We start from the raw sequence: 226,889 nt of genomic DNA on the forward strand, positions 1-226,889 counted from the left end.
CCGCCGAGGCGCAGGCCGAGGCGTTCATGAAGAAGTACCCCGAGGTCAAGGTCAACGTCGTCAACGCGGGCACCAACACCGAGGAGTACACCAAGCTCCAGAACGCCATCAAGGCGGGCTCGGGCGCTCCCGACGTCGTGCAGATCGAGTACTACGCCTTCCCGCAGTTCGCGCTCACCGAGGGCCTGCTCGACCTCGCGCCCTATGGCTTCGGCGACCTCGAGAGCGACTACACCGCCTCGACGTGGAACTCCGTCGACTTCGACGGCAAGATCTACGGCCTGCCGCAGGACTCGGGCCCCATGGCGCTGTTCTACAACAAGACGGTCTTCGACCAGTACGGTCTGACGGTGCCGACGACGTGGGACGAGTACATCGCCACCGCACGTCAGCTCACCGCCGCCGACCCGACGAAGAAGATCACGAACGACACCGGCGACGCCGGCTTCGCCACGAGCATGATCTGGCAGGCGGGCGGCCAGCCCTTCTCCGCAGACGGCACCGACGTGACGATCAACGTCGCCGACGAGGGCTCGAAGAAGTGGGCCGACACCTGGAACACGCTCGTGGAGGACGACCTGATCGCCAGCACCCCGAGCTGGAGCGACGAGTGGTTCAAGGGCCTCGGCGACGGCTCGATCGCGACCCTCGTCATCGGCGCCTGGATGCCCGGCAACCTCGAGTCGTCGGTGGCCGACGCTGCGGGCGACTGGCGCGTCGCGCCCATGCCGACCTACGACGGCACCCCGGTGTCGGCGGAGAACGGCGGCGGCGGCCAGGCGGTCACCAAGCAGAGCGAGAACCCGGCCCTCGCGGCCGCGTTCCTGAAGTGGCTGAACAACGACGAGGAGAGCCTGACGATCTTCGCCGAGAGCGGCGGCTTCCCCTCGACGAACGCACAGCTCGAGTCGGACGAGTTCTTGAACAAGGCGCCCGACTACTTCGGTGGCCAGAAGATCAACGAGGTGCTCGTGCAGGCGGCCAAGGACGTGCGTCCGGGATGGCAGTACCTGCCCTTCCAGGTGTACGCCAACAGCATCTTCAGCGACACCGTCGGACAGTCCTACGCCTCCAAGTCCGACCTGAACGAGGGTCTGGCCACCTGGCAGGACCAGCTCGTGCAGTACGGCAACGACCAGGGCTTCACCGTCAACAAGTGACGCCCGACGAGGGGCGGGTCGCATCGAGCTTCGGTCCGGCCCGCCCCTCGCCATGTCCCCCAGGAGAAGAGCAATGACCTCCCCCACCCGCATCTCGCTCGACACGGCGACCCCCGGCCCCGTCGTGCCCCGACGCCTGTTCGGCACCTTCGTCGAGCACATGGGCCGCTGCGTGTACGACGGCATCTTCGAGCCGGGTCACGCCACCGCCGACGACGCCGGTTTCCGCGCCGACGTGCTCGAGCTCGTGCGCGAGCTGGGCGCGACGGTCGTGCGCTACCCCGGGGGCAACTTCGTCTCGGGCTACCGGTGGGAGGACGGCGTCGGGCCGCGCGACCAGCGCCCTGTGCGCCTGGATGCCGCATGGCACAGCACCGAGACCAATCAGGTCGGTCTGCACGAGTTCGCCGCGTGGGCCGAGCAGGCCGGACTCGAGCTCATGGAGGCCGTGAACCTCGGCACGCGGGGCGTCGCCGAGGCGGCCGACCTGCTCGAGTACGCCAACCACCCCGGCGGCACCGCACTGTCGGAGCGCCGCCGCGAGAACGAGCGCGCCGAGCCCTTCGGCATCCGCCTCTGGTGCCTGGGCAACGAGATGGACGGCCCCTGGCAGATCGGCCACAAGACCGCCGACGAGTACGGCCGCCTCGCCGCCGAGAGCGCCCGCCTCATGCGGTTCATCGACCCCGACATCGAGCTCGTCGCCGCCGGCAGCTCCAACCACGAGATGCCCACGTTCGGCGAGTGGGAGCGCACCGTGCTCCGCCACACCGCGGGACTCGTCGATCACATCTCCGTGCACGCCTACTACGAGGAGACGCCGGGCGACCCCGCGAGCTTCCTCGCCTCCGGCGCCGCCCTCGACGCCTACATCGGCGAGGTCGCCGACATCATCGACGAGGTGCGCGCCGAGCGCGGCATCACGACCCCCATCGGCATCAGCGTCGACGAGTGGAACGTGTGGAACCAGACCCGCTGGAACGAGGTCGACAAGCCCGCCGTGTTCACCGGCGACTGGCCGGTCGCCCCGCGCCTCATCGAGGACGACTACACCGTCACGGATGCCGTCGTCGTCGGGTCCCTGCTCATCACGATGCTCCGGCGCGCCGACCGCGTGTCGATGGCGAACCTCGCCCAGCTCGTCAACGTCATCGCGCCGATCCGCACCGAACCGGGTGGCGTGGCCTGGCGGCAGACCACCTTCTTCCCGTTCCAGCTCACCGCGGCCGCGGCATCCGGGAACGTCGTCGTCCCGAGCATCGAGACCGGCGTCATCGCGACCGCGCGCTACGGCGACGTGGGCGCCGTCGACGCCGTCGCGACTCTCGAGGGCGACGAGCTGACGGTCTTCGTCGTTCACCGCGGGCTCGAGGCCGAGACGCCGGTCACGATCGACCTCGACCGACCAGCCGCGAGCGCCGAGGCACTCGTGCTGACCGTCCCCGCGGGCGGCGACCGGCACACCGTCAACAGCGCATCGTCGCAGCCGGTCGCACCGGCCTCCCTCGCCGTCGACATCCGCGACGGCGCCGTGACCCTGACCCTTCCCCCGCTCTCCTGGGCGCGCGTGAGCGTGCGCCTGAACCCCGGAACGAATCGAGTGACCCCGTGACGACCTTCAGCATCGGCGAGACCGACTTCCTCCTCGACGGGCGCCCCCACCGGGTCATCGCCGGAGCGCTGCACTACTTCCGCATCCACCCGGACCAGTGGGCCGACCGCATCCGCAAGGCGCGACTCATGGGGCTCAACACGATCGAGACCTACGTCGCCTGGAACGCCCACGAACCGGTGCGCGGCGAATGGGATGCCACGGGCTGGAACGACCTCGGGCGCTTCCTCGACCTCATCGCGGCCGAGGGCATGCACGCGATCGTCCGCCCCGGCCCGTACATCTGCGCCGAGTGGCACAACGGCGGCCTGCCGGTGTGGCTCACCAGCACCCCCGGTATCGGGCTGCGCCGGTCCGAGCCGCAGTACGTCGAAGCGGTCAGCGCGTATCTGCGACGCGTCTACGAGATCGTGGCACCACGTCAGATCGACCGGGGCGGCAACGTCGTGCTGGTTCAGATCGAGAACGAGTACGGCGCCTACGGCTCGGACCACGACTACCTCCGGACGCTCACCGAGCTGACCCGCGCCTGCGACATCACGGTGCCCCTGACCACCGTCGACCAGCCCGAGCCCCACATGCTCGCGGCGGGCACCCTCCCCGACCTGCACACGACCGGGTCGTTCGGATCGCGCGCGACCGAGCGGCTCGCGACCCTGCGCGAGCACCAGCCGACCGGGCCCCTCATGTGCTCGGAGTTCTGGGACGGCTGGTTCGACTGGTGGGGCGGCGTGCACCACACCACGGATGCCGCAGCCTCGGCATCCGAGCTCGACGCGCTGCTCGCGGCCGGCGCCTCGGTGAACATCTACATGCTCCACGGCGGCACCAACTTCGGCACCACGAACGGCGCCAATGACAAGGGCCGCTACGCCCCCATCGTCACCTCGTACGACTATGACGCGCCCCTCGACGAATCGGGCCACCCGACCGAGAAGTACCACGCGTTCCGCGAGGTCATCGCGCGATACGCTCCCGTCCCCGACGAGGTTCCCCCCGCTCGGCCGGCGGCACCGGTGCGCTCCGTCGCGCTGCGGGCGACGGGCGACTGGCTGCCCGCGGCGAGTGCCGGCGCGGGCGCGGCGGTCGCTCCCCCGACGTTCGAGGAGCTCGGACAGCTCGGGCCCCTCGTCCGCTACGACGTCACGCTGCCCGACGAGGCGTTCGGAGATACCGACAGCGCCGTGCTCGCCTTCGCTGAGGTCCGCGACCTCGCCTGGGTCGCGGTCGACGGGGCACCCGTCGGCCGCCTGCAGCGTGCGTTGCACGAGCGCTCGCTGCCGATCCCCCGCGGGTCGCAGCTCACGGTGCTCGTCGAGGACCAGGGGCGCGTGAACTACGACGCGCGTCTGGGCGAGAACAAGGGCCTCGTCGGCCCTGTGACCCTCGGCGGCCACGAGTTGACCGGCTGGTCGGCGCAGCCCGTCGACCTCGCGGCCGTCGCCGCCGGCATCCCCGCTGCTTCTGAGCAGACGACGGCGGGCCGCGCCGGTCTCGCGGGCACGTTCGACCTCGACGAGCCCGCCGACCTCTTCCTCGACACGGATGCCTGGAGCAAGGGGTTCGCGTTCGTGAACGGCTTCTTCCTGGGCCGGTACTGGCGCAACGGACCGCAGCGCACGCTGTACGTTCCCGCGCCCGCGACCCGCGCCGGCGCGAACGAGATCGTCGTCGTCGAGCTCGAGCACGTCGTCGAGCCCGTCGCCGCGTTCATCGCCGCGCCTGATCTCGGCCACCGCGAGGAGTGAGCGTGAAGGAGCCCCGCCGCGATCGGGCAGGATGGATGTCATGAGCTGGATGGTCACCGGTGGTGCTGGATACATCGGCGCGCATGTCGTGCGCGCCCTCGCCGCGGCGGGTCTCGACCCCGTCGTCCTCGACGACCTGTCGAGCGGGCACGCCGGGTTCGTCCCCGAGGGTGTTCCGTTCGTCCGCGGCTCGATCCTCGACCGTCCGCTCGTCGAGGGCGCCCTGCGCGAGCACGGCGTCGAGGGCGTCATCCACGTCGCCGGCTACAAGTACGCCGGCGTCTCGGTGACCCGTCCGCTGCACACCTACGCGCAGAACGTCGAGGGCACGCGAATCGTCCTCGAGGCGATGGAGACCGCGGGCGTCGACAAGATCGTCTTCTCCTCCAGCGCCGCCGTCTACGGCACCCCGGACGTGCCGCTCGTCACCGAGGACCTGCCCAAGCGGCCCGCCTCGCCCTACGGCGAGTCGAAGCTCATCGGCGAATGGCTCCTGCGCGACCAGGCGGTCGCGACGGCGGGCTCCGCCGCGCCGCTTCGCCACACGTCGCTGCGCTACTTCAACGTCGTGGGGTCGGGCGACCCGTCCGTCTACGACACGAGCCCGCACAACCTCTTCCCCATCGTCTTCGAGAAGCTGATCGCGGGCGAGACCCCGCAGATCAACGGCGACGACTACGACACCGAAGACGGCACGAACGTGCGCGACTACGTGCACGTCGCCGACATCGCCGCGGCCCACGTCGTCGCCGCCCAGCGCCTCGCGGCGGGCGAGAGCGTCGAGCCGGCCTACAACCTCGGCTCGCAGAACGGCCTGTCGGTGCGCGAGATCATGGATGCGATGGCCCGCGTGACCGGCATCGACTTCACCCCGAGAATCGGCCCCCGCCGCCCCGGCGACCCCGACCGCATCGTCGCCACCGGCGAGCTCGCCGCCCGCGATCTGGAATGGGCCAACCGCTACTCGGTCGACGAGATGGTTCGCACCGGCTGGGAAGCCCGCCGCGCGGCATCCGCCTGACCGCCTCGCCCGCCGCCCCGCGCGCCGCGCGCGAATAAGGCGCAGTTGCGGGGATGGAGCGCGGGTCGAACCGCGCCCGACGCCCCGAACTGCGCCTTACCTGCGCACCTTACCTGCGCGCAGCCCCGCGCGCTGAGCTCGCCCGGACTACCAGCTCGGTGGGCACCGTCTGCGACGGCGCCGCGGCACCCGTCTCGATGACCTTCACGAGCGCCGCGACGGCATACGCGCCGAGGGCGTCGAAGTCCTGGCGGACGGTCGTCAGCGGCGGGCGGTACTCCGCGGCATCCACGACGTCGTCGAATCCGACGACCGCGACGTCGTCCGGCACCGCGCGGCCGGCGTCGCTGAAGGCACGGAGCAGACCGAGCGCCATCTGGTCGTTCGCGGCGAACACCGCGGTGGCATCGGCGAGCGCCGATCCGGCCGCGTGACCGCCGCGTGAGGTCCAGTCGCCGCGGACGACCTCGGGTACCGCGGCATCCGCGTCGAGCAGCGCTTCGCGCCAGCCGCGCTCGCGTTCTCGAGCCGCGAACGAGGCCGCGGGCCCCGCGAGGTGGTGCACCGTCGTGTGCCCCAGCTCGAGCAGGTGCTGCGTCGCCTGCCGGGCACCTCCCGCGTGGTCGGTCTGCACGATGGCGAAGCGGTCGTCGGGGGGTGAGTCGACCACGACGAGGCGGAGGTCGGCGGGCGGGGCGGTGTCGCGAGCGAGCCGCGTCGCCTCGTTGAGCACGATCGCTCCGTCGACGCCCTGGTCGCGCAACTGGGCGAACGCCTCCGCGATGTCGCGCGCACCGGCGACCGTCACCACGGCCAGAGCGTAGTCGCGCTCACCCGCCGCATCGGCGATCGCCTGCAGCATGCGGGAGTTGCCGACCGAGGCGAGGGTCGAGACCACCAGGCCGATCGTGCGGGTCTGGCCGGTGCGCAGCGCCCGGGCGGCACGATGCATGCGGTAGCCGAGCGTCGCCATGGATGCCTCGACCCGGGCCCGCGTCGCGGGATCGACGCGCGGGCTGCCATTGGCCACACGCGAGACGGTCTGCGCCGAGACGCCCGCGTGCGCCGCCACCTGGGCCATCGACACCCGCATACCGGTCCTCTCGTCGGAGTGTGTTGACGATATCACGCCCGGAATGTAGCGTGTTATCGTGAACATCAGTGCTCCTCCCGCCGTGCCGCTCGGCGCGGGCGTCGTCAAACGCTCCACACGACTCGATGACGGCCGCGAGCTCATCTACTACGACGACCCCGACACGACGCTCGGCCCCGAGCGCGCGGTCGATGCCCGCACCCTCGACCCGCGTCCCGCGACCGCGACGATGCGGCAAGACGTCCTGACGGGCGACTGGATCTCGATCGCCGCATCGCGCCAGAACCGCGCCTTCCTCCCTCCGGCCGAGCTCGACCCGCTCGCCCCGCAGACGCCGACCAACCCCTCCGAGATCCCGTCGCGCTACGACGTCGCCGTCTTCGAGAACAAGTCGCCGTCGTTCGGTCCCGGCCTCGCCGAGGCGTTCGGCGGCGCACCCGCGGCATCCGACCCGCCCCGCGGCATCGATGACCTCGCGCACCTGGGGCTCGGCCGCACGCGCACGAGCGTCGGACGCACCGAGGTCGTGTGCTTCTCGCCCGCGCACGCCGGATCGTTCGGCACCCAGACGGTCACCCGCGCCCGTACCGTCATCGAAGCGTGGGCCGATCGCACGGCCGCGCTGTCCGCGCTCCCCGGCATCGAGCAGGTGTTCCCGTTCGAGAACCGCGGCGAGGCGATCGGCGTGACGCTGCCGCACCCCCACGGGCAGATCTACGCGTACCCGTACATCACGCCGCGCACGACGCGCCTGCTCGACTCGATCGACCGCACGGCACCCGATCTGTTCCAGCGCATCCTCGAGTTCGAGCAGGCCGGCCCGCGGGTGGTGCTCCGCGGCGAGCACTGGACGGCGTTCGTCCCGTTCGCCGCGCGCTGGCCGATCGAAGTGCACCTGATGCCCCACCGCCACGTCGCCGACTTCGCCGAGACGAACGACGCCGAGCGCGACGAGCTCGCCCCGCTCTACCTGCGCCTGCTGCGCGGCATCGACGCGCTCTACGACACCCCGACGCCGTACATCGCCGCGTGGCACCAGGCGCCGGTCCGCCACGCGCGCGACACCGCGCGCCTGCACCTGCAGCTGACCAGCCCGCGCCGCGCGGCCGACAAGCTGAAGTTCCTCGCCGGTTCCGAGGCGGCCATGGGCGCCTGGATCGGTGACATCCCGCCCGAGACGGCGGCCGCGCGCATCCGCGAGGCCGTAGAAGGAGTGACCCTGTGACCGAGACCGATCCGCGCACCGACGCGCGCGACATGCTGAGCTCGCTCGGAGCGACCGCGACGAGCGAATGGTCGGCGCCCGGCCGCGTCAACCTCATCGGCGAGCACACCGACTACAACGACGGCTTCGTGTTCCCCTTCGCGACGCCCCACCGCACGCACGTCGCACTCGCTCCTCGCGACGACGGGCGACTTCGGGTCATTTCGACCTTCGACGCGGTGCCGGTCGAAGTCGCGATCGCCGACCTCGACGCGATCTTCCCGACTGTCGACGGCGAGCATGCCGTTCCCGAATGGTCGGCGTACCCGCTCGGCGTCGCGTGGGCGCTCGTCCAGGCCTCCGGGGCCGATCCGGCGGAGCTCGCGGGAGCCGACCTCGCCTTCGCGTCCGACGTCCCCATCGGAGCAGGCCTATCGTCCTCCGCCGCGATCGAGGGAGCCACCGCCTCGGCGCTGAACGATCTGTGGAGCCTCGGGCTCGACCGCATCGCGCTCGCCCAGGTCGGCCGGCGTGCCGAGAACGAGGCCGTGGGAGCACCCACCGGCATCATGGACCAGATGGCGTCGATGCTCGGCGAGCCGGATGCCGCCACCTTCCTCGACTGCCGTTCGCTCGCGACCGACGAGGTCGAGCTCGGCTTCGCCGCCGCGGGGCTGACGCTGCTGGTCATGGACACCCACGTCAAGCACACGCACTCCTCCAGCGGCTACGGCGAGCGGCGGGCGTCGTGCGAGAAGGGCGCACGCCTCATGGGCGTGCCCATGCTGCGCGATCTGTCGGTCGCCGACCTCGACCGCGCCGCCGACGTCCTCGACGACGTCACGTTCCGCCGGGTGCGCCACATCGTCACCGAGAACCAGCGCGTGCTCGACACGGTGCGGACGCTGCGCGAGCAGGGGCCGCGAGCGATCGGCCCGCTGCTGGACGCCTCGCACATCTCGATGCGCGACGATTTCGAGATCTCGGTACCCGAGCTCGATCTCGCCGTCGAGACGGCTCGCGGCGCGGGCGCCATCGGAGCGCGTATGACCGGCGGTGGTTTCGGCGGCGCGGCGATCGCCCTCGTCGAGACCAGTGCTGTCGACGCCGTGGCCGCCGCCGTCGTAGGAGCCTTCGCCGGCGCGGGGTATACGGCCCCGACGATCTTCCCGGTCAGCCCGTCGGCAGGCGCGCGACGCGACGGCTGACGTCGCCACGACATCACGAGAGGGGGATGCCGCCACGGCATCCCCCTCTCGCAGTCGCGGGGCTTACTTGAAGGCGTCCTTGACGTCTTCGCCCGTCTTCTTCGCCTCGGCCTTGACCTGGTCGGCCTTGCCCTCGGCTTCGAGCTTGTCGTTGTCGGTCGCCTTGCCGATGGCTTCCTTCGCCTTGCCTGCGATGTCCTGGGCGGCGTTCTTGATCTTGTCGTCGAGACCCATGATGGGACTCCTTTCTCTCGGTGATGGCGCCCCGCGGGCGGGGCTGTGGACGTGTGCGGTCAGGACAGGCGGCGCTGGTCGTGAGCCAGCCTCGCGCGCAGCCCCGTGTGGATGGAGATGTAGGCCGTGAGCTGCTGCCCCGTCAGGGTGCCGAGGTTGCCGATGAGACGTTCGACGGTCTCGGCCACGTGCAGCGGCGAGGTGTTCTGCCGCGGCGTCACGCTGACGTGCAGCACCGGCTGATGCTTGATGTCGTTGGCGGTGACCCGGGCGCTGAGGATCTCGTCGTGCTCGGCGAGAGCGTTCTTCAGCGCGTCGGATGCGAACCCCTCGGTGACGGTGATGCGGCCGAGATCGCTCTCCGCCCCGGTCGCCCGAAGCGAGGTACGACGGCGGCCGTGGATGCTGCGCACGATCAGGACGATCAGCAGCACGACCAGCAGCGCGAGGGCCGCGAGCGCACCGAGGGCGAGCCAGGTGAGGCTCGTCCCCGCGATGACGGTCGCATCCCAGGCCTGCTTCGCCCAGTCCTGGGCACCGGATCCGACCGAGGTCCAGGTGTCTGCGGCTGCCGGCCACACTGCTCCAGCGATGATTCCGCCGCCGACGACGACGAGCACCAGTCCCAGGATCAGGAGGATCGTGCGGTTGACCGCTCGATTGGTGTTGTTCATGCGTTCTCCTCCTGTTCGCGGGGCCGCTCGACCCGGACCGAAGTGCGCAGCTTCGACGCGAGCCGATACGAGTCGAGCTCGGCGTCGACGGTGCTGCGGATCTGAGCCTCATCGACGGGCACTCCCACGGCGGGGGTGAGGGTGACGTCGGCCGAGCGATGTCCCACACCGACCCGCACCTGATCGCGGGGCAGTCCGCTCTCGGCGCTGACACGCTGCGCGATCGCCGAGGCGATCACCCCGTTGTCGGCGACGACGGCACTCTCGCCGACGACGAGCTGATGCTTCGACAGCCGGCCCGGCGCGATCGCGAGCACCACGAGGATCACCCCGAGCACCGCGATGACGGCGCCGATGGCGATGCTGACGCCGACGGGAACCTCCGTCGGCAGACCGACGACCCACCCGAAGGCGGCGGCGGGGCCCAGCAGCAGAGCCGGCTGACCGGCGAGGTTCAGCACGATCTCCGTGCCGACATACACCAGCGCGAGGATGACGAGGACGACGGCGACGATCATCGCGACGGTGCGCGGCGAGTGCGTCTCGCGCCGCACGACGCGGCGCAGCACGGGACTGCTCATCGGACTCTCCTCTTGATCGGGGTGGCGGCGCCGTTCACGGTGATGTCGACGCGGGTGACGGGCTTGCCCAGCACGCGGCTGAGCTCCTGCTGCATCCGCTGCTGCATCTCACGGGCGGCGTCCACGACAGCGCCGGCGGCTCGCACCGCTTCGGTGTCGTCGAGTGACGGGACGGGCAACGGCGCGGTGATGCGGACGGCCACCCCACCCCGGTGATCGGATGCCGCGACCGACACGCGGTCGACGTCGACTCCGATGACCTGGGATGCGATCTGTTCCGAGACCTTCCGCACCACGCGCTCGCGCACATCGACCCGTCCGGCGACACCGGACGTCCCGCCGGTGGCGGCAGTGACGCCGCCACCGGGACGGATGGCCTCTGCGACGGTCATGACGAGGTGCGCCGACCTGTCAGTACGTCGGCCAGCCCGCGGACGTCGAGCTTGCCGGACGCGATGCGGCCCACTGCCGCGCCGATCGCCATGAAGAGGGCGACGAGGAGGAACCCCCAGAAGCCGAACAACAGGGCGGCGGCGGCGAGGATGGCGCCGATCAGCGCACCCGAGACGGTGGCGCTCATGCGACGCGCGACTCGGACTCGTTGTCGTCGTCGTCAGCGCCCGCGATGTGGACGTCGTTGACCTCGACGTTGACCTCGACGACCTCGAGGCCCACGAGTCGGCTGATGGCGCCGGCGACGGCAGCACGGACGTTGTCGGCAACCTCCTGGATCGGCGCCGGATACTCGACGACGATCGTGAGGTCGGCGGCGGCCTGCGTCTCGCCGACCTCGACCTTGACTCCCTGCGAGAGGTCGGTGGCGTTCATCGCGTCACGGATCGCGCCGAACGCGCGGGCTCCGCCGCCACCCAGGGCGTAGACGCCGGCGACCTCGCGAGCTGCGATGCCGGCGACTTTGGCCACCACGCCGTCCGAGATCGTCGTCTTGCCTGCCGCCTCGGTCTCTGCGGGGACACGCGACGACGAGAACGTGCGGTCGACACGCGACCCCTGGGGCACGGCTGCCGGCGACTTCGGGGTCTCGACAGCGGGGGCGGTGTTCTTCTGGTCCTCAGCCATGGCGTTTCCTTATCTGTCTGGGTTGTCCGACGCAAGCTCTCGGCTCGTCATTCGGTGAGCGTTACGTTCGCTCTACAGATAAGAGGGCGGCTCATCCGGATTCGTCACAAAAAAGTTCGAGAAGTTTTCTGGGGGAACGATGCGAGCCGATGAGAGCGGGCCGGTGACCGATCTTCAAGCCGCGCCCGACGGCATCCTGGCAGCCCGGGCGGCCTCGGGAGACGCCGAGGCCTTCGACGCGCTCCTCCGTCGACACACTCGGATCGTTCGCGCCTACGTCTACCGGATCGTCGGCACGCTCTCCGAGACCGACGACGTCGTCCAGGACGCATTCCTCACGGCGTGGCGTCAGCTGTCGACGCTGCGCGACCCGGGCGCTGTGAAGGCGTGGCTCATGAAGATCGCGAGCCGTGAGGCGTACGCGCATCTCAGAAGACGCCCCGCCCATGACACACTGGACGGATTCGACAGAGCCGCGGAGGCGGGTCTCCTCCCCGAGGCCGCTGCCATCCGCAACGCACAGTTGCAAGCGCTCTCCCTTGCACTCGATGCGCTGCCGGAAGCCCAACGCCGCTGCTGGTTGCTCCGAGAAGTCGGATCGCTCAGCTATACCGAGATCGCAGAAGAGATGAACCTCCCTCTCAGCACCGTTCGAGGAAACCTGTCACGCGCTCGCGCCAGCATCACCATCCAGATGGCGGGGTGGCGCTGATGGATGCCGACGGCATGGCTCTGGACTGCGGCAAGACGATCGACGAGATCAGCGAGTATCTCGACAGCGGTCGATCGCCGTACGACCCCGAGATCGAGACCTGTCCCGACTGTCTGAACGCCCTCGACGCGCTCGAGCGCGCGGGGCGGTTGTCACGCGACCTCATCGCCGCGGATGCGGCTCAACTGCCCGAACCGTCCGAGAGCTGGTTCGACGGGGTGATGACGGCGGTGCGTGCCGAGCTGCGGGCCGGGCGCTCCATCCCGCTGTCGCACCCCGATCCTCGCGTCTCGATGAGCGTGACCGAAGGCGCGGTTCAGGCGCTCATCCGAGCCAGCGGCGACGCCATCGACGGCGTCTTCATCGGCCACTCGAGAATCGTCGGCGACGTCGAGGTCCCCGAAGCCCCCATCGCCGTCGACATCACCGCCTCGGTGGCGTGGGGCGAGTCGCTGCCCGCCGCGGCGGGAGCCGTTCGCCAGGCGGTGTCGGAGGCGCTGGCGCAGCACACCGAGCTGAACATCACCGCCGTCGACGTGACCGTCGAAGATCTCCACCGTTCCTTCCCGTCCAAGGACACCGCATGATCGAGCCCGCCTCCCTCGTCGACCCGTCGGCGCCGCGCCCCATCGCCGAGATCCCCGGGGTCAGCGCCGTGCACGACCCGCGCCCGCCGCTGACCCGCGCCCTCGGGGCAGCCGCGTCGGCGCTGCGTCTGGACGCGGCGGCACCGACCGACGGCGTCATCGTCTCGACCGGAGCCGAGGGCACGACCGCCGCGGCCGCCGTCACCGTCGCCATCGCCGCGCGCACCCCCGAGGTCGCGCGCGCTATCGCGGACGAGCTGTGCGCGCAGCATCCGACGGTCGACCGCGTCACGGTGCAGGTCCGCCGCATCGCCTGACCGGCATCCGCCTCACCGGGCACCTCGGACTCCGCTAGCTTCGGACTGTGTCTGCGACCGTCTCCGTCTCTCTCCGCCCCGCGGATCCCGAAGATCTCCCCGCCGTCCGGGAGCTCGACAGGCTGTGCTTCCCGCCCGGCCGCGACGATGTCGAACCGGCTCACCCCGACGAGCTCGAGAACGCGCTGGCGGGTGGCCAGATCACGCTCGCCGTCATCGGGGAGTCGGTGGTGGGGATGCTGCAGACCGAACGACTCGGCCCCGAGCACGTCTACCTCGCCGCGCTGGCGGTGCACCCCGACCGGCAGCGCGCGGGCATCGGCGCCCGCCTCGTCCGACACTTCTCCGACACCGTGAAGGGGATGTCGCCGCGCCCCTCGGCCACGACGGTGACCAGCCCCATGAACGTCGCGATGATCGACTTGCTCACCCGCAGCGGCTTCGTCGGGTCGCGCGGCATCCACGCCTACTTCGGCCCCCGCAAGGACCGCCTGTACTTCCAGCTGAAGAGCCGGCAGCTGGTCGCCGATCCCGACGACCGGGTGCTCGTCCCCGTCGCCGCGACCGAGCATCTGTTCGACCTGCTGAGCGCCGACGCCAACGCCGTCACCAGCGTGATCAAGAGCGTGCAGGGGACGTTCTTCGAGGTCTCGACCTTCGAGGTCGAGGACCGTCCCGGCCTGCGGGCCGACGAGACGTCCGTCAGCACCGGCGAGGCGGGGGCAGTCCTGGCGGCGCTCACCTTCCTGCTCGGCTTCTCTCTGACGATCCCCGACTTCTCCGAGGCACTGCGGATCTTCCTGCTGGTCGCCACGATCCTGACCCTCGGAGCGACACAGATCTACGCGAACGCGTCGGGCTCGCTGTCACGTCTTCAGGACGATCAGTTCGGGCTCCACATGAAGTGGGGCAACCTGCTGCTCGAGTTCGGCGGGGTCTATCCCCTCGTCCTCGTGCTCCCGGCAGTGTTCGCCGATGCGTCCGATAACGTCGCGCTCTCGCTCGCGACCGCGATCGTCGTCGCGGTCCTCGTCCTCGCGTACGAGGTGTCGCCGTTCTCGATCAGCGGCCGGTACCGACGCAACCTCGTGTTCTATGCGCTCGCGGTGATCACGGCGGCTGCTCCGATCGCCGCAGCCCCGCTGCAGGCTCTCACCGGGCGCGACACGACATGGGTCGTCCTGACGGCCGCGATCCTCATCGTGCGCCTCGCCTACTTGATCCCCGCCGGACGCCAGGAGCTCGGCGCCCGAACCCGACCCCGGCTGATGCGCCGGACGCGGGTGTCGCGATGAGCGTCGCTGCCGACGTCGCGAACGGCGAACCGCTCGTGCGAGACACCGCCGCGGGCCGCGTGCGCGGCGTCCGCCGGCCGGACGGCACCCTCGCCTTCCTCGGCATCCCTTACGCGCAGCCGCCGACCGGCGCACGCCGGTTCGGCGCCCCCGTCACGCTCGACCCCTGGGACGGCGTCCGCGACGCGACCGCGTACGGGCCGACCCCGCAGCGCGGCGACTACGGCGACACCCTCATTCCCGAGCCGTCGATCCCGGGCGACGACACCCTGTCGGTCAACGTCTTCGCACCGGAATCCTCCGGGGAGGGGGCCGACCCCCGCCCGGTACTCGTCTACATCCACGGCGGCGGTTTCGTCCAGGGGTCGCCGGCGAGCCCGTGGTACGACGGCGGATCGTTCGCGCGGGCGGGAATCGTCGTGGTCACGGTCTCGTACCGACTGGGCTTCGACGGATTCGGACTGCTCCCCGGAGCCCCGACCAACCGCGCCGTGCGCGACTGGATCGCCGCCCTGGAGTGGGTGCAGGCGAACGTGTCCGCTTTCGGCGGGGACCCGGGTGACGTGACGATCGCCGGGCAGTCGGCCGGCGGCGGAGCAGTGCTCACCCTGCTCGGGATGCCGGCTGCCCAGCACCTGTTCCATCGCGTGCTGGCCATCTCGGCGGCCCTGACGAATGTGCCACCCGCCCGGGCCGCGACCGCCACCGGCCGGCTCGCCGCGCACCTCGGCACCGCGCCGACACGCGAGGCGTTCGCCGGCGTCGACGAGCTGGTCGTGCTCCGAGGCCAACAGGAGCTCGAGTCGGAGCGGCAGGGCAGCATCGTGGCCTCGGTGCGCTCGCGCCTCGCCGACGGGCTCACCTGGGGTCCGGTCGTCGACGGAGACCTCGTGCCCCGCCCGACCCTCGACGCCCTCGCCGCCGGAGTCGGCGCCGCCAAGCCGCTCGTGCTCGGCACGACCGACGACGAGTTCACGATGGTCACCGACGGCCTCGCCACGAGCCCGCTACGGCTCGTCCCGCCCGCGCTGGCGCTGGGCGCGCTCGGGGTCGGCCACGCGATGCGCTGGCGCTACATCCGGGACAACCGCGCGCAGCGACGACTCGGCACCGCGGCATTCCTCGGCCGCTACGCCACCGACCGCGTGTTCCGCGACACCGTGCCCCTCGTCGCCCGGGCACGAGGCGCCGCGTCGACCTGGGCCTACCGTTTCAGCTGGCCCTCGCCGACCAAGCGGTGGGCGCTGCACTGCCTCGATGTCCCGTTCTGGTGGGACGCCCTCGGCGCCGACGGTGTCGCGAAGCTCGCGGGCGAGCATCCGCCGCAGGAGCTGGCCGACGCGATGCACGGCGCCGCCGTGTCGTTCGTGCGCACCGGAGACCCGGGATGGCCGCGATGGATGCCGGACGAGCGGGCGACGCGCATCTTCGGCGCTCCACCGTCGGTGCCGACGGTCGTGGCCGACGGCTACGCCTCGGTGCGGGCCCTCGTCAGCTGACGCATGCGGGGTCGCTCCGGCGACTCAGGGGACGCGCTTGAGCCAGGCGTCGGTCGCGAACTTCGACTCGACGAGCGCCTCGGCCTCGGCGTACTCCTCGTCAGAGATCGTGCCCGGCACGGCCCCGTAGCGCTTCGAGAACACCTCGATGAACCGCTCGATGATCGCGTCGCGCGGCAGGCCCGTCTGGCTGCGCAGCGGGTCGACACGCTTGGCGGCCGAGACGGTGCCCTTGTCGCTGAGCTTCTCGCGGCCGATGCGCAGCACCTCGGTGAGCACCTGACCGTCCATGTCGTACGACAGCGTGGCGTGGTGGAGCACCCCGCCGTTGGCCAGACGCTTCTGCGCCGCGCCGCCGATCTTGCCCGACGGCGAGGCGATGTCGTTGAGCGGCTGATAGGTCGCCTCGATGCCGAGCGAGCGGAGCGCCTCGAGCACCCAGTCGTCGAGGAACGCGTACGAGTCGGCGAAGGTCAGCCCCGCCACGAGGGATGCCGGCACGTACAGCGAGTACGTCACGATCGAGTTGGCCGCCATCATCATCGCGCCACCGCCCGAGATGCGGCGCACGACGTCGAAGCCGTGCTTCGCAGCGCCCTCGGGGTCGACCTCGTTGCGATACGACTGGAACGACCCGATCACGACGGCCGACTCGTTCCACTCCCAGATGCGCAGCGTGGGGTTGCGTCGGCCGTCGCCGACACGGGTGGTGAGCACCTCGTCGAGCGCGAGGTTCATGCTGGGCGAGACCGCTCGGTCGTGGACGACCTCCCAGTCGAACTCGCGCCAACCCGGAGCCGTGATCATCGCGCGACGCACGGCCGTGCCGACCGACTCCGGGGTGAAGCCGAGAAGCTGGGCGCCGTCGGGCAACGCCGAGCGGACGGCGGCCGCGATCGTGGCGACATCCGATTCCTCGGGAAGCCCCGTCACCGCCGCGTCGATGTCGGCGAGCGCGTCGTCGGGCTCGAGGAAGAAGTCGCCGGCCAGGTGGAAGTCGGCGATGCGCCCCTCGCGCACCTCGAGGTCGACGACGACCAGCTTTCCCCCGGGGACCTTGTATTCGCCGTGCATGCGTCCAGCCTAGGACCGGGGCGGAGGATCGGTCGCGCGACGGATGCCGTTACACCTCGCGACGGACGACGACGAGGCCCGCGATCGCGAGAGTGGATGACATGAACCCCACCATCGAATCCGCCCCCGTCCTCGAAGCTCGCGGGCTCGTGAAGCGCTACGGGGCGCTCACGGCGCTCGACCGCGTCGACCTCACCGTGCGCGCGGGCGAAGCCGTCGCGATCATGGGCGCATCGGGGTCGGGCAAGACGACCCTCCTGCACTGCCTCGCCGCCATCATCGCGCCCGACTCCGGCTCGGTGCGACTCACCGCTCCCGGCACCGCGGCGCGTGAGCTCGTCGGGATGCCCGACGCCGACCGCTCGGCCGTGCGCCGCAGCAGCCTCGGGTTCGTCTTCCAGGACCACCTGCTGCTGCCCGAGCTCACCGCCGTCGAGAACGCCGCGCTGCCCCTGCTCCTGGTGGGCACCGCTCGTGCGGCCGCTGAGGCCCACGCCGCCGCATGGCTCGGCGCGCTCGGCCTCGCGGGCATGGAGAACCGCCGCATCGGCGAGCTGTCAGGCGGGCAGGCGCAGCGCGTCGCCATCGCCCGCGCGCAGGTGACCGGGGCCCCCGTGGTGTTCGCGGACGAGCCGACCGGCGCCCTCGACTCCACCACCTCGTCGGAGGTTCTCGACGCACTGCTGCACGCAACGACGGGTCAGGGACGCAGCCTCGTCGTGGTCACCCACGACGCCGAGGTCGCGCGCCGCTGCGACCGCATCCTCCGGATGCGGGACGGCCGCATCGTCGACTCGTCCGTCGCCGAGCAGTCCGTCGCGGCGGCACGTTCGGCCGGAACCGCCGAGGTGACCCGATGAGCGCGGCGGGCCTCGCGACGGTGTCGGTGCCGCGGCCGCCGGCTCCCCTGCCCCCAGCCTCCGCGGCGCCGGGCGGCGTGCGCCGCGTCGCCACCCTGACCGTCCTGCTCTCCCGTCCGGCGCGACAGGGGTCGGCGGCGATCGTCCTGCCGCTGACGGCCTTCGGCGTGACCACGCTGCTCATGCTGATCGTCGCCGGGGGCACGCGGATGTTCCTCACCGACCCGCGCGCGGGCGAGACGGCCTTCCTCTACGGAGTGCTGAGCGTGCTCGCGCTCATCCTCCTCGCCGTGCCGACCGCCACTCTCGGAGCCGCGGCCGCGCGCCTGTCGAGCCGTCGCCGCAACGACCGGCTCTCGACCCTGCGCCTCCTCGGCGCCACCAACACCGAGGTCGGCGCGATGGCCGTCGGGGAGGCATCCGTCGTCGCTCTCGCGGGAGCCGTGGTCGGCGCCGCCGCCTACGGCGCCGCACTGCCGCTGGTCGGGCTGCTCCCCTTCTTCGGCGGCCCCGTGGGCGCCGCCGCCGTGTGGGCGGGCTGGCCGATCGTCCTGGCCGTCATCGTCGGGGTCGCGCTCATCGCTACCGCGAGCGCGGCGGCGAGCCTGCGCCGCGTGCGGCTGACGCCTCTCGGTGTGCGCCGCCGCACGGATGCTCCGCCGCGACGTACCCGCACGCTCGTGCTCTCCGCGATCGCGATCGTCGTCGTGGGCCTGGTCGTCGCCCAGTTCGGCAGCGTGGCCCCGCTCCTGGCGCCCGCCGCGTCGATCGCGCTCCTGCTGGCGCTCTTCGCCGGTGCCCTCGCTCTGGTCAACCTCATCGGAACACCGATCGTCGCGGCCCGCGGCCGATCGATGGCGCGCCGAGCGCGGACGGCAGCACAGCTCATCGCCGGACGAGAACTCGCCGCCCACGCCCCCACCGCGTGGCGCCGGGTCTCGAGCATCGCGATGATCTCGTTCATCGCCGTCGTCGGCGGCAGCGGCATCGCGATCACCGAGCTCGCCGGCGACGAGACCGGCACGACGCTGTTCGCCGACATCCGCACGGGGGTCCTCGTCACTCTGGGCGCGGGCTTCATCCTGCTGGCCGCCTCGGTCGGCGTCAGTCAGGCGGCGTCGGTGCTCGACGACCGCGAGCTGATCGTGGGCCTCGACCGCCTCGGCATGGAACCCACGGAGCTCGCCCGGGCACGCCGCATCACGGTCATGCTGCCCCTGCGGTGGGCCGCCGCGGGCGGCGCGGTCGTCGGCGCGGCGCTGGCCCTGCCGATCGTGGGAATCAGCCTCATCGTCGCGCCCTTGACCATGGCCGTCATCGCCGCGACGTTCGCGGCGGGGTTCGGCGCGGTCGCACTCGCGCTCGTCGCCTCTCGTCCGCTCGTCACGGCGATCCTGCGCGGTTCCGCCGGGTGACCGTCGGGCCCGTCGTCACCCTGCTTCCCGCGGCTCAGTGCCGCGGGAAGCGGGCGTCGAGCCAGGCGAGCAGATCCGCCTGCACGTCGGCCCGCACCGCCTCGTTGAAGATCTCGTGACGAGCTCCCGGGTACACCAGCGTCGTCACGTCCGTCAGCCCCGAGCGGGTGCGATAAGCGTCGGCGAGACGGTGCACGCTTCGCGGGCCGCCCACCGTGTCGTCGCGGCCGACCATCAGCAGCACCGGGACGTCGACCCCGAGGTCGCGGCGGGGGCGGCCGATGAGCTTGAGCGTCTCGAGCGGCCCGAACAGGCGCGGCAACGGCGTCGTCGTGGTGAGCGGATCGTCGAGGAAGTCCCGCTGGACCGCGGCATCCGTGCTCAGCCACTCCACGCCGGTCGCACCCGGAGCCTTCCACGGCGCGTTGAGGTCGCCTGAGTTCAACGAACCCGGCCACCGCAGCGCCGACCCCGACAGGACGAGTCCCGCGTAGGCGTCGGGGCGATCGTCGAACAGCATCTGGGCGAGGAACGATCCCCACGAGTGGCCGAGGAGCACGATGGGCGCCCCGGGATGGTCGCGCTCGATGATGCAGGTCAGCTCGGCGCACGAATCGCGCGCGGCGTGCAGCCCACCGCGACCCAGGCGGCCCAGCTTGCGCGGGTCGCCGTGCTGGCGGATGCCGGTGCGTCCGTGCCCGCGGTGGTCGTCGGCGTAGACGGTGAAGCCGGCGGCCGCGAGCACCCCCGCGAGCTCGGCATACCGGCCCGCGTGCTCGCCGACGCCGTGCAGCAGCTGCACGACCGCCCGCTGCTCGCCCTGCGCGGGATGGATGTCGTAGACGATCGCGACCCCGTGCGCGTCGGTGAACTCGGGCATGCGGCGAGTCTACGTTTTCGGTCATCGCCTTCCGGACACCCCTGACCGTTAGCAAAACTAATGAGCTAAGCTAAACATCACAGATGAGCACCTCTTCCCCCGCCTCCGCCCCGCCGCCCGCCATCGATCTCGCGCACGACGCGACCGACCTCCGCATGGCGACGTTCCGCCTCGCGCGCCGGCTCCGCGCCCAGCGCGCCGTGGACTCGATGAGCGACGGGCAGTTCGCCGTGCTCGCGAACCTCCACGTGCACGGACCGCACACGCTCGGCGAGCTCGCCGACCGCGAGCGCGTGTCGGCACCGTCGATGAACCGCACCGTCAACCACCTCGAAGAACTCGGGTACCTGACCCGGACACCCGACGACGGCGACCGCCGCAAGGTCAACATCGCCCTCACCGACGAGGGCCGCACCGTGGTCATCGAGACGACCCGCCGCCGCGACTCCTGGCTCGAGCACGCACTGGAGGAGCTCGAGCCGGCCGACCGCGAGACCCTCGCCGCCGCGGCCGTCATCATGCGGGCGGTGGCCGACCGATGAGCTCCGCGATGTTCCGCTCGTTCTCGGTGTTCAACTACCGGGTCTGGTTCTTCGGCGCGCTCGTGTCCAACGTCGGCGCCTGGATGCAGGCGACTGCACTCAGCTGGGTCGTGCTCACCGGGCTGACCGATAACGACGCCGGCGCGATGGGCGTCACGATGGCGCTGCAGTTCGCCCCACCGCTGCTGCTCGTCGGCGTCACGGGATGGGTCGCCGACCGCTTCGACAGGCGCCGCCTGCTCGTGGTCACTCAGAGCTCGCTCATGCTCGTCGGGCTCGTCATCGGCACACTGCTGCTCACGGGCGTCATGACCCTCCCGCTCATGTACGTCTTCGCGTTCACGCTCGGGATGATCTCGGCTTTCGACAACCCGGCGCGCCAGGCCTTCGTGTCCGACATCGTCGCCCGCGAGATCGCGGCCAACGCGGTGGCGCTCAACGCGGCATCCTTCAACGGCGCCCGCATGATCGGTCCCGCCGCGGCGGGCATCGTGATCGTCGCCGTCGGAACCGGCTGGGTCTTCTTCATCAACGCGGCGACCTTCCTCGCGATGATCGTCGCCCTGTTCCTCATCCGCCCCGGCGAGCTCATCCCACGTGCGACCGCCGCGGGCGCGGCGCGCCTCGCCGACGGCTTCCGCTACGTCAAGGGCCGCCCCGACCTCATCGTCACCTTCGCGATGGTGTTCCTTCTCGGCGCGTTCGGCATGAACTTCCCGATCTTCGCCTCGACGATGGCGATCGAGTTCGGGCGCGACGCCGACGGCTACGGGCTCCTCAGCTCGATCCTCGCGATCGGGTCGCTCGCGGGGGCACTGATGGCGGCGCGACGCGAGCGGGCACGCATCCGCGTCGTGATCTTCGGCGCCGGCCTCTTCGCGGTCGCCGCGGCGGTGTCGGCCTTCATGCCGAACTACTGGCTGTACGCGGTGACCCTGATGTTCACCGGCTTCGCGGTCGTGACCACCCTGACGACGGCGAACGGGTACGTGCAGACCACGACCGACCCCGCCCTGCGCGGCCGCGTGCTCGCGCTGTACATGGCGATCCTCATGGGCGGCACGCCCATCGGTGCGCCCATCGTCGGGTGGGTGGCCGATCAGTTCGGGCCGAGGGCGGCCATCGGCCTCGGCGCCGTCGCCGCTCTCGTCGCCTTCGGCGTCGGCGTGACGTGGATGCTCGTCTCCGGACGCGTGCACCGCTCAAGCTCGCGCCGATTCGCGCTCTCACTCGATGAGACGCGACCGATCTCGGTCGTGGCACCCGAGGAGTTCAGCGACGAGGTCGCCGGCACCACGCCGATCGCCCTGCCCGACCCGGCCGCCGACCGGCCCCGCCGCTGACCTGCAGATGTAGCGGAGCATCGCGTCCGAGCGGGCCGTTTCAGCACATCCGGGCGAGGTACGGCACCGTGTAGGTGGCGTGGTAGCCGACCCCGTCGAGCCACTGGTACGCCGTCACGGTCGCCGACCCCGGCACGAGCGAGTCGCGGCCCGAGTCGAACAGGCGGTAGGCGGCACCGTCGGCGGGGACCTTCTGCTGTGCGTGGTCGCTGCCGACCGCCGCGAGCCGCACGTCGATCGGCGACCCCGCCTGGTTGGCCGCGTGCACCGCAACGTGCACCGCGCCGTTCACGCACTGCGACCGGGCACTGACGCGGAGAGGCACGGGCTGCCCCTCGCGCACGACCGCGGCCGCCGACGGCTGCGACGCCACCGCCGAGCCGTAGCGCCCCGCGGGGGTGACCGTCGCCGACCACTCCCCCGCCGGCACCTGCGCGAAGCGCGCCACGCGGGCATCGGCACCGACCTGCTGCTCGATCACCTCACCCGCCGCCGAGCGGAGGATGACGCTGAAGCCGGTGGCCGGGTCCCCGGCATCCGTCGTCTTCCAGGTGACGTTCACCCGGGCCGAGTCGACACCGATGCCCGGCGCCGCGACCGGCGCAGGAGCCGGCCGCAGCGGCACGCCGCCGAAGTCCATGCCCGAAGCCAGGTGGAAACCGGTGTAGCTCGGCTGGTTGTATGTCGTCTGCTGCCGCGCGACCTCGGCGCGATACTGCGGATCGTGCATCAGCGTGTACAGCTTGTGCTGGGTGACCTCGGTCGAGACGTACACCCGCAGCGCCGACGAGTCGGCCGTGCGCACGACGAGCTCCTCGCGCCAGTCGCCCAACACGTCGGCCACGAGCCCGGGGTTGCCCTTCGTGCCGTTGTTGGCGAGGGTTCCGGATGCCGTCAGCACCGTGCCCCGGGTCCAGTCATCGATCGTCGGGGTCGCGTCGCCGCTCCCGTTCACGATCTGCGTCGTGAGATCACCGGCCCACCGGATCGAGGCGTTGGTGCCGGGCGTCGCCGCCGAGAGCACCTCGCCCTGCGCCGTCAGCAGGCCCGAGGCATCCGTTCCGCCGGGCATGCTCGACCAGACCTCCATGCCGGGGACGTCGGGGCGGACGTCGCCGATCATGCCGCGCCCGGTGTCGCGACCCGAGTAGGCGCCGAAGATGACCTCGCCGGTGGCGGCATCCCGCAGCGCCGTTCCGTACGGCGCATACGCCCCGCCCTCGTGAACGGTGAAGATCTCCAGGCCCGGCCGGGTGGGGTCGATGTCGGCGACGTGCATCGCGTCACCGTGACCGAGTCGCGCGACCTCGCCCGGCGTCGCCGAGCCCTCGGGCATCTCGGCGAAGGAGCTGTAGAGCAGGCTCCCGTCGTCGTCGAGGGTCGCCGAGCCATAGACGATCTCGTGGCGGCCGTCGCCGTCGACATCCGCCGCCGAGAGGCTGTGGAAGCCCTGGGTCGTGATCGAGCCGTATACGGGATCGGCGCCGTCGACTCCGTGCGGGCCGTCGTTGAACGGGTTGCTCATCGGCGCGTGGCCGCTGTCGACGAACCAGCGCTTGACGAGATTCTCGCCGTCCCAGTCGTAGGTCGCGATCGTCGTGCGCGTGTAGTAGCCGCGGGCGAACACCGCCGACGGACGCTCGCCGTCGAGGTAGGCGACGCCGGCGAGGAACCGGTCGACCCGGTTGCCGGGCTCGATGCGCGCCATCGCATAGTCACCCCAGAGCAGGCCGTCGTCGCCGCGATCCGGCTCGTACCGGACGGTCTGCAGCTCGGCTCCGCTCTCGCCGTCGAACACGGTGAGGTACTCGGGTCCGTCGAGGATGAACCCCTCGAAGTCCCGCAGGGCGTTGCGGGCGCTGCGGCTCGGGGCGTACACGTCGATGAAGTGGTCGACGAGAGCACGGGCGTCGGCATCCGACAGCGGGTAGTCGTAGCGCGGCTCGATGCCGAAGGCCTCTTCGAGCGTGGCGGGCCACTGTCCCGAGACGACCTCGTCGCGCGTCGACCACCCGCGGAACATCTCCGCGAGGTGGTCGGCGTAGTCGGCCGCGCTCATCCGGTAGTCGTCGGTGTGCGCGTACCCGGCCGCGATGTCTTCGCGCGGCAGCGTGACGTACTGCTCCGAGGCGATCGAGCCGTCGTCGGCGTAAGTGATCGATTTCGTCCCGGGCGCGGTCTTGAGCATCGTCTCCGAGCGACCGTCGCCGTCGAAGTCGTACACGAGGAACTGCGTGTAGTGCGCGCCGGCGCGGATGTTCGGACCGAGGTCGAGCCGATTCAGCAGGCGCCCCTCCAGGCTGTAGGTGTCGATGTAGACCCCGCCGGTGTACCCGACCTGCGAGACGTCCTTGGAGTTCGAGGGATCCCACTTCACGATGAACTCGTAGCGCCCGTCGCCGTCGACATCGCCGACCGAGACGTCGTTCGCCGAGTAGGTGTACTCCTCGCCGGCCGGCGTCACGCCGCCCGCGGGCGGCTGCAGCGCGACGTCGAGGAAGCCCCCGTCCATCGCGATCGCGGCATCGCTCGCGGCCGCCTCGACGCCCGCCGCCACCGGCGCCACACGGTAGACGGATGTCGCCGTACCGGCCTCGTCGCGGTAGTTCGTGCTGTCGGTGACGGTGGCGATCGGCTCGTCGTCACGGTAGACGACGAAGTCGGTGCCGGTGAGGCCGGTCTCGCCTGCACCGCTGGCCTCGCCCGCGAGGAGGCGCCAGCTGAGGAAGACGCCGTCGTCTGTCGCCACGGCGACGAGGCCGCGGTCGAGGGCCTCGAGTCGGGGCACGGGTGCGGACGGCGACGCCTCTGCTCCCGCGGCGGGCAGCGTCGCGACGCCCCCGACGGTGAGGGTCGCCGTGGCGAGCGTCCCCGCGGCGAGGCCCGCGAGCAGCGTGGAGCGGAGTCTGTTCTTCATTGAATCGATCCCATCGGAATGCGCTTTCCTGCGTTCCGACGAGCCTAAGCGCCCGCTCCCCTCTCGCCGATGAGTTCTCTCTCATCCCCCGCATCCCGGCTCTCCGCGCCCGAGGGTGCGCATCCGCACGGTCTGGACCCGCCGGCACCGTGCATTCGCGCACCCTCGCGGCTCATAACGGGGAGGGGGCCACCTCGAACTCGAGGGTCGCGGGGACATGGCCGGGGGCGGATGCCGTGACGGCGACCGTCCCGGTTCCGGTGGGCTTGACGACCGCGAGCAGGCGACCGTCGAAGGTCGTGAAGACCGGACCCGCGTACGACTCCTCGCTGTCGGTCCGCCCGGAGCCGATGCCCGCCAGCACCCCGGCGCCGGTCACCTCGACCGTCACCGGGACATCGCGGTCGCACACCACGGTGCCCGCGTCGTCCTCGAGCGTCAGCGCGACGAACGCGAGCCCGTCACGGCCCACGACCTCGTCCTCCGCGCGCGCGACCAGCGAGACCGGCCCCGCGGTGCGCAGCGCGTGTCGCCCGACCTCCGCACCTCCGCGGCGCGCGACGGCGACGAGGCGCCCCGGTCGATAGCGGGTCTCGAATCGCGCGAGGAACGCCTTCTCGCGGCCCACCGGCTCGACGCCGACGCTCTCGTCGTCGAGGAGCAGCTCGACCTCGTCGGCATCGGCGTACACATCGACGGTGACGGGTGCGCCGGAGGCGGCATCCCACGACCACGACGCCACCGTGTCGGTCCACGACCACGGCGTCGTCGCGGTCGGGCGGCCGTGGTGCTGCGGACGGTGCACGGCGATGTACGGGTCGCGGCGCAGCCCGTAGACGATCTCGCGGTAGTACGAGATCGGTCGGCGGAAGCCGGTGATGTCGATGTCGCCGCACCCGGCGAGCCGGTAGGGGTAGGGGCCGGCCGTGCCCGTGGGCGCGTAGCCGGGCTCGTCGGTGTAGTCGACGCGTCCGATACCGGCTTCGCCGAGGTAGTCCCATCCGGTCCAGGTGAAGTCGCCGATGACGTGCGGCAGCTCGCGGACGAGGCCCCACATCACATCGATCCGCTCGGGGAACGTCTCCGACCCGACGATGACGCGGTTCGGATGTTCGAGGGCGTCCTGCCGGTAGCGCGAGTCGGCGTAGTTGAACCCGACCACGTCGAGCACCGCCGCAGACTCCTCGATCGACGCGCTCACGAGCGGCGAGGCGTTCATGAGCCCCATCTGCTCGCCCATGTCGGCCATCATCGTGTTCGCGTCGGGGACCTGGTCACGCGCCTCGGCCATGCGGTCGAGGTTCGCGATGATGCCGTTGATCCCGTTCGTGACGAAACGACTCGGGTCGAGCTCGCGCACCCGCTCGGCGAGCCGCCGGCTCCAGGTCGCGCCGAGCGGCGTGGCGAGCTCGAGGATCTCGTTGCCGATCGAGTACATGACGACGCTCGGGTGGTTGCGATCCTTCGCGACGAGTGCGGCGATGTCGTCGTGCCAGCGCTCGGCGAACGTGATCGTCGCGTCGAAGGGGGCTTTCGATCGGGTCCAGGCGTCGGTGAGCTCGTCCATGACGAGCATGCCGTGCCGGTCGCACGCCGCGAGCATCGCGCGGCTCATCGGGTTGTGGGCGCTGCGCAGGGCGGTGAATCCCGCTTGCTTGAGCAGGCGGACGCGCCGGTCCTCGGCCGCGGGCTCGGTCGCCGCCCCGAGCATCCCGTTGTCGTGGTGCACGCACGCCCCGCGCAGGTCGATCGAGCGGCCGTTCAGGCGCAGCCCGTGCCGCGGGTCGAGCTGCAACGAGCGGATGCCGAAGTCGGCGACGTCGTCGTCGAGGTGCGCACCGTCTGCGGAGGTCAGCCTGCTGTGGAGGCGGTAGAGCTCGGGGGTCTCGACATCCCAGCGCCGGGGCGCGTCGACCACCAGTCGCGCCCGCGCCACCGCGCGCTCGCCCGGCAGCACCGTGACGGGCGACTCCCCGCGCGCGACGTCCGCTCCGTCGGGTGCGGTGATGTGCCAGCTCACGCGCGTGAGCGCAGTGTGCCGGGTCGTGTTCGCGACCTCCGTCGCGACGGCGACGACCGCGCGCTCGTCGTCGATATCGGGGGTCTCCACGCGCACCCCGTCGAGCGGGATGTGCACGGGGTCGGCCACGACGAGATGGACCGGACGGTAGATCCCGGCGCCCGAGTACCACCGCGAATCGCGATGCGCGCGCGCCTCGACGCTGATGCGGTTGACGGCGCCGAAGCGGAGGAAGGGATCGAGCACGACCGAGAAGCCGGCGTAGCCGCCTGCCTCGTGGGCGACGAAGGCGCCGTCGACGAAGACCACCGCATCGCGATAGACGCCCTCGAACTCGAGCATGACCGTGCGCGAGCGCCAGTCGTCGGGCACGTCGAGCGAGCGTGCATACTCGAACACGCCGCCCGGGGTGTATCCGGTGTGCACGCCCTGCAGTTCGTCGGGTGAGCGCGGCAGATCGCGCAGCGCATCGTGCGGCAGGGTCACCGCGACGGGAGCGCGGCCCTCCGCGGCCGACTCGAACGGGCCGAGCTTGGGGCCGACGGTCCACCCGTCGTGCAGCGGCATCCGGATCATGCGGGCGGCTCCTCGTCGCGTTCGACCGACCAGTCGATGTCGACGAAACTCGCGAACAAGGCGCGCAGCTCGCCCGCCATGTCCAACGCGTCGCGGTCGAGCAGCCATTGCACCTGCAACCCGTCCATGAGGGCGACGACCGTGATCGCCGCCCGGCGAGGGGTCATTCCGTGCCGCAGGCGCCCTTGGTCGCGCAGGCTCCGGAACGACCGCTCGATGTTGCCGCGGGTGTACTCGTAGCGCCGGACGAAGTAGGCATGGGCGGGATGGTCGGATGCCGTCGCCTCGGCCGACAGGGTCGTGTAGAGCTCCACGACGCCGGGCGTCGAGGCATTGTGAGCCGCGAGGAAGACCAGTCCGCGCAGCACCTCGGCCCCATCCTCCGACTCGATCGGCACCAGCGCCCGCGCGCGGGCGTCGCGCTCTTCGAGCACCGCTTCCAGCAGCGCGCTCTTGTTGCGGAAATGGTGCAGCAGCCCGGCCTCGCTCATGCCGACGCGCATCGCGATGTCGCGGAGCGATCCGGCCCGGTACCCCGATTGCGAGAACACCTCGAGAGCGGCATCCAGGATCGCCTGGCGGGTGGCTTCGGTCTTCGCGTACGAGCCGCGCCGTCGACGGCGCTCAGGCGTCGTCGTGTCGGTCGTCGTCATCATCGTCCATCTGTCCGTGGTCGCCCTCGTCGGCGAACGGACGCCAGTCTGCCCGCTCGAATAACGAAAACCTAGCGATCGGTAGAAATTCGTTTCAAAAATCTAGTCACCGCTCGGATTTGGTGCTAGCGTCCACGGCCAGGGCGATCCACCGGGGTATCGCCTCTCCCGAGAAAAGGACCAAAGATGTTCCGATGGAAGGCCACAGCAGCCCTCACGGTCGTCGCCGCACTCGCTCTGGCGGGGTGCGCGGGGACGGACGAAGGATCCGGCGGCGGTGACAGCGGTCGCGCCGATCGACTCACCCTCACGGCGATCGCCGCTCCCACCAGCTACGACATCGGCCAGGGCGCGGAATGGGGCAACCGCAGCCCGTTCTTCCAGGCCGTCTTCGACACGCTCCTGTCGAAGGACTCCTCCGGTGAGACCCAGCCCTGGCTCGCCACCGAATGGTCGTACAACGACGACAACACGGTGCTGACCCTGACGCTCCGCGAAGGCGTGAAGTTCACCGACGGCACCGACCTCGACGCCGCGGCCGTGGTCTCGAGCCTCGAGCACTTCCGCGACGGCACCGCCCCGCAGGCCGCCACCCTCGCCGGCAAGGAGTTCGCCGCCGTCGACGCGACCACGGTCACGATCACGCAGGAGGCACCCGACCCGTCGCTGATCAACCTCCTCTCGATCGCCCCGGGCCTGATCCAGGCGCCGTCGACCTTCGACGACCCCGACTCGGCGACCGACCCGATCGGCTCGGGCGCGTACATCCTCGACACCGCCTCGTCGGTCACCGGCACCACGTACAACTACACCGCCAACCCCGACTACTGGAACGCCGACGCGGTCAAGTACGACAACCTCACGATCAACGTCCTCGAAGACGTCACCGCCACCGTCAACGCCGTGCGCGCGGGCGAGGCGAACGGCGCGAAGATCGCCGACAACAACACGATCTCCGAGGTGGAGGGCGCCGGCTGGACGATCGAGTCGAACGAACTCGACTTCCAGGGCCTGCTGCTGCTCGACCGTGCCGGCACGATGGCCCCGGAGCTGGCCGACGTGAAGGTGCGCCAGGCGATCAACATGGCCTTCGATCGCGAGGCGCTGCTGGCGTCGCTGCAGAGCGGCTACGGCACCGTCACCGAGCAGGTGTTCCCCGAGACCTCCGTCGCGTACGACGCCGCTCTCGACACCACGTACCCGTACGACCCTGATGCCGCCAAGGACCTCCTCGCCGAGGCGGGCTACCCCGACGGCTTCACGCTCAACATGATGTCGACCCCGGCCTTCCAGACCACCTTCGACCTCGTCGCCCAGCAGCTGTCCGACATCGGGATCACGGTGAACTACACCGACCCGGGCACCGGCAACTTCATCACCGACATGCTGGCGCCGAAGTACCCCGCCACCTGGATGGCCCTCGAGCAGAACCCCGACTGGCAGCTGATCAACTTCATGGTCGGCCCCGACGCGACATTCAACCCCTTCACGTACCAGGACCCGACGGTCGACGGCTACATCCAGACCGTGCAGTTCGGAACGCCCGAGGAGTCGGACCAGGCCCTCAAGGACCTCAACAAGTACCTGGTCGACCAGGCGTGGTTCGCGCCGTTCTTCCGGGTGCAGGGCACGTTCGCCACCGACGCGAACACGAACCTCGAGTTCTGGCCCACCAACGCCTACCCGTCGATCTTCGACTTCTCGCCGAAGAACTGACCGCACCCCCTCGGACCGGGCGGGTCGTCTCCGCCCGGTCCGAGGGCTCCACCTTCGGGAAGGCATCATGCTCACATTCATCCTGCGCCGCCTGATCTCGGGCGTCGTGCTGATCGCGGTGATCTCGTTCCTCGCGTTCGTCCTCCTCTACGCCGGCGGCGGCGACATCGCCCGCCGCATCCTCGGTGAGAACGCGACCGCCGAGACCGTCGCGAAGAAGACCGAGGAACTCGGTCTGAACCGCCCCCTCCTCGTCCAGTACGGCGACTGGGTCGTCTCCGCTCTCTCGGGCAACCTCGGCCGCAGCTGGTTCACGGGCGAGCTGGTCTCCGTGAGCGTCAGCGGACGCCTCGCGGTCACGCTGTCGCTCGTCCTGGGCGCGACCATCGTCTCCGCCATCCTCGCCGTCGTCCTGGGCGTCCTCGCCGCGCGTCGCGGCGGCATCGTCGACGGGGCCGTGCAGTTGCTCTCGCTCGTCGGCTTCGCCGTGCCGGGCTTCCTCATCGCCCTGCTGCTCGTGCTCGTCTTCGCGATCAACCTCGGGTGGTTCAAGGCGACCGGCTACGTGCCCATCACGACGTCGCCGACCGGCTGGCTCGCCTCGGTGACCCTGCCCGTGGTCGCCCTCTCGTTGGGCGCGATCGCGACGGTCGCCGCCCAGGTGCGCGGCTCGGTCATCGACGCCATGTCGCGCGACTACGTCCGCACGCTCCGCTCGCGCGGCCTCGGCATGCGCTCGGTCATCTACAAGCACGTCCTCCGCAACGCCGGCGGACCCGCGCTCGCCGTCCTGGCCGTGCAGTTCGTGGGCCTCCTCGGCGGCGCGGTCGTGGTCGAGCAGATCTTCGCCATCCCCGGCATGGGGCAGCTGAGCGTCCGCTCCACCACCCTCGGCGACGTCCCCGTCGTCATGGGTCTCGTGATCGCCTTCGCGATCATCGTCGTCATCGTGAACCTCCTGATCGACCTCGCCCAGGCCGCTCTGAACCCGAAGGTGAGACTGTCATGACCGCCGTCGACGTCCCTCCCGCCGTCCCGATCGCCCCCGTGCGGGTGAATCTGTTCCGCCGCCTGTTGAAGAAGCCTCTCGGGGTCGTCTCGGCGCTGTTCCTGCTGCTGGTCGGCGTCATCGCGATCATCGGCCCCGCGATCGCACCGCAGGACCCCAATTTCGCCGACATCCGCAGCATCCTGGCCCCGCCCGGCGCCGCACACCTGCTCGGCACCGACGGCAGTGGCCGTGACGTGCTGTCGCGACTGCTCGCCGCGACGCAGACGAGCGTCGCCGCCGCCCTCATCGCGGTCGTCGTGGCCGTCGTGCTGGGCGTCGTCAGCGGCCTCATCGCCGGTTACTACCAAGGCTGGTTCAACACCGTCGCCACCTGGGTGACGGAGCTGAACATGGCGCTGCCCGGCATCGTCGTCCTGCTCGCGGCGCGCGCCGTGCTCGGCCCGTCGGTGTGGATCTCGATGCTGATCTTCGGCATCCTGCTCGCCCCCGCGTTCTTCCGGCTCGTCTACGCGGCGGTCACGGCGGTACGCGGCGAGCTGTACGTCGACGCCGCCCGCGTCTCTGGTCTCGGGGACGGCCGCATCATCGGCCGCCACGTCCTCGCGGTCGTCCGGGCGCCCATCATCATCCAGGGCGCGATCATCTCGGGCATCGCCCTGGCGATCCAGTCGGGCCTGGAGTTCCTCGGTCTCGGCGACGTCAACGTGCCGACGTGGGGGTCGATGCTGACCGACGGCTTCAAGAACATCTACAAGACGCCCGTCCTGATGATCTGGCCCTCGCTCGCGATCGCCCTGACGTGCATCGCGCTGACCCTGCTCGCCAACGTCATGCGCGACGAGCTCGAGCGCACCGTCACCGTCCGCCGCAAGCGTCGTCGTGCTGTCACCACCGCGACCGGCTCGGTCGCAGCCGTCACCACCTCGGTGTCGACCGGGGGCGGCGAGCCCATCGAAGACCTCGACGAGCTGCCGGTCGTCGAGGGCACCGGCGTCATCGTCCACCCGGAGGACGCGCGCAGCAAGGCGACCGAGCGCGTGCTCGAGATCCGCGACCTGCATGTCGGCTACGACCAGCCCGACGGCTCGCACATCGAGGTGGTGCACGGCGTCTCGCTCGACATCCGCAAGGGCGAGGTGCACGGGCTCATCGGCGAGTCGGGCTCGGGCAAGACGCAGACCGCCTTCGGCGTGCTGGGTCTCCTCCCCCGCGGCGGCCGGGTGACCGACGGGTCGATCCGCTACGAGGGCATCGAGCTCGCCGACGCCTCCGACCGGGTCTATGCGGGGGTTCGCGGCAAGCGCATCGGCTACATCCCGCAGGAGCCGATGAGCAACCTCGACCCCGCCTTCACGATCGGCAGCCAGCTCGTCGAGCCCCTGCGCGCGACGCTCGGCCTGTCGAAGAAGGATGCGACCGAGCGCTCGCTCGACCTGCTCGCCCGCGTCGGCATCCCCCAGCCCAAGCGCACGTTCGACGCCTACCCCTTCGAGGTGTCGGGCGGAATGGCGCAGCGCGTGCTGATCGCCGGGGCGGTCTCGACCGATCCCGACCTGATCATCGCCGACGAGCCGACGACCGCTCTCGACGTCACGGTACAGGCCGAGGTGCTCGATCTGCTCCGCGACCTGCAGGCGGAGCGTCACATGGCGATGCTGCTCGTCACGCACAACTTCGGCGTCGTCGCCGATCTGTGCGACCGCGTCACGGTCATGCAGAACGGGCGCTTCGTCGAGCAGGGCCCGGTGCGCTCGATCTTCCGCGACGCACGTCATCCGTACACCCGAGCGCTGCTCGACGCGATCCTCGACGAGGGTCCCGCCCGCCCGGCGCTGGTCACGAAGGGAGCGAGCGCATGACCGCTCCGCTGCTCGAGGTCTCCGACCTCGTCGTCGAGTACCCCGGCAAGGGGTTCCGAGCCGAACCGTTCCGCGCCCTCAAGGGGGTCTCGCTCGACATCCTCCCGGGCGAGACCGTCGGGCTCGTGGGCGAGTCGGGTTCGGGAAAGACCACCCTCGGTCGCGCCGCGCTGGGGCTCGCCCCCGTCACCGAAGGCTCGATCGTCTTCGACGGACGCGACATCTCGCACCTCTCCCGGCGTGAGCGGCGCCCCCTCAGCGCCGACATCCAGGTGGTCTTCCAAGACCCGTACTCGTCGCTGAACCCCTCGATGACGATCGAGCAGATCCTCACCGAGCCGCTCACGGCCGCCGGCGTCGGCACGCGCGAGGCCCGCGACCGGGTCCGCGAGCTGCTCGACCAGGTGGGCCTCCCCGGTGATGCGCGCAGCCGCCTGCCGCGGGAGTTCTCGGGCGGTCAGCGTCAGCGCGTCGCGATCGCCCGTGCGCTCGCACTGCGCCCCCGCCTGATCGTCTGCGACGAGCCGGTCTCGGCGCTCGACCTGTCGACGCAGGCCCGCGTTCTCGACCTCTTCATCGAGATCCAGGAGCGCACCGGGGTGGCCTACCTCTTCGTGACGCACGACCTCGCGGTCGTCCGACACGTGAGCCACCGCGTCGCGGTGATGTACCGCGGCGAGATCGTCGAATCGGGCGACGCCGACCGGGTCACCGCACGGCCGGAGCACCCGTACACGCAGCGCCTGTTCATGGCCGCGCCCGTTCCCGACCCCGATCGGCAGGAGGAGCGTCGCGCCGCCCGACGCACGTTCCTCGCGTCGGAGGCCGCGCGCGGCGCAGCCTGAACGGATGCCGGGGCTCCCGTTCCGGCGCCCCGGCATCCCCCTCCCACCACCCCCCTCTCGCTTGGAGTCCCCGTGACCGCGTCCACCGACCACCTCCGTCCCCTGCTCGACCGCCTCACCCTCGAGGACAAGGCCGCCCTCGTGCAGGGCGCCGACTTCTGGACGACGGTGCCGCTGCCCGGGATCGGGCTGCGGGCGATGACCCTCTCGGACGGACCCGCGGGTGTGCGGGGCCCCCGTTGGGACGAGCGCGACCCGTCGCTGAACCTGCCCTCCGGCTCCGCGCTCGCGGCGTCGTGGGACGCCGACCTCGCCTACCGGTACGGCGCGGCCTCGGCGTCGGAGGCCCGCCGGAAGGACGTCGACGTCGTGCTCGGCCCGACCATCAACCTCCACCGCTCCCCGCTCGGCGGACGTCACTTCGAGTGCCTGTCGGAGGACCCCGAGCTCACCGGCGAGCTCGGCGCCGCGTACGTGCGCGGCCTGCAGGACAACGGGGTCGCCGCGACGCCGAAGCACTACGTCGCCAACGACTCCGAGACCGACCGCTTCACCGTCGACGTGCAGGTCGACGCCCGCGCGCTGCGCGAGCTCTACCTCGCCCCCTTCGAGCGCACGGTCGCGGATGCGGGCGCCTGGGCCCTCATGAGCTCCTACAACTCCGTCGACGGCGTCACGATGACCGAGAACGACCTGCTCGAGAACCCGCTGAACTCCGAGTGGGGCTTCGACGGCGTCGTCATCAGCGACTGGACCGCCGTGCGCTCGCTCGGTGCCGTCCCCGCGGCGCAGGACCTCGCGATGCCGGGCCCCGCGCCGGCGTACGCCGACCTCGTCGCCGCGGTGCGCGAGGGGCGGGTCGACGAGGCCGACCTCGACCGCAAGGTGCTGCGCATCCTGCTGCTCGCCGAGCGGGTCGGCGCCCTGGGCGACAGCGCCCCGCGCGAGACGGCCGCCGTCGACGGCGTCGCGTTCGCACGGGAGGCCGCCGTCGCCGGGACCGTGCTGCTCCGCAACGACGGGACGCTGCCGCTCGATGCGGACGTCCTCCGTCGGGTCGCCGTCATCGGCCAGAACGCCCGGGATGCGCGGACGCAGGGCGGCGGCTCGGCGACGGTGGTGCCCGAGCGCGTCAGCTCGCCGCTCGATGCGCTCCGCGAGACCCTCCCGGGCGCCGAGGTGCGCTTCGAGATCGGCGCCGTCGTGCAGGAGGGCGTCGCAGAGCTGCCGCTGTCGCAGCTGACGAACCCGGTGACGGGTGAGCCGGGCATGCGCGTGAGCTTCCTCGACGCCGCCGGCACCGAGATCTTCGCCGAAGACCGCCGCTCGACCGCCCTCGTGTGGTTCGGCGGCGGCGCCCCGATCGCGGAGAGCTCGACGATCGTCTACGAGGCGCGCCTCACCCCGGCCGAGTCCGGCGAGATCGAGCTCGGTTTCGCCGGGGCGAACCCCGGCCGTCTCTTCGTCGACGGCGAGCTGCGCCTCGACGACGCGCCCGTGCTGACCGGCACCGACCTCGGCGCGGCGTTCCTGAACCCGCCCTCGCTCACGGCGCCGGTCACGGTGACGGCGGGCACCCCCGTCGACATCCGGGTGGAGTTCGCCCGGGCGGGCAACGGTGCGATCGCCGGCGCCTTCTCGGCCACGGTCGGCGTCGCGCCCGAACGCACCGACCCCGACGAGCTGATCGCCCGCGCGGTCGACGCCGCGGCCGCGGCCGAGGTCGCGATCGTCGTCGTCGGCACGAACTCCAAGGTCGAGTCCGAGGGCTACGACCGCGTCGACCTCGACCTTCCCGGCCGCCAGGACGACCTCGTGCGAGCGGTCGCGGCCACGGGCACCCCGACGATCGTCATCGTCAACGCGGGGTCGCCGGTCGCGCTGCCGTGGGCCGGTGAGGTCGCCGCCGTGCTGCAGGGATACTTCGGCGGCCAAGAGTTCGGCCACGCCCTCGCCGACATCGTCACCGGCGCAGCCGAGCCCGGCGGGCGCCTCCCCACGACGTGGCCCGCCGCCCTGTCGGACGTCCCCGTCGTCGAGGTGACCCCGACCGACGGCGTGCTGCGGTACGACGAGGGCATCCACATCGGATACCGGGCCTGGCTGCGCGACGACGTCGAGCCCGCCTTCGTGTTCGGGCACGGGCTCGGCTATACGACCTGGCGATGGGATGCCGCCGAGCGACGCGACGACGCGCTCGCGGTGACCCTCACCAACACCGGCGATCGCGCGGGCAAGCAGGTCGTGCAGGTCTACGCCGAGCGGGCGGGCTCCGCCGTCGACCGGCCGGTGCGGTGGCTGGTCGGCTTCGCCGTCGCGCGTGCCGAGGCCGGCCAGACCGTGACGGTCGAGATCGCGGTCGACCCGCGCCGCCTCGCGTACTGGGACGGCGCCTGGGTCGTAGAGCCCGGCACCTATACCCTGCACACGGGAGCGTCCGTGGCCGAGCTCCCGCTCACCGCCGAGTGGGAGGTTCCCGCATGACCACCGAATCGATCACCGAGCTGACCGGCAGCCTCCGCGGGCACGCCGACGATCGCCTGACCGACGTCGTGACCGACCTCGAGGGGCTGCTCGCCGCGGACCCCGACCTGTCGTTCCAGGTCGCGGCGATACACCGAGGCCGCACGGTGCTCGACGCCTGGGGCGGCCCGCACCTCGACGGCGACTCCGTCATGGTGCCGTACTCGGTGACCAAGAACACGATCGGGCTCTCGATCGGCCTGCTCGTCGAACGCGGCGAGATCGACCTCGACGAGCGCGTCGCGCACTACTGGCCCGAGTTCGCGGCGAAGGGCAAGGCGGCGGTCACCGTCCGCCAGCTGCTGTCGCATCAGGCCGGGCTCCCGCAGACCGACGATCCGCTCACGTGGGACGAGCTGCTCGACCACCACGCCGCCGCCGCGCGGCTGGCGGAATCGACACCGTTCTGGCACCCCGGCAGCGCATTCGGGTACCACGCGATCACGATCGGCAGCCTCGGCGACGAGCTGGTCTACCGCGTGACCGGCCGAACTCTCCACGAGTTCTACGAGACCGAGATCCGGGCGCCGCACGCGATCGAGTTCCACCTCGGGCTCCCCACTGAGCTCGAGCACCGCCGGGTGGACGTGCTGCCGATGATCCGACCGGTGTCCGACACCGCCGAGCGGTCGTCGTCGACGCTCGGCCCGAAGGTGTTCGCCCCCGCGGCGGGCGGCATCGACCTCGCCAACTCGCCGCGCAGCTGGCGCTACGGGCATCCCGCCGGCAGCGGCACCGGCTCGGCCCGCGGTCTGGCCCGCCTGTTCGCCGCCATGGTCACGGGGGTCGACGGCGCCGCGCCGGCGCTCGGCCCCGAGACCGTGGCCGCGATCGGGCAGCAGCAGATCCGCGGCTACGACGAAGTGCTCCATCAGCACGACCGCGCACACGCCATCGTCTTCCAGAAGCCGTCGCAGCAGCTCGCCTTCGGCGGTCCTCGCGCGTTCGGGCACGACGGGGCCGCAGGCGCGCTCGCCTGCGTCGACCCCGACACCGGGCTCGCCTTCGCCTGGACGATCGCCCGCGGTCCCTGGCCGGGCGGCGCCGATCCGCGTGCGGTGGCTCTGGCGGCCCGGCTCGGCCGCATCCTGGGCGACGCATGAGCGCCGCCGTCGCGACGCTGCGCGCCGAACTGCGCGACGACACGGCGTTCGTCGCAACGCCCACCCCGCGACTGAGCTGGACGGTCGGAACGGACGAGCCCGATTGGATGCAGCGCCGGGCCGAGATCGACGACGGCTCGGGCCCGGTCGCCCTCGAGTACGACGAGAGCGCGCTCGTGCCGTGGCCGTTCACCCCGCTCGCCCCGGGCGAGACGCGACGCGTGCGCATCCGGGTCGAAGGCATGTCGGGCACGGCGACGCCCTGGAGCGATGACCTCGTCGTCACCGCGGGCTTCCTCGGCGACGACGAATGGGTCGCCGAGCCGATCGGGCTCGCCGACCCGGAGCGCCCGGCGCAGCCCGCCGTCGTCCGTACGAGGTTCCGGCCGGCCCGCCCGGTCTCGCGCGCGATCCTCTTCTGGACGGCGCTCGGATCGGCTGAGCCCGAGATCAACGGCAGCGCCGTCTCGGACGAGGTGCTCGCGCCGGGATGGACCGCCTACCGCGATCGCCTGGTGCACGAGACCGTCGATGTCACGGCCCTGATCCGCGACGGTGACAACGAGCTCTCCGCGACGCTCGCGGGCGCCTGGTACACCGAGAAGTACGGGTTCTTCGCGTTCGCCGACCGCCTCTACGGCGACCAGCCGTCGTTCCTCGCACAGCTGCGGGTGACCTACGACGACGGCACGAGCGAGACCCTCGCCGCGACCAGTGCAGGATGGGAGGCGGCGGGCGACGGCCCGGTCGTCGGCTCCGGCATCTACGCCGGCGAGCACCAGGACCTCGCACGCGCCGCGACGGAGTTCTCGCCGGCGAGGGTCGGCGCCGCGGCCCGCCCCGATTACGAGAACGTCCCGACGCCCGAGGCTCGCATCGCACCGCCGGTGCGCCGCACCCAGACGCTCCCGGTGGCCGAGGTGCTCACCGCACCTTCGGGCGGCCGCATCCTCGACTTCGGCCAGAATCTCGTCGGCCGGCTCCGCCTGCGCGTGCGCGGCCGGGCCGGGCAGCGCGTCGTCGTCCGCCACGCCGAAGTACTCGAGCACGGCGAGCTCGCCCTGCGGCCGCTGCGCAACGCCGCCGCGACCGCGACGTTCGACCTCACCGGCGACGACGATGTGCTCGAGTCGCGCTTCACCTTCTACGGATTCCGCTACGCAGAGGTCACCGGCGCCGACGTCGACCCGGCCGACATCGAGGCCGTCGTCCTGCACACCGACATGACGCGCACCGGGTGGTTCTCCTCGTCGGACCCGCTGATCGACCGACTGCACGAGAACGTCGTGTGGGGGATGCGCGGCAACTTCCTCTCGATACCGACCGACTGTCCGCAGCGCGACGAGCGCCTGGGCTGGACCGGCGATCTGCAGGTCTTCGCGCCGACGGCATCCTTCCTCTACGACTGCGCCGGATTCCTGACGTCGTGGCTGCGCGACCTCGCCCACGAGCAGCGCCGCAGCGGCGGCTCGGTCCCCGTCGTCGTCCCCGCCGCTCTCACGACCTTCGGGGCGTTCGGGGTGAGCCCGGCGGCCTGGGGCGATGCCGCGACGGTGGTGCCCACCGTGATGCACGAGCGCTTCGGCGACCGCGACGTCGTCGCCGCGCAGTACCCGAGCATGCGCTCGTGGGTCGACGCGGTGGCAGCGGATGCGGGCGAGAGCGGGCTGTGGGCCGGACGCATGCAGCTGGGCGACTGGCTCGACCCTTCCGCTCCCCCCGACAAGCCGGGCCAGGCGAAGGTCGACTCCGACATCGTCGCGAGCGCCTACTTCGCCCGGTCGCTGCGGCTGGTCGCCGACGCGGCCCGCCTGCTCGGGTTCGACGCGGATGCCGCGCATTACGGGGCGCTCGCGGAGCGCAGCCGCGCGGCCTTCGTCGCGGAGTACGTCACCCCGGCCGGCCGGATGGTCAGCGACGCCCCGACCGCATACGCGCTCGCACTCGAGTTCGACCTCGTCGTCGACCATGAGGCGCGGGCGGCACTTGCGACCCGACTGGCCGACCTCGTCCGCGAAGGCGGCTACCGCATCGGCACCGGATTCGTGGGCACACCGCTGGTCGCCGACGCCCTCACCGAGGGTGGGCGGTTGGATGCCGCCGAGCGCCTGCTGACGCAGACGCAGTGCCCGTCATGGCTGTACCCGGTCACGCAGGGCGCGACGACCGTCTGGGAACGCTGGGACTCGCTGCTGCCCGACGGCAGTGTCAACCCGGGCGAGATGACCTCGTTCAACCACTACGCGCTCGGCGCCGTCGCCGACTGGCTGCACCGGACCGTCGCAGGCCTGGCCCCGGCGGCCCCCGGTTACCGGCGGCTGCGGATCGCGCCGCGCCCGCTGCGTTCGCTCGACCACGCCGCGGCGCGACACCTCACGCCGTACGGCGAGGCGAGCGTGGCGTGGCGCCGCGCGGGCGGAGAGATCGTGGTCACCGCGACCGTGCCGCCGAGCACCCGCGCCGACGTCGACCTGCCGGGGCTGCGCGCCGAAGTCGGATCGGGGACGCACGAGTGGCGATTCACGGCCGAGAGCCCGACGGCGCTCCCCCCGCTCGACGGGCTGAGCGCCTCGCTCGCCGACGTCATCGACGACCCACGGGCGTACGACGCTCTGCTCGGCACGCTGGACCAGCACGCCCCCGACCGGGTGCCGGCCGTGCGCGACGAGACCCGCTGGGGTTCGGGCCGCACGGTGAGCTCGGTGCTCATGTTCAGCCCGCCCGACCTCCTCACGGCGGTCGACTCCGCGATCCGCGACGCCACCGCGTCCTGACCCGCCCGTCACCGCACACCCTTCACCGCATACCCTTCACCGCCCAGGAGGCATGAATGTTCGACCGCGCCACGACCTTCGGCGAAGCCCTCGACGACCCCGCCGCCCGCGCCATCCTCGAGCGGTACATGCCCGGTGTCGCGGCCTCGCCGATGGCGACGCAGTTCCGGGGTGGACGTCTCGGCCAGCTCGTCGCGATCGTGCCGGCGCTCGAGAACCTCGACGAGCGCGAACGCTTCTTCGCCGCCCTCGCCGAAGTCGGGACCGGGGCGGCCCGCCCGCCGTACGCGCCCGCGATCGACCCCGACCCGTCATACGAGGGCGCCGAGGTCGCGCGGGGGTCGGCGACGGTCGAGGTGCCCGCGAGCGCGGCGCTGTGGGATCCGATCGAGATCCGGCTCACCGGACCCGCCCACGGCAATCCGTTCGTCGACGTCGAGGTCGACGCGGTCTTCGAGCGGGGCGGTGCCGAGGTGCGGGTCGGCGGCTTCTACGACGGCGACGGCGTCTACATCATCCGCGCCCTCGCCGACACGCTCGGAGCCTGGAGCTTCCGCACCCGCTCGACCGCACGTTCACTCGACGGCGTCACCGGCGGGCTCGAGGTCGTCGCGGCACGCGCGGGCTCGCACGGCCCGGTGCGCGTCGACGGCTTCCACTTCCGGCACGCCGACGGCACCCGGCACCGTCCGCTCGGCACGACCGCGTACGCCTGGACGCACCAGCCCGACGCCCTGCAGGAACAGACCCTCGCGACGCTCGCCGCCACGTCGTTCGCGAAGCTGCGCATGTGCGTCTTCCCGAAGTCGTACCTGTACAACAGCGACGAGCCCGCGGATTTCCCCTTCGCGGGGAGCCTGGCCGAGGGGTTCGACCTCGAGCGTTTCGACCCCGCGCACTTCCGCCGCCTCGAGAAGCGGATCACTCAGCTCGCCGAACTCGGCATCGAGGCCGACATCATCCTGTTCCACGCCTACGACAGGTGGGGCTTCGCCGACCTCGGACCCGCCGTCGACGAGCGGTACCTGCGCTATGTCGTGCGGCGCCTGTCGGGCTACGCGAACGTGTGGTGGTCGATGGCGAACGAGTACGACCTGCTGTGGTCGAAGGACCTCGACGACTGGGAGCGGCTCGCCGCGGTCGTCGGCGAGGAGGACGCATTCGGCCACCTCAACTCGATCCACAACTGCCGTCCCGTCTACGACTACGACAAGCCCTGGATCACGCATGTGAGCATCCAGCGCGTCGACGTGTACCGCACAGCCGAGAACACCGACCAGTGGCGCGAGCAGTGGGGCAAGCCCGTCGTCATCGACGAGTGCGCCTACGAGGGCGACATCGACCAGGGCTGGGGCAACATCACGGGCGAGGAGATGACGCGGCGCTTCTGGGAAGGAGCGGTGCGCGGCGGCTACGTCGGCCACGGCGAGACCTACTACCCGCCGGCGCACGGCCGCGACGACGAGGTCCTCTGGTGGTCCAAGGGCGGTGAGCTGCACGGCTCGTCCCCCGACCGGATCGCGTTCCTCGAACGACTCCAGGCCGAGTCGCCGACCGGCGTCTGGGATCCCCTGCCGAGCGACTGGGACGTTCCGTGGGGCGGCGTCGCCGGGGCCGTGAAGATCGGCTACTTCGGCTTCAACCGCCCGCGGTTCCGCAACGTCATCCTCGACGAGGGCGCATGGCGGGTCGAGGTCGTCGACACGTGGAACATGACCGTCGAGCCGGTGCCCGGCGAGCATCGCGGCCAGCTGCGCGTCGAGCTTCCCGGCCGGCCCTACATGGGCATCCGCCTCACCCGCGTCGCCGACTGACCCGCGACCCGCGTGGGCCAACCCGCGAGGTCCCAGTTCAGCCGGGTATGGCGTCCGGATAACCGGCCGAAGTGGGACCTCGCGCCCCAGGGATCAGGGGGCGATGCGGCGGGCGGCCGTCGCCATATGCGCGGCCATCGCCGATGCGGCGGCGTCCTCGTCGCCCGCCGCCACGGCACGGGCGATCACCTCGTGCTCGGCGAGCGCACGACGGGCCTGCTCGTCGTCGTGCACCGCGCGGTCGGCGTAGACCTGCAGCAGTGACCGGACGACGTGCAGCAGATCGATGAGCATCGCGTTGCCCGCGATGCGTGCGAGCTCGTGGTGGAATGCCAGATCGGCACGGGCGAACGCGCCGAGGTCGCCCAGCGTCGACCGCATCCGTTCGACGTGCGCTTCGAGATCGCCAGAACCGGCGGCGGCCGCCGCCAGACGGGCGACGTAGATCTCCAGTCCCGACCGGAGCTCGATCAGCTCGTGCGTGTTCCGCTCGCCGATGAGCAATCCCCACCGCAGCGTCTGCGGCAGCAGCTCGCTCGCCGCGCCGCGCAGGTACGTTCCCGAGCCGGGGCGCACGTCGACGATCCCGAGGATCTCGAGGGCGGCGAGCGCCTCGCGCACGGCGGACCGCCCGACCTCGAGGGTCGCGGCCAGCTGCCGCTCCGGCGGCAGCCGCGTGCCCGGGGCGACATCGCCCGAGGTGAACAGGTCGAGCAGGCGTCGCGCGACCTCCGAGACGGGTGTGCGCGCCGGGAGCGCTGCGAGGGATGCCGCGAGGTCGGGCGATCCGTCGGAGCGATAGGCGGGCATGACGACAAACCTACCCGGCAGGAACGAGGTTGCAATTGGTCAACCGGTTTGCCAAACTAGCCGGGCGATGAGGCAACTCGTCGCGCAACCGACGATGGGAAGTCAGCGTGGACACCTCTTCCGAAACGGAATCACCCGTAGCCCGTTCCGCGATCCGCAAGGTCGCTATCCGCCTCGTGCCGTTCGTGGCGTTGATGTTCTTCATCAACTACCTCGACCGCACCGCGATCGGCTTCGCAGCACCGAACGGCATGAATGACGACCTCGCCCTGAGCGCCGCCCAGTTCGGGTTCGCGTCGGGCGTCTTCTTCATCGGCTACATCCTGCTCGAGGTGCCCTCCAACCTCGCGCTGCACCGGTTCGGCGCCCGCAAGTGGCTCGCGCGCATCATGGTGAGCTGGGGCATCGTCGCGGTGCTCTTCACGTGGGTGCAGAACTTCGAGCAGCTCGTCGTCCTGCGCTTCCTGCTCGGCGTGGCCGAGGCCGGCTTCTTCCCCGGAGCGATCCTGTTCCTCAGCCTGTGGGTGCCCTCGCGCTACCGCGGCCGCATCCTCATGCTCTTCTACCTGGCCCAGCCCCTCACCACCGTCATCGGCGCCCCGCTGGCCGGCGCCCTCATCCAGCAGCACGGCGTCTTCTTCGGGCTCGAGGGCTGGCGGTTCATGTTCCTCGGCGTCGCGATCCCCGCCGTCATCGTCGGTGTCGTCGCCTGGTTCTACCTCAAGGACTCCCCCGCGGATGCCGCGTGGCTCACGGCCGACGAGAAGACCTGGCTCACGGGTGCCCTCGCCGCCGAGCGTTCGGCCACCGAAGCGCGCGAGAAGCACGTCTCGGCACGGTTCGCGTTCCGCAGCGGACGAGTGTGGGCCCTGTCGTTCATCTACTTCGGCTTCATCTACGGCCTCTACGCCCTCGCGTTCTTCCTGCCCACGATCATCGAGGGCTTCCAGGAGCAGACGGGCCAGACCTTCGACGTCTTCCAGAAGGGCCTGATCACCGCGATCCCGTACCTGCCCGCCGCGATCGTCATGGTGCTGTGGTCTCGCGACGCGCACCGCCGCGGCATGAAGACCTGGCACATCGCGGTGCCCGCCGTCGCCGGCGCCGTGTCGATCCCGCTCGCGCTCTTCGCGGGGTCGCCCGCCGCGACGATCGCCGTGATCACGGTCACCGCGTGCGCGATCTTCGCCGCTCTGCCGAACTTCTGGACCCTGCCCACCCGTTTCCTCACGGGAGCCGCGGCCGCGGCCGGCGTCGCGCTGATCAACACCGTCGGCAACCTCGCCGGGTTCAGCGCGCCCTACATCACCGGCGCCGTCCGCGACTGGACCGGCGGGTACGAGATGCCGATGGTCATCGTCGGGGTCGTGATGCTCGTGTCCGCCGTGCTGATGGTGCTGCTCGCCCGCGGCAACCGGATGGCGCCCGCCGCCGTCCCGCACACAGGTGAGACGACGGCCGTGACGCAGAACGGACCCTCGGCACGATGACCCGCCTGTGGAACGCACCGGCCGACTTCGCCGACGAGATGATCGAGGGCTTCGTCGCGGCCAACGCGCGCTACGTCCGCCGCGTCCCGGGCGGCGTGGTCCGTGCCACCCCGGCACCCGAGGGCCGGGTGGCCGTCGTCGTCGGCGGCGGGTCGGGGCACTACCCGGCCTTCGGCGGGCTCGTGGGCGCGGGCCTGGCCGACGGCGCCGCGATGGGCAACCTCTTCGCCTCGCCGTCGGCCCAGCAGATCCACGCCGTCGCTCGCGCGGCCCACGCGGGCGGCGGGGTCCTCTTCTCGTACGGCAACTACGCCGGCGACGTGCTCAACTTCGACGCCGCGCAGGAACGCCTGCGCGGCGAGGGCATCGCCTGCGAGACGGTCGCCGTCACCGACGACATCGCCAGCGCGGCGGCCGACGAGCAGCACCGGCGACGCGGGATCGCGGGCGACCTCACCGTGTTCCGTTCCGCGGCGGGTGCGGCATCCGCCGGGCACGACCTCGCGGGCGTCGCGCGCGTGGCGCGTCTCGCCAACGACCGCACCCGTTCGTTCGGTGTCGCGTTCTCGGGATGCACGCTGCCGGGTGCTCCCGCGCCGTTGTTCAGCGTCCCGGATGGTCGCATGGCGATCGGCCTCGGCATCCACGGCGAGCCGGGCATCGACGAGAGCGATGTGCCGACGGCCGACGGGCTGGCCGAGCTGCTGGTCACGACGCTGCTCGCCGAACGGCCGGACGGCGCAGACGCACGCGTCGTGCCCATCCTCAACGGCCTCGGTTCGCTCAAGTACGAGGAGATGTTCGTCGTCTATCGGCGCATCGCCCAGCTGCTCGCCGACGCCGGCCTCGAGGTGATCGACCCGCACGTGGGCGAGTACTGCACGAGCTTCGACATGGCCGGTACCTCGCTCACGCTGTTCTGGCTCGACGACGAGCTCGCCGAGCTGTGGGAGACCCCCGTCGACGCCCCCGCCTACCGCCGCGGAGCCGTCGCCCCCGAGGCCTCCGCCCGGTCCGGCGAGTCCGGCGCGACGGCCGACGCGGACGCAGCCGACGCGGCCACCGCAATCGTCCCCGGTGACACCGACTCGCGATCGGTCGCCCGCGTGGTGGTCGAGGTCGTCGACGCGGTCGCCCGCACCGTCGACGCGCACGTCGATGAGCTGGGACGCATGGACGCGATCGCCGGCGACGGCGACCACGGCATCGGGATGCAGCGCGGCTCGCACGCCGCCCGCGCCGCCGCCCACGAGGCCGGAGCCGCTGGCGCGGGAGCGGCGACGACGCTCGCCCGCGCCGCCGACGCCTGGTCCGACCGTGCCGGCGGCACCTCCGGCGCGCTGTGGGGCGTCATCCTCACCTCGGTCGCGAGCGCGCTCGGCGACGCGGGCCGACCGGATGCCGCAGGAGTCGCGGCCGGGGTCGCCGCCGCCACCCGCGGCGTGATGTCGTACGGCAAGGCCGAGCTCGGCGACAAGACGATGGTCGACGCCCTCGTGCCCTTCAGCGCCGAGCTGTCGGCCGGCGTCGCCACCGGGGCCAGCCTCGCCGAGGCCTGGCGCACGGCGGCATCCGTCGCCACCTCGTCCGCCGCCGCGACCGCCGCGCTGCTGCCCCGCATGGGCCGGGCGCGCACCCACGGCCGGCACAGCGTCGGCACCCCCGACCCCGGCGCGCACTCGCTCGCCCTCATCGCGACCGCCATCGGCGACGTGCTCACCCACCACGAGAGGACCCCGTCATGACCGAACCGCTCCGCATCGTCATCGGCTGCGACGACGCCGGCTTCGACTACAAAGAGGTGCTCAAACGCGACCTCGAGGCCAGCGACGACGTCGCGTCGGTCGTCGACGTCGGTGTGAGCGCCGACGGGCACACCCCCTACCCGACCGTCGCGATCGAGGCCGCCGAGCGGGTCGCACGCGGCGAGGCCGACCGCGCCCTGCTGATCTGCGGCACCGGCCTCGGCGTCGCGATCGCGGCGAACAAGGTCGCCGGCATCCGCGCCGTCACGGCCCACGACTCGTTCTCGGTCGAGCGCGGCGTGCTCTCCAACAACGCGCAGGTGCTGACGATGGGACAGCGTGTCGTGGGCATCGAGCTCGCGCGCCGCCTCGTCCGCGAGTGGCTGACCTATCGCTTCGACACCGCCTCCGCCTCGGCCGAGAAGGTCGCCGTCATCGACCGGTACGAGAGCACCGGCTCCTGCTGATGCCGCCCGTCGCAGCTTCCGGCGAGACGCCGACGCCACGCGTGACCGTCGGGGTGAGCCTCAAGGCGTACTTCGGCCGGCGCGCCGCGCGCGTGTGGTTCGGCGAGGTCGCCGCCGCGGTGGGCGCCCACGAGGCCGTCCGCAGCGGCGTCGTCGACGTCTTCGTCATCCCCACGTACCTGCAGTTCGACGACGCCCGCGACTTCCTCGCGCCCGTCGGCATCCAGGTCGGCGTCCAGGACGTCTCGGCTCATGAGCCGGGGGCCTTCACGGGCGAGATCACGGCGGCCGAGGTCGCCGAGTCGGGCGGGACGTTCGCCGAGGTCGGCCACGCCGAGCGCCGGCGCCTCTTCGGCGAGACCGACGAGATCACGGCGGCCAAAGCCGCGGCGGCCCTGCGCCACGCCATCACCCCGGTGCTGTGCATCGGAGAGTCGGAGCGGATGGATGCCGGGGCCGCGGCGCGCGCGAGCGTCGCGCAGCTCCACGCCGACCTCGCGGGCGCTCCCGCGGGCCGCGTCGTGGTGGCGTACGAGCCGGTCTGGGCGATCGGGACTCCCGAGCCCGCGCCGACCGAGCACATCGTCGCCGTGAGCCGCGCCCTGCGCGCAGCCCTCGACGCCGATCCCGCGCGCGCCGGATCGAGCGTCATCTACGGCGGCTCCGCCGGCCCCGGTCTGCTCGCTCGGCTCGAGGGCGCGGTCGACGGACTCTTCCTCGGGCGCTTCGCGCACGACGCGGCCGCCTTCTGCCGCGTGATCGACGAGGCTGCAGCCCTCGCGACCTCGCGCAGCCCCCGAGACGGAGCGACCCCGTGATCGGCCTCGGCACCTACGCCTTCCTGTGGGAGCACTCCGACCGTGCACCCCAGCCGCTTTCGCTCGTCGGCGCGTTCGAGCGCACGCGCGAGCTCGGCGTCGACCTCTTCCAGATCTGCGACTACGCCCCGCTCGAACGCATGGACGACGTCGAGCTGGGCGACGCCGCCGCCGCGGCCCGCGACCTCGGACTGACGATCGAGGTCGGCACGAAGGGCGTCGCGCCCGAGCACCTGGCCCGATTCCTCGAGCTCGCGGCCGTCTTCGACGCGCGGCTCGTGCGCAGCATGATCTACGCTCCCGATTCGCGCCCGACGCTCGCGCAGGCCGAGATGTGGCTGCGCGGCATCCTGCCCGCCTACGAGTCCGCGGGCGTCGCACTCGCGCTCGAGACCTACGAGCAGGTGTCGACCGCCGATCTGACGCGCCTGATCGCGGCCATCGACAGCCCTGCCCTCGGCGTGTGCCTCGACCCGGCCAACGTCGTCGCGCGCCTGGAGCTGCCGCGCGAGACCGTCGAGCTCGCCGCGCCGTACGTGACGAACATCCACGTGAAGGACTTCGCCTTCGACCGGCAGCCCGGATGGGTGGGCTTCACGTTCACCGGAACCCGCATGGGCGAGGGGCTGCACGACTACCCCCATCTGCTCGAGACCGTCCGGCCGCGCGATCGCGGGGTCAACGAGCCCAAGGTCAACGAGATCGTCGAGCACTGGCTGCCCTGGCAGGGCGATGCCCAGACCACTGTCCGAACCGAGCGGGAATGGACCCGCGCCACCCTGGAATACCTGAGGAGAACCTGATGAGCCACACGATCGCCGTCGTCGGAGCAGGCGGGAAGATGGGCATGCGCGTGTCCAACAACCTCGTGAAGACCGACCACACCGTCTTCTACGTCGAGAACTCGCCGGCCGGCCGCGAGCGCACGGTCGCCGCCGGGCGCGAGCTGACGGATGCCGCCGCGGCGGTCGCCGACGCCGACATCGTCGTGCTCGCCGTGCCCGATCTCGCGCTCGGCCCGGTGACCGCCGATCTCGTCCCGCAGCTGAAGGCCGGCGCCATCGTGCTGACCCTCGACCCGGCCGCCGCCTACGCGGGGCTGCTCACCACGCGTGACGAGATCATCCAGGCCGTCGCGCACCCGTGCCACCCGTCGGTGTTCCTCGAACGCACGACGAGGGAGGAATGGGCCGACACGTTCGGCGGCATCGCCGCCCCGCAGGATGCGATTGCGGCCATCGAGTCGGACGACCCCGAGAAGAAGCGCATCGTCGAAGAGACCGTCCGCGCGATCTACGCGCCCGTCATCGATGTGCACTGGGTCACGATCAAGCAGCTCGCTCAGCTCGAGCCCACTCTCGTCGAGACCGTCGCCTGCATGATCGGCTCGCTCCTGAACGAGGCGCTCGACGAGGCGATCCACACGATGGGCGTGCCCGAGGCAGCCGCCCGCAGCATCCTGTACGGCCACACCCAGGTCGCCCTCGCGAACGGCCTGCGCGGCGACAACCCGTTCAGCGATGCATGCCTGATCGCGATGGACTACGGTCGCGAGAGCATCATCAAGGACGACTGGAAGAAGATCTTCCGCGACGACGAGCTCGACAAGAACCTCGCGCGGATGCTGCACCTGGACCACATCGAGCGCTGAGGACGACGACGATGACGAGACTGCAGGGCAAGACGGCGCTCGTGACGGGCGCTGCGATGGGCATCGGACACGCCGTCGCCGAGCGGTTCGTCGCCGAGGGCGCGCGCGTCGTGCTCGCCGATCGCAACGGGCCGGCCGTGGCCGACGCCGCATCGGCCCTGGGCCCGCTCGCACGCGCGGTCACGATGGACATCGGCGACGAGACCGCCGTCGCGGCGGCGTTCGCCGAGCTCGAGGCGGCCGGCTGGACGCCCGACGTCGTCGTCGCGAACGCGGGCGTGCAGCTGTTCGGGCAGGACGCACCCGCCGCCGACCTCGATCTCGACGTCTGGCGGCGGACGATCGACATCAACCTCACCGGGACGTTCCTGACGGTGAAGTACGCCGTCCGCGCGCTGCTGTCGCGCGGCGGCGGGTCGATCATCCTGACCGGAAGCCCCACCGCGGTCAACGGCGAGGGATGGGCCTTCACCGCCTACAGCGCGTCGAAGGCCGGCGTACACGGACTCGGTCGCACGGTCGCCGCGGCATATGCCGACCGCGGCATCCGGGTGAACACCGTGCAGCCGGCGTACACCGAAACGCCGCTGGTGTCGGCGATCAGCGACGACCCCGAGTCGCGGGCGGCCATCGTCTCGCGCATCCCGGTCGGCCGCGCCGGCACCCCCGCCGACGTCACCGGCATCATGGTCTACCTCGCGAGCGACGAGGGCTCGTTCGCCACGGGGGCGACGTTCTCGGTCGACGGCGGCATGACGACCCTCTGAGGATGCCGACGATGTGGGGGCGCGCCGAGGCGGACCGACGACAGATCGGAGCGTGGGAGTTCGAGTTGCGCGGCGATGAGCTCGCCGACATCCGGCGAAGCGGACGGCGCGTGCTGCGCAGCATCCGGGCCGTCGTCCGCGACCGCGACTGGAACACGGCCGACCTCGTCGTCGACCGTGTCACCGCCACCGAGACGAGCCTGATGCTGCACGTCCGCACCGCCGACGAGCGGATGCCGCTGAGCGGTGTGGTGCGCGCCGAGGTGCGCGGCGAGAGCCTGCGGGTGCTGTGCGACCTCGAGGCGGCGTCGCCCCTCGAGACGAACCGCACGGGCCTCGTCGCCCTCATCCCGCCCGGCGCGGCCGGGGCCGGGCTGTCGGTGGCCCACAGCACGGGCCGGGTGTCGGACACGGCGCTGCCGGTCGCCATCAGCCCCCACCAGCCGGTGTTCGACATCGCGGGACTGCGGTGGCGCGACGACGGCGTCGAGATCGGGCTGGCGTTCGACGGCGATGTGTTCGAGATGGAGGATCAGCGCAACTGGACCGATGCCTCGTTCAAGGTCTACAGCCGGCCGCTCGCGCTGCCGTTCCCGTACGAGGTCGGGGCCGGTGAGCGGGTGCGGCAGGCGATCACCGTCACCGCGGACCTCATGGCGAACACTGCCGTGGTGGCGACGTCGGATGCCGCGTTGATGGCGGATGCCGCAGCCGGAGGCCACGGGACCGAGGACGCGCTGATCGAGCTGCGTCGTGCCGGGGCCTTTCCTGAGATCGGGCTGAGCGCGTCGACCGCGCCGGGCCCCGCGCCCGCGCCTGCGCACGTCGGGCGTGGCGATGCGGCGAGCACCCTCGTCGAGCTCGACCTCGCGTGGCCGGGATGGCCGGCGGCGCTCGAGCGCGCGGCATCCGAGGGTCCGCCCCTCGACGTCCGCCTCGTGCTGCCCGCCGAGGCGGGGGTCTCGGATGATGCGGATGCCGCGATCGCCGCATCCCTCTCCGACGCGGTGACCGCGCTCGCACGTCATCGTGTGGCCCGGGTGGCGGCGTTCCAGCCCTCCGGGCCGGCCCGTCACATCTCCGACGAGGCCACGGTCGCGCTGCTCCGAGGCGCGCTGGATCAGTCGGGCCTGGCCGTACCCATCGTCGGCGGCGCACGCTCGCACTTCACCGAGCTCAACCGCGAGCACCACCGCCTGCCGCGGCATCTCGCGGGGCTGACGTTCAGCGTCACCCCGCTCTTCCACAGCCGCGACACCGAGCAGCTCGTCGAGTCGCTCGCGATGCAGCGACTCGTGGCGACGCAGGCGGTCGAGATCGGCGGCGGGGTGCCGGTGCACGTCGGGCCGGTCTCGCTGCGCCCGCATTTCAACGACGTCGCCACGACGGCGCCACCGCGCCCTGCGGCATCCGATCTGTCGGCCGGCTACGGCACGCACCTGACCGACGCGGACGACCCGCGGCAGCGCTCGCCCGAGCTCGCGGCCTGGACGATCGCGAGCGCCGCGGCCCTCGCGGTGCGCGGCGTCGCGAGCCTGACGTTCTTCGAGTCGTGGGGTCCGCGCGGCATCCTCGCCGCGGACGGCACGGCGCTGCCCGTCGCCGAGGCGATCGCAGCCCTCACCGCGCTCGCGGGCGGCGAGCTCCTGTCGGGGTCGAGTCCCGACGGCCTCGTCTGGGCCGTCGGCGCCGAGCGCCACGGTCAGGTCACGGTGCTGGCGGCCAACCTCGACACCCGTCCCCGCACGATCACGGTGACCACCCCCGCCGCTCTCCCCGCCACCCCCGCTGCTCTCTCCCCCGCCGCTCTCCCCGCCACCCCCGCTGCTCTCTCCCTCGCCCCCGTCATGCTCTCCCCCGTCATGCTCTCCCCCGGCACCTGGTCCCGGTCCCGCCTCTGACGCGCCTCGCCCGCCGAGGACGCGCATCCGCACGGTCAGACCACCCCAGCACCGTGCAGATGTGCGCCCTCGCCGCCCGGTAAGAGCGGAACCGGGTGGGGGTGAGCGCGAAGTCCCCGTTCGGCCGGGAATGCGGCGCACAGAACCGGCCGAACTGGGACCTCGCGGGGGCAGCAGGATGCGGGGGCAGCAGGATGCGGGAGGGGCAGCAGCGGGGCGGGGGCTGGGGTCAGGCGGTGGAGTCGCGGACGACGAGCTCGGGGCGGAAGCGCACGCGGCGCTCGTGCTCGCCGGCGGGGTCGTCGAGGCCGCGCAGCAGGAGGTCGACGGCGCGGTATCCGATCTCGTGCGCGGGCTGGCGTATCGAGCTGAGCGGCACGACGGTGGCCGACGCGAAGTCGATGTCGTCGTAGCCGATGAGCGCGACCTCGTCGGGCACCCGCAACTGGCCGAGCACCGAGAACGCCTGCAGCACCCCCACGGCGAGCAGGTCGTTGGCCGCGAACACGGCGTCGACGCGGTCGTCTCCGCGACGGTCTCGCAGCAGCTCTCCGGCGGCGCGCCCGTGCAGGACCGACAGGGCGGGCACCGCGATCTCTTCCAGCCGTGCACCGGCGACCTCGGCCACCGCTCGGCGCGCACCCTCGAGACGGTCGGCGACCTGCCGGATCGACACCGGCCCGCGGACGAACGCGATACGCCGACGCCCGCGTGCCAGAAGGTGCGCCACGGCGAGGTAGCCGCCCTCGACGTCGTCGACCGACACCGAGGCGAACACGTCGTCGGGCACCTCGCGGTCGACGAGGACGACCGGGACGCCGGCCGCCTGCAGCCCGCGCAACCGCTCGAGATCGTCGCTCGCAGGAGTCACGAGCACGCCGTTGACGCGCTGCTCGCGGAAGAGGTCGAGATACGCCGATTCACGCTCGGGCTTCTCGTCGCTCGTGCTCAGCAGCACCGCCATGCCGCTCTCGGCAGCGCGCTGCTCGGCGCCCCGGGCCACCTCGGCGAAGAACGGGTTGCCGATATCGAGCACCACGAGGCCGATCGAGCGGCTTCGCCCGGCCCGCAGCTGCCGCGCCGCGTCGTTGCGGACGAACCCGAGGTCGGCGATGGCCTGCTGCACGCGCGCGACCATATCGGGCGACACGCGCGTCGGATTGTTGAGGACGTTCGAGACGGTCCCCACCGACACGGATGCCGCGACCGCGACATCCCGCACGCTCACTGCCATGCACACCACCGTAGCGCGAGCGCGACAGCAACGGCAGGATATGGGTAAGCGCTTGCCGTTTGTGCCCGCGCTCGCAAACCGCTAAGCTCGTGAAACGATTCACACCAGCTCACCAAGGAGCCTCGATGACGAGTGCATCTGCCCACCGGGTCTGCTTCTCGTTGCAGATCCGTCCGGACCTGCTCGATGAGTACATCTCCCGGCACACCCCCGTCTGGCCCGAGATGCTCGCGGAGATCGCCGCATCCGGCCGCCGCAACTACTCGCTGTTCCTCGGCGAGGGCGGCCGCCTGATCGGCTACTACGAAGTCGACGACGACGCCGCAGCCCAGGCGTACCTCGCCGCGTCGCCGATCGCGGCGCGCTGGGAAGCCGAGATGGCCCGCTTCTTCGTCGGCCTCGACGGGCGCCCCGACCAGGCGGCCACCCCGCTGACCGAGATCTTCAATCTGCACGACCAACTCGCGGCGACCGGCACCGGCGCCGCCTCACCGACATCCACCCCCACCGACGAAAGCGACGACGCATCGTGAGCACCCTCTCCCCCGACCACCTCGCCCTGCTCGAGCGCCAGGGCATCGAGCTGCCCAGCTGGGCGTTCGGCAACTCCGGCACCCGGTTCCGGGTGTTCCCCACGGCCGGCACCCCGCGCGATCCGTTCGAGAAGATCGCGGATGCCGCCGAGGTCAACCGCGTCACCGGCCTCGCCCCCGCCGTCGCGCTGCACATCCCGTGGGACAAGGTCGACGACTTCGGCGCTCTCCGTCGGCACGCCGAAGACCTCGGCGTCGCCCTCGGCACGATCAACTCGAACACGTTCCAGGACGAGGACTACAAGTTCGGGGCGCTGACCCACGAGGATGACGCGATCCGCCGCAAGGCCATCGACCACCACCTCGAGTGCATCGACGTCATGGATGCCACGGGCTCGCGCGACCTGAAGATCTGGCTGGCCGAGGGGTCGAACTACCCCGGGCAGAACGACATGCGCGCGCGCCAGGACCGCCTGGCCGACTCGCTGCAGCAGATCTACGACCGCCTGTCGGGCGAGCAGCGCCTGGTGCTGGAGTACAAGTTCTTCGAGCCGTCCTTCTACCACACCGATGTGCCCGACTGGGGGACGAGCTACGTGCAGGTCGCGGCGCTCGGCGAGCGCGCGATGGTGTGCCTCGACACCGGGCACCACGCCCCGGGCACGAACATCGAGTTCATCGTCATGCAGCTGCTGCGGCTCGGGAAGCTCGGCTCGTTCGACTTCAACTCGCGCTTCTACGCCGACGACGACCTCATCGTGGGCGCGGCCGACCCGTTCCAGCTGTTCCGGATCCTCGTCGAGGTGCTGCGCGGCGGCGGCTTCGACAACCCCGACGTGGTCTTCATGCTCGACCAGTGCCACAACATCGAGGCGAAGATCCCCGGGCAGATCCGTTCGGTGCTCAACGTCCAGGAGATGACGGCTCGCGCGCTGCTCATCGACGCCGACGCCCTGGCCGCCGCCCGCACCGCGAACGACGTCCTCGGGGCGCAGGCGGTCTTCATGGACGCGTTCTACACCGACGTCCGGCCGGCCCTGGCCGAGTGGCGCGAGTCGCGGGGGCTGCCCGCCGACCCGATGGCCGCGTATGCGGCATCCGGGTACCAGCAGAAGATCGAAGCCGACCGCGTGGGAGGCACCCAGGCGGGATGGGGCGCATGAGCACCACCCGCACCCGCCGCCCGCTGAGCGCCTGGAAGGCGACCATCGCCGTCGCCATGTCGAACTACATCGAGGCCGGCGCCATCATCGCGCTCGCCACGAGCCTCACGCTGTGGCAGGAGGCGTTCGGCTTCGACGACGGCGTCGTCGGGATCGTCGCCGCCCTCTCGGCCAACGCCTTCGGTGCCGCGATCGGTGCCGCGATCGGCGGTCCCCTGTGCGACCGGCTCGGCCGCAAGTTCATCTACACCTACGACCTGATCGTGTTCATGCTCGGGGCCCTGGCCGTGACGTTCGCCCCGAACCTCGCGATCCTCCTCGTCGGCGTCATCCTCATGGGCATCGCCGTCGGCGCGGGCGTTCCGGCGTCGTGGACCTACATCGCCGAGGAGGCTCCGAACGAGCACCGTGCCGCGCACGTGGGCACGGCCCAGCTCGCCTGGTCCATCGGCCCGGCGGTCGGGTTCCTGCTCGCCGTGATCGTCGGCCCGCTCGGCCTGCTCGGCTCGCGCCTGATCTTCTTCCACCTGTTCGTCATCGCCGCCGTCACGTGGTGGGTCCGTCGCGGGCTCCCCGAGTCGCGCCGGTGGAAGAGCCAGCGCGAGGCCGCCCTCGTCGCGGGCGAGCGTCCGTCGTTCTTCTCCGGCATCATCGGCCTGCTCAAGGAGCCGAAGAACTGGGGCGCGCTCGCCTTCCTCATCGGCGTCTACGGTCTGTGGAACACCGTCGCCGGCCAGGCCGGCATCTTCCAGCCGCGGGTATACGACGCCGCGGGCCTCCACGATCCGATGCAGCAGAACCTGCTGCAGGTGCTCGTCTGGAGCCTCACGGCCGCGGCGACCTTCTTCGGCTTCATGCGCTTCGGCGACCGCGTGCGCCGCAAGTGGCTGTACCTCGCCGGCGCGGGGCTCGGCGTCGTCGCCTGGGCGGTGCTGATCTACGCCCCGCCCGGACTCTTCTCGCTGCTGTTCTTCGCCGTCGCGTGGGGCGTCTCCGCCGGTGTCGGAGCCCAGGCGTTCTACGGACTGTGGACCGCCGAGCTGTTCGCCACCCGCTACCGCGCGAGCGCCCAGGGCATGCTCTTCATGCTCGCGCGCGTCATGGTCGGCCTCCTGAGCCTGGTCTTCCCCGTCCTGCTGTCGGGTCTCGGACTCGGCGGCCTGGGCGTGATCATCCTCGGTCTGCTCGTCGCGGCGCTGCTGATCGGGACCATCTGGGCTCCGAACACCGAGGGCAAGTCGCTCGAGGACATCGAGCTCGAGCGTTATGGCCGGCACGTCCCGACCCCGGCGGAAGAGTCGGTGTCGCGATGAGCGCCCCTTCGGCCGCCGCGGCCGTGCCCACGTCCGAGGCGGACGGGCTCATCCGCCTCTACCGAGCCGCGGAACCCGATGGCACCGGCCTCGTGTGGATGCACGGGGGCGGCTTCGCGTTCGGCGACCTCGACATGCCGGAAGCGGATGCCGTCGCCCGCGGGCTCGCCGCCGCGGGGACGACCGTCCTCTCCGTCGACTACCGCCTCGCCCCCGTCCCCCCGACCTGGGACGGCGCCGACCAGCAGATCGAGGACCGCACCGGCAACCGCTACCCCGCGGCATCCGACGACGTCCTGCGCGCATGGGACTGGGCGACCTCTCACGCGGATGAGCTCGGCGTCACGCGCCTCGCGATCGGCGGCGCCAGTGCGGGGGCGAACCTCGCGACGGGTGCGACCCTGCGCCTGCTCGGGGCGGGCGGCATCCTTCCCCGCCTCGTCGTGCTGGCCTACCCCACCCTGCTCGCCGTCCAGCCCGCCCCCGGTCCGGCACTGCGCGCGGCCCTCGCCGCCCATCCCGAGCACGACCGGTTCGGCACCGACGTCGTCCGCGAGATGTACGAGAACTACCTCGGCGGCTCCGTGATCGGCGCGCCGATCGCCGCGGTGCCGGGCCTCGCGTCGGCCGCCGAGCTGCGCGGCTTCCCGCCCACACTCATGATCAACAGCGAGATCGACGAGCTGAGCGTCTCGGGCGACGTGTTCGCCGCGACGCTGCGGGCCGCGGGCGGCGACGTCGACGTCGTCGTCGAGCCGGGCACGGACCACGGCCACCTCAACCGGCCCGAGCATCCGGGATTCACAGCCTCGATGGCACGCATCGTGCGGCGTTTCGCCGACCTCGCCGCATCCTGACCTCCCCTCCCTACCCCGAAGGAAAGCCATGACCTCCGCCGCAGCAGCAGACCTCATCGCGCGCAGCAACCGCCTGGGATCCGACCCCAAGAACACCAACTACGCCGGCGGCAACACCTCCGCCAAGGGCACCGACATCGATCCGGTCACCGGTGAGCCCGTCGAGCTGCTGTGGGTCAAGGGGTCGGGCGGCGACCTCGGCACCCTGACCGAGTCGGGGCTCGCCGTGCTCCGCCTCGACCGGATGCGAGCACTGGTGAACGTCTACCCCGGCGTCGAGCGCGAGGACGAGATGGTCACCGCGTTCGACTACTGCCTGCACGGCAAGGGCGGCGCCGCGCCCTCGATCGACACCGCGATGCACGGACTGGTGGATGCCGCGCACGTCGACCACCTGCACCCCGACGCCGGCATCGCGATCGCGACCGCCGCCGACGGCGAGGAGCTGACCCCCGCGATCTTCGGCGAGAAGGTCGTGTGGGTGCCGTGGCGGCGCCCGGGCTTCCAGCTCGGCCTCGACATCGCCGAGATCAAGGCGCAGAACCCGCAGGCGATCGGATGCATCCTCGGCGGGCACGGCATCACGGCGTGGGGCGACACCTCGGATGAGGCCGAGGCGAACAGCCTCTGGATCATCGAGACCGCGCAGGCCTACATCGACGAGCACGGCGCGGCCGAGCCCTTCGGCGGCGTGCGCGCCGGGTTCGAGGCGCTGCCCGAGACCGAGCGCCGCGCCCGCGCCGCCGCCCTGGCCCCCACGATCCGCGGCATCGCCTCGACCGACAAGCCCATGGTCGGCCACTACACCGACGCCGACGTCGTGCTCGACTTCTTGGCATCCGAGAAGGCACCCGCTCTCGCCGCTCTGGGCACGAGCTGCCCCGACCACTTCCTACGCACGAAGGTCAAGCCCCTCATCCTCGACGTGCCGGCGACGGCGTCGGCCGAGGAGCAGATCGCCCGTCTGCACGAGCTGCACGCCGCGTACCGCGCCGACTACCAGGCGTACTACGACGCCCACGCCGATGCGGACTCGCCGGCGATCCGCGGCGCCGACCCGCTCATCGTGCTGGTCCCGGGCGTGGGCATGTTCTCGTACGGCGCGAACAAGCAGACCGCGCGGGTCGCGGGTGAGTTCTACGTCAACGCGATCAACGTCATGCGCGGCGCCGAGGCCCTCTCGACCTACGCGCCGATCTCGGACGCCGAGAAGTTCCGCATCGAGTACTGGGCCCTCGAAGAGGCCAAGCTCCAGCGGATGCCCAAGCCGAAGACCCATCAGGGTCGTATCGCGTTCGTCACGGGAGCGGCATCCGGCATCGGCAAGGCCATCGCCACCCGGCTCGCGGCCGAGGGCGCGTGCGTCGTCGTCGCCGACCTCGACCTCGAGAAGGCGCAGGCCGCAGCCGCGGAGCTCGGCGGCACCGACGTCGCGATCGGCGTCGCCGCCAACGTCGCCGACGCCGACGGCGTGCAGGCCGCGATCGACGCGACGCTGCTCGCGTTCGGGGGCATCGACCTCGTCGTCAACAACGCCGGGCTGTCGCTGTCGAAGCCGCTGCTGGAGACCACCGAGAAGGACTGGGACCTGCAGCACGACGTCATGGCGAAGGGCTCGTTCCTCGTCTCGAAGGCGGCCGCGAAGGCACTCATCGAGCAGAGAATGGGCGGTGACGTCATCTACATCTCCTCGAAGAACTCCGTCTTCGCCGGGCCCAACAACATCGCGTACTCGGCGACGAAGGCCGACCAGGCCCACCAGGTGCGGCTGCTCGCGGTCGAGCTCGGCGAGCACGGCGTGCGGGTCAACGGCATCAACCCCGACGGCGTCGTGCGCGGCTCGGGCATCTTCGCCGCCGGCTGGGGCGCCAACCGCGCCGCGACCTACGGCGTCAAGGAAGAGGACCTCGGCCAGTTCTACGCCAACCGCACGATCCTCAAGCGCGAGGTCGTACCCGAGAACGTCGCCGACGCCGTCTACGTCCTCACCGGCCCCGAGCTCTCACGCACGACCGGCCTGCACATCCCCGTCGACTCCGGCGTCGCCGCCGCCTTCCTCCGATGAGGGCAGGCACTCGAGTGCACGGCTACGCGCCGAGTGCACGGCATCCGCACGCTCCGAGGTCGTGCACTCGGCGGCAGGCCGTGCACTCGCGGGAAGGATGCCGCGCGTGAGCGTGTCGGGGGACGTTGCGGCGGTGGATCTCGGGGCCACCAGTGGGCGGGTCATCGTGGGACACGTGGGGGCTGACACGCTCCGCACCGAGACGGTCGCGCGGTTCGCCAACGAACCGGTGCACGCCGGCGACGGCCTGCACTGGAACCTCGTGGGCATGTACGGCTCGGTGCTGGGAGGGCTGCGCGACGCGTTCCGCACGACCCCCGGCATCGCCTCGATCGGCGTCGACTCGTGGGCCGTCGACTACGGGCTGCTGCGCGGCGGACGCCTGCTGGGCGAACCGTTCCACTACCGCGACGAGCGCACCTCGCGCGGGGTCGAGAGCGTGCACGCACGGTTCCCGCACGCGGAGCTCTTCGAGCGCAACGGCCTGCAGTTCCTGCCGTTCAACACCCTGTACCAGCTCGCCGCGGAGGATCCCGAGCTGCTCGCCTTCGCCGACACCGCGCTGCTCGTGCCCGATCTCGTCGGATACTGGCTCACCGGCGTCGCCCGCGCCGAGCAGACCAACGCCTCGACGACCGGGTTGTTGCGGGTGCTCCAGGCCTCATGGGACGGCGCCCTCGTCTCGGCGCTCGGCATCCCCCGCGGCATCCTCCCCCCGCTCATCGCGCCGGGCGATCGGCTGGGTCCGCTGCGTGCCGACGTCGCCGCGTCGATCGGAGCGCCCGAGGAGACGGCCGTGACCGCCGTCGGCTCGCACGACACCGCTTCGGCGGTCGTGGCCGTGCCGATGCGAGCGGGTGCCGCCGCCTACATCTCGTGCGGCACGTGGGGCCTCGTGGGTGTGGAGGTCGACCACCTCGTACTCACCCGCGCCGCGCTCGAGGCGAACTTCACGAACGAGGGCGGGGTCGACGGGCGCGTGCGCCTGCTGCACAACGTCATGGGGCTGTGGATACTGAGCGAGGCCGTGCGGCAATGGGAGCGCCGCGAGGGGCACCGCATCCACCTGCCGACGCTGCTCGATGCCGCGCGCGAGGCCGACGGCGTCGTCTTCGACGTCAACGACCCGCGGTTCCTCGCGCCCGGCGACATGACCTCGCGCATCGACGCCTGGTGCGCCGAGCACGATCTCGCGGCGCCGCGGACCCGCGCGGAGTACACCCGGTCGATCGTCGAGTCGCTCGCGCAAGCGTTCGCCGATGCCGTCGCCGATGCCGCGCGCCTCGGCCGCGTCGACGTACGCACGATCCACATCGTCGGGGGCGGCGCGCTCAACGAGCTGCTGTGCCAGCGCACGGCTGACCGCGCCGGCATGCCGGTGCTCGCCGGCCCCGTCGAGGCGACGGCGCTCGGCAATGTGCTGGTGCAGGCCCGGGCCGCCGGTTTCGTGTCGGGTTCGCTCGAGGCGCTCCGCGACCTCGTCGCCCGCACGCACGAGCCGCGCCGCTACGAGCCCCGCGCGTAGCCCGTCCCAGGACGTCAGTCCCACCGCCGGCTGGCGATACATTCGTCGGGCCGGCGGTGCTGGAGCCGCCTCGAACGGCTGGCGGGACCACACCAGCCACAGCAGTCCGACGACTGTATCGGCACCCCGGCCGAATCCGGTGTCAAGGGGTGCCGCGGGCGGAGCCGGCGAGCGTAACGTCGCAGCCATGAGCAGCCACGACAGCGCGATCCCGTCCGAAGAGCCCACCGGCGACCGTCACCTCGATGACCCGAGCGCCGAGCAGTCGATCACCGATGACGCGCCCCGAGGCGGCGACGAGACCACCGAGGACGAGCTCACGGCCGACAACGCCGCCGAAGAGGACATGCTGAAGACCCTCGACCCGGGCGACCCGCCCGCCTGATCCACTTCTCGATCGAGACGGCCGGTTCCCCGCGGGACCGGCCGTTTTCGCGTTGCGCGAACCACATCTTGTATCCATAATTTTGCTAGCTATTCTAGCAATCATGGTAGCTTCGGCACGCCGCCGGTGGGCGGGTCTCGTCTTCATCAGCATCGCGGTGGCGCTCATCATCGTGGACTCCACGATCGTAAACGTCGCCGTCCCCTCGATCGTCGACGACCTCGGCATCACCTCGACCCAGGTGCAGTGGGTGCAAGAGGCGTACACCCTCGTCTTCGCCTCGCTGCTGCTCGTCTTCGGCAGCATCGCCGATCGGGTCGGCCGCCGCCGGATGCTGCTGACAGGCGTCGTCGTCTTCGCGCTGGCCTCGGTCGGCGCGGCCCTCGCTTCGACCGGCGACCTGCTCATCCTCGCCCGCTTCGTGCAAGGCGTCGGCGGAGCGATGATCCTTCCGACCACGCTGTCGCTCCTGAACGCGACGTTCCGCGGCCGCGAACGCGGCATCGCCTTCGCCGTCTGGGGTTCGACGATCGGCGGCATGGCCGCCGTCGGGCCGCTGCTCGGCGGCTGGCTGACGACGACGTTCTCGTGGCACTGGGCCTTCGGCATCAACATCCCGCTCGGCATCCTCATCGTCGTGGGCGTCCTGCTGACGGTCGAGGAATCGCGCGGCGGCGCCGCGGGGATCGACGTCGTCGGGGCGATCCTGTCGGTCATCGCGATGGGCACGCTCGTCTTCGGCCTCATCGAGGGACGAAGCTACGGCTGGTGGACCGTCGACCAGCGCCCCGAGCTGTTCGGCGCGTCGTGGCCGTGGGATCTGTCCCCCGTGCCGGTCGCGTTCGTCATCTCGGCCGTCACGATCGCCGCCTTCGTCGTCTGGGGCGTGCGGCGCCGCCGCGCCGGGAAGCCCACGCTGCTCGCGTTCGGGCTCTTCGGCATCCCGTCGTTCCGCAACGGCAACCTCGCCGCCCTCGTCGTCGCGCTCGGCGAGTTCGGCATCATCCTGGCCCTCCCCCTGTGGCTCCAGTTCGCGCTCGGGTTCGAAGCCGTTCAGACGGGCCTCGTGCTGCTCGCCCTCGCCGCGGGCTCGTTCGTCGCGAGCGGGCTCGCCGGCGCCCTGTCGGGCAAGGTCGCACCCGTGTGGATCGTCCGCGCCGGCCTGGCCGCCGAGATCATCGGCGTCGGCGGGGTCGCCCTCGTCGTCGCCCCCGACGCCACCTGGGGCCCGCTCATCCCGGCGCTGTTCGTCTACGGCATCGGCGTCGGCCTCGCCACCGCGCAGCTGACCGGCGTCGTGCTCGCCGACGTCCCCGTCGCCGAGGGCGGGCAGGCATCCGGCACGCAGTCGACCGCTCGCCAGCTCGGCGCCGCGCTCGGCATCGCGATCCTCGGAACCATCCTGTTCTCGACCACATCGGGCGCCCTCACCGCGAAGCTCGACGACCGCGGCATCCCCGCCGAGCAGCGCGACCACGTGGTCAGCGCCGTCGTCGAGAGCGCGGGCGGCGCGATCGCGGGCCTGGCGGCCTCGCCGCAGACCGCCGACATCGCCACCGACGCGAAGGCCGCCCTCTCGGACGGCACCCGCGCCGCGAGCTTCGCCGCGGCGGGGTTCCTCGTGCTGGGCCTCGTGGCCACGACCTCCCTCGGCCGTGGCGCGCGCCGCGAGCAGGTCGAAGCGGATGCCGCGGAGGTCAAGCCTCGCGGGTGATCGTCACCGTCACGTGCAGCGCACTCTTGTACGGGCCCGCGAACACCCCGCGCAGCGGCGGGACGTCGTTGTAGTCGCGGCCCCGCCCGACGAGCACGTGCCGGTCGCTGATCTCGACGTTGTTGGTCGGGTCGAAGCCCTGCCAGTCGCCCGCGAACCACTCGATCCAGGCGTGCGACTCGCCCGTCACCGCGACGCCGACCTGGGCGTCGGGGTCGGGATGCAGGTAGCCCGAGACGTAACGCGCCGGGATGCCGACGCTGCGCAGTGCGCCGAGGGTGATGTGCGCGATGTCCTGGCAGACGCCCTTGCGCTCGGGCCACGACTCCGCGGCGGTGGAGTGCACCCCCGTGACGCCGGGCATGTACTCGACGGCATCCCCGATCGCGATCGCGATCGCGTGCGCGGCCGGGCCGGGCTCGTCGTGCGACGCCGCGATCTCGCGGGCGAGCTTGACGACCTCCGGATGCGGCGCCGTGCGGGCCGTCTGCCCGAGCTGCTCGACGGTGTGGATCGAGCGCGCGGTCTCGTCGGCGAGGTCCTCCCACGAGATCTGCCGGTGCTCGATCGGGCGGGGCCGCACCTCGACGAGCGAGCGGGCCGTGATCGCGAGTGAACGGTGCGCGGCGAGCACGTCGAACGCGGCGACGCGGGTGCCGAAGTAGTCGACGTAGTGGTTGACGGCGGTCGTGGGATCGATGTCGAGCTGCGAGCTCAGCACGAACTGACTATCGGTCGAGCTCGGCAGCATCCGCGCCTCGTTGTAGGAGGCGGCGACGTCGCCGGGGTAGGTGAACCCGGTCGTGTGCTCGATGCGCAGACGCTTCACGAGGTCTCTCCGATCCAGTTCGGCTCCGCGGCGGTGGGGAAGAAGCGACTGCGGATCGCCTCGGAGGCCTCACGGGTCACCTTCTGCACGTTGTCCATGTGCTCGGGCAGCTCCGAGAGGATCTCGCCCAACGGCCGGTACTCGAGATCGTTGCGGATGCGGCCGAGCGCGCGCAGCACGGCGTTGGAGTGCCCCACGCGGTCGGCGACGGGATCGATCGCGCTCATGCACTCCTCCGCCCGCTGGATCGAGTGGATGATCGAGCGCGGGAAGAGACGATCGAGCAGCAGGAACTCCGCCGCGTTGCGCGCGCTCGGCATGCCGCGGTAGGTGCGCAGGTATGCCTCGTACGCGCCGCAGGAGCGGAGGATCGTCGTCCACGACGGCCCGGACTCCTCGGTCAGCGACCGGGTCGCGAGCAGCCGAGCCGTCATATCGGTGCGCTCGATCGAGCGCCCCAGTGTGAAGAACTGCCAGGCCTCGTCGCGGCTCGTCGACGAGTCGGTGACGCCCACGGCGAGCGCCGCGCGCTCACGCACCCAGTGGAAGAACTCGTGCACCTTCTCGGCGTTCAGGCGCCGCGGCATCCGCGAATAGGTGGTGTTGAGGGTCTCCCACAGCTCGGTCGAGACGATCTCGCGCGCGCGGCGGGCGTTCTCTCGCGCCGATTGCAGCGAGTACGCGATGCTCGACGAATTGGTGCGGTCGACGGCGAGCCGGGTCAGCACGTCCTGGCGGGTCACGGTGTCGAGCCCCTCGGGCGGGAACGAGCCCATGACCGACAGGAGCGACCGACAGGCGGTGTCCTCGTCGATCCACGGGTCTTCCAGCAGCAGCTGCAGGTGCACGTCGAGGATGCGGGCGGTGCCGTCGCTCCGCTCGATGTAGCGTCCGATCCAGAACAGGCTCTCGGCGATGCGGCTCAGCACGTCGATCCCCCGGTCTGCTGCTGCTGTTCCTGCTGCTCGCTCAGGCCGCCGGGGTGGTCCTGCGGCGAGTGGGCGGGCTCGTCCTGCTCGTCGTAGATGATCGGGATCGCCTGGGTCGAGGCCTGATCGGCGACGAGCCCGGCGAGGTTCCCCTGGCTGTACTCGGCCGTGCGGGGCGCGTCGCCACCGACGACCCACGTGTCCTTCGAGCCGCCGCCCTGGCTGGAGTTGACGACGAGCTGGCCCTCCGGCAGCGCGACGCGGGTCAGCCCGCCCGGCAGCACCCACACCTCCTCGCCGTTGTTGACGGCGAAGGGTCGCAGGTCGGCGTGACGGGGGCGCATGCCGTCCTCGACGAGCGTGGGGATCGTCGAGAGCATGACGACCGGCTGGGCGATCCAGCCGCGCGGATCGGCGAGGAGCTTCTTGCGGAGCTTGTCGAGCTCGGCCGCAGAGGCGTCGGGGCCGACGACGAGCCCCTTGCCGCCCGAGCCGTCGACGGGTTTCACGACGAGCTCGTCGAGGCGGTCGAGCACCTCTTCGAGCGCGCCCGGATCTTCGAGCCGCCACGTGTCGACGTTCTTGAGGATCGGCTCCTCCGCGAGGTAGTAGCGGATGAGGTCGGGCACATAGGTGTAGAGCAGCTTGTCGTCGGCGACGCCGTTGCCCACGGCGTTCGCGATCGTGACGTTGCCCAGGCGCGCCGCGAGCATGAGCCCCGGAGCGCCCAGCATCGAGTCGGCGCGGAACTGCAGCGGATCGAGGAAGTCGTCGTCGACCCGGCGGTAGATCACGTCGACGCGCTGCGGACCTCGCGTGGTGCGCATGAACACCTTGCCGCCCGAGCAGACCAAGTCGCGGCCCTCGACCAGCTCGACGCCCATGAGGCGCGCGAGCAGCGTGTGCTCGAAGTACGCGGAGTTGTAGACGCCGGGGGTCAGCACGACGACGTTGGGGTCGTCGACTCCGGGCGGGGCCGAGGCGCGCAGCGCCTGCAGGAGCTTGTTCGGATAGTCGCCCACGGGCCGCACGCGCATCGAGACGAACAGCTCGGGCAGGGTCTGCGCCATCACCCGGCGGTTCGAGATGACGTAGCTGACACCCGAGGGCACACGCACGTTGTCTTCGAGCACGCGCATCTCGCCGTGCTCGTCGCGGATGAGGTCGATGCCCGAGACCTGGATGCGCACGCCGTTGGCGGAGCGGATGCCGGCGGCCTGGCGGTAGTAGTACTGCGACGAGGCGATGAGCTTCGCGGGCAGCACGCCGTCGCGGACGCAGAACTGGTGCCCGTACGCGTCGTCGAGGAACGCCTCCAGCGCGCGCACGCGCTGCTTCACGCCCGACTCGACATGCGACCATTCGTCGTAGTCGATCACCCGGGGCACGGCATCCAACGGGAACGGGCGCTCCTCGCCCGCGAAGTCGAAGGTGACGCCCTGCGCGAGGTACGAGCTCGCGAGCGACTCGGTGCGTCCGCGAAGCTCTTCCTGCGTCATCTGCGCGAGCGCCTGGTACAGCTCGCGGTACGCGGCGCGCGAGCTCCCGGGAGCCGGCATGGTGCCCGAGACCTCGAACATCTCGTCGTACGGCGGCACCCCCGACACGGTCTTGCGCGGCGTCAGCGTCGAGCCGTATCCGTCGAAGAGGTCACCCATGGATGCGAGCCTAATCCGGGCCGTGTTGCGTCAGTATTTCCGCCCCCGTTTCGCCCGCCGTGTTGACATCCGGCGCGGCGACGACGGCGATACATCCGTCGGACCGGTGGTGCCGGTGTCGTCCCGCCTGCGGCGGGAGCAGACACCAGCACCACCGGTCCTGCAGCTGTATCGCGGTGGGGCGTCAGCCGCGCACGGCGAGCTCGTAGACGCGGGCGATCTTGGCCTCGGTGGTCGAGGCGGAGGGGTTGGTGACCACGAGGCGCACCGCCTCGACCCCGTCGACCCCGATCGCGACCTCGCGCGCGGCCTGCGTGTTGCCGGTGACGGCGGCGACCTGCTGCCATCCCGCCGAGGTGCGCACCTCGACCGTGAAGTCGACGAGCACGACGCCGGTTCCGGCCCCGCCGCCGAACCCGCTGTAGACCCCGAGCGAACTGACCCGCTGCGGCGCGGCCAGCTCGATCGTCGCCGTCGGCGTCGCGTCGCCGACGGCCGAGAGCCACCGGCCCGCATCGGTGCAGTCGCCGTCGACGAGACGCGAGCCGGGGTAGGCGGCCGAGTACGTCGACGACACCGTGACCGTGGCCCCGAGACCGTCGTGCGAGGCGCACGGGGAGACGTTGGGCAGGCCGCCGAGCCAGTCCTTCACGAACTGCCCCTGGTGCTCGCCACCGAGGATGTTCCAGTCGTAGTCGAACATCTGCGGCTTCCAGAAATTGTCGAGGATCCACGCCTGCCACCCGATCCACGGACGGGCGTCGAGGTACGTGCGGAACGGCACGCCCCAGTTGGTGGTCGTGCCCGCGGTGATGCTGTCGGAGAACTCCCCCGGCGGGTTCCACCCGAACTCCGTGACGACGACGGGGATCTGCTGCGCGGCGTTGCCGAACTTGCTGTCGAGCAGCGCCGTCGTCGGCGCCCCCTGGTTGGGGTAGATGTGGAAGACGTACGCGATGTTGCCGCCCGCGATGGGGTCGCTCACGGCACCGTTGACGAACGTGCTCCACTGCGGCGAGCCCATCAGCAGGAGAGTGTCGGGCGCGGTCTCCCGGATGCCGTCGACGACCGGCTGGATGTAGGCCTTCCACGTCGACCAGCTCGCGGGGTTGATGGGCTCGTTGAAGACCTCGAACACGACGTTGGTCACGTCGCCGTACTGCGGCGCGATGTAGTCCCAGAAGCGCTCGACCGTCGAGCGCGGCACGGCGCCCGCCCCGTCGCCGTAGTCGCGGACGAGGTGCAGGTCGATGATGAGGTAGATGCCGAGATCGACGGCCTGCTGGACGTACGGCGCGATGTACTCGGCGTCGTAGGCGGCGAGGTCGGTGGTCGCGGAGATCTCGGTGACGGGCAGGCGCACGACCTTCGATCCCCAGGCCGCCGCGAGATCGATCATCTCGGAGGTCGGCCGCGAGTCGCAGTAGTCGCAGAGGTCGTTCTGCTCGGGGGCGAGCACCGACACCCCGCGCAGGGCGACGTCGGCTCCGGTGGCGTCGACGACGCGGTTCCCCTGCGTCGACAGGGCGGGGAGAGAGCCGTCGGCGACGGCTGCGGTGGGCGCGACCCACGCGAGGCCGGCGATGAGGGCGACCGCCGAGACGACGGCGCCGAGGCGTCGCCGCAGCCGGCCGCGCCGGCCTGAGGCGGAGTGGGGCGGGTGGGAGAGAGGGGGCATGGATCCGTCCTTCCTGACACGTGCGCCGGCCTCGTCGCCGACCCACGGTCCCGACGCGTCAGCGCGACGGGACGATTTCGCGGGCTCGTTCCCGCGGCTTCCAGTGGTGCGTGCGCACCTCTTCCGGCCAGCGCAGCGTGATCCCGAGACGGTCCGTCAGCACCCGGCGCAGGTCATCGAGCAGCCGCGGCTGGGCCCGGACCGCGCGCGGGGGAACCCGTTCGGCGAGCGCGACGGCAGCAAGCGCGGCGACGGCCTCGCCGATGCTCCATTCGACCGGATGCAGGCGGTAGCAGCCGTTGGTGATGTGGGTCGAGCCGATGTTCTTCGCGGCCGGCAGCAGGTTGTCGACGCGCACCGGCAGCAGTGCCCCCAGCGGGATCTGGAACGGGTACGACTCGATGTCGACGTAGGTGCGCCCGGCCGTCGAGGGATGCAGGTCGATGCGGTAATGCCCGAGCCCGACGCTGTCGTCGAACACGGCGCTGCCCGCCCCCGCGCCGCGGGCCTGCACGCCGACGTGCTGCTCGAGCACGCGGAACTCGGTCACCGCGCGTCGCGCCTCGCGGATGTAGACGCGGTCGGCGTACCCGTCGGCGGTGCCGGTGACGTCTCCGCGCAGGCGGAGCCCCGGGTAGCCCGTGCCGCCGTCGTGCCGCGGCGCCTCGGTCTGCATCCAGTACAGGAACGACTCCGACAGCTCGCGACTGGCTGCGCGTGCCCGGTCGGCCGCGGCGGCGTCGACGCCGAGGAGCGGTGCCTCCCAGTAGTCGATCTGCGGCCAGTTGACGAGTGTCACGTCGGAGATCCCACCGGTGAAGTTGTCGGCGGCGAGGACGCGCCGGTACCGCCACAGGTCGAACGGCACGTCGGGGGTGTCGACCTTCTGGAAGAGCGGCCGGGTGCGCTCGTGCAGCCCGATCGGCTCGATGTCGGTCCACGACAGCTGCGGGCCGGGCCAGAACGAGTCGACGTGCGTGCGCCAGTGCTCGTAGCGTGCGGGACGGTCGCCGACGTGATCCTCGCCCTCGCGGTGCTCGAGCGCGAAGCACCATGAGACCGCCTGCTGGTCCATCGGATCGGCGACGGCCGGAGCGTGCAGCTCGCCGGTGTCGTCGACGCCCTCGGCCCCGATGACGTGCTCGACGCGTGCGAGCTCGAGCAGGTCGCCGAGTTCCGTGGCATCCACCACGATCGGCGCTTCGAGCACCGTCTCCTCCCCCGTCCGGCTGCGGACGACCACGCCCTCGACCCGGTCGCGCACGACGTCGACGCCGACGGGCTCGTGGTCGCGGAGGATCCGCAGCCGGCCGGTCGCGAGCCACGGGGCGAGCATCTCGTCGATGACCGCGTCGGCGACGCGCGGCTCGTGGCAGAGCCGGCTGACGATGCCGCGCCCCGGGTTGAGGATCGGCTCGGCGGCGGCTTCCGCCGTGACGGGGTAGTTGCGGCGGTAGTAGTCGCGGACTCGGCGGCGGAACTCGGCGTAGCTCGGCGATGTCGTCGGCTGCTCGATCCAGGCGTGCTCGTCGGGCGGCACCGCCTGCGAGGTCAGCTGCCCGCCGAGCCTGCCCGACTCCTCTGTCAGCACGACACGCAGGCCCAGGCGGGTCGCGGTGATGGCCGCGGCTACGCCGCCGACGCCGCCTCCGATGATCAGCAGGTCGATCGGCTCGGTCATCCTCGGTCCTTTCTGACCTGTGCGACGGTGCCGCCGGCGACCACCTCGCACGCGACGAACGTGCTCTCGCGGGCGGCATCCGGGTCGTCCACCATCTCGATCAGGCGGTCGACGGCGATGCGGCCGATCTCCTGGCGCGGGATGCGGAGGTCGTCCCACCGCACGTCCCCGGCGCTCGTGTCTTCGAGGACGGCGACCGAGACCTCGCCCGGGATGTCGACCCCGCGCTCGATCAGCCGGTTGCGCAGCTCGCCCGCCACCCGCTCGCTCTCGGCGACGGCGGCGGTGCAGCGTCCGTCCACGAGCGCGGCGACGACTTCGTCGGGCACCCCCGCCCGGCCTTCGCGGTACCCGGGCGACGCGTCCGCGATGCCGAGACGCGTCACCGCCTCGGCATAGCCGGCGCGGCGGTCCTCGTACGGTTCGACGTCCATCGAGTCGCGCAGGTACGCGAGGGTGCGATGGCCGAGGGCGTGCAGGCGTTCGACGATCCCGGAGGCCGCCGCACGGTAGTCGGGGATGATGCACGGGATGTCGGCGCCGGGGACGTCGCGGCGACCGATGTGGATGAAGGGGTACCCCTCCCGCCAGAGCTTGGCGAGCTCGTCGCGGTCGGGCGAGACGCCCAGCAGCACGCTGCCGTCGGCGATGCGCAGCCGGTTCGTCTCGTCGCGGTAGATCCGCCGCCCGCCGGCGCCGTCACCGGTGGAGCTGAACAGCACGAGATCGTGCCCCGTCTCTTCGGCGCGCTGCTCGATGCCGAGCAGGAACTCGACGTAGAAGCCCTCGCGGGCGTTGGGGAAGAGCGGCTCGAACGTGTGGACCCCCAGCAACTGCGTGCGGGAGCCCCGGAGGTTGCGGGCGACGGGGTTGGGGACGTAGCCGAGCTCGGCGATCGCCTCGTGGATGCGCTGCCGCGTCTCGTCGGGGATACGCGCGGCATCGCCGCTGATCACGCGTGACACCGCCGACTGCGACACCCCGGCGAGTCGGGCCACGTCGGACTGGCGGATCGAGCGCGGGCGGGTGCTGGGCGTGGTCACGGGACCTCCTCGGTCAGGGTGCGGGAGACGAGCTGCGTCATCGATGATCCGGCGAGCTCGTGCCCGCGACCGACGTCGTGCAGCCAGCAGTCTGCGCCATGGTCGGGCCCGACGGTGATCCGGGGCGGACGCGTCGTGCGGCACTGCTCCATCGCGAACGGGCATCGCGGATGGAAGCGGCATCCGCTGGGCGGGTCGATGAGGCTCGGTGGCTCGCCCAGGTCGTCGGCCGATCCGAAGACGGCGTCGCGATCGCGGTCGGGGTCGCCCTGCGGGTCGGGCGAGGACTCGATGAGCAGCTTCGTGTACGGATGCTGCGGATCGGCGATCACCGCCTCTTTCGGGCCCATCTCGACGATGCGTCCCGCGTACATCACCACGATGTCGTCGCAGAGGTAACGCGCGCTCGCGATGTCGTGGGTGATGTAGAGCAGTGCGAGACCGTCTTCGCGGCGGAGGCGGTCGAGCAGGTTCAGCATCTCGAGCCGGATCGAGACGTCGAGCATCGAGATCGGCTCGTCGCCGAGCAGGACCCGCGGCTCGACGGCGAGGGCTCGGGCGATCACCACGCGCTGGCGCTGGCCGCCCGACAGCTCGTGCGGGAACTTCTCGAGGTAGTCGTCGGCAGGCGTGAGTGCGACGCGTTCCAGCAGTTCCCGCGCCCGGCCGAGCCGCTCGGCGCGGGAGAGCCCGCGGTGGTGCAGCCGGATCGCCCGGTCGATGTTGTGCCGCACGCGGTGCAGCGGGTTGAGCGACCCGAAGGGGTCTTGGAAGATCAGCTGGACGGCCTTGCGGTAGGCGAGCTCGGCCTGACCGGTCGGGCGGTCGACGGGGCGGCCCTCGAGACGGATGGTGCCCGAGGTGGGCTCGTAGAAGCGCGCGAGCAGCCGCGCGAGCGTCGTCTTGCCGCTGCCGCTCTCGCCGACCACGGCTGTGACGCGTCCCGGGACGAGCCGCAGGGTGATGTCCTCCACCGCGTGCACGGTCGCCTTCGCGCCGAGCCCCGAGGTGACGGTGAAGTGCTTCGTGACGCCGACGGCCTCGAGCACAGGTGGCGTCGTGGGCTCGGTCGTGGTGGATTCGGTCATGACCCGACCTCCTCGGGTTCGCGCAGATGGCAGGCGACGGATCGCTCGCCGTGCGGGGCGAGCAGCGGCAACTCGGACCGGCAGCGGTCGAACGCGTGGGCGCAGCGCGGCGCGAACGGGCAGCCGGCGGGCAGCAGACGCAGGTCGGGGGGCGTTCCCGGAATGCCCTCGAGACGCTCGATCGGGGCGTGCAACGGCGGGAAGGAGTCGCGCAGCCCCTGCGTGTACGGATGCAGCGGCGAGCGATAGATCTCGCGCGACGCGGCGAGCTCGACGATGCGGCCCGCGTACATGACGGCGATGCGGTCGGCGAGCTCGAGCAGCAGCGACAGGTCGTGCGTCACGAACACGACGGCGAATCCGAGCTCGCGGCGCAGCCGCAGAACCTGGGCGAGGATCTGGCGCTGCATCACGACGTCGACCGCCGTCGTCGGCTCGTCCATCACCACGAGCTCGGGCCGGCAGGCGAGGGCCAGCGCGATGGTCGCGCGCTGCCGCATCCCGCCCGACAGCTCGTGCGGGAAGCTCCGCGCACGGTCGGCCGAGATTCCGACGAGCCCGAGCAGCCGACGCGCCTCGTCCCAGGCCGCGGCCCGGCTCATCGAGCGGTCGTGCGTGCGCAGCACGTCGACGAACTGCTCTCCGACGCGGGTGACGGGGTTGAGGGCATCCATCGCGCTCTGCAGCACGATCGACATCCGCGTCCAGCGCAGTCCCCGCAGCCGCCGCGGGGTGAGCTGCACGAGATCGATCCCGGCGCCGCCCTCGCGGGGGTGGTAGACCACGCTCCCCGCCGTCGTGACGGCCGGGGGCCGCTGCAGCCGGGTGAGCGCGGTGATGAGCGTCGACTTGCCCGACCCCGACTCGCCCACGACCCCGAGGATCTCGCCCCGGTGCAGATCGAAGGTGACGTCGGCGCACGCACGCACGGCGCCCGTGGCACCGGCGTACTCGACCGTGAGCCCCCGCACTTCGAGCAGGACATCCGAGCCCGCGGCATCCGAGGGCGCATCCGGTCGTCTCTCCTGGATCATCGTCATGTCATGCCCTCTCTGCGCCGGTCGACTCGAGCACGGCGGCCTCACGGCGCACCGAGGCGGTGCGCTTGGCGACCCGCCGGCTCGCCGCCCGGAGCTTGGGGTTGGCGAGCTCGTCGACGCCGAAGTTGATGAGCGCGGCCGCCGTGCCCACGAGGGCGATGCACAGGCCCGGCGGCACGAACCACCACCACAGCCCGCGCAGCACCGCGCTCTGCTGCTGCGCGGCCTGGATCATCGTGCCCCAGCTGATCGCCGACGAATCGGAGACCCCGAGGAAGGCGAGCCCGGCCTCGGCCATGACCGCGCCGATGAGGCCGCCGAGGAACATCGACGCGATCCAGCCGTAGAGGTGCGGCAGCACCTCGACGAAGATGAGGCGGCGGTGCGGCTCGCCCAGCATCCGCATGGCCTGCACGAAGTCACGGTTGCGCACGCTCATCGCCTGCGCACGGAGCGTGCGCGCGCCTCCCGCCCAACCGAACACCCCGATGATGATCGCGATCATGACCAGGCCCGTTCCCTGCAGGTAGCCGGCGACGACGAAGATCAACGGCAGCACCGGCATGACGAGGAAGATGTTGGTGAGGAAGTTCAGCAGGTTGCCCGTCGTGCCGCCGAAGTAGCCCGCGGGCACCCCCACGACGATCGCGATCGCGGTGCCGATGGCGGCACCGAGGAACCCGACGAACATCGAGCCTCGGGCGCCCTCGATGACCTGGGCGAGCACGTCCTGCCCGAACTGGGTCGTGCCGAGCGGATGCGCGGCGCTCGGGGGCGCGGCGATCGCCGAGATGTCGTTGGCGCGGGCGTCGAGGCCGAGCGCCGACAGCAGCACGGGGCCGAGCAGGGCGAGCAGCACGAAGAACGCCAGCACGACGACTCCGAAGAGGACCTTGCCGTTGCGGAGCAGGGAGGCGCGCATGTCAGCTCTCCTCTCGGACGCGAGGATCGAGCCACACGTAGAGCGAGTCGGCGATGAGGTTCGCCAGCAGGACGGTGAGGGTCACGAGCAGGAACACGCCCTGCATGACCGGGTAGTCGCGCTTCTGCAGCGCGGAGAACAGCAGGTACCCGATGCCCGGGTAGCTGAAGACGATCTCGGTCAGCAGCGCCCCGCCGACCACGCCGCCGAGCGCCATCGCGAAGCCGGTGAACTGCGGCAGCATCGCGTTGCGGGCCGCATACCGCCAGCGCACGCGCGCGGGCGAGAGGCCCTTGGCCTGAGCGAGGAGCACGTAGTCCTCGCGCACCGTCGTGACGGTCATGTTGCGCATGCCCAGCATCCATCCCCCGAACGCCGAGAAGATGATCGTCAGCGCGGGCAGCGCGCCGTACTGCATGACGCTCAGCACGAACGCGGGCTCGAGCGAGATCGGGAGGTTCGGGTCGTACCCGCCCGAGAGCGGGAACCAGCCGAGGACGAAGCCGAACAGCCACAGGGCCAGCAGGGCGATCCAGAAGTAGGGCACCGACGAGACGAAGGTGATGAGCGGCGTCATGATCGAGTCGAACCGCGACCCGGCCCGCCATCCGACCGCGACTCCGAGCATCGTGCCGAGCACGAACGAGATGACCGTCGTCGTGCCCACGAGCAGGAGCGTCCACGGCAGGCCTGCGCCGACGAGGTCGGCGACCGGCACCGGGAAGTTCGAGATCGACACCCCGAGGTCGAATCGCGCCAGCTGGCCGATGTAGGCCCCGTACTGCTCGAACAGGTTCTGGTCGGGATTGCCGAAGAGGCCGCGGATCGACACGAGCGCCTCCGGCGCCAGGGCCTGACCGCTCACCCGCTCGAGCTGGTCGATGATCGCCGCCGACGGGTCACCGGGCATGAGGCGCGGGATGACGAAGTTCAACGTGATCGCCGACCAGGCCGCGACCAGGTAGAACCCGAGGCGCTTGAGGAGGAAGGCGCCGCTGCGCCGACGGGGCTTCCGGCGCGCCGAGACCTCGGCCAGAGCCGTCGTCGTCGTGGGCGTGGGAGCCCCGCCGAGCGCGGTCATGACGCGGGCTTCAGCGAGAGCAGGGTGCGGACGGTGTCGGGCCCGAGGCTCGGGAAGGGCACCGCGTCGAAGTCGTCGGGCGTCGGCCAGCCGGTCCAGTGCGTCGCGTTGACGTCGACGAACCAGTACGAGTTGTACAGCGGGCTGAAGGGAACCTCGTCGACGACGATCCGCTGCATCTCCTGTCCGAGCGAGCGGAGCGTCTCCTCGTCTGCCGCCCGGGTCATATCCGACAGGATGCGGTCGGTCTCGGGGTCGTTCCAGCGTCCGATGTTGGTCGCGGCCGCGGTACCGAGCGGTTCGACGTACCGGCTGTCGAGGAAGCCGTAGACGCCGTAGACCCCGGCACCGCCGGTCGTGGCGATCGTCAGGTCGAAGTCGCCCGTCTTCTGCTGGTCGTAGAGGGTCGCCCCCGGAGCCCCGGCCGGGGCCACCGAGATGCCCAGCACCGACTTCCAGCTGTTGATCATGATGTCGGCGTAGGCGTTCCACCCGAAGTCCTGGTTGAACGACAGCCGGGGCGAGTACCGCTGCCCGTCCTTCTCCAGAGCGCCGTCGACGACCGTGAAGCCGGATGCCGCGAGCGCGGCCTGCGCGGCGGCGGCATCCACATCCTGCACGACACCGCGATACTCCGGAGCGATCCAGTCGGCGTAGATCTGGTCGACGAGGCCCGTCGGGCCGGCCTCGGTGCCCGGCCGGTTGAGCGTCGCGGTGATGTCCGAGCGTGGGATCGACAGCGCGAGTGCCCGCCGCAGGTCGGCGTTGTCGAAGGGCGGCTGCGCGGTGTTGTACATCATCGAGTAGGCCCCGCCCGTCGCGTAGAGCTGGTACAGGTTCGTCTCGGGGTTCTGCGCGACGAACTCCTCCTCCGCACCCGCCCACGATGCCGGCGCCCAGTCGACGTCGCCGCGGAGCAGCTGCGCCTTGACCGCCTCGCCGTTCGTCGCGAGCACCTTGAGGTAGGTCATGGGCATCTGCCCGCCCCAGTAGTCGTCGCGCGCCTTGAGCGTCACCTGCTGGGCCGCGAACGCATCGACCGTGAAGGGGCCCGTGCCCACCGGGTCGGGGTTCGTCCAGCTCATGAGGTCCTGGTCGCGCCTGATGTGCTCGGGAACGACCGGCAGCGAGCTCGAGGCGAACTGGTTGAGCGCGGCGAACGAGGGCTCGGCGAAGTCGACCTGAACCGTGTCGTCGTCGATCTTGCTCACCGCCTCATAGGTCACGCCCGCGAGGTTGAGCTCGGGCCGCTCGAGCGGGAGCGAGAGCGAATAGACGACGTCGTCGGCATCCATCGTCTCGCCGTCCGAGAACGTGACGTCCGGGCGCAGCTCGATCGTGAGAGCCGTGCCGGCCTCGTCGAACTGCAGCGATTCGGCGAGCCACGGCTCGACGACGGCGCCGTTGGCGTAGTCGATGCGAGCGAGCGGCTCGTAGATCAGCTCGGCGTTGGGGGCCTTCTCGGTCGCGGGACCGAGGACGTTGTAGTTGCGGACGTAGGTCGTACCGCCGTCGGACTTGCCGTAGATCAGCGTGTCGGCTCGGGCGGCGGTGTTCGTAGCGGTGCCCGGCGTGCAGGCGGCCAGAGCGAGCGCCGCGGTCGCGAGGGCGGCAGCGGCGGCGATTCGGGAAGTGCGCATTCCGGTCTCCTGTGACGTGGCGTGCGGTTTCGGCGGTCATACGTATGAGCGCCGATCCGTAAAAAAACAACGGTGTGCTTCTACGTATGACCAGCACGGTAGCGGGCGGGGCGCGACGGTGTCAACGGTCATTTCCGTGGCGGTGGCGACACACCTGTCAGAGTCGCGGGGCCGGTGGTGCTCAGCGCGCGATGCGAAGCATCACCAGCACCACCGGTCCTGCAGATGTATCGCGACGTGATGCGACAGGGTCAGGCCGCGAGCACGACCCGCAGCTGCTCGATCGCCCAGTCGAGCTCGGTCGCCCGGACGACCAGCGGTGGAGCCAGCACGACCGTCGCGTCACCCACGACGTCGACCAGCAGGCCGCGCGCGACGAGTCGCCGAGCGACCTCGGCCGCCGTCACGACCTCGGGGTCGACGTCGACGCCCGCCCAGACACCCGCGGTGCGGACGCCGACGGCCCCGGCTCCCACGAGCACCTCGATCCGCGCGGCCAGGTGCTCGGCGAGCGCGCGGGCCCGGTTCTGCAGCTCGCCCGCCTCGAGCATCTCGACCACGCGGTGCGCGATGGCGCTCGCGAGCGGAGACACCGGCACCGGTGCCGTTGCTTCACCGAGCAGCGCTCGGCTTCCGACGACGGCAGCGACGGGAATGATGCCTCCGCCGAGCGCCGGCCCGATCACCCGGAGATCGGGGGCCTCGCCCTCCCCGCCGAGCGCGACGGTGTCGCCGAGCCGGCCGAGGCCGCTGCGCGTCTCGTCGAGGATCAGGATGACCCCGCGGTCGGCACACGCCCGTCGCGCGGCCGCGAGATAGCCCGCGGGCGCGGCGATGACGCCTGCGGCGGCCTGCACGGGTTCGAGGACGACGGCGCCGACGGTGCCGTCCAGCGCCGCGACGAGAGCGTCGATGTCACCGAAGGGCACCGTGGCCGCGCCGGATGCCGCGAACTCGGGGTGCGAGCCGGCCGCGACGACGACGTTCCCCCGCTCCCCCGCGCCGAGCGCGATCTCGACGGCGGCTCGGAGCGCGTCGGGCCCGGTGGCAGCCGGAAGCACCGCCTCAGCGCCGAGCACGGCAGCGAGCGCGTCGGCGAATCCGTCCGTACGGTCGTCGGCGACGACCGCGCTCCTCGCCGTCAACCGCCCGAGCTGCTCGGTCGCGACGGCGAGCAGGGCGGGATGCCGGTGCCCGAAGGTGAGCGCCGGGTCGCCGGTCAGGTCGAGGTAGCGACGCCCCTCGACGTCGGTCATCCACGCCCCGTCGCCCGTCGCGACCATGACCGGCAGCAGGGGCGGCTTTCCCGCGAGGACATGCACAGGGGCTCCCGCCTCGCGTGCATCGGGCGTCGGGTGGTGGTCGGCGAACGTCATTCGGGCTCCTGGCTTCGGCGGTCGCGCACGCGGCGGCGGGTCGCCGGGCGGCCGGCACCCATTCTCCCCCGGGCGCCCGTGGGGCCCGCTGTGCGATTGCGCAAGATGCTGCCGGATCGCTTGCCCGACTGCCAGGCTGGGATCACACCACCGCGAAACGTCGAAGGAGACCCATGCAGCAGCGCACCCTCGGACCGTTCACCGTCTCGGCCATCGGCCTGGGCGGGATGCCCGTCTCGATGAACAACGACAAGCAGATCCCCGACCGCGAGGATGCCGTCGCGACGGTCCACGCCGCACTCGACGCGGGCGTCACCCTGCTCGACACGGCGGACATCTACGCCCCGAGCTGGGACACGATGGGCCACAACGAGGAGATCATGGCCGAGGCCCTGGCCACGTGGAGCGGCGATCGGTCTCAGATCGTCGTAGCGACGAAGGGCGGGATCACTCGCAGCGAGGGCGAGAAGTGGGGTCGGGACGGCTCGCTCGACTATCTCCGGAAGGCCGTCGAGGCGTCGCTCCGCGCTCTCCGCGTCGACGTGATCGACCTCTACCAGTACCACCGGCCCGACCGCTGGATGGTCTACGGCGAGGTGATGGAGAACCTCAAGACCCTGCAGCAGGAGGGCAAGATCCGCGCGGTCGGCATCTCGAACGCGAGCGTCGAGGAGATCGAGATCGCCGAGCAGGTGCTCGGCGAGGGCAACCTCACGAGCGTGCAGAACGAGTTCTCGCCGCGGCATCCGGGCAGCTACGACGAGCTGCGGTACTGCGTCGACCGCGGGATCGCCTTCCTCCCCTGGAGCCCCCTGGGCGGCACGGGCGGCGGAGCGCGGTCGATCGGCGAGCGCTTCGCCGCCTTCGGCGAGGTCGCCCGCGCCCACGACGCGAGCCCGCAGCAGGTCGTGCTGGCATGGGAGCTGGGGCTGGGCGACACCGTCATCCCCATCCCGGGAGCCCGTCGGGCGGAGTCGATCATCGACAGCGCGAAGGCCGTCCACCTCGAGCTCTCGGGCGACGAGCGCGCGCGCCTGTCGCGGTCGGTCGGCATCGACGCCTGACCCGGCGCACGGACGTCACGACGGCCCGCTCCGGTTCGCCCGGGGCGGGCCGCCGCGCGTCCGGCGCTGCGGCCACTCAGGCCGTGAGTGGATGCTCGCCGACGACGGCATCCGCGTTCATCGGGATGGGCCGGTGGATGCGGGGCCGTCCGTCGACCCTCGTGACCTCGACGCCGTTGCGGGCGAGCCCCTCGACGCTGCAGTCGATCCGCAGCAGCGGCAGTCGCACGTCGGCGTAGACGGTCGCGACGACCGCGGCGACGTCGCCCGGATCGCAGGCTCGGATGTACCCGCCCGGCTCCCACGGCACGCCGCGCGTCGCGACCTCGTACTCGCCGAACTTGCGGCTCATGCCCCAGTCGTCGGCGATCGCGATGTGACAGACGATCTCGTCCATGACGCCTCCTTAATGAAACGCCACCGTATCATTCTGATAGCCTGTCGCCATGCCCTCGACCGCAGACCGGCGTCGCGGTCGGCCACCCGCCCATGAGCAGGCGGCGCGCGACGCCCGCATCGTCGCCGTCGCAGCTCGGCTGTTCGTCGACGTCGGCTTCCACGCCGCTTCGCTCGACGCGATCGCGCAGGAGGCAGGCGTGACCAAGCGCACCATCTACGAGCGGATCGGCGACAAGTCGGCGCTGCTCCGCGCGGCGGTGACCGACGTCCACGGCTACCTCGACGTCGTGGCACGCGACCTCCGGCACGCCTGCACGCTCGTCGCAGCGGCGCTCTTCGCCGACCGGGCCGTCGGGCTGCACCGCGCGGCCGTCGCAGTCGCCCTCGACGACCCTGCGATCTCACACGCGTTCTACGACGCGGGCCCCGTCGCGGCGCAGCGATACCTGGCCGCACATCTGGGTGGCGACGAGCGCCGCGCCGAGCATCTCTTCGCGGCTCTCCTCGGCGAACCGCACCGCCGGCGCCTCCTCGGCATCGACCCCGAGCCGACGGGCGCGGCGCTGGACGCCCACGTGACCGCCGTGCTCGAGCGCTTCGTCTGACCCCGCTGGCCGCCGTCAGCGGGACGCGGGTGGCGCAGCGGGGTCGAGCCGGTCGAGTGCGACGATGGCGCGCGCGGCGGCCCCGCGGCGCAGGATGCCATGGACGAGCAGGACAGCCCCCACGCCGACACCCACGAGCACCGGCATGTTGAGGCCGGGCGAGAAGGCCAGCGCGATGACCACGATGGCGAGCCCGACCGCGCCGAGCCCGATGAACATGGCGCCCACGAGCGACTCACGCTCGGCCGATAGGCGGGCGAGGATCAGCGCGGGCGCGACGGATACGTCATCGGTCATCCCGTCACGCTACCGAGATGCCACCGTCGCGACCACCCGCAGCCGCCCGCGTCGACTCAGATGACCGCCTCGGACCAGTCGTCGGGGTTTCCGAAACGGTGCGCCGTGATCGTGATCGACTGCTCGTGCACGAACGGCAGCAGCTCGATGCGACCCGCCGTCGTGACCTCGTCGGCGTAGACGGCGACATCCGGATCACCCTCGGTCGCCCCCGCGACCGCCGTCCGCAGCTCGGCCACCGTGTCGCGCGAGCCGACCAGGCGGATACGGCCCGGGCGGCGATCCGCCGCGGCGATGCGCTGCAGCCATTCGCCGTCCGTCTCCACCGACACCGAGATGTCGACCTCGCCGAGCGCGCGCCGCACGTCGGCAGGAAGACCCACCGGCGAGCTCAGCGTCACCGCCGATCCGGCCCGCACGCCCGCGACGATCACGCGCAGCACCGCCTGCCAGGTCGCGTCGGACGACGCCCTGACCGCGACGTCGACGGGCCGGTAGCGGAACAGGTTCCGCTCGACGCCGAGACCCGACACGTCGCGCACCTGACCGAACTCGCGGTCCCAGGCGACGGCATCCGAGAGCGCGCCCCGCCGCAGCCATTCGAACGACTCGTAGTCGAGCGTGGGCTGGGCCGACTCGATGATGGTCGTGATCCGCGAGTCGAGACCGCGCAGGTGGAGCGTGCTGGATGCCGACCCGCTCGAGGCGCGCCACGATCCGAGACCGATGAGGTAGTTCGGTCCGCCGGCCTTCGTACCCGCGCCCACAGATGACCGCTTCCAACCGCCGAAGGGCTGCCGCTGGACGATGGCGCCGGTGATGCCGCGGTTGACGTACAGGTTGCCCGCCTCGACCCGCTCGAGCCACGTCGCGAGGTCGGCGGCATCCTGCGTGTGAAGCCCCGCGGTCAGCCCGTAGGCGACTGCGTTCTGCAGTTCGATCGCGTCTTCGAGCGTGCGGGCGTGCATGACGCCGAGCACCGGCCCGAAGAACTCCTCGAGGTGCGTGCGCGATCCCGGGCTCACCCCGACCTTGACGCCCGGCGACCAGAAGCGTCCTTCGGTGTCGTCGCCGAGGTCGAGACGGCGCGGCTCGACGAGCCACCGCTCGCCGTCTTCGAGCGAGGTGAGCGCCCACTCGAGCTTGCCCTGCGGCGGCTCGATGACCGGCCCGACCTCGCTGCGCGGGTCGGTCGGCGGGCCGACCCGCAGCGAACGCGTCGCGTCGACCAGCTGGCGTGCGAAGCGCTTGGACCGACCGACCGGCCCCACGAGGATCGCCAGCGACGCCGCGGAGCACTTCTGTCCGGCGTGACCGAACGCGCTCTTGATCAGGTCGGCGGCGGCGAGATCGAGATCGGCCGAGGGCATGACGATGATGGCGTTCTTGCCGCTGGTCTCGGCCAGCAGCGGCAGCTCGGGCCGCCACGACCTGAACAGGGCCGCCGTCTCCCACGAGCCGGTGAGGATGACGCGATCGACCGACGGATGGGTGATCAGGCGGCGACCGAGATCGCCTTCGTCGATGTCGACGAGCGCGAGGAGGTCGCGGGGCACCCCGGCATCCCACAGCGCCTCGGCGACGACCGCCGCGCAGCGACGGGCCTGCGGGGCGGGCTTGAAGACGACGCCCGATCCCGCCGCGAGGGCCGCGAGCACACCGCCGGCCGGGATCGCGAGCGGGAAGTTCCACGGCGGGGTGACCACCGTGACCGACGCCGGCTGGAACACGGCGCCGCTCACCCGATCGAGCTCGCGGGCCGTCGCGGCGTAGTAGGCGGCGAAGTCGACCGCCTCGCTGACCTCGACATCTGCTTCGGCGAGCACCTTGCCGGTCTCCGACGCGGCGACCTCGATCAGCTCGGCCCGGCGCGACTCGAGCGCGCGCGAGGCCGCCAGCAGCACGGCGCTGCGGTCGGCCGCGGGCATCGCACCCCAGGCGGATGCCGCCGCGCCGACGCGCGCCACGATCTCATCGAGCGTCTCGGCGTCGTCGACCCGGGCCGCGGCGATCGTCTCGTCGCCGGCCGTGCTGCCGGCGATGCGCGAGAGGATGCGGCGGGCCCACTCCCGATTGACCGCGAGCGCGGGGTCGGAGTCGGGCGTGTTCGAGAAGCCGGGAGCTCCGAGCGCCGGCGCCCGTCGCGTCTCGCGGGGCGCGTACACCGCCGTCTCGACGAAATGCTCGCCCCCGAAGAGGACGTCGTCGCGCTGCTCGAGGGCCGTCGTGTCGTTCGGGCGACCAGCCGCGTCGGCGATGCCGAGCACGGCCTGGGTCAGACCGTCGTCGCCCTCGGCAGGGTCGCGCGTGATGCGCTGCGGCGCGAGAGAGCGCAGCGTCAGCGTGCGGTCCTGCGTGCGGTTCGGTCCGCTCGGCAGAGCCGGGTCGACCGCGCGCTCGAGCGAGGCGAGGAACCGGTCGCGTTCGCGCTCGAACAGGCTCGCGTCGGTGGCGAGATCGAACGCGGCCGACAGGAAGTTCTCGCTCGAGGCGTTCTCCTCGAGGCGGCGGACGAGGTAGCTGATCGCCACGTCGAACTCGTCGGGCCGCACGACCGGCACATAGAGCAGCACGTGGCCGACGTCGTTCGTCACCGCCGCGACCTGGCCCTGAGCCATACCGAGCAGCATCTCGATCTCGATGTCGTCACGCACCCCGCGCTCACCGGCGAGCAGCCAGGCGTAGGCGATGTCGAACAGGTTGTGTCCGGCGACACCCAGGCGCACCGCCGCACTGCGCTCGGGCCGCAGGGCGCGATCGAGGCAGCGGAGGTACATCGCGTCGGCGTCGAGCTTGCTCGCGTGGGTCGCCAGCGGCCAGCCGTGGACGGTGGCGTCGACGCGCTCCATCGCGAGGTTCGCACCCTTGACCAGTCGCACCTTGATGCGGCTTCCGCCCGCGGCGACGCGGGCCTGCGCCCACGCCGTCAGCTCGTCGAGCGCGTCGGCGGCGTCGGGCAGGTAGGCCTGCAGCACGATGCCGGCCTCGAGCCCCCGGAGCCGCTCGTCCTCGAGGATGCGGGTGAAGACGGCGATCGTGAGATCGAGGTCGCGGTACTCCTCCATGTCGAGGTTGATGAAGGTGCCGTCTTCGGCCGCGCTCAGGTACAGCGGAAGCAGCCGCTCGACCACGTCGGCGACGACCTCGTCGAACGCCCACATCGAGATGCGGCTGACGATCGCGGAGACCTTGACCGAGACGTAGTCGACGTCGGGCCGGCGGATCAGCTCGTGGATGCCCTCGAGGCGTCGCCGGGCTTCGTCTTCGCCCAGCACGGCCTCACCGAGGAGATTGAGGTTGAGGCGGGCACCGGATTCGCGGATCCGGGCGATCGCCGGGCCGAGCTTGTGCGGTCGCGCGTCGACGACGAGGTGGCCGACCATCTCGCGCAGCGCCGTGCGGGCGATGGGCACGACCGGGGTCGGCAGCATCGGGGCGACGGCGCCGCCGATGCGCACAGCGCCGCGGAGGTACCACGGCAGGAACTCCGGGACGAGGGGGGCGACGTGGTGCAGGCGGGTCGCGGCGGCGGTCACGCTCTCGGGGCGCATGACGCCATCGACGAAGCCGATCGTGAACGGCAGGCCGTTCGGGTCGCGAAGGACTCCGGCGAGGCGCTGCGCTGCGGCATCCGCAGGGAAGTCGGCCGACGTGTGCACCCATTTCTGGGCCAAAGCCACCGCCTGTTGGGCGAGGGGATCGTCGGCGGGGAAGCCCGGCGGGGTGGTGCCGGACGAAACGGTGTCGGACATGCCGCCAGCCTATGTCTCGGGCGCCCTCCGGGCGCGGCGCCTCGCCCGGGGTCAGTCCCAGATGCTGGGGGCCTCGGCGCGCGTCGAGGGCAGAGCCGTGGCGGTGGCCCACTCGGTCATCCACGGCTCGAGCGCGGGCAGATCATCGCGGCGGCCGAGCACCGCGAAGAGCTCGTCGAGCGGCACGATACCGCCCGTACGGCGGAGGAACCGTGACCGAACGAGCATCTCGGCGTAGACCTCGCCGCGCACCACGGCACGGTGCACCATGTACACCGACTTGTCGTCGTGCCCGTGCAGGCGCGTCTCGATCGTGAACCGCTGCCAGAGGTTGAGCGACTTGCGGAAGGTGATGGTGCTGCTGGCGACGACGCCGTACCAGCCCTTCTCCTGGAAGGTGTCCCAGATGCCGTTGCGCACCAGCAGGTCGAACCGGCCGAGGTCGAACAGCGAGGCGTACCGCCCGTTGTTCATGTGCCCGAGCAGGTCGATGTCGGTGGGCAGCGTCCGCAGCTCCACCCGGCCGACCGCCATGAGCGGTCGCGGGCCGTTCCTGCGCAGCTGTCGCTTCGCTCGCCAGATCGTCAGCAGGGTCCGGAGCCACACGTTCACGAGGGCCGACGCTATCGGATGCCCTATGCCCCCGCCCGCATCCGTTGTGCATCTCCCACAACCCGCGCCCCCGCCCGCTCGCAAGAACGGAGAATCGCGCGAACATCGGAGGATCTCGCGGGATCCGTCCGACGTACGCGCGATTCTCCGACGCAAGCGCGACCCGCGACGCGAGCGCCGCGGGTCAGGCGCGGGCGGTGTCGAGCACGATGACCGCCCATGAAAGGGCGGGCAGGGTCGCCCGCAGCGTGCCGTCGTCGAGACCGACGCCGCGCAGGGGCACGAGGCCGACGTCAGCCTGGTCCGCCTCGGTGTTCGCGGAACGCCGGTCGCCGCCCTCGGGCACCGTCAGCACCTCGGCCGAGACGACGCTCGACGCCCCGAGCCCGCGCAGTTCGAGCGACACCTCGGTCTCGGCGTCGAGTGAGCGGTTCGCGACGAATAGCGCGACGCGGCCGGTCGACTCGTCCCAGGTGGCGGCGGCGTCGACGACATCCACATCGCCGAACTTCGCCGTCGGGGTCTGGTCCGAGTCGATCGCGAGTCGAAGCACACGGCCCTGGGCGAGCTGCGACATGCGCGCGAAGGGCCAGAAGATCGACTGCCGCCACGCGGGCCCGCCCTCCTCCGACCGGATGGGGGCGATCACGTTGACCAGCTGCGCCTGGTTGGCGATGCGCACGCGGTCGCCGTGCCGCAGCAGGCTGTGCAGGAACGTCCCGACCACGACGGCGTCGGTGACGTTGTAGGTGTCCTCGATCAGACGCGGGTGGGCACGCCATTCCTTCGACGCCGAGACGATGTGCGGCTGGTCCTCGGTGTCGAGACCGCGCTGGTACCAGACGTTCCACTCGTCGAACGAGATGTCGACCTGCTTGCGGTGCTTGCCGGCGGCCCTGACCGCGTCGATCGTCGAGACGACGCCGTCGATGAACGCGTCCATGTCGACGGCCTCGGCGAGGAAGGATGCCGCGTCGCCGCCGTCCTCCTGGTAGTAGGCGTGCATCGAGATGTAGTCGACCTCGTCGTACGCGTGGGTGAGCACCGTGTGCTCCCACGTGCCGAAGGTCGGCATCTGCCGATTCGACGACCCCACCGCGACGAGCTCGATGTCGGGGTCGACCAGGCGCATCGCCTTCGCCGTCTCCTGCGCGAGTCGGCCGTACTCGTGGGCGGTCTTGTGACCGATCTGCCACGGTCCGTCGAGCTCGTTGCCGAGGCACCACAGCCGGATGTCGAACGGGTCTGCGGCGCCGTTGCGGCGACGCAGGTCGGACCAGTACGTCCCGCCCGCGTGATTGGCGTACTCGACGAGGGCGCGCGCCTCGTCGACGCCGCGGGTGCCGAGGTTCACCGCCTCCATGACCTCGACCTGGGCCTCGCGGGCCCAGTCGACGAACTCGTGCAGCCCGAACGCGTTGGTCTCGACCGTGTGCCAGGCGCCGTCGAGCCGGTGCGGACGGTCGGCGACCGGGCCGACGCCGTCCTCCCAGTTGTAACCCGACACGAAGTTGCCTCCGGGATAGCGGACGACCGTGGCGCCGAGCTCCTTCACGAGCGAGAGCACATCGCGACGGAAGCCGCGATCGTCGGCCTGCGGGTGGCCGGGCTCGTAGATGCCGGTGTAGACGCAGCGGCCCATGTGCTCGACGAACGAGCCGAAGAGACGGCGCGGCACGTCGGCCACGGTGAAGTCGCGATCGAGGACGATGCGGGCGCGGGGCATGATGCTCCTGTTCTTTCGGGGGTGAGGGGATGCGGACGCGTGCCGGGCGGCGCCGGTCACTGACCGCCGAAGCCGGTCGTGGCGACGCCGCGGACGATCTGCTTCTGGAACACCAGGAAGACGATGATCAGCGGAACGGAGGCGAGCACGGCCTGGGCCATGACCTGCGCATACTGCACGCCGTACGCGCTGATGACGGTCTGGAGCCCCACCGGCAGGGTCATGAGGGTCGTGTCGTTGATGATGAGGAACGGCCACAGGAAGTTGTTCCACGCGCCGATGAACACGAAGATCGCGACGGCGCCGAGGATGGGCCGCGACAGCGGCAGCACGATCGACCAGAACACCCGGAAGCGTCCCGCGCCGTCGACGCGCGCGGCATCCTCGAGCTCGATCGGCACCTGGTCGAAGAACTTCTTGAGGATGAACACCATCGCCGGCGCGACGACCTGCGGCAGGATCAGGCCCCAGGGGGTGTCGACGAGGTTGAAGGCGAGCATCTCGTAGAAGAGCGGGATGATCAGCACCTGCGGCGGGATGACGATCGAGGCGATGACCGCGCCGTAGAGCAGCTTCTTGCCGCGGAACTCCAGCCGCGAGAACGCGTAGGCGGCGACGGCCGAGATCGCGACGGTGAGGAGGGTGATCACGACGGAGGTCCAGAGGCTGTTGCCGGCCCAGATCCAGACGTTGCCCTGCGAGAGGATCGAGGTGAAGGCCTCGGTCGTGGGCCCGCTCTCGCCCACCCAGCCGCCGGCACCCGATGCGGCGTCGGTCTCGGTCTTGAAGGCGGTGGCGACGGCCCACAGGAACGGCAGCAGCCAGCCGATCGCCATGAGGGCGAGGGCGATGAAGGCGACGACGTTGGTCGCGCTGAACCGGTGCTGGCCGGGTTTGCGCCCGCGAGGGTCGGGGGCGACCCCCGGTGCGACGACGGCGCGCGTGGCCGTGGAGCTGGCGGTGGCGGCGCTCATGAGTGCTCCTTCCGGCGACGGGTGGCGAGGGCCTGGACGACGCCGATCAGGACGATCACGGCGAAGAAGACGTACGAGATGGCTGCCGAGTAGCCGAAGCGATATCCGACGAACCCGGACTCGTAGATGTACTGGACGATCGAGCGAGTGGTCTCGCTCGCGATGCCTCCGAGCATCTGGTACGCCTGATCGAACAGCTTCAGCGATGCCAGCACCTGAAGGATGACGATGAGCACGGTGACCTGTCCGAGCTGCGGGATCGTGATCGAGAAGAGCTTGCGCCACTCCCCCGCGCCGTCGATCGATGCGGCTTCGTACTGGGTCTCGGGGATGTTCTGGAGGGCCGCGAGGTAGAGCAGGAAGTTGAATCCGATCGTCCACCACACCGTCGCGACGACGATGGCGAGCATGTTGGTGTCGGGGTTCTGCAGCCAGGCGATCGGCTCGAGCCCGAATGCCTCGAGGATGCCGTTGGCCGCGCCGATCTGCGGGTTGAAGATCCAGACCCAGATCTGCGAGATCACGGTCGAGGCCAGCAGGTAGGGCATGAAGAACGACAGTCGCCAGAGCCACTGCCCGGGCAGGCCGCGTTGCACGAGGAGCGCCATGACGAGGGCGATCACGACCAGCGGCACGGTCGAGAGCACCGTGAACCAGGCGGTGTTGCCCAGCGACTGCCACATGACGGGATCGCCGAGGGCCTCGACGTAGTTCGCGATGCCGATGAACGAGCCACCGGCGCCCGTGAGCGACTGGTCGGTGAAGCTGAGGTAGAGCCCGTGCAGCAGCGGCCACACGAGGAAGAGGAGGAAGGCGGCGAGGAATGGCGCGAGGAAGGTCCAGGCGATGCGCTGCTCGCCGCGGTCGCCGACGTGCCGGTGCCGCCCCGTGCGGTCGCCGGTGACGATCGTGCGCGTCGCGGCGGTGTCGGCGAGTCCGGCGCGCCCGGATCCGGTGTCGAGGGTCATGCGCGGGCTCCTTCCGGTGCGGCCGGGTTGGGCGTCTTCAGGCGCTGGTCGACGCCCGTGCGGAAGCGTGCGATCGCCTGGGCGGGGTCGGCGCCCTGAAGCAGGACGTTCTGCACGGCGGCGCCGAAGTCGGCCTGGAATCGAGAGCCCGAGCCGGTGAACCACGCGGGCGGGTCGTATCTGACGAGCTCCGCGGCCTCGGCGTAGTGCGCCTGCGGCAGCAGATCGGCGTACGCGGCGGACTGCGTCACCGGCAGGTAGGCGGGGATGTGGCCGGCGCCGGCCCAGTCGAACGAGCCCTTCAGGATGTCGGCGACGAAGCGGTAGACGAGGTCGCGTGACTCCTCGTCGGGTGCGCTCTGGTGCGGCAGGGTGAACGAGTGCGAGTCGGCGTAGACCGACGGGGTGCCGAACACCGCCGGGATGATCGCGGCATCGATCGGGAGGTTCTGCTGCTGCATCGACCGCAGCTCCCACACGCCGGTGAGGAAGAGTCCGCTGCGGCCCGTCGCGAACTCGGCGATGGCGCTCTGGTAGTCGGCGCTCCGCGAGGCGATCTCGTCGTCGAGCAGCTGCTGCATGAAGCTGAGCGCCGCGACCGCGGCATCCTCGTCGATCTGCGCCTGGCCGCCCTCGGGCAGCTCGATCTCGAGGCCGTGCTGCGTGTAGAGCGTGTAGAACAGGCGCCACATCTGCGCTCCGTCGCCCAGATAGCCGAACGACAGCCCGTGCGACTCCGACACCGCGGCCACGGCACGCCCGAGCTCGAGGAAGTCCTCGGGCGAGGTGATGGGCGGCAGCTTGCCGTCGCTGTCGAGCACTCCCGCCTCGGCGCAGATGTCGGTGTTGTACATCAGGATGAACGGGTGGGCGTCGAGCGCGACGCTGTAGAGGTCATCGCCGATGAAGCCCTTGCGCCAGATCGCGTCGGTGAAGGTGCTCGCGTCAACGCCGAGGTCGGCCAGCCGCCCGGTGTCCCAGGTGTCGAGGAGACCGCCCGGCGCGTATCCGACGACCCGCGACGCGTGCATGACCGAGACGTCGGGCGCCCGGCCGCCCGCAGCCGCCATCGCGAGCTTCGTGTAGTACGGCTCGCCCCAGGCGAGCACCGTCGGCCGCACGCGATAGTCGGACTGCGCGGCGTTGACGCCGTCGATGAGCCCCGACATCGTCACCCCGTCGGCACCCGAGAGCAGGTGCCAGAACTGGAGCGTGCGGGCGTTGGAACCGCCGGGGAGCCCCGCGCACGACGCGAGGAAGGCGGTTCCGGCGAGGGCGGCGGCTCCGGTGAGGAACCGCCGCCGACTGAGTTCGAGGGGTGGGGCCATCGGTCACTCCTTTGTGACGGCACGACATTGTGACAACCGCGGACCCTCACACTTTTACATCGATGTAATCAATGCGCAAGGAAAAGGTCGGATACCGCCACCGATGGCCGCTGACAACCGCGGGCAGGCGTCAGTGACGCGCGAGAACGCCCCCGGGCGCCGCGCCCGTGCTGGCCCGGGCGATCACGCGGTGCTCGATCGCTACCGCGCGCACCGGGATGTCGCGAGCCGCGATGCGCTCCTCCAGGAGTGCGACGGTCGCGCGCGCGAACTCATCGCGATCGAACGACACGGTCGTCAACTCGGGCGTCGTGTATCGCGACTGCTCGATGTCGTCGAAGCCGCACACGAGGACGTCGTCGGGAACCCGGATGCCGGCTTCGGCGAGCGCATGCAGCGCGCCCACTGCTATCGAGTCGGTGAAGCACAGCACGGCATCGAAGTCGACCCGGCGCTCGAGGAGGGTCCGGACACCGATCGCGCCCGCCTCGAGGTTCCAGGGCAGGACGTTGACCTCGCGGTGCCGGTCGTGCTCGAGGCCCGCCTCGACGAGCGCGTCTCGCATACCCGCCAGGCGCAGACGGCTCGTCGCCGTGGCGAGGGCCGACTGCTCATCGCCGCCGATCGCGGCGATGCGTCGCGCGCCCCGCGCCACCAGATGCGCGACCGCGTCGCGCGCCCCGGCGCGACTGTCGACGAGGACCCGGTCGGTGACATGCTGCTCGACCTCGCCGATCAGAACCACGGGCGGCAGCCGGTGGTCGCGGTCCACGACGCTGTCCTCGATGCGGATCGGGTTGAGCACCACGCCGTCGACGAGATGCTGACGCGCCCGTGAGACGAGGTCGCGCTCGCGTTGGGGTTCGAGCGCCGTCTCTTCGATCTGCACGGCGTAGCCGCGCTGGTGGGCAGCGTTGACGAGGTGATGCAGCATCTCTGCCGAGAAGGCCGTCGCGAGATCGGGCAGCGCGATGGCGATCACGCCGGAGCGGCCGTTGCGCAGGCCCCGGGCGCTGAGGTTGGGTACGAAGTCGAGCTCGCGCATGGCCGACTCCACGCGCTGCTGCGTCTCGGGGCGCACAGCCGCGGTGCCCGTCAGCACGTTCGAGACCGTCTTCGCCGAGACTCCGGCGAGCGCCGCCACATCCTTCATGGTGGCTCGGCCGGCCTGCTGCTTCGGCATGAGCACAGACTAGGCCCCGCGCATCGCCTCCTTCGGCCATGTTGCGGCGGACGCCGCGACGACAGGAGCCTCGAAGAAGGCGAGCTCGTGACGCATCGACCGCGCGAACGCGACGCTCATGCGCTCACGTTCCGAGGCCGATGCTTCGCTCGCAGCCCGCTCCGCGATCTCGACGGCGGAACGGTTCGAGGCCGCGAAGGCCGGATCGGCGTAGGTCGAGAGCCAGTCGCGATAGGGATGCCCGGCATGCGAGGCCAGCACGAAGCGCTCGCCCAGGTCGGCGTAGAGCCAGAAGCACGGCAGGAGCGCGGCCACCACTTCACCGTACGACCCTCGAGCAGTCGCGGCGTGCAGATGGTCGGTGTAGGCGAGCGTCGCGGGAGCGGGGGCTGCGGCATCCGCTCCGACCCGCGCGCGGTGCAGTTCGGACTCGACCGCGACCGCCGTAGCGGCCGCTTCCGCCCAGAACACCTGTTCGTCGCTCCGCGGCGCCAGAGCGCTGGCCCGGGCGAGCACGCGGGCGTACTCGGACAGGTAGAGCGCGTCCTGCCGGAGATACCAGGCGAACACCGACTCATCGAGCTCGCCCGTGCGCAGCCCGTCGACGAAGCTGCACGCGTCGACCGCGGCGCGGAGCGGGGCCACATCCGCCCATGCCTGCGTCGTCCACGACACGGGCGGCGCCGGCGGCACGAGCTGCGGGCGGATCTCGTGCAGGTGGTCGACGGGACCGTTGCCCCCGCCGACGGCGAGAGCGGCACCGGCGGCGATCGCGCCGGCGAGCCAGTCCGTGGCGCGTGCGAGCGCATCGCTCCAGCCCCGGCCGGCTGCGCCGAGGGTCGCCATGGCCGCGGACAGCGAGCATCCCGTGCCGTGGGTGTTCGTCGAGGCGATGCGCGGCCGTGACACCTCCCCCGCGACGCCTTCGGGCGTCACGATGGCGTCGGGGCATTCGTCGCCGCCGAGGTGCCCGCCCTTCACGAGTACCGTCGCCCCCGACGAGCGGGCGAACCGCAGCGCTTGGGCCAGCGCGTCCGGCCAGGTGCCCGCGACCGGCTCGTCGGCCAGAACGGCGAGCTCGGGCAGGTTGGGTGTCACGAGATCGACGCGCGTGCAGAGGGCACGGATCGCCGCCTCCGCCGCGTGATCGAGCAGGCGGTCGCCGCTCGTGGCGACCATGACGGGGTCCAGCACGACGAGGTCGCCACCCCGACGCGCGAGCCAGTCGTCGACGACCGCGACCAGCGGCTCGGAGTGCAGCATCCCGATCTTCACCGCATCGATCTCGACGTCGTCGCCCACGGCGTCGAGCTGCGCGCGCAGGAACTCGGCGGGCGGCGCGTGCACCGCCCGCACGCCGCGGGTGTTCTGCGCCACCAGAGCGGTCACCACGGCCATCCCGTAGCCGCCCATCGCGGCGATCGACTTCAGGTCGGCCTGGATGCCCGCACCTCCGGACGGGTCGGTGCCCGCGATGCTCAGCACCCGCGGCACGCGCACCGCCCGCGGCATCCCCGCCGCCCGCGCCCTCACCGCGCCGCTCCGTCCGACGCGCCGCGTGAATGACGGGCCGCCGCAGCGGTGAAGGCCCGGGCCGCGGCAGCGGGATCCGCGGCACCGCAGATCGCCGACACCACGGCGACCCCGGCCGCGCCCGCCCGGCGGAGCGGGACGACGTCATCGGCGCCGACGCCACCGATCGCGACGCACGCGAGCGGGGTCGACGCGGCCCGCGCCGCGAACCCCGCGATGCCGAGTGCCGGCGGGTGATCGGCCTTCGTCGCCGTCGGCCGGATGACGCCGACTCCGAGGTAGTCGAGGGTGCCCTCCGGCATCGCGTGAGCGGCCCGCAGATGGTCTTCGGTGTTCGCCGTCCAACCGATCACGGCGGTCGGCCCGAGCAGTCTGCGCGCGGTGATGGGCGGGATGTCGTTCTGCCCGAGGTGCACGCCGTCGACCTGCGCACCCGCGTCCCGCGCGGCGAGGGCGACGTCGACCCGGTCATCGATGAGGAGCGGCACCCGCCCCGCGATCGCATCCGACAGCACACGCGCGCGGCGCACCAGCTCCGCCGCCTCGCACGTCTTGTCACGCAGCTGCACGAGGGTCACCCCGCCGGCGACGGCAGCATCGACGATCGACGGCAGCGCCTCGAAGCCGACGCGGTCGTCGGTGACGAGGTGCAGGGCGAGGGACTCGCGACGGATCACTGCGCAACGCCCGATGTCGAGACCTCCATCGACACCCGCGACTCGTCGAGCTCGTCGGGCGCGAGCGCGGCGAGCGCATCGAGGAAGGCCACGGCGAACGAACCCGGCCCCGAAGAGACGGATGCCGCGGCCTCGGCCGCCCGCTTGTGCACGACGGACGCGGCGACCGCCGCCGAGAGGGGGGCCGTCACCCCGAGGAAAGCGGCCATGGTCGCACCGAGCGAGCAGCCGCCGCCGGTGACGCGCGTCAGCAAGGGGTCTCCCCCGCGGACCCGCGCGATCCGGTCTCCATCCGTGATCAGGTCGACCGGACCCGACACCGCCACGACCGCCCCCGTGCGACGCGCGAGCGACAGCGCTGCGTCACGCACCGTGTCGGGATCGTCGACGCTGTCGACTCCGCGACCGCCCGATCCGCTGCCGGCGACCGCCGCGATCTCCGACGCGTTGCCGCGGATGATCGCGGGCCGAGCCGAGACGAGCTCGGCGGCGAGCGCCGTCCGGACCGGCAGCGTCCCCACCGCGACCGGGTCGAGAACCCAGCGTCGCGTCACCTGGACGACTTCGCGGGCGCCGGCCTGCTGCTGCGGCGTGGGGGTTCCGAGGTTGAGCAGGACACCGTCGGCGACCCCGGCGAAGATCCCGGCCTCGCCCTCGATGTCGACCATGGCGGGACTCGCACCGAGCGCGAGCAGCGCATTCGCGGTGAAGCCGGTGACGACGGCGTTGGTCACGCAGTGCGTGAGCGGGGCGGCATCCCGCAGCGCTCGGAGCGCCGCCTCCGGACCTCGGACGGTGGGCACGACATCGCGCATCTCGACATCCCTTCGCCAGCATTGCACTGGAGCAGGTTCGACGGGTCTGATCTCAGCTCGCGGTCGCGGGCACCCCGTGTCGGGACCCGACCATAGCAGGCCTGTTTCGGTGCCGAGATGACGGCTCCCTTTTCTCCTGGCCCCCGCAGCGCGTAGGTTGCGAGTGAGCGCGCTCACGGGCCGGCGCGCCAGGGGGTGAGGGCCGTGCTGACAGCAGGGGTGGCGTTGGTGTGCGCGTGCCTGGCGACCATCGTCGGGCTGGTCTACCTGTTCGCGGTACGCCCGAGCTGGCGTCGACGCGGCGAGGTGCTGCGTTTCGCGATCGTCGGGGCGCTGTCCGCGATGGCGGCGAGCCTGCTGCATCTCGTGCACACCCAGACCGGAGACCCCGCGTCCCTCGTCATCAGCGACGTCGCCATGGTGCTGGCGCCGGGCTTGGTCTTCGCGGGCCTCGGCTCGTTCAGCGGCAACGTCCTGGCGCGTGCGGGCATCGCCGCGTCGCTCGCCGCGGTGGTCGGCGTCGTCTCCGCCGCGGTGGGTCTCCCCGCGTCACTCGCGGTGAAGGTGCTGGTCGTGGCGGTCGCCTGCGGATTGACCGCCGTGGCAGCGAGGCACCCCGCGATCGCCGCGAGACGCGGGACGTGGCTCCTCGCTTCGGCGATGACAGCGTACGCAGCCTTCTCCACGTGCCGCGCCGTAGCGGGGCTGACGGCCGGGTGGGATTCGCCGTTCTTCCGCTCATGGATGTCGGTCGTGCCGACGACCCTCGCCGGGGCCGTCCTGGTGCTTCTCACGGGTGTCGCGCTGCTGATGATCCTGTCGGACCGGAGCGCGACGGCGGCGGCGCGACGCCCGCCTGCTGCGTCGTCGCTCGGCCGTGGACAGATGTGGTCGGTCGCCCTGAGCTCGTTCGACATCGTGCGGACGGCGCTCGGCACCGCCCGCGCGGATCGGATGAGGGACGAGCTGCTCGCCGCGGCACGGACGCTCGATCCGGACGCGGTGCTCGGCGCGACGCGAACGGGAACGCGCCTGCGCGCTGGCGGCGAACAGGCGGCGGTGGAGACGGCGCTCCGCGCCCGCCTGGTCGCGGCGGGGTGGAGCCCGGGCGAGGTCGGTCTGCTCTCGGTCGAGGCAGCGGCCGAGGGTGAGGCTGCGGCCGGCCATGATGCCGAAGAAGGGGTCGAGCTCGGAGCCTGATGAGCCCGCGGCGCAACCCCGACGGCTCGATTTCACGCCACCGCCACCCGCGCGTAGAGTCTGGCCATGGAAGCCGAACTGCAGACCGACATCGTCGTCCGTCCGGTGCGGGATGTCGACGCCGAAGCCCTCGGGCGCGTGCACGCCACCTGCTGGCACGAGACCTACGACCACCTCATCAGCACGGCCGCGCTCCAGAGCGTGTCGCCTCGCCGACTCGCCGAGCTGTGGACGCACTGGGCCGCGCAGGGCGAGGACTTCCGGATGTACGCCGCGCTCGTCCGCGGCGAGATCGTCGGCTTCGTGGGTTCGGGCCCGGCTCGCGACCGCGACGCGCCTCGGATGCGCGAGCTCTACTTCATCTACCTGCTCGACGCGTGGCACGGCACCGGCATCGGCCAGCGCCTGTTCGATGCCGCCGTCGAGAAGGACGAGGGGATCTACCTGTGGGTCGCGGAGGACAACCCCCGCGCGCACCGTTTCTACGAGCGCAACGGCTTCACGCTCGACGGACAGACCCACACCGAGCCCTTCCTCGGTGAGACGCTGACCGAGGTCCGCTTCGTTCGCTGACGTGAAGTCCGCTCTGGCCGGAGTCCGCTCCGGCTGGCGCCTGCCCGGCTTCGGTGGGGGCGTTTATTGTCATTCCTCCCCATCGGATGGTTCGGCGAGTTATCCTCGCTCGTAGATATATTCGATAGTGATGTCGCACCCCGCTGCGACAATGGGAACATGGCAGCGAGCGGTGGGGCTGGTGAAATCAGCGGGATGCGACGCGATGACGCCGCGCCCGCGCAGGTGCTCGCGTTCGCGCGGTTCGCGGAAGCGCTCGATCTTGTCCATGCCGGAGAGGTCGAGCGGATGCGTGCGTTGGCCGATCTGGGACGGTCGGCGTTGCGTGAGGCCCGGCGCGATGGGGTGCGGGGCATGGCCTCCGACATGGAGCTGCGATCGGTCGCGGCCGAGGCGGCGGGGATGGCGCGGTTGACGGATCGGCGGTTGCAGGGCGAGATCGACCATGCGATGACCGTCATCGACGACTACCCGGCCGTGTTCGCCGCGTGGGTGGAACGGCGGATCGAACGCGGACACGTGGATGTGATCGTGAAGGCCGGGGCCGGGGTGCCCGATGAGGTGCGAGGGTCGTTCGCGGATGCCGCGATCGATGTATGCGAGCGGGATGTACCGTCCCGGGTGCGGGGTGCGCTCGAGGTTTTGGCGGCGCGGGTGCACCCCCAGTCGTTCACGGAGCGGCATGGTGCTGCGGCGGCGGAGCGGTGCGTGCGCGTGTTCCGCGGGTCGGACGGGATGTCGAACCTCGTCGCCAACCTCCCCACCGTCATCGCTGTGGGGATGCTTGACCGGCTCACCCAGATGGGACAAGCCGTCAAGGATGCCCGGGATGCCCGGGATGCCCGGGATGCGGGCGGTTGCGGGGATGCGGTGGAGGCGGATGCTGCCTCGGCCGGTGCTGCCTCGGCCGGTGCTGCGGGCGCCGGGGCGGATGCGGCGCCAGACGCCCGGACGATGGATCAACTGCGTGCTGACATTCTCGGCGACCTTGTCCTCGGCGGAGCACCCGTGGTCGACCCGACCTACGGAACCGACCGGGCCGGTGGGCTCGGCGCGATCCGAGCACGAGTCCAAGTCACCGTCACCGCCGAGACCCTGATAGGCCGTGACGAGCACCCCGCCGACGCTGTCGGTGCCGGACTGATCGACGCCGACACGGCGCGTGAACTCGCCGGACAGGTCACCGAGTGGGACCGGCTCTTCATCGACCCGGTCACCCGCACCCCGGTCGAGATCGACACCTACCGGCCCACCATCGCGATGAAGAAACTCCTCACCGCCCGAGACCAGCACTGCAGGTTCCCCGGATGCCGCAGAGCCGCGATCCGATGCGAACTCGACCACACCATCGACTACGCCCTCGGCGGCCACACCCACCTCCTCAACCTCGCCCACCTGTGCCAGAGACACCACTCCATGAAGCAATTCACGACATGGGAAGTGCGGCAGATCGGCGGCGGGGTCCTCGAATGGACCTCGCCCCTGGGGCGGGTCTACCGCGAAGACGTACCGACGCCGGCCGTGTGCTTCACCACCGGCACGGTGGACCCGCCACCGGGTGGTCGGACCGGCGGAGCACCGCCACCCGAACCACCACCATTTTGATCGTGAGGGCCGGGCAGTCCCGCGCCGGGGACGAGCGGGATGCCCCAGCGGGATGCCCCGCGCTCCGAGCGAGGCAACAGCGCGCCTGCGCCCGAGCGCGGCAACATCGTGCCTGCGACACCGGCCCCGCGACGCCGCGACCGCACATTGGGCGTGTCGCACCGGGGGCGTGTCGCACCGCACCTGCGCCACCGGGCGTGCGACACCGGGGCGTGCGACACCGGCCCCGCGACGCCGCGACGCCGCGACGCCGGGTCACGTCCGCGATCAGCGGGTGATGGTCGGGCCGAACAAGCGCGCGATCGGTGCGAGCACGGCGGGACGGGCAGCGACGCACGCTCCGACGATGACGCCGAGCGACAGCACGAACAGCCAGAAGCCGGTCCAGTTGTCGGCGTAGGCCGTCGGGTCCACCGACCCTTGTGCGGCATACATGTGATTGAGGTTGCGAAGCGCTCCCGTGGCGAGAACGAGTGCGACATGGGTCACGATGAAGACCGCGAAGAACAGCATCACGAGCACGTGAAGGCGGCGCGCCGGCTCCAGCGGCAGGATCCGGTTCATCCGCGCGTCGCCGCGGGGCCACACGGTGCTCAGCCGCAGCCCGGTCGCCACCGCGAGCGGAGCGGCGACGAAGACCGTGGTGGCGTAAGCGAGCTGCTGCAGACTGTTGTAGTTGACCCAGCCGCTTTCGGTCGGCCAGTCGAGCGACACGTATTGCAACGCCGCCGACGCCGCGTTCGGCAGCACCTCCCAGCTCGTCGGCACGATCCGCATCCACTGCCCCGTCGCGAACAGCAGGATCACGAACACCACTCCGTTGGCGACCCAGAAGACGTCGAGCGCCTGATGGAACCAGATCGTCAGGCTCGTCCGCCGCTTCGGCCGACCACGCGGCGACCAGAAGACCTTCGGGCGTTTCTCCCTACGAGCCTGCAGACCGGTGCGGATGATCAGCACCATCAGGAACGCGTTGAAGAAGTGCTGCCAGGCGAGCCACGCCGGAAATCCGACAGGCGCACCCTCGGGCAGCGGGTACGCCCCCGGGTACCGGTCGAGAAACCCGCGCACCGCATCGAGGCTCAGCGCCCACCGGGCGCACGCGACCGCCCCGGCAGCCACGAGCACCAGCACCACCCCGCCGACGAGCACGATCGCCGCCCGACGGCGGATGGCGGACCCGCGTTCGACCAGCACTCGACGAATCAGCGGTGCCGGAACTCGGGACTGCGCTTCTCGGCGAAGGCCGCCATGCCTTCCTTCTGGTCGTCGAGGGCGAACAGCGATGCGAAAAGCGTGCGCTCCAGGCGAAGCCCTTCGGCGGCGGTCGTCTCCTGCGAGGCACGCAACGCTTGCTTGGCGGCGTAGGCGACCGGCAGCGACCTCGACGCGATCCGCTCAGCCACCGCGCCGGCCTCGTCGAGCAGCTGTGCGGCGGGGACGACGCGCGACACCAACCCGGCACGCTCAGCCTCCTCTGCCGGCATCCGCCGACCGGTCAGCACCAGCTCGGCCGCCTTGTAGTACCCGATCGCACGCGTCAGCCGCTGCGTGCCGCCGATGCCGGGGATCACGCCCAGATCGATCTCGGGCTGCCCGAAGACCGCGGTGTCCGCCGCCAGCACGATGTCGCACATCATCGCGAGCTCGCACCCGCCCCCGAGCGCGAACCCGGCGACCGCGGCGACGACAGGAGTGCGCACCCGCGAAAACTCTTCGAGCGCCGCGAAGGGGTTATCCATCGACATCTCACGGGCGCTCCTGCCCGCCATCTCCTTGATGTCCGCACCCGCCGCGAACGCCCGCTCCGAGCCGGTCACGACGATCGCGCCGATGGACTCGTCGCGATCGAACGCCGTCGCCGCGTCCGCGAGCTCGGTCACGAGCGTCGAGTTCAGGGCGTTCAGCGCCTCGGGTCGGTTCAGGGTCAGCCAGCCGACGCGCCCTCGCGTCTCGCTGATGATCGTCGTGTAGTCGCTCATCCCCTCATCGTGCCACGCGCCCCACCGCGCGTCTCCGACCAGTTGCCGGGCATTCACGTCCCGGACACGTGCGCGGAGTACTCACGACCTGCACCCGTTCACCCGACCAGAGGACACCCATGCCTTCGCCTGCCCGGAGCCGCACGGTTCCCCGCACGCTCGCCGCCGTCGCGACGGCCGCGCTCACCTGCACCCTCGCGCTGACCCCGCTCACCGCGGCATCCGCCGCGCTCGTCACCGCTCCGATCACCGACTCCGCCCCCGGCGCGACGCTTTCGCTCACGCCCATCGGCACGCACGAGACCGGCGAGTTCGATGCGTCGGCCGCCGAGATCGTCCAGTCGTACCGCGACCGCCTGTACGTCGTCAACGCGCAAGCGGGCTCGGTGACCGTGCTCGACAACAGCGACCCGACCACTCCGGTCGAGCTGTTCACCATCTCGGATGCCGGCACGGCGAACTCCCTCGCGATTCGCGACGACGGGCTCGGCGTCGTCGCGTTCGAGGCAGAGGACAAGACCGCGAACGGAACGCTGGTGTTCTTCGACGCGAATGCCGATGACGCGGCATCCACCCGCCTGGGCGCCGTCGCCGTCGGCGCGCTGCCCGACATGGTCACGATCTCCAAGGACGGCGCGTACGCGGTCGTCGCCAACGAGGGCGAACCCGCCGACGACTTCTCGCTCGACCCGGAAGGCTCGATCGGCGTCGTCGCGCTGCCCAAGACCGTGTCCGCCCCCGCACAGTCGGCCGTGCGTATCGCGGGCTTCGGCGCGTTCGAAACGGGCGGGTCGAAATCGCTCCCCGCGGGCGTCCGCGTGTTCGGACCCGATGTCGCCGCGCCCGACCAGGGCGACAAGCCCCTCGCCGCCAACCGCGTGAGCCGCAACCTCGAGCCGGAGTACATCACCGTCGACGGCACGACGGCCTACGCCGCACTCCAAGAGGCCAACGCGATCGCCGTCGTCGACCTCTCGAAGGCCGAGGTCACCAAGATCCTGCCGCTCGGACTCAAGGATCACGGCACGACCGGAAACGGTCTCGATGCGAGCGATAAGGACGGCGGGATCACCATCGCCACGTACGCCGGGCTGAAGGGCATGTACATGCCCGACGGCATCCAGTCGTACTCGGCCGCCGTCGGCGGCAAGACCAGCACCTACCTCGTCACCGCCAACGAGGGCGACGCCCGCGAATGGGGCGACTACGCCGAGGCAGTCCGCGTCAAGGACCTCGGCAAGAAGGGGCTCCCGGCCGTCTGCGCGGACTCGCCGCTCGCGGCGAAGCTCGGCGACGGAGCACTCGGACGCCTCAACGTCTCAGTCGAGAACGGACTGCGCGGCGACGGCAGCTGCTACGACGAGCTGTCCTCCCTCGGCGGCCGCTCCTTCTCGATCTGGGGCACCGACGGCACGCTCGTGTTCGACTCGGGCGACCAGTTCGAACGGATCCTCGCCCGCGTCGCACCCGATTACTTCAACTCGAACCACACCGAGGCCAACCTCGACGGACGCAGCGACGACAAGGGCCCCGAGCCCGAGAACCTGTCGATCGGCACCGTCGGCGGCCGCACGTACGCCTTCATCGGCTTCGAGCGCGTCGGCGGCGTCATCGTCTACGACATCACCGACCCGAAGGCGCCGACGTACGTCACGTACGTCAACAACCGCGACTTCAGTGCTGCTGCCGACTCGCCCGCTGCGGGCGACCTCGGCCCCGAAGGCATCCAGTTCATCGGGGCGCACCGCTCCCCCACCGGCCAGCCGCTGCTCGCGGTCGGCAACGAGGTGTCGGGAACGACGACCCTGTACAGCGTCGAGCAGCTCGTCGGCGGCGCTCCCGTCGCGCAGCCCGACATCCGCGTGCTGACGATCAACGACTTCCACGGCCGTCTCGTGCCGGAGTCCGGCGGCGTCGCGGGTGCCGCGGTCCTCGCGGGTGCGGTGGACACGTTCCGCCAGCAGAACCCGAACACCCTGCTCGTCTCGGCCGGTGACAACATCGGCGCCTCGGCGTTCGAGTCGTTCATCGATCAGGACACTCCCACGATCGACGCGCTGAAGACCGCCGGCCTCGACGTCAGCGCCGTCGGCAACCACGAGTTCGACCGCGGTTTCGACGACCTGACCGGTCGCGTCATCCCTCGATTCGAGGAGAACGCGGATGCCGGCGCCTTCAGCGACTTCGCCCTCGGCGCAAACGTCTTCCGCAAGGGCACCGACGAGCACGCGCTCAAGCCCTACACGATCAAGGAGGTCGACGGCACGCGGATCGCGTTCGTCGGCACCGTGACCGAACAGACCGCCGGCATGGTCAGCCCGCAGGGCATCGCCGACATCGAGTTCCGCGACCAGGTCGTCTCGGCCAACGACGCCGCCGCCGATGCGGTCGCCGAAGGCGCCGATGTCGTCGTGCTCCTCGCCCACGAAGGGTCGGCCGGCTCGGACTGCGCGGCGATCGCGACCGAGTCGGGCCACTTCGGCGACCTCGTCCGCGGCGCGTCCGACGACATCGACGCGATCGTGTCCGCTCACACGCACCAGAAGTACGCGTGCGAGATCGGTGGTCGCCCGGTGATCCAGGCGCACCAGTACGGCACGACGCTCGGCTCCCTCGACATCGAGCTGACGGATGCCGGTGACCTCGAGTCCATCACGGGCAGCACCGTGCCGCTCATCGACCCTGCGCTCGGCCAGCCGATCGCCTTCCCCGACGTCGACACGCGTGCGGTCGTCGCGGAAGCGGTCCGCGTCGCGGACGAGAAGGGCCGGGTGCAGGTGGGCTCGATCACCGCCGACATCATGCGCGGCAAGACGGCGTCGGGATCGGAGGACCGCGGCGTGCATTCGACGCTCGGCAACACCGTCGCCGACGTGTACCTCTGGGCCACATCGCAGAACCCGGCCTACGGTGGGCGCGACGCCGAGGTGGCGTTCATGAACCCGGGCGGCCTCCGCGCCGACCTGCTGTTCGGCGACGACGGCGGAGCCGTGTCGTACCGCGAGGTCGCGAATGTCCAGCCGTTCGCGAACACCCTGGTCACGCTGGAGCTCACCCCGGCACAGATCAAGCAGGTGCTCGAAGAGCAGTGGCAGCCAGCCGGGGCATCACGTCCCAAGCTCGCCATGGGCGTGTCGAAGGGCTTCTCCTTCGAGTACGACCCGGCAGCACCCTCAGGCTCGCGCATCCGCTCGATGCAGCTGAACGGTGAGCAGCTCGCGGTCGACGACACCACCACGACGATCCGCGTCGTCACCAACTCGTTCCTCGCGGGCGGCGGCGACAACTTCGCGACCTTCGCGACCGGCTCGAGCGCGACCGACTCCGGTCAGGTCGACCTGCAGGCGACGGTGGAGTTCTTCGCCGCCGTCGGCCCGGTCTCACCCGCACCGGCGAACCGCGCGTATCTCACCGGAGAGCAGCCGCCCGCCGAGCAGCCCGGCTTCCCCGGGCCAGGCGCCCCCGGTGACGGCGAGCCCACGGAGCCCGGCGAACCCGGCGAGCCCGCCGAGCCAGCACAGCCGTGGGCGACGGTCGAGCTTGGCAGCACCACGGTCGCGCAGGGCGGAACCCTCGCAGTGACGGTGACCGGCCTCGAGCCGGGCCAGCAGATCGCGGCGACGCTGTTCAGCGAACCGATCGTCGTCAGCGACATCCCCGCGGCAGACGCCTCCGGCCGCACGGCGTTCTCGATCGCGATCCCGCACGACTTCACGGTCGGCGCGCACCGCCTCGTCGTGACGTCGGGGACGCTCGCGCCCATCGAGGTCGGCGTGACCGTGACGGCGGCGGCGCCTGCGGGCACGATCGCCGTCACGGGCGGGACCGCGCCGATCGGATTCGCGGTGGCGGGCATCCTCGCCCTCGCGCTCGGCGGCCTGCTGGTCGCGGCGCGTCGCCGTCAGCCCGTGGCTTCCTCGGGGCGCTCCGCGGCCTCGACCTCGGCTTCATCAGCGACGTAGCCGTCGACGTGGCGCTCATCCGGCCCGTCGTACGCCGACAGGGGCCGGATGAGCGCGTTGGCGGCGTACTGCTCCATGATGTGAGCCGTCCACCCCACGACCCGCGCCGCCACGAACAGCGGCGTGAACGTCACCGTGTCGAACCCGATGAGGTTGTAGGCGGGCCCGGAGGGGTAGTCGAGGTTCGGGTAGATGCCCTTGCGGCCGGTGAACTCGCGCTCGAGGGTGTCGTAGAGCTCAGCGACATCCGGCCGGTCGTAGTGGTCGACCAGCGCATCCAGCGCCGCTTTCATCGTCGGCACCCGCGAGTCGCCGCGCTTATAGACGCGGTGACCGAACCCCATGATCTTCCGCTTCTCGGCGAGCGCCCGGTCGAGCCAGGCCTCGACGCCGGCGGCGTCGCCGATCTCATCGAACACATGCATCACGGCCTCGTTCGCCCCGCCGTGGAGCGGCCCCTTCAGTGCGCCGATCGCGCCGACGACGGCCGAGTACAGGTCGCTGAGGGTCGAGGCGATGACCCGGGCCGTGAAGGTCGAGGCGTTGAACGAGTGCTCGGCGTACAGGATCAGCGACCGGTTGAACGCGTCGGCCACGACCGGGTCGGGCTCCTCTCCGAAGGTCATCCACAGGAAGTTGGCCGCGTCGTCGAGATCGTCGCGCGGATCGATGAGCGCGAGCCCCCGGCGGCGACGCTGCCCGTACGCGACGATGGCGGGCAGCACCGCGAACAGGCGCAGGCTGCGGGCGAGATTGCGTTCGGGTGTTCCGACCGCATCGAGCACGGATGCCGCGCCGGCGGTGTCGAGCGCGCCGAGGACGCTCACGGCGGTCCGGACCTCATCCATCGGGTGCGCGTCCAGCGGCATCCGGTCGATCGCCTCGCGCAGTTCCGCCGGCAGCGCGCGCTGGGGCCGGGCCTGTCGTCGCTGTTCGGCGAGCTCGTCACCGGTCGGCAGCTCGCCGTGCCACAGCAGGTGCGCAACCGCATCGACCGGCTGCGTCGCGGCGAGCTCCTGCACCGGGTAGCCCCGGTAGAGGAGCGAGTTCGTGTCGGGGTTCACTCTCGAGATCGCCGTCACGTCCGCGACGACCCCCACGAGCCCCTTGCGGATCTCTTGCTCGGTCATGTCCTGTTCCCTCTCCGTCGAGTAGCCAGAATCTGCGGGTCTCAGCCCCGGTCGATCGACTCATTCTGGCGAGTCGACAGGGTGAAGTCGAAGACCGACGAGTCGAAACGCGTGTAGCCCTCGTAGTCGACGAGGTCGTACAGGTCGGCGCGGTGCTGCATCTCGTCGAGCTTCGCGGTGAGATTCCCGGCCGTCGTGAGCTCGTCGAGCGCGCGGCCAGCCGCGCCCATCGCGATACGCAGCAGCGAGACGGGCCAGATCACGATCCGAACGCCCGCGTCGCGCAGCTGGTCGACGGTGAACAGCTCCGACTTCCCGAACTCGGTCATGTTCGCCAGGATCGGCACGTCGACGGCGGCCGCCATCGCCTCGAACTCGGCGAGATCGCGCATCGCCTCGGGGAAGATCGCGTCGGCCCCGGCATCGACGAGCGCGCGGGCGCGGTCGACGGCGGCATCCATCCCCTCGATCGCCCGCACGTCGGTGCGCGCCATGATGAGGAAGTCCGCGTCGCGCCGGGCATCGACGGCAGCCCGGATGCGGCCCACCGCGGTGTTCTCGTCGACGACGCTCTTGCCGTCGAGGTGCCCGCAGCGCTTCGGGTTGACCTGATCCTCGATGTGGCAGCCGGCTAGGCCCGCGTCTTCGAGCGTCTGGATCGTGCGCGCCACGTTCATCGGCTCGCCGAACCCCGTGTCGGCGTCGATGATCGCGGGAAGCTCAGTCATCCGGGCGATCTGCTGACCGCGTCCGGCGACCTCGCTGAGGGTCGTGAGACCCACGTCGGGCAGACCGAGGTCGGCGGCGATGACCGCGCCCGAGACGTACACGCCGTCGAAGCCGCGCTGCTCGATCAGCCGGCCCGACAGCGGGTTGAACGCTCCCGGAAAACGCAGGGTCTCACCGCTCGCGAGACGTTCACGCAGGATGCGGCGCTTGTCTGCCGCCGTCGTACGCGAGTACAGCATCAGAACAGTCCTCTCGGGTTCGGAGCCGACGCGATGACACCGTCGCGCGCCACGATGTTCAGCTCGCGCACCTCGTCAGCCGTGAGCTCGGGCAAGCGCTGCGCCAGGTCGAGGAAGCGCTCGATCTCGGCCGGCTCGAGCACCGGCTCGGCGAGGATCCGGAACTTGCGGATGTAGTCCTCGCGCGCGAACGGCCGGGCGCCGAGCGGGTGCGCGTCGGCGACGGCGATCTCGTCCACGATCGTCGAGCCGTCGGTCAGGCGGATCTCGACGCGACCGCCGAACGCCTTCTCGGCCGGGTCCTCCGAGTGGTAGCGCCGCGTCCATTCGGGGTCCTCGGCCGTCGTGACCTTCTGCCACAGCTCGACCGTATCGGGGCGGCCCGCCCGTTCGGGCGTATACGAATCGACGTGGTGCCAGCCGCCGTCCTGCAGGGCGACCGCGAAGATGTACGGGATCGAGTGGTCGAGCGTCTCCCGCGAGGCGGTCAGGTCGTACTTCTGCGGGTCGTTCGCGCCCGAGCCGATGACGTAATGCGTGTGGTGGCTCGTGTGCAGCACGACGCTCTCGACGTTCGCGGGGTCGACCAGCTCGGGGTGCTCGCCGTGGAGCTTGCGCGCCAGGTCGATCCACGCCTGCGCCTGGTACTCCGCCGAGTGCTCCTTGGTGTACGAGTCGAGGATGCCGCGCTTGGGCTCCCCCGGAGCCGGCAGCGGCACCGCGTAGGCGGCATCCGGCCCGTCGAGCAGCCACGCGATGACACCGTCCTCGCCCTCGTAGATCGGGTTCGGGCTCGTCTCGCCGCGCATGGCGCGGTCGACCGCTTCGACGGCGAGCTTGCCGGCGAAGGCGGGGGCGTGCGCCTTCCACGTGGAGATCTCGCCCTTGCGCGACTGGCGCGTCGCGGTCGTCGTGTGAAGCGCCTGACCGACCGCCTGGTAGATCGTCGCGGCGTCGAGGCCCAGCAACGTCCCGATTCCTGCGGCGGCGGAGGGCCCGAGGTGAGCGACGTGGTCGATCTTGTGCTTGTGCAGGCAGATCGCGCGCACGAGGTCGATCTGGATCTCGTACCCGGTCGCGAGGCCCCGCACGAGTGCCGCACCGTCGGCGCCCACGTGCTGCGCGACCGCGAGGATCGGCGGGATGTTGTCGCCCGGGTGCGAGTAGTCGGCGGCGAGGAAGGTGTCGTGGTAGTCGAGCTCGCGCACCGCGACGCCGTTCGCCCACGCGGCCCACTCGGGGCTCGTGAGGTCGGTCACCCCGAACACGCTCGCCCCCGCGCCGCCCCGCGAGACCGGGTGGTCGAGGGCCTGCGCGCGGGCCGAGCTGACGGGCGCCCGGGTGAGGGATGCCGCCGCGACCGCGGCGTTGTCGATGATGCGGTTGATGATCATCCCGACGACGTCGGGCTCGACCGCGACGGGGTCGACCGCGACCTCCGCGATCTTCCACGCGAGCTGCTCCTCGCGTGCGAGCTCTTCGTCGCTGCGGTGGACGCGGACGTGATGGCTGACGGTCATGCGGATGCCTCCAGGGAGTCGAGGATGCTGGTCAGGGCGTTGTGCAGGTGAACATGGGTGGCGTGCGCCGCGAGGTCGGCGTCGCGGGCGGCGATCGCGCTCGCGATGAGCCGGTGCTCGCCGATCGAGGCGGCGAGCCGCGCCGGGTTGTCGCGTGCGAGGCGGCGAACCCGCACGAGGTGAGCGCGGGTCTTCGTGAGCGCCGACGTCAGGTAGGCGTTTCCGGCGGCGTCGTCGAGCGCCGCGTCGAAGCGAGCGATGAGCGCGTAGTACGCGTCGGGGTCACCCGTCCCGGGCGCTTCAGCCTGCGCCGTGCGCTCGAACGCCGCGGCGAGCTCGGCGAACAGTGCAGCGTCGCCCCGGGACGCCGCGAGCCGCGCGGCGGTCTCCTCGAGAGCGCGCCGCACCTCGAACAGCGACCGGATGTCGTCACGATCGATGTCGGCGACGACGGTCACGCGCGGTGAGGCCTGACGCACCAGGCCGTCAGCGGCGAGCCGTCTCAGGGCCTCGCGCAGCGGGGTGCGGCTCACGCCCAGTCGGGTCGCCTGCTCCACCTCGGCGAGCACGGCACCGGGAGCGAGGTCGCCGTTCTGGATCTCGGTCAGCAAAGTGGCGTACGCGCGCTCTCCCGCTCGTGCTCCACCCTCGGCCACCATGCAGTGATTGTATACACAGAGGCACGCTCGCAGCTCTAAAGTGATCGGATTCGATGTGAGCGTATACAGAAACCGCAGTCGGCCGGCCCCCGGTACCCTTGCCCGAGTGAGTTCCGACCGATACACCGTGGCCACCGACGGCGCCTGCAAGGGCAATCCCGGACCGACCGGCTGGGCCTGGGTCGGCGAGGACGGTCACTGGGCCGCGGGAGCGATCCCGCAGGGCACGAACAACATCGGTGAGCTTCTCGGGCTGCTGAAGGCGATCGAGGACCACCCCGACGTCCGCGAGCTCGTCGTCCAGGCCGACTCCAAGTACGCCATCGACACGTACGCGTCGTGGATGGACGGCCACCGTCGTCGCGGCTGGAAGACCTCGACCGGCGCGCCGACGAAGAACCGCGACATCCTCGAGCAGCTCATCGCCGCCCGCGATGCCCGTCGGGCGCGCGGCCTGCCCGACGTCATCCTCGAACACGTCCGCGGGCACCGCGGTCATGTCCTGAACGAGTGGGCCGACGAGCGAGCCGTGCGCGGCGCCGAGCACGCCGCGAAGGGCACCGCCAGCGCCTGGTCGTCGCTCGGCGGGCTGCACGAGAAGCTCGACGTCTCGGAAGCGCCGAGGAAGAAGCGCTGACGGGCGCAGCGCGGATCAATCGCGCCGGCGCCACCGCACGCTCGCGACGATCGCGTCGCAGACGAGCTCCATCGCATCGATACCGTCGTCGGGGATCTCCGTCCCGTCGACACGGTGGAGGATCGTCGACCGGAAGACGAGCGCGCGCTTCTTCTCGTCGGGCACGCGGACGAGATAGCCGTGACCCGCCGTGCGCACTTCCGCACCCTCGATCGTGGAGGTCTTCGCCGCAGACCACTTCAAGATCGTCCCGCGCTCGTCGAGCGGTCGAGCCCGGTAGCGCTGCACCATCGTCGCGCCCAGGTCGGAGGCCGTCGCCCCCGCGGGTGCGACGAGCCACGAGGCGACGAGCGACACCGGGATCGCCTCGTCCTCACCGACCTGCGACGGCGAGAAGACGCGGATGACGTCGGCGCGCGTCGCCTCGGCTCGGGCAGAGGCCACCGCCTCGCGCAGCGCCGCCAGCGCAGCCCCTCGGGAAGCGACCGGAAGCGCGGCGACGGCGGCGTCGGCACGCTCGTCCACCGATGCGAGATCGGGCGCGTGGGCCTCCCAGCCGGTGGGCAGGAGCACCGCGAACGACGGGTCGCTCACGGTCTCACCGATCAGCTCCGCGCGCAGCGACATGAGGGTTCCTTCCGTCGGGGGTGCCAGCCTATCGAGCCGGCTGTGTCAGACCGCATCGCGCATCACCGTCATCGTCCCGGCCGCCTCCGGACCTGGACCGACGCACGGCCTCGGACCCGAGGTCACGAACCGCGTCTGACGCGCGATCAGCGCCTTTATGTGGTCGTCCGAAACCGCGTGCATGCCAGCCCTCAGACTTCACCCCTCATGACCTCGGGCACCCACGTTGCCAGCAGCGCGTCGATGATCACCGAACCCGCCGGGGTGCGCGGCGGCACGGGTTCGAGCGTGATCCCCCGCGCCGCGATCTCCGCCAGCACCGTGTCGCGAAGTGCCACGATGCGATCCGCTGTCGCGGCATCGAGAGCCGCTTCCGTCTCGGCGCGAAGCCGGAGGCCGACCGCCTCGACCTCCGGCTTCGTCTCGGCGAGGGCGACGTTCTCCGCGGTGTCGACGAGCTCGGTGTCGGCGGAATCCCGAGCACGTGCGACGAGCACACCGACGAGGCCGGCGACCCCGATCGCCGCTGTCACCAGCAGGATCATCGCCGTCGTGTCCCAGCCGCGTCCGACAGTGAACACCGCGGCGAGGACGAGCCCCACCGTGGCGACGCCGTGAAGCCGGATGACGGCGCGGTTCAGCGCCCGTCCTCGCGCAGCGATCATGACGACGATGCAGGCGAGGGCGGCGAGCCCCGACAGGGTGACGACTGTGGCCACGGTGTCAGCGGGATCGAAGCGCAGGCCGCTCGAGAGCACTGCCGCGACCGCGGCGCACAGGGCTCCCACGAGCAGGACCATGAGCGGCCAGCCGCCTGGTCGGCGCGAACCGTGCCGCTCCCGCAGACCGGCCCTTACCGATCTCCGGGCAGCGTCTGCCGCGTCGCGGGCCTCCGTCCACAGGCGCATGGCGAGATCCCGCTCGCCGACCGCCGTGAACGCCGCGAGCTCGACAGTGCGAGGCTCCACATTCCGCGGGAGAGCCGGCGCGATCTCAGCGTGCACCGCGGCGAGCTGTTCGGACCATTGCGCTTCGATCATCATGCCGCAGCTCCCGACAGGGAGAGAGTCGAGAGCACCCGCTCGGCCAGGACGTGAGCAGCCGCCGCGGCAAGTGGCACCAATGGGGTCAACGCCGCCACGACGCATCGCCCCTCGAGATCGAGGACATACACCGTCGAAATCGTCTGCGCCACAACGACCGAGTCATCGCCCACCACGGGATCGAGGACCGTCGCGCGCCACCCGCGAACCACGCCCCACGAGACCGTCGCGAGCTCAGCTCCCCAGGGCGAGGGCACAAGGGCCTCCGCGATCTCTTTCGCTCCGGCTGCCGTCGACGGAGCCGGGGCATCTCCGAGCCCGAGGACGCCCAGCATCCCGAAGATGCCGGAAGCGGGCACCGAGAGCAGCAGCGCGACGCTCAGCTCACTTCCCAGACGCGCATACAGAGCGAGCCGTGCCGCATCTTCGACGCGTTGCGCAGAGTCGGCAGGAACTCCCTCCAGCCGTGCCGCGATCCACGCGTCGGCGTCGGCGATCGTGTCGGGGACGCGACTCCAGATCGACGGGTCCGCCCGGAGCGCGAGGTCGGAGACGAGTGGCATGACGGTTCCTCCCGGAATCCGAGGATGTGGCAGCTGCCGAGCCTAGCGCGATAGCGAGGCGAGGCGTTCGCTGCCGTCCTTGAGAATGCCCATGACGTCGAGCATGACGTCGACGGAGCCACCGAGCGCCTCGGGCAGGTTGGTCGGATTGCCGGCGAGCGCGTTCCAGCCCGCTCGCCATCCGCCGACGAGACGGGTCTCCTGCATGACGTACGCGGGGAACTGCAGCACGCGCATCATGTTTTGAGAGTTGAGGCCGTGCACCGTGAACAGATCGGGGATCCGGCCGACGAGGAACCGGTTGAGCGAGCTGTGGAGATCGACGAATTCGCTGCCCCCTAACCGGAACGCACCGCTCAGGCGCGGGAACCGAGCGCTCACGTTCGCGAACTCGGCGAGGTTGCCGAGCTTGGCGAGCTTGCCGAAGGGGATGATGCCGACGGCGGCGAAGGCGACGCTCTGCCAGTCACCGCGGCCCGCGTTGAGCTTGGCGATCTCGCCGAGAAGGCTGAGCACACCTGCGACGGTGGCGAGCACACCGGCCAGGAGCGCGAGCGGCCCGGTGAAGACGAACGCGACGATCAGCAGAATCACGCCTACGACGAGGAGCACGTCGAGCATCGCCTCGACGAACGGCATCGAGTTGTCCCAGAAGCTGTCGGACACGCCGTTGGCGTTGGTGTGCTCGAGGCTGTTGACGGCGGTGTCGTAGGCCGACTCCCACGTCTCGACGGGGGCGTCGTAGGTTCCCCAGTAGGCCTCCCACGACGACACCGCGGCGTCGAACGCGGCCTGCGCACCGGCGGTACTGGGCCGCGTGCCGGTCTGCTCGACGTCGGGATGCAGGCGTTCCTGGGTGTCGAACTCGTGCTGGTCGGATTCCGCGCCACTCAGGGCGCGCGATGCCTCGTTGACCTCGGGCCACGTCCGGTTCGCGCCATCGACCCGCCAGTCACTGTCGGCCTGGACGGTGCTGAGCGCGGTCGCATACGCCGCCAGCGCGGTGCCGCTGGGTCGGTACCGGCGTGCCGCCGTCTGGAGGTCTTCGTAGACCTCCTTCGCCTGCTCGCGGACCGCCTCGAACGATTCGCCTCGGCCCACCGTGCCATCGGCGAACCGCTGGAGGGTCGCCGCCGCGCGGGCCATCTTGTCGCCGAGCGACTCGATGTCGGCCGCCCGCGGGCTGATCGCACCGGGGTTCCCCTCGATCTTGCGGACCCGTCGTCCGCCCGGCGTCGAGGGCATCTCCTCGCGGGAGTAGATGTACGAGTTCTCGGTCATTCGGCGGACTCCATGCTCTGCGCGAGTTCCAGATCGGCCTGCTCCCAGCCCTCGCGGGCGTCATCGAGCCGCTTCTTCATCTCTTCGAGGTTGCGGCGCTGCGTCTCACGTTTGTCGTCCCATTCCGACTCGAAGTCCTCGGCGGCACGGGCGAGACGGCTGTCGCCCTGCGGGTTGCCGATCGCACCCACCAGATCACTGGTACGCGAGCCAGCCTCCTCGAACTCGGCAATGATCTCGTGCAGCGCGTCGCTGAGCGCTTGCATCGAGTCGAGCGGAATCTCTACGCCGTCGGCCATCACGATCCTCCCCAGGTCGTCGTGGAACAGCATAGGAACACTCGGGTGGTCACGGCGATGGGGAGTTCTCCCCATGCACGAGATCGGCGAGCCGATCGAGCGCCGGCCGCTGTCCCTTCACGAGCAGCTCGCGGGCACGGCCGAGGTCGACCCACTCGACGCGGTCGACCTCCGGAAAGGATGCCGTACGGCCCGACCGCGGCGGCCACTCCATCTCGAACTCGCCGAAAACGGCACCCGAGACGTCGAGATCGGCGCCGTCGACGACGAACACCGTGATGCGCTTGCCCGACGAGTACGAGAAGGTGCCCAGCTCGGCGTACGGACCATCAGGCGCCTCGAGCCCGAGTTCCTCACGGAACTCGCGTCGTGCGGCATCCAGCGCCGCCTCACCGTCGGGGTCGTACTCGCCCTTCACGATCGACCACGCCCCGGCATCCTTGGCCGACCAGTACGGCCCGCCCATGTGCGCGACGAGCGCCGACACCGTGCCGTCCGCAGCGATGCGGTAGGGCAGGATGCCGGCGCTCGTCGTGACCACGATCAGGCGGAGTCAGGCCGGGCGCGTCTTCGGCGAGACCTTGTCGGTCTCGGCCGGGTCGGTCACCGCGACGCCGGCGAGGGCGTCGTTGATCGCGTCGTACGCCGACTGCTCGAGCTTCACGCCCGAGGCCTTGACGGTGTCCTCCAGCTGCTCGGGGCGCGAGGCGCCGACGAGCGCCGCCGCGATGTTCTCGTTGTGCAGCACCCACGCGAGCGAGAGCTGCGCGACAGTGAGGCCCGCCTCGTCGGCGATCGGCTTCAGCTTCTGGACGGCCGTGAGCACCTCGTCGTTCAGGAAGCGCTTGATGAAGTTCGCGCCGCTCTTCTCATCGGTCGCGCGCGACCCCTCGGGCACGGGCTGGCCGGGCTGGTACTTCCCGGTCAGCACGCCCTGCGCGAGCGGCGACCAGACGATCTGAGAAATGCCGAGCTCCTGCGAGGCGGGGATGACCTTGCCCTCGATGACGCGCCAGAGCGCCGAGTACTGCGGCTGGTTCGAGACGAGCTGGAACCCGAGCTTCGTCGCGAGGGCGTGGCCCTCGCGAAGCTGCTCCGCCGTCCACTCGCTGACGCCGATGTAGAGCGCCTTGCCCTGGCGGACGATGTCGGCGAAGGCCTGCATCGTCTCTTCGAGCGGCGTCTCGTAGTCGTACCGGTGCGCCTGATAGAGGTCGACGTAATCGACGCCGAGGCGGCGGAGCGACCCGTTGATGCTGTCGAAGATGTGCTTGCGCGAGAGCCCCTGGTCGTTCGGTCCCTTGCGGCCGGTCGGCCAGTACACCTTCGTGAAGATCTCGAGCGTCTCGCGCGGCTGACCCTTCAGCGCCTCGCCGAGCACGACCTCCGCGGCCGTGTTGGCGTACGCGTCTGCGGTGTCGAACGAGGTGATGCCGAGGTCCAGCGCCTTGTGGACGGTCGCGATGGCCGCGTCGTTCTCCACCTGCGACGCGTGCGTCACCCAGTTGCCGTACGTGATCTCCGAGACCTTGAATCCACTGTTGCCGAGGTAGCGATACTCAACCATGGGAAAACGCTACCTCGCGGTGGACGCGCACGGGCCGGAGTTGCGTCTTATGACCTCAACCGGCGGGAACGGTGTCGGCCGCGCGCTGGTCGTCCTCGGTCGCGACGAGCTGACCGCACGCGCCGTCGATCTCCTTGCCGCGGGTGTCGCGGAGGGTCGTCGGGATGCCGGCCTCGTTGAGCCGTCGCACGAACTCGTCCTGCACCTCGGGCTCGGACGAGGTCCAGATCGAACCGGGCGTCGGGTTCAGCGGGATCGGGTTCACATGGACCCAGCCGCGGCCCCGCGCGTTCAGCTTCTCGGCCAGCAGGTCGGCCCGCCAGGCGTGGTCGTTCATGTCCTTGATGAGGGCGTACTCGATCGACACGCGACGACCGGTCTGGTCGAAGTAGGCCTTCGCGGCGTCGAGCGCCTCGTCGACCTTCCATCGCGAGTTGACGGGGATGAGCTCGTCGCGCAGCTGGTCGTCGGGGGCGTGCAGCGAGAGCGCGAAGGTGACGGGGATGTCCTCCTTCGTCAGCTTCTGGATCGCCGGCACGAGTCCCACCGTCGACACCGTGATGCCGCGCGCGCTCATGCCGATGCCGTGGTCCTTGTCGACCATCGTGCGCACGGCCTGCATGACGCGCGCGTAGTTCGCGAGCGGCTCACCCATGCCCATGAACACGATGTTCGTCACGCGTTCGCCCTCATGACCCACCTTGCGGGGGTCGCCGAGGCCGCCGTCGGCGATGAGGCGGTTGGCGCGGACGACCTGCTCGACGATCTCGGCGGCCGACATGTTGCGGGTCAGACCCGCCTGGCCGGTCGCGCAGAACGGGCAGTTCATGCCGCAGCCGGCCTGGCTCGACACGCACAGCGTGATGCGGCCGGTGTAGCGCATGAGCACCGACTCGACGAGGGCGCCGTCGTGGAGCTTCCACAGGAACTTGATGGTGTCGCCGCGGTCGGTCTCGAGCCGGCGCACCTCCGTCAGCAGCGGCGGCAGCAGACCCGCGATGAGCTCGTCGCGCCCCGCGGCAGGCAGGTCGGTCATCTCCGCGGCGTCGGAGGTGAAGTGCCGGAAGTAGTGCTTCTCGATCTGCTTGGCACGGAAGCCGGGCATGCCGAGCTCCTTCACCTTCTCGACGCGCTGCTCGGGCGTGAGGTCGGCGAGGTGGACCGGCGGCTTGCCACGCTTCGGGCTCGCGAACTGCAGCAGCGGACGACCCGTCTCATCCTTCTGCTGCGACCAGCCCTCGGTCGCCGGACGCACCTGACGCGGCTTGGTGGAGCGCACGGGCGTCGAGGTCTCGCGCACGGACGACGCGGTCTCGCGCACGGGCTCTGAGTCGGTCATATGATCCAGGGTACCGGCGCCGGCTGCGCGAAGGCTGGCCGCCGGCATTCGCCGTGCCCGGCGACCGCATCTCCTCAGCTCTAGACTTCAGCCATGGACCTCGACGACGTCGCCCCGCCCCCGCGCGGCACCGTCGTGCACAAAGTGCTGAACAACAACGTCGTCATCACTGTCGACGAGCACGGCCGCGAGCGCGTGCTCATGGGGCGCGGGCTCGGATTCCAGTTGAAGCCGTCCGACACCCTCGACCCCGACAAGGTCGAGAAGACGTTCATCCTCGACGCCGGGGATGCCGGCGAGCGCGAGCGCCAGCTGCTCACCGACGTTCCCTACCCGGTCGTCGAAGCCGTCACGCGCGCCGTCGACGAGGCCGAGCGCCGTCTCGGCCACCACCTCGACCGGTTCTTCACGATGGCCGTCATCGACCACATCCAGTTCGTGCTCGAACGCCTCGACAACGGCATCCGCATCCCGGCGACGAACATGCCCGAGCTCCGCGTGCTGCACCCGCACGAGTTCTCCGCGGCGCAGCGCATGGCTACCGCCATCTCCGAGTCGCTCGACCGTGAGCTGCCCGCCGAAGAGGCGGTCTTCCTGACGATGCACCTGCTCAACGCGACCCGCGACGAGCCCAACGGCACAGCGGCCCTGCTCTTCCGGCGGCTGCAGCACGTCGTCATGACGGTCGAGAACGGTCTCGGCGTCAAGCTCGACACCGACAGCCCCGACTACGCGCGTTTCATCCTGCACATCCAGTTCCTGCTCCAACGCCTGGTGTCCAAGACGATGCTGCGCAGCGCCGACACGTCGTTCTTCGAGTTCGCCAAGCACAGCTATCCGCGCTCGTACGCGATCGCCGAAGAGGTCAAGGCGTACGTCCACGCGGCCACCGAGTCGGAGCTGACCGACGAGGAGCTGCTGTACGTCATCGTGCACGTCGAGCGCCTCGCGACCCAGGTCGGCGCGAACGCCGCTGGCCAAGACTCCGGTCCCGTGCTACCGTGACCCTCGCAGGGCGTCGCTGCCCTGCGGAAGTCTCCGGATTGTTACCGCGGCAGCGGGCAAAACCTGAACTCACATCGCTTTGATCGGCGGTGAACGAGTTCAGGTTTTTTTGTTGCCCGGAAACACGGATGCGGGGGCTTCCTCCACCCGAGTGCCGCGATGCTGCGGCAGAAAGCGAGCAGTCCCGATGGATTACTCGAAGACCGCGGCCGGCGTCCTGGAGGGCGTCGGCGGCGAGGCGAACGTGAACTCCCTCGTCCACTGCGCGACGCGTCTGCGTTTCGTGCTGAAGGACGAGTCGAAGGCGAACACCGCCGCCGTCAAGGCCGTGCCCGGTGTCGTCACCGTCGCCCAGGCCGGCGGCCAGTACCAGGTCGTCATCGGCAACGACGTGCCCGACGTCTTCGCCGAGATCGGCAAGATCTCGAAGCTCGGCGCCGGCTCCGGCTCCGGCTCCGACGCCGCGGAATCAGAGGGCCCGAAGGGCAACCTCTTCAACCGCTTCATCTCGATGATCTCCGCGATCTTCACGCCGCTGCTGTGGGCCCTGGCGGGCACGGGTCTGCTCAAGGCATTCCTCGCCGCAGCGGTCACCTTCGGCTGGATCACCACCGACAACTCGACCTACGCGGTGCTCAACGCCCTGTCGGACGGCCTCATCAACTTCCTGCCGATGGCGCTCGCCTTCACGGCCGCGCGGTACTTCAAGGCGAACGAATTCACCGCCTTCGCCATCGCGGCGGCGCTGCTCTACCCGACGATCACACCGCTCGTCGGCGTCGAGGGCCTGACGTTCTTCGGCATCCCCTTCACGATGGTCACCTACGTCTCGAGCGTCATCCCGATCATCGTGATCGTGTGGCTGCAGAGCCACGCCGAGAAGTTCCTGTACGCGAAGCTCCCCGGTGCCGTGCGCCGCTTCGTCACCCCGATGATCGTCGTGCTCATCGCCGTGCCGATCGTGTTCGTGGTCATCGGCCCGATCTCCGCGATCCTCAGTGGCGCACTCGGCAACGGCATCGGCTGGGTCTTCGAGAACGCTCCGTGGGCCGGTGGCGCCATCATGGGCGGTTTCTGGCAGGTCTTCGTCATCTTCGGCCTGCACTGGGGTCTCGTGCCGCTGTTCACGCTGGAGTACCAGACCACCGGCCAGATCCTGCTCATCGGCCCGGTCTTCGCAGCCGTCCTCGCGCAGGCCGCCGCGGTCGCCGGCGTCTGGGTGCGCGCGCGCAACAAGAACCTCAAGTCGCTCGCGGCTCCCGCCACGCTGTCGGGCTTCCTGGCCGGAATCACCGAGCCCGCCATCTACGGCATCAACCTGCCCCTCAAGCGCCCCTTCGCCTTCGGCATCGTCGGCGGTGTGATCGGTGGCGCGATCATCGCGATGGGCGGCGTGTTCTCGACTGCGTTCGTCGTACCCTCGGGCCTCGCCCTTCCGGCCCTGTTCGGCAACGGCAACATGGTCATGCTCATCATCGGCCTCGCCGCCGCGATCATCATCCCGTTCCTGCTCACCGCCATCGTCGGATTCACGGAGCCCGAAGAGGATGCCGCGCCGTCGGCCGCTCCCGCCGCGTCCGGCAACGACGTCGTCGTGCTGAGCCCCGTCGACGGCACGGTCGTGCCGCTCAGCGAGACCCCCGATGCGGCCTTCGCCGAGGGCAGCCTCGGTGACGGCGTCGCGATCAAGCCGCGCTCGGGTGCCGTCTACGCCCCCTTCGACGCGGTCGTCGCCGCCGCGTTCCCGACCGGTCACGCGATCGGACTCCGTCACGCCGACGGCGCCGAGGTGCTCATCCACATCGGCATCGACACGGTCAAGCTCGCCGGTGCGCACTTCGACGTCAAGGTCACCACCGGCCAGGAGGTCAAGGCCGGCGCCCTGCTCGTCGAGTTCGACGGCGATGCGATCGAGCGTGCGGGCTACGACCTCACCACGCCGGTCATCGTCACCAACGGCGAGCTGTACCCCGCCCTGACCGACCAGGCGTCCGGCCCGATCGCGCACGGCGAGCCGCTGTTCACGGCGGTCTCGGTCGAGTCCGCGCTCGCGAACTGACCGACGCACCCCGTATGGAGGGGGCGCGGACCCGAACGCGCCCCCTCCCCCACCCCGTCCCGTCACCCTCGGGACAAGCGATACACAGTCCCGCCCACCCGCGGGACAAGCGATACGAAACGAGAGAGAGCCATGAGCACCACCACCTTCCCCGACGGATTCCTCTGGGGCGGCGCGACTGCCGCGAACCAGCTCGAGGGCGCCTACGACGAAGGCGGCAAGGGACTCTCGGTGCAGGACGTCATGCCCCGCGGCATCGTCGGCGCCCGCACCGACGAGCCGACCCCCGACAACCTCAAGCTCGTGGGCATCGACTTCTACCACCGCTACGCCGACGACATCGCCCTCTTCGCCAAGATGGGCTTCAAGACGTTCCGCTTCTCCATCGCCTGGAGCCGCATCTTCCCGAAGGGCGACGAGACCGAGCCGAACGAAGCGGGCCTCGCCTTCTACGACCGCGTGCTCGACGAGCTCGAGAAGCACGGCATCGAGCCGCTCGTCACCATCTCGCATTACGAGACGCCCCTCCACCTCGCCGAGACCTACGACGGATGGACCGACCGCCGGCTCATCGGCTTCTACGAGAACTACGCGCGCACGCTCTTCGAGCGGTACGGCGCACGGGTGAAGTACTGGCTCACCTTCAACGAGATCAACTCGCTTCTTCACGCGCCCTTCATGTCGGGCGGCATCAACACCCCGAAGGACGAGCTGACCGAGCAGCAGCTCTACCAGGCGATGCACCACGAGCTCGTGGCATCCGCCCGTGCGACGCGCATCGCGCGCGAGGTCGCCCCGAGCGCGCAGATCGGATGCATGGTGCTGTCGATGCCCGTGTACCCCCTCTCGCCCTCGCCCGCCGACGCCCTCGAGGTCATGTCGTTCGACCACTCGAACCTCGTCTACGGCGACGTGCACACGCGCGGCGCATACCCCGGGTACTTCCTCCGTACGCTCGCCGAGAAGGGCATCGAGCTCGACATCACCGACGAAGACCGAGACGACCTGACCAACACGGTCGACTTCGTCTCGTTCAGCTACTACATGTCGGTCGCCGCGACCGCCGACCCGGCGAAGAAGGTCACCGGCGAGGGCAACATCATGGGCGGCGTCCCGAACCCCACGCTCGAGGCGAGCGAGTGGGGCTGGCAGATCGACCCCGTGGGCCTGCGCCTCGTGCTCAACCAGTTCTGGGACCGCTGGCAGAAGCCGCTGTTCATCGTCGAGAACGGGCTGGGCGCCAAGGACGAGCTCGTCGAGGTCGACGGTGTCAAGACGGTCGTCGACGACTACCGCATCGCCTACCTCAACGACCACCTCGTGCAGGTCGGCGAGGCGATCGCCGACGGCGTCGAGGTGCTCGGCTACACCTCGTGGGGCTGCATCGACCTCGTCAGCGCCTCGACCGCGCAACTGAGCAAGCGGTACGGCTTCATCTACGTCGACCGCAACGACGACGGCACCGGTTCGCTCGAGCGCTACGAGAAGAAGTCGTTCGGCTGGTACGCCGAGGTCATCCGCACGAACGGCGCCTCGCTCACTCGCTGAGACGCCGACCCGACCGGGCGCGGTCGCGGGGCCCTCCTTCTGGCCCGCGACCGCGCCCTTTCTCCGCGTCTGAAAGGGATCTGCATGACTTCGTCCGACTTCCGCCGCCGCGCCGTGTTCCTCGACGTCGACGGCACGCTCCTGCAAGACGGCACCCACCTGCCCGAGTCCGCCGTCGCCGCCGTCCGCCGTGCCCGCGAGAACGGGCACCTCGTGCTGCTGAGCACCGGCCGCGGCATGGCCGAGCTGCGCGGCCGCATCCTCGACATCGGCTTCGACGGCGCCGTCACCAACGGAGGCGCCTTCGCCGGGGTGGGCGACGAGCTGGTTGTCTCGCGACTCATGACGGCCGCCGAGGTCGCGCGCCTCAGCGCGGCGTTCGAGGCCCGCGGCATCCATTGGTACTTCCAGTCGTTCGACCGCATGTTCGCGAGCCCCGGCCTGCCGGCTCTGCTCGCCGACCGTCTCGAGCGCGACCGCGCCCGCCACATCGAGGACGCGCTGGCCGCCGGGGCCGACCCCGACGAGCTCGAGTTCTTCAGCGTCGGCATGAAGACCTTCGACGACGAGGTCCACTTCTCGGATGCCGAGATCGCCAAGGCCGTCATCCTGGCGCACGACGCTGACGCCGTCGCCGATCTGCTCGCCGAGCTCGCCCCCGACTTCGCCGTCGTCTCGGGCACCATCCCCCTGCCCGAGGGCAGCTCGGGCGAAGTGGCGCCGCGCGGCGTGAACAAGGGCGCCGCGATCCTCGAGGTGCTCGCCCACCTCGGCGTCGACCCATCGGACGCGATCGGCATCGGCGACAACTGGAACGACGCCGAGATGTTCGAGGTCTGCGGCACCGCGATCGCGATGGGCAACGCCGCGCCGGAGGTTCAAGCCCTCGCCGACGAGGTCACGACCGCGATCGACGACGACGGCATCCACAACGCCTTCGCGCGACACGGCCTGCTGTGAGCGCCCCCCGTTACGCTGGAGGGGTGACGTCGGAAACTCGCATCATCTTCCTCGACGTCGACGGCACCATCCTCGCGCACGGCGAGACGATCGCCCCCTCGACGATCGCCGCGGTCCGCGCCGCGCGCGAACGCGGGCACCTCGTCTATCTCTGCACGGGACGCGCCGCCGGCGACATCAACCCTCGCGTGCTCGACATCGGCTTCGACGGTGCGATCTCCAACGGCGGCGCCCTCGCGGTCTCCGGCGACGAGACCGTCCTCGCCGAACTGATGCCCCGCACGGCCGTGGAGCGGGTGATGGCCTACTTCGACGAGCAGGGCACGCGGTACTTCATCCAGTCGCACGACGGCGTGTACGCGAGCGAGGGCGTCCGGTCGTTCATCGCGGACTTCATCAGCGATCGCCGTCGCCGTCATGCCGAGGACCTCTCCACCGTCGCCCTCGCCGAGGACGTCGTGGCCGCGCCGCGCTTCGCCCCCGTCGAAGAGGCCGATCTCGACCACATCGCCAAGGCGGTGTTCGTCAGCTCCGACCCCGACGCGGTCGAGAAGACCCAGGCCGCGCTCGGCGAGGAGTTCCACGTCATCCCGGGGAGCATGCCCCTGCCCACCGGCTCGAACGGCGAGGTCGGCATGCGCGGCACGAACAAGGGAACCGGCATCCAGGCGATGCTGACGCACCTCGGCCGAGACGCCGCGGACGCCGTCGGAATCGGCGACAGCTGGAACGACGTCGAGATGTTCGAGGTCTGCGGCACCGCGATCGCGATGGCCGAAGCCGACCCGCAGCTGCAGCAGATCGCCGGCGAGGTCACCACCGGCGTCCTCGACGACGGCATCTGGAACGCCTTCGTCCGCCACGGCATCATCGACCCCGAGACGGCCGCCTGATGGCGCCGGGCGCGGACGACCGCGACATCCGACCCATCGACCCCGCCGACGCCGGCGAGGTGCTGACCCTGCAGCGCGCCGCGTTCGTGTCCGAGGCCCTCATCTACGACGCCGCCGACATGCCGCCGCTCACCCAGACCCTCGACGAGCTTCGTGCCGAGCTGGCGGAGAACCTCGGCTGCGTCGCGGTCGACGACGGTCGCATCGTCGGAGCGGCGCGCGCCCGCCTCGACGGCGAGCTGCTGCTGATCGGCCGCATCGCCATCGCCCCCGACCAGCAGGGGTCGGGCGTGGGCACGGCCCTGCTCGCCGCCGTCGAGGAACGCGGACGGGCGGCCGGTGCGCGCGAGGCCGAGCTGTTCACGGGATCGCTCAGCGAGGCCAACCTGCGCCTGTACGAGCGCGAGGGCTACACCGAGTCCGAGCGCGTGCCGCAGGACGACGGCACCTTCCAGATCTTCCTCCGCAAGCCCCTCTGACCGCGCTCGGGCAGCACATCCCTTCAGTCGAGGAAGACGTCGGGGAACAGCTCCGCGTCCGGCGTTCCGGGGACCGCGGCGTAGCCCGAGAAGTCGGTCACACCGGCGGCCTCGAGGACGTCCTCGACGATCAGGGTCTGCCCCGTGTATTCGCCGGCGGGCTGCACGAGCACCTCGTACGCGGCATCCGCGTATATCTCGGGGGTGCGGCTCGCCGCCATCATCCGCTCGCCGCCGAGGGAATAGCGCACCGCCGCCGTCGCGATCGTCGTCCGCGGCCACAGCGTGTTGGCCGCGATGCCGTCGGCGGCGAACTCCGCGGCGATCCCCAGGGTCGCCATCGTCATGCCGTACTTCGCGAGCGTGTACCCCGTGTGTGCGCCGAGCCACTTCGGCGAGAGGTTCAGCGGCGGAGACAGCGAGAGGATGTGCGGGTTCTCGGCGTCGCGCAGGGCCGGGATCGCCGCTCGCGACAGCAGGAATGTCCCCCGCACGTTGACCGCCTGCATGAGGTCGAAGCGCTTCGTGCCGAGCTCGAGCGTGCCCGACAGGTCGATCGCCGAGGCGTTGTTCACGACGATGTCGATGCCGCCGAACTCGCCCTGCGCCTTCAGCACGGCCTCGGTGATCGAGTCCTCGTCACGCACGTCGCCGACGATCGGCAGGGCTCGGCCGCCCGCCTCGACCATCGCGGCGGCGGCGGTGTGCACGGTGCCTTCGAGCTTCGGATGCGGCTGGTCCGTCTTGGCGAGCAGCGCGATGTTGGCACCATCGCGCGCGGCACGCAGCGCGATGGCCAGGCCGATGCCGCGGCTGCCGCCCGACATCAGCAGGGTCTTGCCCGCGAGGGGCTTCGCGTCGGTCATGAGGTCTCCTCGGTTCGGCTACGGCGTGCGGATGCGGCGGCGAACGCGTCGATGCGCATTCGCGCCTCGTCGGTGTCGAAGCGCGCGCCGATCGTCCGCGCCTCGTCGTCGAGGTTCTCGGCGAACGACCGTGCGGCGCCGTCGCGGACGAGACGTTTGGCCTGTCCGAAGGCGCGCGTCGCGCCCGCCAGCCACGAGTCGGCCAGGGCCTGCGCCCGGGCGGCGGGGTCGTCGGCCACCTCGGCCACCAAGCCCCAGTCGAGCGCGGCCGCGGCGTCGAGCGCGGTGTCGTGGAGCAGCAGCTGCAGCGCGCGGCGCTGACCGATCGCGGCGGGCAGCAGCGTCGAGACCCCCAGATCGGGCGTGAGGCCGATGTTGGCGTACTTGCTGACGAAGACCGCCGACGGCGACGCGACGATGTAGTCGGCGACCAGCATGATGCCGAGGCCTCCCCCGGCGACCGCACCCTGGACCGCGGCGACGATCGGCACCGCCGCGCCCGTCAGCGACGCGATGCCGTCGTGGATGATGCGGGCCGTCTCGGTGACCGCGGCGCCACCCATGCCCGACGTCGACATCGACACGACGTCGCCGCCGGCGCAGAAGGCGCGGCCCGCCGCATCCAGGATCACGGCACCGATCGAAGTGTCGGCGGCGACCTCCGCGGCCACCTCGCGCCAGCGGGCCGCCATGTCGGCGTCGACCGCGTTGAGCGATGCCGGGCGGTTCAGCGTGATCCGCGCGAGCGCGCCCTTGCGGCGTAGCAACACCGCGTCGGTTGCGGTTGCAGTGTCGGTTGCGGGTGCAGTGTCGCTCATCGGGGTGCCATTCTGATCGCGCCGTCGAGACGGATCGTCTCGCCGTTGAGGTAGTCGTTGTCGACGATATGGGCGGCGAGCGCGGCGAACTCCTCCGGCGCGCCCAGACGCGGCGGGAACGGAACCTGCTCGCCCAGCGAGCGCTGCGCGGCATCCGGCAGCCCCGCCATCATGGGCGTCTGCATGATCCCCGGCGCGATCGTGCAGACGCGGATGCCGTAGCGCGCGAGCTCGCGCGCGATCGGCAGCGTCATCGCGTGCACCCCGCCCTTCGAGGCGGCGTAGGCGGGTTGGCCGATCTGTCCGTCGAAGGCGGCGACGGAGGCGGTGTTGACGATGACGCCACGCGACCCCGTCTCCGTCGGCTCGGTCCGCGCGATCGCGGCCGACGCCTGCGCCACGACGTTGTAGGTGCCGACGAGGTTGATCCGGACGATGCGCTCGAAGTCCGCCAGCGGTGTCGGGGCACCCGCACGGTCGAGCACCTTGGCGGGCGGCGCGATCCCGGCGCAGTTGACGACGATGCGCAGCGGCGCCGCGCTACCCGCCGTCTCGACGGCAGCGGCCACCTCGTCCGGATCGGTGACATCGGCGGGGGCGAACTGCCCGCCCAGGGCCTCGGCGACCTCGCGCCCGGGCGACCCCGGCAGGTCGACGATCGTGATGTGCGCGCCGCCCGAAGCGAGGCGCCGTGCCGTGGCCGCGCCCAGCCCGCTGGCGCCGCCCGTGATGAGGGCGGAGGCTCCCGCGATCTGCATGTGTTCTCCTTCGAACTCGCCCCTCCACCCTAGAACGCCCGGGGCCGACCTCCGCGCCCGGGCGATCCGAGCACCCTCCGCGCGCCGCGCCGGTGCCGTCGACAGGCTGAACTGCCCCAGACGCACCCCAGCCACCCCGAGAGCCGCTCCGGCCCTGACGACGGAACGCCCAGCCCGGGCGCCGAACCTCCGCGGATCGCCTCCGGCCGACCGGTCTCCGCTCAGGCCGGGCGCCGCTCAGGCCGTCGACCGCGTGTGCCGCGAACAGGCTGAGCTGCCGTTCCACCGCCGCGCGGCAGCGGAACCACCCCACCAACCTGCGGACGGCGACTCGCGCGCGGCGGATGTCGGCCTCGACGGCGAGCGAAGGCGGCAGGATGCGGCTGTGACCCTGCTGCCCCCGGACGCGCCCGTCCGCGCCGACATCGCAGCGCGACTGCGACGGCTTACCGCCGGCACCGCCGCGACCCCGCTCTGGCGCAACGCCATCGGGGGTATCACGCTCGGCACCGACGACGGCCGTGTCGTCAAGGTCGGCCCGCGGAACGCCGAGACCTCGATGCGAGTCGAGTCGGAGCGCCTGCGATGGGCTGCGCCGTTCACGTCGGTTCCCGAGGTCATCGAGACCGGCGAGGACGGCGACGTCGAGTGGCTCGTCACCCGCACTCTCCCCGGCCGGTCGGCCGTCGATCCCCGGTGGCTCGCCGATCCCGCGACCGCGGTGCGGGCGGTCGGCGAAGGACTCCGCGCCCTCCACGACGCCCTGCCGGTCGCCGACTGCCCCTACGACTGGAGCGTCGCGCACCGGCTGCGAAACGCCGAGGCCCGGGGCATCGCCGTGCCGGCATCCCTCCGCGACGCACCCGAGCCCGACCTCCTCGTGGTCTGCCACGGCGACGCCTGCTGCCCCAACACCCTGGTCGGTGACGACGGACGCTGGCTCGCCCACGTCGACCTCGGGGCGCTCGGCGTCGCCGACCGCTGGGCCGACATCGCGGTGGCCTCGATGAGCACCGAGTGGAACTACGGCCCCGGCTGGGAGGACGCGCTCATCGACGCCTACGGGATCGCCCCCGACGCCGACCGTCTGGCCTACTATCGGTCGCTGTGGAACGAGACCTGACCTGGCGGATCGTCGACGTCGCCTACAGCGATCCGCGCGCACGCGACCTGCGCCGACAGCTCGACGACGATCTCGGCGCGCGCTACGACGGATTCCACGGCGACGAACCCGACGAGCGACGCCGTGCCCGCGCCCGCGCGCTCGCGACGCACCCCGATGAGATCGTCACGACCCTGATCGCCCTCGCCGCCCGGGCCGGCTCCGCAGACACCCCCGCGGGGCACGTCATCCTCCGCCGACTCGGCGACGAATGGGAGATCAAGCGCCTCATCGTGACCGCGGACTTTCGCGGCGTCGGCATCGCGCGCGGACTCATGTCGGCAGCCCTCGATGCCGCCCGCAACGATGGTGCCGAGCGGGTCATCCTCCAGACCGGACTCCAGCAGCCCGAGTCGATCGCGCTCTACACGTCGATGGGGTTCAGCCGCATCCCGGTCTATGAGCCCTACGCCGAGACGATGCCGCGCTCGGTGTGCTTCGCCCTCCCCCTCTGACGGGACCGCTCTGACACGACGCGGCCCCCGGGCCGGAAGCTCGGGGGCCGCGCGCTAGGCCTTCGTCGTCAGCGGACGTCGTCGTCGACCCAGTCCATCGACTTCGTCACGGCCTTCTTCCACAGCCGCAGCTGGCGCTCGCGCTCCTCGACGTCGTCGTTCGGGGTCCAGCGCTTGTCCTCCTGCCAGTTGGCCCGGAGCTCGTCGAGGTCGCTCCAGAACCCGACGGCGAGGCCGGCGGCGTAAGCGGCACCCAGCGCGGTCGTCTCGGCGACGACCGGCCGGACGACGGGGACCCCCAGGATGTCGGCCTGGAACTGCATGAGCGTGTCGTTGGCGATCATGCCGCCGTCGACCTTCAGCTCGGCCAGGTCGACACCCGAGTCGGCGTTGACGGCATCCAGGACTTCACGCGTCTGGAAGGCCGTCGCCTCGAGCGCTGCGCGCGAGAGGTGGCCGCGGTTGGCGTAGCGCGTGAGGCCGACGATCGCGCCTCGAGCGTCGGGCCGCCAGTACGGCGCGTACAGGCCCGAGAACGCGGGCACGAAGTAGACGCCGCCGTTGTCCTCGACCGACAGCGCGAGCTGCTCGACCTCCGGCGCCGTGGAGATGATCCCGAGCTGATCGCGCAGCCACTGGATGAGCGAGCCGGTGACGGCGATCGATCCCTCGAGCGCATAGTGGGTCGGTCCGTCGCCGAGCTTGTACCCGATCGTCGTGAGGAGGCCGTTCTCGGACTTCACGATCTCGGTGCCCGTCTGGAAGATCAGGAAGTTTCCGGTGCCGTAGGTGTTCTTGCTCTCGCCGGCGTCGAACGCCGCCTGCCCGAACGTCGCCGCCTGCTGGTCGCCGAGGATGCCGGCCACCGGCGTCTCGCGCAGCAGCGACGTGTCGCGCGCCTCGCCGTAGACCTCGCTGGAGGAGCGGATCTCGGGCATCATCGAGCGCGGCACACCGAAGTCGGCGAGGATGTCGTCGCGCCACTCCAGGGTCTCGAGGTCCATGAAGAGCGTGCGCGACGCGTTCGTGACATCGGTCGCGTGGATGCCGCCCGACGGGCCGCCGGTGAGGTTCCACAGCACCCAGGTGTCCGTCGTGCCGAAGATGAGGTCACCGGCCTCGGCCTTCTCGCGGGCACCCTCGACGTTCTCGAGGATCCAGACGATCTTGGTGCCCGAGAAGTAGGTCGCCAGCGGCAGTCCGACGATGTCCTTGTACCGCTCGACGCCCTCGTCGCCGGCCAGGCGGTTGACGATGGACTGCGTGCGGGTGTCCTGCCACACGATCGCGTTGTAGACGGGGATGCCGGTGTTCTTGTCCCACACGACAGCGGTCTCGCGCTGGTTGGTGATGCCGATCGCGGCGATGTCGTGGCGGGTCAGGTTGGCGCGGCCGAGCGCGATGCCGATGACCTCGCGCATGTTGTCGCGGATCTCGATCGGGTCGTGCTCGACCCAGCCCGCCCGCGGCATGATCTGCTCATGCTCCTTCTGCCCGACGGAGATGATCGAGCCCTTCTTGTCGAAGATGATCGCGCGGCTCGAGGTCGTGCCCTGGTCGAGGGCGATGATGTAGTCGGTCATGATGTGACGTCCTTGTCTGTCAGCGTTGGCGGTTCGTGAAGAGGGTCAGGCGAGGCCGAGCAGGGCGCCGGCGGCGAGTGCCGCGAGCGTACCGCCGATGAGGGGTCCGACGACGGGAACCCACGCGTACGACCAGTCGCTCGATCCCTTGCCCTTGATCGGGAGCACGGCGTGGGCGATGCGCGGGCCGAGGTCGCGGGCCGGGTTGATGGCGTAGCCGGTGGGGCCGCCGAGCGAGGCGCCGATACCGACCACGAGGAGCGCGACGGGCACGGCGGTGAGCGGGCCGAGCGAACCCGGGGTGCCGATCTCGATGTCGCCGTAGTCGGCGAATCCGAAGATCACGAACACGAGTACGAAGGTCGCGATGATCTCGGTGACGAGGTTCCAGCCGTAGGCACGGATGCCGGGGCCGGTCGAGAACACGCCGAGCTTGTTGGCCGGGTCGGGCTCGGCGTCGAAGTGGTCGTGGTAGGCCAGCCAGCAGAGCACGGCACCCAGGAAGGCGCCGACGAACTGGGCGGCGACGGCGACGAGGAACTGGGCGAACTCGATCTTCCCGCCCACGAGGAGGCCGATCGACACGGCGGGGTTCAGCTGGGCGCCCGAGTACGACGACACGAGCACGCCGGCGAACACCGCCAGGCCCCAGCCCCAGTTGATCATGAGCGTCCCGCCGCCGAGGCCCTTCGACTTGGCGAGGATGACGTTGGCGACCACGCCACCGCCGAGCAGGAGCAGCATCGCCGTCCCGACGAGCTCTGACACGAAGTAGAGCCCGAGATTGATGTCGTGCATGTCAGCGTCGACCTTTCTGCAGAATCACCGCGGGCGACATCGCCGCGCGAGAGGATGGCCCGAGGGTGATCCGGCGTCGGGCCTCGCCGGGTCAAACGGGCTCAGGCGTCGAGCGGCGCCAGGTGCGACGTGCGCACGTCGATGCGGTGAGCCTCCTCGAGCGCTTGCGCGGCCTCGTCGATCTGTGCGCGGACGGTCTCCGCATCCCAGCCGAGCACGGGCGCGGCCGCCTCGGCGACCTCCGTGAGCGTCTCCATCGAGACGCCGCCGACGAAGGCGATCGAGGTGCGACGCAGGAGCAGATCCATCAGGGAGACGACCTCTTCGCGCTCGGCGAGGAACGCGATCTCCTCGACCGAGTAGCCGGGGGCGTGCTCGAACTCCTGCTGGGCGACGGGGAGCGCGGCCAGCACCTCCTGCGCGTAGGTGCCGTAACGCTCCAGCATGCGGTCGGCGAACTCCGCCGAGTGCGCGCCGCGGTGGGCCTCGATCCAGCGGCGACGCTGAGCGACGCTGCGCGGGTAGCCGGCGCCGCCGCCGATCGCGAGGTCGGTCGTGGCGACACGACGCGGTCGCTTCAGCAGGCCCATGACGTCGGTGGCGAGGTGCTCGGCGAGCGCGCGGAACGTCGTCCACTTGCCGCCGACGAGACTGAGGACGGGGACGTCGCCGAGGCGGTCCTTCTCGATGCGGTAGTCGCGCGAGACGAAGCCGGGGGCGAGGTCGTCGTGGCGCGGGAGGGGACGGATGCCGGAGAACGTGTAGACGATCTGCGAGCGGTCGACGTCTATGTCGGGGAAGACCTGGCCGATCAGATCGAAGAAGTAGTCGATCTCGTCGTCGGTGCAGACCGTGGGCCGGCTCGGGTCGGCGTCGATGTCGGTCGTCCCCACCATCACCCGGCCCTTGAGCGGGTAGATGAGCACGATACGACCGTCGGCGGCCTCGAAGAAGATCTCGTTGCCGCCGGTCGCCTCGAGCAGCGAGGTGTTGTCGAGGACGATGTGCGACCCCTTGGTGCCGCCCATGAAGCGCGTGGGCGTGCCGAGCGCGGTGTTGGTCAGGTCGGTCCACGGTCCGCTCGTGTTCACGACGACGTCGGCCGTGAACGGGAACTCCTCACCCGTGACGTCATCCCGGATGATGACCGACGCCCCGTCGGCGCCGACGACGGGGGCGTAGTTCGCCGCCCGCGCCGACTCCTCGCGCACGCCGTCGCGCAGGACGTCGAGCGCGAGGCGCTCGGGGTCGTGCATGGAGGCGTCGTAGTAGGTCGCGGTGTAGCGGAACCGGTCGTCGAGGTCGGGGAACTGCGCCCGCGAGCTGCGGCGCCCGCGGAACCGGTGGCGCGGCACCGCGCCGCCGTCGCGCGAGAACGTGTCGTACATGATCAGGCCGACCTTGATCAGCAGGGCACCGCGCTCGCGTGGCTTGCCGCGGCCGTGCGTGACGAGCAGCCGGAACGGCGCGGCGAGGATGCCGGAGAAGGTGCGGTGGATCGGGATCGTCGTCGGCAGCGGCTTGACGAAGTGGGGCGCGTTGCGCACGAGCCGGTTGCGTTCGGTCACCGACTCCTTCACGAGCCGGAACTCGCCGTTCTCGAGGTAGCGGACGCCACCGTGGATCATGTGACTCGACGCCGACGAGGCGCCGCTGACGTAATCTCCGCGCTCGACGAGGGCCACGTCGACGCCCTGGAGTGCGAGGTCGCGGAACGTCGCGATTCCGTTGATGCCCCCGCCGATGACGAGGACCTCGGCATGGGGGCGCTCGCGCAGGGCTCGGATGTTCGCTCGGGTGGTCGGCGTCGACTCGGTCATCATGCATCCTTTTCCACGGCTGTCCCGATCTACACTGGGGTCCACCGCACGAATGCGCAACGGTCATGCACGAACGTGCACCGGCGCCGCGGCGATGCACGAACGTGCAGGACGGATGACGATGAGCGCGGACGCCGAGGCCGAGGCACGCACACGCGACGCGCTGCGCGCGGCGCAGCTGTACTACGTGCAGGACCGCACGATGGACCAGATCGCGGCCGAGATGGCCCTCTCGCGCTCGTCCGTGTCGCGGCTGCTCTCGCACGCCCGAGACATCGGACTCGTCGAGATCACGGTGCACTCGCCCCACGAGGCGAACTCGGTGGTCGCGCGGCGCCTGTCCGAGCGCTTCGGCATCTCCGTCCACGTCGTCAGCACGCCCCCGCGCACGAACGACGCCGAGCGACTCGAGAGAACAGCCCGGACAGCGGCCCACGTCCTGTCATCGACGCTCGATCCCGACGCGAACATCGGCATCGCGTGGGGAGCCACGGTCTCGGCGATCGCCCGCCACCTGCCGACCAAGCGGCTGCACGACTCGCAGATCGTGCAGATGAACGGGGCAGCGAACGAAACGACGTCGGGCATCTCGTACTCCGGCGCGATCCTCGAGCGGTTCGGGCAGGCGTTCGGCACCGACGTGCAGCAGTTCCCCGTGCCCGCGCTGTTCGACGACCCGCTGACCAAGCAGCTGCTCTGGCGTGAGCGGTCGATCCGGCGCGTGCTCGACGCGCAGTCGCGCGTTCAGGTGTTCGTCTTCGGGCTCGGCTCCCCCCACGCCGATGTCCCCTCCCACGTGTACGCCGGCGGATACCTCACGGGCGAGGACCTGCGCTCGCTCCTCCGCGACGGCGTCGTCGGCGACTGCGCGACCGTGTTCTACCGCATCGACGGCTCGGCGACCGGCATCGAGCTCAACGCGCGCTCGAGTGGTCCGTCTCTCGAAGCGATCCGCCGCATCCCCCGCCGCCTGTGCGCGGTGTCGAGCCTGACGAAGCTCGACGCGCTGCGCGGCGCGCTCGCGGCCGGTCTGATCACGGAGCTCGTCGTGGAGGAGGCGCTCGCCCGGCGCCTGGCGGAGACGACGGTCGGCAGCCTTTGAGACGCGGCCCGAGGCCCGACTCCAGGGCGGTCCGGCGTCAGGATGGGCCGAAGATCGGGTGGAAGGCGCCGACCGCGACCGACACCGCGACCGCCGTCACCGAGATCGCGAGCCCGCCCGCGATGATCGCCGCGTCGGACGCCGCGAGCCGCGACTCCCGTGCCCAGGTGCGTCGCCCCGGGGCACCGAAGGCCCGCGCCTCCATCGCCGTCGCGAGGGCCGAGCCGCGACGGATGGCGAGCACGAGCAGCGCGAAGGCCATGCCGAGCGTCCGACGCAGGCGGCCGTCGTCGGCGACGCCGCGGGCACGCCGCGCGAGCGCGAGCGCACGCCAGTCCTCGGCGAGCAGCCCGAGCATCCGCATGCCCGCGAGCCCGCCGATGACGAACCGCGCCGGAAGCCGCAGGATCTGGGCCGATCCGTCGGCGAGGTCGGTCGGGTCCACGGTGATGAACAGCACGACGGCCGGCAGACCGATCGCGAGGACACGCAGAGCTGCCGCCAGGCCGAGTGCGAGCGAGCCCTCGCTGACGTGGACGAACGCCCAAGCGAAGACCTCGGCTCCGCTCCGCTCGCCGTAGAGCGAAATCGTCACCGCGGCCGCGGGGGCGGCGATCCACAACGGAAGCGTCCGCACCCAGAACCGGCGCCAGCCGACCCCCGAGGCGAGCAGCAGCGGCAGCTCCAGGAGCAGCGCGACGCCGGCGGACACGGGGTCGATCGTGATCACGAGCGGCATCGCGATGAGAAGCGCCGCCAGCAACTTCGCCACGGGGTTGAGCGCCGCGACGCCGCGCAGCGCGTCTCGGGTCACCGCCGCCGCGGTCACGCCGGCACCCCCGTCGGAGCGGTGAGCGCGAATCGCCGGGCCGCGAGCGCATCGAGCACGGCGTCGTCGTGCGTGATCGTGATGACTCCGAGGGGCCCGCGATCGTCGACACCGTCGCGGAGGGCGGCGATGATCGCGACCAGCTCCGACCAGGTTCGGGCATCCTGCCCGAAGGTCGGCTCGTCGAGGACCACGATGCGTGGCCGCGCCGCCAGCATCGCGGCCACGGTCAAACGGCGCTTCTCGCCGCCGGAGAGCGTGTAGGGATTGGCCCCCGCGAGCGGGGCGAGCCTCAGCCGCTCGAGCAGCTCGTCGACGCGTGCCGCGACCTCCCCCGCCTCGATGCCCAGGGCCCGCGGCCCGACCTCGAGCTCGTCGCGCACCGTGGAGCGGAGGATCTGGTGCTCGGGCTCCTGCAGGACGGTTCCGATCCGCGTCAGCAATGCCGTCGAGCTCCATGCCGCGGGGTCCGCCCGCTCCCGTCGCCGTCCGCGGACGAGCGCGGCGCCCGCCGCCACGTCGTCGGCAGCACGGACGATCCCACCCTGCGCCGGCAGCAGCCCGGCGAGCGTGAGCCCGAGCGTCGATTTGCCGACACCATTGGGTCCCACGATGCCGAGCGCTTCGCCGGCACGCACGTCGAGGTCGAGCGGCCCGGCGGCCGGCGAGCCCGGTGCACGCCCGACGACGAGACGTTCGGCCGACAGTAGGACGTCACCCGGCGAGGCCACCGGGCGCGGCGGCGAGGACGGCCGGATGCCGGGCACCCATACGCCCGCGGACGCGAGCTCGGCGCCGCGTTCGGTGAGCACCGTCCGCGGGTCGCCGTCCGCGACGACCCCGCCGCCGGGCGCCAGCACGATCACGCGGTCGACGAGCGGGAGCCAGGCATCGATCCGGTGCTCGATCACGACGAGCGTGGCTCCCGTGACATCGAGCACCCGCGCGACGGCATCGCGCACCTCGATCACGCCGGCCGGATCGAGGTTGGCCGTGGGCTCGTCGAGCAGCACGGCGCCCGGCCGCATCGCGACGACGCCGGCGAGCGCGAGGCGCTGCTTCTGCCCGCCCGACAGGGCCGCGGTCGAGCGATCGAGAGGGACGTCGAGGCCCACGGCATCCAGGGCAGCCCGTACCCGAGACCAGATCTCCTCGCGCGCCACCCCCAGGTTCTCGCATCCGAAGGCCGCGTCATCGCCCACCCGCGCGAGGATCGTCTGACTGTCGGGGTCTTGGAGGACCAGTCCGACGCGACCGCGCGCCTCGGCAGCCGACCGACCGTCGACGAGGAGCGATCCTTCCTGCTCACCCTCGTCCGCCCCTCCGAGGACCCCTGCGAGCCCCTGCAGCAGCGTCGACTTGCCCGACCCCGACGCCCCGAGCAGGAGCACCCGTTCACCGGCCTCGATCGTGAAGGAGGTCTCGCTCGCGGCCCACGCGCGTCGGGTGGCGTAGCGCCACCCCCACCCGCGGGCCTCCAGGGTCGCGGGCCGCGCCGCGCCGGCGTCACCCACCGTCAGACGCGGGCGGTGGCTTCGCGCCCGGCCGCGAACCGGCTGAGCGCCCCGGTGCGTGCCAGGGCACGTGTGATGAGCCAGCCGCCGAGACCTGCGATCACCGCGCCCGACAGCGTCGTCGAGGCGATGTAGACCGACGTGAAGAGCGTGTCGGCGCCCGGGTACCAGAGGATGCGGTCGTTGATGCCACCGGCAAGTCCCGCGCCCGCGCCCGCGAGGAGGGCGACCGGCAGACGCCACGCCGCGTAGAGGAAGACCAGGAAGATCAGTTCGGCGCCGAATCCCTGCACGAGGCCGGACACGATCGTCAGGGGTCCCCACTGATTGCCGACGAGCGCCGAGATCACGGCCGCCAGCAGTTCGGTGTACAACGCCGCGCCGGGCTTGCGGATGATGAGGCCGCCGAGCACGCCGGCGATGAGCCAGGGCCCCGCGAGCAGGCCCTGCAGGCCCGGGAGCAGCGGCGTCAATGCGGCCGACGGCCCCTGATATGCGACGTTCCACAGGAGGAACACCGCGGCGCAGGCGACACCGATGACGCTCGCGACGACGATGTCGACGACGCGCCAGCGGAAGCGGCCGGGCGCGTGCCCGGGACGACGATCGGTGGGCTCGGTGGTGGACGCAGCAGCGTGCATTTCTCTCTCCTCCCTGCGCCGGCATGATCCGGATCAGGTTCGACGGTCGAAGCGTGGATCGCTTCCTCTCAGCCCGGCTCACCGGACTCCCGTGGTTGTCGATGAAGTATATCGGCGCACGCGCGTTGTACGTTGGGCGGGTGACATCTCCCGACTCGCGCGTCGCCCTCGCGTGGGTCGACGACGACGCGGTCACCGGCGCGAACGGGCACCGCGAAGCAGCTGCCTCGGCCGGTCCGTACACGCTCGCGCACGCCGAACTGCTCACCGAGCGGCCGCGCCGGTCGGCGGCGCCGGCCGTGCTCACGACGCTCGGTGTGGCCGTGCTCGTCGCAGGCGGGTACACCGGGGCGACGCTGATGTGGCCGTTGGATGCCGTCGCGCCCGAGATCCTGCCCGCCGCCGTCGCGGCTCCCGCCGCCGCCATCGCCCAGCCCGCGTGGCCCGCCGAGGGCGCCGGGGCGACGGCCGTCGGCGGATTCGCCGCCGTGTCGGCGTCGTCGGGCGAGCCGGAGTCGATCGCGAGCATCACCAAGCTCGTGACCGCCCTCGTCGTGCTCGACCGGATGCCGCTCGCCGACGGCGAACAAGGCCCCGAGTTCGCTTTCACCGCCGCCGACCGTCGGGAGTACCGCGCGTACATCGCCGACGACCAGTCGGCTCTGGACGTTCCCGTCGGCGGGGTGCTGACCCAGTACCAGCTGCTGCAGGGCGTGCTGATCGGCTCGGCGAACAACTACGCCGACCGCCTCGTGTTCGATCTCTGGCCCGACGAGGACGCCTACGTCGAGGCGGCGAACGCCTGGTTGCGGGCGCACGACCTCGGCGGCGTCACCGTCGTCGATTCGAGCGGAATCGATCCCGGCAACACGGCGGCACCGGCATCGGTCATCGCCCTGGCCGAGAGCGCGATGTCGAACCCCGTCATCTCGGGAATCGTGGCCCAGCGCTCCGTCGAGCTGCCGGGTGCCGGGTTCGTCGAGAACACGAACGCCCTGCTCGCCGACCCCGCCGTCGTCGGGGTCAAGACGGGCAGCCTGTACGGCTCCTACAACCTCGTCGCGGCGAAGGACACCGACCTCGACGGTGTCAACGTGCGCGTGTTCGCGACCGCCCTCGACCAGCCCGACGACGAAACCCGCCACTCGGCGACGGCCGCGCTGCTCGATCGCACGATCGCCGAGATCTCGGCGTCACCGGTCCTCCCCGCGGGAACCGTCGCCGGCACCGCAACGACTCCGTGGGGAGCGACCGCCGAGATCGTCACCGAAGCCGACATCCGTGTCGCCCTCTGGAACACGCAGTCCGCTCAGGCGGCCGCGAGCGTCGACCTCGGAGACGCCCGCGACGCGGACGACCAGGCGGGCGAGCTCACCCTCACCGGCCCCCTCGGATCAGCGACGACGGCCCTGCGTCTGACCTCGGACATCCCCGATCCCGACATCTGGTGGCGCCTCAGCCACCCGCTGCAGCTGTGGGGCCTAGCAGGCTGACCTCGCGTCGCGCCAGCACGAACCCCTGTGGGTGCGGTTCACCACCCCGCGCGAGCCGCTCGCGCTGGTCGAGCACGGCGAATCCGCGAGCCGCGAAGGCTGCCGCGACCTCGCGGGGGTCGTGCAGAACCGCATCGAGCGAGACGTCGTGACCGTACGCCCGGTCGATCCGACGCGTGCCGCGGCCACTCTGGAAACCCAGCAGCACGAGGCCGCCCGCCGTCGAGACCCGGGCGAACTCGTCGGCGATGAGGTCGAGCTCGTCCGTGCCGTCATGGATCACGGAGTACCAGGCGAGCACGCCGGCCACGGATCCGTCGGGCAACGGCACGTCCGCCAGGTCGCCCACGGCGAGATCGGCGAACGGACAGCCCGCGCGCGCCAGCCCGATCATCTGCGGCGAGAGGTCGAGGCCGACGAGGCGCAGGTCCGGCCGGCGCTCGCGCATCAGGTGCAGCATCCGCCCCGCCCCGCATCCGGCGTCGAGCACACGGGCGCCGCTCGGGAGCAGGTCGAGGAACCGATCGATCAGGGCGACGTCTTCCGGGGATTCGAACGAAGCATCGGGCAGCAGAGCCGCGTAGTCGGCCGCGACCGTGTCGTAGGCCGCTCGCACGGCTGCTCGGGACGTCACACGAACCGCACCGTCTGCTGCAGCCGGGTGCGCACGTCGAAGAGCTCGTTGCCGCCGATCTCACGCGCACCGGCGACCCCCCGGCGCAGCACCGTGGCGAGCGCGGAGCGGCCGACAACCGCGACCGCGAGCCCGCGCACGCGGCCGAGCTCCTCGATGGCCTGCACGACGTCGTCGTCGGGGAGCACCACGATGACGCCGCTGAACTTCACCCGGGCAGCGCGGCTGAGCGCACGCGCCCGGTGCACGAGCGTCGCGATCGGGGAGTCGACCCCCTCGCCGATCAACTCGCCCCGGCGGGTGCGCACGGGCGCGCCGAAGTCCTCCGACAGCACGGCGTAAAGGCCCGAGGGCCCGAGCACGACGTGGTCGAGCTTCACGTCGGGGTCGCGCGGATCGGCGGCGACGTCGTGCCAGACCGTGTAGCCCATGCCGAGGTCGGCGACGACGCGGGCGGTCGCCTCCTCGGCGAGCGCATCGGCCAGCAGCCGTCTGATCTCGTGCGGCGCGGTGCGCACGAGGGCAGGGTCGTACGGGTCGTCGAGCGGCGCTCCGCGTCCGACCCACTCGCGGATGAGGGTCAGGTAGCGCTCGCGGCGCCAGCCGCCGGGTTGGCCGAAGGAACGAGCCCGCGGGCGCGTGTCGGCGGGACGCTGCGGCGGCCGCCACGTCGAGGCCCCGGGTGAGAAGTCCGGGGCGGCGGTGAAACCGTGCCCCCGGTCGTAGGCGGCGCGGGCGGTGGCCGTTCCGACGAGATCCCAGGCGCGCTGCACCTGCACGAACGCGACGGCGTCGCCACCGGTGTCGGGATGGGTCTGCCGAAGCCGCAGGCGGTAAGCGCGGCGCAGTTCCTCGTCGTCGACGTCGGGCGCGACCCCGAGCACGTCGTACGCCGAGGCGGACAGCGGACTGTCGAACACGAAGAACCCTCCCTCGTGCGTCGCGGCCCCGGGACGGCGCGGACGCACAGCATCCCGAGACTATTACCTCGTGGCCGGGCGCAGTCCGGGAGCCCGACGGAACTCAGTCAGTCCATAGGGCGGGCACGGGCTCGAAGGCGAATGCCTGCGTCACGATCTCGGGATCGAGATCGTCGCGGGATGCCGGCGACCATGACGGCGACCCGTCCTTATCGACGAGTCGCGCGCGAATGCCCTCGACGAGGTCGGGTTGCGTCTGGGCGAACCACAGCACCAGGGCGTACTCCTGGGCCAGCACCGCTCGGAGCTCGTTCCGGGCGCGGGCCTGACGGACGGCCGCGAGGGTGACGGCGAGCGCAGTCGGGGGGAGGGTGTCGAGCAGATCGGCTGCAGCTCGGGCGTCCGACTCGTCGCGCTCGCGCAGCCGCCCGATGATCTCGACGACCGAATCCGCGGCGAAGGCGGCGTCGATCCAGGGCCGCGCGGCCTCCAGGCGGGCGGGCCCCGCGGTCTCGTCGAACAGCAGGACGAGCTCGGTCGCCGTCTGCGGATCGGCTCGGCTGACGAGGGCGTCGCGCAGGTCGTCGAGCCGCTCCGACGGAACGAGGTGGTCGGCGAAGCCGGCGTAGATCGCGTCGGCGGCATCCATCGACTCGCCCGTCAGCGCGAGGTATTCCCCCACGTGCCCCGGCGCTCGCGCGAGCAGCAGGCTGCCCCCGACGTCGGGGGTGAAGCCGATGCGGACCTCGGGCATCGCGAGACGCGATCGTTCGGTCACCACGCGCACCGCCGCATGCCCGGCGAGCCCGATGCCGCCGCCCATCGTGACGCCGTCGGCGAACACGACGACAGGCTTCGGGTACGCGGCGATGCGTGCGTTGAGTGCGTACTCGGCCCGGAAGAAGTGCGCGGTCTCGGCCACATCACCGGCGACGATCTGGTCGTACAGGCCCCGGACGTCGCCCCCGGCGCACAGCCCGCGCTCCCCCGCGCCGTCGAGCAGAACGGCGTCGACACCGGGGTCGTGCTCCCATGCGTCGAGCGCCGCGGCGAGACTCCGGATCATGCCGAGGTCCAGTGCGTTGATGGCTCGCGGCCGGTCGAGCGTGAGGTGTCCGAGCGCACGATCGACACGGGCCCGGACACGCGAATCGGATGCAGCGGCGTCGGTCACCCTCGCCACGCTACCGCCCGGAGTTCGCGGTGAACGCGGCGTGTCGGGCAGGATGGGACCCGAACCACCCGGCGAGAGGGGGCGCGATGGCGGACGGACAGGTGCTGGAGTTCACCGACGTGGCCAAACGTTTCGGCCCCGTCGCGGCCGTCGACGGTCTGACGGCACGGGTCGAGCCGGGGGCGGTCACCGGCTTCCTCGGCCCCAACGGCGCGGGCAAGACCACGACGCTGCGGATGCTTCTGGGGCTCATCGCCCCCACGTCGGGGTCGGCCACGATCGGCGGCCGGCGCTACCGCGACCTGAAGCATCCGCTTCAGACGGTCGGCGCCGTCCTCGAGTCATCGAGCTTCCACCCCGGCAGGTCGGCCGCGGCGCACTTGCGGGTCTACGCCCATGCGGCGGGCATCGCTGCCTCTCGTGTCGACGACGCCCTCGGCATCGTCGGGCTCGGCGATGTCGCCGGGCGCAAGGTCGGCGGGTTCTCCCTCGGGATGCGGCAGCGCCTCGGGCTCGCCTACGCGCTGCTCGGCGACCCCGGCGTCCTGGTCCTCGACGAGCCGACGAACGGCCTCGACCCCGAAGGCATCCGCTGGATCCGCCGGTTCCTCCGCGACCTCGCTGCGGAGGGGCGCACCGTTCTGGTCTCGTCGCACCTGCTCGCCGAGGTGCAGCAGTCGGTCGATTCGCTCATGATCATCACCCGCGGCCACCTCGTCTATCAGGGCGGGATCGAGAACGTCGTGCCGCAGGACGAGATCGCTACCGTCGTCGACGCCGACGATCGTGAAGCGCTACGGCGTGCCATCGCGGCCGCGGGCTTCGAGAGCGATGAACGTCGCACCGGCCTCGCCGTGCGCGGCGCCGACGCCCCGACCGTCGGACGCATCGCCGCCGACGCCGGCATCGCTCTCACCGCGCTGCAGCGGAAGGGCCCGGCTTTCGAAGAGGTCTTCCTCGAGCTCGTCAGCGGCACCCGCGTCCACCCGTCTGCCGAGAACGGCGAGGAGAAGCGATGAACCTCGTGAACGCGACGCGCTCGGAACTCAGCAAGCAGTTCTCCACCTCGGTCTGGTGGGTGCTCCTCATCGTCCTCGTCCTGTACATCGGCGGAACGGCCGGCGGCATGGCCGCCGTCTTCGCAGCGGGTGAGAACGGCTCGCTCCCCGGCACCACGTCGCTGCCGACGGGTCTCGGTGACCGGCTCCCGAGCCTCATCTACGGGCTCGCGACCGCCATGGGATACGTGTTCCCGCTCGTCGTGGGGTCACTGCTCGTGACCGGCGAGTACCGCCACAAGACGCTGACGCCGACCTTCCTCGCAACACCCCGTCGCGGCATCGCGTTGTCGGCGAAGATGCTCGCGGGCGTCGTCATGGGTCTCGTCTTCGGTGTCGCAGCCGTCGGCTCGACGGTCGCGGCGGGGGGCGGGATGCTGGCGCTGTTCGGCGTCGACCCGCAGCTCGCGCGTCCCGAGACGTGGGCCTTCCTCGGGCGGATGCTGCTCGCCCTCGTCCTCTGGGTACTCCTCGGCATCGCCCTCGGCACCCTGATCCGTAATCAGATCGCCGCCGTCGTCGGCATCCTCGCGTTCACCCAGTTCGTAGAGCCGATCGCCCGCGTGGGCGCGAGCATGGTCGAGGGGCTCGCCGACGTCGTGCGTTTCCTTCCGGGCGCCGCATCGGATGCGCTCGCGGGCGACAGCATCTACGCGGCGATGGGCGGCGGTGCGAGCCAGTCGCTGGACTGGTGGGCGGGCGGCCTCGTGCTCGCGGCCTACGTCGTCGTGTTCGCCGTGATCGGCTACGCGGTGTCGTGGCGGCGCGACGTCGCCTGATCGACCAGATCGGCGACATCGGCGGGCTCGTCCTCGACGTCGAGGCGCAGCGCCCGCACGAGCGCGACCCCGTGCCGCGTCGTCAGGATCAGGCGCTGGAACTCGTCGTCGCCCTCGAGATCGACGACGACCGACGGACGGCGACGCCGCACGAGCACGAAGTCAGTGCCACCCGCCGATTCGAACGAACCTGCTGCGATGACCGCGGGCACGAACAGACCCGGGCGGGGAACGCCGCGCAGCCACGACCACGCGTCATCCGTCAGCTGCACCCGCGCGATGTTCTCGCGTGACACCAGGACATTCCGCTGGCGGAATGCCGCTGCGCGCTCGGTCGCAGACAGCACGATCTCGAGCTGCGCGGAGTCGAGCAGGAGGGTCACCATGGGTCCAGTCTGCCAGTCGGACGCTCAGGGAATGCTCACAGACCGGCAACGATCGCGGCCGCGCTCACGTCATGGGGCAGGGGCGTCGGATGCCGGTGCCGGCTGGCGGGAGATCGCGTCGATGAGCGAAGAGATGGTCGTCTCGGCGGCGACCACATCGACGCTGAGACCGAGCTTGCGCGCGTCGCGCGCCGTCCGGGGACCGATCGCCGCGATCAGAGTCGATGCGGGGAGCTCGGGGAACTGCTCGCTGACCTGCTCGGCTACCGACCCGCTGGTCACGAGCACCGCGTTGATGCGGCCACTCGCGACATCGGCGGCGATGCGGTCGGTCACCGGCACACCCACCGTCCGGTAGGCGACGACGCTGCGGACGTCGTGACCTGCCTCGACGAGCATGCGGGTCAGCACGGGCTTGGCGACTTCACTGCGCAGCGCGAGGACACGCGTCGGCTCGGCCTCGATCGCGAGGATCTGCTCGGCCAGGCCCGCGGCCGAGTCGTCCTCATCGGGGACCAGGTCGACGCGGTAACCCACGGCTGTCAGCGCAGCGGCCGTGGTCTCGCCGACGGCCGCAACGCGCGTCTGCGCCGGGATCTCGGCGCGATAGGCGTACAGGACGTCGACGGTGGTCGCGCTCGTCAGCGTGATCCAGTCGAAGGCGCCGGCCGCGAGTTCGGCGAGTGCCCCTTCGAGGTCGGCCACGTCCGTCGTGGGCGCGAAGTTGATGAGCGGGGCGATGACCGGCGTGGCTCCGTGCGAGCGGAGGAGAGCGGCTACCTGGTCACCCCAGGGACCCCCGCGCGGCACGAGCACGCGCCACCCCCGAAGGGGCTTCTGCGGCTCTGCGTGGCCGGGCTCGACATGCATATGGTGGCTCTCGTGAGGCGCGACCACCCCCGGAAGAGCGGCCGACGCACGTTCCTTGTCCGGGCGGTGCAGGCCCGGATGCGCAACATCGGCAGCATTCGCTCCATCGCCGCTGCCTCGTTTCCGAGCATACTCCGCAACGGACGCGGGACGGCGGCAGGAGGTATCGATCCGGACTCGGTTGGCCGAGAACGGATCACGCCGCCCGATCAGCGCGCAATGAGTCGGGCGATGCCCCAGACGACGGCGCCCACCGCGACCGCGACGCCCACCGCTGCTGCGGCGGCGCCCGCCGGGTTGCGCTCGGCATAGGCGCGGGCCTCTCGGCTGGCGCGATCGGTCGCGATGACGGCGCGCTTGGGGAGGTTCGCCTTGTGCTCGATCGCGGCGAGCGCGGCCTTCAGCTCGGCGCGTGCCTTCTCGACCGGGTCGTTGATGCCCAGCGGCACGGCGGTGTCGGGGAGCTCAGAACTCATCGGCCACTTCCTTCACGATCTTGGCGTCGGTGGAGATCGCCTGGGCGGGGTTCTGGCGCGAGCTCAGCTTCTTGAAGCGAAGGAGGCCCAGCACCGCGAACACGGCGGCGATCACGAGGAGGATACCGATCACGATGAGCGACGCGGCCCACGCGGGCAGCCACGACGACAGCCCGATGATCGCGAAGGCGCCGATCGCCGGAATCGTCCAGAACAGGAAGAACAGGGCGACGATGAACCAGACGCCGCCGATGCCGGCGTCCTTGCCCGTCTTCTTGGCCCACGCCTTCGCCGAGTCGATCTCGGCGACGACGAGGTTGCGGACGAGCTCGGGGATCTCACCAATCAGGGTGAACAGGCTGTCGTCGGCGCGGTCGCGGAATCCGCGGGGCGTGCTCATCTCAGCTATCCGCCACGGCGCTCGCGTCGGCGACCTTGCGCGCATCGCGCTCGGCGGCCTTGCGCACGTCGCCGGCGACCTTCTCGCCCTCCGCGACGGCCGCGTCGAGCTTCTCGCCGGGGGTTCCGCTCTTGCCGGCGGCCTTGACGACCTTCTTCGCACTGTCCCAGACGACACTGGGCACCGCGAGGGCGGCGGACTTGCCGAGCTCGGTGACCTTTCCCACCTGCTTCTGCACGGGGTCGAGCTCCCAGATCTGCTGGGCCTTCTCTTTGATCTGCTCGTAGCGCTGACGCCCGGCGCGTGCCCCGAGCACGTAGCCCGCGGCGAGTCCGACGGCGATGCCAATCTTGCCCCTCATGGGGTCTCCTCACGTTCGACGTTGCTGCGTTGTCTCAGGCTATCGCCGTATGCCGCCTCAGGTATCCACTCCCGTAACGCGGCGGAGCCGACTATCATGCCGGATCGACCCCGTGCCACAGCACCGCGTGCCGCGCGGCATCCGCCTCGACGACGGCGTCGGCGGCGACTCGCTCGAGACTGTTTCCCGAGAGCCACCCGCCGACGACCGCGAGCCCCGGAAGCGTGCGCGTCCGTGCGCGGATGCCCTCGACTGCTTCGGCGTGTCCCAGGAGCGACGCGGGGGCCGCGCGGGAGTACGTGATGCGCGCCGAGGCGCGAACGGCTCCCGGCGGGATGACCACGCCGCACAGATCGGACGCCGCGGCGCGCGCGGTCTCTACGGCATCCGCATCGGACGCGTCGGTGTGCGGCAGCGTCACCCGCAGGATGTGCTCGTCCTCGGCCAGCGCCTCGCCGATCCACGGCCACGTCCGCGAGATGTGACGCACGGTGACCGGCTCGGGGCCCGGCCCGATCACGAGCGACCCGCGCTCGGGTACGTCGAGTCCCGCGAGGCGCACCAGCACGACATCGAGCGGTCGCGGGCGGGGCTCGGCGCTCGCAGGAAGCTCGACGTGCGGGGCGAGCAGCCGACGGGCGGTGTCTTCGTCCGCCGCGACGACGAGGAGATCGGCCGGCACCTGCTCGTCGGCGTCGTCCGCGCTCACGAGCCACGTGTCACCATCGCGTCGGATCTGGCTGACGGCGGCGTCCGTACGGATGTCGACGTCGAAATCGCGCAAGCGGGCCTCGAGCGCATCGACCAGCCGGAACAGTCCCCCGCGCGGAGCCCGCCGCTGCGGCGAGCCGGGACGCACGGTCTGTGCGACCGCGCCGCTGAGCGAGCCGGTTCGCGTGAGCGCCGGGTTCAGCGACGGGGCGGCGACGTCGACGTCGATGAACTCCGGGGCGACGCCGTGCACGGCCAGCACGTACGGCGCCACGAGCCGGTCGCGCACGCGCTCGCCCATCCGCGACGACACGAGTTCGCCGAGGCTGCGTCGCCGACCCACCGTCAGCGGCGGCCGCACGCGGTCGAGATAGGCACGCCACGCGCCGCGCATCTCGATGTGGCGTCGGACGTCCTCCGCCCAGGGGTTCGCCGGGATCCCGAGCACCGTCTCGGCGGGCGCGGGGGCGGGCCCGTTCGGACCGGCCGCGAGCCACAGCTCGTCATCGCGGGCGGTCTCGAGCTCGTCGGTCAAACCGACCTCGTCGATGAGCTTCGCGAGGGTCTGCGCCGAGGCCGGCACGCCGTCGGCCGCGGCATCCACGGTCAGGTCGCCCAGCGTCGCACGGTCGAGCGAGCCGCCGAGGTGCGGGCCGGCCTCGATCAGCGTCACCCGCAGGCCGAGTCGCGCGCATTCGAGAGCCGCCACGGCTCCCGCGATACCGCCGCCGACCACGACGACGCGGGTGTCGTGGGCGTGCGTCACGAGATCCGTCATCCCTCCATCCTGCCGCTCGCGGATGAGAACGCGGGCCGATGAGAACATGGGGAGCATGAGCCTGCACATCACCGACGACGACGCCGCCGATCAGCTGCTGACCGAGAATCCGCTCGCCCTGCTGATCGGGATGCTGCTCGACCAGCAGATCGCCATGGAGACGGCGTTCACCGGGCCGTTGAAGATCCGCGAGCGGGCCGGCTCTGTCGACGCGGCGGCGATCGCGGACTACGACCCCGAGGAGTTCGTCGAGATCTTCCGGCAGACGCCGGCCGTGCACCGGTTCCCGGGATCGATGGCGGGCCGCGTCCAGACCCTCTGTCAGACGATCGTGGACGACTGGGGCGGCGATGCCTCGGCGATCTGGACGTCGGGTGATCCTGACGGAGCGACGGTGCTGAAACGGCTCAAGGCATTGCCCGGGTTCGGCGAGCAGAAGGCGAAGATCTTTCTCGCACTGTTGGGCAAGCAGTACGGCTTCACCGGCGCCGGATGGCGTGAGGCCGCCGGATCGTACGGCGACGAGGGCTCGTATCGTTCGGTGGCCGACATCGTCTCTCCCGAGTCGCTCACGAAGGTGCGCGAGTACAAGCGTGCGACGAAAGCCGCTGCGAAAGAGGCTGCGAGCTCCTGATCACCGGGGTTTTCGAAAAGGCTGGCGGAACGCGGCGGATATGTTTGAGTAGTCGACAATCCGTTCCCCCGGTCTGCGCAAAGGAGCGCTCGAACCATGCGAATTCGTCGACCCCGAATACTGGCAGTCGCGGCGACCGCGGCCCTCGCCGCACCGCTGCTCGCCGCGACGGGAGCCGCTGCGGCCCCCACCGCCGCCGCCCCCGTCATCGCCAACGATTTCTCGACCCCTTCGCTCGGCGACGGGCTGACGCAGAGCGGGGGTGACGGCTCGACCCTCGACTACGCCGACGGCGCCCTCGTCGTGCAGGGCCGCGACGCCGACTACGTCGGCATCCAGACGGCGCCGGGATTCCTCGAACCCGAGACGACGTACACCGTCAGCGCACGCGTACGGCTCGCGCCCGGTACGCCCGACACCCGAGCGCGCTGGGTCGGCGTCCCGGGGTACACGTGGATCGGCGACACGACCATCTCCGCCGACGACTGGACGACGGTCACCGGCACGTGGACGTCGCCCGCGACCGCGGAGGCCGTCGGGATCTACCTCGGCACCGCCGACATCGCGGACGCCGCGCCCTACACCTACCTCGTGGACGATGTCACAATCACCACGGACGGCGATTCGGGCACAGATCCGGGCGGCGGACCCCAGACCCCCGGCACCGTGCTGATCGAGAGCACGTTCGACGACGGCGCCCTCGGCGCGTGGCAGCCTCGGGCCGGGTCGAGCGGCGCCGGCCCGACCGTCGACGTCGTGCCGGACGGAGCCGACGAGTCGTCGCACGCGGCGCTCGTCACGGACCGGACGCACGAGGGCGACGGCATCCTCCTGGATGTCACCGACACCCTGCTCGCGGGACAGACCTACGCCTTCTCCGCGGCACTGCGCTTCGCTCCCGGAGCAGACCCGGGCCAGGGCCTGACCGTCTCGATGCGCACCGACGACGGCGGCGCGGTCGCCTACACCAACCTCCTGCAGGCCGAGAGCGTATCGCCGACCGGGTGGACGACCGTGACCGGCGCCATCACCATCCCCGAGTACGACCTCGCAGCCGAGCTCTACATCGAGGCGCGCTACAACTCGGGCAACACCTCGCCGTTCCTCGTCGACCAGGTCACGGTCGCGGTGCCCGAGGCGGGAGAGGGCGACCTCGATCTCACTCCGCTGAGGGACACGACCGACTTCCCGGTCGGCGTCGCGGTCGACCAGCGCGAGACCAGCGGGGCGGCATCCGACCTGCTGCGGCACCACTTCGACCAGATCACGCCCGAGAACCACATGAAGGTCGAGGCCTGGTACGACGACCAGCAGCAGTTCCAGCGCCACCCGCAGGCCACGGCCCTGCTCGACTATGCGGCGGCGAACGACCTGCGACTCTACGGGCACGTGCTGCTGTGGCACGCGCAGACCCCCGACTGGTTCTTCCAGGATGCATCAGGGCGTGAGCTCACCGACTCCGAGGCCGACAAGCAGCTGCTGCGCGACCGGCTCGCGACGCACATCGACAACGTCGCACGGTCGATCGCCGACGACTACGGCCTGTTCGGGTCCGAGACCAACCCGCTCGTCGCGTGGGACGTCGTCAACGAGGTCATCTCCGACCAGGCGACGCCCGACGGGCTGCGGACCAGCCGGTGGCACGACGTCCTCGGTGAGGAGTTCATCCACCTCGCCTTCCGGCTCGCCGACCAGGCGTTCAACGACGACTACGCGGCGCCGGGCACCGACCGCCCCGTGAAACTGTTCATCAACGACTACAACACCGAGCAGGACGCCAAGGGCTCGCAATACGAGGCCCTCGTCGGCCGGATGCTGGACGCGGGCACGCCGCTCGACGGGGTGGGCCACCAGTTCCACGTGTCGATCAACACGCCCGTCAGCGCTCTCGCGAGCACGCTCGACCGCTTCGCCGGGCTCGGGCTCATGCAGGCGGTCACCGAGCTCGACGTCACGGTCAACCCCGCGACCACCGCGAACCTCGCGCGCCAGGGGTACTACTACCGCGACGCGTTCGACGTGTTCCGCGGGTACCACGCCGCGGCCCCGGCATCCGAAGGTCTCTACTCGGTCACCGTGTGGGGGCTGACCGACGCCCGCTCGTGGCGCTCGGAGCAGGCGCCCCTGCTGTTCGCGGGCGACCTGAGCGCGAAGTCGGCGTTCTTCGGTGCGATCGGCCAGGACGACGGCCTGCCGCCGCTCCTGACGACCGCCGATGTGTTCCGCGGCGACGTCGACCTCGACGGTGCGATCGTCGATGCTGCCGAGTGGCGCAATCTGCCGGAACACCCGCTCACCGGCGACGCCGGCGGCTTCCAGACGCGCTGGAGCGACGACCATCTCACGGTGCTCGTCCGCTCGAGCACGCGCCCGGAACGGATCGAGTTCACGTATCGGAACGAGCAGCCCGTCTTCGGAACCGATGGTGATCTCACGGGCCGGACGGTCGAGGTCGACGGCGCGTTCTACTCCGTCATCCAGCTGCCGCACGAGGCCCCGAGCGTGGGCGCGACGGCCGCGTTCGACGTCCGTGTCTTCGGCGCAGAGGGACTCTCCGGCGCCTGGAACTCGGCGGGCGCGACCGGTCAGCTGACGTTCTACGAGGAGCTGTCGTACCTCGAGGTCCCGCGCGCCGAGGGGCTCACCGTCGACGCGGTCGTCGACGACGCGTGGGCGGCTGCCCCGCGGATCGAGACCGCCAAGCGCGTCGAGGGCGACGCGAGCGGCGCCACGGCGGCGGTCCGCACGCTCTGGCGCGACAACGTCCTCTACACGCTGTTCGAGGTCGTCGATCCCGAGATCGACACAACGAACAGCGATCCCTGGAACCGCGACGGCGTCGAGATCTTCCTCGACCTCGGCAACACCAAGAGCGGCGCCTACGGACCCAACGACACGCAGATCCGCATCACCGTCGACGGCGACGTCACCTTCGGCACCGGCAACGAGGCCCTCCAGCGCTCACGGCTGCTGGAGAGCGCGACCGCGCGCACCGCCGACGGCTACATCGTCGAGGCGGCGATCGACCTCGTCGGTCAGTCGGGCGGGCAGAGCGACGTGCCGCTCGGCGGCGCCGGCACCTTCCAGGGGTTCGACGCGCAGGTCAACGACGCCCGCGGCGGCTCGCGCTTCGCCGTGCACACGTGGGCCGAGCCGACCGGCACCGGCTACCAGACCACCTCGCGGTGGGGTGTGATCCACCTCTCCGATTCGGTGACCACGCCCGGAGAGCCCGGCGGTCCTGGGGAGCCCGGCGGTCCTGGCGAGCCCGGGGAGCCCGACGCATGGGCGACGGTCGACATCGGGGACGGTCGCGTCGCCCAGGGCGGATCGCTGCCCGTACGGGTCTCGGGCCTCGAGCCGCAGCAGCGGATCGGCGCCACGCTCTACAGCGATCCGATCGTCGTCAACGGCATCCCCGCGGCCGACGCGTCGGGCGAGGTGCGCTTCGCCGTCGCGATTCCCCGCGACCTCGAGATCGGAGAGCACATCCTCGTGGTCGCGTCGCCCGGGTTCGACGACATCCGCGTGGCCGTGACCGTCGTGAGCGGCGGGGCGGGCAGTGGCGCGGGCAGCCTCAGCGCGACCGGCGGCGAGCTGCCGTGGGGCGCCGCACTCGCGGCCGCCGTGCTCCTGACCGCGGGCGGCCTGTTCATGGCGCTGCGCCGACGCCGCACCCTCTGACGCGCGCGCCCGACCTCGGGCGCGAACATCGGAGAAAAGCGCGAACCTCGGAGCCCATCACACGATGGCTCCGAGGTTCGCGTCATTCTCCGCCCGGACGACCGGGGGGGGAGGCGGGAGGCGGCGACCTGCGTCAGGCGCCGCGCAGGCGCTCGGCGAGGTAGCCCTCGAGCGCGTCGAGCGCGATGCGCTCCTGGGCCATCGTGTCGCGGTCGCGGACGGTGACGGCGCGATCGTCGAGCGAGTCGAAGTCGACGGTGACGCAGAACGGCGTACCGACCTCGTCCTGACGGCGGTAACGGCGCCCGATCGCGCCGGCGTCGTCGAAGTCGATGTTCCAGCCGCGGCCGCGGAGCGTGTCGGCGACCTCGCGCGCCAAGGGCGACAAGCGCTCGTTGCGGCTGAGCGGCAGCACGGCCACCTTCACGGGCGCCAGGCGCGGGTCGAGGCGCAGCACAGTGCGGGTGTCGACGCCGCCCTTCGCGTTCGGCACCTCCTCTTCGTCGTACGCGTCGACGAGGAAGGCCATCATCGCCCGCGTCAGACCGAACGACGGCTCGATGACGTACGGCGTGTACTTCTCGCCGGACGCCTGATCGAAGTAGGTCAGCGACTGACCGGATGCCTCGGAGTGGCTGCCCAGGTCGTAGTCCGTGCGGTTCGCGACACCCATGAGCTCGCCCCACTCCTTGCCGGGGAACCCGAAGCGGTACTCGACGTCGATCGTGCCGGCGGAGTAGTGGGCGCGGTCGTCCTCGGGCACATCGAATCGCCGCATGTTGTCGGCGTCGATGCCCAGCTCGATGAACCAGTTCCAGCACGCCTCGACCCAGTGCTCGAACCACTCCTGCGCTTCGGCGGGCGGCGTGAAGAACTCGATCTCCATCTGCTCGAACTCGCGGGTGCGGAAGATGAAGTTGCCGGGCGTGATCTCGTTGCGGAACGCCTTGCCGACCTGACCGATGCCGAACGGCGGCTTCTTACGGCTCGCGGTGAGCACGTTCGAGAAGTTCACGAAGATGCCCTGCGCGGTCTCGGGGCGCAGGAAGTACAGCCCGGTCTCGTCGTCGACGACGCCGAGGTAGGTCTTCACCAGGCCCGAGAACGACTTGGGCTCGGTGTACTGGCCCTTGGTGCCGCAGTTCGGGCACGGGACGTCGCCGAGGCCGTTCTCGGCCTTGCGGCCCTTGCGCGCCTCGAAGTCCTCGATGAGGGTGTCTTCGCGGAAGCGCTTGTGGCACTGCAGGCACTCGACCAGAGGGTCGGTGAACGTCGCGACGTGGCCGGAGGCCTCCCAGACGCGCTTGGGCAGGATGATCGACGAGTCGAGGCCGACCATGTCGCCGCGACCGCGAACGAACGTCTGCCACCACTGGCGGCGGATGTTCTCCTTGAGCTCCGTGCCGAGGGGGCCGTAGTCCCACGCGGAGCGCGAACCGCCGTAGATCTCCCCCGCCTGGAAGACGAACCCGCGATGGCGGGCGAGGGCGATGACTTTGTCGAGGCGGGACTGCTCGGCCACAGGTGGCTCCTCATGGTCGTTTTCGGGATGCGCCGGCGGCGCGGATGCCGCAGACAACGGCATCCTCGATTCTAGTCGCGCCGCGCACGTCGACCCCGATACGGTCGAAGCACACATCGTTACGTACGGGAAAGGTCAGCATGGAAGCTCTATTCGCCGGAGGCGCGCTCGTGATCGGCGGCATCGCCGTAGTCGCCGTCATCATCCTTCTGATCTTCCTGCTGATCATGGTGCGGGCCTGGTACAAGGTCGCCAAGGCCGACCAGGCGCTCGTCGTCGTCGGCCGCAATCAGAAGAACGCCGCGGGCGACTCGTCGCGCATCTCGATCATCACCGGCGGCGGCGCCCTCGTGAACCCGCTGACGCAGCGCGCCGAGATGATCTCGCTGCGTGCCCGGCAGATCAAGATGGAGCCGACGGCGCAGGCATCCAACGGCGTCACCGTCTCGGTGGCGGGCGTCGCCCTCGTGAAGATCGGCTCGGACCCCGAGTTCGTGCGCCGCGCGGCCGAGCGATTCCTGTCGCAGGACGGCGCGATCGAGCAGTTCACGACGGAGCAGCTCGAGGGCGCGCTCCGCGGCGTCGTCGCGACGCTGACCGTCGAGCAGCTCATGAAGGACCGTCAGAAGCTGTCGGACCAGATCGCCGAGGGAATCAAGAGCGACCTGCTCGCCCAGGGACTCATCCTCGACTCGTTCCAGATCCAGGGCATCACCGACAAGAACGGCTACATCGACGCCCTCGGCGCGACCGAGGTCGAGCGCGTGCGCCGCGAGGCCGACGTCGCCCGCATCAACGCCGCCCGCGAGGTGCGTGCCCGTCAGCTCGCGACCGACGAGGCGAACCTGATCGAGCAGACCGCGTACGACAAGAACTCCGCCGCCGCCTCCGCCGAGGTCGGCCGCGCACGCGCCGAGGCCGAGCAGGCCGAGGCCCTGGCCCGCGCCCAGCGCGAGCAGGACGTGCTGCTGCAGGCCGCCGAGAACCGGCAGGCCCAGCTCGACGCCGACATCAAGAAGGTCGCCGACGCTTCGCTCTACGAGCGTCAGCGCAAGGCCGACGCCGACGCGTACGCCGAGGTCAAAGCCGCCGAGGCCCGCGCGCAGATCGCCGCCCAGGAGGCCGAGGCCACGCGCCTGCGCGCACAGGCCGAGGCCGACGCCGTGCGCCTGGCCGGTGAAGCCCGCGCCGAGGCGATCGAGGCCGAGGCCGCCGCCATCGCGCAGAACCAGGAGGCGCTGCTCGCGCAGCGCGCGATCGAGGCCCTCGTGCCGCTGATGACCGAGTTCGCCCGCGGCTTCGACAAGGTCGGGTCCATCACGGTGCTCGGCGGCGACGGCGCATCGAGCCACATCGCTTCGGAGAGCGCGTCGAGCATGCGCGCCACCTTCGACGCCGTGCAGGCCACGACCGGCATCGACCTGCGTCAGATCATCCAGGGTCAGGCCACCGGCCGCGGCGTCGCCCAGGGCCTGCGCGCGGACGACGCGGCCCCAGCGCCGGCCCCGGCCCCGGCGACGGCGACGGCGACGGCTCCGGAGGGCACCTCCGCGGAGTGACCCCGCGCTAACTCCTCACAATCAGCGACGCCCCGTCTCACCTCTCGCGAGATGACGGGGCGTCGTCGTTCGCGGGCTCGCAGATCCGAGGAGTTGCCGCGCGCCCTTGTCAACCGGGTGCGTCGCGGCGTCACGGGTTCGTAGCGTCGGGGCATGACGTTCACTCCTCGCCGTGCCATCGTGACCGCTTCCGACTCGGGGATCGGCCGCGCGACCGCCCTCGCCCTCGCCGACGCCGGCCTGGATGTCGGCGTCACGTGGCACTCCGACGAGGAGGGAGCGAACGAGACCGCCGAGGGCGTCCGAGCGCGCGGACGCAAAGCGGTCGTCGCGCAGTTCGACGCGACCGAGTTCGACAAGGTCCCCGGTGTCATCGAGCACCTCGCCGCGGAGCTCGGTGGCCTCGACGTCTTCGTCAACAACGCCGGCGGCGGCACCGGTGGCCCGGTGCTCGATCTCGACCTCGACGGCTGGCGGACGGTCGTCGCGCTGAACCTCGACGGCGCCTTCCTGGGAATGCAGACGGCCGCGAAGCTCATGGCGGATGCCGGCGACGGCGGGCGGATCATCGCGGTGACGAGCGTCCACGGCTCGCAGCCGCGCGTCGGCTCCGCCGCCTACGTCGCCTCCAAGCACGGGCTCGAGGGCCTCGTGAAGACGATGGCGCAGGAGCTCAGCCCCCGCGACATCACCGTCAACTCCGTCGCCCCCGGCGAGATCGCGACGCCCATCAACGACATGGAGGGCGACGAGGCAGAGAAGACCCACCGCCCCGGCATCCCGATCCCCCGCCCGGGCAAGCCCGAGGAGATCGCCGCGGTCGTCGCTTTCCTGGCATCGCCGGCGTCGTCGTACGTCACCGGCGCGACGTGGGTCGTCGACGGCGGGATGCTGCAGATGGGGCCGCAGGCCGGGTCGCACATGGAGTCCGACGACTGGCGCGACGCCGGCGCGGAGTAACCACGCCCACACACCCCGAGGTCCCACTTGGGCCGGTTATGCAGAGCTCATACCCGGCCCAAGTGGGACCTCGCTGGGTTTTCCGGGGGGGGGCAGGGGGTTACGGGCGGACGAGGAGGTATCCGCGCTCGTCGTCGAAGCCGCCGACCGTGAGCCCGGCGGCGAAGTGCTCGAGGAACTGCGTGCGCACCCGGTCGCGCCAGGCGTCGGCCTCGTCCGGTGAGGCCGCCCGGATGGCATGGATGTCGTCGGGCACCTCGATCGTCGCGACGACCCGGTCATCGGACGGACGCTCCTGCGGCGGCGCGGCCAGGGGCCAGGTCACCATGAGCCGGTCGGTGACGTCGCCGCGGTTTATGCCGTCGTCCATGAGGCCGTACTGGTCGACGAGGTAGTCGCTGATGCGGGCTCCGAGCACCTGCAGGTTGAAGTGCGCGTTGCGCGCGAACAGCGGGTCGAACGTCCACGTGATGGTGCCGACCTCGCGGGCGAAGGCCCACGCACGCTGGTGCTGCTTGAGCACGCGTCCGAGCCCCTGCTGCTGGTACTCCGGCAGCACGCCGGTGACGTGCGAGTGCATCGACCGCGCACCGGGTTCGGCGAAGAAGGCCACCGATGCGCCGACCACCCGGTCGCCGTCGAAGAGACCGACGACGTAGTTGCCGGAGTACGCCAGCGCGCGCATGAGGTTCGTGGGCACCGAGTCGCGGTCGCCGCCCCACACCTCGCGCAGCACCGCGGCGCCGGCGAAGATGTCGGCGACGGTTTCGAGGGGGCGGATGTCGATCCCCGCGGGCACGTCGGCTGGGATCGGGGGAACGCTCTCGCTCATGAGCCCACCCTACGCCGCCGCGGATAGCCTGAAGGGATGGCATCGGGCGACGGCGGACGACGAAGACTCACCCGGATGCCGCGGCAGGGCGCGATCGTCGCCGTGCTCGCGATCGCGGGGCTGGCCTCGTCGTTCATGTTCACCCTGGTCGTGCCCATCCAGTCGAAGCTGCCCGAGCTGCTCGACGCGAGCCGCGAAGACACGGCGTGGGTCGTCACGGCCACCCTCCTCGCCGCCGCGGTCTTCACCCCTATCGCGGGTCGACTCGGCGACATGTACGGCAAACGCCGCATCGTGCTCGTGCTGCTCGGGCTGCTCATCGTCGGGTCGATCGTCGCGGCCCTGTCGACCGACATCATCGGCGTGATCGTCGGGCGCGCCCTGCAGGGCGCGGTGACGGGCGTCGTGCCGCTGGGCATCTCGATCATGCGCGACGTGCTGCACGAGAACCGGGTCGACGCGGCGATCGCGCTGATGTCGGCGACCCTCGGCGTCGGCGGCGCCGTCGGCATGCCCGTCAGCGCCCTCATCACCGAGACGAGCGACTGGCACGTGCTGTTCTGGATGTCGGCGGGCCTCGGGGTGGTCGTCCTCGTCCTCGTCGTGCTCGTGGTGCCTCCGAGCGTGCTGCGAACACCCGGTCGCTTCGACATCCTCGGGGCGATCGGGCTCGCGATCGGTCTGACCGGACTGCTCCTGGCGGTCTCGCGTGGCAACACGTGGGGCTGGACCTCGGCGGCGACCCTCGCCTGCGGCCTCGGCGGCGTCGTCGTGCTGCTCGTGTGGGGCTGGTTCGAGCTGCGGATCGCCGACCCCCTGCTCGACCTGCGCGTCGCCGCCCGCCCGGCGGTGCTGCTGACCAATCTCGCGTCGGTCGCGATCGGCTTCTCGCTCTTCGCCTCGAATGTGTCGTACCCGCAGATGCTGGAGCTGCCCGAGGCCGTCGGCGGCTTCGGGCTGACGCTGCTGCATGCGAGCCTCATCATCATGCCGGCGGGCCTCGTGATGATGGTCCTCTCCCCCTTCTCGGGTCGACTCGCGCGCACGGTCGGCCCGCGGCTGCTGCTCGTCCTCGGCTCGGTCGCACTGATCCTCGCCTACGGCTTCTCGCTGCTGTGGGCCTCCGAGGTCTGGCACCTGCTCGTGGCGAACCTCCTCATCGGCGTCGGCATCGGCTTCGGCTACGCCGGCATGCCGATGCTGATCATGCGCTCGGTGCCGCCCACCGAGACCGGCGCGTCGAACGGACTGAACGCCCTGTTCCGCTCGCTCGGGACGAGCACGGCGGCCGCCCTCGTCGGCGCCGTGCTCGCCGCGTTCTCGCTCGAACGCGACGGGGTGACGGTGCCGACCCCGACCGCCTTCCAGGTCTCGTTCGCGCTCGGTCTGGGCGCCGCCGTCATCGCACTCGCCGTCGCGCTGTGCATACCGCAACGGCGCGACCCGCACGAGACCCGTCCGTCGCTGCCCTGAGCGGCGTATCGTCGGCATCCATGAGCAACGAGGACGCAGCCTCCACCGCATCCCGTCATCGCGACGCCGACCACAGCAGGAACGACACCCGCTTCTTCGGGCAGCCGTGGGCGCTCACGCACATCTTCGGCGTCGAGCTGTGGGAGCGGTTCAGCTTCTACGGCATGCAGATCGTCCTGGTCTACTACCTCTACTTCTCGGTCTCCGACGGCGGGGCGGGCCTGCCGCAGGCGACGGCGGTCGGCATCGTCGGCGCGTACGGCGGAGCGGTGTACCTCTCGACGATCCTCGGCGCCTGGGTCGCCGACCGCCTGCTGGGCTCCGAGCGCGTGCTGTTCTTCAGCGCGATGATCATCGTCGCCGGTCACGTCGCTCTCGCCGTGCTTCCGGGGCTGCTGTCGGTCGCGGTCGGACTCGTCCTCGTCGCTCTCGGCTCGGGAGGGCTGAAGGCCAACGCCACGGCGGTCGTCGGCACCCTCTACTCCGAGCACGACCCGCGGCGCGACGCCGGCTTCTCGCTGTTCTACCTCGGCATCAACCTCGGAGCCTTCGCGGGCCCGCTGCTCACCGGCTTCCTGCGCACGAGCCTCGGGTTCCACTGGGCCTTCGGCGCCGCCGCCGTCGGCATGACCATCGGCCTCGTCCAGTACGCGATCGGGCGCCGGTCTCTTCCCGAGGCGGCGCGCCGCGTTCCCAACCCGCTGCCGCGGTCGCGCTACCCGCTGGTCATCGGTGTCGCGGTCGCGGCCGTCGCGGCGATCGCACTGCTGGTCGCCCTGGGCGTCATCCGCGCCGACAACCTGTCGCTCGTCGTGGTCGTCGTCGTCATCGCCGCGACGATCGCCTACTTCAGCGTGATCATCTCGAGTGCCCGGATCACCGCGACCGAGCGGTCACGCGTGTTCGGCTTCATCCCGCTGTTCATCGTGAGTGTCGCCTTCTGGTCGCTGTACCAGCAGCAGTTCACCGTCATCCCGATCTACGCGGAGAAGCGGCTCGACCTGAACCTCTTCGGCTGGCAGATGCCGCCCGACTGGGTGCAGTCCATCAACCCGGTGTTCATCATCATCCTCTCGGGCGTCTTCGCGGCCCTGTGGACGAAGCTCGGCACACGGCAGCCCTCGACACCGATCAAGTTCGCCGCGGGCGTCGCCGTCATGGGTGTGGCCTTCCTGCTCTTCCTGCCGTTCGCTTCCGACGGACCGTCCGCGACACCGTTGCTCGGCATCGTCGGCATCCTGTTCGTCTTCACCGTCGCCGAGCTGCTGATCTCGCCCGTCGGGCTGTCCGCGGCCACGAAACTCGCTCCGGCGCGGTTTCAGACGCAGATGGTCGCGCTGTTCTTCCTGTCGGTCTCGTTGGGAACGGCCATCTCGGGACTGCTCGCGCCCTTCTACGACCCTCAGAACGAGGTGCCGTACTTCTCGATCCTCGGCGCCATCGCGATCGTCCTGGGCATCGCGCTCGCGGCGGCCCGCAAGCCCGTGCTCGCGCTGATGCGCGGCGTGCGCTGACACGAGAGGATGGGGACATGTCTTCTTCCGCCGTGCGCCGTTCCAATCCCACCGCCTGGGCCGCCTTCTGGATCGGCCTGCTCGGGCTCATCCTGATGCCGATCCCTCTCTTCATCGGGCTCATCCTCGGCGGCGGGCTCTCGCTCGTCGCGGCCGTTCTGGTCGTCATCGCTCTCCTCAAGGGCCTCGCACGCAGCGGCACGGGCATCGCCCCCGTCGTCTTCGCCGCGATCTTCGTGCTGCTCACCTGGGGCGGCATCTCGCTCGGCGGCGGCATCGTCTGGTGACGCGTCCGACGGGCGGCTTCGTCACACGATGACGGACGGATGCCGGGCCGGCGCGGGCCCGGCGTTAGAGTCGCGGGCGCACCCGATGAGAAAGCGACGCTCATGACCGAGATCACCACCACCACCGCCGGCAGCCTCCCCCGCACGCAGGCCCTGATCGACGCGAACCGCGTGCGCTCCTTCGCCGACGACGGTTTCACCCTGACCTCGACCCCCGAGTTCGACGAGCTCACCGCACAGGCCGTCGCCGACGTGGTCGCGCGTCAGCGCGAGGCCGGAGTGACACAGGTGGGCGACGGCGAGTTCGGAAAGGCGATGTCGAACGCCGTGGACTACGGCGCATGGTGGTCGTACTCGTTCCAGCGCGCGAGCGGCCTGTCGCTGACCGAGGTCAACGCGTTCAACGAACCGCCCGTGCGGTCGGAGCCGGGTCGCATCCGTCTGACCTCGTTCCTCGACCGGCGCGACCGGCAGCTCTTCCCCGCCGTGTACGCCGAGGCCGTCGAAGCGGGCGCGACCGCGACGGCGTTCCCCACCACGACCGGACCGATCGCCTACCGCGGGCACGCGGCCGTGGCATCCGACATCGCCAACCTGAAGGCGACGCTGCGCGAGGGCGAGCAGGGATTCCTCACCGCCATCGCACCCGGATCGGCATCGCGCGTTCGCAACGAGTACTACGCCACCGATGAAGAGCACATCTTCGCGTGGGCCGAGGCGCTGCGAGAGGAGTACAAGGCGATCACCGACGCCGGGCTCATCGTGCAGCTCGACGACCCCTCGCTCGCCGAGAACTTCGACCAGATCAATCCGGAACCCGCCGTCGCCGACTACCAGGCGTTCACGCGTATCCGCGTCGAGGCGATCAACCACGCCATCGCAGGGCTCCCGAAGGAGCTCGTGCGCCTGCACCTGTGCTGGGGCTCGTGGCACGGACCCCACACCACCGATGTCGCACTCGCCGACATCCTGCCCGTCGTGCTGGAGGCGAACGTCGGCTCGATCTCGTTCGAGGCCGGCAACGTCCGGCACGAGCACGAGTCGGCAGTCTGGGCCTCGGCTGCCGTCCCCGACGACCTCGTGCTCGTGCCCGGCGTCGTCAGCCACGCCACGAACGTCGTCGAGCACCCCGAGCTCGTCGCGCAGCGCATCGAGCGTTTCGCCGGCATCGTCGGAGCCGACCGGGTCATCGCCTCGACCGACTGCGGCCTCGGCGGCCGCATCCACCCCGACATCGCCTGGGCCAAGCTCGCCTCGCTCGGCGAGGGCGCCCGCATCGCCGGCTCGCGCCTCTGAGTCGTCTTCGCACGGGCGTCGCGTCCGGGATGCAAGCAATCGCGGCCGACACCCCGGGTCGCGGCATCCGCCGTCGGGGTGTAGGACGCGATCCCTGGCATCCGCGCCCGCGGGCGTTCAGCGGATTCGACTAGCGTGAAAGACCGCAGGACACCGCGAGAGGGAGCCATGACCGAAACACAGCCGCAGATCTTCGAGCCCGAGGGCCGCGCCATCCCCTACGTCGAGGATGCCGGCAGCGAGCCCGTCCTGGTGCTGATCCCGGGGTACAGCAATGTCGCCGCGCTCGGGACGCTCGCCCACGTGCTGGCCGAAGAGGACTTCCGCATCCTGCGGGTCGGCTACCGCACGGCGCAGACCGAGGGCGTGACCCTCCACGACCTGGCGCAGGATGTCGTCGACGTCATGGACCACGTCGGGCTCGGTGACGCCTGGATCGGCGGTCACGCCTTCGGCGGCGCCGTCGCGCGCACGGTGTCGATCGACCACACCGACCGCGTCGACGGCGTGCTGCTGCTCGGCGCTGAGGGTGACGAGCCCCGCACCGACCTCGAGCCGCTGCAGGCGGCGGCTGCGGCCTCGGTCTCGGCGGAGGAATGGCGCGCCCTCGCCCCCACGGTCCCGGTCATGCTCATCCAGGGCGCCGACGACGACGTGCTGCCGCCTGCGAACGGCGAACGCCTGCAAGCGGCCGCTCCCGGCCTGGTGAGCCTCGTGACCCTCGAGGGCGGCGGACACCTCTTCCCGGCGACGCACGCCGGCGAGGCCGCCTTCGTCATCGAGGACTACCTCGACGTCGACTGAACCCGCCTCCACTTCCCCCCAACCCCCACCCTCCGTCGACTCGCCACGAATCGCGGATGCCGCCCCGCCGCATCCGCGGAATCTGGCGAGTCGACGGCCTGAACGTGCCGGGAGCGCCCGTCGGACAGGGCAGAATCGAAGGATGACCGACTCCGCGCTGCACCCCGCCCACGCCTGCCTCATCGTGCACGGGCAGGACCAGCCGGGCATCATCGCCGCCCTGTCGGCGATGGTCACCCGCGTGGGCGGCAACATCGTCGCGTTCGACCAGTACTCCGACGACCCGACGGGCGGCGCCTACTTCTGCCGCGTGGTGTTCCACCGGCCGAACTTCGCGGTCGACCGGCCGTCGATCGAAGCGGAGATCGGCGAGACCCTCGCAGGGTTCGATCTGCAGTGGTCGCTCACCGACCAGTCCGTTCCCAAGCGCATGGCGATCCTGTCGTCGAAGCAGGACCACTGCCTGCTCGACCTGCTCTGGCGGCACCGCCGCGGCGACCTGCCCGTCACGGTGCCGATGGTCGTGTCGAACCACACGACCTCGGCCGAGGACGTGCGGTCGTTCAACGTGCCGTTCTTCCACGTGCCCTCGACGCCCGGCCCCGACAAGTCGGCGTCCGAGGCCGAGATCCTGAAGCTGCTCGTCGGCAACGTCGACTTCGTCGTCCTCGCCCGCTACATGCAGATCCTGTCGTCGGACTTCCTCGAGAAGCTCGGCGTGCCCGTGATCAACATCCACCACTCGTTCCTCCCCGCCTTCATCGGCGCCGAGCCGTACAAGAAGGCCAAGGAACGCGGCGTCAAGCTCATCGGCGCGACGAGCCACTACGTCACGACCGACCTCGACGAGGGGCCGATCATCGAGCAGGACACGATCCGCGTGACTCACGCCGACACCGCGGCCGAGCTCGCCCGCCGCGGCGCTGACGTCGAGCGCCAGGTGCTCTCGCGCGCGGTGCTGTGGCACGCGCAGGACCGCGTCATCCGACACGGCAACCACACGATCGTCTTCTGACCGCGGGCGGGGTCTCAGCTCGCGGGCGGGGTCTCAGCTCGCGGGCTGCACCGGCTCGAAGTCGTCGGGCCCCGTCGCACCCGTCGGCGAGAGGAAGATGCGCGTCGTGTCACCGGGATCGGCGGGGTCGAACACCAGCGGACGCGTGTCGCCGACCGCCGGCACCTCGCGCGGCGCGATGAGCACCATGGTCGTGACCCAGCGATCCGTGCCGACGGCGTCGGTGAACTTCGCCACCAGCGATGCGGTCATCCGCGACGCGTCGTGCGCGGGCAGGGGCGCCTCGACGATCTCCGCGTCGACGCGCGAGCCGGAGGCCAGAAGGCGCGAGATGACCGCGTTGTTGCGGCGGCGCGTCGCGAGGGCGCGCACGCGCGCGATGTAGCTGAGCACCGCGAGAAGCGCGAGAAGACCGGGAAGCCACCACTGACCCGCGTACAGGATCCACTCGCCGACGCCCCAGGGCTCGTTGCCGCCGAACGTCGGGTCGACGGCGACGCCGACCGCGTCGGGCGCGAGCCACATCGTCGTCGCCACCCATGTGCCGATGGCCAGCCCGGCCAGGATGATCGTGAGCGGACCGATCGCCGCGTAGCCCTTCTCGCGTGCGCTGAACCGGTGGTTCCACTTGCCGTACTGTCCGATGCAGACGAGAAGCAGGAGGATGCCGACGGGCAGGCCCCATCCGCGGACGGCAACCGGGATGCCGGTGTCCCAGGTGCCGAACACGCTGTTGATGTTCACGGCCCGGAGCTGCTCGAAGATGCCGCCGATGGCGAAACCGACGACACCGGCGGCGGCGACCGAGAGGATGCCCCAGATCACCGTCGCGGCCAGGGCGGAGGTGGTCCCCCGATACTTGGCCTGTTCACGTCGTGCGGCTTCTCGGGGGTCCAGCAAACTCACTCCCCCAGGCTAGCGCGGCCCGCGCCGGGGTTCAGGACACGGGCTGCTGCAGATCGACGACCCACCGCTCGCCGTCGTAGGGCGTCTGCAGATACACCTCGCGGCACGCGCCGTCGAATCGCAGCCCGCGGCGCTCCGCCTCGGCGACGAGCGCCTGCCACGCGCTCTGGATGCCGGCCAGATCGGGCGCCTCGTAGCGGAGGGTGAGCGCCCGCGGTTCGGCCGCGACGACCGCCCGCTCGAGGCCGTCAGGCACCGGCGCGTCACCGATCTGCTCGGCCGCGGCGGCGATCATGCCGTCACCTGTTGTCGTGTAAACCGCGACGCCGGGGCCGACCCGCTGCGCGCCCGCGGCCTCGATGCGGTCGTTCACGCGCTGGAACATGACGCTGATCTCGTCTTCGATCTGCGCCATCTCGTCGATGCGGACCGAGAGCTGAGTGAGGGTCAGCTCGGGCAGCGCGGTCTCGATGAATGTGGACACGGGTATCTCCTTCTCGATCGATCGGAGTCTCGCCTCGACCTCGTTCAGCCGCCGACCGTCTGCGGCGATCTGGCCGCTCAGCTCGGCCCTCCGCTCCCGCAGGAGCGCGGCCACCGATGCCGACGACATACCGTCGTCGAGCAGTCGGCCGACCTGTTCGAGGGTGAAGCCGAGGTCCTTCAGCGCGATCAGCCGGTTGGCCCGATCGAGTTGCGACGCGGTGTACGAGCGGTAGCCCGAGGCCGGATCGACGCGATGCGGACGCAGCAGACCGAGCTGGTCGTAATGGCGCAGCATCCGCACCGATACGCCGGCCAGGCGGGCGAACTCTCCGATACTCAACATGGTGATCCCAGCCGACAGCCTGACACGGTGTGAGGGTCAAGCGCATGCCGGGATCGGATCAGAAGACGTACTCCATGAGGTCGAGGCCGAACGCCCGGAACGCCTCGTGAGCCCGCAGGCGGTCGCTCATCGACAGGTCGTCGAACCCGACCAGGAGCGCGTACGACACCCCGGCACGGGGGCCGGCGAGCACGCCCGCCTCGGTACGGATGCCGTCGGCCCGGCCGGTCTTGTTCACGAACAGCAGCTCGTGCTTGTCATCGTCGTGAGCGAAGGGGTCGAGCCCGGTCACCGACCCGACGAGCGAGAGATCGTGGTTCAGGCTCAGCCATTCCGAGACCTGAGCGCTCACGCCGGGTGAGACGACATCGGTGTTGACGAGGGCGGCGAACATCGCGGCCAGCTCGCGAGCCGTGCCGAGGGCGTAGTGCGGGGCATCGTCGGGCCCGCGGTCGTCGCGGAATCGGTCGAGCAGCGCCGTGCGCGGCATCCCCAGGCTCCCCAGCCGTGCCCGCACGGCGTCGAGACCGACCCGGCCGAGGAGAGCGTTGGCGGCGAGCGCGTCTCCTGTGGCAGCGGCGAGCACCGCGAGGTCGCCGAGCGGCAGCGCCGGGGCCATGAGGTGACGCCAGATGCCCGCGACCGAGACGTCGTCGACACTCGACCGCTCGACGATCTCGAGCGGGTCGAGGGTCCCGGCGTCGAATCGTGCCGCCACCTCGATCAGCAGCGGGACGATGCCCATGCCCGCGACCGGCAGTGTGACGAAGTCGTCGCCCGCGAGAACGGGCGTGCCGCGATCGAGGTCGCTGACGCGCACCGACACCCGCGCGCCGGATGCGGCGAGGGCATCGAGTGCCTTCTCGGTCGATGCGAACCCCCGGCGCGGCGCACCGGAACGACGACGCGGTCGCGGACCGGTGCGCCGCTCCGCGCGCGAGCGGGCGGTCCCGGAGGAGGACTCGGATCCATCCACCGTCATGTTCTCGTCTCCGTCGGAGTAAGCCTGAGCGATTCGGTTCGGGTGATCACCAGATCGTGACGCGGCGCTCGGGGGCGAGCCAGAGCTCGTCTGCCTCGGTGACGCCGAATGCGTCGTAGAACGCATCGATGTTACGGACGATCTGGTTGCAGCGGAACTCGTTCGGTGCGTGCGGGTCGATCGTCAGCAGCCGGATGGTCTCGGCGTCACGACCCTTCTGCTGCCAGATCTGACCCCAACTGAGAAGAAGCCGTTGCACCCCCGTGAAACCATCGATCACCGGGCCGTCGGGGGCCTCGGCGAGCTCCTCCGCCGACATCGTGGCGGCGAGGTGCAGCCGGTACGCCTTCAGGGCGATGCCGAGGCCGCCCAGGTCGCCGATGTTCTCACCGATCGTGAGCGCGCCGTTGACGGTGTGCTCGTCACCGAGACCCCGCGGAACGAGCGCGTTGTACTGATCGATCAGTGCGCCCGTGCGCTCCTCGAAGGCGGCGCGGTCGGCGTCGGTCCACCAGTCGTTGAGCGCACCGGTGCCGTCGTACGCACTGCCCTGGTCGTCGAACCCGTGCCCGATCTCGTGTCCGATGACCGCGCCGATGCCGCCGTAGTTCGCCGCGGCGTCGCGCTCGGACGAGAAGAACGGCAACTGCAGGATGGCCGCGGGGAAGACGATCTCGTTCATCAGCGGGTTGTAGTAGGCGTTGACCGTCTGCGGAGTCATGTGCCACTCGTCGCGGTCGATCGGCTGGCCGAGCTTCGCCAGCTGACGCTCGTACTCCCACTCGGTCGAGCGCAGCACGTTGCCCAGGAGGTCGGTGGGGTCGATCTCGAGAGCCGAGTAGTCCTTCCACCGATCGGGGTAGCCGATCTTCGGCGTGAAGGCCGCGAGCTTCTCGAGCGCACGCTCACGGGTGGCCGGCGTCATCCATTCGAGCCCCGTGATCGACTGCCGGTACGCCTCGATGAGGTTCGCGACCAGCGCATCCATCTCGACCTTGGCCTGCGGCGGGAAGTGCCGCTCGACGTAGATCTCACCGATCGCCTCGCCCAAAGCGGCCTGCACGATGCTCACGCCGCGCTTCCAGCGCTCGCGGTTGACGGGCACGCCCGTGAGCTGCGTGCCGTAGAAGGCGAAGTTCTCGGCGACGAAGGCGTCCGGCAGGAACGGTGCCGACGCCCGGACGACCTGCAACCGCAGCCAGGCCTTCCAGTCGTCGAGGTGCTCGTCGGTCAGCAGTGCGCCGAGCCCCGAGAGGAAGCTCGGCTGGTTGACGTTGATCTCGGCGAATCCGTCGCGGTGACGGGGCGCGAGGCCCTCGAGCCACGGGTCGAGGTCGACACCGGCGAGGGCTCGCACGTCGTCCCAGCTGTGCAGGTTGTAGGTCGCGACGGCGTCGCGGTTGCGGACGTTGTCCCAGTGGTGCGTGGCGAGCTCGGTCTCGAGCCTCGCGATGCGCTCGGCCTGACCGGCGGCGTCGTCGATGCCGGCGAGCTCGAGCATGCGCTCGGCGTAGCCGCGGAAAGCGGTGCGCGTCGCCTCGAAGCCGTCGAGGCGGTAGTAGCTCTCGTCGGGAAGCGAGAGGCCGCCCTGCACGAAGAACACGACATAGCGCTCGGGGTTGCCGGGGTCGGGCTCGATGAACGTGCCGATCATGCCCCCGATGCCCTCGCGCTCGAGCTCGCCGACGGTGCGCAGCAGCGCCGGAATCGAATCGATCGCATCGACGCGTGCGAGCTGGGGGTGCAGCGGCTCGGCGCCGAGCTCGTCGATGCGCGCCGTGTCCATGAAGCTCGTGAACAGGTCGCCGATCTTGCGTCGGACCGTTCCCGGCTCAGCGGTCGTCGCCTCGTCGATGATCGCGCGGACGTCGCTCTCGGCCTGCTCGGCGATGAGGTGGAACGATCCCCAGCGCGCTTTGTCGTCGGGGATCTCGGTGCGCTCGAGCCAGCTGCCGTTGACGTGCCGGAACAGGTCGTCCTGCGGTCGGATCTCGGGGCTCAGTTCGGCGATGTCGATACCGGAGGGGAGGACGGGGTCGGTCATGGCACCCATGCTAGGCCGACCGGACGACACGAACTTCCGAGGGCATTCAGCGTTCCGTGGTGGTACATCCCTCGGCAACCGGGATACCGGCGAAACGGTCTCTCGTCCAGTCGAACAGCTCGTCGATGAGAGGCGACGGCCGCTCGACGACACCCGCGTGCTCGAACCCCGCGTAGGTGCGGAAGTCGACGTCCTGCCCGGCCGCGCACATCCGATCGACGAAGGCGGCCTGGGTCTGCACCGAGATGACGCTGTCGGCTCCGCCGTGCGCCAGCAGCACGGGTGCAGTGGAGTGCAGCGGCGCCGTGTTCTCGCGCAGATGGCGCCCGAGTACCCCGGATGCCGGCGAGCGCGAGAACAGCGCCGGATCGCGGCTCATCCCGAGCGCCGCGGCGACCGAGAGCACGATCGTCGGGTCGGACAGGCACCGCTCCGACATCTGACGCAGCACCGTCTCAGCGCCGGGCCGCACGTAGTCGCGGTACTCGATCTCGGGGTAGATCGCCGAGAACGAGGCGAACGCGTACGAAGCGAAGATGCTGCCGCCGGTCACGCTCGAGATGCCCTGCACGAGGGCGGCGGGGTCGCTCGCCGGGGCGAGGGCGGCCACGCCCCGCACCCAGACCTCGGGCGCGTACTCCCGGGCCACGGCACCCGTCCACAGCGCCGCCGCGCCGCCCTGCGAATGCCCCCACACGACCGTGCGCGCACCGAGGTCGGCCTCTTCGAGCTCGCGCGCCGCCCGCACCGCGTCGAGCGAGGAATGGGCGCTCGGCAGACCGACGAGGTACGGGTGCGGACCCTCGGTGCCGAGCCCGATGTAGTCGGTGCCGACGACGGCCCATCCCTCTTTGATCGCTCGCGGCAGCATGTAGAAGGCGCCCGCCCACAGTCCGCGGGGCTGCAGCGACGGCGCACAGTGCTGCGCGAAGCCGGTGGTGCCGTGATTCCAATCGATCACCGGCCACTGACCATCGCCCTCGCGGGGCACTGCGACGATGGCGCTCGCGACGCGGACGTTCCCGTCGACGCCCGTCGTGGTGTACAGGATGCGCCACCCCTGGGCGCTCGCCGGGATGCCTGCCTCGAAGGGCTCGGCACGCACGAGGCGCCCGGGCTCGTCGGGCAGGTCGCGCGGCGCCGCGTAGAAGTCGTCGACGACGGTCGAGCCGTCGCGCAGCGGCGCTGTCACGATCGTCGTCGTGACGGCGAGGGCGACCGAGGCGATCGCGACGACCGTGCGCCCCCAGCGTCGGCGGGGCCGCCCGCCGGCCCCCGGGCGCTCGGCGGCTCGATCGTCGCGGCGGCGTCGAAGCCTGGTCCAGAGATCGACGACGCCGCTCATGATGAGCCGCGCGCCGAACACGACGGCCGTCACGAGCAGGGTGATGTCGGGCCAGAACAGTGCGAGCGCACCGAAGATGACCCCCGATGCCCCGAAGGCCGCGTCGGCGATGCGCGCGTCCCACGTGCGGCCGCGCCCGAAGGCCGCGATGACCCCGAGGATGCCGCCGCCGAGAAGCAGGATGCCGACGACGACGGCCACCACGCGCACGGTCAACCCCGGCGCGAGGAGGACGATCGCGCCGCCGAGCAGCCAGGCGACACCGGTCGCGGTGCGCCAGCGCGGCCGGTGCGACTCCCCCTCCCGGCCGGTGAGCTCGAGCAGGCCCGTCAGCGCCATCCCGCCGCCGATCAGCCAGGCGAGGACATCGAGTGCGGTCGTGGGACGGATGACGATGACGACGCCGAGCACGACGGCCGCCGCGGCCACGACGACACGGACCCACGTCGGCAGACGCGCGTGCAGGCGCGCGATCGCCAGGCGTTTGAGCAGCCGCATCCGGCGTCCTCCCCCTCCGGTCGATGATCAACGGTAACCGGGGAAGCGGTGGCGCTCGGCGCGCTCGACAGCGACCGGGCCGCTGTGCAAGACCGAGCCGCCGGCCTCGCGCCTCTAGGCTCGTCTCATGGCGCCCACGCTCAACCGCGAGATCCTGCGGCTGGCCGTTCCCGCCCTCGGCGCCCTCATCGCCGAGCCGATGTTCCTCATCGTCGACGCCGCACTCATCGGCCACCTCGGTGTCGTGCCGCTCGCGGCGCTGGGAATCGCGGGAGCGGTGCTGCAGACGATCGTGGGGCTGATGGTCTTCCTCGCCTACGCGACGACACCCGCGGTGGCCCGCCGTTTCGGCGCAGGTGACTCGACGAGCGCCGTGAGCGCGGGAATCGACGGGCTGTGGCTCGCGCTCGGCCTCGGCGCGGTGCTCGCGGCCGTCGGTTCTCTCGCGACCCCGTTGCTGGTGGGCATGTTCGGAGCGGGCGAGGCGGTGGCGACCGATGCCGAGACCTACCTGCGCCTGTCGATGTGGGGCCTTCCCGCGATGCTCATCGTCTTCGCCGCGACGGGACTGCTGCGCGGGATGCAGGACACCGTCACCCCGCTGTGGATCGCCGGCCTCGGGTTCGGCGCCAACGCGTTGCTGAACGTCGTGTTCATCTACGGCTTCGGCTGGGGCATCGCCGGGTCGGCCCTGGGCACCGTGATCGCCCAGTGGGGCATGGTCGGCGCCTACGTGGTCGTGATCGGGCGCCTCGCCCGCCGGCACTCGGCCTCGCTTCGACCGCGAGCCGACGGCATGCGCGGGTCGGCGCGTCTGGGCGGCTGGCTGTTCCTGCGCACGGTCTCGCTGCGCGCGGCCCTGCTGGCGACCGTCGCGGTCGCCACGGGGCTGGGAACGAGCGAGCTCGCCGGCTGGCAGGTCGCCTTCACGATCTTCTCGACCGCGGCCTTCGCGCTCGATGCCCTGGCGATCGCGGCGCAGGCGCTGATCGGGCGCGGGCTCGGAGCCGGAGACGAGAGCTTCGTGCGGCGCGTCCTCGGGCGGACGGTCGCGTGGGGCGCATGGTTCGGGGTTCTCGTCGGAGGCCTGATCGCTGCCACGTCGGGAGTCATCGGGCTTCTGTTCACGGGAGATTCCGACGTCGCCGCGCTGGTCCAGCCGGCCCTGCTCGTCCTCGCCGTCGCCCAGCCCGTATGCGGCATCGTCTTCGTGCTCGACGGGGTGCTGATGGGTGCCGGCGATGCCCGCTATCTCGCCCTCGCGGGCGGACTCAACCTCGTTCCCTTCGTGCCCGCGCTGCTCGTGATCGGGGCTCTGCACCCGGAGGGCGCGGCGGGCCTGGCCTGGCTCGCGGCGGCATTCTTCGGCGTCTACATGATCGCCCGCCTGCTCACGCTCGGCTGGCGCGTGCGCCGCGGCGCGTGGCTTCACGTCACCGTCTGAATCCGCACCGTCTGAAGCCACACCGCCGGAACCCGTGGCGCCGGGGGCGAACTGTGATCGGGTTGAAACCTCTCTCACGTGCGAACCTCAGCCTCGGCCCGTACCGTGGCGGCATGCCGAAGCTCACGTCCGTCGCAGCCGGCATCGCCGTGCTCGCGGTCGGGGTGCTCGCTTCCGGCTGCGCGCAGCGCACGCAACCGGTCGAGATCCCGGCTCCATCGGACGATACGCGCACGCTGCCCCGCCCCACCGCGGACGACGCCCAACGCTGGGCCGATGCCGTGATCCCCGAGAACGCGCTCGGCGGCGCCTCCTGGACCCAGCGCGAAACGGGCGTTCTCGAGCCCGGCGGCGAGCCGATCATCTCGGTATCGGCGGGCGAGGCACCGGCCGTCGTGACGATCGCCTGCGTCACCGGTTCCGGCAGCCGGCTGAGCTACGCGGTCAGCGCCGGCGGCGAGACTCTCGAAAGCGGCGAGGTGACGTGCGCCGCGGTCGACGAGAACGCCGAGGCGCACCCCATCCGCGACGTTCCCGCCAACGCGACGGTCGAGCTCACCGCGTCGGCGACGGGACTCTTCGTCTACGCCGTCACTCCGGACCGGCACCCCGAAAGGTGACGGCGGCGGAGCGCGGTCAACGCGCCCAGCGCCGGCACCACTCGTACATGACGACGGCGCCCGCGGCCGACGCGTTGATCGACCGCGTCGAGCCGTACTGCGTTATCTCGACGACGACGGATGCCGCGGCCACGGCCTCGGCCGAAAGCCCCGGCCCCTCCTGACCGAACATCAGCACGGCCCGCTCGGGCAGATCCGCCCGGTCGACCGGCACCGACCCCGGAACGTTATCGACCGCGACGATCGGGAGGCCGTTCTCGCGAGCCCACGCCGCGAAGGACGCGACATCCTCGTGGTGGCGGACGTGCTGGTAGCGATCGGTCACCATCGCGCCGCGGCGATTCCACCGCCGACGTCCGACGATGTGCACCTCTGCTGCCCCGAAGGCGTTGGCGCTGCGCACGATCGACCCGATGTTCATGTCGTGCTGCCAGTTCTCGATCGCAACGTGGAACGGATGCCGGTGCTCGTCGAGGTCGGCCACGATCGCCTCGAGCCGCCAGTAGCGATAGCGGTCGACGACGTTGCGCCGGTCGCCGTCGGCGAGCAGCTGCGGGTCGTACCGGGGGTCGTCGGGCCACGCCTCCGGGCCGCCCGGCCACGGCCCCACACCCACCGGGAGCTGCGGTTCCGCGTCGTCGGAGTCGGGGCGGTTCACCGAGACAGGCTATCCCGCCGCCGCGGATAACCTGGAGTGTGCCCTCCCCCGCCGTCGACGACTATCTGAAGACGATCTACCACCACACCGAATGGCAGCCGTCGCCCATCACCCCGTCGCAGCTCGCGGCGATGCTCGGGCTCGCCCCGTCGACCGTCACCGAGATGGTGCGCAAGCTCGCCGCGCAGGACCTCGTGTCGCATCGCCCGTACGGCCCGGTGGCGCTGACCGAGACGGGCCGCCGGCGCGCGGCATCCATCATCCGCCGCCACCGGCTCATCGAGACGTGGCTCGTCCGCGAGTTCGGGTACGCCTGGGACGAAGTGCATGACGAGGCCGAGGTGCTCGAGCACACCATCAGCGACCGGCTGCTCGCGGGCATCGCCGAACGGCTGGGTGATCCGCGATTCGACCCCCACGGCGACGCGATTCCCGACGCCGACGGCGAGGTGCATCGCGAACCCTTCGTGCTGCTCGCCGAGGCCACGATCGGCCACGAGGGCCGCATCCTCCGCGTGAGCGACCGCGACCCGGGGCTCCTGCGAGCGCTCGAGGAACGCGGCATCGACGTCGGCCACACCCTGATCGTCAGCGGGCGCGACAGCGTGCAGCTCGACGGCGGCGGCTCCGTCATGCTGCCGCCCGGCGCCGCCGCGGCCATCTGGGTCACCGCCTGAGACCGGCCGGCGCGATCAGTTCTTCGCGCGGGTGCGGCTCGCCTTGAGGTACGGCCAGGGCGTCCGGGTGGTGTGCTCGCAGTACGACCACAGCCGCGCGGCGATCTCCGGGTCGCGCGTGATGGCCGCGGGCGTCGCGACACGCGGCTCGCCGCGCAGCACGCCCGCCGGGCCGTAGAACTCGCCGCCGGCGGCATCCGGATCGACCAGAGCCCGCACGAGCGGCCAGGCACCCCGTTCCTTCGACTGCGTGACGGCGACCTGCAGGTTGTCGGTGAAGCGCGTCATGCGCGTGGGCTCGTTGATGCCCACGATGCCGCGGGTGCGTCCGCTCGTGGAGTAGCCGGGGTGGGCGACCAGGCTCTGCACGGGCACGCTCGCCGCCCGCAGGCGCTCATCGGCCTCGAGGCCGAGCGAGGTCGTCGCGACCTTCGACTGCACGTATGCGCGCCAGGGCGAGTAGTCGCTCTCGAGCTCGATGTCGGTCGGGTCGTACTTCCAGATCGAGGTCGACACCGACCCCACCCAGACCATGCGACCGCGGCCGGCGGCCAGGGCGATGAGCAGCTCACCGGCGAGCGCGTAGTGACCGAGCACGTTGGTGGCGAAGACCAGCTCATGACCGTCGGGCGTCGTGCGGCGCTGACGCGGCGGGTGCACGACCCCGGCGTTCAGGAGCAGGCCGTGCAGGGGTTTGCGCCCGCGCGCGGTCGCCGCCGCCGCCCGGACCGAACCCAGGTTGCTCGTGTCGAGCAGCAGCGTCTCGACTGAGCCCACCCCTTCGGGAAGCGCCCGGCCGACGGAGGCGCGCGCGGTCGCGAGGCGCTGCGGGCTGCGCCCGGTCATGATGACGTGGGCCCCGGCGGAGGCGAGCTGAAGCGTCGCGAAATAGCCGAGTCCCGCGTTGGAACCCGTGACGAGGTACCGCTTGCCCGACAGGTCGGGCAGCTTGCGGGGATTCCAGTCGTCGTGGGCCACGAGTGAAGACTACGGCCGGATCGCCACGGCTAGGCTGGGACCATGCGGACACGCGCCGATATCGAGTGCTGGCTCACGGACATGGACGGCGTTCTCGTCCACGAGAACCACCCCATCCCGGGGGCGGCGGAGCTGCTCGCGCAGTGGCGCGAGACGGGCACGCCGTTCCTCGTGCTGACCAACAACCCCTTCTTCACCCCCCGCGACCTCAGCGCGCGTCTCGCGCGGTCGGGGCTCGAGGTTCCGGAAGACCGCATCTGGACGTCGGCGCTCGCGACGGCCGACTTCCTGCGCTCGCAGCATCCGGGCGGCTCGGCGTTCGTGATCGGCGAGGCGGGGCTCACCACCGCCCTGCACGAGGCCGGATACATCATGACCGAGACCGACCCCGACTACGTCGTCGTGGGCGAGACCCGCAACTACTCGTTCGACGCCATCACGAAGGCGATCCGGTTCATCAACGCCGGAGCGCGGTTCATCATCACCAACCCGGATGCCACGGGCCCGACGCCCGAGGGCGTCGTCCCGGCGACCGGATCGTTCGCGGCCCTCATCTCGCATGCGACGGGCAAGAGCCCGTACGTCGTCGGCAAGCCGAATCCGATGATGTTCCGCTCGGCGATGAACCGCATCGGAGCGCACTCCGAGAACACCGGCATGATCGGCGACCGCATGGACACCGACGTCGTCGCGGGCATCGAGGCGGGCTTGCACACCGTGCTCGTGCGCACCGGGATCTCGGACGACGCCGAGATCGAGCGCTACCCGTTCCGTCCCGACGAGATCCTCGACTCCGTCGCCGACCTGCTCGACGCGGAGCCGTACGAGACCGAGGACCCGGGCATCCTGTGAACGAGTTCGAGCAGAACCTGCTGCTGATCAGCGTCGCACTCATGCTGACGACCACCCTCGTGGTCGTCATCGTGCAGCTCGTGCGGAGACGCGGCGGGGACGACGACTGATGTCGATCGTCCTGGCGCTCACCGGCCTCGCGGTGCTGCTCATCGCGCTCGTCATCTTCGTGCGCAACCAGCGGATCGGCACCGACGGCACCAACCGCGGGTCGACCCGGCGCGGCATCATCCTGCTCATGTTCTTCGGCCTGCTGCTGGGCCTCGCCTCGCAGCTGCCCGTCTTCCGGGGCTGAGCCCGGGGCGGTTCGGTCGAGGACCGCGGTCGCGGGTACCCGCTCTCGTCTGCCATCGGGCCGCAACCCGCGTCGGGCTCGGCGTGCCGATAGGCGTGCCGTGCCGATAGGCGTGCCGCCAACAGGCTCACAGCCATCGGATGCGGTCTCGGAGCGCGCGACATCCCCTTCATCCTGTGGACGGAACAGAGACGACCGCCCGTGCGGCGTGGAGCCCGGCCGCCGGCCGGCCGCGCGCCGCACCGACATCGGCACCCACATCTGACCCGAGGCCCGGCCTTCCCGTTCCGCGCACAGGCTCAGCGGCATCCGGAAACTCCCGGGCCCGCAGGCCTCGCTGCTGAGCCTGCGCACGGGACGGGCAGGACGAGCCTGCGGCCGCTCAGACCGCGCCGGCGCGCACCTCGTCGAGGAACGGGTAGTCGGTGTAGCCCTCAGCGGTCGACCCGTAGAACAGCTCGGGACGCGCCTCGTTGAGGTCGGCCCGCTGCTCCCACCGTGCCGCGAGGTCGGGGTTGGCGATGACGGGGCGGCCGACGGCGACGGCATCCGCCCAGTCGGCCGTCACGAGCGTCTCGGCCTCTTCGCGGGTCGTCGGCGACCCGAAGCCGGAATTGAGGATGAAGGGGGCTCCGGCCGTACGGCGGATGTGCTGCACCAGGTCGCCGGTCGGGTCGGCGCTCAGCACATCGACGAACGCGAGTCCGAGCGGGGCGAGCCCCTCGGCGACAGCGGCGTAGGTCGCGTGGGCATCGGCGTCGTCGTGCTCGAGCACGCCCTGGATGTTGTGCTGCGGCGACAGCCGGATGCCGGTGCGGTCCGCTCCCGCAGCCGCGGCCACGGCACGCGTGACCTCGATCGCGAAGCGCGCACGGTTCTCGGGCGACCCGCCGTAGCGGTCTTCGCGAACGTTCGAGACGGGCGAGAGGAACTCGTGCACGAGGTATCCGTTCGCGCCGTGCACCTCGACACCGTCGAGCCCGGCCGCGCGGGCATTGCGCGCCGCCTGCGCGAACTGCTCGACGACCTCGGGGATCTCCGCCTCGGTCAGAGCGTGCGCGATCGGCATGTCGGCCTTGCCCTTCGGCGTGCGGGTCTGCCCGGGGGCCGCCAGTGCGCTCGGGCCCACCACCCGGTCGGCGCCGGTGATGTCGGGGTGCGACACGCGGCCGCCGTGCATCAGCTGCATGACGATCGTCCCGCCGGCCTCATGCACGGCCTCGGCGATGCGCCGCCAGCCCGCGATCTGCTCGTCGGTCTGAATGCCGGGCTGGCCGGGGTACGACTTGCCTTCGACGACGGGCCAGGTGCCCTCCGTGATGATGAGGCCCTGCCCCGCACGCTGGCGGTAGTACTCGACCATGACGTCGGTGGGGACGCCGTCCTCGCCCGCGCGGGTGCGGGTCAGCGGCGCCATCACGACGCGGTTCGAGAGGTTCAGGGCACCGAAGACGGCGGGCTCGTACAGGCTCATACCTGACCGCAACCGCCCCGACCCCGCGCGCTATTCCTCAGCGCGCTGGTTCGCGCACCGGTTCGCTTGGCAGCTCCCGCCCCGTCGCCCGGGCGGCACGCTGGTTCGCTTGGCAGCGCACGCCCCATCACCCGGTCGGAAGGGGCGGATGCTGCCAACACGAGCACTGCGGAGCACGCGAAGCGTCGCGCGAAGCGCGGCGGAGCCGGCTACTGCGGCGCGAGACCCAGGTCGTCGAGGTCGATCGCGGCGAGCCACTGCAGGCCTGCTGCCTCGACCGCAGCCTGCGCGCCGGTCTTGCGGTCGACGATGACGGCCACCGCGACGGGCTCGGCGCCCTCGCGCCGCAGGGCCTCGACGGCCTTGAGCGCGGACTGTCCGGTGGTCGAGGTGTCTTCGACGACGACGACGCGCTTGCCCGCGACATCCGCCCCCTCGATCTGGCGGCCGCGACCGTGGTCCTTCGGCTCCTTGCGCACGACGAACGCATCGAGGGGATTCCCCGCGCGAACCGACTCGTGCATCACGGCGTTCGCGATCGGATCAGCGCCGAGCGTGAGCCCGCCGACGGCGACGACGCCGTCGATGTCGGAGATGAGGTCGAGCATGATGCGGCCGATCGCAGGCGCAGCACGGTGGTCGAGCGTCAACCGGCGCATGTCGACGTAGTACGTCGCCTTCTTGCCGCTCGAGAGGGTGAAGTCGCCGTGGAACACCGCCTCGTCCTTGATCAGCCGGATGAGGTCCTGGCGGTCGGCTTCGAGCTCGGGCGTGCCTGCGACGGTCATGCCCCCGATTCTACGAGCGGAGCGGCCTCACCCCCGCAGCTCAGACCACGACGAGGTCGACGTCGCGCAGCTCGCCCGCGTCGACCGTGAGCGTGATCAAGGTCTTGTGCGGCTGGCGGCGCCGGTCGGTCGGTGAGCCCGGGTTGAGCAGCCGCAGTCCGCGCGGGGTCGTCGTGTCCCACGGGATGTGGCTGTGACCGAAGACGAGCACGTCGTCATCGGGGTAGGCGGCATCCATCCGTCGCTCGCGACCCGTGGCGGCGCCGGTCTCGTGCACGACCGCGAACCGCACCCCTTCGATCGTGCGCCGAGCCACCTCGGGCAGCCGGGAACGCAGGTCGGCGCCGTCGTTGTTGCCCCACACGCCGAGCACCTCGCCGTGCCGTTCGAGCTCGTCGAGCACGGATGCCGCGACCCAATCGCCCGCGTGCACGATCAGGTCGGCTGCGTCGGCCGCCGCGAGCACCGCATCCGGCAGCATCCGCGCCCGTCCGGGGACGTGCGTGTCGGCGATGAGCAGCAGTCGTGTAGCCATGCCCCGACGGTATCCCCCGGATGCGGGATGCCGGGATGCAAGGGATCGTGCGGGACGCGCCGCAGCGAGAGCCTCCCCGCCGGGGTGTCGAACACGATCCCTTGCATCGCGGCACAGGGCACAGGGCACAGGGCACGGGGCACCGGGCGGGTGAGGTCCGGGGTGCCGAATAGGCTGGAGGCATGCGTCTTGCCACCTGGAACGTGAACTCGATCCGCGCTCGCGTCGACCGCATCGTCGGCTTCGCCGTGAACGAAGACATCGACGTCCTGGCGATGCAGGAGATCAAGTGCAAGCCCGAGCAGTTCCCGATGGAGCAGTTCGAGGCGGCCGGCTACCACGTCGAGCTCCACGGCCTGAACCAGTGGAACGGTGTCGCGATCGCCAGCCGTGAGCCGATGACCGACGTGCAGATCGGGTTCCCCGGCATGCCGGGCTTCCTGAAGGGCCACGAAGGCCCCGACGCGCCGCTGGAGGCGCGGGCCATCGCCGCGACGGTCGGCGGCGTCCGCGTCTGGAGCCTGTACGTCCCGAACGGCCGGTCGCTCGACGACCCGCACTACGTCTACAAGCTCCACTGGCTGCAGGCGCTCGAGCAGTACACCCGCGACACGCTCGCCGCCTCGCCGGGTCTGCCCCTGGCCCTCACCGGCGACTTCAACATCTGCCCGACGCCCGAGGATGTCGGCGACCCGACCCTCGTCGAGGGCGTCACGACCCACGTTTCTCCGGCCGAGCGCACAGCGTTCCAGGCTCTGCTCGACGCCGGGCTCGCCGACACGGTCCGCCCGCTGGTTCCCACCGGATTCACCTACTGGGACTACAAGCAGCTGCGATTCCCCCGCAACGAGGGGCTGCGCATCGACTTCATCCTCGGCTCGCCGGCTTTCGCCGACGCCGTCACAGGAGCGGCGATCCACCGCGATCAGCGCAAGGGCGAGGCGCCGAGCGATCACGTGCCTGTCGTGGTCGACCTCGACCTCGACGGCGACGACGATGACGACCGCCCGATGATCTTCTGACCGGCTCCCCCGCTCGGGGGATGCTGCGGATCCCGGGCGGGCCGTAGCGTGGAAGGCATGTCCGTGGCCACCTCCGTTCCCGACGAGCGTCTCGCTCCGACTCCCGAGCAGCTGCGAAACGACCTCTGGCTCGCCGCTGCGCTGCTCGTGAGCGCGATCCTCAGCACCTGGCTCGGCAGTGTCGCGCGGGTATGGGGCGACGATTCGCCGCACCTCGGGTGGGGTCTGGTCTACTGCGCCGCACTCACGGTTCCGCTCGCGCTGCGCCGCCGTCTGCCCGAAGTCGCCCTGATCGTGGTCGCGATCGTCTACTTCGTCGGCATGTCGGTGCACATCCCCGAGATGTACGTGGGCAGTATCGCGCTCTTCATCGCGATGTACTCGGTCGGCGCGTGGGTCGTGGACCGCCGGCGAGCCATGATCGTGCGCGTCGTGGTGATCATCGGCATGTTCTTCTGGCTGCTGGCGGCGATGTTCCAGGCGGCGAGCGAGCAGGGCAGCGACAGCGCCGCGGAGTTCTCGCTCTTCTCCCCCGTCGCGGCGATGATGATGCTGCAGTTCCTGTTCAACGTCGTGTTCTTCGCGGGCGCCTTCGCCTTCGGCGAGCGGGCCTACGCCGAGGCGCTCAGCCGCGAGGAGCTCGAACAGCGCACGCGCGAACTCGAGCGGGAGCGTGAGATCACCGCGGCTCAGGCGGTCGCGCTCGACCGCGTCCGCATCGCGCGCGAGCTGCACGATGTCGTCGCGCACCATGTCTCGGCAATGGGAGTCCAGGCCGGGGCCGCCCGCACCGTGCTCGACCGCGACCCCGACGCGGCGCGACGCGCGCTGACCGTCGTCGAGGAGTCGGCCCGGGCGTCATTGACCGAGCTGCGTCAGCTGCTCGAGACGCTGCGGACCCCGGATGCCGTTTCCCCGCACGACTCCACACTGCGCCTCGATGCGATCGCCGAGCTCGTGCGGTACTCGGAGGAGAACGGGATGCCGACCACGTTCAGCGTCGTGGGAGAGCCCGTCGCGGCATCCGAGGTCGCTCAGGTGAACCTGTACCGCATCGCGCAGGAGGCGCTCACGAACGCCCGCCGCCACGGGGGGCCGGAGGCTCGCGCCGATGTCCGCCTGCGATTCGACGGCGACGAGATCGAGCTCGAGGTCGCCAACGACGGCCGCGTGCGGTTCGGAGCGACTCCGGGGCTCGGACTCGTGGGCATGCGCGAGCGCGCAGCCGCATCCGGCGGCTGGCTCGAGGCGGCGCCGCGGCCGCGCGGCGGGTTCCTCGTCCGAGCGCGGGTTCCCGTCGGTGCACGGTCGCCGGAGCCGAGCGTCGAGGGGGTTCTCGCGTGAACGACAGCGCCAAGTCAACCTCCGTGGTGCTCGTCGACGACCATGCCGTCATGCGGGCCGGCTTCCGCATGATCCTCGAAGCGAGCGGCGACATCGCCGTCGTCGGCGAGGCGGGCGACGGCGCCGAGGCGGTCGAGACGGTCGCCCGCCTGCAGCCCGACGTCGTCTTCATGGACGTCCAGATGCCGATCCTCGACGGGCTCGAGGCGACCCGTCGCATCGTCGCCGACCCTCGCAACTCCAGCGCGGTCGTCGTCGTGACCACCTTCGACCGCGACGACTACCTGTTCCAGGCGCTGCAGGCCGGCGCCAGCGGGTTCCTGCTGAAGAACGCCGGGCCCGAAGAGCTCACCGCAGCCGTCCGGGTGGCCGCCGCCGGCGATGCCCTCCTCGCTCCGGAAGTCACGCGCCGGGTCATCGAGCGCTTCGCAGGCGGCCCGACCGACCCGACGTCCACGGTTCGCGAGGCGCCCGCCGCACCGCCGTCTCCCGCCGACCACGGCCTGACCGAGCGCGAGGCCGAGGTGCTGCGGCTCCTCGCGCGGGCGCTCAGCAACGCCGAGATCGCCCGCGAGCTGTTCATCGGCGACGCGACGGTGAAGACGCACGTGTCGAACATCCTCATCAAGCTCGGCGCACGCGATCGGGTGGCGGCCGTGGTCCTCGCGCACCGCAACGGCTGGGCCTGACCGCCGCGTCAGGCGGGGTCGGACACGGGCGAGAGCGAGGGGCGCGGCAGCGGCACCGAGATGTTCCGCGCGGCGCGTGGCACCGCGACACGCCAGAGCGCCTGGATGCTCCAGACGAACAGGGCGACCAGAAGCACGTTGCGGGCGAGGAGCAGACTCGCCGCGAACGGATCTGCGTGGACGAGCGGCATATAGAAGATCGGGAAGACGAGGGTCGTCAGGAAGCTCGTCACCGCCATCCACTTCGCCGGCGTCCGCCACCGATCGGGGTCGACGAGCAGGCCGACGACGACGATCGGAGCGAGCCACAGCATGTACTGCGGTGAGCCGACCTTGTTGAAGACGATCAACGCAGCCGTGAGGGCGAAAGCCCCCAGCACCACGAGGCGCCCCTCCGCGAGCTCGGCGCGCTGCGCGCCGGCCACCCACGTCATCCGGGCACGCACCAGCAGCAGGGCGATGGCGGCGAACGCCGCGATCATCAGCCACCCGACGACCTCACCGGCGGCCATCGCCCCGTGTCCGATCACCTCACGGGTCGCGAGCTCGTAGTTCTGCTGGATGCGTGCGCCGGGCATCTCCCAGATCGTCGCCCACACCCAGGGGGTCGCGACGGGCGCTTCGAGCTGCGGCGCGCGGGTTCCCTGGATGGTCAGGAAGCTGAAGAGGTTCGAGGCTCCCCCGGCGAGGACGACAGCGATCATGATGACGGCGCTCGCCGCGATGCCGCCCAGTGCGACCCACCAGCGGCTTCGGCACACCGCGACGACGGCGGCGGCGATGGCGGCGGGCCAGACCTTGATCCAGGTCGCCAACGCGATGAGCGCTCCGGCGACGACGGGACGTCGCGCCACCCAGACCAGACCGGCGATGGCGAGGGGCGCGGCGACCCCCTCCAGGCGCAGCATCGACACGGGCGCCAGGAGCAGGATGCTGAGCAGCCAGTACCACGCAGCCGGGTACGCGGAGCGCCGTTGCAGCCGGCCGCCGGCGATCGCGGCGAGCGCAAGCCAGTTGGCCCCCGCGAGCATGAGCAGCCAAAGGAGCTGATACAGGTAGGGGCCGAGTGCAATGGGGGCGACGATCGGCAGCAGCGCGCCGGCCGGGTACACCCATTCGAAATCGATGATGGGCCACGTGCCCCGCACGGCATCCTGCGCCCACTGCCGATACAGCGGCAGATCGCCTTCGGTGCCGCCGGCGATGATGAGCGGCAGGAGGGCCAGGATGTAAGCCGCGTGGAAGGCCACGAAACCGGTGACGAGACCTCGACGGGTCCGTCCGAAGGCCGCCAGCCGCTGGCGACGGGTCAGGCGGGGGGATGCCGGGAGAGACGTCACCCGGGCATCATAGGCCCCGCGCATATCCGCACGATGAACGATCTCGCGCCGTCCGTCGGCGGCCCGGTTCGGGTCAGCGGCGGTGCGCGGCGCGGCCGCCGTGGCCCGCCAGCGCATCGGCTGCACCGACGAGCGCGAGGTGCGAAAGCGCCTGAGGCGTGTTGCCCGCCTGCCGCCCGACCGTGACGTCGTACTCCTCGGAAAGCAGCCCGACGTCGTTCGCGAGCCCGCACAGCCGGTCCATGAGCCGCGTCGCGTCGTCGGTGCGGCCGGTCGCGGCGTACTGCTCGACGAGCCAGAACGAGCAGGCGAGGAAGGGGTGCTCGGTTCCGGCGAGGCCGTCGACTCCGGCTTCGGTGCCGTAGCGCATCACCAGACCCTCGCGCAGCAGGGTGCTCTCGATGCGTGCGACGGTCGCGAGCATGCGCGGATCGTCGGGAGCGCAGAATCCGACCGCCGGGAGCAGCAGCAGCGAGGCGTCGACCTCGTCGGTGCGGAAGTGCTGCGTGAAGTGACCGCCGGCGGCATCCACGCCCCGCTCGTCGATCTCGGCGCGCACGCGGTCGCGCAGGGTGCGCCACGTGGCGGGGTCGCCGGTGAGCCCGTGCTCCTCCACGGCGCGCACGCCGCGGTCGAGGGCTGCCCAGATCATCGCGCGCGAATGGGTGAACATCTGCGGCTCGCCGCGGATCTCCCAGATGCCGTGGTCGGGGCGATCGAGCCAGGCGACGACCTGATCGAGCAGCGCCCGTTGCAGCGCCCACGAGAACGAGGTCTCGGTGACACCAGCGAGGCGCGCGGCTTCGAGGGCGACCATCACCTCGCCGATGACGTCGGCCTGGTACTGGTCGACCGCACCGTTGCCGACGCGCACCGGCGCGGATCCCGCGTAGCCGGGCAGGCTCTCCAGCTCACGCTCGGGCAGGTCGCGCTCCCCGGCGATGCCGTACATGATCTGCACGTCGGCGGGATCGCCCGCCACCGCCCGCAGCAGCCAGTCGCGCCAGCGCGCGGCTGCCTCGAGGTACCCGTGCGAGATGTAGGCCTCGAGGGTGAGGGCGGCGTCACGCAACCACACGTACCGGTAGTCCCAGTTCCGCGAGCCGCCGAAGTCCTCCGGCAGCGAGGTCGTCGCGGCGGCCACGATGCCGCCCGTCTCGGCGTGGGTGAGGGCCCGCAGCACGAGCATGGAGCGCAGCACGCGGTCGCCCCACCGGCAGCCGTCGCGGATGCGCCGCGCCCAGGTCGTCCACCACGCGTGTGTGCGGTCCCGAGCGTCGTCGACGTCGAACGGCTGGGGGACGTCGCGGTACGACGGCTCCCACCGAAGCACCGAGTCGATCGTCCGCCCGGCTGTGACCCGGAAATCGCCGCGGTGCATGGTGTCGTCGGCGACGAGTCGGGGGCCGCGGAGCGTGACCGCATCGGGGCCGGCCACGGCGAGCAGAACACCCATCGGCAGGGCGTCGGAGGTGTTCGCGGCGCCGATCTGCCGCACCCAGGGCACGGCCCGCGCGTAGTCGAACCGCAACCGCACCTCGCTGACGAAGGCGACCTCTCCGGTGATGCCGACGACGCGGCGGACGACCGCATCGACACCGTCGAGGATCGGCATGAACTCGTGGACCTCTGCGACGCCGTCGGCGCACTCCCACCGGGTCACCAGGACGAACGTGTCGCCGTCGTATCGCCGCGTCGCGGTCGCGCCCGGGTCACGCGGCCGCAGGCTCCAGCATCCGTGCGAATGGTCGCCGAGCAGCGCCCCGAAGATCGAGCCCGAGTCGTAGCGGGGAAGACACAGCCAGTCGAGATCGCCCGTGTCGGAGACGAGGGCGGCGCTGCGGCAGTTGCTGAGGAGGGCGTAGCGCTCGATCGGTGCGGGCATCCTCGCATCTTCGCGCCCGGGCGGCCGATCCGCCAACACGGCGATTGGCGGTCGCTGGTTAGGCGAGGCTATCCTTCTGCCGTCCCCCGTGTCCCGAACCGGCGGATCCCCCGAACGAAAGAGTCACTCGTGCGTCATCGTCTCCTCGCCTGCCTCGCCGCCGTTCCGCTGGCCGCTCTCGTCCTCGCGGGATGCGGCGCGTCGGAGGTCGTCCCGGCCGGCGCGGCCGCCTCGGACGGGAACGGTGAGACGGCCTACCCCCTGACCATCGAGAACTGCGGTCGCACCATCACCGTCGACGCCGCACCTCAGCGCGTCGTCTCTCTGGATCAGAACTCGACCGAGATCCTGCTCTCCCTCGGCCTCGAGGACCGGATCGCGGGCACAGCCTCGTGGACCGATCCGATCCTGCCGTCGCTGGCCGAGGCCGATGAGACGGTGCCGCGCCTGGCCGACAACGCTCCGACCTACGAGGTCGTTCTCGGCGCCGACCCCGACTTCGTCACCGCCTCGTTCGGACGCCACTTCAGCCAGGGTGGCGTCGCGACTCGCGACCGGTTCGACGAGACCGGGATCGGCAGCTACCTCTCGCCGACCGATTGCGACAACGGGGTCAGCATCAACGGAGGCGGCACCCGCACGACCGCGCTCACCGTCGACGCGCTCTACCAGGAGATCAGCGAGCTGGGTCGGATCTTCGATGTGTCCGATCGGGCCGAGAAGCTCGTCGACGATCTGCGGTCGCGGGCGGAGGCGGCGACCGCGGGCATCGACGCCTCGGGAGCGAGCGTGGCCTTCTGGTTCGCCGACACGAAGACCCCGTACGTCGCGGGCGGGCTCGGATCGGCGGAGCTGCTCGCCTCGACGACCGGGTTCACCAACGTCTACGACGACCTCGACGACGACTGGCCCGCCACGACGTGGGAGGACCTCGTCGACCGCGATCCGCAGGTGCTCGTCCTCGGCGACCTGCAGCGCGACCGGTTCCCCGGCGACCGGCTCGACGACAAGATCGCGTTCCTCGAATCCGATCCCCTGACCCGGACGATCGACGCGGTGCGCGGTCAGCGCTACATCGCACTTCACGGCGCCGAGCTGAACCCCTCGATCCGCTTCGTCGACGGCCTCGAGAAGATCAGGCGCTGGCTGGACGAGCACCGGGACGAGCTCTGAGCGCGCGCACCCGCGGCCCCCTCGCCACGGCGACGCTTCTCGTCGGCGGCATCCTGCTGCTCGTCGTCTCCGTCGGCGTCGCGATCACCCTCGGCCCGGCCGACATCCTGCTCGTCAACGTCCGCGACATCGTCACCAACCACCTCGGCCTGACCGACATCCCCGTCAAGGCAGCGAAGGACGCGATCGTCTGGGAGGAGCGGCTGCCGCGCGCGCTCGTCGCCGCGACATGCGGCGCGGGTCTCGGGCTCTGCGGCGTCATCATGCAGTCGCTTCTGCGGAACCCTCTCGCCGAGCCGTTCATCCTCGGCATCTCTTCGGGCGCCTCGACCGGCGCCGTCGCGATCGGCGTGCTCGGTCTCGGCGGTGCTGCCCTCGGCCTCTCCGGGGGCGCGTTCATCGGCGCGCTCGTCGCCTTCGCGGTCGTCCTCCTGCTCTCGCGCCTCGCCGGGGGCGGCAACGACCGTGTCGTCCTGGCCGGTGTCGCGAGCACGCAGCTGTTCTCCGCGCTCACCTCGCTCGTGATCTTCGCGTTCGCCGACGCCGACGAGACGCGCGGGGTCATGTTCTGGCTGCTCGGATCGCTCGAGGGCATCCGCTGGGACGACGTCGTGCTGTGCGCCGTCGTCGTGGCTCTCGGCTCGGTGCTGTGCCTGCGCTACGCCTCGGCGCTCGACGCCTTCGTCTTCGGCGACGAGGTCGCGGCCTCCCTGGGGATCCACATCGCGCGCACGCGCGGCATCCTCCTCGTCACGACGGCGCTGATCACGGCCACACTGGTGAGCGTCGCCGGAGCGATCGGCTTCGTCGGACTCGTCCTGCCGCACATGGCGCGCCTGCTCGTCGGGTCGCGCCACGGGCGCCTCATCCCCACCACGATCGTCGCGGGTGCGGTCTTCATGGTGTGGGTGGATGCCGGCTCACGGGTCGCCTTCTCGCCGACTCCGCTGCCCGTCGGCGTCGGCACGGCCCTCGTGGGCGTCCCCGTCTTCATCGCCCTTCTCGCCCGCCGGAGGAACCGCGCATGACCCTCGCCGCACGCGACCTGTCGTGGACGCGCTCGGGCACCCTCGTCGTCGACGGCGTCAGCGTGCGACCCGAGCCGGGTAAGACCCTCGGACTGCTCGGCCCCAACGGCTCGGGCAAGTCTTCGCTCCTACGGCTGCTGCACGGTCTGGTCCGTCCCGACGCCGGTCTCGTCACCCTCGACGATCAAGACCTCGCCTCGCTCGGCCGGCGTCACGTGGCGCGTGCCGTGGCCGCCGTGACGCAGCACGCCGATACGGAGGTCGACATCACCGTGCGCGAGGTCGTCCGCCTCGGCCGCATCCCCCACCGAACCGCGTTCGGCGGCGACCCCGCGGCCGATGACGCCGCGATCGCCCGTGCCCTCGAGCACGTCGGCCTCGCCGATCGGGCCGACCGACTGTGGCACACCCTCTCGGGCGGCGAGCGCCAGCGCGCGCAGATCGCCCGCGCGCTGGCGCAGGAGCCGCGGGAGCTGTTGCTCGACGAGCCCACCAATCACCTCGACATCCGTCATCAGCTCGAGCTGCTCGAGCTCGTCTGCGACCTGCCGGTGACGTGCATCGTCGCGATCCACGACCTGAATCTCGCCGCGATGTACTGCGACGCCGTCATGGTGCTGCACTCGGGCCGGGTCGTCGCGGCCGGCACCCCCGCCGACGTGCTGACCGCCGAGCTCATCGCCGACGTCTACGGCGTGGCCGCCGAGGTGCGCCCGGACGCCCGTACGGGGCGTCCGGTCATCACCTTCCTGCGCCGCTGACCGAGCACGCTAGGGTGGCGCCCGCCCCGTCGCCCCGCGCGGCTCCCCCGCCGGGCGGGGCCCGTGCCGCCACGATCCGCCGTACGGGGGATCCGCGCACCCCCGGCCGCTCCCTAGCGTGGAGTCATCGGCTAAGGAGGCGGAATGCTCGAACTGAGCGGCATCACCAAGAACTACGGCACGCACCGCGTGCTCGACGACGTGGGTTTCCGGGTGCCCGACGGGCGCCTGACGGGTTTCGTCGGCGGCAACGGAGCCGGCAAGACCACGACGATGCGCATCATGCTCGGCGTGCTCTCGCGTGATCGCGGCGAGGTGACCCTCGACGGATCACCGGTGACCGCCGCCGACCGCCGCCGCTTCGGGTACATGCCCGAGGAGCGCGGGCTCTACCCCAAGATGAAGGTGCTCGAGCAGATCGTCTACCTGGCACGACTGCACGGTTTCTCGAAGGCGGATGCCACAACGCGCGCTCGCGCCCTTCTCGAGGAGCTCGGACTCGGCGAGCGCCTGAACGACAACATCGAGACGCTGTCGCTCGGCAACCAGCAGCGCGCGCAGATCGCCGCCGCCCTCGTGCACGATCCCGAGGTGCTCATCCTCGACGAGCCGTTCTCGGGCCTCGACCCCCTCGCCGTCGACGTCGTGGCCGATGTCCTGCAGACCCGCGCCGCGCAGGGCGTCGGTGTGCTGTTCTCGTCGCACCAGCTCGACGTGGTCGAACGCCTCTGCGACGACCTCGTCATCATCGCCCGCGGCACCATCCGCGCCGCCGGCACGCGCGACGGGCTGCGCCGTGAGCACCAGGGCCACCGCTACGAGCTCGTCTCGACCGGAGACGCCGGCTGGATCCGCACCGAGCCGGGTGTCGAGGTCGTCGAGTTCGACGGCGGCTACGCCCTGTTCGACGTCGATGCCGACGAGACCGCGCAGCGCGTGCTGCGCCGTGCCGTCGAGCACGGCGACGTCGCGAGCTTCACGCCGCGGCATCCGTCCCTCGCCCAGATCTTCACCGAAGTCATCCAGGAGGTCGCCCCGTGAGCGCCGCATCCCCCTCATTCGCCCAGAGCACCTGGCTCGTCGCCGAGCGCGAGATCGGCTCGAAGCTCCGCAGCAAGTCGTTCGTCATCTCGTTCGCCATCCTCTTCCTCGGAGCGCTCGCTCTCGTGATCTGGGGTGGCTTCTCGGCGGCGAACGACAGCGGCTCCCCTGTCGCCGTGACCCCCGACGCCGCCTCCTACGTCCAGAACGCCCCCGGGCTCGACGTGAAGGATGTCGCCGACCGTGCGGCCGCCGAGAGCGCGGTGCGCGACGGCGACGTCGACGCCGCGATCGTCGCTGACTCGTCGGCCCCCACCGGCTACGTCGTCATCGGCGACACGTCGGTGTCGAACAACATCCTGCTGTCGCTCGCGCAGCTGCCGAAGGTCGAGCTGCTCGACCCGTCCGGCGACGCCGGGTTCCTCGGCTACATCGTCGCGATCGGCTTCGGCGCGATCTTCTTCATCTCGGCGCAGACCTTCGGTGCGACGATCGCCCAGTCGGTCGTCGAGGAGAAGCAGACGCGCGTCGTCGAGCTGCTGATCTCGGCCGTGCCCGTCCGAGCGCTGCTCGCGGGGAAGGTGATCGGCAACACGGTGCTGGCGATGGGGCAGATCCTGATCCTCGCCGCGGTCGCCGTGATCGGTCTCACCGTGACCGATCAGACCGCGTTGCTCACCGGCATCGGGGCGCCCATCGCGTGGTTCGCGGTGTTCTTCCTGTTCGGCTTCGTCCTGCTCGCCGCTCTCTTCGCCGCCGCCGCCGCGATGGTCTCTCGTCAGGAGGACATCGGGGCGACCACGACGCCGCTCATCCTGCTGGTCATGGCGCCGTACTTCCTCGTGATCTTCGCCTGGAACAACCCGCTGATCCTCGGGATCATGTCGTACGTGCCGTTCTCCGCACCCGTCGGCATGCCGATGCGTCTCTTCTTGGGCGACGCGCTGTGGTGGGAGCCCCTGCTGTCACTGGTGATCCTCCTCGTGACCTGCGTCGGCGCGATCCTCGTCGGCGCGAAGATCTACGAGAACTCGCTGCTGCGGATGGGTGCCCGCGTCAAGCTCGGCGAGGCCCTGCGCCGCTGAACCGGCGCGGCGCCGCCGCGCCGTCGCATCGCCGTCCTCCGGTCTCAGGCCTGGAGGACGGCGATGACGTTCCCGGCGGGGTCGCGGAACCAGGCGATGTCGGGACCGCCGCCCCCGCCCCGGACGATCCCCCGCTCGTCGGAGGGGAACACCTCGTCGGGATAGATCTTCGTGTCGACGCCGCGCTCACGCAGCTCATCGACGGCGGCGTCGATGTCGTCGACCGGGAAGTTCAGGATCGTGAAGCTCGCGGGCGTGTGTCCGGGCTTGTCGTAGACCAGGATGCCGCCGCCCGAGGCCAGCCGGATCTCGAGAAACCCCATGGGATTGGTCTCGACATCGAGACCGAGAGTGTCGGCGTAGAACGATCGGGCCGCGTCGATGTCGTCGACGCTGAACCCGCTGAAGGCCCCGTCCGGGGTGAATGCGCTCATGCCGACAGGTTCACCCCGCCCGGAGGCTCGCGCAAGAGGTTTCTCGTGACGGGGAATGTCGGCGAGCGCGCCGTGGTTCGCACGTGACGGGACGATGGAGTCCGACGCCAGTCCACTGAATCATCGGGAGAACCCATGTCCCTCATCGAAGAGCGCGTCGCCGAGACCGACGCCCCCGTCCTCGACATCCTCGCCGCGCGCTGGAGCACCCGTCTGTATGACGATGTCTCGCCCGTCGATGAGGACGCCCTCGCCAGCGCCCTCGAAGCGGCGCGCTGGGCACCCTCTGCCTTCAACGCGCAGCCCTGGCGTTTCGTCGTGGCCCGCCGCGGCACCGAGACCCACGAGAAGGTCGTGTCGACCCTCGTCGAGTTCAACCAGGCCTGGGCCGGCCCGGCAGGCGCCCTCATCGTCTTCATCGCGCAGACCGAGAACGACGGCAAGCCCGTACCCACCGCGCTCTACGACCTCGGTCAGGCCGCTGCGCACTTCACCGTCCAGGCCCACGCCGATGGTCTCTACACGCACCAGATGACCGGATTCGATGCCGCGGGTCTCGCCGACAAGCTCGGCATCGAGTCACCTTTCGTTCCCGTCACCGTCATGGCCGTCGGAGACCTCGGAGACGTCGACGCCGCCCCCGCGGCGGTCCGCGAGCGCGAGCTGTCGCCCCGCACGCGCCGTCCGGTGGCCGAGTCCGTCGTCATCGACGACTGAGCCCGCCCCGCCTCAGCGCCCCGCCGTGCCCGTGCCGGCGGGGCGCGGTCGTTCGGGATGGCGACGACACCCCCTCTCGACGGCCGCGCACCATAGACGAGGCCTGTGAGGTGCGACACCCCCGCGCCTCGGGGCGCGTCCTCCGGTTATCGTCAAGCATGACCGCCCGCATCCTGTCGATCGGCACCGCGGTGCCGCCGGCCGTGATCCACCAGAACTCCGTGCGCGACCTCTTCGCCGCGCAGCCCGGCATCGGGCGGCTGTCGCAGCGCCTGGTCGGCGCAGCGTTCGACGCCTCGGCGATCGAGACGCGGCACACGGTGCTGACCGACCTCGCCGACGCCCTCGCCTCCCGGGCCGCGGGAGGGAATGCTGCGCGAGCGGATGCCGCAGAGGCGGATGCCGCCGACCCGGCATCCCTCCCCGTCATCTCCGGCGACGGCGCCCTGCTGTCACCCTCGACCCGAACGCGCAACGACGCCTACATCGCGCTCGCCCCCGAGCTGTCGGCGCGCGCGGCCCGCGAGGCCCTGTCGGCGGCATCGGTCGACCCGGCCGACGTCACGCATGTGGTGACCGTGTCGTGCACCGGGATGTACGCCCCCGGCCCCGACTACCGACTCGTCCGAGATCTCGGCCTGCCGACATCCGTCGAGCGCTACCACCTGGGGTTCATCGGCTGCGCTGCCGCTGTTCCGGCGCTGCGCGCGGCGGCCCGCATGTGCGCCGCGCAGCCCGACGCGGTCGTGCTCGTCGTGTGCGCCGAGCTGTGCACGCTGCACTTCCGCGTCGCGGACGATCCCGACCAGATCCTCGCCGCGTCGCTGTTCGCCGACGGCGCCGCGGCGGCCGTCATCAGCGCCGACCCCTCGCGACGCGCTGACCGCTGGCTCGATCTCGACCGGTTCGCGACAGCCGTGACCGACGACGGCGAACGCGACATGACCTGGACGATCGGCGACGCCGGTTTCGAGATGGTGCTCACGGCCGAGGTGCCGCGGATCATCGGACGGGAGATCCGCGCCGCGGTGGCCGACGTCGTCGGCGATGCCCACGTCGACGTCTGGGCTGTGCACCCGGGTGGCCGTGCCGTCCTCGACCGCGTCGAGTCGGGGCTCGACCTGGCGCCCGATGCCCTCGCGCAATCGCGCGCGGTGCTGCGGGACTACGGCAATATGTCGAGCGCGACGATCCTCTTCATCCTCCGCTCGCTCCTCGCGGGCGATGCTCTGCGCGATGGTCAGACGATCGCGACGCTCGCCTTCGGGCCGGGCCTCACGATGGAGGCCGCCCTCCTCACCGCGGGAGTCGCCGCCGCGCCCTACGCCGCTGCCGGTGAGACCGTGGCGAGGGATGCCGTACGGCCGGAACCCGTCGCATCGTGGACCTGAGGCACCGCGACGTCGACCTGCGGGAGCTGATGGACGACCCCGGCTGCGACCCGGTCGCCCTCGCGCAGACGCTCCGCCGCTTCGACGTCGTCAATCGCGCCGTGAGCGGTTGGGGAACGGTGTGGCGGCGCCACCTGCGGCCCGCCCTCGCGCGGCTCGATCGTCCCTCGCGGGTCCTCGACATCGGTTCGGGCGGCGGCGACGTCACCGCCCGACTGGCGCGGCTCGCCGAGCGGGACGGCCTCGACGTCAGCTGGGTCGGGATCGATCCCGACCCGCGCGCTCTCGCCGTCGCCCGTGAGCGCGGCCGGCCCGACCTCGAGTTCCGCAGCACCGACTCGTCCACTCTGCGCGCGAGCGGCGAACGTTTCGACGCCGTCATCTCGAACCATGTCCTGCATCACCTCGGCGAGAGCGAGCTCGACGCCTTCGTCGGCGACTCGCTCGCCCTGTCGCGCGGCATCGTGCTGCACGCCGACATCGAACGCGGGCGGGCCGCCTACGCGCTCTATGCCGCGGGCATCACGCCGCTGCAGCGCGGGACGTTCCTGCGCACAGACGGACTGCGCTCGATCCGCCGCAGCTACCGCGCGCCCGAGCTGCGGATGACGCTCGCCGACCGCGGCGAATGGCACGTCGTGCGGCCGGCACCGTTCCGCGTGCTGGCCGTGGGAGCAGGGCATGCCTGACGTCATCGTCGTCGGCGCCGGCCCGGTGGGGATGCTGCTGGCCGCCGAGCTCACACGGCGGGGCGTCGACGTCACGGTGCTCGAGAGACGTGAGCGCAGCGGCGACGGATCCCGCGCGATCGGGCTCCACGCCCCCGTGCTCGCAGCGCTCGAGGCGGGCGGCGCGACCGACCGCATCCTCGCCGACGCCGTCCGCGTCTCGCAGGGCGAGGCGCGCAGCGACGGCGAGCTGCTCGGCGTCGTGCGCTTCGACCGCCTGCCGGCTCGGCATCCGTATGTCGCGACCCTCCCCCAGGCGCTCACCGAGCGTGCGCTCGCGCACGGCGCACCGCCTCCGCTGCGGGGCACCTCGGTCACCCGCGTGACACCGCGACCCACCGAGGTGCGGCTCGAGACGGCGGGCCCACGGGGGCACGGCGAGCTCTCGGCGCCACTCGTCGTGATCGCGGGAGGCGTCGGCGCGCGTGAGCTGGTGTTCCGGCCGGAGGCCCTGCGCCGCACGAGCTACCCCGACCGATATCTCATGAGCGACGCGGACGTGCCCGGTAGAACCGACGCGGAGGTCGCGGTCGTGCACCTCGCGGCATCCGGCGTGCTCGAGTCGTTCCCCCTGCCCGGAGACCGTCGCCGGTTCGTCGCCTGGGACGCCCCGCCCGCGCGGGAGGACGGCGGTTTCGACGAGCCGGAAGCCCGACTGCACCGGCTGCGCGCGGCGATGCGCGAACGCGGCGAGACGGATGCCGCGGACGCGATCACCGACGCGACGGGCTTCCGCGTGCGGCGCGTGCTCGCGCCGCAGCTCCGTCGCGGCCGGGTCGTGGTCATCGGCGACGCGGCGCACGAGATCAGCCCGATCGGCGGACAGGGGATGAACCTCGGCCTCCTCGACGCGGCGACCCTGGCTCCGCTGCTCGCCGACTGGATCCGCAGCGGGGCCGAGCCCGCCGCCGCCCTCGCCATCTGGGAACGCGACCGCCTGCGCTCGGCCCGCACCGCCGGACGGCTGGCCGCCGTCAACATGCGGCTCGGACGCCCCGTGAGTCCCGTGACGCACGCGATACGCACGCGTGCACTCGGGCGGGTGCTGGCCGCGACCGGGTCACTCGTCCCGAACGCCTACGCGATGGGCCTCGACGCCGCCGCCCGATGACGCATCAGCGCAGCGACCCTGCGGCCACCACCAGTTGGGCCGCCAGCACGAGGGCCGCGGCCATGACCAGACGGAACCCGGTGCGATCGGGACCGCGCAGCCGCATCCGCACCACGACGGCGATCGCGAGCGCCAGCACCGCCCCGAAGAACAGCCACGGCAAGACGCCGTCGCTCCGTCCGCCGATGAGCACCGCGATCGCGGCCACGACGATGCCGGCCACCGCGACGACCACCGAAATGGGTGCTCCGAGGCGGTGCGGCAGCCCGCGCACGCCCGTGTCGCGGTCGTCGTCGAGGTCGGGCAGGACATTCGTCAGGTGCACAGCGGCCCCGAGCGCCGCACCCGCGACCGCCGCGAAGGGTGCCGCGAGCGTCGGGGCGGAGGAAGAAAGGGTGGCGAGAGAGGGGAAGAGCCCGAAGCTCACCAGAAACGGCACGACCGACAACGGTGAGGATTTCAGCCCCAGGTTGTACGACCAGGCCGACACGATCGTGACGGCATGCGCGAGCAGCATCCCCCACCCGAGCACCGCCGACAGAGCCAGCGCGATGACGACCGAGCCCGACGCCGCGATCCACGCCGAACGGTTCGAGACCTCACCTCGGACGAGGGGCTTGTCGGTCCGGCCGACAGCGCGGTCGCGCTCGCGGTCGATCGCGTCGTTGGAGATGCCGATCGAGAGCTGACCGAACAGCACGGACGCCACGAGCACCGCCAGCCGCCACGGCTCGAGCCCGGCCGCGAGCCCGAGCGCCAGAGCGAGGGCCGTCACGACGACCGATGGACCCGGGTGTGAGGCGCCCCACAGGGCCCGGACCGTGCGCATAGCCTCAACACTCTCACGCCGCCGCCCCCGCCCCGCGTGGCTTGCGCGCGCCGGCGCACACCGTGCCGGCCGCTTCGCGGCCTGTTGTGGTCGTGCCGGGCGAGGCGGGGTCGGGGCCGGGGCCGGGCCGTGTCGGGCTGTGCCGTGTCGGGCCGAGCCGGGCCGAGCGGGGGGCCGCCAACAGGCTGGATGAGATCAACCGCCATGGGAAACGCCCCCACGCGAGGCTCAGCCTGACGACGGGCGAGCGACCCACGCCGACCACCGGCCACCCGCCGCGCGCAGCTCGCCCCGCTCCGGTCCGGGCACCGCCCGGCCAGCTGTGCCGCCAACAGGCTCAACGGCCTCCGACACCGCGGGAAACACCCCCACGCGAGGCTCAGCCTGACGACGGGACAGCAACCCACGCCGACCACCGGCCACCGGCCGCCCGCCGCCCGCCGCCCGCAGCTCGACCCGCTCCGGTCCGGCCACCGCCCGGCCAGCTGTGCCGCCAACAGGCTCAACGGCCTCCGACACCGCGGGAAACACCCCCACGCGAGGCTCAGCCTGACGACGGGACCCAACACCCAACACCCAGCACCCAGCACAGCCGCCGCTCGCGGCACCGGGGATCAGTCGTCGAGCAGCTCGGCCTCGATCACGTCGTCGTCTCCTCCGGCACCTGCCGGCGCGGCGGGCTCCGCCGCGCCGGCGCTGGTGAGCACGAGCGTGGAACCGTCGGCGGCGACGTCGACTCGCACGATGTCACCGTCGTGCACCCCGCCCGAGAGGATGGCCATCGCGAGGCGGTCCTGGATCTCGGACTGGATGAGGCGGCGCAGCGGCCGGGCCCCGAACACGGGGTCGTAGCCGCGCTCGGCGAGCCAGGCGCGCGCGTCGGGCGTGACGGCGAGCGAGAGGCGCCGGTCCTTGAGCCGCCGCTGCAGCGCGTCGACGGACAGTTCGACGATCTGCGCGAGGTCGTCCTGGCTCAGCGCCTCGAACATGACGGTGTCGTCGAGGCGGTTGAGGAACTCCGGACGGAACGCCTGGCGCAGCAGGATCTGCACCTGCTCGCGCTTCTGCTCGAGGCTCAGCGTCGGGTCGATGAGGATCGGCGAACCGAGGTTCGACGTGAGGATCAGGATGACGTTGCGGAAGTCGACCGTGCGGCCCTGGCCATCGGTGAGGCGACCATCGTCCATGACCTGCAGCAGCACGTCGAACACCTCGGGGTGCGCCTTCTCGACCTCATCGAGCAGCACGACCGAGTACGGGCGCCGCCGCACGGCCTCGGTGAGCTGGCCGCCCTGCTCGTAGCCGATGTATCCCGGAGGGGCTCCGACGAGCCGCGAGACCGAGTGCTTCTCGCCGTACTCCGACATGTCGATGCGCACCATGGCGTGCTCGTCGTCGAAGAGGAATTCTGCGAGGGCTTTCGCGAGCTCGGTCTTGCCGACGCCGGTGGGGCCGAGGAAGAGGAACGAGCCGGTCGGACGGTTCGGGTCGCTGATGCCCGCACGCGAGCGTCGCACGGCGTCGGCGACCGCCTTCACCGCGACCTTCTGACCGATGAGGCGCTTGCCGAGCTCGGACTCGAGTCGCACGAGCTTCTCGGTCTCGCCCTGCAGCAGGCGTCCGACGGGGATGCCGGTCCACGCGGCGATCACGGCGGCGATGTCCTCGTCGGTGACCTGCTCGTTGACCATGCGTTCGGGACCGTCGACGGCGGTCTCGGCGCGCTCCGCCTCGATGACCTCGCGTTCGAGCGCGGGGATCTCGGCGTAGAGCAGGCGCGAGGCCTTCTCGAGGTTGCCCTCGCGCTGAGCGCGTTCGGCTTCGACACGAGCGGCGTCGAGGCGCGTCTTGAGGTCACCGACGCGGTTCAGGGATGCACGCTCCCGCTCCCACCGCGCCTGCAGGTCGTCGAGCTTCTGCTGCTCGTCCTTGAGGGTCGCCCGGAGGGCTTCGAGACGCTCGCGCGAAGCGGCATCCTTCTCCTTCTTCAGCGCGAGCTCCTCGAGCTTGAGCCGGTCGACGTGGCGGCGCAGCTCGTCGATCTCGAGCGGCGCCGAGTCGATCTCCATGCGCAGGCGCGAGGCGGCCTCGTCGATCAGGTCGATCGCTTTGTCGGGCAGCTGGCGGGCCGGGATGTACCGGTTGGACAGGGATGCCGCGGCCACGAGGGCGCCGTCGGAGATCGCCACCTTGTGGTGGGCCTCGTAGCGCTCCTTGAGTCCGCGGAGGATCGCGATGGTGTCCTCGACGCTCGGCTCGCCGACGTAGACCTGCTGGAAACGGCGCTCGAGGGCGGCGTCCTTCTCGATGAACTCGCGGTACTCGTCGAGGGTTGTCGCACCGATGAGCCGGAGCTCGCCGCGGGCGAGCATGGGCTTGAGCATGTTGGATGCGGCGACCGACCCTTCACCGCCGCCGGCACCCATGAGGACGTGCAGCTCGTCGATGAAGGTGATGATCCGGCCGTCGGACTCGGTGATCTCCTTGAGCACGCTCTTCAGGCGCTCCTCGAACTGGCCGCGGTACATGGCGCCGGCCACGAGCGCGGAGATGTCGAGCGACACGAGCTCTTTGTTCTTCAGGCTCTCGGCGACGTCACCGGCGACGATGCGCTGGGCGAGGCCCTCGACGACGGCGGTCTTGCCGACGCCGGGTTCGCCGATGAGGACGGGGTTGTTCTTCGTGCGTCGTGTGAGCACCTGGCTGACGCGGCGGATCTCGCTGTCACGTCCGATGACGGGGTCGAGCTTGCCTTGCCGGGCGCGGTCGGTGAGGTTGATCCCGAACTGCTCGAGGGCGCTCTGCGCCTCCTCCTGTCCGGGCTGTTGCGTGGCGTTCATATCTCTCCTGAAATCTCTCGGCTCAAACTTGAGCCTGTGTGACTCAAGTTTATCACCGTGTTGCTCAGGACGCTACGGCCTCCGGCGCGACACCGGCCACCGAAGCGGCCTCGGGCGTGCAGGCGAAGCGAGCGCGGTATGCCGATGGGCTCACCCCCAGGGCGCGGGCGAAGTTCTGCCGCAGGACGGACGCGGAACCGAAGCCGCTGTCGGCCGCGATCTGATCGAGGCCGAGATCGGTCTGCTCGAGCAATCGCTGCGCGCGCAGGATCCGCTGCCGCCCGAGCCACGCCGCCGGGGTCGTCCCGTAGTCGGCCTTGAATCGTCGGGCGAACGTCCGCGGCGACATGTGCGCGCGCGAGGCGAGCAGATCGACGGACAGATCGAGGTCGAGATTCGCGATCATCCAGTCGGTGATCGGCGCGAGCGACAGCGACGACGCCTCGGGAAGGGGACGGGCGATGAACTGGGCCTGTCCGCCGTCGCGGAGGGGCGGAACCACCATCCGTCGGGCGATGGTGTTCGCCGCCTCGGCGCCGAGCTCGATGCGCAGCAGGTGCAGGCAGGCGTCGAGGCCGGCCGCCGTGCCCGCCGAGGTGATGATCCGGTCCGACTGGACGTACAGCACGTCGGGATCGACCTCGATGCGCGGGTACATGCGTGCCATCGTCTCGGCGTAGCGCCAGTGGGTCGTCGCGCGCTTGCCGTCGAGCACACCGGATGCCGCCACCACGAAGGCTCCACTGCAGACGGTGAGCACCCAGGCGCCGCGCTCGACTGCGCGACACACCACGGCCGTCACCCGCTCGTCGACGGCATCCCAACTCTCGCGCGGGATGGGTGTGATGATCACCAGGTCGGCCTCGTCGGCGAACTCGAGGCCCGCGTCGACGTTGAGCGAGAACGCGAGGTTGGCCGGAACCACGCCGGGATCGGGCGTCACGACACGGAAATCGAAGTTCGGGATGCCCTCGTCGGATCGGTCGAGGCCGAACGCCTCGCACGCGAGGCCGAACTCGAATGGCGCGAATCCGGGCTGGACGACGCAGGCGACCGTGTGCATGGCAGGATTCCTCCGAATACCGTCTCGTCCGCCAGTGTCGGCAGGATGACGCCAATCGTAGCGTTTCTGCCATGGATTCCGACTTGCTTCTCGTCGCCGTCATCGTCGCTGTCGTCGCTGCGTCGATCGCCACCCTCGCGGTCGTCGCGCGCGACGGTTACCGCCGTGTGCCCACCGACGCGTCGCGCCTACCTCGGCCGGCGGAGGTGGCCCCGGGGCCTCGCGACGGCGGGCGCCCCGCGACGAGGATCGCGGCGGACGTCAGCGAGCGCGGAGCGCGCGGGCGCGACGGGATGCCGCGAGCAGTCGCGACGCCGATTCCACCCAGGTGAACCGCGCGATGTGGGCGCGGCCCGCCGCCACGAGCCCCGCACGGGCAGCGTCGTCGTCGAGCGAGACGACGGCCGCCGCGAAGGCACGCGGATCGCGCGGCGGCACGTAGAGCGCCCCGTCGCCGCCGACCTCGTGGAAGATCTCCATGTCGCTCACCACCGCGGGCGCTCCGAGCGCGAGAGCCTCGGCAATGGGCAGCCCGTAGCCCTCGTCCAGGCTCAACGTCGCGAGCATGCCGGCGTCGGCGAGGAGCGCCGCGTACTCGGCATCCGTCACCCCGCCGTGGAAGACGATGCGGGCGTCGGCGGGCGCGAGCTTCTCGAGCTCGGCGCGCCGGCCGTCCGAGATGCGGCTCAGCAGGTGCAGTGTGCGACCCGGCAGCCACTGCATCGCCCGGACGAGCGTCTCGACGTTCTTGTAGGGCATGAACGAGCCCATGTAGACGATGTTCCGCGGCTTGGCGGCCCCCGGCATCGCCGTCGCCGGTGCGAGGTCGGCCAGACGCTGCGGAGCGTTGGGCAGCACGACCACCTCGCGCTTGGTCAGCTTCACGTCGGCGAACTGCCGCTTGCTCGTCTCGCTCACCGTCGCGACGAGGTCAGCGGCGTTGAGCGTCGCCCGCTGCGGCGCGTACGAGAGGTGGAAGAGGCGCCATCCCAGACGGACGAACCACGGCAGGTCGCGCGGAGGTGTGCGGTGCCGGTAGTAGATCGTGTCATGGAGCGTCAGGATCAGCGCGAATCGGCGACCGAGGGCACCGATGGTCTGCATCGGCGAGTAGACCACGTCGGGACGGTGACGGTTCAGACGCAGGGCGGCGAAGGGCTCGAGCATCGAGGTCGGTGCGTGCAGCACGACGTGGGGGGCTCCCTCGGGCAGGAACGCGATCTGCGCGGGGTCGTGCACGATGAACGTGACCTCGACGTCCTCGGCGGGCGCCGCCGCGAACACTGCGTGCGCGAGCTCGTGCGAGAACCGGCTGATGCCGTCGTGGAAGTCGGTGCGGATGTAACGCGCGTCGAAGAACAGCCGCATCGTCACGCGTCGAGCGGCTCGCCGCGGTAGAGCTTCTCGAAGGTGTCGAGAGTGCGCTCGATGTCGTGGATCTCGACGCCGTCGAGCGAGGCCTGCTGCATCCGCAGGTACTCCTCGGGCGATGCGGTGAGCACCCGACGCAGCTTGTCCGCGAGATCGTCGACGTCGCCGGGTTCGAAGAGGTAACCGTTGACACCCGACTGTACTAGGTGGGGCAGCGCGACGGCATCCGCCGCCACGATCGGCAGCCCCGAGGCCATGGCCTCCATCGTAGCGATCGACTGCAGCTCGGCGATCGACGCGATCGCGAACACATCCGCCCGCGTGTACGCGGCACGCAGGTCGGCTTCATCGGTGCGCCCGAAGAACGTGACGCGATCGCTGATGCCCAGCTGCTGCGCGGTCTGCTCGAGGTTCCGACGCTGGTCGCCGCCGCCGACGATGTCGAAGTGGACGTCGAGCTCGGGCGCGAGCTTGGCGACGGCCTTCAGGGTGACCTCGACATGCTTCTCGGTCGTGAGGCGACCGACGAACAGGATGCGACGGTGCTCGCGCGGGGTGAGGTCGGGGGTGTAGTTGCGCTTGTCGATGCCGCAGCTGATCGGGATGACGCCCGAGATGTCGATCGTGTCCTCGAGGAACTCCGCGGCCTTGCGGGTGGGGGTCGTCACGGCGCGCGACATCAGGAACGTGCGCTTGGCGTCGTCCCAGCAGAGCTTGATGATGATCTTGTCGAGGAACGGCGGGAGCGTCGTGAAGTCGATGACGTTCTCGGCCATGACGTGGTTGGTCGCGACCACCGGGACGCCGCGCTTCCTCGCCTCGCGGGTGAGCCCGCGGCCGATGACGATGTGCGACTGGCTGTGGACGACGTCGGGCTTGACCGAGTCGAGGATGCGCCGCGCGTAGTGCTTCGAGCGCCACGGCAGCACGAAGCGCAGCCAGTCGTGCGGGTACCAGCGCCATCCGGGGAGGCGATGGACGGTGAGGTCCGCGCCCTCGATGTTCTCGGTGAAGACGCCCGACTGCGAGTGCTTCACGCTCGGCGTCACGACGTGGACATCGTGACCGCGAGCGGCGAGGCCGGCGGAGAGCCGCTCGGCGAAGCGGGCGGCTCCGTTGACGTCGGGGGCGAAGGTGTCGGCGCCCATCACGATGGTCAGAGGTGCGCGCGAGCTGGCGGCGGGAACACCCTCGTTCGTCGTGGATTCGGTCACGGGTCAGGCCCAATCTGTACGGCGGAGTGCCGCCGGCTGTGGCCGACGCGGCGGCCCCGAGCTTACCCGAGCGGTCTTGAAGCTTCCGGGAGGCGGCCCGGCGTTGAGGCAAACCGGCCGCACGGGCTGCACGGCGGGCGGACGCGGGAACCCCGGCGGCATCCCTAGGCTGGGGTCATGGCCCGACTCGAAGCCGATGCCGATCCCGCCCGCTGGGTTGCCGTCACCGAATCGTTCGGATTCTCCGGACGCCGCGCCCGCAAGCGCGCGATCGGGATGCTGCTGAGCCAGGCCAACGCCGCGATCGGCGCCGCGCCGCGCCCGGGCGGGCGGTTCGCCGCGTGGGCCGCGAGCCAGGCGGTGCCGATGCTGATGCGACGCGCGAACGGCCGGGTGCGGGCCTGGATGTGGAAAGCCGACCCCGAGCTGCTGGTCGTTCTCGCGCAGATGCAGGAGGCGACGGCGCAGGTGCGGGCGGCGCGGGCGATGATGCCGATGGAGTACGACGACACCGAGGACTTCCGCTCCCCCTACCTGGGGGTGGGCGAGAAGCTCGTGATGACGCTGCCTCCCGATCCGAGGACGCCGCCGTTCGTGTCGTACACGTGGGACACCGGCACCCACCTCGTGACGCTGTCGGCCGTCTGCAGTGACCGCGAGCGCGTGGGAACGGTGCTCGACGAGCTCGATCATCTCGCCCGCTCGCTGCGCGTCGTCGACGATCTGACCCTCGACGAGTCCGCGGGCACCCTGCGCCTTCCTCCCGCCTGACCCCCTCCGCCCCCTCCGCCCCTGCCCGATCGCCGACCCGACGCAAGAGGTCGCCGAATTCCGGCCGGAGCGACCATTCGTGTCGGGTCGGCGAGGGGTTGGGGGGGTCAGCTGGTCAACGCTTCGCGCGCACGGAGGAGGACGGCGCGACGCCGCGCGCCGCGGTGGGTTCTGTTCACGCGGATGACGCGCCAGCCGAGACGTGCGAGGTCGTCGAGACGGTCGACGTCGCGGCCGTACTGCGCGTCGTCGAGCCGATGCTGCTGACCGTCGTACTCCAGGAGCACGCGCCGCTCGGCGTCGACGAGGTCGCCATAGGCCACGAAGCGCCCGGCCTCATCGCGGATGACCGCGTTGACCTCGAAGGTGGTCATCCCGAGGTCCTCGGCGTCGAGTCGCAGCTCCGTCTCCGCAACGGAGTCGGTGCGTTCCCGGCAGCGTTCGTGCGCGAGTCGGAGCGCGCGTACGCCGCGCCGACCGGACCACGCCGCCACCGCCCCGCCGAGCTGCTCGATGGACAGGACGGGATCATGCCTGCGCATGAGGGAGTCTGCCGCGATGACGAGCTCGCGTTCGCCCATGAGCTCGGCCGATTGGCACCAGGCGACGGCCGGACGCGCGATCGGAACGGGTCCGAACCGCCACCGACTCGCCGCGGCGGCTTCGTGACCGCGCACCCCCGCACCCCGGGCGCGCCCGAGCGGTCGCGGCGCCGCGACGTCCACCTGCGTGCGCAGCCGCTCTGGAATCCAGCCGCCGACGAGAGCCACTGCCGTGGCATGGCTGATGTGCTCGCCTGCGCGCAACTTCGGCAGATAGGCGGTCACCAGCGCGCGCACGTCCATCACGGGTGCACGCGAGCGGATGCCGCGGAAGGGCACGGCCAGGTCGGCGGAACGAAGTCTGCCCCGCGTCACACCGGTCGCGCGCGCGGTCCCAACCGTGAAGGCACCCGGCAGCGCCTCGGGGAGCTCAGCAGGAATGCGTGCCACCCGTCCAGACTGAAGCTCTCTCGCCCTCTCCCCGCGATATCCCCAGCCCGTTCACCATCCGGTCTCCCCCACCCTCGCCTGTGCAGGAACCCCGCCCACCCCGCCCCACCCTGAACCGACCCGAATGGCCGCTCCGCACGCCGGATAACGACCCTTTGTGTCGGGTCGACGGGGCCGGCTGAGGCTACGGGGCCGGCTGAGGCTACGGGGGCGGCTAGGACTGCGGGGCGGTGGGCGGGGCGGCGGGGCGGCGGTAGAGCACGACCTCGGTCGCGCGGCGGACGCGCGCGCCGTGGCGCAGGGTCACGACGGCGCCGGTCGCACCCGCGGCGAACACCCGCGCACCGGGGCGCTGCTGCATCTCGTCGCGAAGACGCTGCTCGAGGTCTCGCACCTCACGACGAAGGCCCGCGACCTCGTTCTCGAGCTCGAGGATGCGCGCGATGGCGGGCAGGCTGATGCCCTCCGCCGACATCCGAGCCACCTCACGCAGCTGACGGATGTGCCGCAGCGAGTATCGCCGCGACCCGCCCTGCGTGCGCCCGGGCACCACGAGCCCCAGCCGGTCGTACTGCCGGAGGGTCTGCGCGTGCATGGCGGCGAGCTCCGCCGCGGCAGCGATCGCGAAGATCGGGGCGTCCTCGTCGATGTCGTCTTCAGCCATGGTTGGTCACCTCCTGGGCGTCGAGATCGTCGTCATCCGGCCCGCCGCACCAGTCCCGTGGCGAACGGGTGCGGCGGGTCGACGACGGGTGTGTCAGCCGCGCGCCTTGTTCATCAGGTCGGCACGCGGGTTCTCGCGGGGTTCGACCTCCGCGAAGCGCTCGAGGGCCGCCCGGGCTTCCTCGTCGAGGTGCGCAGGAACGGCGACCTGGACCTCGGCCAGCAGATCGCCGGTGCCCTTGGACGTGCTCACACCGCGACCCTTGACCCGCAGGACGCGACCCGACGGCGTGCCGGGCGCAACCCGGAGCTTGACGGGGTCGCCGCCGAGCGTCGGAACCTCGATCGTGGCGCCGAGGGCGGCCTCGGTGAAGGTCACCGGAACCACGACGCGCAGGTTGAGCCCATCGCGCGTGAACACCGAGTGCGGGCGGACCGTGACGGCCACGACGATGTCACCCGGCTCGCCGCCGTCGGGCGAGGGCCGCCCGCGGCCGCGCAGCCGGATCTTCTGGCCGTCCTTGACGCCTGCGGGGATCTTCACCTTGAACGGCTTGCCGTCTTCGCCCTGGAGCGTGACGGTGTCGCCGCGCACCGCCGTCGCGAAGTCGAGCGTCGTCCGAGCGGTGACGTCGGCGCCGCGCTGCGGGCCGCCGAAGCCCTGGAATCCGCCGGTCGAGCGGCCGAATCCGCCCGTCCCGAAGCGGCTGGATCGGCCGGACTGCTGGTTGAACATCGCGAAGATGTCGTCGAAGTCCGCGCCGCGCGCTCCGGCGCCGCCTCGAGCCCCCTGGTTGAAGGCGCTGAAGACGTCTTCGAAGCCACCCGCGCCCTGGCCACCCGCGGTGAAGCGGGCGCTGCCCGACCCCATCGCTCGGATCTGGTCGTACTCGGCGCGCTGCTCCTTGTCGGAGAGCACGGAGTACGCCTCGCTGATCTCCTTGAACTTCGCCTCGGCCGCAGCATCGCCCTGCGTCGAGTCGGGGTGGTATTTGCGCGCGAGCTTGCGGTAGGTCTTCTTCAGGTCGCTATCGGAGACGTCCTTGGATACGCCCAGCACCTTGTAGAAGTCCTTATCGAACCAGTCCTGACTGGCCATGTCGTTGCCTCCTATTCGGTCGGCACGGCGACGACGACCTTCGCCGGACGCAGCTCGATGCTGCCGAGGCGGTAGCCGACCTCGACGACCTCGAGGATCGTCGGCTCGGCCGTGCCCGGGGTGGGCGCCTGGAAGATCGCCTCGTGCTGCTGCGGGTCGAACGCGTCGCCCGCGGCGCCGTAGGACTCGACACCCAGTCGCGCCACGACCCCGCGCAGCTTGTCCGCGATCACCGCGAGCGGCGATCCCTCGACGAGGTCGCCGTGCTTGTCGGCACGGTCGAGGTCGTCGAGCACGGGCAGCAGGCCCTTGGCGACCGAGCCCTTGGCGCGCTCGATCTCGACCTCGCGCTGCTCCTCGGTGCGCCGACGGTAGTTGGCGTACTCGGCCTGCACGCGCTTGAGGTCGAGCACGAGGTCGTGCTCCTCGGCAGGCGCTTCGGCGACGGCGGCCTCGTCGGACTGCGTCGCGCCGAGGATGTCGTCGATGGTCAGTTCGTCGTCCGCAGCCGCGGCGTCCGCGGCATCCGTTGCTCCGGTGGCCTCGTGCGCGTCGGGGCCGGACGCCTGGGCGTCCGACCCCTCCCCGCCGAGGACCTCGTCTTCGCCGTGCGGCTCTTCGAAGTCCTTGTTGGTCATGATTACTTCTTCTCGTCCTCGTCTTCGACGACCTCGGCGTCGACGACGTCCTCATCGGATGCCGTCGCACCGGCGTCACCGGTCGGAGCGTCGGTCGGGGCACCCTGCGCCTGGTCTGCCTGACCCTGCGCGTAGATGGCCTCACCGAGCTTGCCCTGCGATGCGTTGAGCTTCTCGAACGCGGTCTTCACGGCCTCGTCGTCATCACCAGCGAGTGCGGTCTTCAGCGCGTCGACGTCACCCTGCACCTCGGACTTGACGTCCTCAGGCAGCTTGTCGGCGTTGTCGGCGATGAGCTTCTCGATCGAGTACGACAGGGTCTCGGCCTGGTTGCGCACCTCGGCTGCCTCGCGGCGCTTCTTGTCCTCTGCCGCGTGCTCCTCGGCCTCACGCACCATGCGCTCGATGTCGTCCTTGGGCAGCGACGAGCCGCCGGTGATCGTCATCGACTGCTCCTTGCCGGTGCCCTTGTCCTTCGCCGAGACGTGCACGATGCCGTTGGCGTCGATGTCGAAGGTGACCTCGACCTGCGGGATGCCGCGGGGTGCCGGCGCGATGCCCGTGAGCTCGAACGTGCCGAGCGGCTTGTTGTCGCGGGTGAAGTCGCGCTCGCCCTGGAAGACCTGGATGGCGACCGACGGCTGGTTGTCGTCGGCGGTCGTGAAGGTTTCGCTGCGCTTGGTGGGGATGGCGGTGTTGCGCTCGATGAGCTTCGTCATGATGCCGCCCTTGGTCTCGATGCCGAGGCTCAGGGGGGTCACGTCGATGAGGAGGACGTCCTTGCGCTCGCCCTTGAGGACACCGGCCTGCAGGGCGGCGCCGACGGCGACGACCTCGTCCGGGTTCACGCCCTTGTTGGGCTCCTTGCCGGCTTCCTTCTTCACGAGCTCCGACACGGCGGGCATGCGGGTGGAGCCACCGACGAGCACGACGTGGTCGATGTCGCCGACCTTGATCCCGGTCTCGCGGATGACGTCTTCGAAGGGCTTCTTCGTGCGGTCGAGCAGGTCCTTCGTGAGGTCCTCGAACTTCGCGCGCGACAGCGTCTCGGAGAGCGACACGGGGCCCGAGTCGGTCAGCGAGAGGTACGGCAGGTTGATCGAGGTCGACTGCGAGCTGGAGAGCTCCTTCTTCGCCTGCTCGGCGGCCTCCTTGAGGCGCTGCAGGGCGATCTTGTCGCCCGAGACGTCGACACCGGTCGTGTCCTTGAACTGCTTGATGAGGTACTCGACGATGCGCTGGTCCCAGTCGTCGCCACCGAGGCGGTTGTCACCGGCCGTGGCGCGCACCTGGATCGTCGAGAAGTCGTCGTCCTTGCCCACTTCGAGCAGCGAGACGTCGAAGGTTCCGCCACCGAGGTCGAAGACGAGGATGAGCTCGTCTTCCTTGCCCTTGTCGAGGCCGTAGGCCAGCGCGGCGGCGGTCGGCTCGTTGATGATGCGCAGGACGTTCAGGCCCGCGATCTCGCCGGCCTCCTTGGTCGCCTGGCGCTCGGCGTCGTTGAAGTACGCGGGCACGGTGATGACGGCATCCGTCACCGTGTCGCCGAGGTACTGCTCGGCGTCGCGCTTGAGCTTCTGGAGGATGCGAGCCGAGATCTCCTGCGGCGTGTACGCCTTGCCGTCGATCGCCTGGGTCTTCCAGTCGGTGCCCATGTGGCGCTTGACGGAGGTCAGGGTGCGGTCGACGTTGGTGACGGCCTGCCGCTTGGCGGTCTCACCGACGAGGACCTCGCCGTCCTTGGTGAATGCGACGACCGAGGGGGTCGTACGGAGCCCTTCGGCGTTGGCGATGACCTTGGGCTCGCCGCCCTCGAGGACGGCCACGACGGAGTTCGTCGTGCCCAGGTCGATACCCACTGCACGTGCCATGAGTTGTCTCCTTACTTGCGGTTCTGATGGATCTGAAGTCTGCGGCGGCCCAACCTGAGCCGCGATGACTCAACTGTACTCGCGCACCGAAACCATGTCAAGAGAAGTTGAGTCAGGTCGTATCAAGTTCATTGTCGGATGGCGAGGTGCATGACGTCCACCTGAGCCAATTCTGAGCAACCCTGAGGCACGATCATCGGATCCTCTCAGCGGCGCGCTATATGTTGAGTCCACTCATGACAAGAAGCGTGAACCCGAACTCGCCTCTCGTCGACTCCGAGCCCGTGATGGGCGGTCGTCGAGCGTTCCCGCGTGCCCGGAGGCACCGGTGACGCGCAGCGCCGTCGTCATCGAGGATGACGACGACCTCCGCAGCCTGCTCAGCCAGACCCTCGAGCAGCACGGCTTCGCCGTCCACGCCTTCCCCGACGGCCCCGCCGGAGTCGACGCCGTCCGCCACCTGCGTCCGGACCTGACGACCGTCGACGTCAAGCTCGACGGCATCGACGGTTTCGAGGCGGTTCGCCGCATCCGGGCCTTCCACGACGGATACGTGCTCATCATCAGCGCCGTCGACGACGAGACCGCGACGGTCGAGGGCTTCCGCAGCGGAGCCGACGACTACGTCATCAAGCCCTGGCGCCCCTACGAACTGCGCGCCCGCATCGACGCCCTGATGCGGCGCCCCCGCACCCTCCAGTCACCCGAGAACGTGTCGGGTGGCTGGCTCGAAGCAGGTGGTTTGCGGCTGAGCCCCGGATCGCGCCGCGTCGAACTCGACGGCCGCGCCCTCGATCTGACCCGTTCCGAGTTCGACGTCCTGCAGGCGCTGATGCAGCGCCCCGGTGACGTCGTCGAGAAGGCGTGGATCGCGCTCATGCTGCGCCGTCAGAGCGGTGTCCATGGCGAACACGTCAGCCCCCACGACCTCCACGCGGTCGAGGTGCACCTGATGAACCTGCGCCGCAAGCTCGGCGACGACGGACGCACCGGCCGCTGGATCGAGACGGTGCGCGGCATCGGCTACCGGTTCGCGCGTCGCGACTGAAAAGCGCCCCACCCCGTTCGGCTGCGGATACGCTGACCCCGTCGCGAAGATGCGACGCGCCGCCGACGGGCGGCACCGAGTGTTCACGGAGAGGTCGTAGCGTGCCCGGCATGTCACCCGAGACCGATCCGCCCGGCGGAGGCCGCAGCCCGAAGGCATCCGCGCCGGGGGTTCCCACGCCCCCCACCGCCGCCGACACGCAGGCCCTCGGGCGCATCGCCGCCATGCAGACCCGCGATGTCGACGAGCAGCCCGTCCCCCGGAAGACCGTTGTGTCGTGGGCACTGTGGGACTGGGCGACGCAGCCGTTCAACTCCGTCATCCTCACCTTCGTCTTCGCGTCGCTGTTCCTCGTCTCCGATTCGTTCCTGCCCGCCGACATCGCCGTGCTGCCCGACTCCGACCCGATCAAGGAAGCAGCCCTCGCCGAGCTGGCGAGCGGGTACGGCGTCGCCTCGACAGCTGCCGGCATCCTGATCCTGCTCCTCGCGCCGGTGCTGGGGCAGACCGCCGACCGATCGGGCCGGAAGAAGCGGTGGCTCGGCGTGTTCACCGTCGTCCTCGCGCTGCTGCAGTTCGCGCTGTTCTTCACCTTCGCCGACCCGGCGTACTTCTGGTACGGCGCGATCGTCCTCTCGCTCGGCGCCGTCGTCTCCGAAATCGCGGGCGTCAACTACAACGCCATGCTCGTCGAGGTGTCGACGCCTCGCACGATCGGCCGGGTCAGCGGCCTGGGCTGGGGCCTCGGGTACATCGGCGGCATCGTCGCGCTCACCCTCGTGGTCGTGCTCACCTTGGCCGACTGGTTCGGGATGGACACGAGCAACGGTCTGGCCTACCGGCTCATCGCCGTGGGATGTGGGGTCTGGACGATCGTCTTCGCCATCCCGCTGATGCTGAACGTCCCCGAGCGCTCCGCACCGCACAGCACGGAGAAGGTCGGCTTCTTCGCGGCGTACGCCCACCTGGTCGCCGACATCGCTCGCCTGTATCGCACCGAGCGCCCCACGTTCTGGTTCCTTCTGGCGAGCGCGGTCTATCGCGACGGCCTCGCGGGCGTCTTCGCCTTCGGCGGGGTGCTGGCTGCCCGCGCGTTCGGATTCTCGCCGACGGAGGTCATGGTCTTCGGCATCGCCGCGAACCTCGTCGCCGGCGCGTCCACCATCATCGCGGGACGCTTCGACGACCGTTTCGGAGCGCGAGCCGTGATCATCGCGACCCTCTCGGGGCTCATCGCGGTCGCCGTGCTGCTGTTCGTGCTGCAGGACGCCGGATCGATCGTGTTCTGGATCGCCGGGCTCATCCTCTCGGGATGCGTGGGACCCGCACAGGCGGCGAGCCGCTCACTGCTCGCGCGCGTCACGCCTCCGGGCATGCAGGGTGAGATCTTCGGCCTCTACGCCACGACGGGGCGCGTCGCGAGCTTCCTCTCCCCCGCCATGTGGGCGCTGTTCATCGCCTGGTTCGGCAGCATCATCTGGGGCGTGCTGGGCATCGCCGTGGTGCTGCTTCTCGGGCTCGTGCTGCTGCTCTTCGTGCGCCTGCCGAAGCAGGCCGGCATCCGCTGACCGGCTTCAGGCGGAACGCCGCATGGGGACGTGCGGGATGTCGTCCTCCGAGAACTCCGGCCCGCTGATCGCGAATCCGAACCGCCCGTACCAGTCGGCGAGGTGCTTCTGCGCGTCGAGGTCGATCGCCGCGCCGGGCCACCGCTCGCCGACGCGCTCGACCGCCGCGCGCATGAGCTGGGCCGACAGGCCACGGCCGCGGGCCTCCGCGGCGGTGGCGACGCGTCCGATGCGGGCGTTGCCCGAGGCATCGCGCAGCAGCCGGAGCGTCGCCAGAACCCGTCCGTCGTCTTCGATCCAGAAGAGCTCGGTGTCGGGCTCGAGGTCTCGGCCGTCGAGCTCGGGGTAGGCCGCGGCCTGCTCGACGACGAAGACGCTGACGCGCAGCCAGAGCAGACGGTAGAGGGTCTCGGCGGGAACATCGGTCAGACGGGCGGAGGACACCGGAGGCATCCGCCCAGCGTACGACGAAGGCGCCGGGCGGTCGGGCCCGGCGCCTTCGCGGCGATCGACGATGTCCGCGTCAGCCGCGCCTGCCGACGATCCACGGGAAGCGCACTCCCCGCTCGTTCGGCTCCTCGACCTCGAGGCCGTAGTGATCGCCGATGCGTTCGATGAACTGGGCCCGCTCCGCACGGGCGTACGCGCGGCGCTCGCGTTGGAAGGCCAGCACCGTCGACCAGCACATCAGGAGCATGACGATCGAGAAGGGCAGCGCGATGAGAATCGCCGCGGTCTGCAGAGCCTGCAGGCCACCGGCGAGCAGGAGTGCGCTCGCGAGGGCGGCGGTGATGACGACGAAGAACACACGCACCCAGCGCGGCGGCTCGGGGTTGCCGCCCGTGGCGATCATGCCCATGACGAGGGCGCCCGAGTCGGCCGAGGTGATGAAGAACACGGCGATCAGGACGATGGCGCCGATCGTCAGCACGCCACCGGCCGGCAGCCCCTCGAGAAGCTGGAACAGCGCCCCCTGCAGGTTCACCGAACCATCGGCGGCGAGCATCGACCCGGGCTGTTCGAGCTCTCGGTACAGCGCCGAGCCGCCGAGGACGGCGAACCACAGGATGCCGATCAGGGTCGGCACCAGCAGCACGCCCGCGACGAACTGGCGAACCGTGCGCCCCTTGCTGACGCGCGCGATGAAGATGCCGACGAAGGGCGCCCACGAGATCCACCAGCCCCAGTAGAACGACGTCCACTGCGCCTGCCAGGCCTCGCCCGCCGCCCCCTGGAGAGCGCTGACGGTGAAGGAGAGGCCGATGAAGTCCTGGATGTACGCACCGATCGACTGCACCCACTCTCGCAGGAGGAACTGCGTCGGCCCGGCGAAGAGGAGGAAAAGAAGCAGCAGGCCGGCGACGATGAGGTTGAAGTTGGAGAGCCACTTCATCCCCTTCGTCACTCCCGACAGCACCGAGAACAGGACGAAGACGGAGACGATCGCGATGAGCCCGATGAGCATCGCGTCGTTCATGGGAGGGAGGCCGATGAACTCGAGGCCCGAGCCCATCTGCATGACACCGAGTCCGAGCGAGGTTGCGACACCGAACAGGGTGCCGACGAGGGCGACCGCGTCGATCACGTTGCCCGCGGCCCCACGCACACGATTGCCCAGCAGCGGCTCGAGCGCCCAACGGATCGAGATCGGCCGGCGACGGCGGTGGATCGCGTACGCGAGCGCGAGCCCGACGACCACGTACATCGCCCAGGCGTGCACACCCCAGTGCAGGTACGTCTGCGTCAGCGCTCCCTGAGCCAGCTGCTGCTCGGTGCCGGTCACCCCGGGTCGCGGGTCGACGAAGTGGCTGAGCGGCTCGCTCACGCCGTAGAAGACGAGTCCGATACCCATGCCCGCCGCGAAGAGGAGCGAGAACCACGAGCCGGTCGAGAACTCGGGCTCGTCGTCGTCGCGTCCGAGCTTGATGTCACCGAAACGACTGAAGCCGACGAAGATCGCGAAGCCGACGAAGAAGGCCGCGATGAGGACGTAGTACCAGTTGAACGAGTCGACGATCGACGTCTGGATGGCGCCGAAGAACGACTCGGCCGTGGTGGGGAAGATGATCGCGAAGGCGCTGAAGCCGACGATCACGACCGCGGCGGGCCAGAACACCCAACGGGCGATCGTGCCCGGGGTGGACACCGCGGCTATGCGTTCTGCGGGAGAGGGCTGATTCTCGGTGCTCACCGAACCAGGGTGGCAGGATACCGGCGCGACGCAAAGTGGAGAAGCCCAGTTGCCTGCATCCGCGACAGCGGGTATGGCTCAGCCGCGCGGCCAGGCGTCGGCGAGTTTGGTGAGCAGTCGGGCCAGTTCGGCGCGCTCGTCGTCGGTGAATCCGTCCAGCGCGCTGCCCAGGGCCGCGCGACGTTCACCCCGCACGCTGCGCGCGAATCCACGCCCCTCGTCGGTCAGTGCGATGCGGGTGCGGCGGGCGTCGTCGGGGTCGGCCTCGCGACGCACCAGGTCGAGCTCGACGGCCTGCTGCACCAGCCGGGAGGCCCGCGGCTGGTCGACACCGATCGCCTCACCGATCTCGCTGACGCTGAGCGGGTGGGATGCCGCGGCGAGCGCCTCGAGCATGCGCAGGCGCGCGAGGCCCGCCATCCTCCCGCGTCCGTCGGCGAACGGACCCCCGCGATGTCCGTGCGGGCCGTGCCCGGCGTGGCTGCCGAACGGCCCCTGCGCGTGCGCTGCGTGCTGCGGACCGGGCCCTGGACGCCGCAACCCGCGCAGACGCCCCAACGCGTCGGCGATGGCATCGATCTGCGGGTCGTCGGCAGCCGTCATGGTTCGAGAATACATGCGACTTGACATGGACCGGACTGCATGTCATAGTGCATATACATGACACATGACATACATAACGGGTCGGATGCGCCGGCCCGCGAAGGGAACACCATGAACAACCACGACAACACCCCCGAGACACGCGACACCCGATCGCGGTCGCTGGCCTTCTGGATGCGCGCCGCCGGAGCGGCACTCGCCACCGAGATGAATCGGGCGCTGGCCGCCGAGGGGCTCGACCGCCGAGACTGGGCCGTGCTCGATGTCCTCGCCGGCGGGCGCGACATCCCCGGCCTGGCCGAGCGCGTGCAGCGCGGCGGCAAGCGCGTCCGGTCACTCGCGGCTCGCGGCTGGGCCGTCGAGCGCGACGGGATCTGGACCATCACAGAGGAGGGCCGTCGCGAGCGCGACCGCATCCATGGGCTCGTCACGGGCGTCCGCGGTCGCGTGCGGGGCGCCGTGACGGAGGAGGACTACGCCACGACGGTCGCTTCGCTCGAAGCGATCGCTCGCGAGCTGGGTTGGGACGAGAGCGGACCACGCCGATTCGGCCCCCGGGGCCACCGCGGCTTCGGTCACCGCTTCGGCCACGACCACCGCGTCGGCCACGGCCGGGGCCCTCGCTGCGGCGAGCAGCCCCACCACGGCGAGCACGCGTTCGAGCGCGGCTTCACCGCCGGCTTCGCGGCCGGGCGCGACGCCGCCTGACCCGCGGCAACTCGGATGAGGCCCCCGAGGTTCGACGCCTCGGGGCCCTCATCCGTCCCGGAACCGCGTCAGGCGCCGCGCGATCCGGCGTCGATCGTGCCCACGTCGGTCCGGTGGAAGTTCTGGAACGAGCGCGACGCGGTCGGGCCGCGCTGCCCCTGATAGCGGTTGCCGTACGGGCCGGATCCGTAGGAGTTCTCACTCGGCGAGCTGAGCTGGAAGAAGCAGAGCTGCCCGATCTTCATCCCCGGCCAGAGCTTGATCGGCAGAGTGGCGACATTGGCGAGTTCGAGCGTCACGTGACCCGAGAACCCGGGGTCGATGAAGCCGGCCGTCGAGTGGGTGATCAGGCCCAGCCGCCCGAGAGACGACTTGCCCTCCAGACGCGCGGCGACGTCGTCGCCGAGGCGCACCTGCTCGTACGTCGATCCGAGCGCGAACTCGCCCGGATGCAGGATGAACGGCTGGTCCGGCTCGACCTCGATCAGACGGGTCAGCTCGGGCTGATCCTGCGCCGGGTCGATGAAGGGGTACTTGTGGTTGTCGAACAGGCGGAAGTACCGGTCGAGGCGCACGTCGACGCTCGAGGGCTGCACCATCGAGGCATCCCAGGGGTCGAGACCGATACGGCCCTGATCGATTCCGGCACGGATGTCGCGATCACTCAGCAGCACGGACACAGCCTAGAGCGCGAGGCCGGGCGAGGACGTCATCCGGCCCGATACCGGGCGGGCGGCGCGGTGGTCTGCCGGGCCACCAGTTTCGTCGGAAGCCGCAGATGCGTGGCCGGCAGCGTCTCGCCGCGCATGAGGGCCAGCAGCATCTGCACCGCGGCCGCCCCCAGGCGCCCCATCGGCTGTCGCACCGTCGTCAGGGGGACGGGAAGCCTCGTCGCCTCGGGGATGTCGTCGAATCCGACGATCGACAGGTCGCGGGGAACCTCGAGCCCGAGCTCGGCGGCCACCTGCAGGATGGCGATCGCCGACACGTCGTTCGCCGCGAAGACAGCGGTGGGCCGGTTGGCCGCCGAGAGCATGTCGATCGCGACCTCGCGCACCGTCGCCTCGCGATAGCGCCCCGCCCCGACGTACGTCGCGTCGAACGGGATGCCGGCGTCGGCGAGCGCGCGACGATATCCGGCGTCGCGTGCGATCGACGACCGCAGGTCGGCGCGTCCCGCGATGTAGCCGATGCGCGTGTGCCCCATGCCGATGAGGTAGGCCGTCGCCTCACGGGCGCCGCCGTAGCTGTCGCTCTCGACGATGGGCACGTCGGCGGGGCCGGTGTGCGGGTCGATCGCGACGAGCGGGACGTCGGCACTCGCTTTGACCACCGTGGGTGTGACCATGATCGCGCCGTCGATCAGCGTTCCGCTCAGGCGCGACAGCGACCGCCGCTCCCACCCCTCCTCGTCGCCCCGCGACCCTGAGTAGGCGAGCAGGTCGTAACTGGTGTCACGAAGCGCCTCGCCCACACCCTTGAGGATCTCAGCGCTGAACGGCTCGAAATCGGCGACGAGGACGCCGATCACACCCGTCGAGCGCGAGCGCATGCTGCTGGCGATGAGGCTCGACTCGTAACCGAGCTCCGCAACGGCCGCCATCACGGCATCCACGGTGGCTGTCGCCACGCCGTAGCGCCCATTGACGGCCTTCGACACCGTCGACACCGAGACGCCGGCGCGCTCGGCGACGTCGTGGATGGTGGGGCGGCGACGGTCCATGCACGCATGCTAGCCCGAAATGGAAACCGTTTTCGAAAACGTTTGACACCTCTTTGTTGCCCGCGCAAACTTTCGGTGTCCGACAGCACCAGCGAATGTCCGACGACACCCGAGCATCGCCGCTCGGCGGTTCGAGCAGCCCAGCCCGGGCCCGGCCGCGGCGCGCTCACCGGCAGATGTCCACTCAACGAAGAGAGAAGGAATCACATGGCACGCTCCATCACGGCTCGCCGCAAGGCAGCTGTCACGGCAGCCGTCTTGGCGGTGGGGGCACTGGCCCTCACCTCCTGCAGCGCCAACGGCGACGGCGGCAGCGCCGACGGCACCGTCGAGATGACGCTCTGGCAGAACTCGACGACCGGCCCCGGACAGGAGTTCTGGAAGGACGCGATCGCCGCGTTCGAGGCGGAGAACGAGAACGTGAAGATCTCGATGCAGTCCGTTCAGAACGAGGACATGGACGGCAAGCTCCAGACCGCACTCAACGCGGGAGACCCGCCCGACATCTTCCTGCAGCGCGGCGGCGGCAAGATGGCCGCCATGGTCCAGGCCGGACAGCTGATGGACCTCACCGACCTCATCGGCGACACCGCCAAGGAAGAGATCTCGGAGGGCTCGTTCAAGGCCGAGACCTACCAGGACAAGGTGTGGGCGATGCCGCTCGCCGTGCTGCCCAGCGGCTTCTGGTACAGCTCCGACCTGTTCACCGACGCCGGAATCACCGAGACCCCCACGACGGTCGACGACCTCAAGACCGTCGTCGGGCAGCTCAAGGATTCCGGTATCGCCCCGATCGCTCTCGGCGCGAAGGACGCCTGGCCCGCCGCGCACTGGTTCTACAACTTCGCGCTGCGCGAGTGCAGCCCGGAGACGATCGAGAAGACCGGCGACTCGAAGGACTTCAGCGACGAATGCTGGCTCAAGTCCGCCGAGGACCTCGCCGACTTCGCCGAGCTCCAGCCGTTCAACGAGGGCTACCTCACCACCTCGGCGCAGCAGGGCGCGGGCAGCAGCGCGGGCCTCATCGCGAACCACCAGGCGGGCATGGAGCTCATGGGCGCCTGGAACCCCGGCGTCATCGCCTCGCTCACGCCCGACGAGCAGCCTCTGCCCGACCTGGCGTGGTTCCCCTTCCCCGAGCTGTCGGGCGGAGCGGGTGAGCCCGGCTCGATCATGGGCGGTGTCGACGGGTACTCGTGCTCGGCCAAGGCCCCCAAGGAGTGCGCCGACTTCCTGAACTTCCTCGCCAGCGCCGAGCAGCAGGAGGCCTACTACAAGGCGTTCAACGCTCCGCCGGTCAACTCGGTCGCGCAGGGCGCCGTCGAGGAGGAGTACCTCCAGGAGGTCCTCGCCGCATACAACAAGGCACCCTTCGTGTCGCAGTGGCTCGACACCGTCCTCGGCCAGAACGTCGGCAACGCGCTCAACGTCGCCGTCGTCGACCTGCTCGCGGGCAAGAGCACGCCCGAGCAGATGATCCAGTCGGTCTCCGACGCGGCGAAGAAGGGCTGATCCGCATCATGTCGCTCAGCGAGACAGCCGTGGCGGGCAACGCCGACGGCGTGGATCTCGCGGCCCGGGGCGAGGGCGTCACCACGACGCCCTCGCCCTCCCGGCGCCGCCGAGGCCTCGGCTGGTCGGGTCGCCTCGAGATCGCGGTGCTCGTCGGACCCGCCCTGGTGATGTTCGTCGGGTTCGTCATCTTCCCCGTCGTGATGGCCGCGTACTACGGCTTCTTCCGCTGGCAGGGCTACGGACCGCCTACCGAGTTCGTCGGCCTGCAGAACTACATCACGATCCTCACCGACCCGACCTTCGTCGAGGCCCTCAGCCACAACGCGATCATCGTCGTGGCATCCCTCGTGCTCCAGGGACCGGTCGCGGTCCTCCTCGCTCTGCTGCTCAACCGCCGCATGCGCGGGCAGTCGCTCATCCGCGTGCTGATCTTCGTTCCGTACGTCATCGCCGAGGTCGTCGTCGGCACCGGCTTCGGGCTCATGCTGCAGACCCAGGGCGCCCTCAACGGCGCACTCGAGCAGCTCGGCCTCGGGGCGTTCACGCGCGACTGGATCGCCGATCCCTCGATCGCCATCTGGACACTCATGGGCATCCTCACGTGGAAGTACGTCGGCTTCGCCGTCATCCTCTTCCTCGCCGGCCTCCAGGGCATCCCCGAGGAACTGTACGAAGCCGCCGCCCTCGACGGCGCCGGCTACTGGCAGATGCACTGGCGGATCACCCTGCCGCTGCTCGCCCCCACCCTGCGCATCTGGGCGTTCCTCTCGATCATCGGCGCGCTGCAGCTGTTCGACCTCGTGTACATCATCTGGGGTCAGTACGTCGCCTCGACGGCCGGCACCTCGACGATGGCCACCTACATGGTCGTCAACGGCCGCAACGCGGGCAGCTACGGCTTCGGAAACGCCGTCGCCGTCGTGATCTTCCTCATCTCCCTCGTCGTCGCGATCGTGTACCAGCGCTATGTGCTGCGACGCGACACCGCCGGGGCCATCACCGAAGGGAAGCAGGAGCGATGACCGCCCTCACCTCTTCCGCCACTCGCGCGGTCGTCACCCCCGCCCCCACCGGTCGTCGCGGGCGCCGCAGAGAGCGCCTGCCCTGGGGCAGCCCCGTGGTGTATTTCGTCGCCCTCGTCGTGATCGCGCTCATGCTGACGCCGGTGCTCTACATCATCATCGGCGGCTTCCGCAGCAACGCCCAGATCACGGTGGACCCCGCCGGATGGCCGTCGCCCTGGAACATCGAGAACTACCTCACGGTGCTCACCGGGTCGCAGTTCTGGCAGCAGGTGCTCAACTCCACGATCGCCGCCGGCGCCACGACGATCGGCGCCGTGCTGCTGGGGCTCATGGCGAGCTACATCATCGCCCGCTACCAGTTCCGCGGTCGCGGAGTGCTGTACGCCGTCTTCGCCTCGGGCCTGATGTTCCCCATCACCGTCGCGATCACCCCGCTGTACATCGTCATCCGCGACCTCGGCCTGATGAACTCGCTCGCGGGCATCATCCTGCCGCAGATCGCCTTCGCACTGCCGATGACGATCATCATCCTGGTGCCGTTCCTGCGGGCGATCCCCGACGAGATCCAGGAGGCCGCGTTCATCGACGGATGCGGGCGCCTGTCGTTCTTCTGGCGGATGGTGCTGCCCCTGTCGGTGCCCGGCGTCATCACGGTCGGCATCCTCGCCTTCATCGGCAGCTGGAACAGCTATCTGCTGCCGCTGTTCATCCTCAACAACGAGGCGACCTTCACCCTGCCGCTCGGCGTGCAGGCGTTCTCGTCGCAGTACTCGGTCGACACGGCGAAGGTGCTCGCCTTCACCTCCCTGTCGATGCTTCCCGCCCTGGCGTTCTTCAGTCTGTTCGAGCGCCGCATCGTCGGCGGTCTGACCGGCGCCGTCAAGGGCTGATCCCCCGTAGAGAAAGCACGAACTGTGACCCTCACCGATATCTCCGTCTCGACGCGCGTCGCCGACCTGATCGCGCGCATGACCCTCGACGAGAAGCTGGCCCAGCTGGTCGGCTTCTGGGTGGACCAGGGCGATGAGGTCGTCGCCCCGATGGCCGGCGAGATGGCGTCGTCGACCGCGTACGCCGACGCCACCGTCCACGGCCTCGGCCAGCTCACCCGCGTCTACGGCACACGGCCGGTCGACCCGATCGAGCGGGCGGCGTGGTTGTGGGACGAGCAGCGCCGGCTCGTCCGCGAGACGCGGCTGGGCATCCCCGCACTCGTTCACGAGGAATGCCTGACGGGCCTGGCGGCATGGCAGGCGGCGACCTTCCCCACACCCCTCGCGTGGGGAGCGGCGTTCGACCCGGAGCTCGTCGAGGAGATGGGGGCGCTCATCGGCGAGTCGATGCGCGAGCTCGGCATCCACCAGGGGCTGGCCCCGGTGCTCGACGTCATCCGCGACCCCCGCTGGGGCCGCGTCGACGAGTGCATCGCCGAAGACCCGTACGTCGTCGGCGTCATCGGCACCGCGTACGTGCGAGGCCTGCAGAGCACGGGGGTGCACGCGACGCTGAAGCACTTCGTGGGCTACTCGGGCTCGCAGGCGGGCCGCAACCACGCACCGGTCCACGCCGGACCGCGCGAGATCGCCGACGTCTTCCTTCCGCCGTTCGAGATGGCCGTGCGCGACGGCGGCGTGCGGTCGGTCATGAACTCGTACGCCGAGATCGACGGGGTGCCGGTCGCCGCGACCCCCGCCTACCTCACCGACCTCCTGCGCGACACATGGGGCTTCGACGGCACCGTCGTGTCGGACTACTTCTCCGTCGCCTTTCTCCAGACGATGCACGCCGTCGCGCGAGACCGCGGCGAGGCCGCGCAGCTCGCCCTCGAGGCCGGCATCGATGTCGAGCTGCCTACCGGCGACGCCTACGTCGGGCCGCTCGCCGAGCGCGTGCGCGCGGGACTGGTCGACGAGGCGCTCATCGACCGCGCCGTCCGCCGCGTGCTGATCCAGAAGGAGGAGCTGGGGCTGCTCGACGAGACGTTCGAGACGCCGCCGACCAGCGTCGACCTCGACTCGCCCGCGCACCGCGCCCTCGCTCGCCGCCTGGCTGAGGAATCGGTCGTGCTGCTGAGCAACGACGGCACCCTTCCCCTGGCGTCGCCTCGCCGCGTCGCCGTGATCGGACCGAACGGCGACAGCTCGGAAGCCCTCATGGGCTGCTACTCGTTCGCCAATCACGTGCTCGCGCACCACCCGGGCGTACCCCTGGGATTCGAGATCCCCACCCTTGCGGCATCCGTCGCCGAAGCCCTTGCCGACGCTGAGGTCGCCGTCGTGCGCGGCTGCGACGCCGAGGGCGACGACCGGTCGGGCTTCGCCGAGGCGGAGGATGCCGCACGCGCGGCGGATGTCGCGATCGTCGCCGTCGGCGACCGGGCGGGTCTGTTCGGGCGCGGCACCGTCGGCGAAGGAAACGACGCCGACTCGCTCGAGCTTCCGGGCGTGCAGCGCGAGCTCGTCGAGCGTCTCGTCGCGACGGGGACGCCGGTCGTGCTCGTCATCCTGTCGGGTCGTCCCTACGCGATCGACTGGGCGCTCTCGGGCGAGGGGGCCGTCGCCGCGGCGCTGCAGACCTTCTTCCCCGGCGAAGAAGGGGGTGCCGCGATCGCTGCGGTCCTGAGCGGCGAGGTCTCGCCGTCGGGTCACCTTCCCGTCTCGCTCCCCCGCTCGTCGGGCTCGCAGCCCTACAGCTACCTGCACCCGATCCTCGGCGGGCCGAACGAGATCACGAGCGCCGACAGCACCCCCGCGCTCCCCTTCGGGCACGGCTTGAGCTACACGACGTTCGAACGCACCGATCTGTCGGTGACGGCGTCGGTGCCCGCGGGCGACGCCTTCACGGCGACCGTGCGGGTGCGGAACACGGGTGGGCGCGCCGGCACCGATCTCGTGCAGCTCTATGCCCGCGACCTCCACGGGAGCATCACCCGCCCCGTCGCGCAGCTGCTCGGCTTCGCCCGGGTGCAGCTGGATGCCGGCGCCGAGGCGACCGTCTCGTTCGATGTGCCGACAGCGCGGCTGGCGTTCACCGGACGCGAGGGCGTGCGCATCGTCGAACCCGGCGACATCGAGCTGTGGGTCGGCCCGTCGTGCGCGGAGCGCGAGACCGAGGCGGCGACCGAGATCGTCGGCGACGTGCACCGCGTGACGGCATCCGACCGGCGCATCGTAGAGGTCTCGATCGAGCGCTGATCAGGGGTCGTGTACGACGGGCTCGAGCGATAGTGTGCGGGCCATGTACAACGACTACGCAGGACCCGCAGCGGCCTTCGGCATCGGCTTCATCGTGCTCGGCATCGCGATCTACCTCGGGACGATCGCGCTCATCCTCTGGGTGAGCTACCTGCTGATGCGGACGGCGGTGAAGAACGGGATGCTGCTCGCCATGCGCGAGAGCGGCGGACAGTTCCCAGGCGGTGGGGGTGCGGTTGGTGGCGGTGGTTATGCTGCCGGTCCGCGTCCGGCAGCACCGCCGTACCCGCAGGCTCCGCCCGCGCCGGGCGGTCACGGCCCGGCTGGCCCCGCGGCGCCGGGCGGCCCGGCTGGGTCGGGAGGTCCTGCTGGGCCGGGCGGCCCGGGTGGCCCTGCTGGGTCCGGAGGACCGGCTGGGCCTGCAGCTCCGGGTGGGCCTGCGGCTCCGAATGGGCCGTCTGCTCCTGGCGGCCCTGGCGGCCCTGCTTCGGGCGGTCCGAGCCCCGTGGGGTAAGCTGACCGAGCACCTTCGGGTGCGTGGGGCTGTAGTTCAATGGCAGAACATCTGCTTCCCAAGCAGATAGCGCGGGTTCGATTCCCGTCAGCCCCTCAGATGCGAAAGGGACGCGGCCATCGGTCGCGTCCCTTTCGCATTCGTGCGGTTGCCGTCGGAACCGCCCCAGTCGCGCCGATTCGCGATGCAAGGGACCACACCCGACACGCCGCGATGCGGCATCCTCCACCCGGGTGTCGGTCGGGAACACTTGTATCCCCGCACGTGAACCAAGCCCCGCCCCGGCCCCGCCCCTGCACCGCTCAGCCCGCCGCGATGCAAGTGATTGCCGACGACACCCCGGCGCCGGGGCATCCCACCCGGGTGTCGGGCACGATCCCTTGCATCCCGGCACCCACGAACGGATGCCGACCACCCCGGCTCAGCCCCCGATGACGACCTCGTCGCCGACCCGAACCACACCGCCGCCGGCGGCGGGGAGGAGGAGGATGCCGAGGGTCGGCTCGGCCTGATCGAATTCGGTCGTCAGCACCCGCAGCAGCCGCGCGTCGCGTTCGCCCGTGTCGGGGTTGGCCATGATCGCGGCGCAGCGGCCGATGGGGCGCTGCACGTCGAAGGCGACGTCGCCGATGCGGATGCGGCCGCTCCAGCCGAGCTCGTCCCACGCCCCGGCACCCGAAACGACGATGTTCGAGCGGAACCGCCGGCTGTCGACGGGCGCGGCCACCGCGGCATCCACCTCCGCGACCGAGGCGGCGCCGTGCAGCGAGACGTAGCCGCGCGCCCGATCCTGGAATCGCGAGATGACGCCGTCGCCGATGAGACGCAGAGGCAGCACGCCCTCGCGCTCGAGGCGTCGCGCGTCGCCCGACGCGAGCACGAAGGCGGTCACAGCCTCCTCGAGCTCGCGCCGACCGGCGTCGTCGAGCCTCACCTCGGCAAGCACGACACCGCCGGCGCTCAGCCGCAGCCGCTGCGCCTCGGCCTCGAACGCGAGCGTCACCTGCGCGAGCGCCGGGAAGTCCATGAGCGCGAGGCCCCTGCTCTTCGGCCACGACTCGAGGCCGTCGGCATCCTCCGGCTCCACGGCGTCGGCGAATCGGAAAGCAAGAACCCGGTCACCGGCGATCCGGCCATCGGCCTGCACGACGAGCTCGTCGCGGGCTTCGGGCGTGAACCCCTTGACGGGATAGCGGTACAGGGCGGAGACGACGGACACACCTCTACTCTTCCGCACCCCGCCCGAATCGCCCGCAGCCCCCCGCGGTTCTCACATCCACCCGTCCGACGAAGTGAGAAAGAGGTAACCGAACGGGCGATCAGAGAGACCGCCGGGGAAACACCCCGCCTCTAGCGTCGAGCACCATACCCACCGGCTCTCGACCGAAGGAGGACGCGATGTCCTACGTCAAGCCCACCGAGCTCGTTCAGACCGTCATCGACGCGGGCGCGTCGAAGGTCATGCTCTCGACCCGCGACACGCTCATCCGCTCCATCATGGGCGGCGCCGTCCTCACGATCGCCGCCGCCTTCGCCGTGACCATCACCGTGACGACGGGGATGCCGCTGCTCGGCGCCGTCCTCTTTCCGATCGGCTTCATCATGCTGTACCTGCTCGGCTACGACCTGCTGACCGGCGTCTTCGTGCTCGCGCCGCTCGCCTGGCTCGACCGGCGTCCGGGGGTGACGCTCGGCGGCATCCTGCGCAACTGGGGCCTGGTGTTCCTCGGCAACTTCATCGGCGCCTTCACCGTCGCCGTCCTCATGGCGATCGTCGTCACCTACGGGTTCTCGACCCCGCCGAACGAGGTGGGCCAGGCGATCGGCCACATCGGCGAGGGCCGCACCGTCGGCTACGCCGAGCACGGCGCAGCGGGCATGCTCACGCTCTTCGTCCGCGGCGTCCTGTGCAACTGGATGGTCGCGACGGGCGTCGTGCTGGCGATGATCTCGAAGGATGTCATCGGAAAGATCTTCGCGATGTGGATGCCGATCATGCTCTTCTTCTTCATGGGCTTCGAGCACTCGATCGTGAACATGTTCCTGTTCCCCTCGGGGCTCCTCCTCGGCGGTGACTTCACGATCATGGACTACCTGATCTGGAACGAGATCCCCACCGTGCTCGGAAACCTCGTCGGTGGCCTCGTCTTCGTCGCGATCCCGCTCTACTTCACCTACGGCCGGCCGACCTCGCCGCGTCGCGCGCGCACGCCCAAGCGCACCCGTGCGACCGGGGCCGTCGCGCCGGCCACCGTCGAACCCGCCGTCGAGCCCGCCGCCGAGCCCGCAGCCGCCGAGCCCGAGACCGCCCGGGTCTGACTCATGGCGCGCACCGTAAGCAGCCGGAAACACGCCGCTGACGACCCGGCAACCTCGCCCGCGTACGGTCGCGGCATGAGCTCCACCGGCCCCACCCGACACATCGTCGTGGTGGGCGCCGGAATGGTCGCCCACCGTTTCGTCGAGAGCCTGCTGAGCCGCGCCGACGACACCTGGCGCGTGACGGTCGTCGGCGACGAGCCGCGACACCCCTACGACCGGGTCGGGCTGACATCGTTCTTCGCCGGCGCCTCCACCGAAGACCTCGAGCTCGACCGCTCGCCGTTCGACGACGAGCGCGTGCGGTTCCTCCGCGGGCGCACCGTCACCCGCATCGACCGCGACGCCGTCGAAGTGCTCGTCGACACCGGCGAGCGCATCGGCTACGACCGGCTCGTGCTCGCGACCGGCTCGTACGCGGCCCGGCTGGCGGTGGACGGATACGACCACGAGGGCTGCTTCGTCTACCGCACCCTCGACGACGTCGAAGCGCTCGAGGCGTTCGTGCAGCGACGCTCGGCTGAGCTCGGCCGACGGCTGACCGGAACCGTCATCGGCGGCGGCCTGCTCGGCCTCGAAGCGGCGGGCGCGCTGCAGGGGCTCGACGTCGACTGCACCGTGGTGCAGTCCTCCGACAGGCTGATGTCGGCTCAGCTCGACCTTCCGGCCGGAGATGCCCTGCGCCGCCTGATCACGGCACGGGGAATCGGGGTGCGCACCTCGGCGCTGACCACCCGGCTCGACGCCGATCGCACCGGCCAGGTGGTCGGGCTCGAGTTCCGCGACGGCACGTGGGAGCGCACCGACGTCGTGGTCTTCACCGTCGGTGTCCGCCCCCGCGACGAGCTCGCGCGCGATACCGGCCTCGCCGTCGACCCGCGCGGCGGCGTCGTGATCGACGAGGGATGCGACACCTCGGATGCCCGCATCCTGGCGATCGGCGAGGTCGCCAGCTTCGGCGGTCAGTGCGTCGGGCTCGTTGCTCCCGGCTACGCGATGGCCGAGGTCGCCGCGACGCGCCTGCTCGGGCTCGACGCCACCTTCGGCGGCTTCGACGTGTCGACGAAGCTGAAGCTGTCGGGCGTGGATGTCGCGAGCTTCGGCGACGCGTTCGCCGAGACGCCCGGCGCCCTCGACGTCGTCTACGCCGACCCCGTGGCGGGTGTCTACAAGAAGCTCGTGCTCTCGGATGACGCCAAGACCCTGCTCGGCGGCATCCTCGTCGGCGATGCCTCGGCGTACGGTTCGCTGCGCCCGCTCGTGGGCGGCGCGCTCGGCGGCGACCCGGTCGCCTACCTGATGCCGGACGGCGGCGTCGCGGCCCCGACCGGCGAGCTGCCCGATGCGGCCCTCGTCTGCTCGTGCAACAGCGTGACGGCGGGCGGCATCCGTTCGGCCGTCCACGACGAGGGATGCACGGATGTCGCCGCCGTCAAGGCCTGCACGAAGGCGGGAGCCGCGTGCGGCTCGTGCGTCCCGATGATCAAGAAGCTGGTCGGCGCCGAGCTCGCGAAGTCGGGGGCGACCGTCAGCAACGCCCTCTGCGAGCACTTCGACCTGTCGCGCCGGCAGCTCTTCGACGCAGTGCGGGTGTCGGGTCTGACGACGTTCAGCGCCGTGATCGAGCGCTTCGGCGCGGGGCGCGGATGCGACATCTGCAAGCCCGCGCTCGCCAGCATCCTGTCGACCCTCACCGGCCGTCACGTGCTCGACGGCGAGAACGCAACGCTGCAGGACACGAACGATCACGTCATGGCGAACATGCAGAAGGACGGCAGCTACTCCGTCGTCCCCCGCATCCCGGGCGGCGAGATCACCCCGGCGAAGCTGCTCGTGATCGCGCAGGTCGCCCAGGACTTCAACTTGTACACGAAGATCACCGGCGGCCAGCGGATCGACCTCTTCGGGGCCCGGCTGGAACAGCTGCCGGCGATCTGGGGGCGACTCGTCGAGGCCGGCTTCGAGTCGGGTCACGCGTACGGCAAGTCGCTGCGCACCGTGAAGTCGTGCGTGGGGTCGACCTGGTGCCGGTACGGGGTGCAGGACTCCGTCGGCATGGCGGTGCGCCTCGAACTGCGGTATCGCGGACTGCGCGCTCCCCACAAGTTCAAGCTCGGGGTCTCGGGATGCGCCCGCGAATGCGCCGAGGCCCGCGGGAAGGACGTGGGGGTGATCGCGACCGAGACCGGGTGGAACGTCTATGTCGGCGGAAACGGCGGGTTCACTCCGCGTCACGCGGTGCTGCTGGCCGAGAACCTCGACGACGACGCCCTCCTGACGACGATCGACCGCTTCCTGATGTACTACATCTCGACGGCCGACCGGCTGCAGCGCACCGCTCCGTGGTTCGAAGACCTCGAGGGCGGGATCGACGGTCTGCGCGCCGTCATCTTCGACGACGCGCTCGGGATCTGCGCCGATCTGGATGCCGCGATGGCGCGCCACATCGACGCCTACGAGGACGAGTGGGCGGCGACCCTCGCCGACCCCGACAAGCTGCGGCGTTTCGCGTCGTTCGTCAACGCGCCGACGACGCCGGACCCCTCGCTGGCGTACACCGTCGAGCGAGGTCAGCCGCGGCCCGCGACCGCCGACGAACGCACGGAAGACCGCGTGCTCATCGCCGGCACGACCCTGGAGGTGCGGCGATGACCCTGGTGGACGACACGGTGAGCGAGATCGACAGCGCGCTGCGCGCGCAGAGCCGCAGCTCGGCGTGGACGGCGGTGTGCCGGCTCGACGACCTCGAGGTCGAGCGTGGCCGTGCGGCGCTGCTCGGAGACCGGCAGATCGCCCTGTTCCTCCTGCACGACGGTCGTGTTCACGCGACGGCCAACCTCGACCCGTACAGCGGCGCGAACGTCATGTCGCGCGGGATCGTCGGCACCCGCGGCGACGCGCCCACGGTCGCGTCGCCGATGTACAAGCAGGTCTTCGACCTGCGGACGGGCGCGTGCCTCGACACCCAGGGCAAGGAGCAGCGGATGCTGCCGGTCTGGCCGGTGGCCGTAAATGGCGAAGGCACCATCTTCATCCGCAACGGAGGTGTGGCATGACGACGATGCTCGGGCTCTCGCTCACCGGCCGCCGCGTCGTCTTCGTCGGCGGCGGCGCCGTCGCCGCCGGGCGGATCGGCCGCTTCCTCGACGAAGGAGCCGACGTCCGGGTCGTGTCCCCCGCCCTCGGCGACGCCATGCGGGATGTCGTGACCGCGCACGGCCTCATCTGGCTGGCGCGCGACGTGCGGCGGGACGACATCGCCGACGCGTGGCTCGTGCACACGGCCACCGGCATCCCCCGGGTGGATGCCGCGGTCGCGGCGTGGTGCGAATCGGACCGCGTCTTCTGCGTGAACACATCCGACGGGGCGCACGGCTCGGCTCGGCTTGCCGCCGAGACCCGCAGCGGCGACGTCATCGTGGGGGTCGCCTCGGACGCGGGAGTCGACCCGCGGCGCGCCGTCCGCCTGCGCGACGCGATCGCCGCCGCGCTGCGTGCGGGGGCGCTGCCGCTGCGTCGACGCCGCCGCGGCGGCGGCCGGGTCGATCTCGTCGGCGGCGGGCCGGGTCCGGCCGACCTCATGACCGTGCGGGGCCGGCGCCTGCTCGCCGAAGCGGATGTCGTCGTGGCCGACCGACTCGGCCCCGTCGATGTCCTTCAGGAGCTCGAGCCGAGCGTCGAGATCATCGACGTCGGCAAGCAGCCCGGCCACCACCCGGTGACGCAGGACGAGATCAACGCCCTGCTGGTCGCCCATGCCCGTGCCGGCAAACGCGTCGTGCGTCTCAAGGGCGGCGACCCCTTCGTGTTCGGTCGGGGTGGCGAGGAGGTCGCCGCCTGCCACGCGGCCGGGATTCCGGTCGAGGTCGTCCCCGGCCTCACGAGCGTCGTCTCGGTGCCGCAAGCCGCCGGCATCCCCGTCACCCACCGCGGCGTCTCGGGCGGGCTCTACGTCGCCAACGGCCAGGGGCCGATCACGCCGTCGACGCGGACGGCGCTCGGCGACGACGCGATCACGACCGTCTTCCTGATGGGCGTCGCAGCGCTGCCGCGCATCGTCGAGGCCGCGCGGGCCGCGGGCGCTCCTGCCGAGCGTCCGGTCGCCATCGTCGAGCGGGGCCACACGCCGCAGCAGCGCACGACCCGGTCGACGCTCGCGACGGTGCTCGCGGATGCCGCAGCCGCCGGTGTCGCGAATCCCGCGGTCATCGTGATCGGCGAGGTCGCCCGACCGGGCCTGCTGCTCGCGCACGCTGGAGAACGGGAGCGCGTCACCCGGTGAATCAGTCCGTCCGTCCCGCACTCTCGGCCGCTCTCGGTGGTTGCACGATCGTCATCGCCGTCGATCGGCGCTCGAACGAGCTCGCGACGGCGCTCGAGCGGCACGGGGCGAGCGTGCGACACGCGCCGGCGCTGAGCATCGTGCCGCACATCGACGACGAGGCGCTCATCTCGGCGACGCGCTCGCTGATCGCAGATCCGCCGGATGTCGTCGTCGTGACGACAGGCGTGGGATTCCGGGGGTGGATGGAGGCCGCCGACGAAGCAGGGCTCCTCGACGATCTGCACGACGCCTTCGCCGGCGCCCAGATCGTCGCCCGCGGGCCCAAAGCGCGCGGTGCGATCCAGCAAGCGGGCCTCCTGGCCGACTGGGTCGCCGAGTCGGAGACCTCGGGCGAGCTCGGCGAGTTCCTGCTCGCCGAAGGCGTGCGCGGTCGCCGCGTCGCGGTGCAGCATCACGGCTCGGGAGCCGACGGCCTCGACGAGCTGTTCACCGGTGCGGGCGCAGACGTCGTCAGCCTCACGGTGTACCGGTGGGGGCCGCCGCCCGACCCGGCGGCCGTCGCGCGCTCGGTCGTCGCGACCGCACAGGGCGAGGTCGACGCCGTGCTCTTCACCTCCGCGCCGGGCGCGGCGGAATGGATCGCAACCGCCCGCCGGGAAGGCGTCCTCGACGACATCGTCCAGCGGGCGCACGGCCGGAGGCTGCTTCTCGCGGCCGTCGGGCCGATCACCGCAGCCCCCCTCCGCGGCGCCGGAGCGGAACCTCTGATCGCCGAACGCGGGCGGTTGGGCTCGCTCGTCCGCGCCGTCGTCACCCATTTCGGCGGCGGCCACGCGCCCTCGCTTCTCACCCCGGCCGGACGACTGGAGCTGCGCAGCTCGGCCGCCGTCCTCGACGGGCGCGTGATCCCGCTCTCACCGACCTCAGCCCTCATCCTCGAAGCACTCTTCGCCGCGGCGGGTGGCGTCGTGAGCCGCACCGATCTGCAGCGGTCGCTGCCGCGTTCGAGCGCCGGCGACCACGCCCTCGACGTCGCGATCGCCCGCACGCGCGAAGCGCTCGGGTGCCCCGGCCTCATCCGGACGGTCGTCAAACGCGGGTATCGACTCGACCTCACGACGACGGGAACGACGCCATGACCCCGGTCCTCATCGCCTGCTCCCACGGCACGAGCTCCCTCGAGGGCCGGGCCGCGATCGCCGGGGTCGTCTCGCGGGTGCGCGAGATGCTCCCCGGGGTGCAGGTCGAGGAGGCGTTCGTCGACGTGCAGGAGCCCGAGATCGACACCGTCGTCGCGGGCGTGCCCCCGGGGGCGGCATCCGTCGTCGTGCCACTGCTGCTCTCCACCGGCTTCCACACGCGGGTCGACATCGCACGCGCGGTCGCGGCGGCCCCCGGCCCGTGCGTCGCGACTCCCGCGCTCGGTCCGCACGACCTGCTGGCCGGTCTGCTCGCCGAGCGGCTGCGCGCCGCCGGCCTGGGCGCAGCCGACGCGCTGCCCGGCGCCGAGGCCGTCGTGCTCGCGGCGGCGGGATCGTCCGATCCGGCGGCCGAGGTCGACGTCGCGGCGATGGCCGACCTGCTGACCGCCCATCTGGGTATGCCGGTGTCGGTGGGCTTCGCCGCGGGCGCCGGCATCCGCATCGGCGTGGCGGTCGAGGCCGCGCGCGCGACAGGTGCGACGCGCGTCTTCGCCGCGAGCTACGTCCTCGCCCCCGGACACTTCGCGGGCGTGATCGCGAACGCCGGAGCAGACATCGTGACCGAGCCGCTCGCCCCCGACGACGCGGTCGCGGCGGTCGTCGTCGAGAGGTATCGCGCCGCGCTTCGCTGACGCGTCCGATCCACGGGTTCCCGGATCAGCTGCTCGCGACCGCCCAGGCCGCCAGAGCGGCGACGAGAGTCCGGTGTCCCGAGGCCTCGAAGGCGCGCTCATCGTGACCGAGCACGTCGACCGCGATGCGGCCGCCACCGTACTCCCGAACCCACGCCGCGGCCTCCTTCGCGCCATCGCCCTCGTGCCACGCCACGACGGTCCGGTGCCCGAGCCGCTGCAGCGCGCAGTAGCGCTCGTCGTGGGTGTGGAAGGTGGTGGGAACCTCGACGGGCACGGCATCCGGCTCGACCTGGACCGTCATCTCACCCGCCTCGGGGTGGAACGAGAGCTCGGGCAGCCAGATGGCGCCCAGCGCGGGTGCCCACTCCGGATAGTCGCGCAGCGACGAGACCGCCGAATGCACCGCCAGCACGCCGATGCCGCGCTCGAGCGCCGCGGCGAAGCCCGCGACTGAGGACGGCGGGGCGCCCCGCGTCAGGCTGCTTCCGCCGCGCCACGGATCGCCCGCGCAGACCGCGACGAGGTCGTAGCCGTCGAGGTTCGCCATGCCCTGATCGACGTCGTCCGACACGGCGACTTCCCAATCACGGTGACGGAGGATGTCGGCGACCTGCGCACCGACCTCGGCGAACGGATGCCACGGGTCGGCGTACCGCCCCGATCCGGTCAGGACGAGTGCTCGATGTGCCATGGCTGTGCTCCCTCGCTCGCGTGATCCCACCGTAGGGGCCATGCGCTTCCCGCGCCGACGGGTTGAGAATCGCCGCCCCCTGTGAAAGCGGTCCCGGTCACCGCGCCACGAGGTCTCCCGCGCGCAGCCCGAGCAGCGCCTCGACCGCCGTCGACATCAGGCGGATGCGCGAGTCGGCGTCGCGCCACGACACGAGAGCGTGGGCGTTGAGCCCGTCGATCATCCCGAGCACTTGGGCCGCGACGGCCGCGGGGTCGTCGACCCGGAACGTGCCGGTGCGCACGCCGTCGCGGATGATGCCTTCGAGGAAGGCCGTCCAGGCGTCCATCTGCGTGCGCACCCGCTCGGCGAGCGCTTCGTTGCGACGGCCGAGCGCCCACGACTGCACCCACACGAGCGTGACGTCGGAGCGGCTGCCGTCGAGGAGCGTGCGCAGCAGCTCGCGTACCAGCACCACGGAATCGGGGTTGCCCGCGCGGAGGTGTTCGAGG

General features: G+C 71.0%; 202 protein-coding genes, 1 tRNA gene and 2 riboswitches (2 of these 205 cut by a window edge). Of the genes, 100 read left to right on the forward strand and 103 right to left on the reverse strand.

The window, feature by feature from the left end:
- The 4 genes from ACU6RU_RS02655 to galE all read left to right on the forward strand — a co-directional run.
- Positions 1 to 1,160 carry the 3' portion of an ABC transporter substrate-binding protein gene (locus tag ACU6RU_RS02655; protein WP_120264413.1) on the forward strand. The gene continues 178 nt to the left of window position 1, outside the view, so the window shows 1,160 of its 1,338 coding nt (coding positions 179-1,338); its start codon lies off the left edge, out of view; its stop codon occupies positions 1,158 to 1,160.
- A gap of 73 nt (positions 1,161 to 1,233) precedes the next feature.
- On the forward strand, positions 1,234 to 2,772 hold the full coding sequence (arfA, locus tag ACU6RU_RS02660; RefSeq protein WP_446725832.1) for an arabinosylfuranosidase ArfA: 1,539 nt from the start codon (positions 1,234 to 1,236) through the stop codon (positions 2,770 to 2,772).
- A complete protein-coding gene (locus tag ACU6RU_RS02665) occupies positions 2,769 to 4,520 on the forward strand; it encodes a glycoside hydrolase family 35 protein (RefSeq protein WP_446725833.1) in 1,752 nt (583 codons plus the stop codon). Before arfA (ACU6RU_RS02660) ends, ACU6RU_RS02665 begins: the two co-directional genes overlap by 4 nt.
- Before the next feature lie 40 nt (positions 4,521 to 4,560).
- A complete protein-coding gene (gene galE, locus ACU6RU_RS02670; RefSeq protein ID WP_289330847.1) occupies positions 4,561 to 5,541 on the forward strand; it encodes a UDP-glucose 4-epimerase GalE in 981 nt (326 codons plus the stop codon).
- 109 nt (positions 5,542 to 5,650) lie between these two features.
- Here galE and ACU6RU_RS02675 read toward each other — a convergent pair whose 3' ends face one another.
- Positions 5,651 to 6,622 carry a LacI family DNA-binding transcriptional regulator gene (locus ACU6RU_RS02675; RefSeq protein WP_120264414.1) on the reverse strand — a complete coding sequence of 324 codons (972 nt, stop codon included), beginning with the start codon at positions 6,620 to 6,622 and terminating at the stop codon, positions 5,651 to 5,653.
- 76 nt (positions 6,623 to 6,698) lie between these two features.
- Here ACU6RU_RS02675 and galT point away from each other — a divergent pair, with 76 nt between their 5' ends.
- Positions 6,699 to 7,859 (forward strand): galactose-1-phosphate uridylyltransferase, encoded by a 1,161-nt coding sequence (galT, locus tag ACU6RU_RS02680; protein WP_446725988.1) that lies wholly within the window; start codon positions 6,699 to 6,701, stop codon positions 7,857 to 7,859.
- Positions 7,860 to 7,891: 32 nt separating this feature from the next.
- Positions 7,892 to 9,046 carry a galactokinase gene (galK, locus tag ACU6RU_RS02685; RefSeq protein ID WP_289331458.1) on the forward strand — a complete coding sequence of 385 codons (1,155 nt, stop codon included), beginning with the start codon at positions 7,892 to 7,894 and terminating at the stop codon, positions 9,044 to 9,046.
- A 63-nt stretch (positions 9,047 to 9,109) separates the two neighbouring features.
- On the opposite strand, the gene ACU6RU_RS02690 is transcribed toward galK, so the two are convergent.
- From ACU6RU_RS02690 to ACU6RU_RS02715, 6 genes are read right to left on the reverse strand one after another with little or no spacing between them, the layout of a single operon-like run.
- Positions 9,110 to 9,280, reverse strand: a complete 171-nt coding sequence (locus ACU6RU_RS02690) for a CsbD family protein (protein WP_023952533.1) — start codon at positions 9,278 to 9,280, stop codon at positions 9,110 to 9,112.
- A 59-nt stretch (positions 9,281 to 9,339) separates the two neighbouring features.
- The gene (locus ACU6RU_RS02695; protein ID WP_289330845.1) at positions 9,340 to 9,954 is read right to left on the reverse strand and encodes a hypothetical protein; all 615 of its coding nucleotides are present in this window, start codon (positions 9,952 to 9,954) and stop codon (positions 9,340 to 9,342) included.
- Positions 9,951 to 10,535 carry a DUF6286 domain-containing protein gene (locus ACU6RU_RS02700; RefSeq protein ID WP_120263512.1) on the reverse strand — a complete coding sequence of 195 codons (585 nt, stop codon included), beginning with the start codon at positions 10,533 to 10,535 and terminating at the stop codon, positions 9,951 to 9,953. The genes ACU6RU_RS02695 and ACU6RU_RS02700 overlap by 4 nt, the downstream gene beginning before the upstream one ends.
- Complete coding sequence (locus tag ACU6RU_RS02705; RefSeq protein WP_289330844.1) at positions 10,532 to 10,927, reverse strand: hypothetical protein; 396 nt, start codon at positions 10,925 to 10,927, stop codon at positions 10,532 to 10,534. Before ACU6RU_RS02705 ends, ACU6RU_RS02700 begins: the two co-directional genes overlap by 4 nt.
- Positions 10,924 to 11,115 (reverse strand): DUF2273 domain-containing protein, encoded by a 192-nt coding sequence (locus tag ACU6RU_RS02710; protein ID WP_023952539.1) that lies wholly within the window; start codon positions 11,113 to 11,115, stop codon positions 10,924 to 10,926. Before ACU6RU_RS02710 ends, ACU6RU_RS02705 begins: the two co-directional genes overlap by 4 nt.
- Positions 11,112 to 11,615: an Asp23/Gls24 family envelope stress response protein gene (locus ACU6RU_RS02715; protein ID WP_120263514.1), complete on the reverse strand. Its 504-nt coding sequence runs from the start codon at positions 11,613 to 11,615 to the stop codon at positions 11,112 to 11,114. Before ACU6RU_RS02715 ends, ACU6RU_RS02710 begins: the two co-directional genes overlap by 4 nt.
- A 163-nt stretch (positions 11,616 to 11,778) precedes the next feature.
- Here ACU6RU_RS02715 and ACU6RU_RS02720 point away from each other — a divergent pair, with 163 nt between their 5' ends.
- From ACU6RU_RS02720 to ACU6RU_RS02740, 5 genes are read left to right on the forward strand one after another with little or no spacing between them, the layout of a single operon-like run.
- Positions 11,779 to 12,327, forward strand: a complete 549-nt coding sequence (locus tag ACU6RU_RS02720; RefSeq protein ID WP_289330843.1) for an RNA polymerase sigma factor — start codon at positions 11,779 to 11,781, stop codon at positions 12,325 to 12,327.
- Positions 12,327 to 12,914 carry an Asp23/Gls24 family envelope stress response protein gene (locus ACU6RU_RS02725; protein ID WP_446725989.1) on the forward strand — a complete coding sequence of 196 codons (588 nt, stop codon included), beginning with the start codon at positions 12,327 to 12,329 and terminating at the stop codon, positions 12,912 to 12,914. Before ACU6RU_RS02720 ends, ACU6RU_RS02725 begins: the two co-directional genes overlap by 1 nt.
- A complete protein-coding gene (locus tag ACU6RU_RS02730; protein WP_120263517.1) occupies positions 12,911 to 13,231 on the forward strand; it encodes a hypothetical protein in 321 nt (106 codons plus the stop codon). Before ACU6RU_RS02725 ends, ACU6RU_RS02730 begins: the two co-directional genes overlap by 4 nt.
- Before the next feature lie 47 nt (positions 13,232 to 13,278).
- Positions 13,279 to 14,526 carry a GNAT family N-acetyltransferase gene (locus ACU6RU_RS02735; protein ID WP_120263518.1) on the forward strand — a complete coding sequence of 416 codons (1,248 nt, stop codon included), beginning with the start codon at positions 13,279 to 13,281 and terminating at the stop codon, positions 14,524 to 14,526.
- Positions 14,523 to 16,025: a carboxylesterase/lipase family protein gene (locus ACU6RU_RS02740; RefSeq protein ID WP_446725834.1), complete on the forward strand. Its 1,503-nt coding sequence runs from the start codon at positions 14,523 to 14,525 to the stop codon at positions 16,023 to 16,025. The genes ACU6RU_RS02735 and ACU6RU_RS02740 overlap by 4 nt, the downstream gene beginning before the upstream one ends.
- A gap of 24 nt (positions 16,026 to 16,049) precedes the next feature.
- Here the strand turns inward: ACU6RU_RS02740 and ACU6RU_RS02745 are convergent, their stop codons facing one another.
- The gene (locus ACU6RU_RS02745; RefSeq protein ID WP_446725835.1) at positions 16,050 to 17,099 is read right to left on the reverse strand and encodes a lipoate--protein ligase family protein; all 1,050 of its coding nucleotides are present in this window, start codon (positions 17,097 to 17,099) and stop codon (positions 16,050 to 16,052) included.
- 101 nt (positions 17,100 to 17,200) lie between these two features.
- Here ACU6RU_RS02745 and ACU6RU_RS02750 point away from each other — a divergent pair, with 101 nt between their 5' ends.
- Together ACU6RU_RS02750 and ACU6RU_RS02755 are read left to right on the forward strand one after the other, a co-directional pair.
- Positions 17,201 to 17,959 carry an ABC transporter ATP-binding protein gene (locus tag ACU6RU_RS02750; protein WP_446725836.1) on the forward strand — a complete coding sequence of 253 codons (759 nt, stop codon included), beginning with the start codon at positions 17,201 to 17,203 and terminating at the stop codon, positions 17,957 to 17,959.
- Positions 17,956 to 19,374: an FtsX-like permease family protein gene (locus ACU6RU_RS02755; protein ID WP_446725837.1), complete on the forward strand. Its 1,419-nt coding sequence runs from the start codon at positions 17,956 to 17,958 to the stop codon at positions 19,372 to 19,374. The genes ACU6RU_RS02750 and ACU6RU_RS02755 overlap by 4 nt, the downstream gene beginning before the upstream one ends.
- 34 nt (positions 19,375 to 19,408) lie before the next feature.
- On the opposite strand, the gene ACU6RU_RS02760 is transcribed toward ACU6RU_RS02755, so the two are convergent.
- A complete protein-coding gene (locus ACU6RU_RS02760) occupies positions 19,409 to 20,254 on the reverse strand; it encodes an alpha/beta fold hydrolase (protein ID WP_446725838.1) in 846 nt (281 codons plus the stop codon).
- 83 nt (positions 20,255 to 20,337) lie between these two features.
- On the opposite strand from ACU6RU_RS02760, the gene ACU6RU_RS02765 reads away from it, so the two are divergent.
- Both ACU6RU_RS02765 and ACU6RU_RS02770 read left to right on the forward strand, forming a co-directional pair.
- Entirely contained in the window at positions 20,338 to 20,796 is a 459-nt protein-coding gene (locus ACU6RU_RS02765; RefSeq protein WP_120263524.1) for a MarR family winged helix-turn-helix transcriptional regulator, read from the forward strand.
- A gap of 8 nt (positions 20,797 to 20,804) precedes the next feature.
- A complete protein-coding gene (locus ACU6RU_RS02770; RefSeq protein ID WP_446725839.1) occupies positions 20,805 to 22,139 on the forward strand; it encodes an MFS transporter in 1,335 nt (444 codons plus the stop codon).
- A gap of 40 nt (positions 22,140 to 22,179) precedes the next feature.
- Here the strand turns inward: ACU6RU_RS02770 and ACU6RU_RS02775 are convergent, their stop codons facing one another.
- The 3 genes from ACU6RU_RS02775 to ACU6RU_RS02785 form a co-directional block, all read right to left on the reverse strand.
- Entirely contained in the window at positions 22,180 to 25,056 is a 2,877-nt protein-coding gene (locus ACU6RU_RS02775; protein ID WP_446725840.1) for a rhamnogalacturonan lyase, read from the reverse strand.
- Positions 25,057 to 25,228: 172 nt separating this feature from the next.
- Positions 25,229 to 27,652 (reverse strand): glycoside hydrolase family 2 TIM barrel-domain containing protein, encoded by a 2,424-nt coding sequence (locus ACU6RU_RS02780; RefSeq protein WP_446725841.1) that lies wholly within the window; start codon positions 27,650 to 27,652, stop codon positions 25,229 to 25,231.
- Positions 27,649 to 28,308, reverse strand: a complete 660-nt coding sequence (locus tag ACU6RU_RS02785; RefSeq protein ID WP_220700900.1) for a TetR family transcriptional regulator — start codon at positions 28,306 to 28,308, stop codon at positions 27,649 to 27,651. Before ACU6RU_RS02785 ends, ACU6RU_RS02780 begins: the two co-directional genes overlap by 4 nt.
- Positions 28,309 to 28,491: 183 nt before the next feature.
- Here ACU6RU_RS02785 and ACU6RU_RS02790 point away from each other — a divergent pair, with 183 nt between their 5' ends.
- From ACU6RU_RS02790 to ACU6RU_RS02825, 8 genes are all read left to right on the forward strand, one after another.
- Entirely contained in the window at positions 28,492 to 30,021 is a 1,530-nt protein-coding gene (locus ACU6RU_RS02790) for an ABC transporter substrate-binding protein (protein ID WP_446725842.1), read from the forward strand.
- Positions 30,022 to 30,088: 67 nt separating this feature from the next.
- Positions 30,089 to 31,030: an ABC transporter permease gene (locus ACU6RU_RS02795; RefSeq protein ID WP_120263529.1), complete on the forward strand. Its 942-nt coding sequence runs from the start codon at positions 30,089 to 30,091 to the stop codon at positions 31,028 to 31,030.
- On the forward strand, positions 31,027 to 32,892 hold the full coding sequence (locus ACU6RU_RS02800; protein ID WP_289330835.1) for a dipeptide/oligopeptide/nickel ABC transporter permease/ATP-binding protein: 1,866 nt from the start codon (positions 31,027 to 31,029) through the stop codon (positions 32,890 to 32,892). The genes ACU6RU_RS02795 and ACU6RU_RS02800 overlap by 4 nt, the downstream gene beginning before the upstream one ends.
- On the forward strand, positions 32,889 to 33,737 hold the full coding sequence (locus tag ACU6RU_RS02805; RefSeq protein ID WP_446725843.1) for an ATP-binding cassette domain-containing protein: 849 nt from the start codon (positions 32,889 to 32,891) through the stop codon (positions 33,735 to 33,737). The genes ACU6RU_RS02800 and ACU6RU_RS02805 overlap by 4 nt, the downstream gene beginning before the upstream one ends.
- A gap of 198 nt (positions 33,738 to 33,935) precedes the next feature.
- The gene (locus ACU6RU_RS02810; protein ID WP_446725990.1) at positions 33,936 to 36,221 is read left to right on the forward strand and encodes a glycoside hydrolase family 3 protein; all 2,286 of its coding nucleotides are present in this window, start codon (positions 33,936 to 33,938) and stop codon (positions 36,219 to 36,221) included.
- Positions 36,218 to 37,363 carry a serine hydrolase domain-containing protein gene (locus tag ACU6RU_RS02815; RefSeq protein ID WP_289330834.1) on the forward strand — a complete coding sequence of 382 codons (1,146 nt, stop codon included), beginning with the start codon at positions 36,218 to 36,220 and terminating at the stop codon, positions 37,361 to 37,363. The genes ACU6RU_RS02810 and ACU6RU_RS02815 overlap by 4 nt, the downstream gene beginning before the upstream one ends.
- Positions 37,360 to 40,137: a family 78 glycoside hydrolase catalytic domain gene (locus tag ACU6RU_RS02820; RefSeq protein WP_446725844.1), complete on the forward strand. Its 2,778-nt coding sequence runs from the start codon at positions 37,360 to 37,362 to the stop codon at positions 40,135 to 40,137. Before ACU6RU_RS02815 ends, ACU6RU_RS02820 begins: the two co-directional genes overlap by 4 nt.
- A 56-nt stretch (positions 40,138 to 40,193) precedes the next feature.
- The gene (locus ACU6RU_RS02825) at positions 40,194 to 41,951 is read left to right on the forward strand and encodes a DUF5605 domain-containing protein (protein ID WP_446725845.1); all 1,758 of its coding nucleotides are present in this window, start codon (positions 40,194 to 40,196) and stop codon (positions 41,949 to 41,951) included.
- A gap of 93 nt (positions 41,952 to 42,044) precedes the next feature.
- On the opposite strand, the gene ACU6RU_RS02830 is transcribed toward ACU6RU_RS02825, so the two are convergent.
- Positions 42,045 to 42,761: a FadR/GntR family transcriptional regulator gene (locus tag ACU6RU_RS02830; RefSeq protein WP_120264417.1), complete on the reverse strand. Its 717-nt coding sequence runs from the start codon at positions 42,759 to 42,761 to the stop codon at positions 42,045 to 42,047.
- Positions 42,762 to 42,868: 107 nt separating this feature from the next.
- Between ACU6RU_RS02830 and ACU6RU_RS02835 the strand changes: the two genes are divergently transcribed.
- The 8 genes from ACU6RU_RS02835 to ACU6RU_RS02870 are packed head-to-tail and all read left to right on the forward strand — an operon-like array spanning position 42,869 to position 51,600.
- The gene (locus ACU6RU_RS02835; protein ID WP_446725846.1) at positions 42,869 to 44,251 is read left to right on the forward strand and encodes an MFS transporter; all 1,383 of its coding nucleotides are present in this window, start codon (positions 42,869 to 42,871) and stop codon (positions 44,249 to 44,251) included.
- Positions 44,248 to 45,996: a dihydroxyacetone kinase family protein gene (locus ACU6RU_RS02840; protein WP_446725847.1), complete on the forward strand. Its 1,749-nt coding sequence runs from the start codon at positions 44,248 to 44,250 to the stop codon at positions 45,994 to 45,996. The genes ACU6RU_RS02835 and ACU6RU_RS02840 overlap by 4 nt, the downstream gene beginning before the upstream one ends.
- Entirely contained in the window at positions 45,993 to 46,463 is a 471-nt protein-coding gene (locus ACU6RU_RS02845; protein ID WP_120263537.1) for a ribose-5-phosphate isomerase, read from the forward strand. Before ACU6RU_RS02840 ends, ACU6RU_RS02845 begins: the two co-directional genes overlap by 4 nt.
- Positions 46,463 to 47,281: a triose-phosphate isomerase family protein gene (locus ACU6RU_RS02850; protein ID WP_120263538.1), complete on the forward strand. Its 819-nt coding sequence runs from the start codon at positions 46,463 to 46,465 to the stop codon at positions 47,279 to 47,281. Before ACU6RU_RS02845 ends, ACU6RU_RS02850 begins: the two co-directional genes overlap by 1 nt.
- A complete protein-coding gene (locus ACU6RU_RS02855; protein ID WP_446725848.1) occupies positions 47,278 to 48,084 on the forward strand; it encodes a sugar phosphate isomerase/epimerase family protein in 807 nt (268 codons plus the stop codon). The genes ACU6RU_RS02850 and ACU6RU_RS02855 overlap by 4 nt, the downstream gene beginning before the upstream one ends.
- Positions 48,084 to 48,932 carry a phosphogluconate dehydrogenase C-terminal domain-containing protein gene (locus tag ACU6RU_RS02860; protein WP_446725849.1) on the forward strand — a complete coding sequence of 283 codons (849 nt, stop codon included), beginning with the start codon at positions 48,084 to 48,086 and terminating at the stop codon, positions 48,930 to 48,932. The genes ACU6RU_RS02855 and ACU6RU_RS02860 overlap by 1 nt, the downstream gene beginning before the upstream one ends.
- A gap of 11 nt (positions 48,933 to 48,943) precedes the next feature.
- A complete protein-coding gene (locus ACU6RU_RS02865) occupies positions 48,944 to 49,699 on the forward strand; it encodes an SDR family NAD(P)-dependent oxidoreductase (RefSeq protein WP_120263541.1) in 756 nt (251 codons plus the stop codon).
- A 2-nt stretch (positions 49,700 to 49,701) separates the two neighbouring features.
- Positions 49,702 to 51,600, forward strand: coding sequence for a hypothetical protein (locus ACU6RU_RS02870; protein ID WP_446725850.1), 1,899 nt, complete (start codon positions 49,702 to 49,704; stop codon positions 51,598 to 51,600).
- A gap of 229 nt (positions 51,601 to 51,829) precedes the next feature.
- On the opposite strand, the gene ACU6RU_RS02875 is transcribed toward ACU6RU_RS02870, so the two are convergent.
- Entirely contained in the window at positions 51,830 to 52,834 is a 1,005-nt protein-coding gene (locus ACU6RU_RS02875) for a LacI family DNA-binding transcriptional regulator (RefSeq protein ID WP_446725851.1), read from the reverse strand.
- Between the two features lie 125 nt (positions 52,835 to 52,959).
- Here ACU6RU_RS02875 and ACU6RU_RS02880 point away from each other — a divergent pair, with 125 nt between their 5' ends.
- The 8 genes from ACU6RU_RS02880 to ACU6RU_RS02915 all read left to right on the forward strand — a co-directional run bounded on the left by ACU6RU_RS02880 (position 52,960) and on the right by ACU6RU_RS02915 (position 62,389).
- Entirely contained in the window at positions 52,960 to 53,367 is a 408-nt protein-coding gene (locus tag ACU6RU_RS02880) for an L-rhamnose mutarotase (RefSeq protein ID WP_289330825.1), read from the forward strand.
- Positions 53,364 to 54,530: an L-rhamnose isomerase gene (gene rhaI / locus ACU6RU_RS02885; protein WP_446725852.1), complete on the forward strand. Its 1,167-nt coding sequence runs from the start codon at positions 53,364 to 53,366 to the stop codon at positions 54,528 to 54,530. The genes ACU6RU_RS02880 and rhaI overlap by 4 nt, the downstream gene beginning before the upstream one ends.
- Positions 54,527 to 55,843, forward strand: a complete 1,317-nt coding sequence (locus tag ACU6RU_RS02890; protein ID WP_289330823.1) for an MFS transporter — start codon at positions 54,527 to 54,529, stop codon at positions 55,841 to 55,843. The genes rhaI and ACU6RU_RS02890 overlap by 4 nt, the downstream gene beginning before the upstream one ends.
- Positions 55,840 to 56,700, forward strand: a complete 861-nt coding sequence (locus tag ACU6RU_RS02895) for an alpha/beta hydrolase fold domain-containing protein (RefSeq protein ID WP_289330822.1) — start codon at positions 55,840 to 55,842, stop codon at positions 56,698 to 56,700. The genes ACU6RU_RS02890 and ACU6RU_RS02895 overlap by 4 nt, the downstream gene beginning before the upstream one ends.
- Positions 56,701 to 56,728: 28 nt before the next feature.
- Positions 56,729 to 58,765: a bifunctional aldolase/short-chain dehydrogenase gene (locus ACU6RU_RS02900; protein WP_446725853.1), complete on the forward strand. Its 2,037-nt coding sequence runs from the start codon at positions 56,729 to 56,731 to the stop codon at positions 58,763 to 58,765.
- Positions 58,766 to 58,862: 97 nt separating this feature from the next.
- Entirely contained in the window at positions 58,863 to 60,290 is a 1,428-nt protein-coding gene (locus tag ACU6RU_RS02905) for a rhamnulokinase (RefSeq protein WP_446725854.1), read from the forward strand.
- A 187-nt stretch (positions 60,291 to 60,477) separates the two neighbouring features.
- Positions 60,478 to 60,675 (forward strand): hypothetical protein, encoded by a 198-nt coding sequence (locus tag ACU6RU_RS02910; RefSeq protein WP_446725855.1) that lies wholly within the window; start codon positions 60,478 to 60,480, stop codon positions 60,673 to 60,675.
- A gap of 103 nt (positions 60,676 to 60,778) precedes the next feature.
- A complete protein-coding gene (locus tag ACU6RU_RS02915; RefSeq protein WP_446725856.1) occupies positions 60,779 to 62,389 on the forward strand; it encodes a DHA2 family efflux MFS transporter permease subunit in 1,611 nt (536 codons plus the stop codon).
- On the opposite strand, the gene ACU6RU_RS02920 is transcribed toward ACU6RU_RS02915, so the two are convergent.
- The 12 genes from ACU6RU_RS02920 to ACU6RU_RS02975 form a co-directional block, all read right to left on the reverse strand.
- A complete protein-coding gene (locus ACU6RU_RS02920) occupies positions 62,373 to 63,218 on the reverse strand; it encodes a transglutaminase family protein (RefSeq protein WP_120263549.1) in 846 nt (281 codons plus the stop codon). The two genes, ACU6RU_RS02915 and ACU6RU_RS02920, sit on opposite strands and share 17 nt — an antisense overlap.
- A complete protein-coding gene (locus ACU6RU_RS02925) occupies positions 63,215 to 64,147 on the reverse strand; it encodes an alpha-E domain-containing protein (RefSeq protein ID WP_120263550.1) in 933 nt (310 codons plus the stop codon). Before ACU6RU_RS02925 ends, ACU6RU_RS02920 begins: the two co-directional genes overlap by 4 nt.
- The gene (locus ACU6RU_RS02930) at positions 64,141 to 65,805 is read right to left on the reverse strand and encodes a circularly permuted type 2 ATP-grasp protein (RefSeq protein WP_120263551.1); all 1,665 of its coding nucleotides are present in this window, start codon (positions 65,803 to 65,805) and stop codon (positions 64,141 to 64,143) included. Before ACU6RU_RS02930 ends, ACU6RU_RS02925 begins: the two co-directional genes overlap by 7 nt.
- A 184-nt stretch (positions 65,806 to 65,989) precedes the next feature.
- Complete coding sequence (locus tag ACU6RU_RS02935; RefSeq protein WP_446725857.1) at positions 65,990 to 67,483, reverse strand: cellulase family glycosylhydrolase; 1,494 nt, start codon at positions 67,481 to 67,483, stop codon at positions 65,990 to 65,992.
- Between the two features lie 58 nt (positions 67,484 to 67,541).
- Positions 67,542 to 69,164, reverse strand: coding sequence for an FAD-dependent oxidoreductase (locus ACU6RU_RS02940; protein ID WP_446725858.1), 1,623 nt, complete (start codon positions 69,162 to 69,164; stop codon positions 67,542 to 67,544).
- Complete coding sequence (locus tag ACU6RU_RS02945) at positions 69,161 to 70,207, reverse strand: LacI family DNA-binding transcriptional regulator (RefSeq protein WP_446725859.1); 1,047 nt, start codon at positions 70,205 to 70,207, stop codon at positions 69,161 to 69,163. The genes ACU6RU_RS02940 and ACU6RU_RS02945 overlap by 4 nt, the downstream gene beginning before the upstream one ends.
- The gene (locus ACU6RU_RS02950) at positions 70,204 to 71,295 is read right to left on the reverse strand and encodes an ABC transporter ATP-binding protein (protein ID WP_446725860.1); all 1,092 of its coding nucleotides are present in this window, start codon (positions 71,293 to 71,295) and stop codon (positions 70,204 to 70,206) included. Before ACU6RU_RS02950 ends, ACU6RU_RS02945 begins: the two co-directional genes overlap by 4 nt.
- Complete coding sequence (locus ACU6RU_RS02955) at positions 71,292 to 72,335, reverse strand: ABC transporter ATP-binding protein (RefSeq protein WP_446725861.1); 1,044 nt, start codon at positions 72,333 to 72,335, stop codon at positions 71,292 to 71,294. The genes ACU6RU_RS02950 and ACU6RU_RS02955 overlap by 4 nt, the downstream gene beginning before the upstream one ends.
- Position 72,336: 1 nt before the next feature.
- Positions 72,337 to 73,257, reverse strand: a complete 921-nt coding sequence (locus ACU6RU_RS02960) for an ABC transporter permease (protein ID WP_446725862.1) — start codon at positions 73,255 to 73,257, stop codon at positions 72,337 to 72,339.
- Position 73,258: 1 nt separating this feature from the next.
- Positions 73,259 to 74,338, reverse strand: coding sequence for an ABC transporter permease (locus ACU6RU_RS02965; RefSeq protein WP_289330812.1), 1,080 nt, complete (start codon positions 74,336 to 74,338; stop codon positions 73,259 to 73,261).
- Complete coding sequence (locus ACU6RU_RS02970; RefSeq protein ID WP_446725863.1) at positions 74,335 to 75,978, reverse strand: ABC transporter substrate-binding protein; 1,644 nt, start codon at positions 75,976 to 75,978, stop codon at positions 74,335 to 74,337. Before ACU6RU_RS02970 ends, ACU6RU_RS02965 begins: the two co-directional genes overlap by 4 nt.
- 251 nt (positions 75,979 to 76,229) lie before the next feature.
- A complete protein-coding gene (locus ACU6RU_RS02975; protein WP_446725864.1) occupies positions 76,230 to 77,354 on the reverse strand; it encodes an aminotransferase class III-fold pyridoxal phosphate-dependent enzyme in 1,125 nt (374 codons plus the stop codon).
- Positions 77,355 to 77,527: 173 nt separating this feature from the next.
- Here ACU6RU_RS02975 and ACU6RU_RS02980 point away from each other — a divergent pair, with 173 nt between their 5' ends.
- Entirely contained in the window at positions 77,528 to 78,418 is an 891-nt protein-coding gene (locus ACU6RU_RS02980; protein WP_446725865.1) for an aldo/keto reductase, read from the forward strand.
- 76 nt (positions 78,419 to 78,494) lie between these two features.
- Here ACU6RU_RS02980 and ACU6RU_RS02985 read toward each other — a convergent pair whose 3' ends face one another.
- Positions 78,495 to 78,815 carry a hypothetical protein gene (locus ACU6RU_RS02985; protein ID WP_446725866.1) on the reverse strand — a complete coding sequence of 107 codons (321 nt, stop codon included), beginning with the start codon at positions 78,813 to 78,815 and terminating at the stop codon, positions 78,495 to 78,497.
- Positions 78,816 to 78,864: 49 nt separating this feature from the next.
- Here ACU6RU_RS02985 and ACU6RU_RS02990 point away from each other — a divergent pair, with 49 nt between their 5' ends.
- A complete protein-coding gene (locus ACU6RU_RS02990) occupies positions 78,865 to 79,422 on the forward strand; it encodes a TetR/AcrR family transcriptional regulator (protein WP_446725867.1) in 558 nt (185 codons plus the stop codon).
- 15 nt (positions 79,423 to 79,437) lie between these two features.
- Here ACU6RU_RS02990 and ACU6RU_RS02995 read toward each other — a convergent pair whose 3' ends face one another.
- The 11 genes from ACU6RU_RS02995 to thiM all read right to left on the reverse strand — a co-directional run bounded on the left by ACU6RU_RS02995 (position 79,438) and on the right by thiM (position 93,287).
- Positions 79,438 to 79,719, reverse strand: a complete 282-nt coding sequence (locus ACU6RU_RS02995; protein ID WP_120263562.1) for a hypothetical protein — start codon at positions 79,717 to 79,719, stop codon at positions 79,438 to 79,440.
- Positions 79,720 to 79,775: 56 nt separating this feature from the next.
- Positions 79,776 to 83,471, reverse strand: a complete 3,696-nt coding sequence (locus ACU6RU_RS03000; protein WP_120263563.1) for a proline dehydrogenase family protein — start codon at positions 83,469 to 83,471, stop codon at positions 79,776 to 79,778.
- 51 nt (positions 83,472 to 83,522) lie between these two features.
- Positions 83,523 to 84,083, reverse strand: a complete 561-nt coding sequence (locus tag ACU6RU_RS03005; protein ID WP_289330806.1) for an acyl-CoA thioesterase — start codon at positions 84,081 to 84,083, stop codon at positions 83,523 to 83,525.
- A gap of 184 nt (positions 84,084 to 84,267) precedes the next feature.
- Entirely contained in the window at positions 84,268 to 85,809 is a 1,542-nt protein-coding gene (gene arfA, locus ACU6RU_RS03010) for an arabinosylfuranosidase ArfA (RefSeq protein ID WP_446725868.1), read from the reverse strand.
- Positions 85,810 to 85,865: 56 nt separating this feature from the next.
- Complete coding sequence (locus tag ACU6RU_RS03015; RefSeq protein ID WP_446725869.1) at positions 85,866 to 86,783, reverse strand: carbohydrate ABC transporter permease; 918 nt, start codon at positions 86,781 to 86,783, stop codon at positions 85,866 to 85,868.
- Positions 86,780 to 87,751 (reverse strand): carbohydrate ABC transporter permease, encoded by a 972-nt coding sequence (locus ACU6RU_RS03020; RefSeq protein ID WP_120263567.1) that lies wholly within the window; start codon positions 87,749 to 87,751, stop codon positions 86,780 to 86,782. Before ACU6RU_RS03020 ends, ACU6RU_RS03015 begins: the two co-directional genes overlap by 4 nt.
- A complete protein-coding gene (locus ACU6RU_RS03025; protein ID WP_446725870.1) occupies positions 87,748 to 89,079 on the reverse strand; it encodes an extracellular solute-binding protein in 1,332 nt (443 codons plus the stop codon). Before ACU6RU_RS03025 ends, ACU6RU_RS03020 begins: the two co-directional genes overlap by 4 nt.
- Positions 89,080 to 89,209: 130 nt before the next feature.
- Entirely contained in the window at positions 89,210 to 90,262 is a 1,053-nt protein-coding gene (locus ACU6RU_RS03030; RefSeq protein ID WP_446725871.1) for a LacI family DNA-binding transcriptional regulator, read from the reverse strand.
- Between the two features lie 9 nt (positions 90,263 to 90,271).
- Positions 90,272 to 91,795, reverse strand: coding sequence for a bifunctional hydroxymethylpyrimidine kinase/phosphomethylpyrimidine kinase (gene thiD / locus ACU6RU_RS03035; protein WP_446725872.1), 1,524 nt, complete (start codon positions 91,793 to 91,795; stop codon positions 90,272 to 90,274).
- Positions 91,792 to 92,472: a thiamine phosphate synthase gene (gene thiE / locus ACU6RU_RS03040; RefSeq protein ID WP_259455265.1), complete on the reverse strand. Its 681-nt coding sequence runs from the start codon at positions 92,470 to 92,472 to the stop codon at positions 91,792 to 91,794. The genes thiD and thiE overlap by 4 nt, the downstream gene beginning before the upstream one ends.
- Positions 92,469 to 93,287: a hydroxyethylthiazole kinase gene (thiM, locus tag ACU6RU_RS03045; RefSeq protein WP_289330799.1), complete on the reverse strand. Its 819-nt coding sequence runs from the start codon at positions 93,285 to 93,287 to the stop codon at positions 92,469 to 92,471. The genes thiE and thiM overlap by 4 nt, the downstream gene beginning before the upstream one ends.
- Positions 93,278 to 93,374, reverse strand: a riboswitch (TPP riboswitch). (Overlaps the previous gene by 10 nt.)
- Positions 93,375 to 93,491: 117 nt before the next feature.
- Between thiM and ACU6RU_RS03050 the strand changes: the two genes are divergently transcribed.
- The 3 genes from ACU6RU_RS03050 to ACU6RU_RS03060 all read left to right on the forward strand — a co-directional run bounded on the left by ACU6RU_RS03050 (position 93,492) and on the right by ACU6RU_RS03060 (position 96,665).
- Positions 93,492 to 94,487, forward strand: coding sequence for a hypothetical protein (locus tag ACU6RU_RS03050; protein ID WP_446725873.1), 996 nt, complete (start codon positions 93,492 to 93,494; stop codon positions 94,485 to 94,487).
- Positions 94,488 to 94,553: 66 nt separating this feature from the next.
- Positions 94,554 to 95,060, forward strand: a complete 507-nt coding sequence (locus ACU6RU_RS03055) for a GNAT family N-acetyltransferase (RefSeq protein ID WP_120263571.1) — start codon at positions 94,554 to 94,556, stop codon at positions 95,058 to 95,060.
- Positions 95,061 to 95,219: 159 nt separating this feature from the next.
- On the forward strand, positions 95,220 to 96,665 hold the full coding sequence (locus ACU6RU_RS03060) for a DUF222 domain-containing protein (RefSeq protein ID WP_446725874.1): 1,446 nt from the start codon (positions 95,220 to 95,222) through the stop codon (positions 96,663 to 96,665).
- Between the two features lie 267 nt (positions 96,666 to 96,932).
- Here ACU6RU_RS03060 and ACU6RU_RS03065 read toward each other — a convergent pair whose 3' ends face one another.
- Positions 96,933 to 97,862, reverse strand: a complete 930-nt coding sequence (locus tag ACU6RU_RS03065; RefSeq protein WP_446725875.1) for a cytochrome b/b6 domain-containing protein — start codon at positions 97,860 to 97,862, stop codon at positions 96,933 to 96,935.
- Positions 97,863 to 97,870: 8 nt separating this feature from the next.
- Positions 97,871 to 98,647 (reverse strand): enoyl-CoA hydratase-related protein, encoded by a 777-nt coding sequence (locus ACU6RU_RS03070; RefSeq protein WP_120263572.1) that lies wholly within the window; start codon positions 98,645 to 98,647, stop codon positions 97,871 to 97,873.
- A gap of 119 nt (positions 98,648 to 98,766) precedes the next feature.
- On the opposite strand from ACU6RU_RS03070, the gene ACU6RU_RS03075 reads away from it, so the two are divergent.
- Complete coding sequence (locus ACU6RU_RS03075; RefSeq protein ID WP_446725876.1) at positions 98,767 to 102,609, forward strand: choice-of-anchor I family protein; 3,843 nt, start codon at positions 98,767 to 98,769, stop codon at positions 102,607 to 102,609.
- On the opposite strand, the gene ACU6RU_RS03080 is transcribed toward ACU6RU_RS03075, so the two are convergent.
- From ACU6RU_RS03080 to ACU6RU_RS03095, 4 genes are read right to left on the reverse strand one after another with little or no spacing between them, the layout of a single operon-like run.
- On the reverse strand, positions 102,549 to 103,739 hold the full coding sequence (locus tag ACU6RU_RS03080) for a bifunctional 2-methylcitrate synthase/citrate synthase (protein ID WP_120263573.1): 1,191 nt from the start codon (positions 103,737 to 103,739) through the stop codon (positions 102,549 to 102,551). The genes ACU6RU_RS03075 and ACU6RU_RS03080 overlap by 61 nt on opposite strands.
- Positions 103,740 to 103,780: 41 nt before the next feature.
- Positions 103,781 to 104,707 carry a methylisocitrate lyase gene (gene prpB / locus ACU6RU_RS03085; RefSeq protein ID WP_446725877.1) on the reverse strand — a complete coding sequence of 309 codons (927 nt, stop codon included), beginning with the start codon at positions 104,705 to 104,707 and terminating at the stop codon, positions 103,781 to 103,783.
- Positions 104,707 to 106,227 (reverse strand): MmgE/PrpD family protein, encoded by a 1,521-nt coding sequence (locus ACU6RU_RS03090; protein ID WP_446725878.1) that lies wholly within the window; start codon positions 106,225 to 106,227, stop codon positions 104,707 to 104,709. The genes prpB and ACU6RU_RS03090 overlap by 1 nt, the downstream gene beginning before the upstream one ends.
- A complete protein-coding gene (locus ACU6RU_RS03095; protein WP_183045311.1) occupies positions 106,224 to 106,886 on the reverse strand; it encodes a GntR family transcriptional regulator in 663 nt (220 codons plus the stop codon). Before ACU6RU_RS03095 ends, ACU6RU_RS03090 begins: the two co-directional genes overlap by 4 nt.
- Before the next feature lie 106 nt (positions 106,887 to 106,992).
- On the opposite strand from ACU6RU_RS03095, the gene ACU6RU_RS03100 reads away from it, so the two are divergent.
- Positions 106,993 to 107,523 (forward strand): ribonuclease H family protein, encoded by a 531-nt coding sequence (locus ACU6RU_RS03100; RefSeq protein ID WP_120263576.1) that lies wholly within the window; start codon positions 106,993 to 106,995, stop codon positions 107,521 to 107,523.
- Positions 107,524 to 107,538: 15 nt separating this feature from the next.
- Here the strand turns inward: ACU6RU_RS03100 and ACU6RU_RS03105 are convergent, their stop codons facing one another.
- The 8 genes from ACU6RU_RS03105 to rlmN form a co-directional block, all read right to left on the reverse strand.
- Complete coding sequence (locus tag ACU6RU_RS03105; protein ID WP_446725879.1) at positions 107,539 to 108,150, reverse strand: hypothetical protein; 612 nt, start codon at positions 108,148 to 108,150, stop codon at positions 107,539 to 107,541.
- Positions 108,151 to 108,341: 191 nt separating this feature from the next.
- A complete protein-coding gene (locus ACU6RU_RS03110; protein WP_120263578.1) occupies positions 108,342 to 109,193 on the reverse strand; it encodes a hypothetical protein in 852 nt (283 codons plus the stop codon).
- Positions 109,190 to 109,756 (reverse strand): hypothetical protein, encoded by a 567-nt coding sequence (locus ACU6RU_RS03115; protein ID WP_120263579.1) that lies wholly within the window; start codon positions 109,754 to 109,756, stop codon positions 109,190 to 109,192. The genes ACU6RU_RS03110 and ACU6RU_RS03115 overlap by 4 nt, the downstream gene beginning before the upstream one ends.
- Positions 109,757 to 109,798: 42 nt before the next feature.
- Positions 109,799 to 111,037, reverse strand: coding sequence for a hypothetical protein (locus ACU6RU_RS03120; protein ID WP_446725880.1), 1,239 nt, complete (start codon positions 111,035 to 111,037; stop codon positions 109,799 to 109,801).
- Positions 111,034 to 111,369, reverse strand: coding sequence for a hypothetical protein (locus ACU6RU_RS03125; protein ID WP_120263581.1), 336 nt, complete (start codon positions 111,367 to 111,369; stop codon positions 111,034 to 111,036). Before ACU6RU_RS03125 ends, ACU6RU_RS03120 begins: the two co-directional genes overlap by 4 nt.
- A 16-nt stretch (positions 111,370 to 111,385) precedes the next feature.
- Positions 111,386 to 111,877, reverse strand: coding sequence for an NUDIX domain-containing protein (locus tag ACU6RU_RS03130; RefSeq protein ID WP_446725881.1), 492 nt, complete (start codon positions 111,875 to 111,877; stop codon positions 111,386 to 111,388).
- A 12-nt stretch (positions 111,878 to 111,889) separates the two neighbouring features.
- On the reverse strand, positions 111,890 to 112,903 hold the full coding sequence (locus ACU6RU_RS03135; RefSeq protein WP_289330784.1) for an aldo/keto reductase family protein: 1,014 nt from the start codon (positions 112,901 to 112,903) through the stop codon (positions 111,890 to 111,892).
- A 55-nt stretch (positions 112,904 to 112,958) separates the two neighbouring features.
- Positions 112,959 to 114,242 carry a 23S rRNA (adenine(2503)-C(2))-methyltransferase RlmN gene (gene rlmN / locus ACU6RU_RS03140; RefSeq protein WP_446725882.1) on the reverse strand — a complete coding sequence of 428 codons (1,284 nt, stop codon included), beginning with the start codon at positions 114,240 to 114,242 and terminating at the stop codon, positions 112,959 to 112,961.
- Between the two features lie 93 nt (positions 114,243 to 114,335).
- Between rlmN and ACU6RU_RS03145 the strand changes: the two genes are divergently transcribed.
- The 6 genes from ACU6RU_RS03145 to ACU6RU_RS03170 all read left to right on the forward strand — a co-directional run bounded on the left by ACU6RU_RS03145 (position 114,336) and on the right by ACU6RU_RS03170 (position 121,186).
- Positions 114,336 to 115,247 carry a PRD domain-containing protein gene (locus ACU6RU_RS03145; RefSeq protein WP_446725883.1) on the forward strand — a complete coding sequence of 304 codons (912 nt, stop codon included), beginning with the start codon at positions 114,336 to 114,338 and terminating at the stop codon, positions 115,245 to 115,247.
- 187 nt (positions 115,248 to 115,434) lie between these two features.
- Positions 115,435 to 117,306, forward strand: coding sequence for a beta-glucoside-specific PTS transporter subunit IIABC (locus ACU6RU_RS03150; protein WP_120263586.1), 1,872 nt, complete (start codon positions 115,435 to 115,437; stop codon positions 117,304 to 117,306).
- Positions 117,307 to 117,438: 132 nt separating this feature from the next.
- The gene (locus ACU6RU_RS03155; RefSeq protein ID WP_120263587.1) at positions 117,439 to 118,854 is read left to right on the forward strand and encodes a glycoside hydrolase family 1 protein; all 1,416 of its coding nucleotides are present in this window, start codon (positions 117,439 to 117,441) and stop codon (positions 118,852 to 118,854) included.
- Positions 118,855 to 118,938: 84 nt separating this feature from the next.
- Entirely contained in the window at positions 118,939 to 119,814 is an 876-nt protein-coding gene (locus tag ACU6RU_RS03160) for an HAD family hydrolase (RefSeq protein WP_289330781.1), read from the forward strand.
- Positions 119,815 to 119,837: 23 nt separating this feature from the next.
- Positions 119,838 to 120,707 carry a Cof-type HAD-IIB family hydrolase gene (locus ACU6RU_RS03165; protein WP_289330780.1) on the forward strand — a complete coding sequence of 290 codons (870 nt, stop codon included), beginning with the start codon at positions 119,838 to 119,840 and terminating at the stop codon, positions 120,705 to 120,707.
- On the forward strand, positions 120,707 to 121,186 hold the full coding sequence (locus ACU6RU_RS03170) for a GNAT family N-acetyltransferase (RefSeq protein WP_120263590.1): 480 nt from the start codon (positions 120,707 to 120,709) through the stop codon (positions 121,184 to 121,186). The genes ACU6RU_RS03165 and ACU6RU_RS03170 overlap by 1 nt, the downstream gene beginning before the upstream one ends.
- A 23-nt stretch (positions 121,187 to 121,209) precedes the next feature.
- On the opposite strand, the gene ACU6RU_RS03175 is transcribed toward ACU6RU_RS03170, so the two are convergent.
- The 3 genes from ACU6RU_RS03175 to ACU6RU_RS03185 are packed head-to-tail and all read right to left on the reverse strand — an operon-like array spanning position 121,210 to position 123,628.
- Positions 121,210 to 122,052: an SDR family oxidoreductase gene (locus ACU6RU_RS03175; RefSeq protein WP_446725884.1), complete on the reverse strand. Its 843-nt coding sequence runs from the start codon at positions 122,050 to 122,052 to the stop codon at positions 121,210 to 121,212.
- Positions 122,049 to 122,870 carry an enoyl-CoA hydratase/isomerase family protein gene (locus tag ACU6RU_RS03180; RefSeq protein ID WP_446725885.1) on the reverse strand — a complete coding sequence of 274 codons (822 nt, stop codon included), beginning with the start codon at positions 122,868 to 122,870 and terminating at the stop codon, positions 122,049 to 122,051. Before ACU6RU_RS03180 ends, ACU6RU_RS03175 begins: the two co-directional genes overlap by 4 nt.
- Positions 122,867 to 123,628, reverse strand: coding sequence for an SDR family NAD(P)-dependent oxidoreductase (locus ACU6RU_RS03185; protein ID WP_446725886.1), 762 nt, complete (start codon positions 123,626 to 123,628; stop codon positions 122,867 to 122,869). The genes ACU6RU_RS03180 and ACU6RU_RS03185 overlap by 4 nt, the downstream gene beginning before the upstream one ends.
- Positions 123,629 to 124,013: 385 nt before the next feature.
- Between ACU6RU_RS03185 and ACU6RU_RS03190 the strand changes: the two genes are divergently transcribed.
- Both ACU6RU_RS03190 and ACU6RU_RS03195 read left to right on the forward strand, forming a co-directional pair.
- Positions 124,014 to 124,751 (forward strand): aminoglycoside 3'-phosphotransferase, encoded by a 738-nt coding sequence (locus ACU6RU_RS03190; protein ID WP_259455268.1) that lies wholly within the window; start codon positions 124,014 to 124,016, stop codon positions 124,749 to 124,751.
- Complete coding sequence (locus ACU6RU_RS03195) at positions 124,736 to 125,245, forward strand: GNAT family N-acetyltransferase (RefSeq protein ID WP_120263595.1); 510 nt, start codon at positions 124,736 to 124,738, stop codon at positions 125,243 to 125,245. The genes ACU6RU_RS03190 and ACU6RU_RS03195 overlap by 16 nt, the downstream gene beginning before the upstream one ends.
- A 68-nt stretch (positions 125,246 to 125,313) precedes the next feature.
- Here ACU6RU_RS03195 and glpK read toward each other — a convergent pair whose 3' ends face one another.
- From glpK to ACU6RU_RS03210, 3 genes are all read right to left on the reverse strand, one after another.
- Positions 125,314 to 126,828, reverse strand: a complete 1,515-nt coding sequence (gene glpK / locus ACU6RU_RS03200) for a glycerol kinase GlpK (protein ID WP_120263596.1) — start codon at positions 126,826 to 126,828, stop codon at positions 125,314 to 125,316.
- Between the two features lie 45 nt (positions 126,829 to 126,873).
- On the reverse strand, positions 126,874 to 127,626 hold the full coding sequence (locus ACU6RU_RS03205; RefSeq protein ID WP_289330775.1) for an MIP/aquaporin family protein: 753 nt from the start codon (positions 127,624 to 127,626) through the stop codon (positions 126,874 to 126,876).
- Positions 127,627 to 127,727: 101 nt separating this feature from the next.
- Complete coding sequence (locus tag ACU6RU_RS03210) at positions 127,728 to 129,446, reverse strand: glycerol-3-phosphate dehydrogenase/oxidase (RefSeq protein WP_120264427.1); 1,719 nt, start codon at positions 129,444 to 129,446, stop codon at positions 127,728 to 127,730.
- 121 nt (positions 129,447 to 129,567) lie between these two features.
- On the opposite strand from ACU6RU_RS03210, the gene ACU6RU_RS03215 reads away from it, so the two are divergent.
- Entirely contained in the window at positions 129,568 to 130,548 is a 981-nt protein-coding gene (locus ACU6RU_RS03215) for a sugar-binding transcriptional regulator (RefSeq protein ID WP_120264428.1), read from the forward strand.
- Positions 130,549 to 130,585: 37 nt separating this feature from the next.
- Here ACU6RU_RS03215 and ACU6RU_RS03220 read toward each other — a convergent pair whose 3' ends face one another.
- The 3 genes from ACU6RU_RS03220 to ACU6RU_RS03230 all read right to left on the reverse strand — a co-directional run bounded on the left by ACU6RU_RS03220 (position 130,586) and on the right by ACU6RU_RS03230 (position 133,532).
- Positions 130,586 to 131,377: an energy-coupling factor transporter transmembrane component T family protein gene (locus tag ACU6RU_RS03220; protein WP_446725887.1), complete on the reverse strand. Its 792-nt coding sequence runs from the start codon at positions 131,375 to 131,377 to the stop codon at positions 130,586 to 130,588.
- Positions 131,374 to 132,891 (reverse strand): ABC transporter ATP-binding protein, encoded by a 1,518-nt coding sequence (locus ACU6RU_RS03225; RefSeq protein WP_446725888.1) that lies wholly within the window; start codon positions 132,889 to 132,891, stop codon positions 131,374 to 131,376. The genes ACU6RU_RS03220 and ACU6RU_RS03225 overlap by 4 nt, the downstream gene beginning before the upstream one ends.
- 2 nt (positions 132,892 to 132,893) lie before the next feature.
- Positions 132,894 to 133,532 carry an ECF transporter S component gene (locus ACU6RU_RS03230; RefSeq protein WP_120263600.1) on the reverse strand — a complete coding sequence of 213 codons (639 nt, stop codon included), beginning with the start codon at positions 133,530 to 133,532 and terminating at the stop codon, positions 132,894 to 132,896.
- Positions 133,526 to 133,635: riboswitch (TPP riboswitch) on the reverse strand. (Overlaps the previous gene by 7 nt.)
- Positions 133,636 to 133,672: 37 nt before the next feature.
- Here ACU6RU_RS03230 and ACU6RU_RS03235 point away from each other — a divergent pair.
- Positions 133,673 to 135,025: a D-alanyl-D-alanine carboxypeptidase gene (locus ACU6RU_RS03235; protein WP_289330772.1), complete on the forward strand. Its 1,353-nt coding sequence runs from the start codon at positions 133,673 to 133,675 to the stop codon at positions 135,023 to 135,025.
- Here the strand turns inward: ACU6RU_RS03235 and ACU6RU_RS03240 are convergent.
- From ACU6RU_RS03240 to ACU6RU_RS03250, 3 genes are all read right to left on the reverse strand, one after another.
- Positions 134,988 to 135,659 carry a class I SAM-dependent DNA methyltransferase gene (locus tag ACU6RU_RS03240; RefSeq protein ID WP_289330771.1) on the reverse strand — a complete coding sequence of 224 codons (672 nt, stop codon included), beginning with the start codon at positions 135,657 to 135,659 and terminating at the stop codon, positions 134,988 to 134,990. The two genes, ACU6RU_RS03235 and ACU6RU_RS03240, sit on opposite strands and share 38 nt — an antisense overlap.
- Entirely contained in the window at positions 135,656 to 136,579 is a 924-nt protein-coding gene (locus ACU6RU_RS03245) for a DnaJ domain-containing protein (RefSeq protein WP_289330770.1), read from the reverse strand. Before ACU6RU_RS03245 ends, ACU6RU_RS03240 begins: the two co-directional genes overlap by 4 nt.
- A gap of 103 nt (positions 136,580 to 136,682) precedes the next feature.
- Complete coding sequence (locus tag ACU6RU_RS03250) at positions 136,683 to 137,753, reverse strand: enoyl-CoA hydratase/isomerase family protein (protein ID WP_289330769.1); 1,071 nt, start codon at positions 137,751 to 137,753, stop codon at positions 136,683 to 136,685.
- An 86-nt stretch (positions 137,754 to 137,839) separates the two neighbouring features.
- Between ACU6RU_RS03250 and ACU6RU_RS03255 the strand changes: the two genes are divergently transcribed.
- Positions 137,840 to 138,772: an ATP-binding cassette domain-containing protein gene (locus ACU6RU_RS03255; RefSeq protein ID WP_120263604.1), complete on the forward strand. Its 933-nt coding sequence runs from the start codon at positions 137,840 to 137,842 to the stop codon at positions 138,770 to 138,772.
- On the forward strand, positions 138,769 to 139,590 hold the full coding sequence (locus ACU6RU_RS03260) for an ABC transporter permease subunit (RefSeq protein ID WP_120263605.1): 822 nt from the start codon (positions 138,769 to 138,771) through the stop codon (positions 139,588 to 139,590). Before ACU6RU_RS03255 ends, ACU6RU_RS03260 begins: the two co-directional genes overlap by 4 nt.
- On the opposite strand, the gene ACU6RU_RS03265 is transcribed toward ACU6RU_RS03260, so the two are convergent.
- The 6 genes from ACU6RU_RS03265 to ACU6RU_RS03290 form a co-directional block, all read right to left on the reverse strand.
- The gene (locus tag ACU6RU_RS03265; RefSeq protein WP_120263606.1) at positions 139,557 to 139,976 is read right to left on the reverse strand and encodes a hypothetical protein; all 420 of its coding nucleotides are present in this window, start codon (positions 139,974 to 139,976) and stop codon (positions 139,557 to 139,559) included. The two genes, ACU6RU_RS03260 and ACU6RU_RS03265, sit on opposite strands and share 34 nt — an antisense overlap.
- Before the next feature lie 69 nt (positions 139,977 to 140,045).
- Positions 140,046 to 140,846, reverse strand: coding sequence for a uroporphyrinogen-III synthase (locus ACU6RU_RS03270; RefSeq protein WP_120263607.1), 801 nt, complete (start codon positions 140,844 to 140,846; stop codon positions 140,046 to 140,048).
- Positions 140,847 to 141,055: 209 nt separating this feature from the next.
- Positions 141,056 to 141,322, reverse strand: a complete 267-nt coding sequence (locus tag ACU6RU_RS03275; protein WP_120263608.1) for a hypothetical protein — start codon at positions 141,320 to 141,322, stop codon at positions 141,056 to 141,058.
- On the reverse strand, positions 141,312 to 141,722 hold the full coding sequence (locus ACU6RU_RS03280) for a phage holin family protein (protein ID WP_289330767.1): 411 nt from the start codon (positions 141,720 to 141,722) through the stop codon (positions 141,312 to 141,314). Before ACU6RU_RS03280 ends, ACU6RU_RS03275 begins: the two co-directional genes overlap by 11 nt.
- 1 nt (position 141,723) lies before the next feature.
- Positions 141,724 to 142,083, reverse strand: coding sequence for a hypothetical protein (locus ACU6RU_RS03285; protein ID WP_446725889.1), 360 nt, complete (start codon positions 142,081 to 142,083; stop codon positions 141,724 to 141,726).
- Between the two features lie 94 nt (positions 142,084 to 142,177).
- On the reverse strand, positions 142,178 to 143,572 hold the full coding sequence (locus ACU6RU_RS03290) for a protoporphyrinogen/coproporphyrinogen oxidase (RefSeq protein WP_446725890.1): 1,395 nt from the start codon (positions 143,570 to 143,572) through the stop codon (positions 142,178 to 142,180).
- A 55-nt stretch (positions 143,573 to 143,627) separates the two neighbouring features.
- On the opposite strand from ACU6RU_RS03290, the gene ACU6RU_RS03295 reads away from it, so the two are divergent.
- Together ACU6RU_RS03295 and ACU6RU_RS03300 are read left to right on the forward strand one after the other, a co-directional pair.
- On the forward strand, positions 143,628 to 144,206 hold the full coding sequence (locus ACU6RU_RS03295; RefSeq protein WP_120264430.1) for an HhH-GPD-type base excision DNA repair protein: 579 nt from the start codon (positions 143,628 to 143,630) through the stop codon (positions 144,204 to 144,206).
- A 96-nt stretch (positions 144,207 to 144,302) separates the two neighbouring features.
- Positions 144,303 to 147,890 (forward strand): endo-1,4-beta-xylanase, encoded by a 3,588-nt coding sequence (locus ACU6RU_RS03300; protein WP_446725891.1) that lies wholly within the window; start codon positions 144,303 to 144,305, stop codon positions 147,888 to 147,890.
- A gap of 133 nt (positions 147,891 to 148,023) precedes the next feature.
- On the opposite strand, the gene ACU6RU_RS03305 is transcribed toward ACU6RU_RS03300, so the two are convergent.
- Positions 148,024 to 149,412: a glycine--tRNA ligase gene (locus ACU6RU_RS03305; protein WP_120263613.1), complete on the reverse strand. Its 1,389-nt coding sequence runs from the start codon at positions 149,410 to 149,412 to the stop codon at positions 148,024 to 148,026.
- A gap of 140 nt (positions 149,413 to 149,552) precedes the next feature.
- Between ACU6RU_RS03305 and ACU6RU_RS03310 the strand changes: the two genes are divergently transcribed.
- Positions 149,553 to 150,971, forward strand: a complete 1,419-nt coding sequence (locus ACU6RU_RS03310; RefSeq protein ID WP_446725892.1) for an SPFH domain-containing protein — start codon at positions 149,553 to 149,555, stop codon at positions 150,969 to 150,971.
- Between the two features lie 153 nt (positions 150,972 to 151,124).
- Positions 151,125 to 151,931: an SDR family oxidoreductase gene (locus tag ACU6RU_RS03315; protein WP_446725893.1), complete on the forward strand. Its 807-nt coding sequence runs from the start codon at positions 151,125 to 151,127 to the stop codon at positions 151,929 to 151,931.
- A gap of 100 nt (positions 151,932 to 152,031) precedes the next feature.
- On the opposite strand, the gene ACU6RU_RS03320 is transcribed toward ACU6RU_RS03315, so the two are convergent.
- Positions 152,032 to 152,763, reverse strand: coding sequence for a GNAT family N-acetyltransferase (locus tag ACU6RU_RS03320; RefSeq protein WP_183045313.1), 732 nt, complete (start codon positions 152,761 to 152,763; stop codon positions 152,032 to 152,034).
- Positions 152,764 to 152,838: 75 nt separating this feature from the next.
- Here ACU6RU_RS03320 and ACU6RU_RS03325 point away from each other — a divergent pair, with 75 nt between their 5' ends.
- The 6 genes from ACU6RU_RS03325 to purU all read left to right on the forward strand — a co-directional run bounded on the left by ACU6RU_RS03325 (position 152,839) and on the right by purU (position 159,152).
- Positions 152,839 to 154,236 (forward strand): MFS transporter, encoded by a 1,398-nt coding sequence (locus tag ACU6RU_RS03325; protein WP_446725991.1) that lies wholly within the window; start codon positions 152,839 to 152,841, stop codon positions 154,234 to 154,236.
- Between the two features lie 20 nt (positions 154,237 to 154,256).
- Entirely contained in the window at positions 154,257 to 155,750 is a 1,494-nt protein-coding gene (locus ACU6RU_RS03330) for a peptide MFS transporter (protein WP_446725894.1), read from the forward strand.
- A gap of 17 nt (positions 155,751 to 155,767) precedes the next feature.
- Positions 155,768 to 156,037: a hypothetical protein gene (locus ACU6RU_RS03335; protein WP_120263618.1), complete on the forward strand. Its 270-nt coding sequence runs from the start codon at positions 155,768 to 155,770 to the stop codon at positions 156,035 to 156,037.
- A 102-nt stretch (positions 156,038 to 156,139) separates the two neighbouring features.
- Entirely contained in the window at positions 156,140 to 157,333 is a 1,194-nt protein-coding gene (locus tag ACU6RU_RS03340) for a cobalamin-independent methionine synthase II family protein (protein WP_120263619.1), read from the forward strand.
- A gap of 168 nt (positions 157,334 to 157,501) precedes the next feature.
- On the forward strand, positions 157,502 to 158,137 hold the full coding sequence (locus tag ACU6RU_RS03345) for an alpha/beta fold hydrolase (RefSeq protein ID WP_120263620.1): 636 nt from the start codon (positions 157,502 to 157,504) through the stop codon (positions 158,135 to 158,137).
- A 142-nt stretch (positions 158,138 to 158,279) separates the two neighbouring features.
- Entirely contained in the window at positions 158,280 to 159,152 is an 873-nt protein-coding gene (gene purU, locus ACU6RU_RS03350) for a formyltetrahydrofolate deformylase (protein ID WP_094261075.1), read from the forward strand.
- A 33-nt stretch (positions 159,153 to 159,185) separates the two neighbouring features.
- On the opposite strand, the gene ACU6RU_RS03355 is transcribed toward purU, so the two are convergent.
- Genes ACU6RU_RS03355 through ACU6RU_RS03375 form a run of 5 tightly spaced genes read right to left on the reverse strand, consistent with a single transcriptional unit; the run spans position 159,186 to position 165,756 of the window.
- Positions 159,186 to 160,058, reverse strand: a complete 873-nt coding sequence (locus ACU6RU_RS03355) for a hypothetical protein (protein ID WP_446725895.1) — start codon at positions 160,056 to 160,058, stop codon at positions 159,186 to 159,188.
- A 31-nt stretch (positions 160,059 to 160,089) separates the two neighbouring features.
- Positions 160,090 to 160,887 (reverse strand): MerR family transcriptional regulator, encoded by a 798-nt coding sequence (locus tag ACU6RU_RS03360; RefSeq protein ID WP_120263621.1) that lies wholly within the window; start codon positions 160,885 to 160,887, stop codon positions 160,090 to 160,092.
- Between the two features lie 58 nt (positions 160,888 to 160,945).
- Positions 160,946 to 161,869, reverse strand: coding sequence for a serine hydrolase (locus tag ACU6RU_RS03365; protein ID WP_120263622.1), 924 nt, complete (start codon positions 161,867 to 161,869; stop codon positions 160,946 to 160,948).
- 46 nt (positions 161,870 to 161,915) lie between these two features.
- The gene (locus ACU6RU_RS03370; RefSeq protein ID WP_446725896.1) at positions 161,916 to 163,913 is read right to left on the reverse strand and encodes a M13 family metallopeptidase; all 1,998 of its coding nucleotides are present in this window, start codon (positions 163,911 to 163,913) and stop codon (positions 161,916 to 161,918) included.
- A gap of 46 nt (positions 163,914 to 163,959) precedes the next feature.
- Entirely contained in the window at positions 163,960 to 165,756 is a 1,797-nt protein-coding gene (locus tag ACU6RU_RS03375) for a lipase family protein (RefSeq protein ID WP_446725897.1), read from the reverse strand.
- 127 nt (positions 165,757 to 165,883) lie between these two features.
- On the opposite strand from ACU6RU_RS03375, the gene ACU6RU_RS03380 reads away from it, so the two are divergent.
- Positions 165,884 to 167,200, forward strand: coding sequence for an MATE family efflux transporter (locus ACU6RU_RS03380; protein WP_120263625.1), 1,317 nt, complete (start codon positions 165,884 to 165,886; stop codon positions 167,198 to 167,200).
- 113 nt (positions 167,201 to 167,313) lie between these two features.
- A complete protein-coding gene (locus ACU6RU_RS03385) occupies positions 167,314 to 167,820 on the forward strand; it encodes a hypothetical protein (RefSeq protein ID WP_446725898.1) in 507 nt (168 codons plus the stop codon).
- Positions 167,821 to 167,836: 16 nt separating this feature from the next.
- On the opposite strand, the gene ACU6RU_RS03390 is transcribed toward ACU6RU_RS03385, so the two are convergent.
- A complete protein-coding gene (locus ACU6RU_RS03390; protein WP_120263627.1) occupies positions 167,837 to 168,478 on the reverse strand; it encodes a TrmH family RNA methyltransferase in 642 nt (213 codons plus the stop codon).
- Between the two features lie 38 nt (positions 168,479 to 168,516).
- Between ACU6RU_RS03390 and ACU6RU_RS03395 the strand changes: the two genes are divergently transcribed.
- Positions 168,517 to 169,155 (forward strand): metal-dependent transcriptional regulator, encoded by a 639-nt coding sequence (locus ACU6RU_RS03395; RefSeq protein WP_120263628.1) that lies wholly within the window; start codon positions 168,517 to 168,519, stop codon positions 169,153 to 169,155.
- A gap of 15 nt (positions 169,156 to 169,170) precedes the next feature.
- On the opposite strand, the gene ACU6RU_RS03400 is transcribed toward ACU6RU_RS03395, so the two are convergent.
- A complete protein-coding gene (locus ACU6RU_RS03400) occupies positions 169,171 to 170,133 on the reverse strand; it encodes an SDR family NAD(P)-dependent oxidoreductase (protein ID WP_120263629.1) in 963 nt (320 codons plus the stop codon).
- A gap of 42 nt (positions 170,134 to 170,175) precedes the next feature.
- Here ACU6RU_RS03400 and ACU6RU_RS03405 point away from each other — a divergent pair, with 42 nt between their 5' ends.
- Together ACU6RU_RS03405 and ACU6RU_RS03410 are read left to right on the forward strand one after the other, a co-directional pair.
- Positions 170,176 to 170,985 (forward strand): HAD-IIA family hydrolase, encoded by an 810-nt coding sequence (locus ACU6RU_RS03405; protein ID WP_120263630.1) that lies wholly within the window; start codon positions 170,176 to 170,178, stop codon positions 170,983 to 170,985.
- 109 nt (positions 170,986 to 171,094) lie between these two features.
- Positions 171,095 to 171,280 (forward strand): hypothetical protein, encoded by a 186-nt coding sequence (locus tag ACU6RU_RS03410; protein ID WP_446725899.1) that lies wholly within the window; start codon positions 171,095 to 171,097, stop codon positions 171,278 to 171,280.
- A 382-nt stretch (positions 171,281 to 171,662) separates the two neighbouring features.
- On the opposite strand, the gene ACU6RU_RS03415 is transcribed toward ACU6RU_RS03410, so the two are convergent.
- The 3 genes from ACU6RU_RS03415 to ACU6RU_RS03425 form a co-directional block, all read right to left on the reverse strand.
- Positions 171,663 to 172,754 (reverse strand): alkene reductase, encoded by a 1,092-nt coding sequence (locus ACU6RU_RS03415; RefSeq protein WP_446725900.1) that lies wholly within the window; start codon positions 172,752 to 172,754, stop codon positions 171,663 to 171,665.
- A gap of 209 nt (positions 172,755 to 172,963) precedes the next feature.
- Positions 172,964 to 173,542, reverse strand: a complete 579-nt coding sequence (gene pyrE, locus ACU6RU_RS03420; protein WP_120263634.1) for an orotate phosphoribosyltransferase — start codon at positions 173,540 to 173,542, stop codon at positions 172,964 to 172,966.
- A 40-nt stretch (positions 173,543 to 173,582) separates the two neighbouring features.
- Positions 173,583 to 174,077, reverse strand: coding sequence for a metallophosphoesterase family protein (locus ACU6RU_RS03425; RefSeq protein ID WP_120263635.1), 495 nt, complete (start codon positions 174,075 to 174,077; stop codon positions 173,583 to 173,585).
- Positions 174,078 to 174,259: 182 nt separating this feature from the next.
- Between ACU6RU_RS03425 and ACU6RU_RS03430 the strand changes: the two genes are divergently transcribed.
- Genes ACU6RU_RS03430 through ACU6RU_RS03440 form a run of 3 tightly spaced genes read left to right on the forward strand, consistent with a single transcriptional unit; the run spans position 174,260 to position 177,132 of the window.
- The gene (locus tag ACU6RU_RS03430) at positions 174,260 to 175,099 is read left to right on the forward strand and encodes an exodeoxyribonuclease III (protein ID WP_446725901.1); all 840 of its coding nucleotides are present in this window, start codon (positions 174,260 to 174,262) and stop codon (positions 175,097 to 175,099) included.
- Between the two features lie 57 nt (positions 175,100 to 175,156).
- On the forward strand, positions 175,157 to 176,443 hold the full coding sequence (locus ACU6RU_RS03435; protein ID WP_120263637.1) for a sensor histidine kinase: 1,287 nt from the start codon (positions 175,157 to 175,159) through the stop codon (positions 176,441 to 176,443).
- Positions 176,444 to 176,493: 50 nt separating this feature from the next.
- Positions 176,494 to 177,132 carry a response regulator gene (locus ACU6RU_RS03440; RefSeq protein ID WP_120264432.1) on the forward strand — a complete coding sequence of 213 codons (639 nt, stop codon included), beginning with the start codon at positions 176,494 to 176,496 and terminating at the stop codon, positions 177,130 to 177,132.
- Between the two features lie 8 nt (positions 177,133 to 177,140).
- On the opposite strand, the gene ACU6RU_RS03445 is transcribed toward ACU6RU_RS03440, so the two are convergent.
- On the reverse strand, positions 177,141 to 178,472 hold the full coding sequence (locus tag ACU6RU_RS03445) for a hypothetical protein (protein ID WP_446725902.1): 1,332 nt from the start codon (positions 178,470 to 178,472) through the stop codon (positions 177,141 to 177,143).
- Between the two features lie 73 nt (positions 178,473 to 178,545).
- Complete coding sequence (locus tag ACU6RU_RS03450; RefSeq protein WP_446725903.1) at positions 178,546 to 180,357, reverse strand: glycoside hydrolase family 15 protein; 1,812 nt, start codon at positions 180,355 to 180,357, stop codon at positions 178,546 to 178,548.
- Positions 180,358 to 180,486: 129 nt separating this feature from the next.
- Here ACU6RU_RS03450 and ACU6RU_RS03455 point away from each other — a divergent pair, with 129 nt between their 5' ends.
- The 5 genes from ACU6RU_RS03455 to ACU6RU_RS03475 all read left to right on the forward strand — a co-directional run bounded on the left by ACU6RU_RS03455 (position 180,487) and on the right by ACU6RU_RS03475 (position 185,445).
- Positions 180,487 to 181,530 carry an ABC transporter substrate-binding protein gene (locus ACU6RU_RS03455; protein WP_220700904.1) on the forward strand — a complete coding sequence of 348 codons (1,044 nt, stop codon included), beginning with the start codon at positions 180,487 to 180,489 and terminating at the stop codon, positions 181,528 to 181,530.
- 56 nt (positions 181,531 to 181,586) lie between these two features.
- The gene (locus ACU6RU_RS03460; RefSeq protein WP_183045374.1) at positions 181,587 to 182,558 is read left to right on the forward strand and encodes a FecCD family ABC transporter permease; all 972 of its coding nucleotides are present in this window, start codon (positions 181,587 to 181,589) and stop codon (positions 182,556 to 182,558) included.
- The gene (locus tag ACU6RU_RS03465; protein ID WP_446725904.1) at positions 182,555 to 183,319 is read left to right on the forward strand and encodes an ABC transporter ATP-binding protein; all 765 of its coding nucleotides are present in this window, start codon (positions 182,555 to 182,557) and stop codon (positions 183,317 to 183,319) included. Before ACU6RU_RS03460 ends, ACU6RU_RS03465 begins: the two co-directional genes overlap by 4 nt.
- Before the next feature lie 144 nt (positions 183,320 to 183,463).
- Positions 183,464 to 184,360 (forward strand): ABC transporter ATP-binding protein, encoded by an 897-nt coding sequence (locus ACU6RU_RS03470; protein ID WP_120263640.1) that lies wholly within the window; start codon positions 183,464 to 183,466, stop codon positions 184,358 to 184,360.
- The gene (locus ACU6RU_RS03475) at positions 184,357 to 185,445 is read left to right on the forward strand and encodes an ABC transporter permease (RefSeq protein WP_120263641.1); all 1,089 of its coding nucleotides are present in this window, start codon (positions 184,357 to 184,359) and stop codon (positions 185,443 to 185,445) included. Before ACU6RU_RS03470 ends, ACU6RU_RS03475 begins: the two co-directional genes overlap by 4 nt.
- Positions 185,446 to 185,489: 44 nt before the next feature.
- Here ACU6RU_RS03475 and ACU6RU_RS03480 read toward each other — a convergent pair whose 3' ends face one another.
- On the reverse strand, positions 185,490 to 185,879 hold the full coding sequence (locus ACU6RU_RS03480; RefSeq protein ID WP_120263642.1) for a VOC family protein: 390 nt from the start codon (positions 185,877 to 185,879) through the stop codon (positions 185,490 to 185,492).
- A gap of 135 nt (positions 185,880 to 186,014) precedes the next feature.
- Here ACU6RU_RS03480 and ACU6RU_RS03485 point away from each other — a divergent pair, with 135 nt between their 5' ends.
- The 4 genes from ACU6RU_RS03485 (at position 186,015) to ACU6RU_RS03500 (ending at position 189,826) form a co-directional block, all read left to right on the forward strand.
- Positions 186,015 to 186,596, forward strand: a complete 582-nt coding sequence (locus ACU6RU_RS03485; RefSeq protein WP_446725905.1) for a nitroreductase family protein — start codon at positions 186,015 to 186,017, stop codon at positions 186,594 to 186,596.
- A 158-nt stretch (positions 186,597 to 186,754) separates the two neighbouring features.
- The gene (locus ACU6RU_RS03490; RefSeq protein WP_446725906.1) at positions 186,755 to 187,987 is read left to right on the forward strand and encodes a type III polyketide synthase; all 1,233 of its coding nucleotides are present in this window, start codon (positions 186,755 to 186,757) and stop codon (positions 187,985 to 187,987) included.
- Positions 187,978 to 188,676 carry a methyltransferase domain-containing protein gene (locus tag ACU6RU_RS03495; protein WP_120263645.1) on the forward strand — a complete coding sequence of 233 codons (699 nt, stop codon included), beginning with the start codon at positions 187,978 to 187,980 and terminating at the stop codon, positions 188,674 to 188,676. The genes ACU6RU_RS03490 and ACU6RU_RS03495 overlap by 10 nt, the downstream gene beginning before the upstream one ends.
- Positions 188,669 to 189,826, forward strand: coding sequence for an FAD-dependent oxidoreductase (locus tag ACU6RU_RS03500; protein WP_446725907.1), 1,158 nt, complete (start codon positions 188,669 to 188,671; stop codon positions 189,824 to 189,826). The genes ACU6RU_RS03495 and ACU6RU_RS03500 overlap by 8 nt, the downstream gene beginning before the upstream one ends.
- Positions 189,827 to 189,830: 4 nt before the next feature.
- On the opposite strand, the gene ACU6RU_RS03505 is transcribed toward ACU6RU_RS03500, so the two are convergent.
- From ACU6RU_RS03505 to ACU6RU_RS03525, 5 genes are all read right to left on the reverse strand, one after another.
- The gene (locus ACU6RU_RS03505; protein WP_120263647.1) at positions 189,831 to 190,655 is read right to left on the reverse strand and encodes a UbiA family prenyltransferase; all 825 of its coding nucleotides are present in this window, start codon (positions 190,653 to 190,655) and stop codon (positions 189,831 to 189,833) included.
- 614 nt (positions 190,656 to 191,269) lie between these two features.
- Positions 191,270 to 193,495 carry an ATP-dependent Clp protease ATP-binding subunit gene (locus ACU6RU_RS03510; RefSeq protein ID WP_446725908.1) on the reverse strand — a complete coding sequence of 742 codons (2,226 nt, stop codon included), beginning with the start codon at positions 193,493 to 193,495 and terminating at the stop codon, positions 191,270 to 191,272.
- Positions 193,496 to 193,559: 64 nt separating this feature from the next.
- Positions 193,560 to 194,558 carry a helix-turn-helix domain-containing protein gene (locus tag ACU6RU_RS03515; RefSeq protein ID WP_289330742.1) on the reverse strand — a complete coding sequence of 333 codons (999 nt, stop codon included), beginning with the start codon at positions 194,556 to 194,558 and terminating at the stop codon, positions 193,560 to 193,562.
- A gap of 261 nt (positions 194,559 to 194,819) precedes the next feature.
- Positions 194,820 to 195,926 (reverse strand): glycosyltransferase family 4 protein, encoded by a 1,107-nt coding sequence (locus ACU6RU_RS03520; protein ID WP_446725992.1) that lies wholly within the window; start codon positions 195,924 to 195,926, stop codon positions 194,820 to 194,822.
- Positions 195,927 to 195,928: 2 nt separating this feature from the next.
- A complete protein-coding gene (locus ACU6RU_RS03525) occupies positions 195,929 to 197,077 on the reverse strand; it encodes a glycosyltransferase (RefSeq protein WP_446725993.1) in 1,149 nt (382 codons plus the stop codon).
- 243 nt (positions 197,078 to 197,320) lie between these two features.
- Between ACU6RU_RS03525 and ACU6RU_RS03530 the strand changes: the two genes are divergently transcribed.
- On the forward strand, positions 197,321 to 197,914 hold the full coding sequence (locus ACU6RU_RS03530) for a hypothetical protein (protein WP_120263653.1): 594 nt from the start codon (positions 197,321 to 197,323) through the stop codon (positions 197,912 to 197,914).
- 107 nt (positions 197,915 to 198,021) lie between these two features.
- Here the strand turns inward: ACU6RU_RS03530 and ACU6RU_RS03535 are convergent, their stop codons facing one another.
- The 5 genes from ACU6RU_RS03535 to dnaK form a co-directional block, all read right to left on the reverse strand.
- Positions 198,022 to 198,906: a hypothetical protein gene (locus tag ACU6RU_RS03535; RefSeq protein ID WP_446725909.1), complete on the reverse strand. Its 885-nt coding sequence runs from the start codon at positions 198,904 to 198,906 to the stop codon at positions 198,022 to 198,024.
- A gap of 214 nt (positions 198,907 to 199,120) precedes the next feature.
- Positions 199,121 to 199,570, reverse strand: a complete 450-nt coding sequence (locus tag ACU6RU_RS03540; protein WP_289330740.1) for a heat shock protein transcriptional repressor HspR — start codon at positions 199,568 to 199,570, stop codon at positions 199,121 to 199,123.
- A gap of 93 nt (positions 199,571 to 199,663) precedes the next feature.
- On the reverse strand, positions 199,664 to 200,668 hold the full coding sequence (locus ACU6RU_RS03545) for a DnaJ C-terminal domain-containing protein (protein WP_120263655.1): 1,005 nt from the start codon (positions 200,666 to 200,668) through the stop codon (positions 199,664 to 199,666).
- 11 nt (positions 200,669 to 200,679) lie between these two features.
- Complete coding sequence (locus tag ACU6RU_RS03550; RefSeq protein WP_446725910.1) at positions 200,680 to 201,306, reverse strand: nucleotide exchange factor GrpE; 627 nt, start codon at positions 201,304 to 201,306, stop codon at positions 200,680 to 200,682.
- A gap of 2 nt (positions 201,307 to 201,308) precedes the next feature.
- Positions 201,309 to 203,177 carry a molecular chaperone DnaK gene (dnaK, locus tag ACU6RU_RS03555; RefSeq protein WP_446725911.1) on the reverse strand — a complete coding sequence of 623 codons (1,869 nt, stop codon included), beginning with the start codon at positions 203,175 to 203,177 and terminating at the stop codon, positions 201,309 to 201,311.
- Positions 203,178 to 203,505: 328 nt separating this feature from the next.
- Between dnaK and ACU6RU_RS03560 the strand changes: the two genes are divergently transcribed.
- Both ACU6RU_RS03560 and ACU6RU_RS03565 read left to right on the forward strand, forming a co-directional pair.
- Positions 203,506 to 204,225 carry a response regulator transcription factor gene (locus ACU6RU_RS03560; protein WP_120263658.1) on the forward strand — a complete coding sequence of 240 codons (720 nt, stop codon included), beginning with the start codon at positions 203,506 to 203,508 and terminating at the stop codon, positions 204,223 to 204,225.
- Positions 204,226 to 204,335: 110 nt separating this feature from the next.
- Entirely contained in the window at positions 204,336 to 205,793 is a 1,458-nt protein-coding gene (locus ACU6RU_RS03565; RefSeq protein WP_446725912.1) for an MFS transporter, read from the forward strand.
- 6 nt (positions 205,794 to 205,799) lie between these two features.
- Here the strand turns inward: ACU6RU_RS03565 and ACU6RU_RS03570 are convergent, their stop codons facing one another.
- The 3 genes from ACU6RU_RS03570 to ACU6RU_RS03580 all read right to left on the reverse strand — a co-directional run bounded on the left by ACU6RU_RS03570 (position 205,800) and on the right by ACU6RU_RS03580 (position 208,587).
- Positions 205,800 to 206,246: a GNAT family N-acetyltransferase gene (locus ACU6RU_RS03570; RefSeq protein ID WP_446725913.1), complete on the reverse strand. Its 447-nt coding sequence runs from the start codon at positions 206,244 to 206,246 to the stop codon at positions 205,800 to 205,802.
- Positions 206,247 to 206,316: 70 nt separating this feature from the next.
- Positions 206,317 to 207,984, reverse strand: a complete 1,668-nt coding sequence (locus ACU6RU_RS03575) for a BCCT family transporter (RefSeq protein ID WP_120263660.1) — start codon at positions 207,982 to 207,984, stop codon at positions 206,317 to 206,319.
- 78 nt (positions 207,985 to 208,062) lie between these two features.
- Complete coding sequence (locus ACU6RU_RS03580) at positions 208,063 to 208,587, reverse strand: MarR family winged helix-turn-helix transcriptional regulator (protein WP_289330736.1); 525 nt, start codon at positions 208,585 to 208,587, stop codon at positions 208,063 to 208,065.
- A 111-nt stretch (positions 208,588 to 208,698) separates the two neighbouring features.
- Between ACU6RU_RS03580 and ACU6RU_RS03585 the strand changes: the two genes are divergently transcribed.
- On the forward strand, positions 208,699 to 209,295 hold the full coding sequence (locus tag ACU6RU_RS03585) for a MarR family winged helix-turn-helix transcriptional regulator (RefSeq protein ID WP_446725914.1): 597 nt from the start codon (positions 208,699 to 208,701) through the stop codon (positions 209,293 to 209,295).
- A gap of 68 nt (positions 209,296 to 209,363) precedes the next feature.
- Here ACU6RU_RS03585 and dcd read toward each other — a convergent pair whose 3' ends face one another.
- A complete protein-coding gene (gene dcd, locus ACU6RU_RS03590; RefSeq protein WP_120264439.1) occupies positions 209,364 to 209,969 on the reverse strand; it encodes a dCTP deaminase in 606 nt (201 codons plus the stop codon).
- 35 nt (positions 209,970 to 210,004) lie between these two features.
- Complete coding sequence (locus tag ACU6RU_RS03595; RefSeq protein WP_120263662.1) at positions 210,005 to 211,018, reverse strand: LacI family DNA-binding transcriptional regulator; 1,014 nt, start codon at positions 211,016 to 211,018, stop codon at positions 210,005 to 210,007.
- Between the two features lie 207 nt (positions 211,019 to 211,225).
- On the opposite strand from ACU6RU_RS03595, the gene ACU6RU_RS03600 reads away from it, so the two are divergent.
- The 5 genes from ACU6RU_RS03600 to ACU6RU_RS03620 all read left to right on the forward strand — a co-directional run bounded on the left by ACU6RU_RS03600 (position 211,226) and on the right by ACU6RU_RS03620 (position 217,362).
- A complete protein-coding gene (locus ACU6RU_RS03600; protein ID WP_289330734.1) occupies positions 211,226 to 212,530 on the forward strand; it encodes an ABC transporter substrate-binding protein in 1,305 nt (434 codons plus the stop codon).
- 8 nt (positions 212,531 to 212,538) lie between these two features.
- On the forward strand, positions 212,539 to 213,555 hold the full coding sequence (locus ACU6RU_RS03605) for a carbohydrate ABC transporter permease (RefSeq protein ID WP_120263664.1): 1,017 nt from the start codon (positions 212,539 to 212,541) through the stop codon (positions 213,553 to 213,555).
- Complete coding sequence (locus ACU6RU_RS03610; protein ID WP_289330733.1) at positions 213,552 to 214,448, forward strand: carbohydrate ABC transporter permease; 897 nt, start codon at positions 213,552 to 213,554, stop codon at positions 214,446 to 214,448. Before ACU6RU_RS03605 ends, ACU6RU_RS03610 begins: the two co-directional genes overlap by 4 nt.
- A 78-nt stretch (positions 214,449 to 214,526) precedes the next feature.
- On the forward strand, positions 214,527 to 216,752 hold the full coding sequence (locus ACU6RU_RS03615; RefSeq protein ID WP_446725994.1) for a beta-xylosidase/alpha-l-arabinosidase: 2,226 nt from the start codon (positions 214,527 to 214,529) through the stop codon (positions 216,750 to 216,752).
- A gap of 539 nt (positions 216,753 to 217,291) precedes the next feature.
- Positions 217,292 to 217,362: transfer RNA gene (locus tag ACU6RU_RS03620), tRNA-Gly, on the forward strand.
- Positions 217,363 to 217,687: 325 nt separating this feature from the next.
- On the opposite strand, the gene ACU6RU_RS03625 is transcribed toward ACU6RU_RS03620, so the two are convergent.
- A complete protein-coding gene (locus ACU6RU_RS03625; protein WP_446725915.1) occupies positions 217,688 to 218,485 on the reverse strand; it encodes an MOSC domain-containing protein in 798 nt (265 codons plus the stop codon).
- Between the two features lie 179 nt (positions 218,486 to 218,664).
- Between ACU6RU_RS03625 and ACU6RU_RS03630 the strand changes: the two genes are divergently transcribed.
- From ACU6RU_RS03630 to ACU6RU_RS03655, 6 genes are all read left to right on the forward strand, one after another.
- Complete coding sequence (locus ACU6RU_RS03630) at positions 218,665 to 219,585, forward strand: formate/nitrite transporter family protein (protein ID WP_289330723.1); 921 nt, start codon at positions 218,665 to 218,667, stop codon at positions 219,583 to 219,585.
- 75 nt (positions 219,586 to 219,660) lie between these two features.
- Positions 219,661 to 222,237 carry a nitrite reductase large subunit NirB gene (nirB, locus tag ACU6RU_RS03635; protein ID WP_446725916.1) on the forward strand — a complete coding sequence of 859 codons (2,577 nt, stop codon included), beginning with the start codon at positions 219,661 to 219,663 and terminating at the stop codon, positions 222,235 to 222,237.
- Positions 222,234 to 222,641, forward strand: a complete 408-nt coding sequence (nirD, locus tag ACU6RU_RS03640) for a nitrite reductase small subunit NirD (RefSeq protein WP_301113538.1) — start codon at positions 222,234 to 222,236, stop codon at positions 222,639 to 222,641. The genes nirB and nirD overlap by 4 nt, the downstream gene beginning before the upstream one ends.
- On the forward strand, positions 222,638 to 223,867 hold the full coding sequence (gene cobA, locus ACU6RU_RS03645; RefSeq protein ID WP_446725917.1) for a uroporphyrinogen-III C-methyltransferase: 1,230 nt from the start codon (positions 222,638 to 222,640) through the stop codon (positions 223,865 to 223,867). The genes nirD and cobA overlap by 4 nt, the downstream gene beginning before the upstream one ends.
- Positions 223,864 to 225,009, forward strand: a complete 1,146-nt coding sequence (locus tag ACU6RU_RS03650) for a uroporphyrinogen-III synthase (protein ID WP_446725918.1) — start codon at positions 223,864 to 223,866, stop codon at positions 225,007 to 225,009. The genes cobA and ACU6RU_RS03650 overlap by 4 nt, the downstream gene beginning before the upstream one ends.
- Positions 225,006 to 225,704 (forward strand): sirohydrochlorin chelatase, encoded by a 699-nt coding sequence (locus ACU6RU_RS03655; RefSeq protein WP_446725919.1) that lies wholly within the window; start codon positions 225,006 to 225,008, stop codon positions 225,702 to 225,704. The genes ACU6RU_RS03650 and ACU6RU_RS03655 overlap by 4 nt, the downstream gene beginning before the upstream one ends.
- Before the next feature lie 25 nt (positions 225,705 to 225,729).
- Here ACU6RU_RS03655 and ACU6RU_RS03660 read toward each other — a convergent pair whose 3' ends face one another.
- Together ACU6RU_RS03660 and ACU6RU_RS03665 are read right to left on the reverse strand one after the other, a co-directional pair.
- Positions 225,730 to 226,398, reverse strand: a complete 669-nt coding sequence (locus ACU6RU_RS03660; RefSeq protein ID WP_183045317.1) for a ThuA domain-containing protein — start codon at positions 226,396 to 226,398, stop codon at positions 225,730 to 225,732.
- 97 nt (positions 226,399 to 226,495) lie between these two features.
- On the reverse strand, positions 226,496 to 226,889 hold the 3' portion of the coding sequence (locus tag ACU6RU_RS03665) for a TetR/AcrR family transcriptional regulator (protein WP_289330717.1). It continues 233 nt past the right edge of the window; the window shows 394 of its 627 coding nt (coding positions 234-627); the start codon falls outside the window, past its right edge; the stop codon is at positions 226,496 to 226,498.

It is taken from the genome of Microbacterium sp. F1-18 (assembly GCF_052921305.1).

Excerpts from the sequence above, each read along its gene's own strand:
- ACU6RU_RS02850 (WP_120263538.1), top strand. The coding sequence starts at position 46,463 with ATGCCGCCCGTCGCAGCTTCCGGCGAGACGCCGACGCCACGCGTGACC.
- ACU6RU_RS02705 (WP_289330844.1), bottom strand. The coding sequence starts at position 10,927 with ATGACCGTCGCAGAGGCCATCCGTCCCGGTGGCGGCGTCACTGCCGCC.
- ACU6RU_RS03095 (WP_183045311.1), bottom strand. The coding sequence starts at position 106,886 with ATGGTGGCCGAGGGTGGAGCACGAGCGGGAGAGCGCGCGTACGCCACT.
- ACU6RU_RS02675 (WP_120264414.1), bottom strand. The coding sequence starts at position 6,622 with ATGGCCCAGGTGGCGGCGCACGCGGGCGTCTCGGCGCAGACCGTCTCG.
- ACU6RU_RS03270 (WP_120263607.1), bottom strand. The coding sequence starts at position 140,846 with ATGCATGTCGAGCCCGGCCACGCAGAGCCGCAGAAGCCCCTTCGGGGG.
- ACU6RU_RS02830 (WP_120264417.1), bottom strand. The coding sequence starts at position 42,761 with ATGCCCGCCTATCGCTCCGACGGATCGCCCGACCTCGCGGCATCCCTC.
- ACU6RU_RS02890 (WP_289330823.1), top strand. The coding sequence starts at position 54,527 with ATGAGCACCACCCGCACCCGCCGCCCGCTGAGCGCCTGGAAGGCGACC.
- ACU6RU_RS03090 (WP_446725878.1), bottom strand. The coding sequence starts at position 106,227 with ATGACCGTCAGCCATCACGTCCGCGTCCACCGCAGCGACGAAGAGCTC.
- ACU6RU_RS02820 (WP_446725844.1), top strand. The coding sequence starts at position 37,360 with ATGAGCGCCGCCGTCGCGACGCTGCGCGCCGAACTGCGCGACGACACG.
- ACU6RU_RS02950 (WP_446725860.1), bottom strand. The coding sequence starts at position 71,295 with ATGACCGAATCCACCACGACCGAGCCCACGACGCCACCTGTGCTCGAG.
- ACU6RU_RS03515 (WP_289330742.1), bottom strand. The coding sequence starts at position 194,558 with ATGCACACGGTCGCCTGCGTCGTCCAGCCCGGATTCGCGCCATTCGAG.
- ACU6RU_RS02770 (WP_446725839.1), top strand. The coding sequence starts at position 20,805 with ATGTTCCGCTCGTTCTCGGTGTTCAACTACCGGGTCTGGTTCTTCGGC.
- ACU6RU_RS03375 (WP_446725897.1), bottom strand. The coding sequence starts at position 165,756 with ATGCGGCTGCTCAAACGCCTGGCGATCGCGCGCCTGCACGCGCGTCTG.
- ACU6RU_RS03520 (WP_446725992.1), bottom strand. The coding sequence starts at position 195,926 with ATGCGGCTGTTCTTCGACGCGCGTTACATCCGCACCGACTTCCACGAC.
- ACU6RU_RS03425 (WP_120263635.1), bottom strand. The coding sequence starts at position 174,077 with ATGGCTACACGACTGCTGCTCATCGCCGACACGCACGTCCCCGGACGG.
- ACU6RU_RS03255 (WP_120263604.1), top strand. The coding sequence starts at position 137,840 with ATGGCGGACGGACAGGTGCTGGAGTTCACCGACGTGGCCAAACGTTTC.
- ACU6RU_RS03545 (WP_120263655.1), bottom strand. The coding sequence starts at position 200,668 with ATGGCCAGTCAGGACTGGTTCGATAAGGACTTCTACAAGGTGCTGGGC.
- ACU6RU_RS03630 (WP_289330723.1), top strand. The coding sequence starts at position 218,665 with ATGTCCTACGTCAAGCCCACCGAGCTCGTTCAGACCGTCATCGACGCG.
- rlmN (WP_446725882.1), bottom strand. The coding sequence starts at position 114,242 with ATGACCGACTCAGAGCCCGTGCGCGAGACCGCGTCGTCCGTGCGCGAG.
- ACU6RU_RS03075 (WP_446725876.1), top strand. The coding sequence starts at position 98,767 with ATGCCTTCGCCTGCCCGGAGCCGCACGGTTCCCCGCACGCTCGCCGCC.
- ACU6RU_RS03380 (WP_120263625.1), top strand. The coding sequence starts at position 165,884 with ATGGCGCCCACGCTCAACCGCGAGATCCTGCGGCTGGCCGTTCCCGCC.
- ACU6RU_RS02690 (WP_023952533.1), bottom strand. The coding sequence starts at position 9,280 with ATGGGTCTCGACGACAAGATCAAGAACGCCGCCCAGGACATCGCAGGC.
- ACU6RU_RS02965 (WP_289330812.1), bottom strand. The coding sequence starts at position 74,338 with ATGACCGCGCTCGGCGGGGCTCCCACGCCCACGACGACGACGGCTCTG.
- ACU6RU_RS03360 (WP_120263621.1), bottom strand. The coding sequence starts at position 160,887 with ATGTTGAGTATCGGAGAGTTCGCCCGCCTGGCCGGCGTATCGGTGCGG.
- ACU6RU_RS03600 (WP_289330734.1), top strand. The coding sequence starts at position 211,226 with ATGGCACGCTCCATCACGGCTCGCCGCAAGGCAGCTGTCACGGCAGCC.
- ACU6RU_RS03365 (WP_120263622.1), bottom strand. The coding sequence starts at position 161,869 with ATGACGGTGGATGGATCCGAGTCCTCCTCCGGGACCGCCCGCTCGCGC.
- galK (WP_289331458.1), top strand. The coding sequence starts at position 7,892 with ATGCTGAGCTCGCTCGGAGCGACCGCGACGAGCGAATGGTCGGCGCCC.
- ACU6RU_RS03565 (WP_446725912.1), top strand. The coding sequence starts at position 204,336 with ATGTCACCCGAGACCGATCCGCCCGGCGGAGGCCGCAGCCCGAAGGCA.
- ACU6RU_RS02955 (WP_446725861.1), bottom strand. The coding sequence starts at position 72,335 with ATGACGATGATCCAGGAGAGACGACCGGATGCGCCCTCGGATGCCGCG.
- ACU6RU_RS03385 (WP_446725898.1), top strand. The coding sequence starts at position 167,314 with ATGCCGAAGCTCACGTCCGTCGCAGCCGGCATCGCCGTGCTCGCGGTC.
- ACU6RU_RS03340 (WP_120263619.1), top strand. The coding sequence starts at position 156,140 with ATGACCGAGATCACCACCACCACCGCCGGCAGCCTCCCCCGCACGCAG.
- ACU6RU_RS02700 (WP_120263512.1), bottom strand. The coding sequence starts at position 10,535 with ATGAGCAGTCCCGTGCTGCGCCGCGTCGTGCGGCGCGAGACGCACTCG.
- ACU6RU_RS02815 (WP_289330834.1), top strand. The coding sequence starts at position 36,218 with ATGACCACCGAATCGATCACCGAGCTGACCGGCAGCCTCCGCGGGCAC.
- ACU6RU_RS03205 (WP_289330775.1), bottom strand. The coding sequence starts at position 127,626 with ATGCACGACATCAATCTCGGGCTCTACTTCGTGTCAGAGCTCGTCGGG.
- ACU6RU_RS02780 (WP_446725841.1), bottom strand. The coding sequence starts at position 27,652 with ATGATCCGGATGCCGCTGCACGACGGGTGGACCGTCGGCCCCAAGCTC.
- ACU6RU_RS03510 (WP_446725908.1), bottom strand. The coding sequence starts at position 193,495 with ATGAACGCCACGCAACAGCCCGGACAGGAGGAGGCGCAGAGCGCCCTC.
- thiM (WP_289330799.1), bottom strand. The coding sequence starts at position 93,287 with ATGCGCGATGTCGTGCCCACCGTCCGAGGTCCGGAGGCGGCGCTCCGA.
- ACU6RU_RS02750 (WP_446725836.1), top strand. The coding sequence starts at position 17,201 with ATGAACCCCACCATCGAATCCGCCCCCGTCCTCGAAGCTCGCGGGCTC.
- ACU6RU_RS02905 (WP_446725854.1), top strand. The coding sequence starts at position 58,863 with ATGCCGCGCGTGAGCGTGTCGGGGGACGTTGCGGCGGTGGATCTCGGG.
- ACU6RU_RS03210 (WP_120264427.1), bottom strand. The coding sequence starts at position 129,446 with ATGACCGAGTCGACGCCGACCACCCGAGCGAACATCCGAGCCCTGCGC.
- ACU6RU_RS02990 (WP_446725867.1), top strand. The coding sequence starts at position 78,865 with ATGCCCTCGACCGCAGACCGGCGTCGCGGTCGGCCACCCGCCCATGAG.
- ACU6RU_RS02725 (WP_446725989.1), top strand. The coding sequence starts at position 12,327 with ATGGATGCCGACGGCATGGCTCTGGACTGCGGCAAGACGATCGACGAG.
- cobA (WP_446725917.1), top strand. The coding sequence starts at position 222,638 with ATGACGACGATGCTCGGGCTCTCGCTCACCGGCCGCCGCGTCGTCTTC.
- ACU6RU_RS02715 (WP_120263514.1), bottom strand. The coding sequence starts at position 11,615 with ATGGCTGAGGACCAGAAGAACACCGCCCCCGCTGTCGAGACCCCGAAG.
- ACU6RU_RS02710 (WP_023952539.1), bottom strand. The coding sequence starts at position 11,115 with ATGAGCGCCACCGTCTCGGGTGCGCTGATCGGCGCCATCCTCGCCGCC.
- ACU6RU_RS02900 (WP_446725853.1), top strand. The coding sequence starts at position 56,729 with ATGACCTCCGCCGCAGCAGCAGACCTCATCGCGCGCAGCAACCGCCTG.
- ACU6RU_RS02755 (WP_446725837.1), top strand. The coding sequence starts at position 17,956 with ATGAGCGCGGCGGGCCTCGCGACGGTGTCGGTGCCGCGGCCGCCGGCT.
- ACU6RU_RS03595 (WP_120263662.1), bottom strand. The coding sequence starts at position 211,018 with ATGGACCGTCGCCGCCCCACCATCCACGACGTCGCCGAGCGCGCCGGC.
- ACU6RU_RS03315 (WP_446725893.1), top strand. The coding sequence starts at position 151,125 with ATGACGTTCACTCCTCGCCGTGCCATCGTGACCGCTTCCGACTCGGGG.
- ACU6RU_RS02910 (WP_446725855.1), top strand. The coding sequence starts at position 60,478 with ATGAGCAGCCACGACAGCGCGATCCCGTCCGAAGAGCCCACCGGCGAC.
- ACU6RU_RS02845 (WP_120263537.1), top strand. The coding sequence starts at position 45,993 with ATGACCGAACCGCTCCGCATCGTCATCGGCTGCGACGACGCCGGCTTC.
- ACU6RU_RS03115 (WP_120263579.1), bottom strand. The coding sequence starts at position 109,756 with ATGCCACTCGTCTCCGACCTCGCGCTCCGGGCGGACCCGTCGATCTGG.
- ACU6RU_RS03410 (WP_446725899.1), top strand. The coding sequence starts at position 171,095 with ATGTCGATCGTCCTGGCGCTCACCGGCCTCGCGGTGCTGCTCATCGCG.
- ACU6RU_RS03345 (WP_120263620.1), top strand. The coding sequence starts at position 157,502 with ATGACCGAAACACAGCCGCAGATCTTCGAGCCCGAGGGCCGCGCCATC.
- ACU6RU_RS03015 (WP_446725869.1), bottom strand. The coding sequence starts at position 86,783 with ATGAGCGCCGCCACCGCCAGCTCCACGGCCACGCGCGCCGTCGTCGCA.
- ACU6RU_RS03465 (WP_446725904.1), top strand. The coding sequence starts at position 182,555 with ATGACCCTCGCCGCACGCGACCTGTCGTGGACGCGCTCGGGCACCCTC.
- ACU6RU_RS03540 (WP_289330740.1), bottom strand. The coding sequence starts at position 199,570 with ATGGCTGAAGACGACATCGACGAGGACGCCCCGATCTTCGCGATCGCT.
- ACU6RU_RS02765 (WP_120263524.1), top strand. The coding sequence starts at position 20,338 with ATGAGCACCTCTTCCCCCGCCTCCGCCCCGCCGCCCGCCATCGATCTC.
- ACU6RU_RS02935 (WP_446725857.1), bottom strand. The coding sequence starts at position 67,483 with ATGCCCCCTCTCTCCCACCCGCCCCACTCCGCCTCAGGCCGGCGCGGC.
- ACU6RU_RS03435 (WP_120263637.1), top strand. The coding sequence starts at position 175,157 with ATGTCCGTGGCCACCTCCGTTCCCGACGAGCGTCTCGCTCCGACTCCC.
- ACU6RU_RS02940 (WP_446725858.1), bottom strand. The coding sequence starts at position 69,164 with ATGACCGAGCCGATCGACCTGCTGATCATCGGAGGCGGCGTCGGCGGC.
- ACU6RU_RS03290 (WP_446725890.1), bottom strand. The coding sequence starts at position 143,572 with ATGACGGATCTCGTGACGCACGCCCACGACACCCGCGTCGTCGTGGTC.
- ACU6RU_RS02880 (WP_289330825.1), top strand. The coding sequence starts at position 52,960 with ATGACGAGTGCATCTGCCCACCGGGTCTGCTTCTCGTTGCAGATCCGT.
- ACU6RU_RS03000 (WP_120263563.1), bottom strand. The coding sequence starts at position 83,471 with ATGTCCGACACCGTTTCGTCCGGCACCACCCCGCCGGGCTTCCCCGCC.
- ACU6RU_RS03215 (WP_120264428.1), top strand. The coding sequence starts at position 129,568 with ATGAGCGCGGACGCCGAGGCCGAGGCACGCACACGCGACGCGCTGCGC.
- ACU6RU_RS02825 (WP_446725845.1), top strand. The coding sequence starts at position 40,194 with ATGTTCGACCGCGCCACGACCTTCGGCGAAGCCCTCGACGACCCCGCC.
- ACU6RU_RS03170 (WP_120263590.1), top strand. The coding sequence starts at position 120,707 with ATGGCGCCGGGCGCGGACGACCGCGACATCCGACCCATCGACCCCGCC.
- ACU6RU_RS03570 (WP_446725913.1), bottom strand. The coding sequence starts at position 206,246 with ATGCCTCCGGTGTCCTCCGCCCGTCTGACCGATGTTCCCGCCGAGACC.
- arfA (WP_446725832.1), top strand. The coding sequence starts at position 1,234 with ATGACCTCCCCCACCCGCATCTCGCTCGACACGGCGACCCCCGGCCCC.
- ACU6RU_RS03440 (WP_120264432.1), top strand. The coding sequence starts at position 176,494 with ATGCGGGCCGGCTTCCGCATGATCCTCGAAGCGAGCGGCGACATCGCC.
- ACU6RU_RS02760 (WP_446725838.1), bottom strand. The coding sequence starts at position 20,254 with ATGCCCGAGTTCACCGACGCGCACGGGGTCGCGATCGTCTACGACATC.
- ACU6RU_RS03330 (WP_446725894.1), top strand. The coding sequence starts at position 154,257 with ATGAGCAACGAGGACGCAGCCTCCACCGCATCCCGTCATCGCGACGCC.
- ACU6RU_RS03120 (WP_446725880.1), bottom strand. The coding sequence starts at position 111,037 with ATGACCGAGAACTCGTACATCTACTCCCGCGAGGAGATGCCCTCGACG.
- ACU6RU_RS02995 (WP_120263562.1), bottom strand. The coding sequence starts at position 79,719 with ATGACCGATGACGTATCCGTCGCGCCCGCGCTGATCCTCGCCCGCCTA.
- ACU6RU_RS03275 (WP_120263608.1), bottom strand. The coding sequence starts at position 141,322 with ATGAGTTCTGAGCTCCCCGACACCGCCGTGCCGCTGGGCATCAACGAC.
- ACU6RU_RS03125 (WP_120263581.1), bottom strand. The coding sequence starts at position 111,369 with ATGCTGTTCCACGACGACCTGGGGAGGATCGTGATGGCCGACGGCGTA.
- ACU6RU_RS03030 (WP_446725871.1), bottom strand. The coding sequence starts at position 90,262 with ATGCCGAAGCAGCAGGCCGGCCGAGCCACCATGAAGGATGTGGCGGCG.
- ACU6RU_RS03310 (WP_446725892.1), top strand. The coding sequence starts at position 149,553 with ATGGAAGCTCTATTCGCCGGAGGCGCGCTCGTGATCGGCGGCATCGCC.
- ACU6RU_RS03615 (WP_446725994.1), top strand. The coding sequence starts at position 214,527 with ATGACCCTCGACGAGAAGCTGGCCCAGCTGGTCGGCTTCTGGGTGGAC.
- ACU6RU_RS03490 (WP_446725906.1), top strand. The coding sequence starts at position 186,755 with ATGACCGCCCGCATCCTGTCGATCGGCACCGCGGTGCCGCCGGCCGTG.
- ACU6RU_RS03185 (WP_446725886.1), bottom strand. The coding sequence starts at position 123,628 with ATGCAGATCGCGGGAGCCTCCGCCCTCATCACGGGCGGCGCCAGCGGG.
- ACU6RU_RS03150 (WP_120263586.1), top strand. The coding sequence starts at position 115,435 with ATGGATTACTCGAAGACCGCGGCCGGCGTCCTGGAGGGCGTCGGCGGC.
- ACU6RU_RS03525 (WP_446725993.1), bottom strand. The coding sequence starts at position 197,077 with ATGGGCGCCGACACCTTCGCCCCCGACGTCAACGGAGCCGCCCGCTTC.
- ACU6RU_RS03295 (WP_120264430.1), top strand. The coding sequence starts at position 143,628 with ATGAGCCTGCACATCACCGACGACGACGCCGCCGATCAGCTGCTGACC.
- ACU6RU_RS02975 (WP_446725864.1), bottom strand. The coding sequence starts at position 77,354 with ATGACGTTCGCCGACCACCACCCGACGCCCGATGCACGCGAGGCGGGA.
- prpB (WP_446725877.1), bottom strand. The coding sequence starts at position 104,707 with ATGCTGTACTCGCGTACGACGGCGGCAGACAAGCGCCGCATCCTGCGT.
- ACU6RU_RS03230 (WP_120263600.1), bottom strand. The coding sequence starts at position 133,532 with ATGCACGCTGCTGCGTCCACCACCGAGCCCACCGATCGTCGTCCCGGG.
- ACU6RU_RS02860 (WP_446725849.1), top strand. The coding sequence starts at position 48,084 with ATGAGCCACACGATCGCCGTCGTCGGAGCAGGCGGGAAGATGGGCATG.
- ACU6RU_RS03070 (WP_120263572.1), bottom strand. The coding sequence starts at position 98,647 with ATGAGCGACTACACGACGATCATCAGCGAGACGCGAGGGCGCGTCGGC.
- nirD (WP_301113538.1), top strand. The coding sequence starts at position 222,234 with ATGACCCTGGTGGACGACACGGTGAGCGAGATCGACAGCGCGCTGCGC.
- ACU6RU_RS02810 (WP_446725990.1), top strand. The coding sequence starts at position 33,936 with ATGACCCTCTCGGACGGACCCGCGGGTGTGCGGGGCCCCCGTTGGGAC.
- ACU6RU_RS03505 (WP_120263647.1), bottom strand. The coding sequence starts at position 190,655 with ATGCGCACGGTCCGGGCCCTGTGGGGCGCCTCACACCCGGGTCCATCG.
- ACU6RU_RS03145 (WP_446725883.1), top strand. The coding sequence starts at position 114,336 with ATGGACCTCGACGACGTCGCCCCGCCCCCGCGCGGCACCGTCGTGCAC.
- ACU6RU_RS02985 (WP_446725866.1), bottom strand. The coding sequence starts at position 78,815 with ATGGACGAGATCGTCTGTCACATCGCGATCGCCGACGACTGGGGCATG.
- ACU6RU_RS02740 (WP_446725834.1), top strand. The coding sequence starts at position 14,523 with ATGAGCGTCGCTGCCGACGTCGCGAACGGCGAACCGCTCGTGCGAGAC.
- ACU6RU_RS03530 (WP_120263653.1), top strand. The coding sequence starts at position 197,321 with ATGGCCCGACTCGAAGCCGATGCCGATCCCGCCCGCTGGGTTGCCGTC.
- ACU6RU_RS02915 (WP_446725856.1), top strand. The coding sequence starts at position 60,779 with ATGGTAGCTTCGGCACGCCGCCGGTGGGCGGGTCTCGTCTTCATCAGC.
- ACU6RU_RS03105 (WP_446725879.1), bottom strand. The coding sequence starts at position 108,150 with ATGTCGCTGCGCGCGGAGCTGATCGGTGAGACCGTGAGCGACCCGTCG.
- ACU6RU_RS02970 (WP_446725863.1), bottom strand. The coding sequence starts at position 75,978 with ATGCGCACTTCCCGAATCGCCGCCGCTGCCGCCCTCGCGACCGCGGCG.
- ACU6RU_RS03135 (WP_289330784.1), bottom strand. The coding sequence starts at position 112,903 with ATGGTTGAGTATCGCTACCTCGGCAACAGTGGATTCAAGGTCTCGGAG.
- ACU6RU_RS03060 (WP_446725874.1), top strand. The coding sequence starts at position 95,220 with ATGGCAGCGAGCGGTGGGGCTGGTGAAATCAGCGGGATGCGACGCGAT.
- ACU6RU_RS03320 (WP_183045313.1), bottom strand. The coding sequence starts at position 152,763 with ATGAGCGAGAGCGTTCCCCCGATCCCAGCCGACGTGCCCGCGGGGATC.
- ACU6RU_RS02895 (WP_289330822.1), top strand. The coding sequence starts at position 55,840 with ATGAGCGCCCCTTCGGCCGCCGCGGCCGTGCCCACGTCCGAGGCGGAC.
- ACU6RU_RS03500 (WP_446725907.1), top strand. The coding sequence starts at position 188,669 with ATGCCTGACGTCATCGTCGTCGGCGCCGGCCCGGTGGGGATGCTGCTG.
- ACU6RU_RS02695 (WP_289330845.1), bottom strand. The coding sequence starts at position 9,954 with ATGAACAACACCAATCGAGCGGTCAACCGCACGATCCTCCTGATCCTG.
- ACU6RU_RS03335 (WP_120263618.1), top strand. The coding sequence starts at position 155,768 with ATGTCTTCTTCCGCCGTGCGCCGTTCCAATCCCACCGCCTGGGCCGCC.
- ACU6RU_RS03370 (WP_446725896.1), bottom strand. The coding sequence starts at position 163,913 with ATGACCGACCCCGTCCTCCCCTCCGGTATCGACATCGCCGAACTGAGC.
- ACU6RU_RS03280 (WP_289330767.1), bottom strand. The coding sequence starts at position 141,722 with ATGAGCACGCCCCGCGGATTCCGCGACCGCGCCGACGACAGCCTGTTC.
- ACU6RU_RS02775 (WP_446725840.1), bottom strand. The coding sequence starts at position 25,056 with ATGAAGAACAGACTCCGCTCCACGCTGCTCGCGGGCCTCGCCGCGGGG.
- arfA (WP_446725868.1), bottom strand. The coding sequence starts at position 85,809 with ATGCCCCGCGCCCGCATCGTCCTCGATCGCGACTTCACCGTGGCCGAC.
- ACU6RU_RS03450 (WP_446725903.1), bottom strand. The coding sequence starts at position 180,357 with ATGCCCGCACCGATCGAGCGCTACGCCCTCCTCAGCAACTGCCGCAGC.
- ACU6RU_RS03430 (WP_446725901.1), top strand. The coding sequence starts at position 174,260 with ATGCGTCTTGCCACCTGGAACGTGAACTCGATCCGCGCTCGCGTCGAC.
- ACU6RU_RS02785 (WP_220700900.1), bottom strand. The coding sequence starts at position 28,308 with ATGATGACGACGACCGACACGACGACGCCTGAGCGCCGTCGACGGCGC.
- ACU6RU_RS03605 (WP_120263664.1), top strand. The coding sequence starts at position 212,539 with ATGTCGCTCAGCGAGACAGCCGTGGCGGGCAACGCCGACGGCGTGGAT.
- ACU6RU_RS03055 (WP_120263571.1), top strand. The coding sequence starts at position 94,554 with ATGGAAGCCGAACTGCAGACCGACATCGTCGTCCGTCCGGTGCGGGAT.
- pyrE (WP_120263634.1), bottom strand. The coding sequence starts at position 173,542 with ATGACCGTCGCAGGCACGCCCGAGCTCGAAGCCGACCGCCAGGACCTC.
- ACU6RU_RS02805 (WP_446725843.1), top strand. The coding sequence starts at position 32,889 with ATGACCGCTCCGCTGCTCGAGGTCTCCGACCTCGTCGTCGAGTACCCC.
- ACU6RU_RS03480 (WP_120263642.1), bottom strand. The coding sequence starts at position 185,879 with ATGAGCGCATTCACCCCGGACGGGGCCTTCAGCGGGTTCAGCGTCGAC.
- ACU6RU_RS03025 (WP_446725870.1), bottom strand. The coding sequence starts at position 89,079 with ATGGCCCCACCCCTCGAACTCAGTCGGCGGCGGTTCCTCACCGGAGCC.
- ACU6RU_RS02865 (WP_120263541.1), top strand. The coding sequence starts at position 48,944 with ATGACGAGACTGCAGGGCAAGACGGCGCTCGTGACGGGCGCTGCGATG.
- ACU6RU_RS03160 (WP_289330781.1), top strand. The coding sequence starts at position 118,939 with ATGACTTCGTCCGACTTCCGCCGCCGCGCCGTGTTCCTCGACGTCGAC.
- ACU6RU_RS03260 (WP_120263605.1), top strand. The coding sequence starts at position 138,769 with ATGAACCTCGTGAACGCGACGCGCTCGGAACTCAGCAAGCAGTTCTCC.
- ACU6RU_RS03080 (WP_120263573.1), bottom strand. The coding sequence starts at position 103,739 with ATGACCGAGCAAGAGATCCGCAAGGGGCTCGTGGGGGTCGTCGCGGAC.
- ACU6RU_RS03550 (WP_446725910.1), bottom strand. The coding sequence starts at position 201,306 with ATGACCAACAAGGACTTCGAAGAGCCGCACGGCGAAGACGAGGTCCTC.
- ACU6RU_RS03405 (WP_120263630.1), top strand. The coding sequence starts at position 170,176 with ATGCGGACACGCGCCGATATCGAGTGCTGGCTCACGGACATGGACGGC.
- ACU6RU_RS03415 (WP_446725900.1), bottom strand. The coding sequence starts at position 172,754 with ATGAGCCTGTACGAGCCCGCCGTCTTCGGTGCCCTGAACCTCTCGAAC.
- ACU6RU_RS03175 (WP_446725884.1), bottom strand. The coding sequence starts at position 122,052 with ATGACCGACGCGAAGCCCCTCGCGGGCAAGACCCTGCTGATGTCGGGC.
- ACU6RU_RS03585 (WP_446725914.1), top strand. The coding sequence starts at position 208,699 with ATGAACAACCACGACAACACCCCCGAGACACGCGACACCCGATCGCGG.
- ACU6RU_RS03610 (WP_289330733.1), top strand. The coding sequence starts at position 213,552 with ATGACCGCCCTCACCTCTTCCGCCACTCGCGCGGTCGTCACCCCCGCC.
- ACU6RU_RS03285 (WP_446725889.1), bottom strand. The coding sequence starts at position 142,083 with ATGAGGGGCAAGATTGGCATCGCCGTCGGACTCGCCGCGGGCTACGTG.
- ACU6RU_RS03655 (WP_446725919.1), top strand. The coding sequence starts at position 225,006 with ATGACCCCGGTCCTCATCGCCTGCTCCCACGGCACGAGCTCCCTCGAG.
- galE (WP_289330847.1), top strand. The coding sequence starts at position 4,561 with ATGAGCTGGATGGTCACCGGTGGTGCTGGATACATCGGCGCGCATGTC.
- glpK (WP_120263596.1), bottom strand. The coding sequence starts at position 126,828 with ATGACCGACTACATCATCGCCCTCGACCAGGGCACGACCTCGAGCCGC.
- ACU6RU_RS02875 (WP_446725851.1), bottom strand. The coding sequence starts at position 52,834 with ATGGCAGTGAGCGTGCGGGATGTCGCGGTCGCGGCATCCGTGTCGGTG.
- ACU6RU_RS02790 (WP_446725842.1), top strand. The coding sequence starts at position 28,492 with ATGTTCCGATGGAAGGCCACAGCAGCCCTCACGGTCGTCGCCGCACTC.
- ACU6RU_RS02930 (WP_120263551.1), bottom strand. The coding sequence starts at position 65,805 with ATGGGTGACCTCTTCGACGGATACGGCTCGACGCTGACGCCGCGCAAG.
- ACU6RU_RS02980 (WP_446725865.1), top strand. The coding sequence starts at position 77,528 with ATGCAGCAGCGCACCCTCGGACCGTTCACCGTCTCGGCCATCGGCCTG.
- dnaK (WP_446725911.1), bottom strand. The coding sequence starts at position 203,177 with ATGGCACGTGCAGTGGGTATCGACCTGGGCACGACGAACTCCGTCGTG.
- ACU6RU_RS03325 (WP_446725991.1), top strand. The coding sequence starts at position 152,839 with ATGCCGCGGCAGGGCGCGATCGTCGCCGTGCTCGCGATCGCGGGGCTG.
- ACU6RU_RS03660 (WP_183045317.1), bottom strand. The coding sequence starts at position 226,398 with ATGGCACATCGAGCACTCGTCCTGACCGGATCGGGGCGGTACGCCGAC.
- ACU6RU_RS03485 (WP_446725905.1), top strand. The coding sequence starts at position 186,015 with ATGTCCCTCATCGAAGAGCGCGTCGCCGAGACCGACGCCCCCGTCCTC.
- ACU6RU_RS03110 (WP_120263578.1), bottom strand. The coding sequence starts at position 109,193 with ATGATGATCGAAGCGCAATGGTCCGAACAGCTCGCCGCGGTGCACGCT.
- ACU6RU_RS02745 (WP_446725835.1), bottom strand. The coding sequence starts at position 17,099 with ATGCACGGCGAATACAAGGTCCCCGGGGGAAAGCTGGTCGTCGTCGAC.
- ACU6RU_RS02730 (WP_120263517.1), top strand. The coding sequence starts at position 12,911 with ATGATCGAGCCCGCCTCCCTCGTCGACCCGTCGGCGCCGCGCCCCATC.
- ACU6RU_RS03155 (WP_120263587.1), top strand. The coding sequence starts at position 117,439 with ATGAGCACCACCACCTTCCCCGACGGATTCCTCTGGGGCGGCGCGACT.
- ACU6RU_RS03020 (WP_120263567.1), bottom strand. The coding sequence starts at position 87,751 with ATGACCCTCGACACCGGATCCGGGCGCGCCGGACTCGCCGACACCGCC.
- ACU6RU_RS03300 (WP_446725891.1), top strand. The coding sequence starts at position 144,303 with ATGCGAATTCGTCGACCCCGAATACTGGCAGTCGCGGCGACCGCGGCC.
- ACU6RU_RS02960 (WP_446725862.1), bottom strand. The coding sequence starts at position 73,257 with ATGCGCGCCTCCCTGCTCCGCAACGGCAAGGTCCTCTTCGGAGTCGTC.
- nirB (WP_446725916.1), top strand. The coding sequence starts at position 219,661 with ATGAGCTCCACCGGCCCCACCCGACACATCGTCGTGGTGGGCGCCGGA.
- ACU6RU_RS02795 (WP_120263529.1), top strand. The coding sequence starts at position 30,089 with ATGCTCACATTCATCCTGCGCCGCCTGATCTCGGGCGTCGTGCTGATC.
- ACU6RU_RS02870 (WP_446725850.1), top strand. The coding sequence starts at position 49,702 with ATGCCGACGATGTGGGGGCGCGCCGAGGCGGACCGACGACAGATCGGA.
- ACU6RU_RS03470 (WP_120263640.1), top strand. The coding sequence starts at position 183,464 with ATGCTCGAACTGAGCGGCATCACCAAGAACTACGGCACGCACCGCGTG.
- ACU6RU_RS03580 (WP_289330736.1), bottom strand. The coding sequence starts at position 208,587 with ATGACGGCTGCCGACGACCCGCAGATCGATGCCATCGCCGACGCGTTG.
- ACU6RU_RS03265 (WP_120263606.1), bottom strand. The coding sequence starts at position 139,976 with ATGGTGACCCTCCTGCTCGACTCCGCGCAGCTCGAGATCGTGCTGTCT.
- ACU6RU_RS03180 (WP_446725885.1), bottom strand. The coding sequence starts at position 122,870 with ATGAGCGACACTGCACCCGCAACCGACACTGCAACCGCAACCGACGCG.
- purU (WP_094261075.1), top strand. The coding sequence starts at position 158,280 with ATGACCGACTCCGCGCTGCACCCCGCCCACGCCTGCCTCATCGTGCAC.
- ACU6RU_RS02840 (WP_446725847.1), top strand. The coding sequence starts at position 44,248 with ATGACCCGCCTGTGGAACGCACCGGCCGACTTCGCCGACGAGATGATC.
- ACU6RU_RS02800 (WP_289330835.1), top strand. The coding sequence starts at position 31,027 with ATGACCGCCGTCGACGTCCCTCCCGCCGTCCCGATCGCCCCCGTGCGG.